The 230686-nt window shown below is 42.3% G+C and carries 186 protein-coding genes and 2 tRNA genes (1 of these 188 cut by a window edge); 76 read left to right on the top strand and 112 right to left on the bottom strand.

Annotated features, from left to right (window positions below):
* A protein-coding gene (rapA, locus tag ACYQ2C_RS00940; protein WP_460099125.1) for an RNA polymerase-associated protein RapA crosses the window boundary here: on the top strand, positions 1-1487 show its 3' portion. The gene continues 1363 nt to the left of window position 1, outside the view; only the last 1487 of its 2850 coding nucleotides appear in the window; the start codon falls outside the window, past its left edge; it ends in the stop codon at positions 1485-1487.
* A 137-nt stretch (positions 1488-1624) separates the two neighbouring features.
* Here rapA and ACYQ2C_RS00935 read toward each other — a convergent pair whose 3' ends face one another.
* The 4 genes from ACYQ2C_RS00935 to ACYQ2C_RS00920 all read right to left on the bottom strand — a co-directional run bounded on the left by ACYQ2C_RS00935 (position 1625) and on the right by ACYQ2C_RS00920 (position 4854).
* Positions 1625-1951, bottom strand: coding sequence for a hypothetical protein (locus tag ACYQ2C_RS00935; protein WP_460099122.1), 327 nt, complete (start codon positions 1949-1951; stop codon positions 1625-1627).
* A 94-nt stretch (positions 1952-2045) separates the two neighbouring features.
* Positions 2046-2672, bottom strand: a complete 627-nt coding sequence (locus tag ACYQ2C_RS00930) for a DUF2589 domain-containing protein (RefSeq protein WP_460048170.1) — start codon at positions 2670-2672, stop codon at positions 2046-2048.
* 215 nt (positions 2673-2887) lie between these two features.
* Positions 2888-3475, bottom strand: a complete 588-nt coding sequence (locus ACYQ2C_RS00925) for a DUF2589 domain-containing protein (protein WP_460099118.1) — start codon at positions 3473-3475, stop codon at positions 2888-2890.
* 470 nt (positions 3476-3945) lie between these two features.
* The gene (locus ACYQ2C_RS00920) at positions 3946-4854 is read right to left on the bottom strand and encodes an MBL fold metallo-hydrolase (protein WP_460099115.1); all 909 of its coding nucleotides are present in this window, start codon (positions 4852-4854) and stop codon (positions 3946-3948) included.
* Positions 4855-5099: 245 nt separating this feature from the next.
* Here ACYQ2C_RS00920 and ACYQ2C_RS00915 point away from each other — a divergent pair, with 245 nt between their 5' ends.
* The 4 genes from ACYQ2C_RS00915 (at position 5100) to ACYQ2C_RS00900 (ending at position 9857) form a co-directional block, all read left to right on the top strand.
* On the top strand, positions 5100-6524 hold the full coding sequence (locus ACYQ2C_RS00915) for a DEAD/DEAH box helicase (RefSeq protein ID WP_460099112.1): 1425 nt from the start codon (positions 5100-5102) through the stop codon (positions 6522-6524).
* A 274-nt stretch (positions 6525-6798) separates the two neighbouring features.
* Positions 6799-7218 carry an RrF2 family transcriptional regulator gene (locus tag ACYQ2C_RS00910; protein ID WP_460048175.1) on the top strand — a complete coding sequence of 140 codons (420 nt, stop codon included), beginning with the start codon at positions 6799-6801 and terminating at the stop codon, positions 7216-7218.
* A 447-nt stretch (positions 7219-7665) separates the two neighbouring features.
* On the top strand, positions 7666-8505 hold the full coding sequence (locus ACYQ2C_RS00905) for a hypothetical protein (RefSeq protein WP_460099108.1): 840 nt from the start codon (positions 7666-7668) through the stop codon (positions 8503-8505).
* Between the two features lie 401 nt (positions 8506-8906).
* Positions 8907-9857 (top strand): GGDEF domain-containing protein, encoded by a 951-nt coding sequence (locus ACYQ2C_RS00900; protein WP_460099105.1) that lies wholly within the window; start codon positions 8907-8909, stop codon positions 9855-9857.
* Positions 9858-10435: 578 nt separating this feature from the next.
* On the opposite strand, the gene ACYQ2C_RS00895 is transcribed toward ACYQ2C_RS00900, so the two are convergent.
* The 16 genes from ACYQ2C_RS00895 to ACYQ2C_RS00820 all read right to left on the bottom strand — a co-directional run bounded on the left by ACYQ2C_RS00895 (position 10436) and on the right by ACYQ2C_RS00820 (position 23309).
* Positions 10436-10511: transfer RNA gene (locus ACYQ2C_RS00895), tRNA-Lys, on the bottom strand.
* 58 nt (positions 10512-10569) lie between these two features.
* Positions 10570-10645, bottom strand: a tRNA-Lys gene (locus ACYQ2C_RS00890).
* A 104-nt stretch (positions 10646-10749) separates the two neighbouring features.
* Entirely contained in the window at positions 10750-11436 is a 687-nt protein-coding gene (gene queC / locus ACYQ2C_RS00885; RefSeq protein ID WP_460048179.1) for a 7-cyano-7-deazaguanine synthase QueC, read from the bottom strand.
* 337 nt (positions 11437-11773) lie between these two features.
* Entirely contained in the window at positions 11774-12421 is a 648-nt protein-coding gene (gene queE, locus ACYQ2C_RS00880) for a 7-carboxy-7-deazaguanine synthase QueE (RefSeq protein ID WP_460099101.1), read from the bottom strand.
* A 155-nt stretch (positions 12422-12576) separates the two neighbouring features.
* Complete coding sequence (gene ybgF, locus ACYQ2C_RS00875; protein ID WP_460099098.1) at positions 12577-13365, bottom strand: tol-pal system protein YbgF; 789 nt, start codon at positions 13363-13365, stop codon at positions 12577-12579.
* Positions 13366-13388: 23 nt separating this feature from the next.
* Entirely contained in the window at positions 13389-13889 is a 501-nt protein-coding gene (gene pal / locus ACYQ2C_RS00870; RefSeq protein ID WP_460099096.1) for a peptidoglycan-associated lipoprotein Pal, read from the bottom strand.
* A 236-nt stretch (positions 13890-14125) separates the two neighbouring features.
* Positions 14126-15367: a Tol-Pal system beta propeller repeat protein TolB gene (gene tolB / locus ACYQ2C_RS00865; protein WP_460048184.1), complete on the bottom strand. Its 1242-nt coding sequence runs from the start codon at positions 15365-15367 to the stop codon at positions 14126-14128.
* Positions 15368-15460: 93 nt separating this feature from the next.
* Positions 15461-16306 carry a cell envelope integrity protein TolA gene (tolA, locus tag ACYQ2C_RS00860; RefSeq protein ID WP_460099093.1) on the bottom strand — a complete coding sequence of 282 codons (846 nt, stop codon included), beginning with the start codon at positions 16304-16306 and terminating at the stop codon, positions 15461-15463.
* Positions 16306-16698, bottom strand: coding sequence for a protein TolR (gene tolR / locus ACYQ2C_RS00855; protein ID WP_460048187.1), 393 nt, complete (start codon positions 16696-16698; stop codon positions 16306-16308). The genes tolA and tolR overlap by 1 nt, the downstream gene beginning before the upstream one ends.
* A 36-nt stretch (positions 16699-16734) precedes the next feature.
* On the bottom strand, positions 16735-17430 hold the full coding sequence (tolQ, locus tag ACYQ2C_RS00850; RefSeq protein ID WP_460048189.1) for a protein TolQ: 696 nt from the start codon (positions 17428-17430) through the stop codon (positions 16735-16737).
* 537 nt (positions 17431-17967) lie between these two features.
* Positions 17968-18396: a tol-pal system-associated acyl-CoA thioesterase gene (gene ybgC / locus ACYQ2C_RS00845; RefSeq protein WP_460048190.1), complete on the bottom strand. Its 429-nt coding sequence runs from the start codon at positions 18394-18396 to the stop codon at positions 17968-17970.
* A 70-nt stretch (positions 18397-18466) separates the two neighbouring features.
* Positions 18467-19492: a Holliday junction branch migration DNA helicase RuvB gene (ruvB, locus tag ACYQ2C_RS00840; RefSeq protein WP_460048191.1), complete on the bottom strand. Its 1026-nt coding sequence runs from the start codon at positions 19490-19492 to the stop codon at positions 18467-18469.
* A 44-nt stretch (positions 19493-19536) separates the two neighbouring features.
* Positions 19537-20160 carry a Holliday junction branch migration protein RuvA gene (gene ruvA / locus ACYQ2C_RS00835; protein WP_460099087.1) on the bottom strand — a complete coding sequence of 208 codons (624 nt, stop codon included), beginning with the start codon at positions 20158-20160 and terminating at the stop codon, positions 19537-19539.
* A gap of 65 nt (positions 20161-20225) precedes the next feature.
* Positions 20226-20747, bottom strand: a complete 522-nt coding sequence (ruvC, locus tag ACYQ2C_RS00830; protein WP_460099084.1) for a crossover junction endodeoxyribonuclease RuvC — start codon at positions 20745-20747, stop codon at positions 20226-20228.
* 148 nt (positions 20748-20895) lie between these two features.
* Entirely contained in the window at positions 20896-21519 is a 624-nt protein-coding gene (locus tag ACYQ2C_RS00825; protein ID WP_460099082.1) for a hypothetical protein, read from the bottom strand.
* Between the two features lie 149 nt (positions 21520-21668).
* A complete protein-coding gene (locus tag ACYQ2C_RS00820; RefSeq protein WP_460099079.1) occupies positions 21669-23309 on the bottom strand; it encodes a hypothetical protein in 1641 nt (546 codons plus the stop codon).
* A gap of 1136 nt (positions 23310-24445) precedes the next feature.
* On the opposite strand from ACYQ2C_RS00820, the gene ACYQ2C_RS00815 reads away from it, so the two are divergent.
* A complete protein-coding gene (locus ACYQ2C_RS00815; protein WP_460115611.1) occupies positions 24446-25993 on the top strand; it encodes a DUF5666 domain-containing protein in 1548 nt (515 codons plus the stop codon).
* Positions 25994-26158: 165 nt separating this feature from the next.
* On the opposite strand, the gene aspS is transcribed toward ACYQ2C_RS00815, so the two are convergent.
* Entirely contained in the window at positions 26159-27949 is a 1791-nt protein-coding gene (gene aspS, locus ACYQ2C_RS00810) for an aspartate--tRNA ligase (RefSeq protein WP_460099073.1), read from the bottom strand.
* 84 nt (positions 27950-28033) lie between these two features.
* Entirely contained in the window at positions 28034-28306 is a 273-nt protein-coding gene (locus ACYQ2C_RS00805) for an FmdB family zinc ribbon protein (protein WP_460048200.1), read from the bottom strand.
* 417 nt (positions 28307-28723) lie between these two features.
* Between ACYQ2C_RS00805 and ACYQ2C_RS00800 the strand changes: the two genes are divergently transcribed.
* Entirely contained in the window at positions 28724-29212 is a 489-nt protein-coding gene (locus tag ACYQ2C_RS00800) for a hypothetical protein (protein ID WP_460048201.1), read from the top strand.
* Positions 29213-30099: 887 nt separating this feature from the next.
* Entirely contained in the window at positions 30100-30504 is a 405-nt protein-coding gene (locus ACYQ2C_RS00795) for an HU family DNA-binding protein (protein ID WP_460048203.1), read from the top strand.
* Positions 30505-30743: 239 nt separating this feature from the next.
* Here ACYQ2C_RS00795 and ACYQ2C_RS00790 read toward each other — a convergent pair whose 3' ends face one another.
* Positions 30744-31154, bottom strand: a complete 411-nt coding sequence (locus tag ACYQ2C_RS00790) for a hypothetical protein (protein ID WP_460099067.1) — start codon at positions 31152-31154, stop codon at positions 30744-30746.
* 611 nt (positions 31155-31765) lie between these two features.
* Between ACYQ2C_RS00790 and ACYQ2C_RS00785 the strand changes: the two genes are divergently transcribed.
* Complete coding sequence (locus ACYQ2C_RS00785; protein ID WP_460099065.1) at positions 31766-33193, top strand: MFS transporter; 1428 nt, start codon at positions 31766-31768, stop codon at positions 33191-33193.
* A 127-nt stretch (positions 33194-33320) separates the two neighbouring features.
* On the opposite strand, the gene ACYQ2C_RS00780 is transcribed toward ACYQ2C_RS00785, so the two are convergent.
* On the bottom strand, positions 33321-33965 hold the full coding sequence (locus ACYQ2C_RS00780) for a histidine phosphatase family protein (protein ID WP_460048206.1): 645 nt from the start codon (positions 33963-33965) through the stop codon (positions 33321-33323).
* Positions 33966-34065: 100 nt separating this feature from the next.
* Between ACYQ2C_RS00780 and ACYQ2C_RS00775 the strand changes: the two genes are divergently transcribed.
* Positions 34066-34383: a hypothetical protein gene (locus tag ACYQ2C_RS00775; protein WP_460099061.1), complete on the top strand. Its 318-nt coding sequence runs from the start codon at positions 34066-34068 to the stop codon at positions 34381-34383.
* Here ACYQ2C_RS00775 and traF read toward each other — a convergent pair.
* The 4 genes from traF to cobA all read right to left on the bottom strand — a co-directional run bounded on the left by traF (position 34380) and on the right by cobA (position 39966).
* Entirely contained in the window at positions 34380-35675 is a 1296-nt protein-coding gene (gene traF, locus ACYQ2C_RS00770; RefSeq protein ID WP_460099059.1) for a conjugal transfer protein TraF, read from the bottom strand. The genes ACYQ2C_RS00775 and traF overlap by 4 nt on opposite strands.
* 506 nt (positions 35676-36181) lie before the next feature.
* Positions 36182-36517, bottom strand: a complete 336-nt coding sequence (nirD, locus tag ACYQ2C_RS00765; protein ID WP_460099056.1) for a nitrite reductase small subunit NirD — start codon at positions 36515-36517, stop codon at positions 36182-36184.
* Positions 36518-36601: 84 nt separating this feature from the next.
* On the bottom strand, positions 36602-39145 hold the full coding sequence (gene nirB / locus ACYQ2C_RS00760) for a nitrite reductase large subunit NirB (RefSeq protein ID WP_460099053.1): 2544 nt from the start codon (positions 39143-39145) through the stop codon (positions 36602-36604).
* 14 nt (positions 39146-39159) lie between these two features.
* Positions 39160-39966 (bottom strand): uroporphyrinogen-III C-methyltransferase, encoded by an 807-nt coding sequence (gene cobA, locus ACYQ2C_RS00755; protein ID WP_460099050.1) that lies wholly within the window; start codon positions 39964-39966, stop codon positions 39160-39162.
* A 493-nt stretch (positions 39967-40459) separates the two neighbouring features.
* Here cobA and ACYQ2C_RS00750 point away from each other — a divergent pair, with 493 nt between their 5' ends.
* From ACYQ2C_RS00750 to ACYQ2C_RS00680, 15 genes are all read left to right on the top strand, one after another.
* Positions 40460-43162, top strand: coding sequence for a molybdopterin-dependent oxidoreductase (locus tag ACYQ2C_RS00750; protein ID WP_460099047.1), 2703 nt, complete (start codon positions 40460-40462; stop codon positions 43160-43162).
* Positions 43163-43588: 426 nt separating this feature from the next.
* Entirely contained in the window at positions 43589-44626 is a 1038-nt protein-coding gene (gene moaA / locus ACYQ2C_RS00745; RefSeq protein ID WP_460099045.1) for a GTP 3',8-cyclase MoaA, read from the top strand.
* Between the two features lie 156 nt (positions 44627-44782).
* The gene (gene moaB / locus ACYQ2C_RS00740; RefSeq protein ID WP_460048218.1) at positions 44783-45289 is read left to right on the top strand and encodes a molybdenum cofactor biosynthesis protein B; all 507 of its coding nucleotides are present in this window, start codon (positions 44783-44785) and stop codon (positions 45287-45289) included.
* A gap of 453 nt (positions 45290-45742) precedes the next feature.
* Complete coding sequence (locus tag ACYQ2C_RS00735; protein WP_460048219.1) at positions 45743-46459, top strand: hypothetical protein; 717 nt, start codon at positions 45743-45745, stop codon at positions 46457-46459.
* 78 nt (positions 46460-46537) lie between these two features.
* Positions 46538-47725: a molybdopterin molybdotransferase MoeA gene (locus tag ACYQ2C_RS00730; protein WP_460099041.1), complete on the top strand. Its 1188-nt coding sequence runs from the start codon at positions 46538-46540 to the stop codon at positions 47723-47725.
* A 25-nt stretch (positions 47726-47750) separates the two neighbouring features.
* Positions 47751-48050 (top strand): DUF1244 domain-containing protein, encoded by a 300-nt coding sequence (locus ACYQ2C_RS00725; protein WP_460048221.1) that lies wholly within the window; start codon positions 47751-47753, stop codon positions 48048-48050.
* 485 nt (positions 48051-48535) lie between these two features.
* On the top strand, positions 48536-49864 hold the full coding sequence (locus ACYQ2C_RS00720) for a glycerophosphodiester phosphodiesterase family protein (RefSeq protein WP_460099037.1): 1329 nt from the start codon (positions 48536-48538) through the stop codon (positions 49862-49864).
* Positions 49865-50272: 408 nt separating this feature from the next.
* Entirely contained in the window at positions 50273-52024 is a 1752-nt protein-coding gene (locus ACYQ2C_RS00715) for an AAA domain-containing protein (protein WP_460099034.1), read from the top strand.
* Entirely contained in the window at positions 52017-53978 is a 1962-nt protein-coding gene (locus tag ACYQ2C_RS00710) for a 3'-5' exonuclease (RefSeq protein ID WP_460099031.1), read from the top strand. The genes ACYQ2C_RS00715 and ACYQ2C_RS00710 overlap by 8 nt, the downstream gene beginning before the upstream one ends.
* Before the next feature lie 386 nt (positions 53979-54364).
* A complete protein-coding gene (locus tag ACYQ2C_RS00705) occupies positions 54365-55855 on the top strand; it encodes a type I restriction-modification system subunit M (protein ID WP_460099029.1) in 1491 nt (496 codons plus the stop codon).
* The gene (locus ACYQ2C_RS00700) at positions 55852-56502 is read left to right on the top strand and encodes a DUF4062 domain-containing protein (RefSeq protein ID WP_460099026.1); all 651 of its coding nucleotides are present in this window, start codon (positions 55852-55854) and stop codon (positions 56500-56502) included. The genes ACYQ2C_RS00705 and ACYQ2C_RS00700 overlap by 4 nt, the downstream gene beginning before the upstream one ends.
* A complete protein-coding gene (locus ACYQ2C_RS00695; RefSeq protein ID WP_460099024.1) occupies positions 56495-57985 on the top strand; it encodes an RNA-binding domain-containing protein in 1491 nt (496 codons plus the stop codon). Before ACYQ2C_RS00700 ends, ACYQ2C_RS00695 begins: the two co-directional genes overlap by 8 nt.
* Positions 57982-59580, top strand: a complete 1599-nt coding sequence (locus ACYQ2C_RS00690) for a type I restriction-modification system subunit M (RefSeq protein ID WP_460099021.1) — start codon at positions 57982-57984, stop codon at positions 59578-59580. Before ACYQ2C_RS00695 ends, ACYQ2C_RS00690 begins: the two co-directional genes overlap by 4 nt.
* Positions 59581-60768: a restriction endonuclease subunit S gene (locus tag ACYQ2C_RS00685; RefSeq protein WP_460099019.1), complete on the top strand. Its 1188-nt coding sequence runs from the start codon at positions 59581-59583 to the stop codon at positions 60766-60768. It abuts the gene before it with no gap.
* Between the two features lie 2 nt (positions 60769-60770).
* A complete protein-coding gene (locus ACYQ2C_RS00680) occupies positions 60771-63833 on the top strand; it encodes a type I restriction endonuclease subunit R (protein ID WP_460099016.1) in 3063 nt (1020 codons plus the stop codon).
* Positions 63834-64087: 254 nt separating this feature from the next.
* On the opposite strand, the gene urtE is transcribed toward ACYQ2C_RS00680, so the two are convergent.
* The 6 genes from urtE to ACYQ2C_RS00650 all read right to left on the bottom strand — a co-directional run bounded on the left by urtE (position 64088) and on the right by ACYQ2C_RS00650 (position 70895).
* Positions 64088-64783 carry an urea ABC transporter ATP-binding subunit UrtE gene (urtE, locus tag ACYQ2C_RS00675; RefSeq protein WP_460099013.1) on the bottom strand — a complete coding sequence of 232 codons (696 nt, stop codon included), beginning with the start codon at positions 64781-64783 and terminating at the stop codon, positions 64088-64090.
* Entirely contained in the window at positions 64780-65616 is an 837-nt protein-coding gene (gene urtD, locus ACYQ2C_RS00670) for an urea ABC transporter ATP-binding protein UrtD (RefSeq protein ID WP_460099010.1), read from the bottom strand. The genes urtE and urtD overlap by 4 nt, the downstream gene beginning before the upstream one ends.
* Entirely contained in the window at positions 65616-66755 is a 1140-nt protein-coding gene (gene urtC, locus ACYQ2C_RS00665; protein WP_460099007.1) for an urea ABC transporter permease subunit UrtC, read from the bottom strand. Before urtC ends, urtD begins: the two co-directional genes overlap by 1 nt.
* Positions 66755-68431 (bottom strand): urea ABC transporter permease subunit UrtB, encoded by a 1677-nt coding sequence (urtB, locus tag ACYQ2C_RS00660; protein ID WP_460099004.1) that lies wholly within the window; start codon positions 68429-68431, stop codon positions 66755-66757. Before urtB ends, urtC begins: the two co-directional genes overlap by 1 nt.
* A 144-nt stretch (positions 68432-68575) precedes the next feature.
* A complete protein-coding gene (gene urtA / locus ACYQ2C_RS00655; protein WP_460099400.1) occupies positions 68576-69817 on the bottom strand; it encodes an urea ABC transporter substrate-binding protein in 1242 nt (413 codons plus the stop codon).
* A gap of 112 nt (positions 69818-69929) precedes the next feature.
* Positions 69930-70895, bottom strand: a complete 966-nt coding sequence (locus tag ACYQ2C_RS00650; RefSeq protein ID WP_460099002.1) for a porin — start codon at positions 70893-70895, stop codon at positions 69930-69932.
* A 623-nt stretch (positions 70896-71518) separates the two neighbouring features.
* Here ACYQ2C_RS00650 and ACYQ2C_RS00645 point away from each other — a divergent pair.
* Complete coding sequence (locus tag ACYQ2C_RS00645) at positions 71519-75001, top strand: hybrid sensor histidine kinase/response regulator (protein ID WP_460098999.1); 3483 nt, start codon at positions 71519-71521, stop codon at positions 74999-75001.
* Positions 74994-75893, top strand: coding sequence for a response regulator (locus ACYQ2C_RS00640; protein ID WP_460098996.1), 900 nt, complete (start codon positions 74994-74996; stop codon positions 75891-75893). The genes ACYQ2C_RS00645 and ACYQ2C_RS00640 overlap by 8 nt, the downstream gene beginning before the upstream one ends.
* A 357-nt stretch (positions 75894-76250) precedes the next feature.
* On the opposite strand, the gene ACYQ2C_RS00635 is transcribed toward ACYQ2C_RS00640, so the two are convergent.
* The 5 genes from ACYQ2C_RS00635 to ACYQ2C_RS00615 form a co-directional block, all read right to left on the bottom strand.
* Positions 76251-78116 carry a DUF885 domain-containing protein gene (locus ACYQ2C_RS00635; RefSeq protein WP_460098993.1) on the bottom strand — a complete coding sequence of 622 codons (1866 nt, stop codon included), beginning with the start codon at positions 78114-78116 and terminating at the stop codon, positions 76251-76253.
* A 421-nt stretch (positions 78117-78537) separates the two neighbouring features.
* A complete protein-coding gene (locus tag ACYQ2C_RS00630; RefSeq protein WP_460098990.1) occupies positions 78538-79875 on the bottom strand; it encodes an aminotransferase in 1338 nt (445 codons plus the stop codon).
* A gap of 295 nt (positions 79876-80170) precedes the next feature.
* Positions 80171-81544: an APC family permease gene (locus ACYQ2C_RS00625; protein ID WP_460098988.1), complete on the bottom strand. Its 1374-nt coding sequence runs from the start codon at positions 81542-81544 to the stop codon at positions 80171-80173.
* Positions 81545-81645: 101 nt separating this feature from the next.
* Positions 81646-83928, bottom strand: a complete 2283-nt coding sequence (locus ACYQ2C_RS00620) for a TonB-dependent receptor (RefSeq protein WP_460098985.1) — start codon at positions 83926-83928, stop codon at positions 81646-81648.
* Positions 83929-84679: 751 nt separating this feature from the next.
* Positions 84680-85570 carry a LysR substrate-binding domain-containing protein gene (locus ACYQ2C_RS00615; protein WP_460048247.1) on the bottom strand — a complete coding sequence of 297 codons (891 nt, stop codon included), beginning with the start codon at positions 85568-85570 and terminating at the stop codon, positions 84680-84682.
* A 662-nt stretch (positions 85571-86232) separates the two neighbouring features.
* Between ACYQ2C_RS00615 and ACYQ2C_RS00610 the strand changes: the two genes are divergently transcribed.
* The 4 genes from ACYQ2C_RS00610 (at position 86233) to ACYQ2C_RS00595 (ending at position 88793) form a co-directional block, all read left to right on the top strand.
* On the top strand, positions 86233-86784 hold the full coding sequence (locus tag ACYQ2C_RS00610) for a flavodoxin (protein WP_460098982.1): 552 nt from the start codon (positions 86233-86235) through the stop codon (positions 86782-86784).
* Positions 86785-86793: 9 nt separating this feature from the next.
* On the top strand, positions 86794-87483 hold the full coding sequence (locus ACYQ2C_RS00605; RefSeq protein ID WP_460098979.1) for a hypothetical protein: 690 nt from the start codon (positions 86794-86796) through the stop codon (positions 87481-87483).
* Between the two features lie 194 nt (positions 87484-87677).
* Positions 87678-88067 carry a type II secretion system protein GspG gene (locus ACYQ2C_RS00600; protein WP_460048250.1) on the top strand — a complete coding sequence of 130 codons (390 nt, stop codon included), beginning with the start codon at positions 87678-87680 and terminating at the stop codon, positions 88065-88067.
* Between the two features lie 282 nt (positions 88068-88349).
* A complete protein-coding gene (locus tag ACYQ2C_RS00595) occupies positions 88350-88793 on the top strand; it encodes a CopD family protein (RefSeq protein WP_460098975.1) in 444 nt (147 codons plus the stop codon).
* A 167-nt stretch (positions 88794-88960) separates the two neighbouring features.
* Here ACYQ2C_RS00595 and ACYQ2C_RS00590 read toward each other — a convergent pair whose 3' ends face one another.
* The 11 genes from ACYQ2C_RS00590 to rimP all read right to left on the bottom strand — a co-directional run bounded on the left by ACYQ2C_RS00590 (position 88961) and on the right by rimP (position 103350).
* A complete protein-coding gene (locus ACYQ2C_RS00590; RefSeq protein WP_460098972.1) occupies positions 88961-90682 on the bottom strand; it encodes a protein kinase domain-containing protein in 1722 nt (573 codons plus the stop codon).
* 103 nt (positions 90683-90785) lie between these two features.
* Complete coding sequence (locus tag ACYQ2C_RS00585) at positions 90786-91598, bottom strand: formate/nitrite transporter family protein (protein ID WP_460098969.1); 813 nt, start codon at positions 91596-91598, stop codon at positions 90786-90788.
* Positions 91599-92239: 641 nt separating this feature from the next.
* On the bottom strand, positions 92240-93238 hold the full coding sequence (locus ACYQ2C_RS00580; protein ID WP_460098966.1) for a hypothetical protein: 999 nt from the start codon (positions 93236-93238) through the stop codon (positions 92240-92242).
* Between the two features lie 122 nt (positions 93239-93360).
* Positions 93361-94194, bottom strand: a complete 834-nt coding sequence (locus ACYQ2C_RS00575; protein ID WP_460098963.1) for a S1/P1 nuclease — start codon at positions 94192-94194, stop codon at positions 93361-93363.
* 113 nt (positions 94195-94307) lie between these two features.
* Positions 94308-96428, bottom strand: coding sequence for a polyribonucleotide nucleotidyltransferase (gene pnp / locus ACYQ2C_RS00570; protein ID WP_460098960.1), 2121 nt, complete (start codon positions 96426-96428; stop codon positions 94308-94310).
* A 123-nt stretch (positions 96429-96551) separates the two neighbouring features.
* On the bottom strand, positions 96552-96821 hold the full coding sequence (rpsO, locus tag ACYQ2C_RS00565) for a 30S ribosomal protein S15 (protein ID WP_460048258.1): 270 nt from the start codon (positions 96819-96821) through the stop codon (positions 96552-96554).
* A 315-nt stretch (positions 96822-97136) separates the two neighbouring features.
* The gene (gene truB, locus ACYQ2C_RS00560; protein WP_460098956.1) at positions 97137-98120 is read right to left on the bottom strand and encodes a tRNA pseudouridine(55) synthase TruB; all 984 of its coding nucleotides are present in this window, start codon (positions 98118-98120) and stop codon (positions 97137-97139) included.
* A gap of 3 nt (positions 98121-98123) precedes the next feature.
* Positions 98124-98513: a 30S ribosome-binding factor RbfA gene (gene rbfA / locus ACYQ2C_RS00555; RefSeq protein ID WP_460098953.1), complete on the bottom strand. Its 390-nt coding sequence runs from the start codon at positions 98511-98513 to the stop codon at positions 98124-98126.
* A 26-nt stretch (positions 98514-98539) separates the two neighbouring features.
* The gene (gene infB, locus ACYQ2C_RS00550) at positions 98540-101353 is read right to left on the bottom strand and encodes a translation initiation factor IF-2 (RefSeq protein ID WP_460098950.1); all 2814 of its coding nucleotides are present in this window, start codon (positions 101351-101353) and stop codon (positions 98540-98542) included.
* Between the two features lie 16 nt (positions 101354-101369).
* Positions 101370-102872 carry a transcription termination factor NusA gene (gene nusA, locus ACYQ2C_RS00545; RefSeq protein ID WP_460048264.1) on the bottom strand — a complete coding sequence of 501 codons (1503 nt, stop codon included), beginning with the start codon at positions 102870-102872 and terminating at the stop codon, positions 101370-101372.
* 22 nt (positions 102873-102894) lie between these two features.
* Positions 102895-103350 (bottom strand): ribosome maturation factor RimP, encoded by a 456-nt coding sequence (rimP, locus tag ACYQ2C_RS00540; protein ID WP_460098946.1) that lies wholly within the window; start codon positions 103348-103350, stop codon positions 102895-102897.
* Between the two features lie 764 nt (positions 103351-104114).
* Between rimP and ACYQ2C_RS00535 the strand changes: the two genes are divergently transcribed.
* Positions 104115-104876, top strand: coding sequence for an SDR family NAD(P)-dependent oxidoreductase (locus ACYQ2C_RS00535; RefSeq protein ID WP_460048267.1), 762 nt, complete (start codon positions 104115-104117; stop codon positions 104874-104876).
* A gap of 482 nt (positions 104877-105358) precedes the next feature.
* Here the strand turns inward: ACYQ2C_RS00535 and ACYQ2C_RS00530 are convergent, their stop codons facing one another.
* The 3 genes from ACYQ2C_RS00530 to ACYQ2C_RS00520 all read right to left on the bottom strand — a co-directional run bounded on the left by ACYQ2C_RS00530 (position 105359) and on the right by ACYQ2C_RS00520 (position 109238).
* On the bottom strand, positions 105359-106468 hold the full coding sequence (locus ACYQ2C_RS00530) for an enoyl-CoA hydratase/isomerase family protein (RefSeq protein WP_460098943.1): 1110 nt from the start codon (positions 106466-106468) through the stop codon (positions 105359-105361).
* 497 nt (positions 106469-106965) lie between these two features.
* On the bottom strand, positions 106966-107802 hold the full coding sequence (gene fghA, locus ACYQ2C_RS00525) for an S-formylglutathione hydrolase (RefSeq protein WP_460099398.1): 837 nt from the start codon (positions 107800-107802) through the stop codon (positions 106966-106968).
* Between the two features lie 329 nt (positions 107803-108131).
* Entirely contained in the window at positions 108132-109238 is a 1107-nt protein-coding gene (locus ACYQ2C_RS00520; protein WP_460048270.1) for an S-(hydroxymethyl)glutathione dehydrogenase/class III alcohol dehydrogenase, read from the bottom strand.
* 150 nt (positions 109239-109388) lie between these two features.
* Here ACYQ2C_RS00520 and ACYQ2C_RS00515 point away from each other — a divergent pair, with 150 nt between their 5' ends.
* Positions 109389-110264 (top strand): LysR family transcriptional regulator, encoded by an 876-nt coding sequence (locus ACYQ2C_RS00515; protein ID WP_460098940.1) that lies wholly within the window; start codon positions 109389-109391, stop codon positions 110262-110264.
* Between the two features lie 100 nt (positions 110265-110364).
* Here ACYQ2C_RS00515 and ACYQ2C_RS00510 read toward each other — a convergent pair whose 3' ends face one another.
* The 10 genes from ACYQ2C_RS00510 to xdhA form a co-directional block, all read right to left on the bottom strand.
* The gene (locus tag ACYQ2C_RS00510) at positions 110365-110946 is read right to left on the bottom strand and encodes a superoxide dismutase (protein ID WP_460048272.1); all 582 of its coding nucleotides are present in this window, start codon (positions 110944-110946) and stop codon (positions 110365-110367) included.
* Between the two features lie 454 nt (positions 110947-111400).
* Positions 111401-112933, bottom strand: coding sequence for an FMN-binding glutamate synthase family protein (locus ACYQ2C_RS00505; RefSeq protein ID WP_460048274.1), 1533 nt, complete (start codon positions 112931-112933; stop codon positions 111401-111403).
* Positions 112934-113487: 554 nt separating this feature from the next.
* Positions 113488-114507, bottom strand: a complete 1020-nt coding sequence (locus ACYQ2C_RS00500; protein ID WP_460048276.1) for an acyltransferase family protein — start codon at positions 114505-114507, stop codon at positions 113488-113490.
* A gap of 335 nt (positions 114508-114842) precedes the next feature.
* On the bottom strand, positions 114843-116057 hold the full coding sequence (locus ACYQ2C_RS00495) for a urate hydroxylase PuuD (RefSeq protein ID WP_460098936.1): 1215 nt from the start codon (positions 116055-116057) through the stop codon (positions 114843-114845).
* Positions 116058-116301: 244 nt separating this feature from the next.
* Complete coding sequence (gene guaD / locus ACYQ2C_RS00490; RefSeq protein ID WP_460098933.1) at positions 116302-117615, bottom strand: guanine deaminase; 1314 nt, start codon at positions 117613-117615, stop codon at positions 116302-116304.
* 43 nt (positions 117616-117658) lie between these two features.
* Positions 117659-118006 carry a hydroxyisourate hydrolase gene (gene uraH / locus ACYQ2C_RS00485; protein WP_460048280.1) on the bottom strand — a complete coding sequence of 116 codons (348 nt, stop codon included), beginning with the start codon at positions 118004-118006 and terminating at the stop codon, positions 117659-117661.
* 59 nt (positions 118007-118065) lie between these two features.
* Complete coding sequence (gene uraD / locus ACYQ2C_RS00480) at positions 118066-118593, bottom strand: 2-oxo-4-hydroxy-4-carboxy-5-ureidoimidazoline decarboxylase (RefSeq protein WP_460098931.1); 528 nt, start codon at positions 118591-118593, stop codon at positions 118066-118068.
* 18 nt (positions 118594-118611) lie between these two features.
* Positions 118612-119508: a xanthine dehydrogenase accessory protein XdhC gene (xdhC, locus tag ACYQ2C_RS00475; protein ID WP_460098928.1), complete on the bottom strand. Its 897-nt coding sequence runs from the start codon at positions 119506-119508 to the stop codon at positions 118612-118614.
* Positions 119509-119844: 336 nt separating this feature from the next.
* Positions 119845-122301, bottom strand: a complete 2457-nt coding sequence (gene xdhB / locus ACYQ2C_RS00470) for a xanthine dehydrogenase molybdopterin binding subunit (protein WP_460098925.1) — start codon at positions 122299-122301, stop codon at positions 119845-119847.
* Complete coding sequence (gene xdhA / locus ACYQ2C_RS00465) at positions 122294-123829, bottom strand: xanthine dehydrogenase small subunit (RefSeq protein ID WP_460098922.1); 1536 nt, start codon at positions 123827-123829, stop codon at positions 122294-122296. The genes xdhB and xdhA overlap by 8 nt, the downstream gene beginning before the upstream one ends.
* Before the next feature lie 658 nt (positions 123830-124487).
* Here xdhA and ACYQ2C_RS00460 point away from each other — a divergent pair.
* The 6 genes from ACYQ2C_RS00460 (at position 124488) to ACYQ2C_RS00435 (ending at position 134297) form a co-directional block, all read left to right on the top strand.
* A complete protein-coding gene (locus ACYQ2C_RS00460) occupies positions 124488-125807 on the top strand; it encodes an NCS2 family permease (protein WP_460048285.1) in 1320 nt (439 codons plus the stop codon).
* 505 nt (positions 125808-126312) lie between these two features.
* A complete protein-coding gene (locus ACYQ2C_RS00455; protein WP_460048286.1) occupies positions 126313-127026 on the top strand; it encodes a TetR family transcriptional regulator C-terminal domain-containing protein in 714 nt (237 codons plus the stop codon).
* Between the two features lie 603 nt (positions 127027-127629).
* Entirely contained in the window at positions 127630-130674 is a 3045-nt protein-coding gene (gene ydiJ, locus ACYQ2C_RS00450) for a D-2-hydroxyglutarate dehydrogenase YdiJ (protein ID WP_460098917.1), read from the top strand.
* 603 nt (positions 130675-131277) lie between these two features.
* Positions 131278-131793, top strand: a complete 516-nt coding sequence (locus ACYQ2C_RS00445) for a YHS domain-containing (seleno)protein (RefSeq protein WP_460048288.1) — start codon at positions 131278-131280, stop codon at positions 131791-131793.
* Between the two features lie 341 nt (positions 131794-132134).
* Entirely contained in the window at positions 132135-133133 is a 999-nt protein-coding gene (locus ACYQ2C_RS00440; RefSeq protein ID WP_460098913.1) for an AraC family transcriptional regulator ligand-binding domain-containing protein, read from the top strand.
* 771 nt (positions 133134-133904) lie between these two features.
* Positions 133905-134297: a hypothetical protein gene (locus ACYQ2C_RS00435; RefSeq protein WP_460098911.1), complete on the top strand. Its 393-nt coding sequence runs from the start codon at positions 133905-133907 to the stop codon at positions 134295-134297.
* A 172-nt stretch (positions 134298-134469) separates the two neighbouring features.
* Here ACYQ2C_RS00435 and dinG read toward each other — a convergent pair whose 3' ends face one another.
* Together dinG and ACYQ2C_RS00425 are read right to left on the bottom strand one after the other, a co-directional pair.
* Positions 134470-136596: an ATP-dependent DNA helicase DinG gene (dinG, locus tag ACYQ2C_RS00430; protein WP_460098909.1), complete on the bottom strand. Its 2127-nt coding sequence runs from the start codon at positions 136594-136596 to the stop codon at positions 134470-134472.
* 126 nt (positions 136597-136722) lie between these two features.
* On the bottom strand, positions 136723-137907 hold the full coding sequence (locus ACYQ2C_RS00425) for a 1-acyl-sn-glycerol-3-phosphate acyltransferase (protein WP_460098906.1): 1185 nt from the start codon (positions 137905-137907) through the stop codon (positions 136723-136725).
* Positions 137908-138019: 112 nt separating this feature from the next.
* Here ACYQ2C_RS00425 and ACYQ2C_RS00420 point away from each other — a divergent pair, with 112 nt between their 5' ends.
* Positions 138020-138526: a YchJ family protein gene (locus ACYQ2C_RS00420; protein WP_460048295.1), complete on the top strand. Its 507-nt coding sequence runs from the start codon at positions 138020-138022 to the stop codon at positions 138524-138526.
* On the opposite strand, the gene ACYQ2C_RS00415 is transcribed toward ACYQ2C_RS00420, so the two are convergent.
* Positions 138520-139710 carry an aminotransferase class V-fold PLP-dependent enzyme gene (locus ACYQ2C_RS00415; protein WP_460048297.1) on the bottom strand — a complete coding sequence of 397 codons (1191 nt, stop codon included), beginning with the start codon at positions 139708-139710 and terminating at the stop codon, positions 138520-138522. The two genes, ACYQ2C_RS00420 and ACYQ2C_RS00415, sit on opposite strands and share 7 nt — an antisense overlap.
* Before the next feature lie 452 nt (positions 139711-140162).
* Here ACYQ2C_RS00415 and ACYQ2C_RS00410 point away from each other — a divergent pair, with 452 nt between their 5' ends.
* A complete protein-coding gene (locus tag ACYQ2C_RS00410; protein ID WP_460098901.1) occupies positions 140163-141224 on the top strand; it encodes a DUF3549 family protein in 1062 nt (353 codons plus the stop codon).
* Between the two features lie 79 nt (positions 141225-141303).
* Here the strand turns inward: ACYQ2C_RS00410 and ACYQ2C_RS00405 are convergent, their stop codons facing one another.
* A complete protein-coding gene (locus tag ACYQ2C_RS00405) occupies positions 141304-141798 on the bottom strand; it encodes an EF-hand domain-containing protein (RefSeq protein WP_460048299.1) in 495 nt (164 codons plus the stop codon).
* Positions 141799-142872: 1074 nt separating this feature from the next.
* Positions 142873-143883 carry an aspartate carbamoyltransferase gene (locus ACYQ2C_RS00400; RefSeq protein WP_460098898.1) on the bottom strand — a complete coding sequence of 337 codons (1011 nt, stop codon included), beginning with the start codon at positions 143881-143883 and terminating at the stop codon, positions 142873-142875.
* Positions 143884-144185: 302 nt separating this feature from the next.
* On the opposite strand from ACYQ2C_RS00400, the gene ACYQ2C_RS00395 reads away from it, so the two are divergent.
* The gene (locus ACYQ2C_RS00395; protein ID WP_460098896.1) at positions 144186-145151 is read left to right on the top strand and encodes a DUF2971 domain-containing protein; all 966 of its coding nucleotides are present in this window, start codon (positions 144186-144188) and stop codon (positions 145149-145151) included.
* A gap of 102 nt (positions 145152-145253) precedes the next feature.
* Here the strand turns inward: ACYQ2C_RS00395 and ACYQ2C_RS00390 are convergent, their stop codons facing one another.
* On the bottom strand, positions 145254-147317 hold the full coding sequence (locus ACYQ2C_RS00390) for a sigma-54-dependent Fis family transcriptional regulator (RefSeq protein ID WP_460098893.1): 2064 nt from the start codon (positions 147315-147317) through the stop codon (positions 145254-145256).
* Between the two features lie 362 nt (positions 147318-147679).
* Between ACYQ2C_RS00390 and ACYQ2C_RS00385 the strand changes: the two genes are divergently transcribed.
* From ACYQ2C_RS00385 to ACYQ2C_RS00350, 8 genes are all read left to right on the top strand, one after another.
* Positions 147680-148666, top strand: coding sequence for a thiamine pyrophosphate-dependent dehydrogenase E1 component subunit alpha (locus tag ACYQ2C_RS00385; RefSeq protein ID WP_460098891.1), 987 nt, complete (start codon positions 147680-147682; stop codon positions 148664-148666).
* A gap of 45 nt (positions 148667-148711) precedes the next feature.
* The gene (locus ACYQ2C_RS00380; protein ID WP_460048307.1) at positions 148712-149791 is read left to right on the top strand and encodes a 2,3-butanediol dehydrogenase; all 1080 of its coding nucleotides are present in this window, start codon (positions 148712-148714) and stop codon (positions 149789-149791) included.
* A 149-nt stretch (positions 149792-149940) separates the two neighbouring features.
* Positions 149941-150960, top strand: coding sequence for an alpha-ketoacid dehydrogenase subunit beta (locus ACYQ2C_RS00375; RefSeq protein ID WP_460098888.1), 1020 nt, complete (start codon positions 149941-149943; stop codon positions 150958-150960).
* 2 nt (positions 150961-150962) lie between these two features.
* Positions 150963-151199, top strand: coding sequence for a biotin/lipoyl-containing protein (locus tag ACYQ2C_RS00370; protein WP_460048310.1), 237 nt, complete (start codon positions 150963-150965; stop codon positions 151197-151199).
* Between the two features lie 152 nt (positions 151200-151351).
* The gene (locus ACYQ2C_RS00365; RefSeq protein ID WP_460048312.1) at positions 151352-152038 is read left to right on the top strand and encodes a 2-oxo acid dehydrogenase subunit E2; all 687 of its coding nucleotides are present in this window, start codon (positions 151352-151354) and stop codon (positions 152036-152038) included.
* 4 nt (positions 152039-152042) lie between these two features.
* Positions 152043-152831, top strand: a complete 789-nt coding sequence (locus ACYQ2C_RS00360; RefSeq protein WP_460098884.1) for a lipoate--protein ligase family protein — start codon at positions 152043-152045, stop codon at positions 152829-152831.
* Between the two features lie 57 nt (positions 152832-152888).
* Positions 152889-153470 (top strand): gluconate 2-dehydrogenase subunit 3 family protein, encoded by a 582-nt coding sequence (locus ACYQ2C_RS00355; RefSeq protein ID WP_460098881.1) that lies wholly within the window; start codon positions 152889-152891, stop codon positions 153468-153470.
* 26 nt (positions 153471-153496) lie between these two features.
* Positions 153497-155077 carry a GMC family oxidoreductase gene (locus ACYQ2C_RS00350; protein ID WP_460098878.1) on the top strand — a complete coding sequence of 527 codons (1581 nt, stop codon included), beginning with the start codon at positions 153497-153499 and terminating at the stop codon, positions 155075-155077.
* Between the two features lie 274 nt (positions 155078-155351).
* Here ACYQ2C_RS00350 and ACYQ2C_RS00345 read toward each other — a convergent pair whose 3' ends face one another.
* Positions 155352-156632 (bottom strand): HupE/UreJ family protein, encoded by a 1281-nt coding sequence (locus ACYQ2C_RS00345; RefSeq protein WP_460098875.1) that lies wholly within the window; start codon positions 156630-156632, stop codon positions 155352-155354.
* A gap of 113 nt (positions 156633-156745) precedes the next feature.
* Entirely contained in the window at positions 156746-157327 is a 582-nt protein-coding gene (locus ACYQ2C_RS00340; protein ID WP_460048320.1) for a VOC family protein, read from the bottom strand.
* A 620-nt stretch (positions 157328-157947) separates the two neighbouring features.
* Between ACYQ2C_RS00340 and ACYQ2C_RS00335 the strand changes: the two genes are divergently transcribed.
* Positions 157948-159141 (top strand): porin, encoded by a 1194-nt coding sequence (locus tag ACYQ2C_RS00335; protein ID WP_460098872.1) that lies wholly within the window; start codon positions 157948-157950, stop codon positions 159139-159141.
* Positions 159142-159551: 410 nt separating this feature from the next.
* Here ACYQ2C_RS00335 and ACYQ2C_RS00330 read toward each other — a convergent pair whose 3' ends face one another.
* The 12 genes from ACYQ2C_RS00330 to ACYQ2C_RS00275 all read right to left on the bottom strand — a co-directional run bounded on the left by ACYQ2C_RS00330 (position 159552) and on the right by ACYQ2C_RS00275 (position 173328).
* Positions 159552-160028, bottom strand: coding sequence for an NYN domain-containing protein (locus ACYQ2C_RS00330; RefSeq protein WP_460048322.1), 477 nt, complete (start codon positions 160026-160028; stop codon positions 159552-159554).
* A gap of 767 nt (positions 160029-160795) precedes the next feature.
* Entirely contained in the window at positions 160796-162211 is a 1416-nt protein-coding gene (gene sbcB, locus ACYQ2C_RS00325; protein ID WP_460098869.1) for an exodeoxyribonuclease I, read from the bottom strand.
* Between the two features lie 169 nt (positions 162212-162380).
* On the bottom strand, positions 162381-162710 hold the full coding sequence (locus tag ACYQ2C_RS00320; RefSeq protein ID WP_460048325.1) for a hypothetical protein: 330 nt from the start codon (positions 162708-162710) through the stop codon (positions 162381-162383).
* A gap of 17 nt (positions 162711-162727) precedes the next feature.
* The gene (locus ACYQ2C_RS00315) at positions 162728-163048 is read right to left on the bottom strand and encodes a heavy metal-binding domain-containing protein (protein WP_460048326.1); all 321 of its coding nucleotides are present in this window, start codon (positions 163046-163048) and stop codon (positions 162728-162730) included.
* Between the two features lie 271 nt (positions 163049-163319).
* Positions 163320-163628 (bottom strand): 4a-hydroxytetrahydrobiopterin dehydratase, encoded by a 309-nt coding sequence (locus ACYQ2C_RS00310; RefSeq protein ID WP_460048328.1) that lies wholly within the window; start codon positions 163626-163628, stop codon positions 163320-163322.
* Between the two features lie 87 nt (positions 163629-163715).
* A complete protein-coding gene (locus ACYQ2C_RS00305; RefSeq protein WP_460098864.1) occupies positions 163716-165233 on the bottom strand; it encodes a fumarate hydratase in 1518 nt (505 codons plus the stop codon).
* Positions 165234-166015: 782 nt separating this feature from the next.
* Complete coding sequence (locus ACYQ2C_RS00300) at positions 166016-166426, bottom strand: DUF805 domain-containing protein (protein WP_460098861.1); 411 nt, start codon at positions 166424-166426, stop codon at positions 166016-166018.
* 391 nt (positions 166427-166817) lie between these two features.
* The gene (locus ACYQ2C_RS00295; protein ID WP_460098859.1) at positions 166818-167246 is read right to left on the bottom strand and encodes a PIN domain-containing protein; all 429 of its coding nucleotides are present in this window, start codon (positions 167244-167246) and stop codon (positions 166818-166820) included.
* Positions 167247-167509: 263 nt separating this feature from the next.
* A complete protein-coding gene (locus ACYQ2C_RS00290) occupies positions 167510-168082 on the bottom strand; it encodes a peroxiredoxin (RefSeq protein ID WP_460098857.1) in 573 nt (190 codons plus the stop codon).
* Between the two features lie 345 nt (positions 168083-168427).
* Complete coding sequence (gene aptA / locus ACYQ2C_RS00285; protein WP_460048858.1) at positions 168428-169756, bottom strand: omega-aminotransferase AptA; 1329 nt, start codon at positions 169754-169756, stop codon at positions 168428-168430.
* 247 nt (positions 169757-170003) lie between these two features.
* The gene (locus ACYQ2C_RS00280; RefSeq protein ID WP_460098853.1) at positions 170004-171332 is read right to left on the bottom strand and encodes a hypothetical protein; all 1329 of its coding nucleotides are present in this window, start codon (positions 171330-171332) and stop codon (positions 170004-170006) included.
* A gap of 73 nt (positions 171333-171405) precedes the next feature.
* On the bottom strand, positions 171406-173328 hold the full coding sequence (locus ACYQ2C_RS00275; protein WP_460098850.1) for a hypothetical protein: 1923 nt from the start codon (positions 173326-173328) through the stop codon (positions 171406-171408).
* A gap of 822 nt (positions 173329-174150) precedes the next feature.
* Between ACYQ2C_RS00275 and ACYQ2C_RS00270 the strand changes: the two genes are divergently transcribed.
* Positions 174151-174507: a hypothetical protein gene (locus ACYQ2C_RS00270; RefSeq protein ID WP_460048862.1), complete on the top strand. Its 357-nt coding sequence runs from the start codon at positions 174151-174153 to the stop codon at positions 174505-174507.
* A 137-nt stretch (positions 174508-174644) separates the two neighbouring features.
* Entirely contained in the window at positions 174645-176720 is a 2076-nt protein-coding gene (locus tag ACYQ2C_RS00265; RefSeq protein ID WP_460098848.1) for a S8 family peptidase, read from the top strand.
* Positions 176721-177068: 348 nt separating this feature from the next.
* Here ACYQ2C_RS00265 and ACYQ2C_RS00260 read toward each other — a convergent pair whose 3' ends face one another.
* Both ACYQ2C_RS00260 and ACYQ2C_RS00255 read right to left on the bottom strand, forming a co-directional pair.
* Positions 177069-177542, bottom strand: coding sequence for a L,D-transpeptidase family protein (locus ACYQ2C_RS00260; protein WP_460098846.1), 474 nt, complete (start codon positions 177540-177542; stop codon positions 177069-177071).
* A 417-nt stretch (positions 177543-177959) separates the two neighbouring features.
* Complete coding sequence (locus ACYQ2C_RS00255; RefSeq protein ID WP_460098843.1) at positions 177960-182312, bottom strand: Ig-like domain-containing protein; 4353 nt, start codon at positions 182310-182312, stop codon at positions 177960-177962.
* A gap of 1258 nt (positions 182313-183570) precedes the next feature.
* Here ACYQ2C_RS00255 and ACYQ2C_RS00250 point away from each other — a divergent pair.
* The 3 genes from ACYQ2C_RS00250 (at position 183571) to ACYQ2C_RS00240 (ending at position 186054) form a co-directional block, all read left to right on the top strand.
* Positions 183571-184017: a CBS domain-containing protein gene (locus ACYQ2C_RS00250; RefSeq protein WP_460048868.1), complete on the top strand. Its 447-nt coding sequence runs from the start codon at positions 183571-183573 to the stop codon at positions 184015-184017.
* 565 nt (positions 184018-184582) lie between these two features.
* Positions 184583-185356 carry a DNA/RNA non-specific endonuclease gene (locus ACYQ2C_RS00245; protein ID WP_460098841.1) on the top strand — a complete coding sequence of 258 codons (774 nt, stop codon included), beginning with the start codon at positions 184583-184585 and terminating at the stop codon, positions 185354-185356.
* Positions 185357-185547: 191 nt separating this feature from the next.
* Positions 185548-186054, top strand: coding sequence for a hypothetical protein (locus tag ACYQ2C_RS00240; RefSeq protein WP_460098838.1), 507 nt, complete (start codon positions 185548-185550; stop codon positions 186052-186054).
* 737 nt (positions 186055-186791) lie between these two features.
* Here the strand turns inward: ACYQ2C_RS00240 and ACYQ2C_RS00235 are convergent.
* From ACYQ2C_RS00235 to ACYQ2C_RS00200, 8 genes are all read right to left on the bottom strand, one after another.
* A complete protein-coding gene (locus ACYQ2C_RS00235; RefSeq protein ID WP_460098835.1) occupies positions 186792-187043 on the bottom strand; it encodes a hypothetical protein in 252 nt (83 codons plus the stop codon).
* Positions 187044-187103: 60 nt separating this feature from the next.
* Positions 187104-187730, bottom strand: a complete 627-nt coding sequence (gene ureG / locus ACYQ2C_RS00230; protein ID WP_460048876.1) for an urease accessory protein UreG — start codon at positions 187728-187730, stop codon at positions 187104-187106.
* A gap of 95 nt (positions 187731-187825) precedes the next feature.
* Positions 187826-188500 carry an urease accessory protein UreF gene (locus ACYQ2C_RS00225; protein WP_460098831.1) on the bottom strand — a complete coding sequence of 225 codons (675 nt, stop codon included), beginning with the start codon at positions 188498-188500 and terminating at the stop codon, positions 187826-187828.
* Positions 188481-188924 (bottom strand): urease accessory protein UreE, encoded by a 444-nt coding sequence (gene ureE / locus ACYQ2C_RS00220; RefSeq protein WP_460048878.1) that lies wholly within the window; start codon positions 188922-188924, stop codon positions 188481-188483. Before ureE ends, ACYQ2C_RS00225 begins: the two co-directional genes overlap by 20 nt.
* 24 nt (positions 188925-188948) lie before the next feature.
* Complete coding sequence (gene ureC / locus ACYQ2C_RS00215) at positions 188949-190652, bottom strand: urease subunit alpha (protein ID WP_460098828.1); 1704 nt, start codon at positions 190650-190652, stop codon at positions 188949-188951.
* A gap of 104 nt (positions 190653-190756) precedes the next feature.
* Positions 190757-191068 carry an urease subunit beta gene (locus tag ACYQ2C_RS00210; RefSeq protein WP_460048881.1) on the bottom strand — a complete coding sequence of 104 codons (312 nt, stop codon included), beginning with the start codon at positions 191066-191068 and terminating at the stop codon, positions 190757-190759.
* 238 nt (positions 191069-191306) lie between these two features.
* Complete coding sequence (locus ACYQ2C_RS00205; RefSeq protein WP_460048882.1) at positions 191307-191609, bottom strand: urease subunit gamma; 303 nt, start codon at positions 191607-191609, stop codon at positions 191307-191309.
* Positions 191610-191932: 323 nt separating this feature from the next.
* Positions 191933-192859: an urease accessory protein UreD gene (locus ACYQ2C_RS00200; RefSeq protein WP_460098824.1), complete on the bottom strand. Its 927-nt coding sequence runs from the start codon at positions 192857-192859 to the stop codon at positions 191933-191935.
* A 374-nt stretch (positions 192860-193233) separates the two neighbouring features.
* On the opposite strand from ACYQ2C_RS00200, the gene ACYQ2C_RS00195 reads away from it, so the two are divergent.
* From ACYQ2C_RS00195 to ACYQ2C_RS00175, 5 genes are all read left to right on the top strand, one after another.
* Complete coding sequence (locus ACYQ2C_RS00195; protein WP_460098821.1) at positions 193234-194052, top strand: HDOD domain-containing protein; 819 nt, start codon at positions 193234-193236, stop codon at positions 194050-194052.
* A 353-nt stretch (positions 194053-194405) separates the two neighbouring features.
* A complete protein-coding gene (locus ACYQ2C_RS00190) occupies positions 194406-195683 on the top strand; it encodes an aminotransferase class I/II-fold pyridoxal phosphate-dependent enzyme (protein ID WP_460098818.1) in 1278 nt (425 codons plus the stop codon).
* Positions 195684-195900: 217 nt separating this feature from the next.
* Complete coding sequence (locus ACYQ2C_RS00185) at positions 195901-196416, top strand: TrmH family RNA methyltransferase (RefSeq protein ID WP_460098815.1); 516 nt, start codon at positions 195901-195903, stop codon at positions 196414-196416.
* 406 nt (positions 196417-196822) lie between these two features.
* Positions 196823-197176: a hypothetical protein gene (locus ACYQ2C_RS00180; RefSeq protein WP_460048891.1), complete on the top strand. Its 354-nt coding sequence runs from the start codon at positions 196823-196825 to the stop codon at positions 197174-197176.
* 407 nt (positions 197177-197583) lie between these two features.
* Complete coding sequence (locus tag ACYQ2C_RS00175) at positions 197584-198090, top strand: DUF2059 domain-containing protein (RefSeq protein WP_460048892.1); 507 nt, start codon at positions 197584-197586, stop codon at positions 198088-198090.
* Between the two features lie 72 nt (positions 198091-198162).
* On the opposite strand, the gene ACYQ2C_RS00170 is transcribed toward ACYQ2C_RS00175, so the two are convergent.
* Genes ACYQ2C_RS00170 through ACYQ2C_RS00160 form a run of 3 tightly spaced genes read right to left on the bottom strand, consistent with a single transcriptional unit; the run spans position 198163 to position 200729 of the window.
* Positions 198163-199350, bottom strand: coding sequence for an MFS transporter (locus ACYQ2C_RS00170; RefSeq protein ID WP_460098811.1), 1188 nt, complete (start codon positions 199348-199350; stop codon positions 198163-198165).
* Positions 199340-199756, bottom strand: coding sequence for a carboxymuconolactone decarboxylase family protein (locus tag ACYQ2C_RS00165; RefSeq protein ID WP_460098808.1), 417 nt, complete (start codon positions 199754-199756; stop codon positions 199340-199342). The genes ACYQ2C_RS00170 and ACYQ2C_RS00165 overlap by 11 nt, the downstream gene beginning before the upstream one ends.
* On the bottom strand, positions 199743-200729 hold the full coding sequence (locus ACYQ2C_RS00160) for an aldo/keto reductase (protein WP_460098805.1): 987 nt from the start codon (positions 200727-200729) through the stop codon (positions 199743-199745). Before ACYQ2C_RS00160 ends, ACYQ2C_RS00165 begins: the two co-directional genes overlap by 14 nt.
* Positions 200730-200790: 61 nt before the next feature.
* Between ACYQ2C_RS00160 and ACYQ2C_RS00155 the strand changes: the two genes are divergently transcribed.
* The gene (locus ACYQ2C_RS00155) at positions 200791-201723 is read left to right on the top strand and encodes a LysR family transcriptional regulator (RefSeq protein WP_460098802.1); all 933 of its coding nucleotides are present in this window, start codon (positions 200791-200793) and stop codon (positions 201721-201723) included.
* A gap of 9 nt (positions 201724-201732) precedes the next feature.
* On the opposite strand, the gene ACYQ2C_RS00150 is transcribed toward ACYQ2C_RS00155, so the two are convergent.
* From ACYQ2C_RS00150 to ACYQ2C_RS00105, 10 genes are all read right to left on the bottom strand, one after another.
* A complete protein-coding gene (locus tag ACYQ2C_RS00150) occupies positions 201733-202404 on the bottom strand; it encodes an HAD family hydrolase (RefSeq protein ID WP_460098799.1) in 672 nt (223 codons plus the stop codon).
* 15 nt (positions 202405-202419) lie between these two features.
* Entirely contained in the window at positions 202420-202638 is a 219-nt protein-coding gene (locus tag ACYQ2C_RS00145) for a tautomerase family protein (RefSeq protein WP_460048901.1), read from the bottom strand.
* 15 nt (positions 202639-202653) lie between these two features.
* Positions 202654-203493 (bottom strand): hypothetical protein, encoded by an 840-nt coding sequence (locus ACYQ2C_RS00140; RefSeq protein WP_460048903.1) that lies wholly within the window; start codon positions 203491-203493, stop codon positions 202654-202656.
* Between the two features lie 36 nt (positions 203494-203529).
* Complete coding sequence (locus ACYQ2C_RS00135) at positions 203530-204312, bottom strand: AfsA-related hotdog domain-containing protein (RefSeq protein ID WP_460098795.1); 783 nt, start codon at positions 204310-204312, stop codon at positions 203530-203532.
* An 18-nt stretch (positions 204313-204330) separates the two neighbouring features.
* Positions 204331-204948, bottom strand: coding sequence for a hypothetical protein (locus ACYQ2C_RS00130; RefSeq protein WP_460048905.1), 618 nt, complete (start codon positions 204946-204948; stop codon positions 204331-204333).
* A 414-nt stretch (positions 204949-205362) separates the two neighbouring features.
* Positions 205363-207267 (bottom strand): haloalkane dehalogenase, encoded by a 1905-nt coding sequence (locus tag ACYQ2C_RS00125; protein WP_460098793.1) that lies wholly within the window; start codon positions 207265-207267, stop codon positions 205363-205365.
* Positions 207268-207279: 12 nt separating this feature from the next.
* Complete coding sequence (locus tag ACYQ2C_RS00120; protein WP_460098790.1) at positions 207280-208317, bottom strand: MBL fold metallo-hydrolase; 1038 nt, start codon at positions 208315-208317, stop codon at positions 207280-207282.
* A 15-nt stretch (positions 208318-208332) separates the two neighbouring features.
* On the bottom strand, positions 208333-209514 hold the full coding sequence (locus tag ACYQ2C_RS00115) for a hypothetical protein (protein ID WP_460098787.1): 1182 nt from the start codon (positions 209512-209514) through the stop codon (positions 208333-208335).
* Between the two features lie 1455 nt (positions 209515-210969).
* Positions 210970-211740: an alpha/beta fold hydrolase gene (locus ACYQ2C_RS00110; RefSeq protein ID WP_460098784.1), complete on the bottom strand. Its 771-nt coding sequence runs from the start codon at positions 211738-211740 to the stop codon at positions 210970-210972.
* A 189-nt stretch (positions 211741-211929) separates the two neighbouring features.
* Positions 211930-212262 (bottom strand): DUF1820 family protein, encoded by a 333-nt coding sequence (locus ACYQ2C_RS00105; protein ID WP_460048912.1) that lies wholly within the window; start codon positions 212260-212262, stop codon positions 211930-211932.
* Between the two features lie 232 nt (positions 212263-212494).
* On the opposite strand from ACYQ2C_RS00105, the gene miaB reads away from it, so the two are divergent.
* The 6 genes from miaB (at position 212495) to ACYQ2C_RS00075 (ending at position 219624) form a co-directional block, all read left to right on the top strand.
* Positions 212495-213910 (top strand): tRNA (N6-isopentenyl adenosine(37)-C2)-methylthiotransferase MiaB, encoded by a 1416-nt coding sequence (miaB, locus tag ACYQ2C_RS00100; RefSeq protein ID WP_460098781.1) that lies wholly within the window; start codon positions 212495-212497, stop codon positions 213908-213910.
* A gap of 300 nt (positions 213911-214210) precedes the next feature.
* A complete protein-coding gene (locus ACYQ2C_RS00095) occupies positions 214211-215233 on the top strand; it encodes a PhoH family protein (protein ID WP_460099396.1) in 1023 nt (340 codons plus the stop codon).
* Positions 215230-215688, top strand: a complete 459-nt coding sequence (gene ybeY, locus ACYQ2C_RS00090; protein WP_460098778.1) for an rRNA maturation RNase YbeY — start codon at positions 215230-215232, stop codon at positions 215686-215688. Before ACYQ2C_RS00095 ends, ybeY begins: the two co-directional genes overlap by 4 nt.
* Positions 215689-215750: 62 nt before the next feature.
* Complete coding sequence (locus tag ACYQ2C_RS00085) at positions 215751-216605, top strand: HlyC/CorC family transporter (protein WP_460048917.1); 855 nt, start codon at positions 215751-215753, stop codon at positions 216603-216605.
* Positions 216606-216657: 52 nt separating this feature from the next.
* Positions 216658-218241 carry an apolipoprotein N-acyltransferase gene (gene lnt / locus ACYQ2C_RS00080; RefSeq protein ID WP_460098774.1) on the top strand — a complete coding sequence of 528 codons (1584 nt, stop codon included), beginning with the start codon at positions 216658-216660 and terminating at the stop codon, positions 218239-218241.
* A 471-nt stretch (positions 218242-218712) separates the two neighbouring features.
* Positions 218713-219624, top strand: coding sequence for a DUF6279 family lipoprotein (locus ACYQ2C_RS00075; protein WP_460098772.1), 912 nt, complete (start codon positions 218713-218715; stop codon positions 219622-219624).
* Here the strand turns inward: ACYQ2C_RS00075 and ACYQ2C_RS00070 are convergent, their stop codons facing one another.
* From ACYQ2C_RS00070 to ACYQ2C_RS00055, 4 genes are all read right to left on the bottom strand, one after another.
* The gene (locus tag ACYQ2C_RS00070) at positions 219625-220392 is read right to left on the bottom strand and encodes a hypothetical protein (RefSeq protein ID WP_460098769.1); all 768 of its coding nucleotides are present in this window, start codon (positions 220390-220392) and stop codon (positions 219625-219627) included.
* A 66-nt stretch (positions 220393-220458) separates the two neighbouring features.
* Positions 220459-220713 (bottom strand): hypothetical protein, encoded by a 255-nt coding sequence (locus ACYQ2C_RS00065; protein ID WP_460115608.1) that lies wholly within the window; start codon positions 220711-220713, stop codon positions 220459-220461.
* Between the two features lie 364 nt (positions 220714-221077).
* Positions 221078-221482, bottom strand: a complete 405-nt coding sequence (locus ACYQ2C_RS00060) for a GFA family protein (protein ID WP_460098763.1) — start codon at positions 221480-221482, stop codon at positions 221078-221080.
* 10 nt (positions 221483-221492) lie between these two features.
* Positions 221493-221915, bottom strand: coding sequence for a MarR family winged helix-turn-helix transcriptional regulator (locus ACYQ2C_RS00055; RefSeq protein ID WP_460098760.1), 423 nt, complete (start codon positions 221913-221915; stop codon positions 221493-221495).
* Between the two features lie 219 nt (positions 221916-222134).
* Between ACYQ2C_RS00055 and ACYQ2C_RS00050 the strand changes: the two genes are divergently transcribed.
* Complete coding sequence (locus tag ACYQ2C_RS00050) at positions 222135-222716, top strand: hypothetical protein (protein WP_460098757.1); 582 nt, start codon at positions 222135-222137, stop codon at positions 222714-222716.
* A 67-nt stretch (positions 222717-222783) separates the two neighbouring features.
* Here ACYQ2C_RS00050 and ACYQ2C_RS00045 read toward each other — a convergent pair whose 3' ends face one another.
* Together ACYQ2C_RS00045 and ACYQ2C_RS00040 are read right to left on the bottom strand one after the other, a co-directional pair.
* Positions 222784-224289, bottom strand: coding sequence for a TIR domain-containing anti-phage reverse transcriptase (locus ACYQ2C_RS00045; RefSeq protein WP_460098754.1), 1506 nt, complete (start codon positions 224287-224289; stop codon positions 222784-222786).
* 887 nt (positions 224290-225176) lie between these two features.
* Complete coding sequence (locus ACYQ2C_RS00040; protein WP_460098752.1) at positions 225177-226070, bottom strand: EamA family transporter; 894 nt, start codon at positions 226068-226070, stop codon at positions 225177-225179.
* A 96-nt stretch (positions 226071-226166) separates the two neighbouring features.
* Between ACYQ2C_RS00040 and ACYQ2C_RS00035 the strand changes: the two genes are divergently transcribed.
* From ACYQ2C_RS00035 to ACYQ2C_RS00005, 7 genes are all read left to right on the top strand, one after another.
* A complete protein-coding gene (locus ACYQ2C_RS00035) occupies positions 226167-227549 on the top strand; it encodes an aminotransferase-like domain-containing protein (RefSeq protein WP_460098749.1) in 1383 nt (460 codons plus the stop codon).
* Positions 227550-227633: 84 nt separating this feature from the next.
* A complete protein-coding gene (locus tag ACYQ2C_RS00030) occupies positions 227634-227813 on the top strand; it encodes a hypothetical protein (protein WP_460098747.1) in 180 nt (59 codons plus the stop codon).
* Positions 227814-228110: 297 nt separating this feature from the next.
* Positions 228111-229175: a RelA/SpoT domain-containing protein gene (locus ACYQ2C_RS00025; RefSeq protein ID WP_460098745.1), complete on the top strand. Its 1065-nt coding sequence runs from the start codon at positions 228111-228113 to the stop codon at positions 229173-229175.
* Positions 229176-229225: 50 nt separating this feature from the next.
* On the top strand, positions 229226-229534 hold the full coding sequence (locus ACYQ2C_RS00020) for a BrnT family toxin (protein WP_460098743.1): 309 nt from the start codon (positions 229226-229228) through the stop codon (positions 229532-229534).
* A complete protein-coding gene (locus ACYQ2C_RS00015; protein WP_460098741.1) occupies positions 229531-229737 on the top strand; it encodes a hypothetical protein in 207 nt (68 codons plus the stop codon). The genes ACYQ2C_RS00020 and ACYQ2C_RS00015 overlap by 4 nt, the downstream gene beginning before the upstream one ends.
* The gene (locus tag ACYQ2C_RS00010) at positions 229712-229840 is read left to right on the top strand and encodes a hypothetical protein (protein ID WP_460098739.1); all 129 of its coding nucleotides are present in this window, start codon (positions 229712-229714) and stop codon (positions 229838-229840) included. Before ACYQ2C_RS00015 ends, ACYQ2C_RS00010 begins: the two co-directional genes overlap by 26 nt.
* Positions 229841-229890: 50 nt before the next feature.
* Positions 229891-230379, top strand: coding sequence for a hypothetical protein (locus ACYQ2C_RS00005; RefSeq protein ID WP_460098736.1), 489 nt, complete (start codon positions 229891-229893; stop codon positions 230377-230379).
* The last annotated feature ends 307 nt before the right edge of the window (positions 230380-230686 follow it).

Raw genomic sequence — 230686 nt, 5'->3', positions numbered from 1 at the left:
CGTCACTGTATCCAGAAACCCAACAATACGACTCGTGGTTAGAAACCGACCCCAGAATTCCTTGGTTAAAACAATTCTTGAAAGAGCGCAAGCAAGACAAAATCTTGTTAATTACCGCCAATGCTTCAACCGCATTGGATTTGGAAGCTCATTTACGATTACGCCAAGGTCTGCGCACCAGCGTCTTCCACGAAGGCATGAGTCTTTTAGAACGCGATCGCAGCGCAGCGTATTTCGCCGATTTTGAAGATGGCGCGCAATTATTAGTTTGCTCGGAAATTGGCAGTGAAGGTCGTAACTTCCAATTTGCGCACGATTTAATTCTGTTCGATTTACCCGGAAATCCTGATTTACTAGAGCAACGCATTGGCCGTTTAGACCGTATTGGTCAAACCCAAGATGTGCAATTACACCTACCCTACTTTGAAGGTAGCTCCGGTCAAGTTTTAATGCATTGGTTACACGAAGGAATTAACGCCTTCGAAAACACCTGCGCCATTGGTACCGCCATTAATGAAAAATTCGCCGAGCAAGTAAGCGCTTGTTTAAAAGCACCCGAAGATAAAGCCGCTGTAGAAACGCTGGTGAGCGCAACCGCAGCCTATGCACAAACACTGTTGAGCAATCTACAACAAGGTCGCGATCGACTCTTAGAATTAAACTCATGCAATCCCGAAAAAGCGCAAGCCGTTATCGAAAAAATTCGCGCTGCGAGTTCTGAAAACGAACTAGAAGACTACATGTCGGCCGTGTTTGATCAATTTGGCGTAGAACATCAAGACCACAGCGAACAAACACAAATTCTGCATCCTAGCGAAAGCATGCACAGCCCATTTCCAGAATTACCCGATGAAGGCATTAGCGTTTGCTTTAATCGCGAAAAAGCCTTGAGCCGTGAAGAATTGAGCTTTATTACTTGGGAACACCCCATGGTCACCGGCGCTATGGAAATGATCACCAGCGGCGAACACGGTAATGCATGTTTGTGTACCATCAAACTGCCAGCGTTACCGGCAGGCACCTGGTTATTAGAGGCGAATTTCTTAATTCACTGCCCGACACCAAAAGCCAAACAACTCAGCCAATTTTTACCGGCGTCGTCTATTCGAATTTTAAGCGATCAATCGGGAAAAGATTTGAGCGGTGTTATTTCTAGCCAACAACTAACACAACTCACCAAAACACTGCCACTAAAACAAGCTCAAAATGTTATTCAACATTTACGTGACGAAATTAAATCTCGCACCAACGCAAGTCAAAAAGCAGTAGAAAAAGCCGCAGCAAGTAAAATTAAAGAAGCAAAAGACCGATTAACTGCACAGCAAAACTACGAAATTGATCGCCTAAAAGCTCTTGCGCAAGTTAACCCGAACATTCGCCAAGAAGAAATCGATTTTCTAGAAGCCGAAAAAGCCGAACTCTTAGGCTATTTAGACCAAGCCCAAGTGCGTTTAGATGCGATTCGAATTTTGGTATTAACGGAATAACTTTAAGAACCTCTGATTAACTCGTCCATGATTTAATCAGAGTTTTCTTTGTAGCAGAGTTTTCTTTGTAACAAAGTTAATTTAGAAATGGCTTTAGGAGTTTTAGAGCAATAGATTTTTTATTGAATTTAAAGCTCCTAAAGTTTCATTTTATCTTTTACAAAATCCGGTATGCCCGCTGCTGTATTGGATTTGGGCCGATAATGATCGAGCCAACTGGGTTTTCGTTTAAAACCAATGTGATACACCGAGTGTTGAATCACCAATTGTTGATCGCTAGTTTGCACCACAATTAAACCTTTCTCCGAACCAACCAATTGACCACGTCCTTCACCAAGGCAGCGGTTGATGAAATCCATTTGTGCGTTAATTTCTTCTTGCGAAGGAATACGATCGGCGGTTGTTGGTCCAACAACGGCGCGTTGAATGTAGGTAATTTCTCCAAGGCTGAGTTTTTCGGGCATGTCGAGACCTGTAGTTCAACAATGTGATAGCAGTATTGGCACTCAACTTTATAAACATTATCGAGTGCCATTAATTGCCTAAAAACCGTAAAATTTATTCGTTTTTTACGGCTTCTGCCTCACCACTCTCTGGATTGTACGTTTTTGCCGAGGTAATTTCTCGTGGCTCACACGCCGTAATTAAATGATCGAGAATTCTCATCAAACCTTCTGGCGCATCCATTTGTTTTGCGTGAACATGAACGTCGTATTTTGCGCTGTTATCGGATTTGCGCGTATTTTCTTTGTGAGAACTCACCGAACCGGTAATACTTACCGAAAATGGCCCCCAACCGGCTTTGGCCTTTAACGAGCCTTTTGTGTCTGTCTGCTGTTTTTCTTCAAAACTGTTTTTAACTTCCATATTAAATTTAATATCTACTTCATCAACCAAAAGCGCAGGAATTGGCACAATTGCCAGTACAGGTGCCTGAATAGAAATGACTTCTTCAATAATTTCCCCGGTAGGCAAGGTTGTGGGACGAGAAGCTTTAAAGTCGACGGTTCGCGTCATTAAATCGCCGGGCTGACCGTCTGTTCCACCCTGCTCGATTAAACCAACTTCATTAATAAAATTCGTTTCTGCTTTGGCTAATTGCACCTGAGCATCACAGGCAGCCTGAAGCGGGCCACCGATTAATGCTTTCATGGGTAAGCCTTTAAACTGGTTTGCAATTGACATACTAAAATCCCTCATGTGTTTACGTTGCTGTAGGAAACCCTGATGAATTTAGAGTTTCTAGCGACACAAGGCTGCGCCGCCAATTTCAAGAGTTGCAAATAATTAAATTTGTAAGAAATTGGAAATCGCACACTCAATTTCTAGACTCTAATTAAATAACGAATGAATTAATTAGAGGTTTTTTGTAGTTATTTTTTAAAAAACAAGCTCAAACTTTATGTTTCCACACCTTTTACGAGACTCTGTTCTATTCTCGCCAAAACCTCTGGAGGATTTGTTCCTTCGAATTTAATTTTTAACTTTGCAGTTTGTTTGTTTTTACGACTGAAAAAAGAACCCTTACCACTGATTCGCAAGGCACGAATTTGATCATCCACCATCGCACGTTTTGAAGGTCGTCTCTGTAATCGATTTTTAATAATATTTTTATCCCACTGTTCATCCGTCATCGAAGGCTCTTTTATCTCGTTATCTTGCCAGTCGATGGCTTCGGTATCTAAATCACCCAACGGTACTTCTAGCTGCATTTCTAATTCTTTAATAACGATAGAATTTTGCGGCACCAAGGTAATTTTAGGAACTTCGACAGTAACGTATTGCGGAATGCTTTCACCGGCTGCATTGGTTTCACCGGCATTAGGATGAGGATTTGGTAATTTAAGAGGAATGGTAACGGGCGTGCCGTCGTCTTTAAAATATTCAGCAATTTGGCGTGCGTGTTGATTTTCGGCAATTTCTTGCGCTTCAACAATTGCAAACTGTAGAGCTTTGAGCAGCTCATTGATGCTAAATCCGTTTGCCATTTTACCACCTTGGATTTTTATTTTTCAAAGCAGCATAAGTAAGACTTTTGAATTTATCAACCTAAACTGAGTGGTTTTTTGACAATAGCTCGAATTCTTAAACATTAAACGCTATTTTTTAGCAATCAAAATAAAGAGCTTTATTTTATATAGCTTTTAATTTTTAGCATCATTACCTATGCGAGTAACAATCTGCTTTTTAAAAACCAATCTATAGGAAACTCTGATTAACCTAGAGTTTCTCGCGACACAAGGATGTGTCACCGATTTCCAGAACTGTAAGTGATTGAAATTGTGAAGAAATTGGAAATCACATTTTCAATTTCTTCCCTATGATTAAATCATGGATGAGTTAATCATAGGTTCCTATAAAAAACCATTACTCATAAAAAAAGCCTCTAGTATTTAGAGGCTTTCTTATCAAGAAAAATCAAATTATAGGAAGCTCTAACTAATCAGAGCTGTTGCAATTAATCTAGCGAACTGTACACAATGGTTACCCAAACTTCAGGCTTCATACCACCTTCACCCCAAGTTTTATCAAGTTCAGCCAACGGTAATTTAGCTTTTACTTCATCCATAGATAAACCTTGGTTTTTTAGCTCTGCAACTATTGCTAGAGATTTCTCAAGCATATCGCGATAGGCAATCATGGCTTTTTTATTGCCCTGAGGTCCATGGCCAGCAATTACTTTTGTGCTGTCATTTATTTTTGCAGTAATTTTATCGATGGCAGCAATGGTGCCCTGAACTGATCCGCCATTGCCTATGTCAATAAATGGATAACGACCGTTAAAGAAAATATCGCCGGTGTGTACAACATTTTGTTCCTCAAAAAATACAACACCGTCGCCATCGGTATGTGCATTTGGATAATGTTCTAAGGTTACCGTTTCACCATTAACATGAAAGGATATTTTATCGTTGAAGGTAATGCTCGGTAGACCAGCCTTTTCTAAAGGTTCAAATTTGCTGTTAAACGCTTTAATTTCACCACCGGAAGCGAGAATTTTACGAACGTTATCGTGAGCGACAATGGTGGTTCCCGCTTTGCCAAAATTCACATTACCACCGGTATGGTCGCCGTGATAATGGGTATTGAGTAAATACTCAATCGGCGTTTTGGTAATGGACGCAACTTCTTGGGTAATAACTTCCGATAAAGGTGCAAATTTATCATCAATTAAAATGGTAGTTTCATCGCCAATAAATAAACCCACATTACCACCGCGACCGGTAATCATGTATATTGAGTCGGTGACTTTTTCGCTCTCTACCTTGGGTGCATCATCTTGTGCACAAACCCAAGTTGCATTGGTCGTTAACAACAATGAAGCCAAGGTAAGCAGTGGCTTTTTTGCGTTTTGGTTAAAGTGCATTCATTTCTCCTAATGTAATTACGTCTTATTTTTAAGCACTTGTTGCAAGAGTGTTTATACCCACTCCGATTGTGGTTGTCCTAACGTCTCTGCAGAAAAACCTCAGTCAAACTGCGCTCGTTGGCTATTCTTGTGAGATAATCACACATTTACGTGAGTTAAGACGTTTATTGAACCACAATTCTACAACGCTACTCGCAAAGGCTTGATTCATCAGCCAATTATTGATTTCCAGCGGACCGACTATGCAAGACGATGTAGAAAATTTGAACACTACTCCTGAAGATTTTTCCGGTTTTAATCTCGATGAGAGGCTAACCCAAGCACTTGAGCAGTTATCTCTCTCACAACCTACCGAGATTCAAGGCGAAGCAATACCTGAAGTTCTATCAGGAAAAGACGTAATTGCCTCGGCACAGACCGGCTCCGGAAAAACTCTGGCGTTTTTGTTACCAGTGATGCACTTAATGCTCAAAAATCCATCACCAACAACAGGTTGCAGAGCGTTAATTTTGGCTCCAACCCGCGAGCTTGCCGATCAGATTGGTCAACAAATTAAAGCATTTAGCAATCACGCACACCTTAAATATGTGTTGTTGACTGGGGGCGCAGATTTTAAATACCAGGCGTCTAAACTGCGAAAAAATCCCGAGTTTATTGTCGCCACGCCGGGACGACTTACTGACCACTTGCGTCGAAACTCAACAGATTTAAAAGACTTAGAATTTTTGGTCTTAGACGAAGCCGACAGAATGTTGGAATTGGGCTTTAAAGACGATTTAACCGCTATCGCAGAACAAGCGAATCCAAAGCGTCAAAGCTTGTTATTTTCGGCAACGATGAGAAACCCGCAGGTTTTAGCAATAGCAAAATCCCTGCTAAATGATCCGATAAGAGTAGGTACCGAGACCGCTGCCGAACACAATACCAATATTTTCCATAAATATGTTTTGTGTGACGACGATAAGTTTAAGCAAAAGTTACTGAAACTCATTTTACAAGATCACGAATCATCTCAAGTTATTATTTTTGCCAACACCAAAGCAAAAACCAATCAGCTACGCGGTATTTTAGAATATTTTGGATTGAAAGCCGGTTGTTTACACGGCGACATGACTCAAGATCAACGCCAACAAATTCTTAAAGCGTTCCGTTTTCGCAAATTTCAGTTCTTGGTTGCAACCGATGTTGCCGCCCGAGGTTTAGACATTCCAGAAATCCAGTTGGTTGTTCACTACGAAATGGCACGCAAGCCAGAAGATTATATTCATCGCTCTGGCCGAACTGCTCGTGCAGGCAGAAGTGGTAGCTCTATTGCGTTTATTTGCGCCGACGATTGGAACAATAAAGCTCGCTGCGAAGGTGCCTTGGGTGCGCGCATGGAACAAATTACCGTTCCGGGATTAACTGCTAAATATAAAGGTCCAGATAAGGTTAAGTCTTCCGGCAAAATTGCCGGTAAAAAGAAATCTAAAGAAGATACCAACAAAAAAGACGATAAACCCAAAGTTAAAGTGCGCACGCGCGATCAATTAAATAAAGGTCGTCCGAAACGCTTTGGTAAGGCACCTAAAAATAACCAAGATAAAAATGAGATTGTGTCAACTGGGAAAAAAACCACTGCTACACCCATTGATGATGGTTTCGCACCCTTTAAAAAACCCAAATAATTAGTATATAGCACTAAATCAGTTCGGTTTCGTACCAATATAGAGCAGGCAAGATATTAAAATACTTGGCTGCTCTATTTTTTTGAGTGGCATTTTAAGAATCATTAAATTTTAATTCTGTGGATTAAATTCACAAAATCTGGCAATTTAACCGCCACAAAATGAAATAATTGCTTACGCAGTCACGCCGATACTAATAATACGCTTAACAAACTACCTAAAAGTCGTTAAAGTCCGAGCGTCGCAAGCAAAATTGTTCTGAGAACCGATTTTTATGCAACTAACAAAACATACAGACTTTGCCTTTAGAACACTTATCTATTTAGCCAGTCATCGAGATTCCCTAGCTACTATTCAAATTATTGCAGAGACTTTTGATCTTTCAAAAAGTCATTTAATGAAGGTTGTTAACAAACTGGTTAACATCGGCTGGGTAGAATCTATTCGCGGAAAAAAAGGCGGTATTCGCCTAGCGGTAGAACCACACGAAATTGGTGTCGCTGATGTTATTGTGAAAATGGAACAAACCCTAGCGCCAATTAATTGCGAAAGCCCTATGTGTATTCTTAATGGCAATTGCGCGCTGAAAGGCCACCTATGGCAGGCACAGCAAGAGTACATGAAATATCTTAAAAAGCTTACTCTTGCCGATGTATTACACGATACCAATTTACAAGTGTTAAAGTTTGCTTAAATCTTTAATGAACAATTTAATTGTGTTTATCTTCTGTAAAAAGAGCTTTTAATAGCTCTTTTTTTATATCTAATTTTTTCGTTTTACAAAAACTCCGATACATTTTGAGCATTACCCCTGCTGCACCTTCACACAAAGCAGAACATTTACTGAGCAAAAATTCATCTCATCAAATCCTTACGACCCATCGATTCTGTACTTACACCTCACCTGTTTGGAATTACCGCAATCGGTGATATAACGTCTCTGTAATTAACTGTAATTTACAGACGGCACATATAACGTTAGTAATATGTACAAGAGTTCGTAACCTAGATGGCGTTTATTTACGAACTGTCTTAGCTGCTGACGCACCTACAGAGAAAATTTGATGCGATGAAAAATGTTTCGCACTCAACCGGATTTTAAGATACCTACAAAAATACCTTTAAAAAGGATCTTTAAACAATGAACAGCACTACCCCACCGTACGACAAAAATTTATTAAAAGAAGCCTTAATTGATAGTGCAAAACTAACACGCTACGCAGTAGATTCTGCTGGCCAACCCGACAAAAATCACCCAGTCATGACAACCGAAGACGAGGTGGTTATTTTTGACAAAGGCACCGGCACTTGGTCGTTTGATGTTAACGGTAAAATTACCGTAAATCCCACAGCAACTTCTACGCCTTACATTGAGGTTGATGCCCAATGGTTAGATACACAGGCTGCATTGGAGACTGGCGTTCGTGTTATACATGGCGGTTCTGCAAATTCATTTGGTGGACTCGGTGCGCTATTGGTACCCGATGCTTTCTGTATACCAACCGTAATTGCCGATCAAGATAACGTAAAACATTATGGTTTAACGTTAATTCCAGCGGAACAAACCTTTACGGTAAAATCCGATAACTACGAAATTGTGATGATGGAGTACGACTACACCAAAGACTACAAAAAAGATTTTTTAATGCAGAAATACGGCGGCGGCGGTATTTTTGTCGAAACTCATGACTTTCCGCATATCCATATTCCCACCACCGCAGACTGCGGCGGATACATTGTCATTGGTAAACAACTTTCAGCGACCAAATTTCACTTTACCGCCTTTCAAATTCCATTTGGCTACGCACTCTATACGCCGTCTTATACCATTCATGGTGACGGCACACTCGTTGGTGTATACGCGCTTACGGTTGGCGATTCTGCATTTGTATCAGCGAATACAGTACTGATGTATAACGAAAACACGTTAACAATGGCGATGGATGTCGTACCCGATTGGCCGCCTCAAGATTGTCGGTAATTGTTTGCAGGAATCTCTGATAAATACATCCTTTATTTAATTAGAGAGCCGTAATTAAAATGTAACTTCTAATTCTCTGATAATTTCAATCGCTTACGGTTCACGAAATTAGCGACACGACTTTGTGTCGCTGAAAACTTTATGAATTTTTAATTCATTCATTCGCGAAATAATCGGAAAATATTTAAATACGTTATTTTTGATATTAGTGACATTATGCTTAAACTTCACAACGTAAATTTCGCAATCAATAACCTGGCATTTCATGTTGAATAAAATAGTCGCTAAAAATAATAATTTTCGGTTTGAACAGCTCGGCTAAATTTCAATAAAACCTTGTCAGAAAATATCTAGCGTGGTTAATATGAGAACTATTGATTTTTGTAATTTTCGGCGGTGGTATGTCAATCAATAAACCTCTTCAAGACGACTTCTACAAAACATTACTGGAATCAACCAAAGCTATTCCTTGGCGAATTGACTGGGAGAGTGGTTTATTTGAATACATAGGCCCGCAAATTCAAGAACTGCTAGGCTGGGCACCAGAAACTTGGAAGAGCGTTCATGAATGGAGAGATCGAATTCATCAAGATGACCGCGAAAAAACCTTCAGTTATTGCCTGCGTCAGTCTGAGGCAGGTGTCGACCACGAAGCCGATTATCGAGCTCTAGCCGCAGATGGCAGCTACGTGTGGATTCGAGACGTCGTACACGTTATTCGCGAAAACGGTAAAACCAAGGCTCTTGTGGGTTTTATGTTCGACATTTCTGAACGCAAGAAAATGGAAACGATGGTTCACCAACTCAACCATCAACTTGAACAACTTTCTTACACCGATCCGTTGACCAATATCGCCAACCGACGACGTTACGACGAAACCATCCGTGCTGAATGGTCACGTGGTATTCGCCATGAATCGCCCATATCGCTAGTAATTCTTGATGTTGATCACTTCAAAAGCTACAACGACCACTACGGCCACGTCATGGGCGACGAATGCCTACAACGCATTGCTCGCGCCCTTACCCGTGTTACCGGAAGATCATCAGACTTATTAGCACGTTTTGGTGGCGAAGAATTTGTGTTAATGCTTCCCGATACCGACCTATCTTCTGCCGCGTTAATCGCTCAACGTTGCATCGATGAAATCAAAAAACTGAAAATTCCCCACATTAAATCCACCGTGAGCAGCAAGCACGTTAGCATCAGCGCCGGAGTTGCCAGCTGTATTCCAAAAACAGACGGCGATCCCAACAAACTGCTCGATTCCGCCGACAAAATGCTCTACCAGGCAAAACAAACTGGTCGAAATAAAATTTCTTATTCAGAAATAAAAGAAATAGCGGTTTAAATACCTGAGAGTTCGTAACGATATTTTTAATAAAAAAGGAGCGTCAAAAAATATCAAAACATTTAATAAGTAAATTTTTTGATATTTCACTAAAACATCCACTCACATCTAACGTTTTATTTTTAATTCCCGATAAACTCACAAATTGAAAATACAATTTCCAATTTATTCATAGTTTCATTCAACTACAATTCTCGAACTTTGATACACATCCATGTATTTATAGAGACTCCCGATCAATTCAGTTACCTTTAATTTTTAGCCTTTTAACTATTCAACGATAAATTCCAAATCGCAGCGAAAATAACTGTCAGTATTTCTCGAATTTGCCATCCATCTGTTACTAGCTATTTTATTTACAGAAAAACTGGGTATGAATTATTGCTTTGTGTAGTTGATGGCTATTTGATATTTGAGTAGAGAGCAGTAGTTTTTTCATTCAAAAAAGCTGAATGAGCAACATGATACAGACTGAGTATTCGAAAATATGTGGATTAAATTTTATATATGGAACAAAAATTCTAAAAATTGAAACAGAAAAATTAGAGAAGAGAATTTAAAAAAACAGAAGGGAAAAATGGTGGGTCGTACTGGATTCGAACCAGTGACCAATTGGTTAAAAGCCAACTGCTCTACCGACTGAGCTAACGACCCATAATTCAAATTAGCACCAACAACTCTCTAATTTGAATAAATTTTAGAACGCTTGATATGGTGGGTCGTACTGGATTCGAACCAGTGACCAATTGGTTAAAAGCCAACTGCTCTACCGACTGAGCTAACGACCCCCAAGCGAGGCGCATATAGTACTCATTAAAATTTAAAAGACAAGTAATTTTTTAAATTAATTGAGGACAAATTTGCCATTGAAACAAAGGCTTAGCCAAATTGATCAATTTTGATACGGAGTTGGATCTTCAATGCCCGCTTGTTCGAATCCTTGCTTACGTAATCGACAACTATCACAACGACCACAGGCTTGTCCGAGGTCATTTGCTTGATAACAAGAAACGGTCTTTGCGTAATCTACGCCTAACGCAATGCCTTTTTGAATAATCTCGCCCTTGGTCATAAAGATGAGGGGTGTTTGTATGCGCATACCCTTGCCTTCAACCCCAGCCTTTGTAGCGACGTTTGCCATGGCCTGAAATGCTTGAATAAACTCGGGACGACAATCGGGGTAACCGGAGTAATCGACGGCATTTACACCAATGAAGATGTCTTTTGCACCTAAGACTTCTGCCCAACCCATGGCGATTGATAAAAATACGGTGTTACGTGCTGGCACATAGGTGATTGGGATCTCTCCTGGAGACGTTTCGGTCTCTGGCACAGCCAAATCTAAGTCGGTAAGCGCCGAGCCGCCTATGGCGCTTAAATCGAGTTTTATGACCTTGTGAGAGGTTGCACCGAGCAGTTTGGCAGTATTCTCTGCCGCGTGTAATTCTGACTTATGTCTTTGTCCGTAATCAAAACTCATTGTGTAGCAGTCAAAGCCTTGGCTTTTAGCAATGGCTAATACGGTAGTCGAGTCTAAACCACCAGAGACAAGTACAACGGCTTTCTTTTTATCAGGCATGGGAATCGAGGTTATTTAATAAGTTAATATCAGTGTAGATAAATTACAGAAAACTCTGGTTAACCTAGAGTTTCTCTCGACACAAGAATGTGTCATCAATTTCAAGAACGGTAAGTAATTGAAATTGTATAGAAATTGGAAGTCGCATTGTCAATTTCTGCCCTTTGATTAAATCACGGATAAGTTAATCAGAGGTTCCTAAAGAGCGACGGCGCTCCGAGTATTAGCTTCAGGCTAAATAAATTAGGCGCGTTATTTTTAAAGATGTTACGCGATATTCTACGCATCAATAATAAAGCTAATTGTACGAAGCTGAATTTAGAGGCACAGCATAAACCTATTTGCCCGGCTTATCGCCCCATAAAATTTTGTGCAATTGCAATTGAAAGCGTACATCTAGGTTATCGTTGACGATCCAATCGGCTAATTCCGTGGGATTAATTTGTCCAAAACTCGGCGACATAAATACATGGGCTTTTTGAGTTAAATCGTACTCTGCGATTTTAAAACAGGCCCAGTCATAGTCTTGACGATCACAAAGCACAAATTTAATTTGGTCATGCTTTGTTAAATAATCGATATTCGCGTACAGGTTTTTGCTGACCTCGCCAGAACCCGGTGTTTTAAGGTCAACAACTCGGCTCACGCGGGTATCTACGTCTGCTATCGATAAGGCGCCACTGGTTTCTAATGACACTCGATAACCACGATCACACAAAGCCGTTAAAAGCACCAAACAATCAGGTTGGGCAAGCGGCTCACCACCGGTAACGCAAACGGTTTTAGCGTTATAGCTGTCTACCTTCGCCAAGATTTCGTCAATGGAAAGACGAGTACCGCCGTGGAAGGCGTACTCAGAATCACAATACTGGCAACGTAAAGGGCAACCCGTTAGGCGCACAAAAACGGTGGGCACGCCCACTGTAAGAGACTCACCTTGCAGTGAATAAAAGATTTCGGTAATTCTTAAGCTGGTATCAACCATGGGTGTTGCTTGGACAGTGTATAGAAAAGCGGCGCAGTGTAGCGAAACTCAACGCGCAATAGCAAGCATAAAGAGCGGGAGATCGAGCCGGTAAAAGCATTTTTAGCTCAAGCTCGAAGATAAGGCGACGAAATCTGCCGCCAGGAACGCATCGATTAAATTTGATTGGCCGATAGGTAGTTACGAGCTAAATCGGCTGCTGATGAGCCGCCATTGGCTACTTCAGTAAGTAGCTGTTTAGCTTTAATGGTATCGCCTTGTTCAAAATAGATTTTGCCGAGCTTAAATTTCGCATCAGGAATTTTTGCATGGCCGGGATATTGTGTAATTAACTTGGTAAACCACGTTTTTGAGGCTTCAGTATCACCATTACTCAAACGGATTTCACCCAACCAATACTGGGCGTTTGGCGCAAATAAACCCTGAGGATAATAATTAAGGTATTGCTCCAGTAACTCGGCAGATCCATTAAAGTCTTTTTGCTTTAATAATAAATCGATGGCTTGACGATACAACTCACGCTCTTCTGGAATTTCTTCGCCGGTTGCCACAGCAGAATTATTATCAATAGCTGAGCTAGCGTCACTGTCGGTCGCATTACCTAAAGATGCTGCTGGCGTATTTGATTTACCCTGCAATAGCACAGAAATTCTCTGATCGAGATCGGTGTAGTCATCTAATCGCTGTTGTTTTAAACGCTTAATTTCAAACGTTTGCTGTTCAACTAAGCCGCGAAGCTCCTGCACTTCTTGTTGAAGAAGTTCAAGGCGGTTGTATAGCTCCGAACCACTGTTGGAAACCGTATTCGTGACCGGTTGCGAGGGGACTGAAGCGGGAGTTACGGGTGTTGAATCAATAACGCGTACTTGCGCTTCACTTGGTAATACGGCAGCGGATAAGGCTGCCGTAATAACCCAGAGTGTCGACCGTTTAAATGATGCCATGTCTGAGAGGTATATTCCTGATATTACTTAAGTTCTACGCGACGGTTTAAAGACCATGCTTGATCGTCGTGACCAAGAGCAACTGGCTTTTCTTCGCCGTAGCTGATGGTTTCGATTAGGCTAGCGTCAACACCTTGAAGAATCAAGAAATCACGAACTGCGTTTGCACGACGCTCACCCAATGCAATGTTGTACTCGCGAGTACCGCGTTCATCAGCGTGACCTTCTAAGCGGATAGAACGTGGGCTTGCTTTTAATTTAGCTGCGTGAGCAGTTAACAGGGCGCGAACTTCCGGCTTGATGGTAGATTGGTCAAAGTCGAAGTAGAAAATTGTTTCTAAAGCAACAACCTTATCTTCATCTTCAACAATACCGCCACCTGTTGTGGTACCTACGTCAACACTGGTGTTGGTATCTTCTACCGGACCGGTATTACCAGTATCCGCAGGTGTAGAAGTAGATGAACAGCCAGCTAATACCGCAGATAAAACAACCAAGCCCAACCCTGTTTTAAACACATTCATGGTCTTACACTCCCAAAAATTATCGTAAATTTAACTCTAAAATTGCGTTGAAAATCTCTATTTGTCGAGGTTTGCCTAACGACTCGCCTAATATGCTTAGAGATTGTGTAGAGCATCTATAACCTAGTCATCGAGGTGTTTTGCCAGACTACTTTAAAAAGCAGGCTCAAACAAAAATGCTCACCAGATTCTTGACCCTAACACAACCTATCGCAGATTGGTCATCAAACTGAGATTTAATTAAAAAACGGTGACCAAGCTGGCTCACGAACATCACCACGTTTCGATGGTAATTTAAACTTCACACCGGCATCCAAAGATACGGCGGCAAGTATACCTTTACCATTGGCTTGTGTCGCGTACAGTAGCATTGCTCCGTTAGGGGCGATGCTTGGAGATTCATCCAATTCCGTTTCAGTGAGAATCCGCAAATCACCGGTTTTTACATCCTGTGCTGCGATGTGAAATATACCTTGCTCGCGGTGAACCATCACCATGGTCTTACCATCAGGTGAGAGACTCGCGCGGGCATTATAATCGCCGTAAAAGGTTAAGCGTTCAATACGGCCACTGGCAAGATCAACTTGATATATTTGTGGCTGACCTCCGCGATTTGACGTGAAAATGATACCTTTTCCATCTCCTGAGAAGTTTGGTTCGGTATCAATGGCAAAATGCTGGGTAATTCTTTGATAATTGCCACTGGCTAAATCAATGGTATAAATTTCTGGATTACCATCTTTCGATAAGACAAACGCCAATTTTTTGCCGTCAGGCGACCATGCAGGAGCGCCATTTAAACCTTTAAAGTTGGTAATTTGGCGACGTGCGCCGGTAGCGATATTTTGAATAAAAATCGCCGGACGTGACGTTTCGAATGACACATAAGCGACTTGTTTGCCATCAGGCGACCAACGTGGCGATAATAATGGCTGGCTGGATTTCAATAATTCACGCTCACGAGCACCATCGGCATCGGCGTGAATTAATCGGTATGTCGCCTCTTGAGGATTACTGGCATTACGAAGTACTTCAATGTAGATAATTTTGGTGGAAAAGGCGCCGCGAATTCCAGTGATTTGTTCGTAAATTTGATCCGCAGCATAGTGCGCTAAACCGCGCAAATCGGTGGCGGTTGCAGTGGCAATCTTTTTAAGAACTTGGCGCTGATTGAGAACGTCGTACAGCTCAAAACGCAGCTGGTAACCGCCGGTAACAGGCTCGATACCACCGATAACCAAATATTCTGCACCAAGAATTTTCCAATCGCGAAAATACACATCTTTTTGTTCTTGAGGCAATGCAAGCATATTAGCGCGATCAACCGGTGCGAATTGACCGCTGCGCTGTAAATCAGCGGAAACAATGCCAGCGACATCTTCCGATAAATTAGTCGATCCAGCAAAAGGCACAATCGCAATGGATGTTGGATTATCGATACCTCGCGTAATTTCTATCGTAAGCTGTGCTTTAGCCATTAAGCTAAAACTCGCAATTATCAAGAAAAATACACTTCGTAGAGCAATTAACTTCACAATATCTCCTGTGAGGCTTAGTTATTATTGACGCGTTTATAGTCGTAAATCTTGCGGATCAAACACTAACCGCAATTCACGAAAATAACGTTCGAAAACTTCTGGTTTAACATTTTGTAGCTCTCGAAACTGTTCGGCTTTCAATACTGCCTGCTCTGCCGAGCGATCAAAGGCAGAATTACCACTGCTGGAAATAATGGATACATTTACAACTCGACCAGTGGGAACCAATTTGATCAGCAATTCGCAACGCATTCCAGTTCGCGCAGATGGCGGCCGACTCCAAAATTGTTCGATGCGACTGGCAATAAGTGCAACATAACTCTGTGCTGTGGCTTCGGCTTGTTGCTCGGCAAGCAAGGCTTTTTCGGCCGCCTCGGCAGCAGCAGCTTCTTCGGCCAGTTGTTTTTCAAGCCGTTCTTTTTCGATACGATCAAGCTCTTCAACAAGCGCTTGCTGTCGTTTTTTCTCTTCGGCCGCTTCTAATTTTTTAGCCTGCTCAGCTTCTTCTTTCTTACGCTTAGCGTCTGCAATTTTTTTGGCTTCGTCTTTTTTGCGTTTATCTTCCAGTTCTTTTTGTCGCTTTTGCTCAGCCGCTTTGGCCTGTTGCTTTTTCTCTTGCGCGGCTTTTTCTTCTTGCTGACGTTTTGTTAAATCAATTTTTCGCGGTGTATTTTCGGTGCTTTGTTTTGGCGCCTGTTCCGGTGCAGTTTGTTTAAGCTCTACCAATTTTGCTTGAACAAATTTAGGAGTTTTTTTAGGTTCAGGCGGCTTAGCCTGTTGCACGCCAAAAAATAAGAATGCGATTAAACCGGCGTGCAGCACAAGACTCACAACAATAGAAACGGCAAGCGTTGGTTTTGCTTTGAGCAAAAAAGCCATTACTGCTGCGGCTCCGTAACTAAACCAACCGAAGGTGCACCGGCAGCTTGCAAAGAAGTCATCGCTTGAACCACTTCACCATATGGCACTCGGTGATCACCCCAAACTAATACTTGGGTAGCGGGCTTTTCACGAAGTACTTTCGATACCGTATCTTGAATTTGCGACATAGGTTTAGCCACGTCTTGGTCGCGGCCCAAATTCAAATAATAAGAACCATCTTGTTTTATCGAAACAATTAACGGTTCGTCTTCTTTACTATCTAAAGGAGTGGATGGAGCTTGTGGTAAATCGACCTTGACACCCTGCATAAGCAGAGGCGCAGTAATCATAAATACCACCAACAACACCAGCATCACATCAATGTAGGGAACCACATTGATTTCAGCCATAGGTTTACGTTTTTTATTCCTTGCGCCCATGAGAGTTTACGCTTGGCCAGAATGAAGTTTGCGGTGGAAAAATGACGACAATTCTTCGGCAAATGTTTCGTAATTTGCCAATAAAGATTCGGCGCGTGCCGAGTACCGGTTGTAGGCCAGAACCGCAGGAATTGCAGCGAAAAGACCCATAGCGGTTGCCACCAATGCCTCTGAAATTCCTGGAGCGACGGTCGCCAGGGTTGCTTGATGCACATTAGCCAAACCGCGAAATGAACTCATGATTCCCCATACGGTACCAAATAGGCCGATGTAAGGACTTACTGATGCAACACTGGCCAAAAAGGAAAGATTGGCTTCGAGCTTTTCTTCTTCGCGCGCTAAAGCGACTCGCATTGCCCTTTCAGTACCTTGCATTACCACTTCAGGTTCAACAGAGCTTTGTTGACGAAGGCGAGAAAACTCTTTAAAACCCGCGCGAAAAATATTTTCAACACCGTCTAAGGTGCCGCTGCTTGCGCGATTATTTCCTTGTTTATATAACTGAGTTAAATCAATACCCGACCAAAATTGCTTTTCAAAATCGTTATACAACTTGGCGGCTCGATTTTGATAAATGCCACGATTGACAATCATTACCCAGGAAACAACTGAGGCGAGCAATAAAACCAACATCACCAATTGAACAAGCAAACTCGCCTGAGAGATTAATGACCATAAAGAAAGGGATTCACCGGGCTGCATGAAAAATCTGGACTCCAAACTAATGAGGATTCTAAACCGAAGAAATTGAACTGAATTTTTTTATTTTAACGTTTGCTTACGCGAATTGATATTTACGGCGCGTCAAAAACAACATTAGCTTCGTTAATACTGCTATAAACAACCATAATAAAACGATACGCGTCTCTCTACACTGCAATAAAATTCAACGGTGAATATTTATTACAAAAAATATTGTCTGCTAAGATGAGTTAAGACTGATCTAATACTTTACTTAGGGTTTTGTTGAGCACGACTTTTAATCAACCCAAGTCTATCAATTAATATACAAATCACTTGCCACCTAGAGAGTAATAATCAAGCATTTAGTTCAGTTATGTGAAATTACTCGGTATTTAACGATCAATATCCGCGAAATATCGAGTCACATCGGAAAAGTAGCGAATAATCTTTGTGTCATATTCTTACGTTGTTAACGTCTTGATTAAGAATTTGATCGATAACTTTGTAAGAATTACTAGAATTTAAACCGACTAGAATCCGAGAAGCGTTGTTGTGTTACGGGTTTCTCAACAACTCTTGCGACACAGAATATTCTTTGATTTTTTCAAGCATATTTTCCGGTAAAGAAATCGGTCTTAATGATTGACTATCTACGCAGACGACTTTGATTTCGCCGTCACTGATCAATTCCTCACCACGAAAAACTTGCTGCTTGAAGACCACATACACTCGACCAATTTCAACAACCTCAGCGGTAACCGTTAAAAGGTCGTCCAATCGCGCCGGCCGTTTGTAGTCAACGCTAACCGAAGCAACGACCAATAAAGCGGTATCATCGATTAAAGCTGGTTTAGAAAATCCCAGAGATCGAAGCATTTCGGTGCGCGCGCGTTCCATAAACTTCAGGTAATTCGCATAAAAAACAATGCCACCTGCATCGGTATCTTCAATGTAGACTCGTATCGAGGTAGAGAAGCAAGACATGATTTATCCGTAATAAGCTGTAGGTGTTTTTAATTGGAATGTGAATCGGCTAGTTTTTGAGACAGATCGTCTAGTTTGATGTGGGCGCTTGTAAACCAAAGTGATCGTAAGCAAGTTGTGTGGCAATACGCCCTCTTGGGGTTCGAGAAAGATAACCCTGTTGAATAAGATAAGGTTCAAGAACGTCTTCTATGGTACCACGTTCTTCGCTGATGGCAGCAGCAAGACTATCAACACCAACGGGTCCACCGCCAAATTTTTCCATTACAGCCAAAAGCATTCTGCGATCCATGTGATCAAACCCCAACGAATCGACATTCAGCATATTTAACGCCGCATCGGCAACTTCAGCGGTAATAAGTCCATCACCTTTTACCTCTGCATAGTCTCGAACGCGTCTTAGCAGTCTTAGAGCAATTCGTGGTGTCCCACGTGAGCGTTTAGCGATTTCGGCAGCACCGGTAGCTTCTAATCGAATGGACATTAAACTGCCAGCGCGAGCAATGATATGGGTCAAATCGGCAATATTGACGAATTCCAAGCGTTGCACAATACCAAACCGATCCCGCAACGGCGAGGTTAATAAGCCAGCACGGGTAGTGGCTCCCACAAGAGTAAAAGGTGGTAAATCAATCTTGATAGAACGCGCAGCCGGGCCCTCGCCAATCATAATATCGAGCTGGAAGTCTTCCATGGCAGGATAGAGAACTTCTTCGACAACTGGGCTCAAACGATGAATTTCATCGATAAACAACACATCCCCAGACTCAAGATTGGTCATCAGCGCGGCAAGATCACCGGCTCTTTCTAAAACTGGACCAGAGGTAGTCTTTAACTCGGTGCCCATTTCGGCGGCAATGATGTTCGCTAGGGTGGTCTTCCCAAGCCCTGGTGGGCCAAAAATTAAAGTGTGATCGAGGGCCTCGTTGCGTTTTTTTGCAGCGTGGATGAAGATCTCCATTTGTTCGCGAACCACAGGTTGCCCCACGTAATCGGATAAGCGTTTGGGACGAACCGTGCGATCAAGCACGTCTTCACGCTGATCGGCAACCGCCGAAACCAGTCTGGGAGCATCAAGGTGATCTTTGTCGATCATAGTGGATTATCTTTTACCGAAAGATGTGCAGTTTATGGAACGATTCAGCCGGGCAACATACTTTTTAATGCTAAACGAATCAACTCTTCTGAACGTTCAGGCGCGTGCTCTTTAAGAACACGATTAATCGCTTTAGAAGCCTCAACCGGTTTATAACCCAAAGCAATCAAAGCGCTTTCAGCTTCCGAAACAATAGCGTTTTGATTAACGCCAAGATCGAAGGACTCCGTAACGGTGTTTGCGGCAGCTTCGCTGGGCACTTGCCAGTCTTTAAGGCGATCTTGCATTTCGATTACCAAACGCTCGGCGGTCTTTTTACCCACGCCGGGAATTTTTACTAACCGCGTGCTATCACCAAGAGTCACGGCATGCACGAATTCCTGAGTTTCCATACCCGACAAAATAGCCAAAGCCAACTTAGGACCTACACCACTGACTTTAATTAAATGACGAAATAACAAACGATCTTTTTGATCAATAAACGCAAACAACTGTTGTGCATTTTCGCTGACCGAAAAATGCGTGTGCAGGGTAACCTTCTCTCCCAGCCCCGGTAATTGATAAATACTGGTCATGGGAGCTTGCACTTCATAACCCACACCGTTGACATCTATTAACAAAAAGGGAGGTTGTTTTTCGGCGAGAATACCGGTTAAGCGACCGATCATAAAAGTCTGAACTCAGTTATAAAAAATATGTGTATAGGGTTGACACTAGGTAACAGCAATTCGGCCTAAACCAGCCGTCCACGTCGAAAAGCCACTGACTTAGTGGTTGCAATCAAATGCTGATGGGTATGAGCGTGACATAACGCCACAGCCAAAGCATCCGCAGCATCTTCTTGAGGTGTAGCCGACAATCGCAGCAGATGCTTGACCATATGCTGAACCTGATATTTATCGGCGGCTCCTGTACCTACCACGGATTGTTTAACCTTTCGGGCTTCGTACTCAAAAACCTCAAGCTCCGAGTGTACACCAGCCACAATAGCAGCACCGCGAGCCTGACCCAGTTTTAGTGCAGAGCCTGCGCTTTTTGACACAAATACTTGTTCTACTGCCATTTGCTGAGGCTGATACTCTTCGATAATTTCGATCAATGAACGGAAGATGATTTTGAGGCGTGCAGGCAAAGGAGATTCTGCAGGAAGACGGATGACACCACTACCGATGTATTCGTTTTTACTGCCAATGGTATTGATAACACCAAAGCCGGTTTTTAGAGAGCCGGGGTCAATACCCAGGATAAGCGCCATAGAAAAAGCCTGAATTTATATACAGGTGAAGTCTGTCAGCGTCGGCCTTCTGGGTCAAGCATATGAAGAATAACAACATCAGAAACTCCACTCTTTGGGAGTTTCTGAGTTTTCAGTGCTAGGTTTTTCAGTGCTAGGTTTTCCAGTACTAGGGTTTAGAGGAATGTAATACTCGGACTCGCTCACCATTGTTATCAACAGTGGTTTTTGCTTGTTGACGCTCAGGCGGATTACCAACCACTACCGGCAATGCGTAGGTTCGGTTTTGTTTGAAACCATCTGTCTCGGTTTCGATAAACACATTCAAATAATACCGCCCCTCTAAGGTTGACGATACAGTTACATCCATTTGCACGGGATCGTTACCGGTAACAGCACCAGAAAAATCGCTGCTACTCATACTCATATCTTGATCGGTAGACGTCACCGTCACTGACATAATATCCATGTCATAAGACGGTGTGAACGATAGCGTGATGGTTTCAGATTCGGTCAATTCGGTTTTGCCATCGTAGTTATGATCGAACACAACTGCGGCGCCGGGTTTTAGATAATGATCACCCAAACGTAATCCCGAATGATTTTTAGAGCTGGTCACAGACACTTCAGCGGCGCGAGTATCTTGGGCTTCTTGCTTTACATCAGCGTTATTTATGTCGGTTTGGACACCTGTTTTCACATCACTTATTTGTTTTACACCGCTTGCTTGGCTAGCCAGAGTAGCCACAGAAACAAGCATCAAACCTGCTAATATTGATAAAAACGGTTTCATTGTTTGTTTTCTCATCAAATATGGCTTTGGCGGTATTGAAAGTACCAAAGCCTAAAATAAGATTCTCGTTAAGGATTAAAATCGCTCAACAAATGTTGTTAGTAAAAACTTGTTAGCTTAGAAATTATGGTTAGTTAAAAATTCGTGCGTCAAAGAGCCGTTGTTACGGTAAGGGTAAAACACGAGTCGGTGTTTAGATCATCGTAGACTTCAAAGACAAGATCTCCCGCGGGAAGCGATAAATTCGCGTCTTCTACGTTCAAAACTCCGGATAAAGAACCGTTAATAGCTTGCCCTTGCTGCAAAACAAAGAAATCAGGGTCTGTAGCGGTTGCACCCATGGTACGAGCAACACGAATGTTGTAAAGGTCTTGCGTTAAACCTTCTAATAAGAAGAAGCGACGATTGCCTAATCGGTTGAAGGAACCAAAGTCATTGATGACACAAAATTCTTGAGACTGCCCTAGGGTAATTAAGTAATAAACCGGTAAGGTGAGCGAATTACCACCGTCATTGTTTTCACCGGTACCTATGGCATCGTTCACTAAAATATCCTGCCCAGCCGCCAAAATATCGATTGCAAGACTCTGGTTTGCGAACAAAAATTTATATTCATCCAAGAACAAATGAATACTAGTAACTAATGGAGAATTGACGTAATTGTCGCTGGTAAATGTCTGGTAGATTCTGGCCAAACCGCCGTCTAAGGTGTCACTATTCTCCGAGATATCAGAATTCGCAAAAGGCAGACCGTCGTAGATGTCGTAAATGATCGATTGCACCGAGCCTTCGTTAAACCAGCCCCGATTCAGATTATTGTTTTCTTCAACATCAATAAAAAAACCGCGCGACTGGGAGACTTGAGAGCTATCAATGTAAATTGGATCATTCAATACGATACCCGAAACGGCATTACCCCAACCTTCACTCATGGCAACGCGCATGTCCAAAAGACTGGTAATGGAATGTGAACCGCCGATTGAGTCGGAGCGCGAAATCACATCTTCAAAATAATGACCCCACTCGTGAGCAATTACGTGGCTATCGTATTCGTCAGTATCGAAATCCTGGGCACCAAGAATATAAATGACGTCTTCAGAGGGACTAAAAAACGACGTTGAAATTCTGCCCGCGGCAAGATCGGCAGCGGTGCCATTTCCAACTGGAGAATTATTTTCACTCCAACGGACTTCTAAATCGGGGAAATTAATATCGGAATCCACTGCAACAAAAGAGGACACCGCCTCGTAAACAGCATCTAAAATTGCAAAAGGAGCGGCTGCACGTTCATCAACATACCTGCTCGTCGCCATATCCCAGCCAGAAGCAGCAAACAAGTCTTCGATTCGATTCGATTCGCCCGAGTTAAAATTCGGGCCATCCAACACATACAAAGCATTACCGCTGGTGTTATCGGTAACCGCTACATTCCAAGTTGCTGCGCTGTTTGACGGCGACTGCAATTGAGCACGGGCACGAATAAACATAGTAACGTTTGAGCCGACCGACAAAGAATAATCGCCGCTATCATCGGTGAGATCTTGATCCAAAACCGCACCGGTAGAAGAGTTTACGGCTTGAACAACAACCCGGCGTGCAGGCGCTGAAAATGAGGCAGCGTAATCCAACCCAAGAGTTACCGGATCATGGGGAACATCTTCAAAAGAAACATTACCTGAAACAACAACCGATGTTGGGCCGGATGAACTACCGCCGCCGCCACCGCCGCCACAAGCGCTTAATACAAGACTGGCACAAATGAGAGTTAAGATTTTTTTAGTTTTTAACATAATTAATTTCCACAGAGCACGCCCTACAAATTAGTAGTTGGGAAAAGTCGCAGCATCAGTGACAACCTAACCACGAGGTTATCCAGTGTTAGTAGATATCGCCCAAATTCGAAAAAGTTTTAGGGCGAATATTCTGTTTTATAAAATTGTCATGTATTGAAAAGTGTTTATAAATAGATAAATCTTTATTAGTTATTCAAAATTAACAACGCCCTACTTTGATTAAAAATACTGCGTCGAATTTAGATTTTTATACAAAGTTAATTTAAATAATGAGTAAAGAAGAAAAATCTTTTCAATAAAGACCTGATTTTCTCCGACAACAACATTTACATTAAGATTTACATTGCTAATCATTAATTTAACCAAAGGAAACTGTGGTTAACCCAAAGTATCCAGCGACACAAAAAAATGTGTCACCAATTTCAAACACGGTAAATAATTGAATTTGTCCAAAATTGGAAATTGCATTGTCAATTTTTGTACTCTGATTAAATCCGGGGTTTGTCAAAGCCCTCCCCCAGATTTTTGTTCTTATTTCGTACAAAAAATTAACAACGCGTATCTAAAACAATCGTATTACTGAGTTTATTAATTTATAAGTCTGACTAAAATTCAATCATTAAAACTTTTAAGTGGCCAACACCTTTAAGAAACCATTCTTTAAGGCCAAAGCAAACCGTCTATAGCTAAATTGAACACGACGATGCACTCTTTATGTTCTTTGGTCAGTTTAGTTCAAAGCCGAATGTTTCACTCTCACAAATTAGAAAATTCTTACATTAAAGACTTTAATTAGCTAAACGAAACCCTATTTGCGCCCCTTTTACTTCAAACAGACAAATACCTTATAAAACCTCTGATTAGCTTTCCCATGATTTAGTCTGAAGCATGATTTAATCCGAAGACCGTAATTGAAAATGTGATTCGCAATTTTAAGCACTAACCGGGCTTGAAATTAGCAATATGCCCTTGCTTCCCAGGAAACTCTGGGTTAATTGATGCTCCCTTAAGACGAAGGGTTAACGCTCGAATGCATCAGCTAAACAGTTACAAAAACGCGGGGTGTTTAAAAACACAAATTCAACCGGCTCTGTTACACTGAGCTAAATTATACGAATGATACTGACCAGAACATGAATCTTAGTAACTTCTTATCAATGAAAACCTTTAGTCTTCAAAAATCTCTTGCTGTACTGATCACTGCGACAGCCTGCGCGCTTCCGTTGACCGGTTGTGACCTCCAACTTGGCAATTCCGACGATAACGACTCAAGCTCCGGCGGCACTGGCGGCGGCGGTGGTGGCACTGGCGGCGGTTCATCCGGTGGCGACGATGATGGACGCGATGGCGATGATGGCGGTGCAATTATTGGCACCTTAACCGACGCCTCTCGTCTTGAAGTAAATTTTGATACTAACTTGTCTCTCGGCAATATCGATATCTTTATCGACGGTATTCCCGCGGATTCTTCCGAACTTGAAGATGGCATGGTAGTTACCTTAGTCACCGAAGAAGACACCCCCAACAATCTAGCAACTGCTACTGTCATTCAGCTCGACGCCAATCATCTGTTTGTTGGTCCTGTAACCAGCACCAATCCATTCTCGGTCTTTACTCAACCAATCGTGACGACCGCAGATACCGAACTGGAAGCAATTTCTGGAGAAAACGTCGCGAATCTTTCTGTCGGTGATGTGGTGCGTGTGAGCGGGTTTGATAATCGCGTGGGCGGAATTTTAGCAACCCGAGTAGACACACCTCCCGGCGGCTTTGCACTGTGGAAGCTTCGAGGCGTAGTCGAAAACTTGGTCGCCAACGATTCGTTTACCATCGCTGATCAAACCATTGTTCTTAATGGCGTTGTTGCTGATTGTGGCGAAGACGAGCTGGCCGAAGGCGATTATGTAGAAGTTACCGCAACGCCAGACGACAGCTTTGACACGGGCGATGATCTGACCAGTACTTTGACCGTCAGCTGTATCACGGTGGCATTACCGGCGCTTCGTAACAACGACGAAGACGTTGATTTTTTGCCGGCACAAATGGAAGGCATTGTCAGCTCGGTTCGATCAATCACCGAAATTATGGTTGACGATCAAACTGTTGAGATCGACTCAGACGTAGTTTATTTTGGCGGTACCGCAAACGATCTAGTGATTGGTTCAAAGATTGAAGTAGAGGGCACCTACAATATTGATACCCAAGAACTCGCTGCCGAAACCATTATTTATCATGAGCGCCGTATCTTTATCGAAGCGCCGTTAAGATCCCAAGACATTACTGTTAATGAGTCAGTGAACTTCTTTGGTGTTGAAATTCCTATCACAGGCTTAACCGTTGATGATGATTTAATTGTGAGCTCGGGTGTCGCCAATAACCAAGTAAGATTGTTCGGCTTTACTGACGAAGACCAAAACCCCTACGCCATTCAATTAAGTGTTGAGGGAGCCATCGACGACGAAGACGTTACCGTTCAGGGCCCGGTTTCGCGTGTGGGCAGTAGCGAGGTAGAAATTCTGGGTATTTCCGCAGACGGCGGCAACATTCAATCGTTCTTAAGTTCAGTAGAAGAAGAAGATTTGATTTTAATTGAAGGCGCTGAAGTGGACGGTAGTACCAGCATTACTGGCGGTATTATCAGCGAAATTCCAACCATGTTTGAGCTTCGCGAAAATAACTAATTTGCGTGGATACCTCTGATTAACGCTCTCATGACTTAATCAGAGGACAGAAATGGGCAATCCGCGCTCCAACCAGTGTTGCAGCGAAATTAGTGTTTCAGAGGAATTAGTGTTTCAGAGGAATTAATGAACGAAAAAAAACCCGGCAACGCCGGGTTTTTTTGCTTATTTAGCTGGGTCTTCTTTCTTGGGTTCTTTTTCTTTCAGTTTAAGTTGTATGTTCAACTCTTTTAACTGAGTCTTATCAACCGCCCCAGGTGCATCAGTCATAACACAGGCCGCGGTTTGCGTTTTAGGGAAGGCAATAACGTCGCGAATCGAATCAGCACCGGTCATAAGCATGATTAAGCGATCTAAACCAAATGCTAAACCACCGTGTGGTGGCGCACCGAATTTAAGCGCATCTAGCAAGAAACCAAATTTTTCTCGTTGCTCTTCTGCACCAATACCCAATACGTCAAATACCGCTTGTTGCATGTCGGGACGATGAATACGAACAGAACCACCGCCAAGTTCGGTACCGTTTAACACCATGTCGTAGGCAACCGACAAAGCACCTAACGGATTAGCCTTCAGCTCTTCAGGAGTACATGAAGGTGATGTGAACGGATGGTGCAACGCAGTCACGCTGCCATCGTCGTTCTCTTCAAACATTGGGAAATCAACAACCCACAATGGTGCCCACTCGCAAGTCAGCATATTAAGGTCATGACCAACTTTAATTCGAAGTGCGCCTAATGCTTCGGTAACAATCTTAGCTTTGTCGGCGCCGAAGAAAATAATATCGCCATCTTTAGCACCTAAATGCTCAACAAGCTTGGCGGTAATATCTTCACCAATAAATTTAATGATTGGTGATTGTAAACCTTCGATACCTTGGCTCAAGTCGTTGACTTTAATCCACGCCAAACCTTTTGCACCATAAATACCAACAAACTTGGTGTAGTCATCGATTTGTTTACGTGAAAGCTGCGCGCCACCATCGACTTTAAGAGCAGTAACACGGCAAGCTGGATCGTTAGCAGGGCCTGCAAATACTTTAAAATCAACGTCTTTTAGGTATTCTTTAATATCAACCAGCTGTAATGGAATACGCAAATCTGGCTTATCAGAACCGTATTTTTCCATGGCTTCAGAGAACGGCATTCTTGGGAATTCACCAAACTCAACGCCTTTAATATCTTTAAAGATTTTTCGGATCATGCCTTCGGTAATAGACATAATCTGCTCATCGCTTAAGAACGAGGTCTCAATATCGATTTGCGTAAATTCTGGCTGACGGTCAGCACGAAGATCTTCGTCGCGGAAACACTTGGCAATTTGGTAGTAACGATCATAGCCCGCAACCATCAGCAATTGTTTAAATAACTGTGGCGATTGAGGTAACGCGAAGAATTTACCTTCGTGGGTACGTGACGGCACCAAATAATCACGTGCACCTTCTGGGGTAGCACGGGTTAAGATTGGTGTTTCAATATCTAAGAAACCGTTGTCATCAAGATAATTACGAATAGCGCTGGTTACTTTTGCACGCAAACGCAGGTTGTTTTGCATTTCTTGGCGACGTAAGTCTAAGAAGCGATACTTTAAACGAACCTCTTCGCCGACGTTTGAATATTCGTTAAGTGGGAACGGCGGTGTTTCTGCGGCACTTAAAATTTCTAAACCTGTGCCATAGATTTCAACCTCGCCGGTTGCCATATTTGCATTAACCGTAGATTCAGAACGTGCACGAACTTTACCCGTCACCTTTAAAACAAATTCGCCACGAACCTTATCGGCGATTTCAAAATTTGCGCTATCCGGATCAAAAACGACTTGAACCACGCCTTCGCGATCGCGTAAATCGATGAAAATTACTCCGCCATGATCACGACGACGGTCAACCCAACCACATAGGGTTACTTCTTGATCAATGTATGAAGCGTTTAGAACGCCACAATACTCGGTGCGCATATTAGTTTCCTGTTAAGTGTTTACTGGCGATTCTACAGAATCTATTCATTCGGGTTGTTGTATCGTCAATGGACTCACAACATGTCAAGCGCTCTCTGATTTAGACGCCTTCGTTTCTGTTTTAGCACTCGCCGCTGAGCTCTCACTGCTAGACGACGCTAGGTTCTTTTTATTTCCAGATTTAAAATCAGTCTCATACCAACCACTACCTGAGAGTCGAAAACCCGCGGCTGAGATTTTTTTGGTCAACGACAACGCTTTACACGCCGGGCATTCCTTCAACGGATCATCCGACATTTTCTGCAAAGCTTCGAACTCATGATCACAAGATTTACAAACGTATTCATAAATCGGCATTCACTTACTCCTCACCGGTGACTTTGGTCAATAATCAATAACAAATGGTTTACAACGACCCCATGTGGTGGCGTAAACGTTGGTTTTAAAGCCCAGAACGCTTTCAAAACAGAACCGACCGCTGAATTTAAGATGAAACCCCGCCGGTTCAGCAACGTTTTAGCATTACACACGAAAAAGCCCGGCATTATAGCCCATGAAAACCTAAACCGGGTAAATATTCGCTCCAACAATGTGTGGGTACAGCTCAGGTAAGAATCGTCATCAAAAAATCTTCAAACCTGTAAATCTCAACGTTCATGTGCCGCAAAAGCTTCATTTTTGTTTGTTAGTCTCAAATAAAAGTACCTACGCTTCGATTCATTCGAAGACGCTAGACGTACCGCACCTTTCAACAATTGTGCAGCAGGTTCAGCGATGTTATTTGCCTCTCCAGACTACTGGGATGATTACTCGGCGAGCGAATTGATTGAGCGAGTAACTCACTCCTATCAACTGTGTTTACAAAGCTTGCATCAGTCACAGCTCAATAATCCTGAATACCCATCGATCCGAAACCTAGTCAGTGCTTTTCGCGATATTAAAAATCACGTTCTATTCTGTGGTTTTCAGCACATATCGCCCTTACTGCAAGGTATCGATGACATTATTGATGAGCTTGAAAATCAAAGCATTCAACTAACGCCGAATCTCGCCGACCTGATTAACCTGAGCATTCAGCTTGTGGTCTTACGGTTAAAAATGAAAATTACTGCACCGCAAAATAATGCCTATGATCTTCAATTAGCAAATATCTGTGAGCATTTAACAAAAGTAATCACCGCTAAGGAGCATCAATTAGACGAACGTATTAAGGATGCCGTTAAACTGCTGTTAAAAACGCAATTTTTACCCGCATCTGTGTAACAATGATTCGCAGCCACTTTACGAACAACCCGCCCGAGTAGGGTAAAACTCTACAAAATAAGATTTATTTAACATTTTAGAGATGATTAGAAGCTGAGCTACGTTCTAAGCGCTCATTAATGATTATCCAACCTTCCCCTATGGGAACCACCTCATATCCCCACAACATATCCCCACAACTCAACAGTTAACGTTGCCCATTTGGAATTATTGAAGAATCTGGAAGTCAATTACCGTGAAGTCGAAATTAATTAGTTGAGACGGAAGTATGCGCAGCCCAACTGTAACGAAATTACTCACACAGCACGAAAATGAGCAAGCCCATCACTGCGCACAACATTTTTTGTTGCCATATCCTTGTTTTTCCGGTTAAAACTTCTCGAAAACCTATGTAGCTAGACATCAAACAACCAGAGGTGAACTTTCGTAAACGCTAGAAATGCAGTGCTTTGCGCAGTAGCAGCCCACGAACAGGATTGCGGCGGTGTAAAAATCCTAGCCATAACACAGCAAAGTATTGCCTGCTTAATGAGAAATGTGCGTTAAGTACTGCTGAGTTGCGATCTTTCGCAAGCCTTTATCGAATTCAACTCCTGAAAAACCGCTAAATTTTAGTCATTTTGGGTAAATATTTTTAATCAGGTCATGTCTGAGTAAATTCATCAACAAGAGTTGATGCAAACCACTATTTTTTTCAATAAAATAATTGCCGCACTCATTTTTATACTATATATAATGAGATATGAGCGCACTCGTGCGTCTCTGTGCATAGCTAAACGCAGCTTAAACCAGTATTCAAAAATACTCTCTATTTTCCGCCTTAACATTAACCGAGTTCGAATCGATCTCGTGTGGTGTTACTTATAATTAACAACAAGGAACCCTCTATGGCCGTTCGCAAGACACCTGCAAAAACAACCGCGCCTGCTGCTCCTGCCGCCGCTTCTGCTACCGCCGCGCAAGCAAAACGTGTAAAACCCATTGCTGAGCGTTACACCAAAACTCAAATCTTGACTCAGATTTCTGAAACCACTGAAATTCCAAAGAAACAAGTGCAAGCAGTTCTTGACGAATTGTCAGACATTATGGCTGGTCACTTGAAAAAGCGTGGCGGTTGTGGTGACTTCGTACTTCCAGGTCTTTTGAAAATCTCTACCGTAAAAAAACCAGCGAAAAAAGCTCGCAAAGGTGTTAACCCTTTCACGGGTGAAGAGACTACTTTCAAAGCAAAACCAGCCAGCATTCAGGTTAAAATCCGTCCATTGAAAAAATTAAAAGAGATGGCCGAATAAGCATCACGCGAACCGAATAGAAACCGTTCAATTTTTTTAACGGGTTCCAAACAAAAAAGCAGTGCTGAAATTCCCGCACTGCTTTTTTGTGCTTGTTTTTATAATCAGAAACCACGCTCTTTTCGATTTTAATAGTGAATCAGGTTTAGAGCTTCACAGACGTTACTAATACAACAGATAACCTTCTACCAAAGTAGCAATACGCCTTCCCAATTGACAAAAAGCCTATAAAAGTAGCATTAGCCTTCTGCAATGAGTTTTTTTAACGCAATCAACAGACTTTCATACTCGTCTTCACTCGTCTCTTTAAGTTCTATCACGGCTTTAATAATATCTTCGGTTCTATTTTTACGAACCTGATCTTTAATTTCATTAACCCCATTATGGAGTTTAAGTAGTTTCTCATAGGCCTCTTTAGCGTCTGAATTTAATGCCGAGGCATCTACTGTAGCCAATAAAAACTTAATAATTTGACTAAGCTGCGTACCATAGCTAAATCGCTGAAACACAGATTCCTCAATTTGTGCATCACCAGATTCAGACTTAATGTAGTCATTAAACCAGTTTGTTTTCGGTTCGATGTGCTGTGCAACCGAACCACTCCACGGAAAATGAGATTGCGGCGACCATATCCAAAGCCAAGGCACCATAGCTAAACCCTCCTAATAGTTCTTAACCAATAGTTCTTAACCAACAGTTCTTAAGATAACCACCGGAAATACACAATAGCGAACACGTATGAATAAATATGGGCTAGTTTTGAACGATTGTAAATTTCGAATTTTGATCATCCGCAACCATCAATGAATTAACGACAAAAGAAACTCACGCATAAATTACGCGGAATAAACATTGGTATTTGATCGACGTCTGCTAATAACTATTAGAGCCTCCGATTATCTCATTCATGATTTAATCAAGAAGCAGAAATTGGCAACGTGGTCTCCAATTTCTTCACAATTTCAATCACTTACTGTTGCAGAAATCAGCGACGCGTAATTGAGTCGCGAAAAACTCTGGATAATTCGAAAATGTTTCAACGGTGAGGTGGTTTCTTCGGCTCGACACCTCTAGCGGCAGCGTTCGTTAAATCCATAGCCTTTACAAATTTACTGTTGCAAAAAACTAGTTTGAATCTGGAAAGAAAAACATTATAGATAGCTATTAGAAGCCATAAGCTATTAGTGACAACAAATCGCTCACAGACGTAAAGAAGCGTCTTTGTTATACTGGCGACTGTATTTTTTGCGTTGGATTTATCGTGGTCAGTATTCAAGCCGAACAAACCCAAGAGTATTATCTTAATAACCGCCGCGCTCAACTCTTTGTGGTTTGCGTCATAAGTTTCGGCGCATTTATGGGTCCTATCACCCTAGCAACCGTAAATGTAGCATTGCCCACCATTGCCCACGCATTAAATGCCAAAGCGTCTCTAATCGGCTGGATTCCAACAATATTCTTGCTCGGCAGTATTTCGCTGATGCTGCCATTCAGCAAACTGGCCGACAACATTGGCCGGAAGAAAATTTACGTATCCGGAATGATCGTAAATACGTTGGGCACTATCGCAGCGACATTCGCTCAAGACATCTATTGGTTAATTGCGTGTCGATTTATACAAGGTATTGCCAGTGCAATGATTTTTGGCTGCTCCATGGCCATTCTCACCTCGGTATTTCCTCCCAAACAACGCGGATTACCCTTAGGCATAAATGCTTTTGCGTTATACGCAGGTTTAGCAACAGCACCCTTGCTCGGCGGCTGGGCAACGGAGTATCTAGGCTGGAGAAGTGTGTTTTGGGTACAGATTCCAGCGCTACTGATATTAATTATTGCGGCGTTACAGATTCGTGGCGAATGGAAAAATCCTAAACCCGGAAAATTCGATTGGAAAGGCACGGTAATATTTGGGTTTTGGACGCTAGGCCTGGTTGTTGGATTGTCGGGTTTACCCGATCCTGCACACATTGTTATTTTCATTGCCGGTATCGCAGCGCTAATTTGGTTTGCAACCCATGAAAGTAAGACAGAAAACCCCTTGGTTAGACTGTCTCTATTCAGTGAACATAAAAGCTTTACCATTGCCTTGATAGCGACCTTATTTATGTACGCTGCCGCCTACCCGGTTTCTATAATTACCAGCATGTATTTGCAATACATAAAAGACATGCCTCCGAGCCAAGCTGGTAACATTATGCTTTTACAGGCAATTGCTATGGCACCTTTAGCACCCATTGCCGGGAAGCTTTCCGATAAATTAAACGCCGGAGTTATTGCGGCAATTGGCTGTGCTATCGCTTGTCTTTCGTTCTTTGTGTATTCCAGCGTGGGAGAGTTGACCCCGGTAGTCATTGTCAGCGTCGCAATGCTTGGCTTAGGTGTCGGCTACGGTTTATTCACCACACCCAACAACAACATTGCCATGCATTCAATTCCGCAAAAAGAACTTGGGGCAGCAGCAGCATTATTAAATCTTGCCAGAACTACCGGCAATACCATCGGCATGGGTGTAGTAACCTTATTTATTACCTATTTTATTGGCTCGCAACCCATCACCGATAAACATCATCCAGAACTGTTGCTGACCGTCAATCTATCGATGAAAATGGCAGCGGTGTATTGCTTGATTACATTTTGCTTAATTTTGATTATTAAAATAAAGCAAAGACATCAACAACAAAAATTCTAAGTTTTTAACTCGAAATATCAACAAAAAAACTATTTTTTATAAAATTAACCGTAAAAAACTTTAAAATTACGTAACGCATTAAAGGCTTTTATTAAAAAATACGTTTACAAAAACAGATATCAAATTTTTAGCGCTCTAAAGCATCAATACGATTAAAGCCAGAAAATAACACCCGATCACCATTAGGCTGATGCGCGACCTTCAAACGAATTAAACCTGCGTAGGGAATTTCGAATACTCGAAATTGTGTAAACGATAAATTCAGTAACCAAAGCAACAAAATTCTCATAACCGCACCATGTTTAACCACTAATATATGCTGCCCTTTGTGCTCTTCAACTAACTGCAACCAAGCAAATTTGAGGCGATTTTGCACATCAACAATATGCTCACTGTTTGGCGGATAAAAATTTTCTGGATCGTGATAAAAACTTTCAACAAACTCAGGGTTTTGCAAATAGATGTCTTTAGTTAACTGACCTTCCCAATCGCCAAAACTCATTTCTCTAAAATCTTTTTGAATGTCCAACGGTAAATTCCATTGGTTGGATTTTAATTCGGCAAACTCTCGGCAACGGCGCAAAGGTGAGCTGACGATTTTATGCCAGGTCGGTTTACCATCGAATAGCAACGGCTCCAATGAGTTCGACATCTGTTGCCAGCCCAATGACGTAAGCGCAACATCCGTCGAACCCCGATAAATCTCACCACCTTCACATTGGCCATGACGCAAGATATCAATAACAGTGACATCATTCGTGTGCAACGGCATAATCCTCTCCAGAAATTTCATAACCTATTGATTATTAAAACTATTTAATCAATTACATAATAACTTAGTTTACATAACTAAAACTTTAAGAGGAAATCAAATGAACATTAAATTCGTAATCGCCATATTATTACTTACGGGCAGCAGCCTTTCTCAAGCATTTTGCGAGCAGAATAGAAACGAACTAAATGGACTTCTTGGCCTGGATTCCAATACAGGAACAATATACGCGACTATCACAAAGTCCAATAATCAATGCTCCTGTACGCAAGCGAGATTTTCTTCCACAGTCACACCCCATACTCAAGAAGCCTTGAGCATATTGCTATCAGCCAAACTAGCCGGTAAAACCGTTCGCATTGATTTTGCAGACCCAACTGACTGTAACACTGCCACCCGAGTTTATTTAGAAGATTAAAGTACCCAGCCAATTTGTAGAGCAGCGGATTGCGAATCGCTGCTTTGCGCGACGGCTATATCCAGCAAACAACTGCGCCAGCGGGTACCTAATCCCAGAGAAATCACAGTCTCACTGTTTTCAGAATTATTGATGTCTTGTCGCAAACCAGAGCGTAAATAGGTTTGACGAAACGCCCGCCATTGCACACCAAACGATAAATCCTGAGTTTTGATGTTATTGCCAACCGTATCAATAGGAATTACATCGACATCCAAGCCAACCAGCCAACGATTATTGCTGTAGCCAAGGCCCAATCTCGGTTTCACGCCAATATCGATGGTATTTCCCAAATCGGTATCTAGACTCTGCTCAAAAACGTCTTTTACCGCCAAGCCCAACTGCCAATTGCCAAATTGAGTAGCAAAGCCTAGATCTAAATTAAGCTGTCGCTGACTTTGCTCGGCTGTTGCTGTAACCACGTTGTTATTTTGTAAATCTAAAAACGCTTCTGAGGTGTAAAAAACAGAAAATTTAGGGGTAGCGCCAAGTGCAATATCTTGCCCCCAAACGGTAAAACGTTGCGCAAAGCTAACGCCAACCTCCACCGAGGCAACACCTAAAGCCGTTGCGGTACTGGTTAAATCATCTCGCGGGTCAATCAAATTACCGGTTGCATCAAACAATTCAGGGTGCGCTTGTCCACGTGAGCCATTACTGGCAATAAAGTCTAAACCTTCTGCATAGTCGTCAAGCAAACCTAAGTCCGTATCGGTGATATTCAATAAACCCGATCCGTAGGCTCGTCCTCCCACATAAAAGGCACCACCCTGCCCATCTCCGGGTTCGGAAATGACCAACCCGACAAAACCATCGGCGTTAACCCTGGCATCTTGAAGATCCGTTAACGAAGAATTTAATCGACCAATGCTGTCAACAACCGTCTGGGCGTTTTGCGCCGACTGAGTGGTATTGAAGTCTGAAACTGCCGACGAGATTTGATCAACCAATTCATCGTCTTCAATATCTTGAGCATCGAAAATAGAATCGCTGATCGATAAACTGCTTGCCGGAAAATACAAACGTCCATTGCCCGGTTTATCTTCATCGTAATCGTAATTAGCTAACAGTGCCGGATTATAAAAAGTTGCGTTACCCGCATCGGCTATAGCGACACCTGCCCCACCCAAAGCGAGTGTTTTAGGCTCGAAAATACCAAAACCTGCCGCGCTAGCAGGAAGTGTAACGGCGGCCAATGAAGCGGCTGCGGCTACAGTTAACAATGATTTGGTCTTTAAATGCGAAGACATCATAAAAAATTGCTCTGTGTAAACCAATGATTGATATCTACACGTTAGCAGAATTAGCCTTAACAAATATGAAACGCGGTTCAGTTTTGCATTTTTCTAACACTAAAAAACACGGACTTATAGATCAAAAAACCGATTAGCCTAGAGTTTTCAGTGACACAAAGATGTGTCGCCAACATCAAAAACGGCAAAGGATTGAGTTATGAATAGATTGGAAATCCCATTATTAAGTTCTGCTCTCTGAATAAGTCATCGATACGTTAATCAGCAGTTCCTAACATGTGAAAAACATCTCACAAAAAACAATTAATATCCGACTTTCAAATCGGTCATTCAAAACACAGAATTTACGGGTTTAATCAAACGGCGATAAATTAAAAAACGAGAAGTAATAACCGAAAACAATTGTGCAATAAAAAAAAGGTGGCTTTCGCCACCTGCATTCAAATTGAACAATTTTTAAAAATAAGTCACTAGAACTTACTTTGGAGAAAGCGGGCTAAAACCCTTTAGGCAACGGATTGAACTTCAATAACATCGCCATTTTTACGCACCGGATAAGTTTTTACAGAAACATCGGGTTTTTCAAGACACTCACCGGTAGCAAGATTGAAATGCTGTTTGTACAAAGGTGATGCAACAACCAAAGCATCGCCAATGGACCCGGTCATACCACGAGCCAAAACGTTGGCTTCGCCGATGGGATCGTAATTACTTACAGCAAAAAGCTCACTGGTTTTTTTAATTTTAAATACTGCCACCTGTTCTTCACCAATCAAAGCACAAAGCCCTGTTCCTGGTGTAAGATCGCTATCATTGCAGACGGTAATCCAATTATCAGACACTTTAAACGGCCTCATTATCATTTAAGATTTTTAATTTCTGCACTGTGATTAAATCAAAGGCGAATTAATCACAGGCTCTTTTAATTAATCGACGAGTTCGATCAAGGTAACTTTATTTTCACGCTCTTCTTTAGTAGCTGGTCGACGTTGACCACGCTCAAGAACAAACGCAAGGTTACTGTCTTTTTGGTCGGAATTAATAAAGTGATTGAAGCGCTTCAAACGCTCTGGTGACTCAAGTGTGGTTTTCCATTCACATTGATAGTTACCAATATTCGCGGCCATTTCTGCTTCTAATTCGGCGCCAATATTTAAAGCGTCATCAATTACGACTTTTTTCAGATAATCTAAGCCGCCTTGTAAATTCTCCAACCAAACCGAGGTACGTTGTAAACGATCGGCGGTGCGAATGTAGAACATCAAAAAGCGATCAATGTATTTAATCAGTGTTTCGGTGTCCAAATCGGTTGCAAATAAATCCGCATGACGAGGACGCATACCGCCATTGCCGCACACATACAAGTTCCAACCATTTTCGGTGGCAATAATACCCACGTCTTTACATTGCGCTTCGGCACATTCGCGTGTACAACCCGATACTGCGAATTTTAATTTGTGCGGTGAACGTAAACCCTTGTAGCGGTTTTCAATATCAATCGCCAAACCAACAGAGTCATCAACACCGTAGCGACACCAAGTACTTCCCACACAGGATTTAACGGTACGTACCGATTTACCATACGCATGACCGGTTTCAAAACCAGCGGCAACTAATTTTTCCCAAATTAACGGTAATTCATGCAATTGCGCGCCGAATAAATCGATACGCTGACCACCGGTAATTTTGGTGTATAGATTAAATTCTTTCGCGACTTCACCAATAACAATTAATTTCTCGGGCGTAATTTCACCACCGGCAATTCGAGGCACAACAGAATAGGTACCGTCTTTTTGCATGTTGCCTAAATAAATATCGTTGGTGTCTTGCAAGCCAATGTTGTCATCAGACAAAACGTAGTCATTCCAGAAAGACGCTAAAATCGAACCCACAGCAGGTTTACATATATCACAACCATGGCCTTTACCATGCTCTTCTAAAAGCTGATCAAAGGTTTTGATTTTCTTAACGCGAACAATATCGGCAAGCTCTTGGCGAGTATGGGCAAAATGCTCACAAATATCGGTATTCACTTCGTAACCCAACGACAGCAAGCTTGCATCTAAAACTTGTTTAGCCAAGGCCGCACAACCACCACAACCGGTTGATGCTTTGGTCATGGCTTTAATGGCCGCCATATCGGTAGCGCCACCGGCAACGGCTTGCTCAATTTGACCTTTGGTTACATCGTAACAAGAACAGATCACCGCGGTTTCAGGCAACGCATCTACGCCTAAACCAGAACTCGCAGAACCATCAATAGAAGGCAGAATTAACGCTTCTGGTGACTCCGGTAAATCCATATCGTTTAACACGAGCTGCAATAAATTACCGTAGGCTTCGACTTCACCAACCAGAACGGCACCGACTAATTTTTTGCGATCGGCAGATACAATTAAACGCTTATAAACTTGCTCAACGTCATCGGTATAGGTGTAGCTTAAAGAGCCGGGAGTTAAACCGTGCGCATCACCAATACTAGCAACGTCAACGCCCAACAATTTCAATTTGGTACTCATGTCGGCACCAACAAACTCATCGCTTTTACCGCAAATACTGCCCGCAGCCACTTTCGCCATGGAATAACCCGGCGCTACCAAACCGAAGATTTTACCGCCCCAAAGCGCACACTCACCAATAGCATAAATGTTGTTGTCGGAGGTTTTACATTGATTATCAACAACAATACCGCCACGCTCACCCACGGTAAGCTCTGCTTGTCGAGCCAAGGTATCTTCTGGACGAATACCGGCAGAGAATAAAATTAAATCGGTTTCTAAATGCGAACCGTCGGCAAAGTTCATGCGGTAGCGACAGTTTTCACCGGCAACGATTTCTGTGGTGGCTTTTTGCGTGTGAACAGAAACGCCTAGATCTTCGATTTTACGGCGCAACAAAGCACCGCCGCCCTCGTCTAACTGCACCGCCATCAGCCGTGGCGCGAATTCAACCACATGCGTCTCTAAGCCCAAACATTTCAAAGCATTGGCGGCTTCTAAGCCCAACAGACCACCACCAACAACCACACCCACTTTTGAACTCTGTGCGGATGCAGTGATTGCCTCTAAGTCTTCGATGGTACGGTAAACCAAACAATGTTCACCGTCGTTACCTGGTATTGGCGGCACAAACGGATAAGAACCCGTTGCCAAAATCAACGTATCGTAGCTTTCTTCACGTCCGCTTGCGGTAACCACTTTTTTAGCCGCGCGGTCGATCTCAACCACCTTTTCATTTAAAACGTATTTCACACCCTTTTCGTCGTAGTAACCTTCGCTGGTTAACATCAACTGTTCGGCAGAGGCGCCAGAGAAATAGCTACTCAATTGTACGCGGTCGTATGCCAAACGAGGTTCAGCAGAAAAAGTCACCACTTCAAAATTATTTGCCTCAGGTGCGCCAATAATTGTATCGATGAACTTGTGTCCAACCATACCGTTACCGACCACGACAACACGCTGTTTTGCCATAGTTTTTCTCCGACTTAATAGACTAATTGGTGAGAATTAATATTTTTTTGAGTAAGTGAAGACAGCTCGTTCATAAACGAAACCACTTCACCTACATAAATCAGTGCTGGCGCCTTAACCTGATGGCTATTGATAAGCGCTTCTAACGTTTCTAGAGTTCCTTGAAAGACACGCTGGCGATGGGTACAACCGTTTTCTACAACTGCAACCGGCATTGCACCCGACATACCCGAATTCATTAATTGCTCGGTAATCAGTGCTGGACGTGCAGAACCCATGTAAAAAACAAGCGTATTGTTACTGGCTGCCAATGCCGACCAATCCACCGCCAACAATTCTTTAGAATCTTCCGAGCGGGCGTGAGCCGTCACAAAGGTACAGCCTTGGCTTAAACCACGGTGTGTTAACGGAATACCCGCCGAAGCACTGCAACCAACGGCTGCGGTAATTCCGGGAATGACATCGGTGCTAACACCGTGAGCCGCAAGCGCAAGAACTTCTTCACCACCGCGACCAAACACAAACGGATCGCCGCCTTTTAAACGCACCACGCGCTGGCCTGTTAAAGCGGCTTTAGCAAGTTGGTTGCAGATTTCTTGCTGAGAAAAGCTATGCTCTCCACAACGCTTACCCACATAGATTTTTTCAGCAGACGACGGAAACAAAGCTCGAATCTCATCACTGATGAGTGCGTCATAAAAAATCACTTGCGCAGACGTGATCAAACGCAAGGCTTTTACCGTCAATAAATCCGGATCACCGGGACCGGCGCCAACAATAGATACTCGCGGATTTTGAGCTGCTGTCGAATCAAATGGCATGGATAATTCCACCTTAAAAACCGTTGACACCTGCTAGCCAAGCAACAACCCGATCAAAAAAAGACCGGAATTATTTTGTACTAGAGACCTAGCAACCTACAAGCCAATAACACAACAACAATCAAAAAAATAAAAACCTATTTATTTTCAATCAGTTATAAACAAAAAAAACTCATAGTCACAAAATAAAACATTCTCCCATCGATTATTAAGCACTGTTTAAATACACAAAAATCAAATATTAATATTATTGCACCACAAAATATCATTTTTAGAACAAATTTAATGCACCAATTTATATCACTAAAGCAATTTATGTTTTTATTTAGGCACAAAAAATAATATAACCGCCTATGTTTAATGGATTTTTCTAGTATCCTCAAAGAAAAAGCTCTCAAACCGTGCAAAAAACTATTGTTTGGTTCATTTATTGCTGTATAGATTGTAACGTTGAAGAAACCTTTAATCTTGTTATCAATCCTGGAGAACTCGAGTGACATTCCTGTCGAGCAGTACAGACAACTGGATCAAAACCACCTGCGCATACTGTGGAGTAGGATGTGGTGTCGAAGCTAAGGTAGAAGAGCAAATTCCTGGGGGCGATCTGATCGTTAAAGTTCGCGGAGACGACACTCATCCAGCAAACTTCGGGCGACTCTGTTCAAAAGGTTTAGCGCTAGGCGAAACAGCCATTGCCAACGGACGCTTGCTTCATCCAAATGTGGATGGGCAAGATACCACTTGGGAAATCGCCCTAAATGAAGTTGCCACTCGATTTAAAGAAACCATAGAAACCCATGGCCCAGATTCGGTTGCGTTTTACGTCAGCGGCCAAATACTTACCGAAGACTATTATCTGGCCAATAAATTAATGAAGGGATTTATTGGCAGTGGGAATATCGATACCAACTCACGCCTTTGTATGTCATCGAGCGTTTCTGGGCACAAACGCGCCTTCGGCTCGGATACCGTCCCGAATGTTTATACCGACTTTGAGCTTTCTGATCTGGTTATTTTGGTTGGGTCAAACTTGGCTTGGTGCCATCCGGTTTTATTCCAGCGTTTAAAAGCCGCCAAAGCGCAACGCCCCGAAATGAAAGTAGTGGTTATAGACCCGCGCGCTACCGACAGCTGTGCCATCGCCGACCTGCACCTTGCGGTCAATCCGGGAACCGACGTTGCCTTGTTTAACGGTTTACTGGCCGAGCTAAGCCGTCGCGAAATTATCGACAGTAATTATGTAGATCAATACACCGAAGGCTTTGAAGACGCACTTGCCGCCGCGCAGCGTGATTGCCAAGATCACAATCAATTCTTAGAGACCCTAGGCGTTGATAACGAAAGCCTACAAACTTTTTACGACTGGTTCGCCACCACCGAGAAAACATTCACCGTGTATTCGCAGGGTGTTAACCAATCCAGTGCTGGTGTTGATAAGGTCAACGCCATCATCAACTGCCACTTTGCCACCGGTCGCATTGGCAAACCCGGCGCAGGCCCATTTTCGGTGACCGGCCAGCCCAACGCCATGGGCGGTCGTGAAGTGGGTGGACTGGCGAATACGCTGGCGGCGCACATGGAATTTGGCGATGACCAAGCCTATGCTTTGGTCTCTGAGTTTTGGCAAACCGATCGCTTGGCTAAAAAACCAGGCTTACGCGCAGTTGAGCTCTTTGATGCTGTTGCCGAAGGCAAAATCAAAGCACTTTGGATTATGGCGACCAACCCCGTGGTCAGCCTGCCGAATGCCGACAAGGTTAAAAAAGCCATCGAAGGTTGTGATTTTGTGGTGGTATCAGACTGCATTGCCGATACCGACACGTTGCGCCTTGCCGATGTAAAACTACCCGCGCAAGGTTGGTCTGAAAAATCCGGCACCGTTACCAACTCCGAGCGTCGAATTTCTCGTCAACGTAAGCTGCTACCGCCCATCGCAGATGCCATGCCCGACTGGTGGATTATCGCAGAAGTGGGTAAACGCATGGGGTTTGGCAAGGCTTTTGAGTTTGCCAGCGAAGCCGACGTATTTCGTGAACACGCCAAGCTTTCAGCCTATAAAAACTCAGGCAATCGCGACTTTAATCTGAAGAGCTTGCAAGACATTTCAAACATTGAATACGACCAGCTTCTGCCACAGCAATGGCCTTGCGTATCGCCAACACCAGAGAACGCCATTCGCAACCATCGCTTTTTTGCAGAAGGAAATTTCTTTACCAAATCCGGCCGCGGTCAATTCATCAGCGTGAGCCAACGTGCTCCGCAAACTAAGCTTTCGCGCGAATACCCAATGGTGCTAAACACCGGGCGTATTCGTGATCAGTGGCACACCATGACCCGCACCGGTTTAGCGGCCAGATTAGGCGGCCACAAACCAGAGCCGTTTCTAACCATCAACCCAAAAGATGCAGAAAATCTACAAATTAACAGCGGCGACATTGTTAAGATCACCAGTATCACCGGGCAGGCACTGGCACGCGCCGACATCAGCGATACCGTTACTCGCAACACGGTTTTTATGCCCATTCACTGGACTCAAGTAACGTCTTCCCATGGCCGAGTCGGTGCGGTGGTAACACCCGAGTTCGATGCCATCTCGGGCCAGCCAGAAGCCAAGTTCACACCCGTTACAATCAGCAACTGGGTATTTAACTCCGAAGCCGTGGTGGTAACTCGCCAAGAATTGGATATTGATAACAGCAACTACTGGGTTCGACAAACCATTAACCAAGGTTACCGATACACCATTGCTTCGCAAAAAACGCCAGAAGAACTCTCGCAATATTTGCGAGAAATAATGCCCAACGAAGACCAAATTAATTCTCTTGAACTCTCCGACATCCAAGGTAAGCACTTCCACTACGCCCGAATTCGTGTGAGCCGGTTGGTTGATTATTATCTGGTTGCCGATCGACTGAGCAATCGCGATCTAGATTGGTTGACAGAAACGTTAACCAACAAGGTTGATGTCACTACCCAGCGGTCATTGATCAGTGGTGAGGCTCAAGGTTCTTTAGCAACCGGCAAGCTGATTTGCGCCTGTAAAAACGTTGGCTTAAAAACCATTCAAAACAGCATTCGCGAAAACCAAATCACCTGCGTGGGCGCCATTAGTGAGTCCACCGGTGCGGGCACAGGTTGTGGCTCTTGCGTTATGGAACTGGAAAAAATTCTCGAAGAAACCTTGGTACAAAACTAAATTTTTCAAACGCTCGCAGTGAGAAACCTCTACAAATATCGCCTGAAGCCGGTACTTAAATGCGCTGGCTTTCACCGCACAACGTCACCAAATTCTCGAAAATACCGTGTCAGGCAACCTGCAACTTGAAATATTTACGAAATCACGGGAGTATCAAAGCAATTTTATTGGTCTTTGAGATTTCGAATCGCGCCCAAAAGCACGGCAAGTAAACTAAAGGAAACTCTTATTAACCCAGAGTTTCCCACGACACAAAGATGTGTCACCAATTTCAAGAACGGTAAGTGATTGTAATTGTGAAGAAATTGGAAATCGCGTTGTCAAACTCTGCCTTCTGCTTAAATCATGGATGAGTTAATCACATGGATGAGTTAATCAGAAATTGCTCAATAAAAAAGACCGAACCATTAATCTATAAGTCTACTCATGCCAAAACCCATTCAAAACGCATCTAGCCCAACAACACAAATTGAATCGACGCCAAAGCTCGTCGACTCTTTTGGGCGAGCAATCACTTACTTACGGTTATCCGTAACCGATCGTTGCGATTTTCGATGTGTGTATTGTATGGCAGAGGAAATGACCTTTGTACCCAGAGCGCAACTGTGCACCCTAGAAGAATTGGCACAAATTGCTCAGGCGTTTACCGAACTGGGTGTAACCAAGATTCGCCTGACCGGCGGCGAACCACTTATCCGCAGAAGCGTAGAAACCTTGCTTGGCGAATTAGGTGCAATCAAAGCTCTGAATGAGTTAGTCATCACTACCAACGGTTCACACTTAAAAGAACACGCCCAAGCACTTAAAGACGCTGGAGTAAAACGCATTAATGTCAGCCTTGATACTCTCGACCCCATTCAATTTAAAGAACTAACCCGAACCGGTAACTTGAACACGGTGCTTGAAGGTATCGACTACTGTAAGAGCCTAGATTTTGCGCGCATCAAATTAAACGCCGTTATTTTAAAACACAGAAATCTCGATCAAGTTATTCCGCTCATCGAGTTCGCCAAAAACCATCGGCTCGACATCAGTTTTATTGAAGAAATGCCTTTGGGTGTTATTACCGAACACCAACGCGACCAAGAATTCGTCAGCAGTGCGCAATTGCGTGAGTTAATCACCGAATGTTTCGATATTGAAACCAGCAGCGAAAATACTGGCGGCCCTTCGCGATATTGGCAAGTGAAAGACAGCTCAACCAAAATTGGTTTTATTTCACCGCACAGCGAAAACTTTTGCGCGAGCTGTAACCGCGTTCGCGTCAGCGCCGAAGGTAAATTACTGCTGTGTTTGGGTAACGAACATGCGGTCGATCTTAAAGCCGTGCTTCGTGCTCATCCCAACAATATTGAAAAACTCAAACAAGCCATTGTGAATGCCATTGGCAAAAAGCCAGAAAAGCATCATTTTGAGCAAGATGACGTGCAAATTGTGCGATTTATGAACGCCACCGGCGGCTAGATTTAACACACATAATCCGCACAGTTTTTGCAAATCTCAAAACAAAGCATTTGCTTTTGCCAGACAATAATTGCCAGACAATGATCACCTGGAATTAGTCATCAGGCTAAGCCATCGAACACGTATTTTTAAACTCGACATCAGAACGATTTCACCATGACCAACGCAAAAGAATTTACGCCATTAAACATTGCGGTTTTAACCATTAGCGATACTCGCGACGAATCCACCGATACCTCCGGCGACCTGCTCAAAAACTGCCTACAAACAGACGGCCACAACTTTATTGAGAAAGTTATCGTTAAAGACGACATTTACCAGATTCGCTACGCACTATCGCGCTGGATTGCCGATGCTAATGTTCAAGTCGTCGTAACTACCGGCGGCACCGGCTTCTCTGGCAGAGACAGCACCCCCGAGGCCGTAACACCGCTATTCGATCAAGAAATTATCGGCTTTGGAGAACTGTTCCGCCAGATATCCTATGAGCAAATTGGCAGCTCGACGGTGCAGTCACGATGCGTTGCTGGCATTGCCAACAAAACCGCCATTTTCTGTCTACCCGGCTCAAACAACGCCTGTGAAACCGGCTGGACAAAAATCCTAAAAGAACAGCTCGACAGCCGCCATCGTCCTTGTAATTTTGTTGGCCAGTTAATTTAAGTACTAAAAACGCGGTTTTTCGTGGTTAAAACAATCAAATAGCAAACTCAAAGAAACTCTGATTAACCTAGAGTTTCCGGTGACACAAGGATGTGTCGCCAAATTCAAGAACGGTAAGTGATTGAAATTGCAAAGAAATTGGAAATCGCATTGTCAATTTCTGTCTTCTGATTAAATCATGGAGGAGTTAATCAGAAGTTCGTTAGTTCGTCGCGGGTCGAATAACACCGAAAAATTTGATGAGACCTGACTACAATAAAACCTAGTGTTTAACACACGGGTTATTGTAGGCTTAGATGTAGAAATACATGCCGATTAATATGAGTTGAGTTGACTAAGCGTTACGAGTAGATTCATAAAATCGGCCTCGCCCTTTAGGAAAAGAGCTCAAATTTTATCAAAATGCTAACCAAATCCATCGCTAGGCTACCTATTGTTTCATTAAGCCCAATTATGGCTTTTATTGCCGCACTCAGCTTTATGGGTGCAAGCCATGCTGAGCAACAATTGCCCAACACGCCAGATTTGCCAGTATTTTCGGTAACAACACCGTCACCCATTACCGATTATTCCACTATATCGAATGCCCACATTGAAAAGCTGTCGAAGGTCTTTGAATCATTGGGTTACCAGCTTTACATGCATTTAGAGATTTCCAACGCCACTAAGCGACTGTTTGACGGCCAACGCTACGATGGCGCGATATTTCTAGAAGACCAAGATCAATCCAAAGAAGGTGTGCGTATTGAGCCACCACTTGAAAAAGCCTATTTAGATTTCTTTTGCTTAATGGAAAATCGATCAAGATTCGATTTAAGCGGAATTCCAGAGGGCACCACCATCGCCACAACCGGCCTTGGTAAATCTCTTTTAAATAAAACTTACCCTAATTTATCGTTAAATATCTTGGTGGCAAATCATCCAGAACACCTACTGAGATTGGTTAAATCCGGCCGCGCCGAGCTTGGCTTAACCGGCCGACCGTTAATTCTTTCTGATCTCGCCAAAGACGAAAACGGCAATCCATTATTTACTATGCTGCCCGATGGCACCATTGAGCGAGGTTTATACTTATATTTGCCCGAAAAACATCGAGAATTAAAACAACCTCTCGAAGAATTACTGCAAAAAATTTATTTTCCCGCGGCAAAGTCTTTAAGCAATAACTGAGTCAATGTTAATCGAGATAAATTCGATACCAGTTACAAGCACCCATCGTTCATTAATACTCAATAATTCTATAAATACATGAATCAACTAATCGATATCATTAATAATATTGTTGACACTGCGCCGCGTATTTCTGAGTACGAAACCGTTACCTTAGATCAAGCGCTGAACCGCGTATTAAAAAATGCGCAAGTTAGCTCAATACCTGTTCCACCCAACGATAACAGTGCGATGGACGGTGTCACCATTAACAGTCAACAGCAAGTACCGGGAGAATGGTTACCGATTTCGCAAACTATATTCGCCGGCCATCCGCCCAATGCATTAACGAGCAATACCGCCGCTCGAATTTATACCGGCAGTGAAATACCCGCAAATGCCGACGCTGTGGCCATGCAAGAAGACTGTGAATTTAATGAAGATAAAACCCAGGTAAAAATTAATATCACCTTAAAACCGGGTGAAAATATTCGTCCCCAAGGCCAAGATATCCAATTGGGCGAAGAAATTATTCCAGCAGGTCAACGGCTAAAACCGCAGGACATAGGCTTATTGGCGTCTATCGGTATTCACGAAATTCAAGTGGTTCGCAAACCTAAAGTTGCGATCTTCTCCACGGGAGATGAGTTGGTAAATCCCGGCGAAGAACTCGCACCCGGTAAAATCTATAATTCCAACCAATATTTATTGATAGCAGCGCTCACCGCACTGGGTTGTGAAGTAAAAAATTTGGGTAAAGCCGAAGACACTTTAGAGGCCACCAAAGAAATACTGCAACAAGCCGCTAAAGCAGATTGTATTATTACCACCGGCGGTGTCTCTGTTGGCGATGCCGACTGGGTAAAACAAGCCGTTAGCGAATTAGGCGAGCTTAAAAATTGGAAATTACCCATTAAACCCGGTAAACCGCTAGCCTACGGCATTATTAACAACACTCCCTTTTTCGGTTTACCCGGCAACCCAGTTGCCGTATTTAATACTCTGTTATTAATTGTTAAACCGTATTTATTTAAAATGCTGGGCAGCAACCAACCCCTAAAAACTCGTAAATTTAAAACTAATTTTAGTCATAAAGCGCCTTCACGCATTAACTTTTTACGCGTTAAATTTAACGAACAAGGCGATTTAGAAAAATTCAGCAACCAAAGCTCCGGCGTGCTTTCATCAGTCACCTGGGCCGATGGATTGGCCATAGTTCCTATTGATAAAACGGTAAAAAGTGGCGATAAACTTGACGTCATTTTATTAAACGACTCTATTTTTTAATATTAACTCTAGAAAGAATTAAACCATGACAGACTACACACAAGAAGAAATTGAACTACAAGCGGCAACCTTCAGACGTTTATTAGAGCATTTAGACGATCGCAAAGACGTACAAAATATCGACCTTATGAACCTAGCCGGTTTTTGCCGAAACTGTTTGAGCAAATGGTACTCCGCTGCCGCCGCTGACCAAAATATCGACATCGATTACGAAAAAGCACGCGAAATTGTTTATGGTATGCCCTACTCCGAATGGAAAAATCAATACCAAAAAGAAGCGACGCCTGAGCAACTGGCGAAATTTAATGCTCAAAGCACTAAATAGAAAGCGCTGATTAACTCAGAGTTTTCATTGACACAAGGATGTGTCACTAATGTCAAGAACGATGATTGATTGAAATTGTGAGAAATTGGAAATCGAATTTTCAACTTCTACCTCCTGATTAAAATAATCATTTTAATCAAAGCTTCTTTTCAAATCCCACAAAAATCCCGCAAAAGATCACCTAAAAAGCTTATCAAATTATCTACAAATAAAATAATTGCATAAGCGCACTCGATAAAACACCTTTATTCACAAAAATACATTGCGTCATACAACCGTAATCATAACACCATAAAAACCACGTAGATTACTCAAAAAGAATCATTGATCACCGAATCCATAATTCGATTTGTGATTCCTAATCATTGATGCAAGAAAACCTAGTACATAAAGAACGTCACCTAAAAAATTGTACATTGAACCAAGCAATGATGGTCTTAAAAAAATACGACCATCTATTTACCTAACATCAAGGAATTAGTTTTATGAGATTATTTCGCTTGAACACACCCTATAAAGCTTTTATTAAAGCATCAAGCTTTGCAATTACGCTTGCACTAACGTTAACAACAACCGTTTATGCAGAGCCCCAAAGGCCCAACTTTTTTAATAAAACTGCCAATATTCAACTCGGGCCTCGCCCATCTTATTTAATTGAAGGGCTTCCACAAGGAAAATTAAAAACGACCTTGCAACAATGTGAAAATCGCCGTTTTGTAAAAACCGATTTTTCTATCGGTCACAGAGGCGCTCCGTTACAATTTCCGGAACACACTCGCGAATCCTACGAAGCGGCGGCAAAAATGGGCGCTGGCATATTAGAGTGCGACGTAACATTTACTGCTGACGGCGAACTGGTTTGCCGCCACGATCAATGTGATTTACACACCACTACTAACATAATTACCACCGATTTAAATCAACAATGCACCGTACCTTGGAACGAAGATAACCCAAATCCAAGCTCGGTAAAATGCTGTGCCAGCGATATTACACTAGCGCAATTTAAAACCTTAAAAGGCAAAATGGATTCGTTTAATCCGCAAGCAACAACTGCCGTAGATTATTTGGGTGGCGTACCCAGTTGGCGTACCGAAAACTACGACAGCCGTGGCACATTAATGACTCATAAAGAAAGTATCGAACTGTTTAAATCACTGGGCAGAAAATTCACACCAGAATTAAAAGGCCCAGACGGAACAGCAAACCTACAAATAGAAGACATTTTTGGCTCACAAGAAAACTATGCCCAAAAAATGCTGGACGAATATCGCGAAGCTGGAGTCTCACCCAAAAATGTTTACCCGCAATCGTTTAATTTAAACGACATTTTATATTGGATTGAAAACGAACCCGAATTCGCTCAACAAGCGGTATTTTTAGATGGCCGCTACGCTACGGGAATTAATCCAAACGACGCCTCAACATTTAACCCAACCATGGATGAACTGGTAAAACAAGGCGTAAAAATAATTGCCCCACCAATCTTTATGCTACTTGCAGTAGAAAATAACGGAGAAATTGTTCCTTCAGTCTATGCTCGTGAAGCCAAAAAAGCAGGCCTTGATATTATCACCTGGTCACTCGAACGATCAGACATCCGCCAAGGGTCACGCAGAGGCACCGACGCCCAAGGTAATATTCTTGCCGACTTCTACTACCAATTTGACATAAACCCAGAAATACAAACCGTAAACAGCGACGGCGACTTATATCGCGTGGTAGACGTACTCGCCCAAGACGTTGGCGTAATTGGCATATTCTCAGACTGGCCCGCAACCGTTACCTACTACGCTAATTGTATGAAACTCTAGAAGCCGCTGATTAAGACTATTTATAGGAACCTCTGATTAACTCCTCCATGATTTAATCAGAGGACAGAAATTGAAAATACGATTTCCAATTTCTTCACAATTTCAATCACTTACCGTTTTTGAAATTGGCGACACATCTTTGTGTCACAAGAAACTCTAGGTTAATCAGAGTTTCTTATCCAACTCCAATATCCAGCCATTTACCTGCATAAATACTAACCATTTAAAAACGATCAAACCGCTCATAGAAAAACTTGAGAGTTACTCTTCATTCGATTATCGTCCTTTCTCATATCAAACTTAGGTTTAAGGCCACTTAACCCTTTAATATGATGCATTTGACGCCATACCCACGACATTAATTACAAATTTGATATTTTATAACCAAAAGAATTAAAGGAAATTAAGTTGAGTATTAAAAAAATACTTGATGACTTAAGAGCTTTTGTTGAAAAAGAACACAAAGCAAACTTTGCTAAACTGCATGAAATTTGGCAGAAGCCAACCTCACAAAAGTTAGAATCAGGTGAAACCCAAGGCATTTTTTCTATAGAAGTTGAAGACAAAAAACATCTAATTCTAACTCTTGGAATAGAGGAATCGCGATTTCGTGAAGGCGATATGATTTGCCTACATCGTGGCAACCCGAATCTAGATGCTTTTGTGCGCCAAGCCGTAATCGAGGCTGAGTCCGACGGTGAATGGTTAATACGAGGCGAGTTTGATGAAGCAGTAATCCGGTCGCTTGAGGGGCCTTATTTTGCTGATACAGACGTAATGGATTTGAAACCGTTCTTCGATACTGCTCTTGATGACATTGCTAGCTCATCAAATGGTCGTAATATAATCATTCCTCTACTGGCGGGTGAATTAGACACTAATCACATATTTACAGATAATTTTGATAATGCAGCAGATTTCGCTGAGAACGAAGGTTTAAACGAAAAACAAACTCAAGCTGTAGCTTTGGGTGTTGCCGCAAAATATCTCGCGTGTATTCAAGGCCCGCCTGGCACTGGTAAAACCAGAGTTATTAGTCTAATTGCAAAGTTACTAGTATCCGAAGGCCAAAGAGTACTAATAACTTCGCACACACACATGGCGATTAATAACGCGCTTAATAAAATCTCTGAAGAACAAGTGCCCGTTATTAAAGTTGGTGCAAATAGTACTACAAAGGGTTTGAATGATTCCGTTCCGCAATTTAACTCAGGTTCAGATTGGGAAGACAGGCCTGACTCAGGTTACGCCATCGGCGCAACACCCTTCTCAACCTGTTCTATGCGTCTAGAAAACTTTGATTTTGACACTGTTATTTTCGATGAGGCCAGTCAAATTACCGTCCCTCTAGCGATAATGGCAATGCGCAAGGCAAAACGATTTGTCTTTGTCGGCGACCACAAACAATTACCCCCGGTTGTTTTGTCTAAATCTGTACTTGATGAAACATCTTATTCTGTTTTTTCCAAGCTAATTTTGCAAAGCCCCGAAACATCAGTAATGCTCAGCGAAACCTATCGCATGAATCAGTGGTTAGCACATTGGCCAAGCAAGCAATATTACCAAAGTAATTTGGTCTCAACTGGAAAAAATAAACAAAGAAGACTTTCACTTAATAATGAATCAAAGCAATTTTCTGAAATTTATTCCAATAACCATCCTTTTACATTTATACCAAGTCCTGGCCTAAACACGCGCACACACAGCGACAACGAAGCAAAACTTGTTACAGACCTCATAAAATACGCAAGTACCGCCAACCTCGCACTGAAAGATATAGGAGTCGTAACACCTTATCGAAATCATGGCAAACTAATCCGCAAAAAACTCGCCGAGAACTTCGGGTTTTCTTTATCAAAAGACATAGTTACCGATACAGTTGAGCGTATGCAAGGTCAAGAGCGTGAACTCATTATTATTTCTATGTGCTCTACGGACAAGCAATTTATACAGTCTGTCGCGCACTTTTTATTTCAACCAGAACGATTAAACGTAGCAATTACTCGCCCAACGGTAAAATTAATATTAATAGGCCCAGAATTACCTGAGAACTTTACTCTTCAAAATCGCCAATCCAATATTCATGAATATATAGCGGCGTATAAAGATCTAGTAAAAACGGCATGGCAAGTTAGACTTGATGGAGATGTTTATGGCTAAATTGATGGATTCACTTACCGGTCTAAGCCACAGCGTTCGAAGGAAATACAAAAAAGTTTTCGAAAAGCTAAGCGATGAATATATCGTTAGAACTCCAGTACTTGATACCAATGCAATTGCTAACGTAATTATTGAAGGGCCGAATCAATCTTGGTTATTAATTGGCGATCATCCAGCTCCTCCTGAACTAACCGAACTAAACAACTACCTTTTGCTCAATGAAAGGCTGCACTCAAACGGTTACAGCCGATTAATTTACTTAGCCGTATGCCAGTATAATGAATCTCTTTTTGTAGACATAAACTATAACGAACACAATGTATTTGTCGTTACACACGAAGAATTTTGGGAAAACGGTATAACCCAAATACATAAACTATTATGCCAGTTTAATCATGACGCTCATCATTGGATAAAAAAAACCATTATTTCTGAATCTGTTGTTAATGCGTCATGCACAACTCGAAGAGAACTTGTAGCTCGTGATAATAACGCAAAATTAGATAATTTTTTTCTCGACTACGATCAAGAGCAAGCCACTAAATATGACATGTGGGATGATCCGGTTTCTGGCGAATTAGACGAGTCCTTCTCTGTTCGTTTAATTAATGGCGTTGCTGGCTGTGGCAAAACCCTAATACTCATAAATAGAGCGATCTTGTACTGCAAGAAATATCCGCAGAAAAAATCATTATTGCTTATTCACAACAATCCCATTATAAAAGATATTACTTATAAGTTTAAAACTCATTTAAAAGGTCAGCCGAGCAATCTTACTATTTGTACGTTTCATAAATACGCTAGAGATCAGCAATTAAAATTAACAAAAAAAGTACGCTCTTTATTCAGAGACAATGACCTAATACTATTCAAAAAGCAATTATTTACAAACGATTCTGAAGCCTACAAATCATTAAACCTTTCAGACAATCAACTATGGTCAGAGCTTGAGTATATTAACGAGTTCTTAATAAAAAATAAAAACGAATACCTAGAATACGACCGACATGGCCGAGGATTCGCGTTACAAAAAACCCAAAGAGAACATATATGGGAGATCTATGAGGCCGCATGTAAACTAATGTCTTCACCACAAAACGGCTTTCTTCCAAGCTTATACATACGCAACCTCTGCTTAAATGAAGAGCAAAACATTAATTTCGATTTATATGACCATATACTAATCGACGAGGCTCAATTTTTTGCTCCATCTTGGTTAGAGCTTGTAAAAAAATCTATCAAACAAGATGGACAATTATTTATATGCGCCGATCCAAACCAAGGTTTTTTAAAAAATCATCTAAGTTGGAAAAGTGTTGGCTTAAATGTACGTGGTAGAACAAAAAAACTTAATTACTCGTACCGAACCACCTACGAAATAATGATCGCTGCAAACGCACTACTTGCTTATTTAAACGACGATTCGGAAGATTTTATTCAACCCGACTTATCTCGTATGACCCGAGGACAAAAACCCCAAGTCATTTATTCAGACACTCAGCAAGACGAACAACAACGTTTTCTCAACGAAATAACCGCTTGCGTAAAAGAACACAAAATTCCGCTCGGACAAATTATCGTGTTATGCAGCGATGTCATTAATCCTTGGAGTGTTACACGAGATATAGAAAAACGACTAGGCCCAAAAACAGCTTTAAATTTAAATGATCCAAAAGAATCAACCGATTATGCTGAAAGAATTCGCATAATGACAATCAATAGCTGCACCGGTATGGAATCAGGAGTGATATTTGTTTTAGGCGTTGGTAACTTAATAGATCAAGCTAATAACATAGACCTTAGCGAAGAGGAAAAAACTACTATCTACCAAGAATCTACTCGTAAACTTTATGTAGCCATGACACGAGCGGGACAAAGACTGGTATTATTTTCAACACATCAACTACCTAAAAATGTAGAAGAATATGTAATTACAGAGGGCCGCACGTTTTAACTGAATTAAAGGGACATACCTTAAAAAAACAGTTTTGGATATATTAAGGCTGAGCTTAAATAAGTCTAAAAGACTCTAATTAGCCCTGTTTTTAGTAACACAGGGCTGCAGCCACCAACTACAATAATTTGTAAATAAAAATAAAGAATTTAGTAACTTGCATTTTTCCATTTCCACCACCTGATTAAATCATGGATTAGTTAATCGGAGATTCTTATGGATTAGAGAACCAACTAATTACTTCGCCCTAACTCTCTATTAAATAATTTTAAATGCACTTCGAGCAAAACCGTAAACCTATGTGAAAGGATAAAATAATGTCAGATTAAATCGACTAATTATCGTAAACTATCTGAAGTACTTATCATATTAAGAAAATTGACTGAATGACACTCGTAAATCTAAAAGATCTAGAAGCTCACTTGTGGCATGCCGCTCACATCATTACCGGCCCAATAGATGCTTCCGACTACAAAACGTACATTTTCCCAATACTGTTTTTTAAGCGAATCTGTGATGTCTATGACGAAGAGCTTCTGCTGGCTCTCGAACAAGTTGGCGATGAAGACCTAGCCAAAGCCGACATGTTCCACCGCATTCAAATACCAGAAAGCTGTCACTGGAAACATGTCTTCGCCGAAGTAAAAGACGTTGGTCAAGCATTAAAAGACGCTTTTCGTGGAATAGAGTTAGCTAATCCAAAACTGCACGGTATCTTTGGGGATGCGAGCTGGACTAACAAAGAACGACTTTCTGACGAGCTTCTTAGCACACTTCTTGGTCATTTTAACAAGGTTAATCTAGGCGTTGCCTGTGTTCGTAACGACGATATGGGACGCGCATACGAATACCTTATCAAGCGTTTTGCGGATAAAGCCAACAAAAAAGCCGGTGAGTTCTACACCCCCAGAAGCATCGTACGTTTAATGGTAAACGTACTTGACCCAAAAGTCGGAGAAAGTATTTACGACCCAGCTTGTGGAACCGGGGGCATGCTTCTAGAGACGGTCCACCATGTAAAAAGTACCGGTAGTGACCCTCGCCTTTTAATCCTAAAAGGACAAGAAAAAAATCTTACAACTGAAGCAATTGCACGAATGAATTTATTCCTTCATGGCATGGAGGACTTCGAGATTATTCGCGGTGACACCTTAAGAAACCCTAAATTTTTGCAGAATGATCAACTCGAGAAATTTGATAACGTCATTGCTAATCCGCCATTCAGCCTAAAAGAATGGGGCTACGACCAGTGGAGCAACGACCCATTTGCACGCAACCAGTTTGGCCTGGCACCTAAAACCAATGGTGACTTTGCTTGGGTACAGCACATGTTTTCCAGTCTCAAGCCGGAGACTGGCCGCATGGCAGTAGTTTTACCTCACGGAGTTTTATTTCGTGGTGGCGCTGAAGGAAAGATTCGTAAATCTCTTTTAGAGAAAGGTCATATAGAAACTATTATCGGATTGGCCTCTAATCTGTTTTATGGAACTGGAATTCCAGCCTGTATATTAATACTACAAGCCAAGTCAGAACCAAAAGAGCCCGTTCTAATCATCAACGCCGAAGAAATATTTTCAAAAGGTCGCGCACAAAATACCTTAAGTAATGACCAAGCCGATGAAATTTACGAGATATACCAATATCAATTAAAAGATTACAGCCACGAAAAAGAAGGCGTTGCTCGCTGGGTGCCATTCAGTGAAATTGAAGAAAACGACTTCAACCTCAATATCGCGCGTTATGTACAAAAACCACTGGAAGAAGAAACCATCACAGTGGAAGAAGCGCTAAAAGACTTCCAACAAAAACTGGCCGCCCTAGAGCAAGCCGAAAATGAACTGGAAGCATTGCTGATCATGGAAGGGTTTGAACTGTGAGTAACAAGAAGCTGAAGATTATGGTTTCTTCAACAGTTTACGGTGTAGAAGAGTTGCTAGACCGCGTCTTTGCATTGCTAACTGGTTTTGGTTACCAAACCGAGTATGGGTATGAAGTACTCATGTCACACAAAGGAACAGTGCCGGTATCGTCCAACGAAACCGCCTTCGAAAGCTGCTTAAAAGCAGTAGAAAAATGTGACCTATTTTTAGGCATCATTACGCCGCAATATGGCAGTGGACTTGACGCAACTGGCCTATCCATTACTCATCAGGAAATGAAAAAAGCCATTGAGTTAAATAAACCTCGCTGGTTTTTAGCGCATGACCATGTCGTATTTGCGCGCCGAATGCTAATGGATTTAGGTTATAAAAACCGTGATGATAGAAGTAAGTTAGAACTAAAAAGAGGTGCAAGCTCCATCTCTAACTTAAAAGTTATCGACTTATATGAAGATGCGACAATGGAACATCTTCCGTTGGATGAAAGGCAGGGTAACTGGGTTCAAAAATTTCAATCTGATTTAGATGCCAGTGTTTTTGTTACTGCGCAGTTTTCAAGATATCAAGATGTTGAAGAGCTATTGAAACAACATTTTGAGAACGCAGAATTAGTCGGTAAGAAGTTTGGAGCAAGCCATGAGTAAAACGGCCGCACAACTCACACAACTACTGTCGTTGGGCGAAAACCAAACCCTTGAATACCTTACCAGCTGCGAGTTAAAACACTGCGGCCCGCAGGTTTGCGCCTTTTTAAATAGCCAAGGTGGATACCTGCTATGTGGGGTTGATGATAAAGGCCAAATCAAGGGCGTAAAAGGTGCCCAACAAGTAGCTGAACAGCTCGAAAGCCAGCTTAAATCGGCGATTCAACCGCCAGTACTGTTTTCGGTAGAAGTTCAGCAAGTCGAAACTAGACAATTATTAGTGGTTGAGGTACCGGCTGGCAAAGACATTCCTTACGCCTTTAACAGTGATATCTACATACGTGCAGGCGAGCAAACCCAAAAAGCCGATGTCGATACCATCCGCGATATGGTCATGCGCAAGCAAGTAGAACCTACCCGCTGGGAGCGTTTGTTCTCGTCTGAACTCGACGAACAAGGTTTATCAACCAGTGCTTGTAATAAGCTGCTATCTGCCAAACGCATTCCCAAAGAAGTCACGCAAGCCGAACAAGGCTTACTGCACCAATTGCAATTGTTATCGTTGGCCAAATACGGCCGCTTAACCAATGCCGCCGATGTATTACTGGCCAGTGCGCCGGGTAAACGCCATCCGCAAGCCCGCGTGCGCGCTGTGTGTTATCGCCATAAGGCCGACGACGAATATCAGGATTTACAGCACCTCGATGGTCCAATGGCCGAGGTGATCGAGCAGCTGATCACCTTTGTGATGCGCAATACGCCATCGCGCGCACGCTTTAGCAGTGCTAATAATCAGCGCGAAGACATCCCCATGTACCCAGAACAAGCGGTACGCGAAGCCATTGTCAACGCCTTTGCCCACCGCGATTACAGCAGCTTTGCCGGCGGCATTAAGGTTGAAGTTAGCCCTGCGCACCTGAAAATATGGAATGCCGGTGCGTTTCCGCAAGGCATCGACGAGCACAAAATTCAGCAAGGCCATATCTCGGTACTGCGTAACCCAGACATCGCCCACGGTTTATACCTGCAAGGCTATATGGAAAAGCTCGGCCGCGGCAGTGTAGTCATTCAACAAGTTTGCAAAGCAGCGGGCCTACCCGCACCAAAATGGCACTCCGACAGTACATCCGGAGTGACTTTGACCTTGTTCGCCACGGAAGACACCACGGAAGACACCACGGAAGACACCACGGAAGTCACCACGGAAGTCACCACGGAAGTCACCACGGAAGTCGCACGGATGATCAGCCTCATGAGCCAAGAGCACAGCCGCGACGAATTAATGGCATTAATGGCACTGAAAAACGCCGAGCATTTCCGTAAACACTACTTAAAACCGGCTCTGGAGGTCACCCCAGCCTTGGTAGAAATGACCATTCCAGACAAGCCAACCAGCCGTAACCAAAAATACCGTTTAACCGCGCTTGGCCAGAAGCTAAAGCAACAAGTGCAGCAGCAACTAAGCGATAAGAAGACATCATGAGCGCATTAAATAAGAAAAAGTTAGAGGATTTACTCTGGGGTGCGGCCGAGTTTTTGCGCGGCCAAATCGACGCCTCAGATTACAAACAGTACATCTTCCCGCTGCTGTTTTATAAGCGCCTTTCGGATGTGTATTTGGAAGAATACACCGAAGCATTGGAGATCCATGAAGGCGATGCCGAATACGCCGCCATGCCCATGTTTCACCGTTTTGATATTCCCAAGGAAGCCCGCTGGGAAAAGGTGCGCCACACCAGCAAAAACATTGGTGAAGCCATTCAAACTGCTTTACGCCTTATTGAAGCCAATAACCCGCGCTTACATGGCGTGTTTGGTGATGCCCAGTGGACCAATAAAGAGCGCCTGCCCGATCACCTGTTGTCTGATCTGATTGAGCACTTCAGTAAAATTCCGCTGGGCATTAAATCGGTCGCTCAGGATGATCTGGGTGAGGCTTACGAATACCTCATCAAAAAATTTGCCGACGACTCCGGCCATACCGCTGCCGAGTTTTATACCAACCGCACCGTCGTGCATTTAATGACACGCATCATGGGCTTAAAGCCCGGTGAAACAGCTTACGACCCCACCTGCGGCACCGGTGGCATGTTGCTTAATGCGGTCATGGACCTGCGTTCGCAAGGACAAGAGTGGCGTGGCGTTCATTTATATGGCCAAGAAGTGAACTTGCTCACCTCAGCGATAGCCCGTATGAACATGTTTTTGCACGACATTGAAGAGTTCGACGTGCTGCGCGGCGATACCCTAGCCGAGCCCAAGTTTATTGAAAACGACCAGCTCAAGCAGTTTGATGTGATTTTCGCCAACCCGCCATATTCGATTAAAAAGTGGAACCGCGATAAGTTTGCCGCCGACCCTTACGGACGAAACCTCTACGGCGTACCACCACAAGGCTGTGCCGATTATGCGTTTTACACCCATATCATCAAAAGCCTGAAACCCGACACTGGCCGCGCCGCCATGCTCTGGCCACACGGCGTATTGTTCCGTGACTCCGAGCAAAGCATTCGCAAACAGGTAATCGAGTCGGACATTATCGAAGCGGTGATTGGCCTTGGGCCCAACCTGTTTTACAACTCGCCGATGGAGTCCTGCGTGGTGGTGCTGAATTGCAATAAACCCGCCGAGCGCAAAAACAAGGTGTTGTTTATCAATGGCGTGGAACACGTTACCCGCGAACGCGCCCACAGCCGATTGTCGGATGATGACTTAGCCGTTCTCTGTGAAGCTTACTTCACGCCCGAAAAGCAAAGCGACATCACCGCATTAGTGGATATCGCCACCATCAAAGAGAACCTCTACAACCTGTCGATTCCGCTTTATGTGCAGGCACAAAACAATGGCGAAGTGCACGATATTGAGCATGCCATCGAGGCATGGAAGGTTAGCCGGGTGCAATTAAAAAAACAGACCAATAAGTTATTCCAAAGCCTCGCGCAATTAGGTTACGACATACAAGGAAGTATGAGTGTCGCGAAAGGCACGACTGCAAGGATGCAGGAGGTAGAGCAACGCAAGGAGCAGTTGCCGAGGACGCCGGGAGCGACCAAGGTTGAAAGCAAGGTGGAGCAGTAAATGAGCGATCAACAATTACCCGAAGGTTGGCAAATGGTGAAGTTTGGCGATATCGCCAAGCATATCTCCAAGCGTGTCGAGCCCAGTGAAACCGAGCTTGAAGTCTATGTTGGACTGGAGCATTTGGACCCGGACAGCTTGCATATTAAGCGGCACGGTGTACCCAGTGATGTGGCAGGCCAAAAACTTTTGGTGAATAAAGGCCAAATCATTTTTGGTAAACGCCGCGCCTATCAGCGTAAAGTGGCAGTGGCAGACTGGGACTGTATTTGCTCGGCACATGCTATGGTGCTTGAAGCGAACCCTAAAAATGTAATGCCAGAATTCTTGCCATTTTTTATGCAGTCCGATGTTTTTATGAATCGTGCGGTTGCAATATCGGAAGGCTCGCTCTCACCGACTATTAAATGGAAGGTTTTATCTCAGCAAAGCTTCCAAATACCCAGTTGTAGAAAATTAATCGAAAGCAAATTAAAACTAGTAGGCAAAGTTGATAAGGCAATTGAAGTAGCTGAAAAGTCGATTCAACAAGGGAATAAAATGATTGATGTGCTTTTGGAGCAGAGAGTCTGGAGAGAAGGAGGCTCTATGGCACTCGGAGAGAAAAGACGACAGCAACCTCTTAGGGAAGTGGCACACATTGAGCCTGGATATGCATTCAAAAGTAAAGATGCAAAGTCAGACGGTACTAAATGGTTAAAGATTGCAAATGTTGGATTGGGTGAGGTTACCTGGGATGAAAAATCTTTTTTGCCTGAAAACTTTTTAGAGCTACATAGCCAATTCTCTCTCAAGAAAGGTGAAATTGTAATGGCCATGACAAGGCCGATTCTTTCTGAAAGACTAAAGCTCGCGGTAGTAACAGAATGCGACGTTCCTTCTTTGCTAAACCAACGAGTATGCAGGATTCGAGCAAAAGGTAATTCTTACGCTAACGAACAGCTATCGATATTGCTTCGTTCTAAGCACGTTGTTCGCAATATCAGTGTTTGCATACTCGGTACGGACCCTCCGAATATAAGTGGAAGAGAGATCGAAAATATTAGAATTCCTGTCATTGGTGATAAGGAGAGAGACGATGTATTTAACGACATTGAAAGCCTTTCGAAATCTATTAGCATCTTAAAAAATAAAGTAGTGGCTTTAGTCGAGATTCGGAAGAGTATTATAAATAGCATGGTAATGTAATTATGTTTAACGAACAAACCGTCACAGAAAATGGAATTATCAACCGCTTAAAAGGTTTAAGCGGCGTAAAGTGGACTTACTGCCACGGTGAGAACCTGCCCAAACAAGCGCAGGACATCTTCGTCGATGAATGGCTGAAAGACGCGTTGTGTTCGTTAAACCCGGATATTGCCAAGCAGCTGGATTACGCCGATGAAGTGATTTATAAGCTGCGTGGTGTGGTGCTAGAAGCGCGCCATACCGGCCTGGTAAAAGCCAATGAGAATTTTCATGAATGGTTAATGGCTGAAAAGACCTTACCCTTTGGTGAGAATGGCGACCATATCACCATCAACCTGATTGATTTCGACAATATCAGCAACAACCACTTTGTGGTGTCACAGCAGGTGCACTATATCGCGGCGACCGAAGTCTATTTTGATATTGTGCTCTATGTGAACGGTATTCCCTTGGTGGTGGGTGAGGTGAAAACCGCTACCCGCCCCAGTGTGACCTGGCAAGACGGCGCTGCCGATTTTATGGGCGGTAAAAAGCACTACTGGAAGAACGTTGAACCCTACTTTGTGCCCAACCTGCTCTGTTTTGCCAGCGAAGGCAAAACCTTTGCTTATGGCGCCATCAATGCCCGGGTAAAAGATTGGGGTCCTTGGCACAATACCGACCTCCGCGATGACATTTTGCCCGGCTTGGCATCGGTGCTTAATAGCTGTGAGGGCTTGTTAAACCCGCAAACCTTATTGCAGTTACTGGAATCGTTCGCGCTGTTTTCAACGGTTAAAACCGGTAAAAACACCCCGCCCAAGCGCATTAAAATTCTGCCGCGTTACCCACAGTTTGAAGCGGCCAAGCAGATCGTTGATCGGGTTCGTAACGGCTACCCAAAAAAAGGCCTGATCTGGCATTTCCAGGGCTCCGGTAAATCGTTGTTGATGCTCTACGCCGCCAAAATGTTGCGTGGTGACAATACCCTAAAGAACCCCACTGTATTGATTGTGGTAGACCGTCGTGATCTGGACAGCCAAATCAACGAAACCTTCGGCGGTGCCGACGTTAAAAACCTCATCAAGGTGCAGAGCTGCAAAAAGCTCGGCCAACATATCGAACAAGACAGCCGTGGGATATTAATTACCACCATCTTTAAATTTAAAGATGTCGAGATAGACGATAGCAACCCCAACGGCCTTAACAGCCGCGACAATATTATTGTGTTGGTGGACGAAGCCCACCGCACGCAGGAAGGTGGCTTGGGCGAGAAAATGCGCTGGGCCCTGCCACAAGCGCACTTCTATGGTTTAACCGGCACACCGATTTCTGGTATCGACCGCAATACCTTCAAGCTATTCGGTGCCGAAGAAGATCCCGGGCGCTACATGAGTCGCTACAGCTATAAACAGTCGATCCGCGATGGCGCCACTAACCCGGTGAAGTTTGAGCCACGCTTGGCCGAGCTGCGGGTAGACCGTGATGCCATCAACCAAGAGTTTGAGCAGCTTGCCCAGGAAAATAACCTGGACGACGAAGAAAAGGCAGCGCTATCAAAACGCGCGGGCAAATTAGCGGTGATGCTCAAAGCGCCTAAACGCATGGCCGCCGTCAGCGCTGATATAGCCGAACACTTTACCAGCCACGTCAAGCCGAAAAAAATGAAAGGCATGGTGGTGGTGTACGACCGCGATGCCTGCGTGCAGATGTATTATTTGCTAGGTGAAAAGCTCGGGTTTGATGCCGTTGAAGTGGTGATGAACGTCGATCAGGCACCTGTGAAGGCACTGGAGGGCGACAAGAAAGACAAAGTCAATAAAGACTGGCGTAAGTGGCATGACGATTTAGAACTGCCGATTAAACAAGCAGATTTTGAGCGTTGGCAGCACATAGATGCCGAAGACCAAACCCAGAAAGACTTAATCGAAAGCTTTAAAGACCCCAAGCATCCGTTGCAGCTGATCATCGTCACCGCCAAGCTGCTCACCGGCTTTGACGCGCCAATCTGCTACTGCATGTACTTGGACAAACCGCTGCGCGACCACACGCTGCTGCAAGCCATGTGCCGTACCAACCGTTTGTATGAAACAGACGAAGTGCGCAAAGACATGGGCCTGATCATCGACTACCTTGGTGTGTTTGAAAACCTGCGCACCGCGCTGGCCTACAACCCGGAAGAAATCGATGGCGTGGTAGAAGGCATTGAAGCCTTTAAAGAATTATTACCCGCCCAGTTAGATAAATGTTTGTCCTTCTTCCCCAATGTGGACCGCACTTTAGAAGGCTTCGAAGGCATTATGGCGGCGCAAGAATGCTTGCCAACCAATGAAAAACGCGATGAATTTGCCGCCAGTTTCGGCGTGTTAGCCAAACTTTGGTCGGCCATAAACCCAGATACCTTCCTAGCTCCGTATCGCACAAACTATAAATGGCTCGCACAGATTTATGAATCGGTGCGCCCAGTCGGCCAAACCGGTGCGTTGGTGTGGGCGGCGCTTGGCCCTGAAACCATCAAAATGATCCACGAGCATACCGACATCAATCGCATCCGCGACGATATCGACGAGCTGATCATGGATGAACACGCCATTTTTACCCTGACAGATAAAGAACAAGAGCAACGCGCCAAACGCCTGGAAATTGACCTTATGGGCCGCCTGCGTGGCAGTAACGACCCTAAGTTTGTCGAGTTAGGTGAACGCTTAGAAAAACTGCGCCAAGACTATGAAGCGGGTGTCATCAAAGCCATCGACTGGTTAAAAGGCCTATTAGATGCAGCTAAAGACACGGTACAAGCCGAACGCGAAACCGGTGACCACGTCGTTACCGAAAAGGACAACAAGCAGGCCTTAACTAAACTCTTCCTGGAAACCCGCCCAGAAACCACGCCAAAGCTCATCGGCGATGTGGTGGAGCAGATCGACAAGATCGTTAAAGCCACCCGATTTGAAGGCTGGCAAAACTCCAACAGCGGCCCACGCGAAATTCAAAAAGCGTTGCTCATAACATTAGTGCAATTTGGTTTGGGAAAAGACAAAGAATTATTTAATAAAGCCTACGCATACATTGAAGAACATTATTAACCAATTAAATTAGCTATGATTTATTAGAAAATTACTATTGGAGCCTCTGATTGACTCATCCATGATTTAATCATAGAACAGAAATTGAAAATACGACTCCCAATTTCTTCACAACTTCAATCGCTTACAGCTCTTGAAATTTGCGACACATCCTTGTACCACATGAAACTCTAGGCAATCAGAATTTCCTATCGTTTTTATAATACTAAAAAAATCTATTAATATTTTTAAGTGGTTTTTAAAGGTAAACTCCGCTACACCGCCAAATACTCTTTAATCACTTCATCCGATAATTTACTCATTTCTCCAGAGGCGACTATTCTGCCTTTTTCCATTATGGCGTAGTCTTGTCCCACTTTTCGGGCAAACGCGATTTTTTGTTCGACGAGTAATACGGTGGTGTTGAATTCTTTGTTAAGCCGAATGATTACGTCGCCAATTTGTTGAACAATGTTGGGTTGTATGCCTTCGTTAGGTTCGTCGAGAATTAACAGCTTGGGTTCTATGGTGAGTGCGCGGCCAATGGCGAGTTGTTGTTGTTGGCCACCAGATAGGTCACCGCCTCTGCGTTTTAGCATTGAATTTAATACCGGGAATAATTCGTAGATTAATTCGGGAATTTTTTTGCTGCCATCGGTTCTTCCTGCAAGGCCGGTGCGTAGGTTTTCTTCTACAGTAAGTTGCGGAAATATATCGCGGCCTTGGGGCACGTAACCCACGCCCAGCTTTGGGCGTAAGTGTGTTGGGCTGCGAGTTATGTCTTTGCCATCCAATAAGATATTTCCCGATTTAGTCGGTAATAATCCCATCATGCATTTTAATAAGGTGGTTTTACCTACGCCATTGCGTCCTAATAAACAGGTTAGGCTACCGGATTTTAATTCTAAATTTAAATCCCACAGTATTTGTGAACCACCGTATAACTGGTTTAGATTTTTTAATTCAATCAATGGGATTCTCCCAAATAGACTTCTATTACATTGGGGTTATTTTGAATATCGTCCATATTGCCTTCGGCCAATACAGAACCCTGGTGTAACACGGTGACTTTTTTGGCGATACTGCGTACAAAGGCCATATCGTGCTCAACAACCACTACCGTGTGTTCTCCGGCCAGCGAGGTTAACAGCTCTGCGGTGTGTTCGGTTTCTTGGGGTGTCATACCGGCTACAGGTTCGTCTACCAATAATAAACGCGGTTCAGAAACCAACAACATGGCAATTTCTAACCACTGTTTTTGCCCGTGCGATAATGCGCCTGCCATTTGCCGGGCGTGTTGTTTGAGGTTTACAAGATCGAGAATTTCAGCAATGCGATCTAAGTGTTCGCTGTTCATGCGATAAAAAATGCTGGTTAAAATCGCTTTATTCATTCGCAAAGCGAGTTCTAGGTTTTCAAATACGGTGTGATTTTCAAAGACCGTTGGTTTTTGAAACTTACGACCAATGCCTAAATTGGCAATCTCGGCTTCGGTTTTTGTTAATAAATTATGAGTTTGACCAAAATAGGCAGTACCAGAATTAGGTCGTGTTTTTCCGGTAATTACATCCATTAAGGTTGTTTTACCCGCACCATTTGCACCGATTAAACAACGCAGTTCGCCGTCATTGATGTAAAGATTTAAATCGTTCAATGCTTTAAAACCATCAAACGAAACCGTTAAGCCTTCAACGTACAAAAGTACATTGTGAGAAGTATCGATATTAATGGATTTTTCGGGCACTAAAAAATCGAAAACTCGATCTTTATTAATAAAATTTCGAAGATGGCTAAACGGTTGCATTAGGGTTTATCCTCCATTGATTTATTTCGTGAAGATAATAAACCCACAATGCCACGCGGCAGAAAAATGGTCACACCCACAAAGAGCGCGCCTAACGCAAATAACCATGCTTCAGGAAGAATTCCGGTAAAATGGGTTTTTGCAAAGTTAACCAGTAACGCACCTAATACTGCACCATACAACAGGCCTCGCCCGCCAACGGCAACCCACACTACCACTTCAATAGAATTCAACGGTGCAAATTCACCGGGGTTAATAATACCTACCTGCGGCACGTACAACGCACCGGCAATGGCGGCGATTAATGCAGAATACACAAATAGCCATACTTTGTAGTTTTCGGTTTTAAAACCCACAAAGCGCACGCGACTTTCCGAATCGCGAATGGCTTCAATTACGCGACCAAATTTAGACGATAAAATAAACTGGCTTAAAAGATAGATAACACCCAAACATGCAGCGGTAATTAATAGCAAACAAATTCTCGTAGTATCACTTTGTAAATCAAAACCGAGAATATCTTTAAAATCGGTTAAACCGTTATTACCACCAAAACCCATTTCGTTGCGAAAAAACGCCAGCATTAACGCATAGGTAAGCGCTTGGGTTATTATCGAAAAATACACTCCGGTTACGCGCGATCTAAACGCCAGCCAACTAAAAATAAACGCCAAAATGCCCGGAATTAACAGCACCATAAGCATAGCAAACGGAAAAGAATCAAATCCTTGCCAATACCATGGCAGTTCAGACCAATTTAAAAACACCATAAAATCTGGCAAATCAGGATTACCGTACACGCCTCTATCGCCGATTTGGCGCATTAAATACATGCCCATAGCGTAACCGCCCAGCGCAAAAAAAGCACCGTGGCCTAAACTTAAAATACCGCAATAGCCCCAAATGATATCTACCGCCATGGCAAGCAGCGCGAAACTCAAATATTTACCCAACAGCGTTATGGTGTAGGTATCTACATGCAATGCAGATCCGGCCGGGAATAATTGATTACCAATTGAGGCCAATAGGGTAACAACAACCAGAAGAGCTAAAAATACGTTACCACCACGGCTGGATAACATGCCTTCGCGAGTTGTGTTATTCATGGATAAAAACGACGAGTTTATTGCGTTAGCCATTATTCTGCCGACCTCCCTTTTTGTGGGAATAAGCCCCGTGGCCGTTTTTGAATAAACAGCACAATAAAAATTAAAACAAAAATTTGCGCGAGCACTGTGCCGGTGAGTGGTTCTAGGAATTTACCAAATACGCCCAAAGAAAACGCCGCAACCAATGTGCCCCAAAGATTACCCACACCGCCAAACACCACCACCATAAACGAATCGATAATGTAGGATTGACCGAGATTAGGGCCAACATTGGTTAATTGGCTAAGTGCAACACCTGCCACACCGGCGATGCCAGAACCCAAACCAAAGGTCATGGCATCAACCCAGTCGCTTTTAATGCCTACGGCTTTGGCCATATCGCGGTTTTGCGAAACCGCTCGCACGTACAAGCCCAGCGAGGTTTTTTTCATCACTAATAACAGCGCTACAAACACCATTAACGAAAAAATAATAATGTACAGGCGATTATAAGTGAGTGATAAACCGGGATTAATCTGTAAGGCTCCGGCCATCCAGTCAGGTGTGCTTACTTGTCGGTTTAATGGCGAAAATATAGTGCGTACGGTTTGTTGTAATATCAAACTTAAACCAAAGGTAGCGAGTAAGGTTTCTAGCGGCCTACCTTTTAAAAATTGAATAATGCCACGTTCAATGGCAATACCCACTAATGCACAAACAATGAATGCCGCAGGAATAGCAATTAATACAGATAACCCGATATAATTTGGCATTAGGGTTTGAATAACGTAGGTTGTATAGGCACCCAACATTAATAGCTCACCGTGGGCCATGTTGATAACACCCATTACCCCAAAAGTAATGGATAAACCGATGGCGGCCAGTAACAACACAGAACCCAAGCTCAAGCCAAAAAATAGTCGCTCTAGAAATCCGTAAAATTCGAGTTTACTGTCGATTTTTTTTAGCGCAGCCTCTGCCAATTGGATAAGTTGTTTATCTTTCGTTATATAATTACCGTCCGAGTCTTTTTCAATAATGGCATTGAGCGCACCTCGGACTTCTGGATGCAATTCACCGTCGAGCGCTTTAATCGCTAATTTTTGCTCATCAATGTTTTTAGATTGTAACGCGGCTATATTTAATGCCAGTTCTATTTTATTTTTAATGGCGGTATTTTTTTCAGACGCTTTAGCTTCTTGCAGCAACTCTATATTGTCTAAGGTGAGGTTCGACATTAAGTTTTCTACTGCTGTTTTTCTTCGCTCGGGATTTTTACTAAACAAGGTGAGCTTAGCAATGGCTTTTCTCAACTGAATGCGCAATTTATTATTAACACGTATTTTTTTGATCTCATCGTCATTGATGCGTGCGATAGTGCTTAGATCTATTACATTGGTAGCCACATAGACTTCACCGTTGTTTAGTTCTTCGTTAAGCGTAATTACCGTATTATTGGTTTCAATAAAATACAATTTTCCCTCAAGCATAAATTCAAATAAAACCAGCGAACGGTCGTCTGATAGCAATTCAAGTGCGTCGATAATTTCGGGCAAATCGTTTAATTTCGCCGAGGGCATTTGCGCGACTAATTGTTCAAATGTAAGCGAGTCACTAGCCTCAGCGGCTTGAATATCTGAAGTCTGCGCGCGCGATGAAATCACAACAAAAAGTGTTAGTAAAAAAAATACAGCGAGCTTTTTAAGTTTAAATAGTACCGTATACATAAACTCACTTTTATAGATATGTTGAGCACACAATAACAATCCCAAAATAATTTCGGAATTATTATCAGCGTGGTGACTATTTAATAGCCTTTGATCAATTCCGTTATGAATTCATCAAAGGCTCCATGAAAAAATATGAATGGATTAGAAATTCTGGCCCGAGCATTTTTCGGTTTTTACATTGTAATTACCGCATTTAATGGGTGCAGTCCAATCGGCAATAATATCTTTCGAACCAGGAAGGTAATCAGACCAGGCATCGCCCGGTACCACGCTCTCGGTTTTCCAAACAACTTCGAATTGACCATCTTCTTGAATTTCGCCAATTAACACCGGTTTTGATAGGTGATGGTTTTTATTCATCACGGCAATGCCACCGGTAAGATTTGGTGAGGTAATGCCAATCATTGCCTGCTCAACGGCATCAACATCGGTGGTACCGGCTTTTTCAACGGCGGCAGTCCACATGTTAAAGCCAATGTAGGTTGCCTCCATGGGGTCATTGGTAACACGCTCTTTACCGGTAAATGCTTGCCAACGTTTTATAAAATCTTCGTTAACATCGGCCTCAACACTTTGAAAATAATTCCAAGCCGCCAAATGACCAACCAACGGTGCAGTATCTAAACCAGACAACTCTTCTTCGCCGACCGAGAAAGCCACCACCGGAATATCTTCGGCAGAAACGCCTTGGTTCGCCAGCTCTTTATAAAACGGCACGTTAGCGTCGCCATTTACGGTTGAAACCACCGCGGTTTGCGTACCTTCGCTGCCAAACTTTTTAATATCAGAGACAATACCTTGCCAATCAGAATGACCAAACGGCGTATAGCTGATCATAATGTCTTTTTTATCGACACCCTTTGCTTCTAGGTACGCTTCTAAAATTTTATTGGTAGTGCGTGGATAAACGTAATCGGTACCGGCAAGTACCCAGCGTTTTACACCGATTTCATCCATTAAATAATCCACCGCCGGAATTGCTTGTTGATTAGGCGCGGCACCGGTGTAAAAAACGTTTTTCGACGATTCTTCACCTTCGTATTGCACGGGATAAAATAATAATCCGTTTAATTCTTCAATAACCGGTAACACCGATTTACGAGAAACCGACGTCCAACAACCAAAAATAACATCAACGTCGTCTTTGGTGATTAATTCGCGGGTTTTTTCGGCAAATAAGGGCCAATTAGAAGCGGGGTCTACTACGACCGGTTCTAATTTTTTACCGAGCAAACCACCCTTTTTGTTTTGCTCGTCTATCATCATTAAAACCGTGTCTTTTAACGTGGTTTCTGAGATCGCCATGGTGCCCGATAGTGAATGCAATACACCCACTTTGATGGTTTCACCCGCTAACAATACATTTGATAAGGTTAACGACATGGTCGCTGCGGTAGCGATAAAAAGGGTTTTTAATTTCATAGCTGTATACCTTACTTGTTATTTTTTAAAATAACTCATTTAAAGCTCAGGTAAATGAGTTAATTGATATTGTTTAGAACGTAAATAAAGCTTCTAAAGCAAACGTATTTGTATCAACATCGTTGATGTCATCGGAATCCATTCTAAATTCGGCAATTAATTGTAGGTTTTCACCTACTTTTAGGCTTGGGGCAATGGTGATTGCACTCAAGTCGGTAATTGTTTGACCGGTAGGATCTTCAGTTTCATAAGCGTGATAGCGCAAGGTTATTCCGTAGTCTCCCGAGGCATAATTTGCCATCAATAAATATCCATCAGATTCGTCATCCAAACCTGTTGTGCCTTCTGCGATGTTGTATTCCGCTGCAAAGGTAAAACCTTTGATTTCGTACGAACTCCACACATTTAGCGAATTACGATCTGTTTCCGACAGATAAAACGCCTTGGCAGTTAACCCTTCTACAGGATTTAAATGAATACCAATTTCTGATCCCAAATTATTAGTATCGCTTTCTATAGGATTAGCAAATAAATCGTTTACTACCGATAAGGTCACGGATATCGCTTTATTAAAGACGTATTTACCCGATACTCCCTGCTGATAAAAACCGTAAAAAACCGGTGCATAACCAGTACCACTTACCTGATACAAGCCAGTAGGCTCTTCGGTTTCCCACCCGGTATAACTCAAAAAACGACCAGCCGTTACGCTAAAGGATTTATCAATTTGTTTAGTGATAAATGCTTGCTCAATAAATGTCTCGTCTTCTCCGTTACCGGTGCCATTTTCACCAAACTCAATATCAATACGGGCAGAAACACCCTCCGCACCTTGATAAGTAATATCAACTTCAACCTGATCGACCGAAAATTCATTATCACTGTCTTCAGCGCCGTCCATATCTGTACTGACGAACGACATGTCGATAAACCCAGTGGCGCTAATACCTTCTGCAATCTCTATTTCGGCGTGACACAAAGGTGCTGTTAATAACAAAGCGGTCAAAAAATAAGTAGGTCTAACAGTTGAATACTTCATAACAGCAATATCTCCCTTTAGATGAATAACTTGGCGACAAAGATTGTTTAAATAACCTTGGTTCTGGGCCAATTATGCAAAGGTGAGTAATTGATAAGAATTCGGTGATTGACGCTAAATACTGCGCAAAATGACGTATTGATAAAATCGCAAAATGCCGTTTTTCAAGCCAAAAACGCCCAAATATCTGGCAAGATAATTGCCATCCAATAGTCATTGAACTACTGACAAGCAAAATAAATAAGATAAATGCACAAATTGAGATCACATAAAAACTAACAGCACCACGCTAACGCATTGTTTTTTTACATTCAAATATTTTTAGGATGTGATCAACTCGTGGTTTTTTGCAATTTTGATTTATGAAAGGTGACGCTGATAACTCAGAGTATCAGCAATCCAACAATGAGTTGCCAACACTGAATTGCCAACACTGAGTATTGTCGATGAATGAAATGGTAACGATATTGAACATCGCATTTTCAATTTCTGGCTGTTGATTAAATCATGAATGGGTTAATCAAAATTTCCCGTAGTAAAAAGGTAACCAATAATATACGCAGAACTCTTAACGGTTTCTCGACGTTAATAGCTTGTAAACGCATACCCAAAAAACGCATTCTGTGAACATACTATTTAACGATCAATCCCAAACCGCAAAGTCAAAAGCTCAACCCCATCGACAATATAATCAATGGGTGGCTAATGAAACCTTAGAAGATTTTGCTCTGCGATACACCGCTCGACGAGCGCGGCAGTGGTCGTTTTCTCGAATTGCTAATACCGCCCTAGGAACCAGTTCGTTTTTAGTTCTAGAACTACTCGGCGCCACTATCGCTATTAATTACGGCGTGTACCACTCGTTGTGGGCTATTTTTGTCGTTTGTACGTTATTGTTTTTATCCGGCATTCCCATTAGCTACTACGCCACTAAATACTCGGTGGATATCGATCTGCTAACCCGCGGCTCAGGATTTGGGTACATTGGCTCGACAATATCGTCGTTAACCTACGCGTCTTTTACCTTTATATTTTTTGCGCTTGAAGCCACCATTATGGCGGGTGCGCTCAATTTACTCTTTCATATTCCGGTCTGGTTGGGATATTTAATCAGTGCCGTTGTGGTAATTCCCCTTGTGACCCACGGCATAACGATGATTAGCCGAATGCAGCTAGTCACTCAACCGTTGTGGTTGCTGCTGCAAATTGCGCCCATTATTTATATTGCGCAGCATCCACAAAATACCCTTGATTTATGGCTTAATTTTCCGGGTATTAACTCGACGGTAAATAGCCAAAATTTTGATTGGATGGCCTTTGGCGCTGCCACTGCGGTGTTATTTGCGCTCATGGCACAAATCGGTGAACAGGTGGATTTTTTGCGATTTATGCCCGAGCCTAATTTTAACTCCGACATTAACAAGAAAGATCAAAAAAAATGGTGGCTTGCTATATTAAGTGCAGGGCCGGGCTGGGTAATTTTTGGTGCTATTAAATTAATTTTAGGTACCCTTTTAGGATTTATACTGCTGCAACAGGGGTTTTCGGTTGATAAAGCATCCGACCCAACCATTATGTACAGTACCGTATTTCAGCATTTTTCTTTATCACCCCAATGGGCATTAATCATAGCGGCATTATTTGTGATTATTTGCCAAATAAAAATTAATGTTGCCAATGCTTACGCAGGCTCTTTGGCTTGGTCAAACTTTTTCTCGCGATTAACCCATCACCATCCAGGCCGTGTTGTTTGGTTGGTGTTTAATGTCACCATCGCATTATTGCTTATGGAGCTTGGTGTTTATCGTGCGATCGAAACCGTATTGCATCATTATTCTGTTTTTGTACTGGCTTGGTTTGGTTCTATTATTGCCGATTTGGTGATTAACAAGCCTTTGGGTTTAAGTCCTAAGCACATTGAATTTAAACGCTCCAAGCTGTACGACATAAATCCGGTTGGTGTAGGCTCAACCGCACTCGCCTCTATTTTTGGTGTTTTTTCTAGCACCGGTTTATTGGGTAACGAACTCGCTGCATTTTCAGGATTTATCGCCTTTTTTATCCCGTTTATTACGGTTCCTTTAATTGCCATTGCAACGAAAAGCAAATACTACTTAGTTGAGGCTGATGATTGTCATAATACAAACTGTAATCAGCCTATAGAAATAAAATCACTAACTAAACCTCACACGCAAGATACTTGTACATTATGCAGCAATCAATTTGATCCCGAAGATCTTAGCCATTGTCCATTTCACAACGCCACTATCTGCTCGTTATGCTGCGTACTAGAAACACGTTGCAATGATAAATGCCGACCCAACGCCCATCTTTCTGCACAATTAACTGCTCTGTTAAAACCTATTTTTGGCGAAAGCGTGTATCGTTATTTTTTGGGGCCGACCGCACAATTTATATTTGCATTCACCATAATTTCGGTCATTTCTGCGGGCATATTTTATATTGCTTATTTTCCAATTTATGGCAACGGCACAATAGAACATTCAGCCGTTCAGCAAGCGTTAACAACAAGTTTTGTACTGATTTTAATATTGCTGGGTGTGCTGGTTTGGTTATTTATACTGGCTCATAAAAGCTCAAAAATGGCACTACAGGAGACTAATCTACAAACCGAAAAACTGGTCAAGGAAGTCTCCGCGCACAAGATAACGTTAAAAGAGCTGGAAAAAGCGCGCCGAGTCGCAGACTCAGCCAACATTGCTAAAAGTAATTATGTCACCGCGCTCAGTCACGAACTGCGTACGCCGTTAAACGTTATTTTAGGTTATGCACAGCTTTTACAAAAAGATCACAAAATTTCCCCGGCTCACCAAGATAAGCTATCAATTTTGCATCGTAACGGAGAGCATCTGGCGACAATGATCGAGGGATTGTTGGAGATCTCTAAAATCGAGGCCGGACGTTTGAATTTAAATTCTGACAAAGTTCGTCTCGATTTAATGCTGGATCAGTTGGTAAAAATGTTCAAACAGCAAGCTGAATCGAAAAATCTCGAATTTCACTATCATTGCCCAGAACATCTACCTAAAACCATTAAAGTCGACGAAAAGCGATTGCGTCAAATACTCATTAATTTGTTATCAAACGCGATAAAATTTACCGAGGTTGGCTCTATTTATTTTTCGGTAAGTTATAAAAACCACGTTGCTCAATTTAAAATTCGAGATACCGGCTATGGAATTCCTTCAGAACAACTAAAAGCTATTTTTCTGCCGTTTGTACGTGCAGAAGAAGCCGAACAGCGGCAAATATCGGGCTCAGGATTAGGTCTTGCTATTTGCCGACAGCTGACCGACATGATGGGTGCTGATATCGAGGTTGAAAGCACAGAAGGTGTTGGCTCGACTTTTACCTTATTACTTCAAGCTGCACCTACACAAGATCAAGTTGAGGAACAAAATCCACACGCAACCATTGTGGGTTATTCTGGGCCGGTAAAAAATATTCTGATAGTTGACGACAACAGTGATCACCGACAGCTCTTGGTTAGTCTGTTAACACCATTAAATTTTAAATTATTGCAAGCGCAGAATATAAAATCTGCTATAACCTTACTCAATAACATTGATCTGGTTTTGCTGGATATAAAACTGGGGGCTGCATCCGGCTGGGATTTGGCGAAATATATCAGAGACAACTTTGAAAAATTGCCGATCATTATGGTCTCTGCAAATGCTCGTGGATTCTACAACGTTAATTCCAGCCAAAAGCTGCATGACGATTATTTAGAAAAGCCGATTCAACTCGACGCACTTTTAGAAAAAATACGGAATCTTTTAAACATTCAATGGATTTATGATAACGATATTAAACCACCCAATAACACTGTAAAAGCATCAGAAAAATCGGAGTCTCAGGCCACAAAAACCGCAACACAGAACGTACGCAATATTCAACAAAACGCTCAAATCGGCAATTTAAACGAAATATTGATTGAATTAGACCAGTTAGGAAGCTCTCAAGGATTACCTCAAAACACCTTAAATAAGATGCGCACTTTCGCCAAACATTTTAACTTCGAAGAGTTGGAAATTATCACAACAGACATTCTCAAGTCTTGGCAGGTTGAAAACAACGATGAATAGCAACGGGCATCAACCCATTACGGTACTTATTGTCGACGATTCACCAGATTCGTTAGGGATGTTAAATCAAGCGTTGAACTCCGAAGGCATGACGGTACTGGTCGCCTTGGGCGGTAAACAAGCACTTAAAATAACCGAGCGTATTACCCCCGATATTGTTTTGCTTGATGCACTAATGCCAGAAATAGACGGTTTTGAAACCTGCCGTCAAATTGTTGCTAAAAAACCTTCGTTACCGATTATCTTTATGACGGGCTTATCGAAAACAGAAGACATTATCCGCGGATTAGAATCGGGGGCCGTAGACTACATTACCAAACCGATTAATAATCAAGAAGCTATTGCTCGACTAAAAGTTCATGTACATAACGCCCGCAGACAACTTAGCGCTAAAGCTGCTCTTGATTCGGCAGATCAATCGATTATCGCAATCGACAAATTGGGTTTTATAATTTGGGCCACCAATCGCGCCGAACAACAGCTCGATCAATACGAGCACGAGCCCCAAATACTTTTTTCACATTTACAAACCGCGTTAAATAAAACCTGGGAAAAAGACCCAACCGCAACCGTTCAGCTAGAAGGTTTTGAAAATTCCACGATTAGTGTTACCTACCTTAATCAGGTTGGCTCTCAGCATTTAATTCGGCTTTCTGGCCACAACCATAATCTAGACTTGGCACGGCTGATTGAAAAACTACCTGTTACGCAACGCGAAGCGGAAGTATTACTGTGGTTATCGAAAGGAAAATCCAACTGGGATATTGCAACCATTCTGGGTATAAAACCGAGAACAATCAACAAACACCTAGAGCAAATCTTTAAAAAATTGGATGTTGATAATAGAACGGCCGCTGCTGGCATTGCTTTAGATGCGGTGTCTTTTGCTTAGCGTGGCAATTACATATTGTTTAAAGACGCTTATGACGGGTTGATTCGGGATAAAAAACTCTGCTTGGTCTACATTTAAGCGAACCGGAGGCTTTCGAGAGGAAACTCTCATTAACCTAGAGTTTCTGCCGACACAAGGATGTGTCGCCAACTTCAAGAACGGTAGGTGATTGAAATTGTGAAAACATTAGAAATCACATTTTCAATGTCTGCCCTCTGATTAAATCATGGAAGAGTTAATCAGAAGTTTCTATATATAATAACTCGAAGAAATTCGAGTTTTTTAACTTGCTTGCACATCCTTGTGCGATTAAAAACTCTTATAAAGTGGAGTTTTTATATATTTGCTATCGAAAATTTATTTTACTGTTTCAATCCAAGCATTCACCTTGTCTTCTAACATTGAAAGCGGCATTGGGCCATCTTTTAAAACTAGATCGTGGTAGGCTTTAATATCAAACTTATCACCAAGTTGTTCTTTGGCGTATTCGCGCAATTCCAGTATTTTAATTTTACCCACAAGATAAGCGGTTGCTTGGCCCGGATAAACTATGTAGCGCTCAATGGCTTTAACGGTGTCGTTTTCTGGGTTAGGTGTGTTGTCTTGCAAGTATAGAATCGCTTGTTCGCGACTCCACTGTTTTGCGTGAATACCGGAATCTACCACCAATCGACAAGCGCGCCATAATTCCATGGCAAGGCGACCAAAGTCAGAATACGGGTCTTGATAAAAGCCCATTTCTTTACCTAAATACTCACTGTACAAACCCCAACCTTCGGTAAAGGCGGTAAAGCGTGCAGTTTTCTGGAATTCAGGAATACCTTCTAATTCGGCGGTAATCGCAAGTTGCATGTGATGACCCGGAATACCTTCGTGATAAGCCAATGCTTCCATTTGGTACGTTGGCATATCGGCCATGCGATAAAGGTTTACGTAATAAATACCTGGACGGCTGCCATCGGGTGGTGGGCCTTGGTAGAAGGCTTTACCGGCGCTTTTTTCACGAAACGGTTCAACGCGTTTTACGTTAATTTCTGCTTTCGGAAAAATACCAAAATAATTGGGTAAGGCGTCGCGCATGGTATCGATAATTTCGACCGATTTTGCCAAATATTGGTCGCGACCTTCGTCGGTTTCTGGATAGAAGAACTGTGAGTCTTCACGCATAAATTTAAAGAAATCTTGCAGAGAGCCTTTAAAGCCGACTTTGTCTTTAATGACTTCCATTTCGGAATGAATGCGTTTAACGTTATCCAAACCCAGTTGGTGAATTTCTTCGGCACTTAAATTGGTGGTGGTGTAATAATTTAGAAGTTGCGCGTAATAAGCATCACCTTTTGGCAAACGCCACACACCGTCGCCTTCTGGCGCTTTGGCTTGTTGAACTTCAAGCTCGGCAATTAATTTTTCGTAGGCCGGTGCGGTGACTTCTTTTAATATTTTTGTCACTTGTGCTAAATACGCATCGGATGCTTCTTCAGTAAGCTCAAGGCTGGCAAGTTTTTTACTAAAGTCTGCAAAAATGGGATTTTCGGTTTCGCTATCATCAAAGGGAACACCGGTGATCACATTTTTCGATGCTTCAATCATTTGTGGGTAAGTCCAACGGGGTGGATATACTCCCAAACCGGCTTGATGACGCATAAGATCAATGGTTTGATCAAACAACGGCGCTACTTTTTCAAGACGCGATAAATAGTCTTTTAAATCTTGCTCGCTGCTCACGCGGTGGATATTAATTAATAAACTGGGAACGGTTGTGTGCCACGAACGAAACTGCTGCATAACATAATCGTTATCGCGGAATTCGTATTGAGCAATGCTGCGCTCTAAACCTGCTTTAGAAATGGCTAGGGTGATTTTGTTTTGATCATCTAATTGTGACGCATCAAACTTTTCTAAAATCGCAAGGCGGGTTTTATCCAGCTCATGTTCTTCGTCTTGTTTCGCTAACGAAATGTCATTCCATAATCCATAGCCTTCTTTAGAACCACGGTAAGATGCAAATAACGGCGAGCGTTTTAGATCTTCTTCGTAAAATTGCTCTAGGGTGGAAATGAGCTTCTCTTGCTCAGTTTTTTCGCTTGTGCTTGCTGGTGCTGATTCGCTGGCAGAAACTTGCTCTGAAGGCTTAGAAGCCTCTTCGCTTGGGGAACAGGCAATCATTGCCAAGGAAGTGGCAGCTACTGCACTGGTCAGTAGCAGCTTTTTAAATGTTTTCATCGTAATGAATTCCGCTGTGTTAGGTTCACTGTTGTTCAATCAAAACGCAAAGAGTTATGGCTCTAGACCAAAACGAAATCGAATCGATCAACCTCAAAGTGTATAAATTACAGGCAATTTTTTTCGCACAGTCATAGGATCATCATTGACAGACAATCAGCGGCGATTTGTGGGAAATCTGTACAACGCTATAAGTTACGCGTCAAACAACTCGGAATGCTCGTTTGAGACCATTTTGAAGAATTTCTGATTAACTCGTGCGTAATTTAATGGGCGTTTTCTTAACGATAAGGACTTGGGGCATTTGAACAAGATAAAAATTGAACACTGGGAATTAAGCAGAAAATACATCAAGAGGCGAGAACTTGGCTCCCCCAAAGAGAAGCCAAGCGCTGGGTTAAAGATTTTTAACGATTGAGTTTTATTGAGCTTTAGCCGAAAACTCTAAAGTTTTATGAAGCGAATGTTCTAGCTTTTCAATCAACTCATCGATTTGCGCTTTGCTAATAATTAACGGCGGACAAATCGCTACAGTGGTTCCTGCAACCGGTCTTACGATCAAACCATTTTCTTCACAGGTTTTTGCACAGAATGCTGCAACACCTGCGGGTGGTTGTGATCCTGGTTGATCGGCGGTAATAAACTCTATTGCCGCTAGTAGGCCTTTTCCTCTAACTTCACCGACGTTGGCAAAGCTTTCGAATTTACGTAATTGTTGCTGTAAATATTCACCGGTTTCGGCGGCTTTCGCAAAAATATTATCGCGCTCGTAAATTTCTAAAACTTTATTAGCCACCGCACAACCCACAGGATGGCCGGTGTAAGTATAGCCGTGACCAAAAACGCCAACTTTATTGGATTGCTCTACAATGGCTTCGTAAAAATCACCGTTAATTACCGAGGCACTGATGGGGAAATACGCTGATGATAATTGTTTAGCAAAGGTCATTAAATCTGGGTTTTTAATGTTCATGGTAGTGCAACCAAAATCATTACCGGTACGACCAAAACCCGTAATCACTTCATCGGCCCAGAATAAAATGCCGTGTCGCTCTAAAATGGGTTGAATTTTAGGGTAATAAGATTCTGGTGGAACGATAACGCCACTAGCGCCAGTAATAGGCTCAGCAATAAAGGCAGCAATGGTTTCTGGTCCTTCGCGATCAATTAATGCTTCTAAATTTTGCGCAATACGATCGACAAATGCGGCTTCGCTCTCTTGCGATAATTTACCGCGAAAATAATGCGGATGGTCGGTACGTAAAATACCGAGCGCATCAATAGGCGCGTCAAACTCAGCGAGGTTCACCGGTAGACTGGTTAAAGAGCCCGACGCAACCGTAACACCGTGATAGGCTCTTTCGCGAGTTATGATTTTTTTCTTATTGGGTTTACCAATCGCATTAAAATAGTAATGTAAAATTTTAATGTGTGAATCGTTGGCGTCTGACCCGGAATTACCAAAAAATACCTTGGCATTTTTAACAGGAACCATGGCTTGTAGGCGATCGGCAAGTTCACGACTAGCCGGATGGGTTTTGCCACCAAATAAATGCGCAAAACTCAGGTTAGACATTTGTTCTTTGGCAGCTTCAATAACCTCTTGGTTACCATAACCTAAAGAGGTGCACCATAAACCCGCCATGCCTTCTAGATATTGTTTACCATTTTGATCATAAACGTAAACACCTTCACCACGGGTAATATCCAGTTGCTCGATAGAGGTAAGATTGGTGATGGGATAAATAATCGAAGTCATGTATTACTCCATGAAAAATGGGACTTCTAAATTACGGATTTTTAGCAGACAGTGAATTATTGCAAATCTACTAAAAGCCTCTGATTTTTGCGCTCTGGTTAAATCTGTAGAAACTATTGACTCACTCATTTGCAATTAGATCAACAGTAAGAAATACATTTACGTTTCATAACCTTACTAACTAAATTGCCAAGAAAATTATGGCAATGGAGTTTTTTTCTAAAAGCATCGCTTCAGTCAATACTTTCTGCAACAGTTAACCAGAGAGTTGTTACTACTCACTTACGTGTAAGTGTTATTTATAACTAACGGCTAGCGATTTATTACTAAGCGATTGATAAAAATAAGCGCTAAAACCAAAACCAAACCACAACAAAATAATTGCCCATTCGTGCGGCCATTTAAGAGCACCGGAACTGCCCGGGAAATAAAGTAGCAGTAATCCAAAGGTACCTATAACGCCTACAATACCCCAAAACTTACCAAAGCTGGCCTTAAATGGCCGGGGCATGTCGGGTTCGCTGTAGCGTAGTTTTAAAAACGACAAAGCGACCACAATATAAGCAATGACAAATCCCATACTGCCGGCGTTGGAAATCCACACCAGTAATTGTTTGCCAAAAAATGGACCGATTACACCAATGGCCGAAATCACATAAATAGCGTTTACAGGCGTGTGGTATTTTGGGCTAACTTTGGCAAAAAATTGTGGTAAAGCACCCATTTTAGCCAGTGCATACACCGCCCGGCTGCCACCAATTAAAAAGCCATTCCAACTGGTTAAAATACCGGCTAAACCACCTAAAATTAAAACCTGTTTGCCCCATTCACCCCAAGCAACTCCGGCGGCATCCACCGCAGGTAAACTTGCCGCGGCTAAACCGGTTTCGTCAAACAATAACGATACCGACAAAATAACGCCGCAATACCAAACCACACCCAAAATAACCGCAACAATAATTAGTTTACCAATGCTCTTAGGAGGTAAGTCGATTTCAGCCGCCGCTTGGGGAATTACATCAAACCCACCCATCAAGAATGGCGCCATGACCATAACCGCAGCAACGCTGGTAAATACGGAACCCACAAACATTGGCGAGAGGTTTTCGGTTTTACCGCTCACAAAAGAACCGGTGAACAATAAAATACCGGCAACAACAATGACGGCGGTAACCAGTGTTTGGAAAATAGCCGAGGTTTTTACACCGCGCACATTGAGATAACAAAATACCAATGCACCAATGGCACCCACCACCGCGGAGCTTAGATAAACGTCGTGTCCGGCAATTTGCCACAAAAAGATATGGTCCAAATTACCAACAACGTATTCGGCCACCTGCGGTAAAGCAACGGCTTCAAACACGGTGATTGATACATACCCTAAAATAAGCCCCCAGCTGCACACAAAACCCATTAGTGGCCCAAAAGCACGTTGACCGTAATTTTGCGCACCACCGGCTTCTGGCATTGCTGAGGCAAGTTCGGCGTATAAAACACCAACCACCGCAAGCACTAAACCCGCCGCAATAAAACCACCAATGGCACCAAAGCTACCGGCGACTACAATCCATTCGCTGACTAATACAACCCAGCCCCACCCGATCATGCAGCCGAATGCCAGTGCTAGGGAATCTCTAACTTTTAAACTGCGTTCTAATTCTTTACTCATTTTTAATCCCTAATGAATAAAACTGAAGTACTTTGCAGTCGTAACCTAAATTAGACGGCTCGCGCTGCAAAGCACCCAGTGTTTAACTATTTTAGTGACTTTTAAAAGTGAGTTTTGAAAGAGACACCGTAAGTTCTAGGCGTACCGACTTGACCAGAAACCACACCGGCACTGCCAGAGGTTAAGATTTCGGTAAAGTAGAGTTCGTCTTCTGCGTTTTTAATCCAAGCACTAATTTCCCAACCTTGTGGTGCTTCTACACCGGCACGGAAACCTAATAAGCCATAACCATCTTGGCTAATGGCTTCTAAATTATCCACCGAGAAGAAAACATCGTCTTGGTAGCTGTAATCACTTTGTACGTAGCCAGAAAAACCTTGGCCAAATTCAAAGCTGTAACGTGCCAACAAGTTGTAGGTGTATTCTGGAGTATTTGCAGGCTGGGCGTCGTCAAATTCCAATAAACCAACACTAGCCGATACATTCGCATCGGTATAACCCACACCACCGCGCAATTCAAAATTAGGCGTAACGAGCCAATTAATTTCTACTTCGGCACCTTGTACGTCGGCACTACCGGCGTTAAAGATGGTAAAGCGGCCATCGGGTAAGTCGGCGAATAATTGTTGATCTTTATAATCGTACAAATACGCCGCGGCGTTTAAGCGTAAACGCTGATCTAACAACGTTGATTTAAAACCAATTTCGTAGGCATCAATAAATTCGGGTTCAGCAGAAGAGTGATCGCCAGGGCTTGCTGCCCAGAAACCATTCCAAACACCTGCTTTATAACCACGGCTATAGTTTGCGTACAACAAAATGTCTTCCGCTAAATTATAGTCGATACCAATTTTACCGGTTAATTCGGTTGATTCGATATCTTCGTCATCGACCAAAATAGGATCATTCACCGAGAAGAAGGTTACGTCACCGGTAAAATCGTCGTCGAAGTTAACCGCAGTGGTACCACCGTCAAACGAAATATTGTCGTAAGAAATACGAACACCGGCGATTAATCGGAATTTTTCAGAAAGCTGAGTCTCGGTATGCAAGTAACCGGCAACACTTACGGTCTCTTGGGTGAAATCAACTAAAACGTCGTGGTTTACACGATCGGTGTAGCCGTACAAATCGGTTACGTCTTGCGTATCTTGATAATAAATAAATCCGGTTATCCAATCGGTCACGCCTTTATAAGGCTCAACGGACGAGAAGCGGAATTCTTGGCTGAACACTTCGATATCATTGCGATAGGTGGTATCACCAATACGGAATGGACTACCGTCGAAATCTTCTTGCGTGGTTTTATCCAATAACTCGTAAGCCGTAATAGAGGCAAAATCGACGGTATCGGTTAACGCAAAATCGGTATTGAGCAATAAACCAAAACTGTCGGCTTCGATTTTAGGATTTAAACTAAACTCACCTACACGCGGATCGGTATTTTCATCGTAATAACCCACACGGTTTACACAGTTAGGATTATTAATAAAGTTTTGAATAGAATTGGTTGCGCGATCTAAACAGTTATTGCGGTACTGTTGACCATCAACACCCGGTAATTCCGGCGCTGCACCAGAAGGATCATCTAAAGCACTGCGGCCGATACCTACCCAAGGTTCGTTTTCACTTTTATCTTGGCCACCGTGAACGTTAAAGTAGACTTCACCGTTTTCTAACTCAAATAAAAATCCGGCGCGAATTGCGTAGGTGTTGGTGGTACCCACATCACGATTACCGCCGTTATTAACATTGGTAAAAGTACCTTCGTCTTGACGAGTCCACTTACCGGAAAGGCGCATAGCAACGGTGTCGCTCAACGAAATATTTTGCGCGGCTTCGGTTTCTAAACCATCAAAGTTACTGCCGCCAACTTTAATATAACCTTCATTATCGTGGGCTGGACGTGCTGTTGCAAAACTCACCGCACCGGCGGTGGTATTTCGACCAAACAAGGTACCTTGTGGGCCTTTTAAAACTTCTACTTGCTCGATATCGAATACCGAGAAACTCATCATGGTATTGGTGGGTAGGAATAATTCATCCACATAAACGCCAACAGGTGCAACACTGTTTGACGTAAACGCTGCGTTACCAATCCCGCGAATGGTGAAAATGGGCGCGGATTTATTTAAAACGTTTTTTACATTTAAATTCGGTGTGTGTAATGCGATATCTGCCGGTTGATTAACACCCAGCTTTTCTAAACTGCTGCTGTCAAAAGCGGTAACCGCAATACTCACATCTTGGGCGCTTTGCTGGCGTTTTTGAGCGGTTACTACTACTTCTTCTAGTTGGTAACTACTCTGAGCAGATGCGTATCCACAGAATAAAATATTCGCGGCAATAAATAACTTCGTACGGTAAAAATGTGGCTTTGCCATTGGTTCGTTTAACTCCCAAGGTTCTAGTCAATAGTTATGTGTTGGCCTCACGACTTGCCAACAAGACTTTAGAATTATTATGAAGCGTTGCTAGATGGGGTTTGCTTAAATTTCAGCATTTTTTATTTGAGCGCGACAATACGTGTTAAATATATTCACGCCAATCGAGAAAATTTACAGATTTATGGCAATTTTTTTCACTCAGAAACTATCTACCAGCGATTTGAATTGTGTTTTTTGTGATCGACTTAATAAACCTGTGCCTTTACACGATTAATATTTCTAAAATATTTAACAATTTCAAAGTTAGTTATAAAAATATTGAACACAACTATTTTGTATAAAATAACATCGTGAAAACCAACCTAGGGGTGAGAAAAATTATAAGACTCTGTGTAATTATTTATTGAGATTAAAACACGTTCAACTTAGCGAATAAAAAATCAAACAGACGAACATTAAAATTTAAATAAGCGTTTTACATTTACGAACCCTAAAAATAAAAAAGGCAGAAGCTTTTTAAACTTCTGCCTTTAAACTTCTGCCTTTAAACTTATGACTCTAAATTTTCGACTTAAAAACAAAACATCAAACAGCTTATAGGAACCACTGATTAACTCATCCATGATTTAATCAGAGGGCAGGAATTGAAAATGCGATTTCCAATTTATTCACAATTTCAATCACTTACCGTTCTTGTAATTGACGTGATAGGCATGATCAATTCCTAAAAACTGTTTTATAAAATCGATTATTCATCTTCAATTAATCGATCGCGAGTAATCCATTCTTCAAAAATAGATACTTTTAAGGGTTTATTCGCCTCGGTTTGTGTTAACAAATAATATTCGTGTGCTTCATCTATTGGCAAATCAAACAACTGCACCAATTGACCATCACGAATAAAATCGTAGGCCTCAAAGGTATTACCTAGTGCAACACCATAACCCAATCTCGCCGCGGCTAATGCCTGACTGGTATTTGAAAAATAAATATTGGATTTTGGTGAATCTGGATCAACACCGTAGCGTTCAAACCAACGCGACCAAAGTACTTCGCCGTCGTGAATGATGGTAAAACTGCTTAAATCATCGGGATTATTTACCGGTGCACGGCCTTGCAAAATTGTCGGACTGCAAACCGGATACAGTGGCGGCGCACCCAGTTTTTTTACAGAGCGATCACCTGAGTTTGGTCGTCCATAACAAATTGCAATGTCGATATCTAGGGGAATATCTTTTTGCAAAGGTTCGATTTCTCGAACGCGCAACTCAATGCTTGGGTATTTTTGGTAAAACTCACAGATGTGTTTTGCCGCCCAACTGGATGCAATGGTTTGCGTACAAGCAACCACTAAAGGCCCGCTCAGCTCCAGCGGATTTAAATTACGGGTTGCATCGGCAATTTTATCAAAACCGTCTTTAACAGATTGATACAAACGCTGGCCGGCCGGAGTTAACGCTAGTTTATTGTGAGCGCGAGAAAATAATTTAACGGATAACTGCTCTTCTAAAGCACGTACCTGGTGACTAATAGCACCATGACTCACCCCTAATTTTTCACCCGCCCTACCCAGGTGCAAACACTCAGCAGCACTTTCAAACGCACGCAACGCCGAAAGTGGCAAGTTTCTTCTATCCAAGAAAACCTCCGAGAGATACTCAAATGTACTGACCAAATGATCAGCTTTTTTTACTGTAAGCTGAGCTTGCTTGTGAATTAAATTCACATTTTTTGTTATTTTTTACCTAAAATCAGTGAAACTAAGTAACAACGTGAGCGTAATGGCAAATTTTATTTCACACAAGCCTATAGATAGTTTTTTCACTAAATTAAATAGATTTTGTTGTTTTGATAAAAATTACAAACACATGTATCACAAAAACACGGATTTCTTTTTAAGACTTAAACGAGAAATTTTTTGCACGCTAAAGCCCAAAGGTAAAATAATTTTTATTATCTAAGTTGGTTTTCTGTATTTTTAACTCAGCAATAAATCGTTATTTAGATAACTCTAGTATTTTTAAAAGCGTATTTTTTTCGTTTATTTAATAAGAGGAAACTCTGATTAACCTAGAGTTTCCCGCCACACAGAGATGTATCGCCACTTTCAAGAACGGTAAGTGACTGAAATTGTACAGAAGTTGGAAATCACTTTTTCAATTTCTAACCTCTGATTCATTCATGGATGAGTCAATTAGCGATTCCAATAATTAACCGTGCCAACAAATTGCAAAATCTATTTTGATGGCATTTTTCTTGCCGATAGCAGATATATTCTTATTTGTTGCGGAGCTTCCGGCCATGAAAAAAATAGGCATTTTTTTTGGAACCGACACAGGTACCACTCGATTAGTGGCCAAGAAAATTTATAAAGCCCTTGGTGAAGACCTAGCCGACAAGCCGAAAAACGTCAATCGCACTCGCCCTGAAGAACTGCTCAATTACGACTGCCTAATCCTTGGAACGCCCAGTTACGGTGTTGGCGATTTACCGGGTAAAGATACTGGCTGCGTGGAGGCGGGCTGGTCGGACTTCGCGCCTCATCTAGATGGTTATGACCTTAAAGGCAAACGCGTTGCGCTGTTTGGCCTGGGTCATCAAGAACGCTACGCTTCGCGTTTTGCCAGCTCGTTAATTAAATTGTATCAATTGGTGTATGGCTACGGCGCCGATGTGGTGGGCAGTTGGAGCACTGACGGTTATGAATTTGAGCATTCGGACGCAATTATTAACGGCCAGTTTGTTGGATTAGTGTTGGATCAACGCACCCAAGCGTTTTTAACGGATGAGCGAATCGAGCAGTGGCTTGCCCACACGCTGCCTGCTCTGCTGGATAAATCGGCCGCCGCTTAAGGAAACACTATGCCTGAGCAAACCGCACAAATACCGGAAATTACCGGACTGACCTACATTAATCGTTTGCAGTTAGCGTCGAGTTCACGTCTACAGGCCATCGAAAGTCATTTTGGCTCTCGCGCCGTGTCACTGTCTTCGTTGATGGGACCCATGGGCGAAGGACCACAGTGGCCAAGCGGCGCATCTTGGTTAGCAATACAACATAATGGTAATCCTTGTATTGTTTCCGACGGACTCTCTGACCCTTACGTAGAAAGAAATAAACCCGAAAACGGCCTTGGCTTAGAGGTGTACATAGAAGCTGCCGACCTAACCATTCCAGACCCAAGTAACCTAGAAAGCCTTGCAAATAGATGGTTGTTTCCCATGATTGCAGAAATAAGCCACACCCTCGCCCAGTATCCAAGACTCTGTGAAAAACTTTTAAACGACGAACCTCTCGCCCTAACATTTAATATCGAACATATAAAAGATGGCCGAGGTTTAGTAGGCGCACTTCTGCACAACCCAATTGAAAAAGCGCAATTAAGTACCAATAACGGTGGTTTTAAATTAATTGCTGCAACCTTATTAACAACGGAAGAATTGACCTTTTTAAAAGGTAAAAAAGAAACCGGAAGAAAAGCTTTGTTTGAGAAATTAAAGGAAAGTAATATTTTAGGACTAACCTTAAGCGCCAGAAATTCTGTTATCTAGCCTCCATATCAAGTATTTCTTTTCAACAATCGATCACTTTAGTTTTCCCTTCAACGGTGCTTTATATTGTTGTAGTTACCAATACTCCCTTCTCGTGGTTTAATTTCATAAATGTTTACAGTTACAGCCTTGATACTGGTATAAACTCGGCTGTACCGATAGGTGTTTCCTATAGATTTACAATTGAGCTGTAAATGAAAAAAACGTTAATAATTAGTGCCTTTATAGTTGGCGTATTGGGTTTAATCGTATTGATGGATACTCAAATTATCTGTAGACCGCACAGCATGAATGCACAAGTACAAGCCGACATGCGACTGTTAACGACAGCATTAAAAGCGTTTAAGTTACAATATGGACGTTATCCCACACAAGAGGAAGGTCTAGAGATACTATGGCAAGAAGAAAAAGGCGCTTTATTGCCAAACTATCCTAAAGGTGGATTCTTGCTTGAATCCCCAAAAGATCCATGGGGCAATTCATACCAATATTCAATTGATAGCTCGTCTGAGAAGAATGACTTTATATTGTGGAGTAATGGAGATCCAAACAGTAAAAACGCAGACATTATTTATGCTAAATAAAAACATCTCGATTAAACCTTAGTATCTTCTTAATTTTAAAATTATTTAATTTAAAAGAAAAACAATTGGCCATCGAAACAATTGTAATATTTGATCATTTAATAAAAGCATTCAAGCGCTTCTAAAGCAATCTCTGATTAACTCATTCATAGTTTAATTAGAGGTTACTATACTGGATTTAAAAATCTCTAAATGCTTAGTACGTACTTGACCGCAATCAACGTTTGGCAAGCAGGTTAATGTAGTATTGAAAACTGGGGAATTGGCTTTGGTGGAATGATTGTGTACGGTATTGTTTTATTACTGCATATTTTAGCGGCAACTATTTGGGTGGGTGGGCATATTATTCTCAGCACTATTATTTTACCTAATGCGCTAAAAGAACGGTCACCACAGATATTACTGAGCTTTGAACAAAAGTTTGAAAAGATTGGCATGCCTGCATTGATCGTTCAAATTCTATCGGGCTTTTATTTGGCGCATCGTTTAGTGCCTAACATAGGTGACTGGTTTAACGTTAGTAATCCCATCACTCATCCCATTATGTTGAAATTGGCTCTGTTACTGTCAACCATACTTTTGGCGTTAAACGCTCGCTTTAGAGTTATTCCTAATTTAACGGCAAAGTCTTTACCCACAATGGCTTGGCATATTCGCACCGTAACACTATTCGCCATTTTATTTGCCGCAACAGGCGTATCCTTTAAAACCGGTTGGTTGTATTGATTAGAGGAAACTCTGATTAACCTAGAGTTTCCTGTGACACAAGGATGTATCACCAATTTCAAGAACGGTAAATGGTTGGAATTGTGAAGAAATTAGAAATCGCATTTTCAATGTCTGCCCTCTGATGAAATCATGGATGAGTTAATCAGAGGCTCCTAGAATCTGTGTTAGATATTTCTAACAATAAAATACACATTTATCGCAAACAAAATAAACGATACTACCTGCCAAAAAAGCACTGGATTTCGTTCTATTAACGGTGGTTTTTCACGTTTTATAAAATCTGCATTTGGGTGGCGAAGTTCGTAAATAAATTCAGATACCTCGTCGTAGCGTTTTAGCGGGTTGATGTTAACCGCTTTTTTAATGGCAAAATCGACCCAACTCGGTATTGCATTTTCGTCGGTGGCAAGGGATTTATAGCGCAGTCGCAGTTGTGTTCTGGCATCGGTTGAGCGTGCAATAGCATTTCCGTAGGGGAGTTCACCGCTCAGCATTTGATAGGTAATAACACCCAGTGAGAATATATCAGACCGACTCGTGCCTAAATAACCCAAATAATATTCCGGTGCGGTGTATTGCGCGGTGCCAACAATACCTTCGTTACGCTGCACAATGTCGGATATGCCCGCCACTTTGGTGGAGCCAAAATCGATGATTTTTACCACGCCATCGCGATCAATCATGATGTTGTTGGGACGCAGATCTTGATGAACCATTTCTTGGCGATGAAACGCCTGCAATCCCTTGGCAACCTGTTCAACAATACTCCGCACGGTTTCTAAATCGGGTTTTGGATTATCCAACATCCATTGCGCTAGCGTTCTACCTTCAATATATTCACTTAACGTGTATAGATAATTTTGTTTTCGGCTAGATTCAACCGCTTTTAAAATGTGTAAGTTGTTAAGGCGTTTGGCGATCCAATCTTCCATTAATAGATTTTCAAGATACGCCGGATCGTCGCGCTTTTCTGCCGAAGGCGTTTTTAAAATAACTTGTTGTTGCGTTTCTATATCCTCCGCTAAAAACACATGGCTGCGACTGCTGATGTACACATCCTTAATAATTTTATAACCCTCGAATTCCATTCGCGGGCCTAATTGTGGTGGCGGTGGTAGTTGATTTACTTGCCGATGTATTTCACCTAAATTTTGTTCGGGTAGTTCATCAATACGAATAATTTGCAGTGTTAAATTATCGTCACTCCCGGCATTCAATGCTTTTTGAATAATATTTTCGGCTAAGCCGCTTAAATGATTACGGTGTTCGATGATAGTTTGAATCAGCAGTTTATCGTCAATAAATTCATAAACACCGTCTGTTGCCAACAGAAAAAAATCACCTTCGGTAACATCTACCATTAAATAATCTAGGTCTAAAAAATTATTAATTCCCAGCGCTTTGGCTAAATAGCTTTCTTCTGACGAAATAACACGACGGTGATCTTGGGTTAATTGTTCTAGGCCGCCATTAGCAAGCCGATAAATTCTGGCATCGCCACAGTGGAAAATATGTGCGGTGTTGGATTTAAAAATAATTGCGCTAAAGGTACAGACGTAACCCTTATCTTTATTGTATTTATGAGGACTGTATTGAGTTTGCGCAAACAACCAAGAATTAATGGCCTCAAGTACTCTCTGGCCGGATTTTTTGGTAGACCAAGAATCGGACGTGCAATAGTAGTCTGACAGAAACCCTTGCACGGTTGCCTCACTGGCAATGTGGCTCACCTGACTGCTGCTAATACCATCGGCAATCACGGCGCAAATGCCCTTTGAGGTTAGCTGTGGTTCCTCCGGAATAATAATGCCGTGACAATCTTGATTGACGGTTTTTCTACCCGCCGTAGAAAACTGATCTTGAGAGATTCGAAGTTGTTTAGTCATAAATAAAAATAACCCCCACTCTTTCGAGTGAGGGTTTTGCAATTAACGATCTGTAACCCGTATTGGTAAAACCAATCTTAGTTTAACAGCGCTGATTGTTATCTTATGCAAGTTTGCGAGCTGCACTGGTTTTAACGTGAGTTAAGTACAACGGTAAACCAACTAAGAAGAAGCCACCGAATAGGTTACCTAAAGCGGTTGGAATTTCGTTCCAAATGAAGTAATCAACGATGGTGAAGTCGCCACCCATAATCATAGAGAATGGGAACAAGAACATGTTTACGATTGAGTGCTCAAAACCCATGTAGAAGAACAGCATGATTGGCATCCACATCGCCATCATTTTGCTACCAGCAGATGTTGAAATCATGGCGCCAACCACACCCATTGACACCATCCAGTTACACAACATACCGCGAATAAAAATGGTAAACCAACCAGCAACACCGTGTTCTTTGTAACCCAAAGTACGCGACTCACCAATGCTACCTACTTTTTCTGCCAAGGCACCGCCATCGGTGTGGTAACCGTAGGTCAAAATAAACGAGGCAAAAAATGCAACGGTAAGAGCACCTGCGAAGTTACCCACAAACACCAAGCCCCAGTTTCTGAATAATTGACCCATGGTACAGCCAGGACGACGATCAATGACTGAAAGCGGAACCAAGGTAAATACACCGGTAAGTAGATCGAATTTCATTAAATACAGCATGATGAAACCGACCGGGAAGAGAAGCGCGCCCACTAGTGGTTGGCCAGTTTTAACAATAACGGTAATCGCAAAAAACGCAGCCAATGCCAAGATAGCACCTGCCATGTAAGCACGGATAACGGTATCGCGACCCGACATGTAAATTTTAGATTCGCCAGAATCTACCATTTTTGTGACGAATTCATTCGGTTCTAAGTAGGACATAAACAGACACTCCCCAGTGGTGTGGTAAAAGGTATACGTCTGTAATAGCAACCTAGGGGCCAAAAGCACAAAATTGATTCATTTCAATAACTTAGATTAATTCTCCTGCTCTTTTACAAATTTTCTCATCATGTTACTGAACCAAAATGTATATATGAGATATTTTATGCCTTAAAATAAATCACTATATAGATATCAGCCTGTTACATTTAATGGCATTAACGCACCAGTTAAATGCATAAAGAGTTATTTAAAACGAATGTTAAATAATAAAAATCATCCAACATGCCTTAAAAATCCAGAAAAAATACGGATTTAGTCGTAAAAAAATAAATCATTCAAACAGGTTTTTAGCTAAAACGCAGTAAATACGGGAGCTTAGGGAGCGACCTAATAAGAGGCATTTTTGAAAGAGACTCTAATACCTATTAGCAAGAGCCTTATATGATTGTTAATTGGAGTGTTGTTTATTGGAGCGATTCTTAATTGAGATGAGCAAATTCCATTGAACCGCACAAGCAGATTCAACAATTATCGCCGCAAGTCGCTGAGGATTTGCAGTGAATTATTTTACGGTAGTGTAGTGTTAAACCGAAAAACAAGGAACGGAAGAGCTGTCAGACTGCCTTGCATTGTTAGATTCACTCATTCGTGACCTTCCTTACAAATTTACGAATAAGGTGTTTGTCGTTAACGCCAGCAAACAAACGTCTTACTGCTTCATTATTCGGTTCGGAATACTTCATGAATCTCTTGCCGTAAACGCCGTGTTGACAAAACTTTTGCTTATTCTCAAGTCCTTGCAATATTAATCGCACTTTCTCGGATACTTCAACATATCTTAGTGCAATATTGGTTAGATCACGGGTTTTTATGTCAGATATTATGTACCTATGTATTACTCGATTTCTTAACTTATACAGAGCATTAAGCTCATTGTGGTCATTATTTGTAATGACTTTATATTTAAGAGCATCGTCGTATATTTTACGCTCCATCAAGCCGCGCTCATCCTCTGCCTGAAAAAGATATTTAAGTGGGACCTCGTCCGTCTGATTCTCAAGCTGGATGGAAATGACTATGCATAACCTCAGGAACGCATCGATCTGATTGGCTGAAACGGCAATTATTTCGATATAGGAATCAGATTCGATCGCATTATCGAGAAGATCATATGATGCAGCCAAAGCTCCTTGAAATCGATCAAACTTATCCATATCAGAAGCCAGCTTTCGGTCATTAGGCGGAACGATCACCAAAGATTTTAAAATAGTATCGACTAAGTGAATTTCATCATTTGTCCGCTCATCGTTTTTAAGATTTGCATCGTAGATATATTTACCAATTAAAGCCTGGTCTGCTAGCGCTCCAAAAAACATGTGAACACAGAATTCTGAATCATCCATCCTCGAGGGACGCCATGTAAGACTTGGTACACCATTTGGATACTGGTCTGCGAGTTTAGGCGCAAGCTCCTCAAGTGGGTAACAGCTAATCTGAAAACATCCCTTAGCGTTTTCATAGGGCTGAAAACTGTATGGGGACTTTTCCTCTTCGCCTTCCACAGCAGGGTTTAGGTATTGCCACCCTATTGGAATTTGAATCAGGAATATTCCATTCGGCTCTGTCCAATGTTTCATTCGGTTGTCCTGCGATAAATCTAACAGTAGAGGTAACATGCGGTAATAAAAGCATTGAGCCTAAATCCCAATGCTTTTGCTGACTCAATGCTTTTGCTAAAGAGGCACTTACTGTTCTGTTCTTATCGAGTAATTGCGTTAAGTATTTCAGCCAATCGAATTCCGGCTTGCTGTAGTCGTTCTTGAATAATGGCTTTGTTTTTCTGAGCGTAATCTTTTCGCAACGGCGGTAGATTTTTAACATCCTTATAAATCACTAGAACCTGATCATAGGATTCACTGGCCCACTGTTCTGGACTTAGGCTCTTCCGCCAATCTCTTTTTTCATCAGCATTTATGGATTGATTGAGGCGCTTTGCCGATTTTTTCCACTTTTTAAATCCGTTTTGTTCAACCAACCAAGTATCCCAAACGGCGTGTAAGTTACTTTCAACTAAGTGATCTGAATGGATATGTTCAGCAACCATGACCTGAATTTTGTTGCCACCCCAGTCTTCTGAATAACTTACATGCAAGGGCTGATGTATGTCGCCAACAAAATGGCCAAGCAATAAGAGCGCTTGAGCTTGATCACCGGATTGGGTGTTTAACGCTTTGATATTGTCGTGAATGGCTCTGGTCACGCAGGATTTTTGCCCACAAATTTGGTTATCTTCGCTGAATTTTTTGGCATCTTTGGGCACGTTTACGTAGTGCATTGGCCCCAAATAATCGTACTGATGATCACTGCGAATTTGATCGGCCCAATTACAAGATTGCGCAAAGTTCTCAAAACCTTTTTCTTTATACAGCGGTTTAATCCATTCTTGCGTGGTTGTGTCGAGATTCTGCCAGGCTATTTCGCAGACAATTGCATGCCCGGAGGCTCCCCAAGCCAGTACCGAATGGCTGTGTAATGCTGCTGAAGCAAAGGCACATAAGCTCAAGATGGATAAAACAGAGCGATGAAGTTTCATGGAAGCAGTCTCTCAATGTATTTAGCGCTAAACATCTAATCTAGTGAAAACGAACAGGCACAAAAAAACCCGCAATAGCGGGTTTTTTTAGCACAGAGAAGATGACGATATTATTATTCGTCAGCAGCAGGAGCTTCTTCTTTTGGCTCTGGTTTTTCCAAGGTTTCTTTAATAGAAAGCTTGATTCGGCCACGGTTATCGATATCCATACACTTAACGATAACTTTTTGACCTTCTTGCAAGTAGTCAGAAACGTTGTTTACACGCTCATGAGCAATTTGCGAGATGTGAACCAAACCATCTTTACCTGGCAAGAAGTTAACGAACGCACCAAAGTCTACGATACGTACCACGGTACCTTCGTAAGTTGCGCCAATTTCTGCTTCAGCGGTAATTTCTTGGATACGCGCAAGAGCACGTTGTAAAGAATCGCCTTCACCGTAAATCTTAACGGTACCATCGTCTTCGATATCCACAGACGCGCCGGTTTCTTCGGTAATTGATCGGATGGTTGCACCGCCTTTACCAATGATGTCGCGAATTTTATCGGGATCAATTTTGATGGTTTCGATACGTGGAGCACTTGACGCTACCTGACCGCGAGATTCAGAAATTACTTTGTTCATTTCGGCAAGAATGTGCAAGCGCGCATCCATTGCTTGTTTCAAAGCAATTTCCATAATTTCTTCGGTGATACCTTCGATCTTGATGTCCATTTGCAGAGCGGTAACACCATCGGCGGTACCAGCTACTTTAAAGTCCATGTCACCAAGGTGGTCTTCGTCACCTAAGATATCGGTAAGAACTGCGAACTGATCGCCTTCTTTAACCAAGCCCATAGCAATACCAGCAACCGGTGCTTTAAGTGGCACACCTGCGTCCATAAGCGCAAGACTTGAACCACACACAGAAGCCATAGAGCTTGAACCGTTAGATTCGGTAATTTCACTCACAACACGCATGGCGTATGGGAATTGCTCTTCGGTTGGAAGAACCGCAGCAACACCGCGACGCGCTAAACGACCGTGGCCGATTTCGCGACGGCCGGTTGCGCCCATACGACCTGCTTCACCGACGGAGTACGGAGGGAAGTTGTAGTGCAACATGAAGTTGTCACGACGCTCGCCTTCGAGTGAGTCAATGATTTGCGAATCGCGAGAAGAACCTAGAGTTGCAACAACCAACGCTTGGGTTTCGCCACGGGTAAATAAAGCAGAACCGTGTACTTTTGGCAGTACGCCTACTTCTACTGCAATTGGGCGAACGGTTTTATTATCACGGCCATCAATACGAGGCTGGCCGGCAACAACCGCTGAACGAACGGTGTTTTTCTCTAGTTTGGCAAATTCGCCTTTAACATCGTCAGCTGAAAATTCGCTGTCTTCAGTAGCGATTTGCGCAATGGCTTGAGTACGAAGTTCGTCTAGTTTTTTGTAACGCTCTTGCTTATCGGTAATACGGTAGGCTTCTGCAACAGCTTCAGCCATTGCACCGGCAACCGCTTCTTTTAGTGCTACATTAATTTCTGGAGCAGACCACTCCCAACGTGCTTTGCCAGCGTCACGCGCTAATTCTTCTACCGCCGCGATGATGACTTGCATTTCTTGGTGAGCGAATAATACCGCACCTAACATGATATCTTCTGGAAGCTCATTAGCTTCAGATTCAACCATCAATACCGCGTCTTTGGTGCCAGCAACAACCATGTCTAACTCAGAGGTAGCAATCGCTGAGTAAGTTGGGTTTAGCAAGTAGCCGTCTTCTTGTGTGTAGCCAACACGCGCCGCACCAATTGGACCATTAAATGGCACACCCGAAATAGCCAATGCCGCAGAAGTACCAATCATAGCAGCGATGTCTGGGTCTACGTTTTTATCAGCAGACAAAACAGTACATACTACTTGTACTTCGTTGAGAAAACCTTCTGGGAAAAGCGGACGAATTGGACGATCAATAAGACGAGAAGTTAGCGTTTCTTTTTCACTTGGGCGGCCTTCACGCTTGAAAAAACCACCAGGAATCTTACCAGCTGCGTATGCTTTTTCTTGATAATGCACAGATAGAGGGAAAAAGTCTTGGCCCTCTGAGGCTTTCTTGGCACCAACCACGGTGCACAATACCGACGTGTCGCCAACGCTGGCGACGACTGCACCTGACGCCTGACGAGCAATTCGTCCGGTTTCTAATGTCACGGTGTCATTGCCGTATTGAAATGTTTTTATTACAGGATTCACGACAATATCCTTATGATTTATACGACTTTTCGATTCGAAAATAGACAGAAAATACGAGGAACCGAAAAGATCGGAGAACTGAGATAACAAAGTGCCCGCTCATGCGGGCACTTTGAAGTAGGTTTAGCGGCGTAGACCCAATTTTTGGATCAATGCAGCATAACGATTGACATCTTTCTTTTTAAGATAATCAAGTAACTTACGGCGCTGGTTAACCATGCGGATCAAACCACGACGAGAATGGTGGTCTTGTTTGTGATCAGCGAAGTGACCTTGAAGTTTGTTGATGTTTGCAGTTAGCAAAGCAACTTGTACTTCAGGGGAGCCAGTATCGGTCTCAGAAGTTGCGTGTTCTTTAACGATAGCCGCTTTTTCTTGAGCACTCAGTGCCATAGGTATTTCCTCTTAATTAATTTAAAATATGCCGTATGATCGGCTATACGATCAACCTTCTAAGGCCTGCCCGCGCATATTTACAGACAGGTCTGAGAACCGAAAACTGCTGTATGCTAGTGCATGAGTTTGCGATTCTAATGAGGCGAACCTCATGTTCTTTAGGATTCTAGACAAACATTCGCCCAAAGGGCGCATATTTATTCAGAAATTTCCCAGAAAGGCAACTTTTCCACGAAAATTAGCCTTTATTTATTGGTTTTTTACTATTGGTTTTTACGGTTAAAGCACATAAACCTGTGCCTTAAAGTTTATTTAGTCGATAACAACCAGTCTTTTGGGTTGCACACGAGAACCTTCGGTAATCGCGCCTAAACCCAAAAATGTTCCTTCTGTAGAAAATACTCGCACATCTGTAGCGACCGCAAGCTCAGAAAAACCTGCGCTAAACACCGAATTACCATGAGAGAAGTATTTTTCACTCTCTGCGGGCATTATCACCGACGGCAAACTGGCAACCGGAGAATCAACAGGTGCGAGTAATTCATCGGATTTTGCTGAAAACATCTGCCAGAGCGCTTCTTTCGAAAGCTCTTCTGGCTGATCGTCAGGCAACCATTCTTGCAGCTGCTCTAAAGTGACACACTGATCCAAAAAATAAGGACCAGCTTGGGTTCGTCTCAACTGCGTGACTGTAGCACCGACACCCAAAGCAAAACCCAAATCGAGCGCAAGGCTGCGAATATAGGTGCCTTTGGAGCAAAAAACGTCAACATCGATTTCTGGCTGCGGACCACTTCGAAAGTTCAACAATCGGTATTCGTAGATTTCTACCGATCGCGGTTTACGCTCGATTTCAACACCACTGCGCGCCAGCTTATAAAGAGGCTGGCCTTGGTGTTTTAATGCTGAGAACATCGGCGGTACCTGTTCAATGCAACCACGAAAATTCTCAATAGCGTGTTCTACTTGCTCAAGGGTAATGTGTGACGCGTCTTGATCGGCAACGACAGGGGCGTCCATATCTCCACTCTCGGTCTCAAGCCCAAGTCGGAAAGTCGCTTGGTAGCGCTTATCAGAATCGAGTAAAAACTGAGAAAACTTGGTTGCTTCACCAAAGCACAACGGCAAAACACCACTCGCTAAAGGATCAAGAGCACCGGTATGTCCGGCTTTTTGTGCCCTTAACAGATATTTTGCTTTTTGCAGAGCCTGATTTGAGGATAACCCCAAAGGCTTGTCGAGCAGTAAGACCCCGTGTATGGGAAATCGTACACGGGATTTTTTCTTTTCAACCATAACTTAGCTTTCAGACTCGTCCGAATGATTAGCTCGATCAGCAGCAATAGCTTGATCGATCAAACGTGATAATGCCTGACCACGAGTGGAAGTTTCGTCGTAGATGAACTGTAAGCGTGGAGTAATGCGAGTGTCGAGCTCTCGCGCCAACAAGGTGCGCAAAAAGCCGGAGGCTTTATTAAGCGCGGCCACCGCTGCTTTACGCTCGTCTTGCGACTCGCGGTCAACAATGGTGACATACACTTTTGCCAATGAAAGGTCGCGAGTTACCACGACCTCATTGATATTAACCATTCCAACACGAGGGTCACGAATCTGGTCGCGTACTGCAACGGCCAGGATTCGCATAATGGCATCGCCTAGGCGATCCGTTCTTTTAAAGTCTTTTGGCATAGTTTCTCAAATTAGGTTAACGACTATTAAAGCTCACGAGCAACTTCTTTTACATCGTAGACCTCAATTTGATCGCCGACCTTAACATCGTAATCTTTTACGCCGATACCACATTCAACACCGTTACGCACTTCATTGACATCGTCTTTAAAGCGACGCAAAGACTCTAGTTCACCTTCGAAGATTACTACGTTCTCACGCAATACACGGATTGGCTTGGAGCGATAAACCGTACCTTCGATAACCATACATCCAGCCACTTGACCGAATTTTGGTGAACGGAAGACTTCACGCACATCAGCAATGCCAACAATCTCTTCGATGCGTTCTGGCGCCAACATACCAGCAAGCGCAGATTTCACTTCATCAAGAAGCTGATAAATAATGCTGTAGTAACGAATTTCAACCGAAGAATCTTCGGCCAAAGTACGTGTCGCCGTGCCCGCACGAACGTTAAAACCAAGTACAACCGCACCGGAGGTTACCGCTAGGTTGATGTCGTTTTCAGTAATTCCACCAATGCCCGAAGACACGATATTCACTTGAACTTCATCGTTACCAATATCCATTAGTGCAGCAGTGATTGCTTCTAAGGAACCACGAACGTCAGCTTTAAGGACAACAGGAAGAACTTTCTTCTCATTGCCGCTCATGTTAGCGAACATGTTTTCAAGTTTCGCTGCTTGTTGGCGTTGAAGTTTCACTTGATGCTCACGGTCTGAACGCTGTGAAGCCACTTCACGGGCTTTACGCTCATCCGATACAACAATAAAGTCTTCGCCCGCATCTGGTGGCGCATCTAAACCTAATATTTCTACGGGAGAAGATGGGCCTGCTTTTTCAACAGATTGACCAAATTCATCGGTCATTGCACGAACACGACCAAAGCTTTGACCCGCCAGTAAAATGTCGCCGCGTTTCAATTCGCCGTTTTGAACCAACACAGTCGCCACAACACCACGACCACGATCCATTCGGGATTCGATCACAACACCACTTGCAGGTACGTTAACTTGAGCAGAAAGCTCTAACAATTCAGCTTGCAGTGAAACGGCTTCCAATAGCTCATCGATACCTTCACCAGTATGTGCCGATACATTGATGAACTGAGTGTCGCCACCCCATTCTTCTGGAATTACCTCAAGCTGAGTCAATTCATGACGAACACGATCAGGATCGGCTTCGTCTTTATCGATTTTGTTAACGGCAACCACAATAGGTACGCCAGCCGCCTTAGAGTGTTCTACGGCTTCGCGAGTTTGCGGCATTACGCCGTCATCGGCTGCAACTACTAGAATTACCACGTCGGTACACTGGGCACCGCGAGCACGCATTGCAGTAAATGCGGCGTGTCCGGGAGTATCTAGGAATGCAATTTCGCCATGACCGGTCTTCACTCGGTAAGCACCAATGTGCTGCGTAATACCACCGGCTTCGCCCGAGGCTACCTTGGCGTTACGAATGTAATCCAATAGCGATGTTTTACCGTGGTCAACGTGCCCCATTACAGTTACCACAGGTGCACGATTTACGGTTTCACCTTCAGCTTGGGTTACCGATTCAATCAAATCGTCTTCCATCTGGGTGTCGCTAACGTATTTAACCTTGTGGCCCATCTCCCCAACGATCAGCTCGGCAGTATCGCGGTCGATAGCTTGGTTTACGGTGGCCATGATGCCCATTTTCATGAGCTGCTTAATGACCTCGCCTGCCTTGATAGACATTTTTTGGGCAAGGTCGGATACAATGATGGTATCCCCAACTTCTACTTCATGCACAATTTTCGTGGTTGGCTTCTTAAATCCGTGTTTATTTTTAATCTTGAGAGTCGCTTTTGAACGTCTACGCGCTTGCGCATCCGCATCATCATCATCATCGTCAAAATCGAGAAGTTTTTTAAGGTTGGTCTTTTTCGGACCTAAGCCTTTAGGTTTGGTAGCACCTTTACCCGCCTTTTTAACGTGTTTTGGTTCATCATCGTCATCTTCATCGTCTTGATGACGCTTCTTAGCCACAGGTTTAACATGAGCAACTTCGGTTTTGGGCTTTTCTTTACCCGCCGTCTTTTTCTCTTTTTCAGTCTTCTCTGCTTCTAGAACACGTTTTTTCTCTTCAAGCACAGCCTCTGCTTTTTCTTCATCAACTTTGCGCTGGCGCATAGCGGCAAGACGACGCTCTTCGAAGTCGTCTAATGTAAATGACTTACGAGGCTCAATTGCTTCAGATTCGGTAGTTTCAACTGTATTTTCTGCTTCAGTTTCACTGTTATCAGAAGCAGATTTGTCATCGGATACACCTTCATCTTCCGCTACGGATTGCGCAGCCGCAGTTTCTGGCACGTCTTCGACAACTGATTTCGGTTCTTCAACTACGGTCTCAACTAAAGTTTCTTCAGCAACAACAGTTACTGGAGCTTCTGGTTGATCTACCGTTTCTGTGGAAGTTTCAGCTGTAGATTCCTCAGCAACATCAATATTTGCATCCATTGCTGATTGCAGTTCTTCTGCGCTAACTTCGCCGTCAGACAATGTGTCTTCTTGCTCAAGTTCTGGATCACGCTTCACGTAGGTACGTTTTTTACGCACTTCAACATTGACGGTTTTACGGTTACCCGCTTTTAACGTCGTCGTTGTTTTACGCTTTAACGTAATTTTTCGTGGTGCTTCACTAGCATCACCATGACTACTTTTTAAGAAAGACAGAAGTTTCTGTTTTTCGTCGTCAGATACCAATGAATCAGGACTTTCATGATCTAGACCAGCGTCTTTCATTTGGCTCAGCAGGCGTTCCACTGAGGCACCTACTGACTTGGCGAGTTCGCTTACTGTTACTTCGGCCATTATCACTCCTCAGTTTTTAATTATTTTCGCCGTCTGAGCCTGAGAACCAAGGCTCTCTCGCTTTCATAATCAATGCGGCGGCACGTTCTTCGTCAATCCCGTCGATATCTAACAACTCATCTACAGCAAGTTCTGCCAAATCATCCATAGTGGTGACTCCGCGGCTCGCCAAGGTGAAGGCAAGATGTCTTTCCATGCCTTCCATATTTAATAGATCGTCGGCAGGTTCGGCATTTTCCAATTGTTCTTCAGACGCAAGTGCTTGGGTAAGCAATGCATCTTTTGCTCGCGCACGTAGCTCTTCAGCAATGTCTTCATCGAAACCTTCGATGGAAAGCATTTCATCAAGTGGTACGTAGGCGATTTCCTCCAAGGAGGTAAATCCTTCTTCAACAAGAACTTCAGCGATATCTTCGTCGATATCCAGCGCTTGCATGAAGGTTTCCATGTAGCTGCCTGTTTCTTCTTGTTGTTTTTCTTTCCACGCTTCTAGGCTAAGTACGTTAATTTCCCAGCCGGTTAATTCGCCGGCAAGGCGTACGTTTTGACCACCCCGGCCAATTGCCATAGCAAGATTGTCTTCTTGTACAGCCACATCCATTGAATGGGTGTCTTCATCAACCACAATGGATTCGATTTCAGCAGGAGCCATGGCGTTGATTACGAACTGAGCTGGGTTTTCGTCCCACAGAACAATATCAACACGCTCATTACCCAATTCGTTAGATACCGCCTGGACACGTGAACCGCGCATACCAACACAAGCACCCACAGGATCGATTCGGCCGTCGTTGGTCGCAACGGCAATCTTAGCGCGAGAGCCTGGGTCGCGAGCAGCGCTTTTAAGTTCGATAACCTCTTCGGCAATTTCTGGCACTTCAATGCGGAACAGTTCGGTCAGCATTTCTGGGCAGGCACGGCTTAAGAAAAGTTGTGGGCCACGAGACTCGGTACGAATCTCTTTCAGAATGGCGCGAACACGATCGCCAACGCGGAAAATCTCACGGCCAACCAACTGATCACGTGGCATCAAGCCTTCAGCATTGTTACCCAGATCAATAATAATGTTGTCACGTGTTACCTTTTTAACGCTGCCGTTAACCAGTTCGCCCACTCGACTTCGGTACTCATCAACCACCTGAGCACGCTCGGCTTCACGAACTTTTTGTACAATAACTTGCTTAGCTGTTTGCGCAGCGATTCGTCCAAAACCAACGTTTTCAACGAGCTCGCGATAAACATCGCCAGCAACAAGATTGGTATCTTTTTCGTGTGCTTCTTCTAAGGTGAATTGGGTACCAAGTTCCGCGAGAGTATCGTCGTCCACAACTTCCCAACTACGATAGGTCACATAGTCGCCAGTTTTTCGGTCAATAGTCACTTGGATGGTGGAGTCTTCGTCGTATCGCTTTTTCGTAGCTGTCGCCAAGGCGACTTCAATAGCTTCGAATATCAAGCCTTTATCGACACCCTTTTCGTTGGATACCGCATCGGCAACCAGTAGGATTTCTTTGTTCATTCTTGCCTCTTTCACTCCACCCCTAGAACTGGGGAACAATTGTGGCTTTGTCTATGGAACTCATCGGTAGTAGATACTCCTCATCACCCATGAAAATGACTACATCTTCATCTTCTACCGCGCGGATTTGCCCTTTTATTTTACGTTTGCCTTCAAACGCCACTCGAAGGCGAATACTCACCTGCTCACCGATATATCGCTGGAACTGTTCTATTGTGAAAAGTGTGCGATCGGCACCAGGAGAGGAAACTTCTAAAGTGTATTGGCCGGTAATAGGGTCTTCTACGTCCAACACACTGCTGAGTTGTCGGCTAACACGCTCACAGTCTTCAAGGTTGACACCAGCTTCTTTTTCGATGAAAACGCGCAGTAGAGTATGGCGACCTTGGGAGATGTATTCGATTCCCCAAAGCTCACACTCCAGAGCCTCGACTGAAGGCCGTAAAAGTTCGGTTAACTGTTCAAGTCTTGCTGACATATTCGTGTTTTGGTCACTCTCCGATAACACAATCAATGATCGTTAGTAAAAATTAACCGGCTCTAGAAAACAAAAAAGGGCCCAAGGCCCATTTACTGTTCCCGGATAACCGGGATGATCATAAATATGAAAAAGCCCCTAGAGTATTGAGGGGCCTTTTCGTATTCCTGACCACTGCTGCGTTGCATAACAACTGACAACCAACGTAATTAGCACATGACAGATGCCACATCCCTAACAAACTGATGAACAAATATCATCAGGAAAAATTCTAAGCACTGGCCCAATTCATTCGGTAAAACCGAAGATGCAGCCACCATTTGTAGCACGTTACTATCACTGCCTGCTGAATCTTGTCGGATAAAATCCAGACATTTACGTTCAATCTAATTCAGCAACCATCAGTGAAGCGCTTACCCAGTTTTTGTATATGCATAATGCCTCAAAGGATAAACATTGAGCAGTTAAGCAAAAAAATCAAGGGTATAAACAAAAGTCAGTTGCGTCCGACTTGGAACACATCACTTTGGAGGGAGCCCATGCTAACGGGCGCGGATTATAACGACCCTGACGCGGTTATTCAAGTGAACCGCTAAAATAGAAGCAGATAATCTGAGCGAGGCCTCAACATAGAGCCCTAATTTAGACGAAAGCGGAACCGATTTTTGTCGGGACTTTCTGGTTGCAATTAAAAGCACACCGATTAATGATCTCATTCAAACCTATGGCCTAGGCCGCACATTCACTTATGCTTAGGAGCATTTATGACCTTCACTGCATGTATTACCGGTGCAACTTCTGGCTTTGGTAAGGCAACTGCTGAAAAATTTGCAAACCAAGGCTGGCACCTTTTGCTCATTGGCCGACGAGAAGACCGCCTAGAGGCCCTGAAAGCCGAGTTAAGCGAAAAAACCTGCGTTGAAACCATCGCGTTAGATGTGCGCGACACCGAACAGGTTATCTCGGCATTATCGACCTACCCAACAACCTTGGCGCCGCTCAAGGTCTTGGTTAACAACGCAGGCCTCGCCTTGGGCACATCACCGGCGGTTGAATGCGACTTAGCGCAGTGGCATCAGATGATTGATACCAACACCAAAGGTTTGGTCACCATAACGCACACGCTCTTGCCGCGCTTAATTGAATTTGGCGCGGGCGCGAGTATTTTTAATATTGGCTCTGTTGCGGGTACCTACCCTTACCCGGGTGGCAACGTGTATTGCGGAACCAAAGCGTTTGTTGAGCAATTCTCAAAAGCCATCCGCTGTGACTTGTTAGGAACCGGCGTACGTGTAACCAACATTGCACCGGGCATGGCAGAAAGTGAATTTACCTTGGTACGCACTGGCGGAAATCAACAAGCCCACGATAATTTGTACGAAGGTGCCAATCCCATTCAGCCAGAGGATATTGCAGATACGTTATGGTGGCTGGCAAATATGCCCGATCACCTAAATGTGAATAACTTTGAAATTATGCCGGTCAGGCAAGCGTGGAGTCCTTTTGCGGTACACCGAGAAAAATAATCTCATACCGCTAACACCTCTCATACCAATCAACATCAAGAATGAGTAATTCGTGGAGGGCTTGCGCAAAAGCCCTCGTTTTATCGTCAGTAAAATCTATCAGCGGATCTTTCTGATAATCCCTAAGAATCTTTCTGACAACCCCCAAAAAGAACACTCTGATTGGGAAGTAAGACGCACGAGATTAGTTACTTTGAAACCCATTCCCCCTACCTTTCTAGAGCAAGTATTGAATCAATATCACCGTGCTCAATACTAGGCTCACGACCACAAAAGCAAATAAAAAATTACCAACAACTTTGTTAGCATCAACACACAAGGGTTACGGCGATAAAAAACCGCCCAAAATACCTGTGCTCATAGCAATCACAAAAATAACGGAGTTATTAATCCATAAAAATACGTCTGCAAGCTAAGCACACTGCAAGGGCAATGATAAAAGCACAACATAACCAAGGAAACTCTAGGTTAATCAGAGTTTCCTATAAATCAGACAACGGATTTACAGCAAAAATACTGTCATCAAAGTGATCAAGAATAATTTGCTTAGATACATCCTGGATTCGTGACGGTTCGAATTTCGGCGTCTTGTCTTTATCCACCAGCAAGGCCCTCACACCTTCAGCAAAGTCTTTAAAACGCATACAGTTTGCGGCAACAACCCACTCCATTTGAAAAACTTCTTTCAGCGATAAATGCTTTGCTCGATGCAATAATTCGGGAACCAGAGCGGCGGTAACGGGGCAACCGTTTTTGAGGGTTAATGCAGCGGATTGCAACCAAGGATCGTCACCGGAATAATCGGTGATAGTTTGATAAATCTCAGCCAAATTAACACCGGATGTTAACGCCTGAATTTGATCAAAATGCTCTTTTAACAACGATTTTGGGCAATTAGAACTGGTATTGCTGAGCTTTATTAAAATTTTTGAAATAACTTCGACAAAATTATTTTGCGAATACCAATCGGCCACAACCAGAGCCTCGACAAACTCTTCCCACTGCTCATGATTCAAAAAATGATCAGCCAAACCAACATATAAAGTATCTGCCGCGTTAATTGGTACACCGGTTAAGGCTAAAAATAATCCAATACGGCCAGGCATACGATTCAAAAACCAACTGGCACCAACATCCGGAAATAAACCAATGGTAATTTCGGGCATCGCCAACCGTGTTTTTTCGGTAACCACTCGATGACTCGCGCCAGCCAATAAACCCAAACCACCACCCATAACCACACCATGACCCCAGACGATAATGGGTTTTGGATAGGTATGAATGGTGTAGTCAAGGCGGTATTCATTGGCGAAAAACTGTGCGGCCTTACCGTCGTCTTCAAGACTTGAACGACGCAGCTCAACCACATCACCCCCAGCGCAAAAACCGCGATCACCCTCGCCTCGCAAAACAATGCAAGCAATGGCGGGATCATTACGCCAAGCCATGAGCTGAGGAAGTAAAAGAGAAACCATATCGGACGAAAGCGCATTAATGGTCTTGGGCGCATTAAGTGTTGCGATGGCTATTTTGTAGCTCGCCGATGATGCAAGCTCTTCAAATAAAACGAAAGGTTGTACACTGGATGACATAGCCGCCTCTTTATTATTAATTTTAGGATCGGTATTTTAAATACACAGAACCAGCGATGTAGTAACGACTCATCTTAGAGAGATTTAATAACGGCGTAATCTGGACGATAGTCGCACATGAGCAACAAATTAATAATAACGGCGAGGGTTATAATTACTGCTTATTGCAGCAATAACCTAAACACCCCAATCAACCGTTAGATATAAATAGTGGAATACTATAAGAAACTTATGGAAGCCTCTGATGAACTCAACCGAGAATTAATCAGAGGACAAGAGAGATAAATATGAACGCTAATTTTTGCGATTCAATAAATTCACGAGTAGGTTAATTAGAGGAAACTCTGATTAATCTAGAGTTTCTCGCGACACAAGGATGTGTCGCCAATTTCAAGAACTGTAAGTGATTGAAATTGTGAAGAAATTGGAAATCACATTTTCAATTTCTGCCCTCTGATTAAATCAAGGATGAGTTAATCAGAGGTTCCTAGAATTTGTTACAGCAAGTTTTTTGCGTGAAACTTAATGTGCTCACCAATAAAACTGGCAATAAAAAAGTAGCTATGATCATAGCCGGGCTGCATACGAATCGACATTGGAAATTGAGCATGCTCAGCCGCTTCAATAAGCAGCGGTGTTTTTAATTGCTCTTCTAAAAAATTATCAGCATCACCTTGATCAATCAACACCGGCAATCGCGCCTCGACTTTAGAAACCAGCGCCACCGTATCGTATTCCTGCCATTTGGATTTGTCTTTGCCTAAATACAAAGACAAGGCTTTTTGTCCCCACGGACATTCGATAGGCGAACAAATTGGCGAAAAAGCCGATACCGAGCGAAATACTTCTGGATTTTTAAGTGCAATCGTAAGCGCACCGTGACCACCCATTGAGTGTCCAGAAATTGAGGTTAAATCGCTATTAATTGGAAAGTTTGCAGCAATCAACTGTGGTAATTCTCGAACGATGTAGTCATACATTCGATAATTTTTCGCCCAGGGTTCTTCAGTAGCATTCACATAGAAACCCGCACCCAGACCAAAATCGTAGGCTTTTTCAGGGTCATCGGGAATGTCGTCACCACGCGGACTGGTATCCGGCGCGACGATCGCAATACCAAAATCCGTAGCGTACTGTTGCGCACCGGCTTTGGTGACAAAGTTTTCATCGGTACAGGTTAATCCAGACAACCAATACAACACTGGCACAGAACCTTCTCGCGACTGCGGCGGCAAGAAAATTGAAAATGTCATCTCGCATTGCAAGGTTTCAGAAAAGTGTCGGTAGCGTAATTGCTCACCGTCAAAACACTTAAATGAACTTATTTTTGAAATATTCAAATCTCTTCCCCTAAAGAAGGCCGCGACAGCAGCTTAATGAACCTGGTCTGCACTTAGTACTTATGACGAAGGGATAATTCCATAACCCATATATTCACGAACCAAGATAAGAGCCTCTGATTAACTCATCTACCATTTGGCCAGAGCACAGAAGCGGACAATGCAATTTTAAATTTCTTAAAAACATCAATCGCATATCGCTTTTATGTAAATGAACAGCGTCAATTATCCGAAACCTTGGCTGGTAATTAATTATGCGCAATTTACCAGCCAAGGTTTATCACCTCGCCATTGAATTCCGTATTTATTCGATTAATTACGACTTAATAAAGAACAACCGAGCGAATACTTTCACCGGAATGCATTAAATCGAAAGCTTTGTTGATGTCATTTAATGGCATTGTGTGAGTAATTAATTCATCGATATTAATTTTACCTTCCATGTACCAATCAACAATTTTAGGCACATCGGTACGACCTCTTGCACCGCCAAATGCAGTACCACGCCATGATCGGCCAGTAACCAATTGGAATGGACGAGTACTAATTTCTTGGCCAGCGCCAGCAACACCAACAATACAGCTCTCGCCCCAGCCCTTGTGGCAGCATTCAAGCGCTTGTCGCATAACTTGAACATTACCAATACATTCAAAGCTGTAATCAACACCGCCGCCGGTCATTTGCACGATATGATCAACAACGTTATCAACCTCTTTAGGGTTAACGAAATCGGTCATACCAAAACGTTTCGCCAATTCAACCTTTGAAGGATTAATATCAACACCAATAATGCGTGTTGCACCAACCATCTTCGCGCCTTGGATGACATTCAAACCAATGCCACCTAAACCGAACACAGCAACCGTTGAACCCGGTTCAACTTTCATAGTGAAAGCTACTGCACCAATGCCCGTAGTTACACCACAACCGATGTAACAGATTTTATCGAAAGGAGCATCTTCACGAACTTTAGCTAAGGCAATTTCGGGTAAAACTGTGTAGTTAGAAAAGGTAGAGCAACCCATGTAATGCAAAATGGGTTTGCCATCAAGGGAAAAACGGCTGGTGCCATCGGGCATTAGACCCTGCCCTTGAGTAGAACGAATCGACTGGCAGAGGTTGGTTTTAGGATGCAAGCAATAGTCGCACTCTCGACACTCGGGTGTGTATAACGGAATTACATGATCGCCCGGCTTTAAACCTTTTACGCCGGGGCCTACGTCTACAACAACTCCGGCACCTTCGTGGCCTAAAATTGCCGGAAATGCACCTTCAGGATCGTCACCAGATAAGGTAAATGCGTCGGTATGACAAACACCAGTGGCTTTGATTTCAACTAAAACTTCACCAGCTTTTGGTCCTTGTAAATCAACCTCAACAATTTCTAAGGGTTTTCCGGACTCAAAAGCTACTGCGGCACGAGTTTTCATGGGCATTTCTCTTCTTGAATGATTTTACTTGTTCGTTTTTAGTAGATAATGAGATCATATCTGTTCCCGTAGAGCCTATAAACCAGATAAAAATCACAACACTGTTGCAACTGGAAAACAATAATAAAATTGATCGTCAAAGGATATGTTATGAGTCGCTGGGAAAGTATTGAAGCGTTTGTTGCCGTGGTAGAGATGAAAAGCTTCTCTAAAGCCGCTGAAAAACTCGGCGTATCTAAATCACACATAAGCCGCCAAATTAACCAACTCGAAAATCGACTGGATACGCAACTCTTAAACCGAACCACTCGCGCAGTCTCATTAACTGAGCTAGGGCAAACGTTTTATCCGACGTGCAAAGACATGCTAAACAGCTTGGATGAAGCCGAACGCGCTATTATTGAACAACAACACTCACCCAAGGGCCTGCTCAGAGTTAGCGTGGCAGGTCTATTTGCCGAGGAACACATCACTCCGGCGGCCATCAAATTTATGCAGCTAAATCCCAGCATCGAGATCGATATGGATTTCACTAATCGCGTGGTCGATGTCATTTCGGAAGGCTTTGATCTCGCTATTCGTTCCGGCACCTTACAAGACTCATCTTACATAGCCCGAAGAATCGCTCCGAGAAAACTGGTGGTGTGTGCCAGCCCAGATTACTTGTCACAACGCGGTCGCCCCAGTGATATTCACGCGCTGATTAATCACAACTGCTTAATGGGCACGCTGCAAACTTGGCGTTTTAAAGAAAAAGGTAGGCACATTGACCTGAGGCTCAACGGTAACTGGCGATCCAATAACGGGCGTGCATTGGTTAAAGCCGCCGAAGCCGGAATGGGTGTAGTACAACTGCCGTCATTTTATGTCGACCAGAGCATTGAAGCTGGTTTGTTGCAAACCATATTAGAAGAGAACAATCCAACCGATACGGGAACCTGGGCGGTTTATCCCAGCAACCGACACCTATCCCAAAAAGTGCGACTGTTTATCAACTTTTTAGCCGATGAATTTAAGAGCATGTAATACGTGTTCTACGCTATATCGAGACATAAAAAAGCCGAGTCTTCACTCGGCTTTTTGGTCGCTAACCTAAGCTAACCTAAATAGATAAACGCAACTGTTATTAACCTAGGTTTGCAGCAGCAAATTCCCAGTTAACAAGATTCCAGAATGCATCTAAGTAAGTAGGACGAGCATTGCGGTAATCGATGTAGTAAGCGTGTTCCCAAACATCAACGGTTAACAACGCGGTAACGCCTTCGTGAGTTAAAGGACAGCCAGCGTCGTCAGTGTTTAAGATCGCTAAAGAGCCATCAGCATTTTTCACTAACCAAGTCCAGCCTGAGCCGAAATTGTTAATTGCGCTGTTGGTAAATTCTTCTTTGAATGCAGCAAAAGAACCCCATTTTGCAGTGATAGCGTCTGCAAGCGCGCCAGTTGGCTCACCGCCGCCATTCGGGCTTAGGCAGTTCCAGTAGAAAGTGTGATTCCATACTTGCGCAGCATTATTGAACAAACCGCCAGTTGAAGTCTTGATGATTTCTTCTAAAGATTTAGAGGCGTTGTCGGTACCTTCGACCAAACCATTTAACTTAACCACATAAGTGTTGTGGTGTTTGCCGTAATGGAACTCCAAAGTTTCTTCTGAAATGTGCGGGGCTAATGCGTCTTTCGCGTACGGTAAAGCTGGTAATTCAAATGCCATTGTTATGATTCCTTCGCTTGTTGGGTTGAATTCAACGCTACAGAGTTTTGGGCGAATACAAAAATTTCAAGGCTCGATGATCGATCAATTTAAAATAATCAACACCAATCAGCCCAGCCATCGATCAAACCAAAACCGGTAACATTGTACCATGCAGATATGTCTATCAAATTTCTTGCCACTCACAATAATGAGCTTAATAACCGTCGTTAATTGACGGTAACTGAAATATTAAAGTGGCTCGAAAATGGGAAACTTTGATTAAGCCAGAGTTTCCAGTGACACAAGGATGTTTCGCTAATTTCAAGAACAGTAAGTAATTGAAATTGTGAAGAAATTGGAAATCGTATTTTCAATTTCTGTGCTCTGATTAAATCAGGAATGAGTTAATCAGAGGCGCCAACGATTAGATACAACACTAAAATAATAATATTGAACTGGTAAAAATAATCTTTTAATCGCGTTTATTATCGACAAACTCTAACCGCGTCTCTGCCACAGGATAAAAATGAACAACCGGTGTTGGCAAGCCATGTTCGTTAATAATGTGTACGTGGTTACGATCAAGATGTCGGGGATCAACCACGCCGCACGAGTGCGCGATAACACCCACTTCTTTTACAAGATTTTCAACGTAGTGGCACACACGGGTAGATTTTTCAAAAGGATCTAAGCCTTTTTGTAAATCTGGGTCGTGGGTGGTGATACCTGTGGGGCAGGTATTTTTATTACATTGCAAGGCTTGAATACATCCCAACGACAACATAAAACCACGCGCACTGACCACAAAATCAGCGCCCATCGCTAGGGCCCACGCGACTCGTCCGGGGTTTATCAATTTACCGCTGGCAACCACTTTAATACGCTTACGAAGACCACACTCAACCAAGGTATTTACCAATAATGGTAGACTGTGCTGAATAGGCAGCCCCATATAATCAATCAAACTTTGTGGCGCAGCGCCGGTACCGCCGTCGGCACTGTCTAGGGTAATAAAATCAGGCGCGAACTCTAAACCGCGCTGGTGAATGCGGCCAAAAAAACTCACCAACCAATCCGTCGTACCAAGCACCAATTTAAAACCTACGGGCTTTCCGGTTAGGCGGCGAATACGCTCAATCATATCCAGCAAATCATCCACATTGCGAATATCAACGTGGCCGTTAGGACTAATGGAATCCTGCCCCTCGGGAATATGACGAATTTTTGCGATTTCCGGGCCGACTTTTTTGCCCGGTAAAATACCACCTTTACCCGGCTTTGCACCTTGGCTCAGCTTAATTTCGAACATTTTGACTTGTTCGTGAGCAGCAATCGCCAATAACTTCTCTTCGTTGAGCTTTCCTTCGGAGTCTTGCACGCCGTATTTTGCAGTGCCAATTTGAAATACAAGATCACAACCGCCTTCAAGGTGATAAGGTGACAAACCACCTTCACCGGTATTCATCCAAATACCGGCCTTGCGCGCACCACTTGATAAAGCCCTTACCGCGGGCTTAGACAAAGCGCCGTAACTCATCCCAGAGATATTAAAAAAGGATTTTGCGGCATAAGGCTGTCGAGCAAAACCTTCACCAATTACTACGGCATCAGTCTCAACGTGATCTTCAGCAATAGTAGGAAATAAACAGTTTAAAAAGATGAAATCGCCGGGATTATTTAACGGCCGAGTAGAACCAAAGGCCGCTGTTGAATCGATATTTTTTGCGGCGCGATACACCCACGAACGCTGGGCACGATTAAAGGGTAACTCTTCTCGATCTTGTGCAAAAAAGTATTGGCGGAAAAACTCACCAAGGTGCTCAAAGAAATAGCGAAATCGGCCAATAACAGGATAATTTCTGCGAATGGTATGTTGGCGCTGATTAATATCAGACCAGTACATAGCCGCCACCCACAATACAACCCCACCCACTAAAACAATAAAAATAACCGCACTGACGCCCAATACCTCTAAGGTAAAGTCAGCAAACGTAAAATTATCCATAAAGCGCCCTAAACTTTTAATCGCGTTTTAGTACATTCACCATCGTTTGGTATCTACTAAAATGCTCTGTGAAAAATCGTTCTTATAATGACCACACGCTGTCGAAATTATCCTCAAAAATAACGACGCGCGATAACAGAATATAGGAAGCTCTAACTACATCAGAGTTTCCAGTATGAATATGTTTACCAATCGTCTTATTCTAAAGGAAGTCTTGATTAACCGATAATAAACTCTGAAGAGCCTAGAGTTTTCTGCGATGCAAGAATGTGTCACCAATTCCAAGAAAAGCAAGTGATTGCAACGTTAAAGACATTGGCATTCACATTTTCAATTTCTGCCGCTTGCTTAAATCACAGATGAGGAAACTCTGATTAACCTAGAGTTTCTCGCGACACAAGGATGTGTCGTCAATTTCAAGAACTGTAAGTGATTGAAATTGTGAAGAAATTGGAAATCACATTTTCAATTTCTGCCCTCTGATTAAATCAAGGATGAGTTAATCAGAGGTTCCATGAGTTAATCAGAGGTTCTTAAACGCTTATGCTGAAACATTATTTATTCGAGGTAAATAGAACGGAAATAGGCGCACTAAACACCAACGGAATTTTATAGCGATCGATCAGATACTGAGCCAGCATAGGTACCAGCATACCAAAAGCAAACCCCAATAGAACGTGCACAATCACATCATCAATACCGAAGATTTTTTGCAAAATCACCCGAATACCGCTGCCTGTTAAGATGTGCATAACATAAATTGCCATGGACGAAGCACCCACAAACAACACCCATTTTTTAGGTTTGCGGGCAAGACACATCGAAAGCGACACCACAAACAACATGGATACGAGAGTGAGAGCCAAAGACCAAGCCGTTCGCTCTGCGAAGGTTTTGTTTAACTCAAAATGATAAAAGCCTTGGAAAACAATAAACGCCATTGCCAAAGCTAAGGTGACTTTAAGATCGCCTAACCAATGGGTATTGGTTAGGCGTTTAAATCCGGCCCCCAACAAAAAGAAGCAAAAATACGACGAGAAGAAAATAGCCAGAATTCCCCAATTCGATGGCAAAGGCCGTAAAAATATCGCCAAAGAGAACAATAAAATAAGAATAAACGAAAACCGAAATTCTTTAAAAAACACAATCGAAGAGGCAACAAAAAAGAAAAATAACGCGTACAAAAACCAGAACTGGCCAAAAGGATGCGTTAATATCGACCAAAATGCACCGGAATCTGCCGGAGAATTCGCAAATCGCGCCAAGACCACAACAAAGGTTATTTGAATAAATGACCAGAGAAAATAAGGATAGGCTACCGTATCGACTTTATTCAGTAAAAAATCTTTTGCCCCACGCTTATTAAAAGAACCGAAGAAAAACAGTCCCGAAAGAAAAAAGAACAACGGCATGTGAAAACTGTAGACGATACTATCGGAGAGAAGAAAAAAACCTTCTGAAATCGACAAACCTGCGTCATAGACGCCTCGTATTACATGCCCATAAACCACCAAAGCAATACCAATTGCCTTGGCGTAATCGACCCAATAGTCCCTAGTCGCAGCGTCCGCCATTACTGACCTCAATTGTTTAATGTCTGTCGATCCTTTGATCGATAGTTTAGCGCAGAAACTTCTTTGCTAAAACGAGACCTTGTTAAACAAATACTAGTAAAAGCTACAATTTACATTATCAAATAATGAACGATCGATATAAAATATAAGACTGTCAACGATAAGCGTGCCTTACCAACTCGATCATTGCTTCATCCAAAAAAAAAGACGCTCACAAGCGTCTTTTACAATTTATCCACAATATCAAGCAGTTATCTTTATATAAATCACGCACTCGGTTTAACCTTTCCGGAAACCTCAACGTATTCAAAGTGATGTGCCAAACTCATAAATCGTTATTCCAAACCTACCAACCACTCACCCAACTGTTCACGTTCGGCTTGAGTCATACCCGTCAAGTTGCCCAAAGGCATGTACTGGCTTTGAACAGATACCGCTAATATTCGATCCTTTGAAGCCACAATATGGTTTTTAGAATCCAAAACCAAGCCTGCTGGGGGCGCCACAAAACCCGGCTGGGTGGGTTCTAAGGAATGGCAACCGGAGCAATGCTGGGAAACAATATCCAAGGCAACTGCTTCTTGCTCTAAACGCATGTCTTCTGTTATTGCCGATGAATGATTAGCCGCAGCAACGGAATGACCAATATTAGGTTTGGCAAAATAAATAAGCGCCACTATAAATGCTGCCGAAATAATCAAAATTTGTGGGCGTAGAACACCACGATTTTTAAGATTAAAAAAGTGGCGAATATAAGCACTTAAGACACCCACTGCGACAATTAAAAACCAACCATACTCATGACTATATAAAATCGGGTAATGGTTAGAAATCATCAACAACACGACAGCAAGCGTAAAATAGTTGTTGTGCATAGAACGCTGTTTGGCAAAAGCGGCCTTTTTAGCGTCGGGCTCTTGACCCGATTCAATGGCTTTAATGAAGGCTTTTTGCGCAGGAACAATGCCAAAAAATACGTTGCCCGACATGAGCGTACCTATGGCAGCACCTACGTGTAAGGCAGCAGCGCGAGGCGAAAACAGTTGAAACGCGAGATAACTTAAGCCTAAAAAGAACAGCGACATAATGGCCGCAAATAACAGCCCTTTTGTCACCAACGGCGTGCGAATAAGAAGCTCATAAACCACCACCGTTGTGGCCAAAAAGCCAATACCGGCCAGCACTGCTTGAGTTGGATCGGTAATTAAACCGTCTGGCGTCACTAAATAGCTGCTTGCTTGACTGTAATAAACAATGGATATTAATAAAAACCCCGACAACCACGTTGTGTAAGATTCCCATTTTACCCAGTGCAATACGTCGGGCATTTTTTCTGGGGCTAGATCGTATTTTTGAAATTCATAAATACCACCGCCATGAATTACCCAAACATCACCTTTTATGCCTTTATCGGCTTTCCACTGCGGTGGTTTGCGTAAATTATTATCGATCCAAACGTATTTTAACGACGAGCCAATCCAAGCAACGGCCGCTAAAATGTGCAGCCACCGAAATGCTAAACTTAGCCAATCTAAAAGATAAGCAGACAAAATTTTTTCCTTTTTACAACAAAAAATACCACCAGCTAATACAGAGCATTAAACCAAACTCTATAGAAAACTCTGATTAACAGAATTTCTTGCGACACAGGGATGTGTCGCCAATTTCAAAAACAATAAGTGCTTGAAATTGTGAAAAATTCGAAATCGCATTTTCAATTTCTGCCCTCTGATTAACTCATGAATGAGTTAATCAGAGGTTTCTATAGGCGTAAGTTAAAAGCTCTAAATTCCCTCAGCTGTAAACACATTTACCAGCAACATAGGTTTCGCTAATATTGCGATCGTCACCAATAGTCATTAATAAAAATAATTTTTCGTGCAACTCATTACACAGCGACATTCTGTGCTTCATTAACGGTGTTGACTCAAAATCTAACACAATAAAATCTGCAATTTTATTCGTCTCAAAGTTACCGATATTCTGCTCAAGCTCAAGACATTCGGCATTACCCAAGGTTAACCAATAAAACGCCTCAAAGGGATGCAACGCGTAATCGTTTAATTGATTAACTTTGTAAGCTTCGGCCAAAGTTTGCAATTGGCAAAAACTGGTACCGGCGCCAACATCGGTGGCGATACTGGTCTTTACCGCAAAATCTTTTGCTTTTTGCAGCTCAAATAAACCGCTGCCTAAAAATAAATTCGAGGTTGGGCAGAAGGCAATTTTGGAATTTGTTTCAGACATGCGCGTTAATTCATCGTCTGATAAATGAATGCAATGCCCAAACACACTGCGACTGCCGAGCAAACCAAAACCGTCGTAAACATCTAAATAATTTTTATACTGCGGATACAGCTCTTTAACCCACGCTATTTCACCGATATTTTCAGACAAATGTGTTTGCATATAAACGCTGGTGTTTTCTTGCAACAGCTTACCGGTGAAGGTTAATTGTTCGGGTGTTGAGGTTGGAGCAAAGCGCGGTGTTACCGTATACAACTGTCGGCCATTGCCGTGCCAGCGATCAATCAGCGCTTGGCTTTGCTCGTATCCTGTAATAGGAGTATCACGCAATGCTTCTGGGCAATGCCTGTCCATCAACACTTTTCCGGCCAACATACAGGTGCCGTATTTTTGCGATGCCTGAAAAAAAGCATCCACCGAATGTTCGTGCACGGTACAGTAAACCATCGCCGTAGTCGTACCCGATGCAAGTAACTCTTGTACAAATACATCGGCAATTTGCTCGGCGTAGGCTTTATTGGAGAATTTCATTTCCGCTGGAAAGGTATAATTATTCAACCAATCCAGTAATTTTTCGCCGTAGCTGCCAATAATATTAATTTGCGGAAAATGAATATGGCTATCAATAAAACCCGGCATAATCCACTGGCCGGTTTTATCAATTAATTCAAATTCAATATTTTGCAGCTTAAGCTCGGTAAGTAGTGTTTCTGCGTGATCGAGCGCGTAAATCTTGCCATCGCGAACAACCAATAAACCGTCGTCAAAAAAAACTACACCCTCACCAGTGACGGTGGGTGCTTTGGTAAAATGCAAAATGCTGGCTCGATACGCCTGCACTGCACTGCTATTGTTACTCATGAAAATTTCTCAGCTGCCACGATTGCTTAATTACCACGATTATTTAACTACCACGATAAGTACTGTAACCGTGCGCGCTTAACAATAAAGGTACATGGTAGTGTTCATCAGTAGCATTTACTTGAAACGTAATACTGACCTGCGGATAAAAACTGGCCGAGTTTTCTCGCTCAAAATAATCTTGGGTTAAAAAAATTAACTGGTATAACCCTTCTTGAAATTCAAACTCAGAATTCCATTGGGTTATTCGTCCGTCGGCATTAGTCGTTGCTTCGCCAAGCAGGGACCATTGGTCCCCATTTTGACGATATAAGCTAACGGCAACATCTGCCGCTGGGCGACCCTTGTGGGTATCCAAAATGTGTGTAGTAATTGGTGCTCGTGAGGACATGACAGTTGTCTAAATTACGTAAGTGAATTAATAAATAGGTGAATTAAATAAAGGGTGATTTAACAAGACAGCAGTTGCGCCAATCGTAATTGGGTAATTTTTTGTTGCTCGCCAGCACCGTTTTTTAATTCTTGCTCGCGAGTATTGATTATTCGTGAACGCAAAATAGCGAGCATTTCGTCGGCAGATTTACCACTGGCAAACACAATAAAAATAAAACCAAATTTATCGAAATATTCATTATTTTCATCAAACAATGCTTTGATAGTTTCGTCGCTAGCGGCTGCAACCTGGCCCTGCTCTTTTGAGGCGGCACTGTATTTTTGTTTAAGCGCGTTCATATCGCCTATGCGAGCATGACCTAAAAACGCTTCTAATATTTCGGCTTCTGTAGCAGTAGACCATAATTGCGCAGCACTAGATTGAACATCTTCGATGGACGGAAACGGACGAGCATCGACCATTTGCTGCGCCCAACGCTGGCAATGACAAACCTTAAATAGGGTTTCAAAAGCAGCAGCATCGTCTAGCTGATTAAAGCGCGTTAATGGGTTTTCTGTGCTCGGCGCACTAGAGGTTAAACTCACTCGTTATTGCTCCGGTTTTTAATCTTCATTAAATAAATTAGGTTCTAAACTCAGGCGAATTTGATGACCTTCTAAGGTACCTGCCTGATTTAAGCTGTTTTTAAGATCTTTCCAGGCAAGGCCACGACGATCGTGCACAGCTTGATTATCAATTTGTCGAAGTGCGATTAACTGCGCACAAATAGACACAGCAATTTCGATGGGTAATTTACCCTTAACCTGCGGAATACCAATTGGACAAACAAAGTGGTTTAAGTTGTCTTCCAAAATCCCATCGCTCTGTAAGCGTTTAATAAAGCGTTGGGATTTTGTTTCTGAACCAATCATACCCACAATGGCGAGATCATCGCGGAATAAACATTCTTTAGCGATCTCGTAATCCAAAACATGATCATGAGTCAAAATTAAAACATCGCAACCACGCGGTAAATTAGCAACCGCTTGCTGAACATTGTCTAATGAAGCAGTTTTTACTTTAGATGTATCGACTTTTTGAATCAGTTCAGCGCGTTTATCGAACCAACTCACTTGACAGGGCATTCGCGATAAAATGGGAATTAACTGTTGGGCAACATGACCGGCGCCAAATACGGCCAATTTCCAAGTATTTTCCGGAAAAACTTCGATCATCACACTCAGCTGGCCACCACAACATTGCTTGGCTTCAGCGGCTAGCGGAAATGCTTTGATGACGATTTCAGAGCAGTTATCTTGAATAAGCTCACGCGCTTGCTGAGTAATTAAATATTCAAGCTGGCCGCCGCCGATGGTGTCGTAGGTTGCATCACCGGTGATAACCATCTTGGCGCCGGGCTCTCTGGGCGTTGAGCCAGATGCACCCAAAACGGTGATCAAAGCAAACCCTTCACCGGATTCTTTGCAGTCTGCAACAGCTAAATACCAAGGGCGATTCACGATCAGCATCCTCAACAATAATCAGTACAAGTCAATATTGGAATCTGTGATTAACTGATTACGGATTTAATCAGAGATTCCAATTCATATTAATTTGGGTTACACCTATGGCGAAAGTTAACAACCACAAACGCTTATACAACCACTAACCCCAAAATATCTTTTAACAAGCTCTGCTTAAAAGCAGTCTTTACTTAAAACAGCCCCGCTTAAAAACAATCTCGCTTAAAAACAGTCCCGCTTAAAAACAGTCCCGCTTAAAAACAGTCCCGCTTAAATCGTCGATGAATTTATCGGTGCTTGTTTTTAATGAGTATAAACCCAGTCATTATGCATTTATGCTTGGCCTTTTGAAGCTGCAAACAATTTCGCATCTTCAATGGCTTTGAGTACTTTTTCTGGCGTCGCCGGTGGATCAAGTCGCGGCGCATACTGATAATTCGCAAAGCTTGCACAAGCATCGGCTAACGCACTCCAAACGCTAATCGCCAGCATGAGCGGTGGCTCACCCACGGCTTTCGAGTTAAACACGGTATCAACCGAGTTTTCGCACTCATATAAGGCTATGTTAAATTCTCGCGGCACATCAAAGGCAGTCGGAATCTTGTAGCTTGCCGGTGAGTTCGACATAACACGGCCTTGATCGTCCCACAAAAGCTCTTCTGTGGTTAACCAGCCCATGCCTTGAATAAAAGCCCCTTCAATCTGGCCGATGTCTAAATCTGGATTCACCGACTTACCAACGTCGTGCAAAATATCGGTGCGCAGCACCTTATATTCGCCGGTAAAACTATCAACCAACACTTCTGAACAGGCCGCGCCATTGGCAAAATAGAAAAACGGATGGCCATGGCCAGAATCACGGTCGTAATAAATTTTCGGTGTTTTATAAAATCCGTAAGCCATTAACGGCACACGACCTTTATAGGCCTGCAAACAAAAATCGGCGAAATTAAACACTTGCTCGCCCACAAAAACCTGATCGTTGCTAAAACTTACCGCGCTCACATCAACGTTATAGTGTTCAGCGGCGAAGGCCTTAAAGTTTTGCAGAATTTCTTGGCAGGCATTTTTTGCGGCATAGCCGTTTAAATCGGTACCTGACGACGCAGCTGTTGGAGATGTATTTGCGACCTTGTCGGTTCGTGTCGCGCTGACCTGAACGCGCTCAACATCAACACCAAATTCGTCGGCAACAATTTGTGCAATTTTAGTGTACAAACCTTGGCCCATTTCGGTACCACCGTGGTTCACTAAAATACTGCCATCGGTATAAACATGAACCAACGCACCGGCCTGATTTAAGTGCTGGGCGGTAAAAGAAATACCAAATTTAACCGGCGTTAATGCCAAGCCTTTTTTCACAAACGGATTAGCGGCATTAAAAGATTTAACCGCTTCACGACGCGCCCAATATTCACTGCTGGTCTCTAAGGTAGAAACCACCTCTTGCAGCACACTGGGATCAAGCTGTTGGCCGTAATGGGTGGTATCGGCGCCGTCGCGATACAAATTGCGTTTGCGAATGGTTAAGGGATCTTCACCCAAAGAGCGAGCAATACCATCAATGACCGCCTCAATGGCGACCATACCTTGCGGACCACCAAAACCACGGAATGCTGTATTAGAAACCGTGTGTGTGCGTGGGCATAAACCTAAAACACGAGATTGATTGATAAAATAAGCGTTATCGGCATGGAACATGGCGCGATCTACAATGCCCTGGGATAAATCCGGTGAACAGCCACACAGCCCCGCGAGTGTCATGTTTAAACCTTCAATGACACCGTCTTGATTGAAGCCGACTTCGTAGTCGTATTTAAAATCGTGACGCTTACCGGTGGCTTCCATATCGTGTTTGCGCGGTAACCGAAATTTTACCGGTTGTTGCAGGTGATATACCGCAACCGAAGCGGCGCAGGCCAAGGCCGCTGCTTGAGTTTCTTTACCACCAAAACCACCGCCCATGCGGCGCACTTCGGCAATAACCTTGTGACTGGGTAAATCCAATACTTCGGCAACAAGCTTTTGCACCTCGGTTGGATGTTGACTGGAAGTGAACACATGCACACCGTTATCTTCGCCAGGCAACACGTAACAAATCTGGCCTTCTAGATAAAAATGCTCTTGACCACCAATATAACCACCATCGCGCAATTGAAATTCAGCGCTATTGATTGCTTGGTTTGCGTCACCGTTGGCGATGACATGCTCAGGTAACACAAATTCTTGGGCATCTAGACCTTCTTGCAAACGCACATTGGGCGTTAAAACTTCGTATTGAATATCGGCAAGTTTTGCCGCAGCACAGGCTTGTTCGTAGGTTTTAGCAACCACAACAAACAATGTTTGACCAACAAATTGTGTTTCTTTACCCATCGTCACAAACAGCGGGTCGCCGGAAAATACCGGGCCTATGTCTAGCTCACCCGGTACATCTTCGGCGGTAAAAACATCCACCACACCGGGCGCAGCAAGGACTTGCTCAAAATTCATGGCAATCACTTTTGCACGAGCATGAGCAGAACCACCGGCCGCCATGTGCAAGGTGCCCGATAATTCGGGTATATCATCAATGTAAGTTGCTAAACCACTTACGTGCTTGATAGCGCTTTCGTGAATGCTCGGCTTACCGGCACTGCCCTGCTTGGGTTGTACTTTTTTGGCAGAACTTTTTCGGGGTCTTTGTCGTTTGGGTAGCAAATTTTCGGATAAAAGCGTCGATGATGAATCTGCTTCTACGATTGCTGAGCTTTTTTCTGCAAAAGCATCGCCCGGTCGAATATTACGCATGTTGACCTCCAAACTTAGAGTTGGTCGACTTACTGGCGTAATGCTGTGAGGTTACACGAGCCAATTCCGGCTCCCATACACTCACAGCAGCTTCTGGTTCACTGTATTCAAGCCATGCTTTAACCAATAAATTTTCGACTAATGTCATTCGATATTCAGAACTCGCACGCACATCCGATAATGGCGCTAATTCTTGTGCAAACGCAGCTTTAGCGGCATTGATCGTCGCCATTGATGCGGGTTTTGCTTCTAAAGCAGCCTCAACCGCAGAAACACGTTTTGGAATGGCCGCCATACCGCCAACACTGATGCGTACGTTTTTAAATTGATCATTTTCTACCGACCAACGAACGACCAATAGCACCGCAGAAATATCGTCTTCAAAACGTTTCGAAATTTTATAGCACTTTAAAAAAACGTCGTTTTCGGGCAGTTTAAAATCGACCGAATGTAAGTATTCACCTTCGCCACGTTGGGTTTGTTTATAACCCACAAAAAAATCGGCAAGCGGTAAAGTTCTTTGCACACCGTGGGCATTGCACAGAGTTAAATTTGCATCTAACGCCAACAAAAAGGGCGGCGTATCACCAATGGGCGATGCATTGGCAATATTGCCTAACAATGTGCCCTGGTTGCGAATTTGGCGAGAGCCAACACGATGCAACAATTTAGCGAATTCTTGAAAATACTCTTCACAAAAATATTCAAGCTCAGACAGCGTTACCGCAGCGCCCACCGAAAGTGTTTGTGCTTCTGCGTTTAGGCTAAGTGTTTTTAATTCTTGAACTTCACTTAAACCAATGACTTTTTCGAGCGGTTTAAATTGTTGGGTTTGCTCCAGCAATAAATCGGTACCACCGGCAACAAATCGAAAATTTTCGCCAGAAGTAGCTAATACGTCTTGCAATAATTGTTGCAGCTGCGATTCGCTCTTAGGGAATACGCAAAAATCTTCGCCGACATTTACAGCGGTTTTCTCAGCACTAGAAAACTCTTCGGGCAGTTCTGGAAATAAGGTCGATGAAGATTCTTGATAATTTTTTAAATGAAGTGCGGCATCAACTATCGGTCTGTAGCCGGTACAGCGGCATAAATTACCCGATATGGCCGATAAGACCTGTTCTTCGGTTAACGCACTGCCCTGATTTTTAAACAGAGCAAATAATGACATCACAAATCCGGGCGTACAAAATCCGCACTGGGAGCCGTGAAAATCGACCATGGCAGCCTGCACGGGATGTAATTCTTGGTCATTACCTTCGCCACGCAAACCTTCAACGGTAAAAATACGTTTACCATTAACTGCCGCAAGTAATGTGATGCAGCTATTAATGGAGCGAAAGGTTGAGGTCGCCGCATCGCCGGTATCGTCATAAACCACCACGGTACAGGCTCCACAATCACCCGATGCACAACCTTCTTTGGTACCTGTTTGCCCTAGGTTTGTGCGCAAAAACCGTAAAAGCGTCATTGATGGATCAATTTCATCGACTCTTAACCAGCGCCCGTTGAGACATAGTTCGATCACAGTGAAAAAACCTAATGTGTAATTCGTACCGAATCCAACCAGCTGATCTTCGCGCAAACCGGATAACACCTGAGCTGCGCGCGGTTAATTTCTCAAAATTGTGAATACCGCGCTCAGATAATTCCAAAGAGCGAACAACACTGACCGAATTACGGCTTTTTAATGGTTTAAGTTGGAGCAGATGATGCAGGAATCTGACCAGATGGACAAGTTTTATGTTGAAAAAAGCTTGAGGATTTTTACGACACACGCAGAGATTGATACTTTCTTAAACGTGTATCGAAAATTCTTTAAACGCGGCGAAACATCTCAAATAAGCCTCGTTCCTGTACGATCTGCACAAATAGCTGCCAGGATTTTCGTTATTAACGTAAAATCCTGAGAATAACACTGAAAGCTTTTGTGATTTCTTCGTCAAGTTTTAGGTTCAAGCGGCTTACCGTCTTTAAAGCGCTCACAACCTAACAATACAAAACTCGTGTATGGACACACCGATCGATAAACTCATCTTTTACCTTTAATTCGGGTTTATAGGTATTAAAGCGTCGATTTATTGATCGTCGGTAACAATTAACAGGTGATATTAATAGCACCGTAATTATAGAGACGTTCACGCTCAAACGTCTGTCTATGCATTTTATTAAGGCTATTTAACGCTATGCTGGAAAACTTCTTCAAACTCACACAACACAACACCACCGTGCGCACAGAAATAATTGCAGGCTTAACAACCTTTGCCGCAATGTCATATGTGTTGATTGTAAACCCCGCGATTCTCTCGCAAAGCGGAATGCCCGTAGAAGGTTTGATCACGGTAACCGCCATAGCCGCCTGCATTGGCACATTAATGATGGCGCTGTTTACTAACTACCCTATTGCGCTTGCTCCGGGCATGGGTCTTAACGCATTTTTTGCGTTCACCGTGTGTCTTACTCGCGAAGTACCTTGGCAAGGCGCCTTGGGCTTGGTGTTTTGGAACGGTATTCTGTTTTTACTGCTGTCGGTAACCGGGGTACGAACCAAAATCGCCGATGCCATTCCACACGCGCTAAAAGTCGGTGTTCAGTGTGGTATTGGTTTATTCATCGCCTTTATCGGTCTACAAAATGCGCAGTTAGTTATCGATAACCCAGCTACCTTGGTCACCTTGGGCGATCTATCCGAGCCTGCGGTAATCTTAGCGCTGGCAGGTATTGTGTTAACCGCGGTTTTAGTGATCCGCAAAATCAACTCAGCAATTGTGTTGTCCGTTCTAGCATTAACCATTATCGGTTTGTTCATTCCGACCGAAAAAGGCACCCTTACACCGGTTCCCGAAGCGATCATCGGTTTGCCCAAAAGCATGGCCGATACTTTATTTGCTATGGATTTAATGTATCCATTCAAACATTTCGAAGACACCTGGGATATTGTGTTTGCCATGGTCTTCGTCAACATGTTCGATACCATTGGTACACTGCTAGGGGTTTCTCGTCGCGCAGGACTTCTCGACGAGAACGGCAAACTGCCCAAAATGGGCGGTGCTATGACCGCCGATGCCGCCGCCAGTGTTGCCGGTGCGGTTTTAGGTACTTCTCCGGTCACCTCTTATGTTGAATCCGCAGCCGGTATTTCTGCCGGTGGTCGTACCGGGTTGACCGGTATTGTGGTTGCCATCTGCTTTATTCTGGCCTTGTTCCTAACGCCGTTAATGGAAGTTATTCCAACCATGGCGACCACACCAGCGCTGGTTATGGTGGGTATTTTAATGATGGACTCGTTCCGTCAGATTGACTTCGACGATCTTGCTTCGATGGCTACCGCGGTTGTGGCCTTAATTGCCATGCCGCTGACGTTCAGTATCTCTGAAGGTATTGCACTAGGTTTTATAGTTTACGTTGGCGTAAAACTTGGAACAGGCAAATATAAAGAAGTCTCAGTTATTACTTATTTACTCGCTGCGGTATTTATTGCCCGCTACGTTTTTGACTTGAAGTAATAGTGTTGTTACTCCCAAGACACTCTCTTGGGAGTTTCTCTAGGAATCTATGATTTACTCATCCGTGATTTAATCAGAGATTTCTATAACAAACAGGTTCACAAATTAATCTTAATCGACACTACCGTTAGAAGTGACCGCCCTAGTCGTCAGCTTCTGCTTCAACCGTTAGAGATTGAGTATCTGTCAAAAATTGGAAATCTTATTTTCAGTTTTTCGAAGAACCCAAATCAATAGCAGATGAAAGAAAGCGGTCGATTTGTTTATTTGTAAAAACCTAGAAAAAGTAACAATAACACCCATATTAAAATTTCGTTAAAACGTGTTTTTAATTCTCGTGTTTTTCGAAATACAAAAACTTTACCGACGTAATTCTCTTATATCGGTATTTGATAACAAGAAAACGCTTTAATAAACACCGTGTTTTAAGGGTAAATCTCAGGGATGGGGCTAAAACGCAAAGGTTCACCTTTAGCACTCTAGCCAAAAGACTAAGAGTCCACAGATGACTGCAACAGCAAAGAAGTACAAACCTGGAAAAATTCGTGAACGAAACGAAGAGGTTATTTTAAAAGCGGCCGAGCAAGAATTTGTTTTGCATGGCTTTAAAGGAACCAGTATTCAAGCCATCGCCGACCGCGCAGGCTTACCAAAAGCGAACATTCATTATTATTTTAAAAATAAAAATAATTTGTATCGCTCGGTATTGGAATACATTACACAATTGTGGAACGAAGTACTGTCTAATATTTCTGCTGACGACGATCCAGCGGCGGTATTGCATGAATTCATTCGTACCAAGGTAGAACTGTCGTATACCCATCCTAGAGCATCAAAACTCTTTGCAATGGAAATCATTCAAGGCGCGCCGCACATTCGCGAGTATATTCGCACCGATATGCGCCAATGGGTTCGTTCCAAAACCAAAGTGTTTGACGAATGGATCGAAGCCGGAAAAATGGACCCCGTTGATCCCGTGCACCTTATTTTTATGATTTGGTCAACAACCCAGCATTACGCCGACTTTGAAACCCAAGTATTAACCTTGATGAATCGGGCGGAATACGAAAGTGAAGATATTGAACGAATCACCAACTTTTTATCGCGTGTGATTTTAAAAGGCTGCGGCTTATCATTTCCAGAATTGGAAAACACGGCACAGGTGAGTGAAACGGAATCCCAAGAAATAAATCCGGCTGCGAGTTACTCAAACTCATAAAACAATCGGCTAAATTCCAGCACAAAAATACAGCTTAGGAACCTCTGATTAACTCATCCATGATTTAATCAGAGGACAGAAATTGACAATGCGATTTCCAATTTCTTCACAATTTCAATCACTTACCGTTCTTGAAATTGGCGACACATTCCTGTGTCGCATGAAACTCCCTCTAGATTAATCAGAGTTTCCTTTATGCTTACCAACACAAGGATGTGTTGATATCTCATCATCAGCCTACAATTGGCACCTCAACGCCCTAGTACATCTCGACGCAGGTCTCGGTACCTACGTATTTCGATGACTCCTTTTACCAACAGCTTTTTCTCCAGATCCCCTGGTTCACTGCAAACACGTTCACTACAAACACGTTCACTACATACACGCAATTTTCCGCTGTAAGTACGTCAATTCCACAGGACTGTAGAGATAAAAAAGCTCATTAAGACGGTTAAAACAAGATTAATATTTGCACAAAATTGCCGTTGAAAGTCGTCAACCCCTTGGGTTAAGCAATCAGCGGCGCTAAACTACCGCTCCGATCGAATCGGCCCAAACAATATTAGATGTTTCAGGTTTGAAAGTAGCGAGTAAAACACAGTTATGATTCCAGCTATTACCCACACCTCTCCTGTCCAAGCGCTTTATTTATCGTTTATTGAAACGCTCAAAAGTTGCGGATTTGAAGGCGATCTTTGTCCAGATTATGCGAATCGAACCGTACTCGCTACCGATAACTCCATTTATCAAGTATTACCGCAAGGTGTTATTTATCCCAAAAACACCAATGATCTGGTGAAAATTGCCGAGCTTTCTAACATGCGCCAATTTAAAGGCGTGGTTTTATCGCCCCGCGGCGGTGGCACCGGCACCAATGGTCAATCTCTGACCGATGGTTTGATCATTGATGTCTCTAAGCACATGAACAAAATCTTAGAGATTAACGCCAAAGAAGGTTGGGCGCGCGTTCAAGCGGGAGTTGTAAAAGATCAGCTCAATGAAGCCGCCAAAGCGGTGGGGTTATTTTTTGCTCCAGAATTATCAACCAGTAACCGAGCAACCATTGGTGGCATGATCAATACCGATGCCTCCGGCCAAGGTTCGTGCGTGTACGGCAAAACCCGCGATCACGTCTTAGAATTAAAAACCGTATTACTGGATGGCTCCGAGTGGACATCCAAAGCGCTAAACGAAGATGAGTTAAAAGCGGTTAAAGCTCGCCAAGATAGAATTGGGCAAATTCATCGCGTGGTGGATTCCATTGAAAAAGAATTCCATCACGAAATCATCGAAAAATTCCCGAAATTAAATCGCTGTTTAACAGGCTACGATCTCGCACACATTCGCGATGAACAAGGTCGATTTAATTTAAACAATATTCTGTGTGGCGCCGAAGGTACCCTTGGTTTTATTGCCGAAGCCAAAATTAATCTTCTGAAAATTCCCAAATACAGTGCGTTAGTTAACGTAAAATACGCAGACTTCAACTCGGCATTACGTCACGCTTCTGCATTAATGAAAGCCGGGCCAACGTCTATCGAAACCGTAGATTCTAAGGTTATGTCGCTCGCCCAAAGCGATATTATTTGGAACACCGTAGGTGAATTCTTCGATACCAATACAAGTGAAAACTCACCAGCACTTGCCGCCGTAAACTTTGTTGAATACACCGGTGATGACGAAGACGAGCTTAACGCCAATGTTAAAAAACTCACCGATAGCCTAGATAAAGCAGGCGAAGACGGCCCGAGCTTTGGTTACTCAATCGCTTACGGAGCAGACGTTGGCAAAATTTGGGCAATGCGTAAAAAATCGGTGGGTTTATTAGGTAAAACCCAAGGTGAGGCACGACCCATTCCTTTCGTCGAAGACACGGCCGTACCGCCGGAAAATCTCGCCGACTATATTTTAGAATTTCGTGCTTTATTAGATGGCCACAACCTGCAATACGGCATGTTTGGTCACGTTGATGCCGGTGTATTGCACGTACGCCCAACCATCGATATGAAAGATCCCAAACAAGAAGCTTTAGTTCGAGAAATCTCCGATCAGGTTGTGGTGTTAACCAATAAATACAAAGGCTTAATTTGGGGCGAACACGGTAAAGGTTTCCGCTCTGAATACTCGCCCACATTTTTTGGCGGACTCTACCCACAATTACAACGCATCAAAGCCGAATTTGATCCTAAAAATCAGTTAAATCCGGGAAAGATCGCTACCCCAAATACTGGACTTGAGTTGACCAAGTTAGACGAGCCGGTAACACGTGGCCAAGAAGACCGAAAAATTCCGGTAAAATCGTGGCAAGCTTATAGTGAAGCGGTTTACTGTAACGGTAACGGAGCTTGCTACAATTACAATCCCAACGACAATATGTGCCCAAGTTGGAAAGCAACTCGTGAGCGAGTGCAGTCTCCTAAAGGACGCTCGGCATTAATTCGCGAATGGTTAAAACAATTAGCCGAACGCAACATTGATCCCGTTGTGGCAAGTCACAACGCGAAAAACGCTTCGTGGTTATTGTCTTTGCCATCAAAACTGATGAACCTAAGAGCCAAACGAAAAGGCGAATACGACTTTAACCACGAAATTTATGACGCAATGTCGGGCTGTTTAGCCTGTAAAGCCTGCGTTAGTCAGTGTCCCATTAATGTTGATGTACCTGAATTTCGCAGTAAATTCTTAGAGCTTTACCATGCACGGTATTTACGCCCGGCAAAAGATTATTTTATTGGCAGTTTAGAATTCACCATTCCATACCTTGCGAGAATATCGTGGCTCTATAATAACGCCATTAATTTCTCGCCCGTTAAAAAATTATTTGCCCGCGTTATTGGTATGGTTGATAGCCCGTCGTTAACCGGCGTAGATCTCGATCGAGCATTGAGTGATATTGGCGTTTTATACGCAGTGCCAGAAAACATCGCCTCGCTAAAAGAGATCGACAAAAATAAAAGTGTGATTGTTGTTCAAGACGCTTTTACCAGCTATTTTGAAACCGAATTACTTCTTGATACCTTAAAGTTACTGAAAAAACTCGGTTTTAAACCCATGCTTGCGCCCTACTCGCCTAACGGAAAACCGCTTCATGTGCATGGATTTTTAAAAGCGTTCGAAAAAGTGGTAAACAAATCTTCGGCGTTTTTAAATCACATTGCGCTGTCGGAAATTCCATTGGTTGGTATTGAGCCGTCAATGACCTTGGCTTACCGCAGTGAATACAAAAAAGTTCTCGGCGATAAAGCCCCCAATGTTTTATTAATTCAAGAATGGCTTGCCAAGCAAGAGTTTGAAACACCTGAGGTTAATTTTGAGCATTCGGAATTTGTGCTCTTTGGTCACTGCACCGAGAAAACCAACGCACCGGCGAGCATGAAAGATTGGCAAACCGTATTTACCAAACTTGGCTTAAAATATCGCGAACAAGCCGTGGGCTGCTGTGGTATGGCTGGCACTTACGGACATGAGACCAAAAACCAAGAAAACTCTCAAAAAATATATGAGTTAAGCTGGTCAGAAAAAATTAAAAGCCGCAGTGAAGAATCGCAACAAATGGCAACCGGTTACTCTTGTCGTTGCCAAGTAAAACGTATGGATCAATACGAAATACCGCATCCATTACAAGCCATTTTAAAAGCCGTTAAATAATGTCTTGAATCAACCTCTTGGAATTAAGTTTTCTCTGATTTAATTCCAAGAGGTTAAAAAATTAAATCTTCGCAGCATTTACGCTTATCTATATTTGTTCACCTTTACTATTTACCGCTTAATACCATCTCTTATTCGCATATTTTTATTTAGAGAATTCAAAATTATATCAACGGAAACTTTGATTAACCGAGAGCTTCCGACGGCACACGAATGACTCAGCAATTTCATGAGCGGTAAGTAATTGAGATCGTGAAGAAACAGGAAATTACATTTTCGATTTCTATTCTCTGATTAAATCACGAAGGCAATAATCAAAGACTCCTAGTTAAGGCCAAACCTATTTTTCTGAAAAAAAACCGTACCGTCGGTACATTAATAAATTACATATCACGAATACCGAATATTCTAATCGTATTTTTGCCATAAAATATTTTAAAAAACTCCGCAATCGTTACCATTTCGTGATAGATTTAGGGATAAATCAAGACCGGGATTTGTCCATGCAGGTAAGATTACTCCAGACGTTAGTAATTTTTCTGCAACAAACCACTCAGCAATAACAAGTGGTAATTACAATATTCATCGAATTCGAGATTTTTTATGGCGACTCAGACTTACATTAAATCCATTATTAATCACTGCTTTGCTGCAATAATGGCAATTGCAGTTGTTTTAAGCTCATCTTCTTACGCCGCCGACAACCCAATTTACAGCAGTAAAAATGGCGCAATTGAAGGTGCCGACCCAGTAGCGTTTTTCTCGTTATTACCGGGTGAAAAAGCCGTGCTAGGTTCAGATGACTTTACCTACGAGTGGCAAGGCGCAACTTGGAAGTTTGCCACCGCAGAAAATCGTCAAAAGTTTATTGATAATCCAGAAAAATACGCCCCACAATACGGTGGTTACTGTGCGTTCGCAGTTTCTCACGGTTTCACCAAAGACGTGAATCCAAACTACTGGGAAATTGTCGATGACAAACTGTATTTAAACTTTAACAAAACCGCCTACAAAAAATGGTCCAGCGATAAAGCAGCAGCAATTACACGCGGCAATGAAAACTGGCCGAATGTTCGTACCAAATGTGAAAAACACAACAATTGCTACGATAAATATTAATAAATTGCGCCTCTAATTTGAGGAAGTGATTTTCGAAAGCCCGGTTAGCGCCGGGCTTTTTTTGTAAAATATTCAAACCAATTTTTCAATTGCCCACCCAGTACACCTGCCAAAATAAACATCTCTCCAATTCTGCCAGTTAAGATCAATCGTAAAAACTGCTACGTTATTGATGAAACGACTTAAAACTCTTCATGATTGTTTGACAGAATACTCATTCACCAAGACTTTAAGTTGAACAAATTGTGTCCTGTGGCTGAGCACCTAAAAACGGGAACAAGATTTGCTGTTATTCAAACTGATAAAATGGATTTGTAAAAGTGAATGCAGACGTTACCCACATGAAGCAAATAGTATCTCAAGACACAGATGTTCTACTGAGTTTAGAAGCGGCTTCTAAAGACCTAGGCTTCGACTTGTTAGATGAAGTCATTAAATTGGGTTTGCCGCCTGATTTACTGAAAAATCCAGACGTATTCGTTCCGTCGCAGCTCTTCAATTGCCTACTTGAGCACATCGCCAACGATATGCACTGCAAGCATTTAGGCTTGCTAATGGCTCATCACCTACAAACTCCACACCTTGGTATTCCTACACGAGTAATGTCGTTGTGCCAAAACTTCCGCGAAGCACTGTTAAAAGCGAACGAATATTCTGCTTTTTATCGCGACACTGGTCCATGGCAATCCAGCACAGAAGGCAATAACGTTAGTATTTTTAAAATACACGACCTAATTGATGGCCACCATTATCACCAACGCAGCCTGTTTGGTACCGCGCAAATGTATCGCTTAATTTTGCAACTGAACGGATCAGAATGGAAACCGAGCAGTGTAAGCTTTAGTTTTGCTAATCCCGGTGGGCGTTTTTACGAAACCTATCAAAACTTCTTTGACTGCGCCGTTAAATTTGACCAACCCTTTGACGGTGTAACCTTTGATGCAAAATACCTAGATTCTTCGATTGTCACAGCAGATCGAGAGCTGCTAAAAGACGTAGAATTACACATAGAAACCCTAAACAGCGAAATTCTTACCAACGGCGATTTTATCTCTCACGCCAAACAAATTATTAGTCAGAGGTTGAATTTTGCGACATGCACACTGGAAGAAGTGGCGGAGTTTTTATCCTTAACGCCTTGCGATTTAAGCAAACGACTCGAACAAAGTGCTTTGTCATTTATAACATTGTTAGAAGAACAAGTTTGCGAAAAAGCGACTTTTTATTTAACGCAATTAAATGCTCCCGTTGAGTTAATTCTAAGTGCTTTAATGCCGGGCAACGAACCGCGCCTTAATGACCTTTTAACACGAAGATTGGCCGCTCTAAATCAATGGTAAAAACTGAATCTTAAACAACAAACCCTTTTTAACGTTGATTCATTAAATACTTTGGGCCGACAGTCGAGTTCGCACCAACAGCGATCAAAATACCGTAAAACGAACCACGTAAAGGCAAATATCCACTCGATATATTAACGGACTAATGCAGAAAACACGAACCTAACCAAAAACTAGGCAACGATCATCGTGCAGCATTATTGGATTTAAGAGTACCTATTGGTATGGTGTTTATTTACACGCCAGACATTTATAACTGTAGATATTTATAACAGCAGACATTTGTAAGATGCTTATTTGTATAACGTTTACTTATAAGGCAGATGTTTATCAAACACATGCTTATCAAACACATGCTTATCAAACGAATAGCCATCAAAAATTATTTAAATAATCCATTTTATAATATTAAAAATTCGACTTTAATTTACAGAAATTAATACGCACTAGCTGACGTCGAATAAACTTTCAAAAAATACAAAAAGCACTAAAATTTATAACTCTAACCAGGCTGCTACTGTTTTTGGCGCTTTTAAACATCCAAGATTCTTATTCGATAAAAGTCGCTTCTAAATTGACAACCCGTTCCGATTCTTAGTTGTCGTATTGCATATATTGTTTTGCGTGAGCGAAAAATCCGTATGCTGCCGTAGATTTTAGGTTAATCAGACTTTTCTCTACTGAAATTTAAATAGAACGTTTTTTAAAAATCAACATCAAAAATAATAACAAACACATGTGCCGTTAACACAACTTTAAGAGCATATTCTTATGATGACTTTCTCAAAAAAAATTTCATTAACAAAAACCGGTTTACTGCTAGCAGGTCTTTTAGTGACGTCTATGGGATACGCTGCAAAAGATAATTCATCCTATCCAACAGGAGTTCTGGCCACCAATGAACACCAAATTCAAATCCTCAATACCAATAAAGGCACTCGATACAATGTTCTCGATTTGCAAGGCAATGAAATTGCCACAGAATTAACGCAAGATGAATTACTCGCTCAGCTGCCAGAATTAGAAAATCTCATTACCACTGGCACCGCTAAACAAACCGATGTTGAAGCACCCACCACCGAAGATATTTTATTGGATGAACCCAATGAAGACCCGTTACAAAAAGAGTTAAAAGAACAAATCGAAGTAGAACCAGAAAGCTAAGTGGTTTTAAATGGGATGATTAAAAAATTGGAAACTCGGGTTAAGCTAGAATATCCAGCGACACAAGACTGTTTCGCCAACGTCAAGAACGTCAGTGATTTAATCCGAATTTCTTTTAGTAACAATGTTTTTAGTAAAAATGTTTTTAGTAAAAATGTTTACCTAAGCGTGCTTAACTAAAATCGTATTTATAAGGCGGTAAACTTTCAAGCAACGCCTTACCGTAGCGGCGAGTTAACAGACGTTTATCCAATAAGGTAATTTTACCCTCGTCGCTTTCTTTTCTAAGTAATCGTCCGCAGGCCTGCACTAATTTAATAGAAGCATCAGGCACGCTCATTTCCATAAACGCATTACCACCACGCGAATCTAACCATTCCGCCAACGCTGCCTCTATGGGATCGTCAGGAACGGAAAATGGAATTTTCACAATAATAACGTGTGTGCAATATTTTCCCGGTAAATCCAAGCCTTCGGCAAAACTGGCTAAACCAAATAAAATACTGCCCTCATTCTCATCAATACGTTGTTTATGAGAGCGAATGGTTTCTTGCTTGGAGCGCTCACCTTGGACCAGAATACTATTTTGTAATCGTGACGGTAATTGATCGAAAACTTCACGCATTTGTTTGCGCGACGAAAACAAAACCAAACTGCCTTGAGAGGGATCTATTAATTGCGGTAATTGCTCGATAATAGATTGCGTATGTTCGGCGACATTTCCCGCATCCGTCGCAGTTTTAGGCACCGAAAATACCGCGTTGGCAAAGTTAAACGGACTGGGCACAATTTGGTAAACCGAATTTTCGGGTGTACCAGAACGCATACGAAATCGCTCGAAATGTCCGAGTGCGGCTAAGGTTGCAGAGGTTACCACCGCCGCATAACACGAGCGCCATAAATGATTTTGCAGATTGTTGGCCGCTAAAATTGGGCTAGAGCAGATTTCAATATCAACATAGGCGCCGGTATCAAATAACGTCAGCCAGCGCGCTTTAGGCATTGAGGTGGATTGATCGGCAATGGCGTAACTGGCCCATAATTGCACGCAGGCTTCGCAGCGACTTTGCCACAGACCAAATACTGGGAACCAGTTTTCTAGGTCTGCTTTAGGAATTGGCCCGTGTCGATCTTCTAATAATTCGTCGGCTTCGCGAGCGATCTTTTCAAACTTAGCCAATAGACGCGAAAAGTCTTGGCGTAATTCTTCGGCCAAGGTTTGCAAATCTTCGGGCACCACACCGCTAGGAAAGCGATAGCGCGGGCTGTGTTCATTGCTGTCGGCTAAATCCCCGGCTAAGTTTTGCAGCAGAGGCCACAGACGCTCCATGTTGGCCTTAGTGGCGTTGAGATCGTTGGGTAGGGATTCTACGCAACGGCTGATCTCGGCAGACTCCCCCAAATCGTTCAGAATCGGCCCCACGCTTTTCATGCACTGATCTAACCAGCGCGTTGTACTTATGACTCTTAAATGGTGGGAAAAGTGACCCAACGCTTTGTCGGGCAAATGGTGGCCTTCGTCAAATACATAGATGCTGTCTTCGGGCGCGGGTAAAACTGCACCGCCACCTAAGGCTAAATCGGCCAAAACCATATCGTGATTGGTGACCACAACATCAACGTTACCGATGTTGTCGCGGGCTTTAAAAAAGCTGCATTGCGTTACGTTTGAGCAGCGTCTTCCCGTACATTGACGATGATCGGTGGTAACGCGAAACCACAATTTATCTTCAAGCTCGTCTTTCCAGTCGTCTTTATCGCCAGACCAATCGCCACTGGCAAGAGCGTTAATCATATCTTGATACAACGCCATGTCTTCGGGTCTTAAATCTGGCTGCTCATCTTCGTAAAGAGCACGGGTGGGATCGCTGGTAATCTGCTGATCGTAGAGCATCTTATCGAGCTTGGTTAAGCATAAATACCGACCTCGCCCTTTGGCCAAACAGTAAGAAAACTCCAAGCCACTGTCTTGCTTTAGTTCGGGTAAATCCTTGTAGATAATCTGCTCTTGCAGCGCGACGGTCGCCGTCGAAATCACCAGCTTTTTATTGAGAAGCTGGGCAATGGGAATAGCGGCAAGTAGATAGGCCACGGTTTTGCCCGTTCCTGTACCCGCTTCAATCACACACACATGGCCGTCATTTCGGCGCTGGTGATTGTCGTCCATCTCAACGGCCATCAAGGTGCGAGCAATTTCAGCGATCATCAATTTTTGGCCGTAACGGGCTTGTAGACCGCGGGTTTTCAAAAATTGACTGTAGGCGCCTTGAATGGTTTTTTTGATATCGTCACTGAGCATGAACAGGATTGGAATCGCAAAGTTAGGAATAAGCGGTAAATTTACCGCTTTTAGATCGCAGTACCTAGGGCATGCTTAATAAAATTCGCCCAAGGTACTCAAAGTTGGCAATGCTTGGCGTAAGAATCAGCCGTGCGACACTGCAAGATTAGGGTCGCGAGCCTGTTCTTGTAAGGCGAACTTAGCCACTACCGGGTTTGCGTATCCGGCCAAGAAGATTTCGCGCTGCTCTTGGGGAAGCGCAGAAACACGCTTTAAAAGCTCTTCTTCATCGGCCTTGTACTGGGCCGGTTCAAAGCTTTCTTTGGCCAACAAGATATCTGGGCTTTCACCGTGCAAGCGAATATAGGCCGCAAGGTTACTCGGATGAATCTGATAATTACTTTGAATTTGGCGCTCAAGCTCAGCCGCAACGTCTTCGGCGGATTCAAAATTACTGCCTAAAACATCGCCAAACGCTAAATGAATGCGACCTTTTTGCCCAGAAATACCAGCGGCAATACTGGCCACGTCTTCGTGCTCGGCTTTTACGTACTTGCCCAGCACTCGTGTGTGATACAGCTCGCGAGCCTTAGCGACGTCACAGGGGTCCCATTCATAAGAAATTGCAATGGGCACAATCTTTAGCGTCTGCACATAATCACCAAACGCCTCGGTCTTGGGGCGATTGAGCGTCAGCATGTTAATGATTGCCGGATTGGTGATATCGCGGCCATCTTTAGCACGCCCTTCGCGCTGGGCAATCCAGATATTGGATTGATCAACGGTCAAGGAATGGAAAATATACGCCGAAAGATGCTTAGCGGCCTTGAGCTTTTCGCGCGGCGACTTTGCTGAGCGATTTACGATGAAGGTTTTGTTCAAACGCATTAAGTCTGAAACGTAAGGCTTCGACAGTAGGTTGTCGCCAATCGCAATACGTAATGTGGTGAAACCATGATGGAACAACACCCAGTTTACACAGGCCGGGTCCATGGTGATGTCACGGTGATTACTGATAAATAAATAGTTTTGCTTAGGATCGAGCTTTTCAATGCCAGAAACCGTAAGACCACGAGAACTGGTATCAAGCATTCGCTTAACATAGCGCTCAATAGTGGTTTGAACTTCAAGCACAGTACTTACACCGCCAAATTGCTTACGCAAATACAGTTGCACGATAGGACGCATCAACCAAGGTGCTTTTTGACTTAAAACCGGAAAACGAAAACGAGCCACCGCTTGAAGCAGCTCCTTATCCCTCAACAGTCTTTTGATGGTTGGCCTAACTTCATGGTCCTCGTAAGGACGAATATCATCAAAATTTACCATGTAAAAGTTTGCTTTTGCCCGATTGAATGTGTCTGCACTTGAAACGACAATAGCGATGCCCTAAAAAGGCCCGACCACTGGCGAAAACGCGCAAACATACAGAAATTTCAAAATGATTACCACTCAAAATAATCAACAATTTACCGCTCAAGATGCCTGCCCTTGCGAGAGTGGAAAACCGTTTAAGCAATGCTGCGAACCGCTCTTAGAAGGACGCAGTAACGCAGATACCGCCAGTGCGTTAATGCGCTCACGCTTTTGTGCATTTGTCTTTCAGCGATGGGATTATCTTTCTAGGACGGCTTTAAACAGCGACCCAAATGAAGAGATACAGCAATACAGCGCCGACAAAATTTGGTGCAGCTTGAAAATTCTTAAAACCAAAAAAGGTTCTGAAAAAGACACTTCAGGTGAAGTCGAGTTCGTTGCGTTTTACCAACGCCAGCAAGAGTCCGCACCAAAAACGCTACGCCAGCATCACGAACACTCGCACTTTCAAAAAATCGACGGCCTATGGTATTTCACCCAAGGTTTGGCCATGGATGACATTAAACCAGACCGAAACGGCAACTGCCCTTGTGGGAGCGGCAAAAAATACAAGAAATGCTGCGCTCAATAACCCAGTGATACCAAAGCTTCTTTCATAGCCGTAATCGAATCGCGCAATTGTTCATCACACAAGTACGGTGCAGGCCCAAGGCGCAGAAAATCTTCGCGATAGTCACAAATAACACCAATATCTCGCATACGTTCATGCAGTGGTTGTGCGATACGGGTAGCGAAAGAGACAAAGCCACCCATGTACTCTACCGACGAGGTCATGCGAATCACCTTAGGGTCGAAATCCTGTCGCAGAAACTCGGTCACTAAATAGCCCAGCTGATGATGGTTAATTTCGTAAAGTAACTCTGGCGTTAAGCCTTCGCGCTTAAAGTGCTCAAAGACTTTTTCGGCGCGAAAATGCGGTAACGCATCGGTGGTGGAACCATCAAACCGACAGGCGCCATCGGCGTACACCAGAGGCTCTGCAGCTGGCGAATCCAACACGGGATCAAAAGAGCCAAACCAACCGGTAATCACCGGGCGAAAGTCCGAGCCTTCGGGTACGTGCATAAAGCACACGCCATCGCCCATCTGACAATACTTGCCACCACCTGCGGCAACAAACGCGGTTTCAAGGTTGTAATCGGCTATCGAGAATTCCAGTACATTCACACTTTGATAGGCATCGACAAACAGCTCGGTGCCGTAGTTGGCACAAATAGGTGGTAGCGTGTCCAGCTCAAAGGTTTGATGACCAGTAACGTAGTTCACCGACGAAATACATACCGCCGCGGTTTTATCATCAATGGCTTGAGAGATTTTTTCCACCAAGGTGGCGTAATCACTGTCGATAAATACCAGCTCACAACCCTGCTCTTTCAAGCGAATGAGTTGCCGCAAAATAGACGGATGCTCGCGATGAGTAGTAAGAATTCGGGGACGCTTTTTTAAATCCAAACAAGACAGAAAACGCACAAACAGCTCGTGAACACTGCTGGCAAGAGCAATTCGCTCGGGTTCGGTGTCGATCAGTTCAGCAAATCCTTGCCGTACCAGCCAACTCTTATCAAACAACATATCAAACCGCTCGGAGCCATACTGACTCAAACATTGCCAATGTTCTTGGTAAGCTTTTTGGGCAACATCGGGAATGGCTTGATGAACGTGTCCGGTGAGCATCAATTTCAAATCGACCTGAGCATTTTGGTAGCAATGCGCAATCGCGTTGGGCGATTGTCGAAATGGCAGAATGTCGGTCATTTAAAACCCTAGCAATTTAGCGGATTAACAAGATATCAACTTAAGTATAGACAAACATCCGCACAGCAATTGTTTATTCTGCAAATTGAAAATTGTCTAGCGCTCTGTTTTTACTAGCATTATTTCGACAACTGACAAGCCTTACCAAACAACTCGCCTACCACTTTACGCCTATAACTGTAATACTGCCCCTTTTGCAGCAATCTCGCTGATCTTTTGTAGGGACATCTGATTAACTCTTCCATGATTTAATCAGAAAACAGAAATTGACAATGCGATTTCCAATTTCTTCACAATTTCAAGTACTTACCGTTCTTGAAATTGGCGACACATCCATGTGTCGCAAGAAACTCTAGGTTGATCAGAGTTTCCTATATACATAAGCAATTAAGTACAACAACAGTTAAGTACAGTAACGGCGATTGATCCAGAGTAGAGTTGAGAGGAGTTAGATGGTTACCAAGGTTGAAGGTATTTGTGGATTTTTCGAATACCTTGGTGCACAAGCACGTTTTTACGATTTGGGTAGAAGAATCCGCTCGCTGTCACGCAGTGAGTTCACCAGCGCAGATAAATTAGAAAAACCCTATCCTTTACCCTACCTAAAAAACGCCTGGATCGGTGTGGTGTTCTGGGGAAAGACCAACGTAGACAGTCCCATGGTGTGGACACTTAAACTACCCTTGGATGAACAAGGTTATCTCATTCCCGCCGACCGCGACAAATTCCTGCAACAGCTACTAATTTCTGTGGGCACCAACTGGCACGCAGCAAAAACCGGTAAGCAGTTGCACGCGGTGTTAGAGAACAATCCCTACGCGTTTGATCTACCCGAAGACCGCAAAGCCAGTTTTCACTCGAAAATTAGCGCGCAACTGAAAAGACCGCCAAGCCGTTTTTATGAAACCACACTCAAGTATCTACAGTCACCCTCCGATGAAGGCTGGCAACATCTTGGTATTCAGGGTCTGGCCGATGTGGCGGCGCGCTGGCAAGACAATCAAGAGTTGTTGCGCAATTCTTTAAAGTCGGTGCCAGCACCAGCCTTTGTTGGACTCGGGCAACTGCTTGAGCACGAGCAGATCGATGCTGCACTCACACAGGTTTTGATTAATCGCTTACACGAAGAGTTAAAACAACCCGAGCAGACAAAAGGCGTCATTGCCGCAGCCATTCGCGGTATATCCTTCAGTCAAGCCAAGGGATTGCGCCATCAAGCACTGACCAAATCCATGGCGGTGATGGAAACCGTTGATGTGGAAGTAGTTGCGGCGATCGCTTCGCGTTGCTGCGATGATTTGGCAGACGCTAGTTTAGGACTGGAGTTTTTGGAGTTGCTGGCAAAACTCGGTGATGAAACCTTTATTCGCGTGATTGCAGATCTGATGGCCTTGCCTGAGCTTCGCCCACATTTACTTCAAGCGATGCGCCAGCAAAACCGCTCGCAAAAATTGGTTGATTGTATTGGTGCGCTCTTTAGACGCATCGAAAACAGTAGCGCTCAAAACCAGTAATCACCGTTATAAAATCAGCAATCACCACAGTTTTTTATCCGATTACGTTTTTGATTGACGGCTTTGTTTAACTGCGAACTCAGTTACTTTGGGTTCGCAAACACAGCACCCAAACACAGCGGGTTTTATATTCAACTGTTTCGGCTTGTGACGCCATCACTTCTGATTTTGTTAAATTACCGTCACCGTCGCCATCAATACTGGCAAATAATCCCAAATACGAGGTGTACTCAGCGTCATCAATGGTGCCGTCGTGGTCTAAGTCTAATTTATCAAAGCGCGCTCTAAGCAATGCTTCGCGACGCATAGTGTCACTTAAAATGTATTCATCAATGCTAACGCTGCCGCTGTTATCGGCATCCATAAATTGAAACACTTTGTGCTTTTTAGACGTAATTTCTTCAGCGGTAATGGTGTCGTCACCGTTTAAATCGTATTTCGCTAAAATCCAGCGATGGTCTTGCTGAGTAAGCGAGTCTTCAGCGCTCACGTGAGAGGTTAAGGAAAACAGTCCAGCGATTGTAGCTAAGGACAAGGTGATTCTATAAACCCACTTATTGTTTTTTTGCGACATCTTTATCTACACCTATGTACTCGCCTGAGCATTGAATCTATGAGCAAAACCAACAGCGCGTTGAGTGACAAAAATTGAACAACTAGAAGCAAAACGATGCTGGCATAGTTACCATCAGTGTTTAATTTAAATTTCCCCAATTTAATTAAATATTGTTCGCGTCTACTTGCGAAAATTAAGAAAACTCAAAAAATATTGGAACAAACAAACCAATTTAATAATTGAATAACTGTTTTGGTTTAACACTTAAAACGGAGTGTATCGATCTAATATTAAGTGAAACTTAACAGTAAATAATCTTTTAGAAAACCTGCTGAAGTACCTGTTTAAATCATAGAAAAATCTGAACATTCAAAGCGTCTATTCGTTCACAAAAAATTTGTTTATGTAAGTTGTATTGGCAGCAAGAATCTCAAAAACATAACCAATTTACATAACCATCGTTTAACAGATGATTTTTCGATTTACTTATTTAAAATAATCAAAATTCAAAAATGATCGTCGATCAAATTGAATAAGACTTGATTAATCACTCAAAAATCATCTGCCTATTTTGATTTTTTTTTCAAAAAACTATAGGAAACTCTGATTAACCTAGAGTTTCTCGCGACACAAGGATGTGTCGCCAATTTCAAGAACGGTAAGTGATTGAAATTGTGAAGAAATTGGAAATCACATTTTCAATTTCTGTCCTCTGATTAAATCATGGATGAGTTAATCAGAGGTTCCTATAGGAAACACCAGGTAATCTTCAGTTTACATTCTCTGCCCTAGGTTTAAATCACAGACACGTTATTCAAGAATTTCTTAGGAATACCCTAAGATTTAACGGTATCACTGAGTTGTGTAAAACAAATGACGCATCAGTAATTAATATTAAAAATTCTGACGCCATTAATTACACAATTAATTTCTACTTACGTTTTCAGAGAGGGTAAAAAAATACTGCATGAGTGGAACAAACCACCGAACAATTCGGTGGCTCATAAATAAGGTGAATTAACGCGCGTTAATTATTGGGTAACGACTTTCGTCAATAAAAACACGAATAACCTTATGGTCAGCTAAAAAATATTAACGATTGCCGGTAAACCAACGTACATCGTGAGAGTATTGATCAACAAGATTGGCAACATCTAAAACCAAGGCAAATAACGCCATTCTCACCAAAATACCATTATCGGTTTGGCGGAAAATAGCAAGATTAGGATTTTGGTTAAGATCGTTATCGAGCTCGTTTGCTTCCATTCGAGAATCGCGTGGCAACGGATGCATAATGACGGTATTAGGCTCGCAAAATTGCGTGTAGATGGCCTGATTTAAACGAAAACGGCCTCGATAAAGATCGGCCTCATCTTTACTGGTAAAGCGCTCTTCTTGAATGCGTGTTGAATAGACGATATCAACACTCTTGATGCTTTCCGATAATTCTTCGGTGATGGTGACCTTGTGGCCGCACTCACGCAGCATCTCAACAATGGGCTCAGGCATGGCTAATTCCTTGGGTGCAACCAACACCAAGGTAACGTTCTTGTAGAGCGTTAATAATTTTGCCAAAGAGTGTACGGTTCTACCAAACTTCAAATCACCAATCATGGCAATGCGCAAACCGTCAATCTGCCGACCCTTGCCATCGAGTTCACGACGAATGGTGTACAAGTCTAAAAGCGCTTGGGTCGGATGCTCGTTGGGGCCATCACCGCCATTGATGACCGGAACCCGGCTGGCTTGGGCAAACTCTTCCACAGAGCCGGCTTGAGGATGGCGCATACAAATAACATCGCTGTAACCAGAAAGCACACGCGCGGTATCGTATAAAGACTCGCCCTTGGCGATAGCCGAAGTCTCAAAGCCGGTGGTTTCTCGTACACTGCCACCTAAAAGGTTAAACGCACAACCAAAGCTCACGCGCGTTCGTGTGCTTGGCTCGAAAAACATATTGCCCAAAATCGCGCCTTCTAGGACACGAGTAGCCTTTTTACGCGCCGCGTAAGGAGCCATGGTGTCGGCAACGTCAAAAATACGATCAATAGATTCACGATCAAACTGAGAAATAGAAAGAATATGGCTTCCCGTGAGATTCACAGCAACTCCTCAAAACTTTTAGAAATTTTACGCTAAGCTTTATTCGATAAAGGAACAAGCCGCAGCGCGAATTTTAACGCGGATTAGGATTGGATTGCTCAACTTCTCGTAATGAAAACGATCTTTTCTAGCGATTGCGATCAAGATTGAGGTAAACAACCCATCCAATATCAACAAAAATATCAACTTAGCCAACTTGGCAGTAAACAAATTCACGGCAATGCCGATACAAGAACTGTTGCCCAGTGCACAGTCAATTCGTGGGGCACCAGTGATTGTTAACGTGTAAAGAAGGATAGTTCGTGGCCATCCAAACGCCTAACTCTTTAATTAAGTTTTGCAGTGCCGAGACAGCGGATAAAATCCTCGCCACGCACTCGCTTCGCTGGAATGCCCCACATTTATTCAACGATACGTGCGAGCTTGATTACCATAGCCAATTGCGTTTCAGCCATAGCGAGCTGTTGGATGCATTGACCAAAAAAGCGTTGCGGCTGATCTTCCAATCCGATACTCCAGTCGGTGAAGGTCAAGTCTTACAAGCCATTCGACGCTGGCGGGCTGAGCAGAGATTCAGTGACGAGGAAGAAGCCGCTGGTGTGATTAAAGGGCTGCTCGCGCAAGTGGTTGAAGCCAGACGGGAATCACTAGCAAAGCAGGTAAAACAATGGCGCAACTACGCCTTACGTGTTCGCATCTGCTCACTTCATGCTCGTATCGATAGCCTAAATTGCTGGCGCTACTACGCCGATAATCATCAAGGTGTTGCCCTGCGATTTTCCTGTGCCGAAAACAGCTCGCTAAGCGACGCCACCAGAGTCAATTACACCGATGTTCGACCGGAAATCAGCACATTAGAAGAGCAAATGCTCGATATTATCGGCTCGAAAAAACGTGTCGAGTTGTCTACGGATTCCTTTCGAGCCAAATTACTGATGAAACCCAAACAATTTGCCGCGGAACAAGAATGGCGATGTTTTCGATTGATGCCCAATACGACTGAGAACCTTGAAAAAGCTAAAGATGAAGGTTGGAGTTCTGTTAAATTTATACCCAGCGAACTTACCGAGATTTATTTCGGCGCGCAAACCAACGAAGCTTTTAAACAGAAACTGATACAAAATGCGATAAAATTAAATCGCAAAATTCGTATTTTCGAATCGAATTTGCACAGAAGCAAATTTCAACTGCAATTTACTCGACTAGAACAGTACAGTGGTGCTGTGGGATTTGATCAAAAAAAGTTGGAACGGGCCATCGCGATCTAGAGCAAATTAAGCCAACAAACCATTAAATACGCTTAATATTTTGCGGCTGGCCATAAATTTAACAAGATGCTCTCACTTTCCGTGTAAAAGCCAGAGCGCCAATTAATTTGACTTATTATAAATCTGATACTTGTTAATTTTTCTGTGTAAGGTTGAACGGCTCATAGACAAAGCCTTTGCTGCCTTACTAACCACCCAGCGATGATTCTCTAACGCATTGATGATGCGAATTTCTTCTTCGGTTTTGCTCGCTTCGGTTGGAGTTTGGGAACTGGCGTCAGTAAAAACAGAATGTCGTTGGGGAATTTTTGATGCACAAGAGGCTTGAGGCAAAGGCGACATAATTGCCGGATTGGAGTGCGAATTAAAAACACTCGATTCGTTGGAAAAATCCGTACTAAAACTGCCTTCGAATACGTCGCCACCGTAACTATCAACGCCGTAATTGGCAAAAGTCGCACCGTGGTTAAGTATCTCGGCGGGTAAGCAGTTTTCGTCGATAACTGCGTTTTCACACATACATAAGGCATAATGAAGCGTATTTTTTAATTGGCGAATATTACCTGGCCATTGATAGTGAATTAACGCGTATTCGGCAGATTCAGTTAGTTGAGCGCCTTGGCCGTGAGTTAATTCCAACAATAATTTATCAATTAATTCCATTTTATCGCTGCGTTCCCTTAACGACGGCAATAAAACTTTAACACCACTGATACGATAATAGAGGTCTTGGCGAAATTGTCCTTGAGCAACTTTTTCGTGTAAATCTCTGTGCGTAGCACAAACCACATTAAGTGAAACTTTTTTAGCTTGTATTTGCCCAAGCGGCGTAATTTCTTGTTCAGCTAGAACTCGTAATAAACGAGCCTGCAACGCCAACGGCATATCGCCAATTTCATCCAAAAATAAGGTACCACCATTACTGGCTTCTATTTTGCCAACTTTTCCGCCTTTTAAACCACCGGTAAAAGTACCGGCGCTATAACCGAACAATTCGCTTTCAATTAAAGACTCGGGAATGGCCGCGCAATTTAAAGTTACAAACGGCTTATCTTTACGCTCACTACTATTGTGAATAGCTTGAGCCCAAACTTCTTTTCCGGTTCCAGTTTCGCCTTGCAGCAGCACATTAATATTGCGATTAATAATTCGATGGCAAATATCGGCATTTTTTAATAATAGCGGATCACTACCAGCGGCATCGTACAGTGGCGAATCTTTTTTGTTGGTTATTAATTTTGAAGACCGGTAATAACCAACGTCGATGGATTTTGGTTTGGGGGCGCGTTGGTACATCAACCAAGCGTAATGATTCGAAAGTAACGGCTGCGGTGATTGCACAACGTCTTCAAGCGAGCCATTAATGATATTTTTAATACCATGACCCACCAAAGAATCGCGTCGGACAAATCCCATTTGCAGTAATGCTTGCGTTGTCGCACCCAAAATCATGCCCGAGTCGCACACCGCCAATATTGCGTTCGACTGCACCGGATCAACTAAGGGTGATGAGACTAACGAAATTAAATGGTAATTCGCGTAGGCCGATTTAAACATGGCCGCTTCAATTTGATCGGCGGTTTCGCAGACAATATTGAGCGCAAGACCCTGACCTAATTTATCGCCGCGAGCGTAGGTGGAGATATCTAAGGCGCCAATAATATCGCCTTTGGGTGAAATTAACGGTGCTGTAGAGCAGCTATAGCGACGAAATTTACGATCAAAATGTTCATCGGCATAAACCGTTAACGAATCGCCTGTGGCTAAGCAGGTGCCAAGACCATTGGTACCCACCAAATTTTCAGACCATACCGTTCCAACCGTTAAACCGCTGTCGGCTAACTCCCGCCCACGTTGAGTATCGATAAATTGGCGCAAAGCCACACCATTGGCATCGGAGATCAGCACACAATAGCCGGAATTTTCCCCCAACTGCCGCAACCGATTTAACACCGGATTCGCCACGTGCAGTAATTCATCCAATGCTTCACGGGCATTGGTGATTTCATGTTGGCTGAGCTTGGGAATGCCAATATTGGCACCGGGTTCTAAATGATATTGTTCGGTGCAACGCTGCCAGGATCGCTTTATTTCACTGAAAGTGGATTTACGAGGCAATTGACCTGCGCGCGAATTTTGAGATGGAAAAGATTCTTGTACAGTCATGGTAGCGGCTTTTTATTCATGTAATTTTTATTATTTGTCTCATTCTATGATCGGGAAATCACCCTTGTCTACCGTTATCACCCAAGAACCAATCTGTTTTATCGATATAAAAAGACTCTGTTAATTGATTCTAACTGATACTGTTTAATTAATTATCAAAGTGTCGCAGTGTTTCAAAAAAGTGTCGCACCGGCTGATACACACTGTTTTCAAGTTCATCGACTCGCGTCTGCAAGTTGAAATTAATCCTTATAAATCAATGAATTAATCATTTGGTACGTCGGTTGCTCTGCTCCAGCTATTCCACTGGAATTCTGTTGCAGTGGTCTCCACACATCGACAATAACAAAGGAGTGATTTCCATGAAGCCCAATCGGGAACAACAGCTGTGGATGTATGAGCACATGCTCATTAGCCGCTACTTCGAGGAAACCATCGAAAAAATATATATGGAAGGCAAATTGCCAGCGTTCAATATGGCCAACGGCCCTATTCCCGGCGAAATGCATCTATCCAATGGTCAAGAGCCCTGCGCTGTAGGAGTGTGCGCGCACTTAACAGCAACCGATATTGTGACTTCAACCCACCGTCCACACCACGTTGCCATCGCCAAAGGTGTAGACCTCAACAAAATGACGGCGGAAATTTTCGGCAAGGCCACAGGATTATCCGGCGGTCGCGGCGGCCACATGCATATTTTCGATGCCAAGGTAAACTTTTCGTGTTCAGGCATTATCGCTCAAGGCATGGGCCCGGCCGTAGGCGCTGCGCTATCGCGTAAATTGCAAAATAAAGAAGGTGTGGCGATTGCCTACATTGGTGAAGGCGCGGCAAACCAAGGCGCATTCCACGAATCGTTGAATTTGGCGTCGGTTTGGAAATTACCGGTCGTATTTATTATTGAAGACAATGCCTGGGGAATTTCCGTTGCCAAAACGGCCTCCACCGCCATTGAGCGGAACGACCAGCGCGCTGCCGCGTATGGAATGCCGGGTTATGCCGTAGAAAATAACGATCCCATTGCTATTTTCGAAGCAGCCGGTGAAGCCATAGAACGAGCACGTTCGGGTGGCGGCCCAAGTTTGATCGAAATCGAAACCTATCGATTGGCAGGTCACTTTATGGGAGATGCCGAAGGCTATCGACCCAAAGGTGAAAAAGATGCGTTATTTGCAAAAGATCCCATTCCAAAATTCCGTGAGCATCTAGCGGCCAATTTTGATTGGAGTAATAGCGACGATGAAGCCATGGTGAAAAAAGCCCATGAAAAAGTCGATGCCGCTATTGAATTCGCCAGAAACAGCGAGTACGCGCCCGTAGAAGAAGCGTTAGAGAAAGTGTTTGTTTAATAACAATAATTCGAAATTAATTCTTTCCTCTCGGAGATAACCATTATGAATCAAGCGTTAACCATGAAAGCCGCCGTATGGCATGGCCGCAAAGATATTCGCTTAGAAGAAGTTTCTGTTCCAGGCAGCCCAGAAGCTGGCTGGGTACAAATTAAAGTTCACTGGTGCGGAATTTGTGGCTCAGATTTACACGAATACGTGGCAGGCCCCGTATTTATTCCCATGAACGAACCTCATCCTCTGACCGGCATTAAAGACCAATGCATTTTAGGTCACGAATTTAGCGGTGAAATCGTAGCCGTTGGTGAAGGCGTTAAAGGTTATGAAGTTGGCGAACGTGTTGCCGCCGATGCCTGCCAACACTGCGGTGAATGTCGCTACTGCAAAGACGGTATGTACAACATCTGTGAAAGTCTTGCCTTTACCGGATTAATGAACAACGGCGCCTTCGCCGAATACGTCAATGTTCCGGCCAATCTTTTGTATAAATTACCCGAAGGTTTTCCAACAGAAGCCGGTGCCTTAATTGAACCCTTAGCGGTCGGTATGCACGCGGTTAAAAAAGCCGGTAATTTATTGGGCGAAACCGTCGTCGTAGTTGGTGCAGGAACCATTGGCTTATGTACGATTATGTGTGCCAAAGCCGCTGGCGCTGCTCGCGTCATTGCGCTTGAAATGTCTTCAGCTCGCAAAGCGAAAGCCCTAGAAGTTGGCGCAACAGTAGTTATCGATCCAAGCCAAGTTGATGCCATTGCCGAAATTAAAAAGCTCACCGGTGGCTATGGCGCAGACGTTTCTTTTGAATGTATTGGTCTTACTAAAACCGCACAAGTGGCAATAGATTCGATTCGTAAAGCGGGTCGTTGCGTTATGGTCGGTATTTTTGAAGAACCGACACAATTTAATTTCTTCGATATTGTTTCTACCGAAAAACAAGTCATCGGATCTTTAGCCTACAACGGTGAATTTGCCGATGTCATTGCGTTTATTGCCGACGGCCGTTTAGACGTAGAGCCGTTAATTACCGGAAAAATTCAACTCGCCAACATTCTTGAAAATGGCTTTGAAGAGCTGGTAAACAACAAAGAAGAAAACGTAAAAATCATTGTTACGCCCGGCATTTAATTCGCAACAAGATCTACAACAGAATCAACACAATAAACTCTGGTGAATTTATTGAGACACACAAATTCAACTGCCTCTAAAAAGTAGCCAGAGTTTCACGTAATTCTATTCATCATTTTTATGATAATAACAAGAAAAGGAGCCACTCGATGAGCGTTGCAACCAAAGAACGTAAATTGACAATTGCGCGCGCTATGGCCGAGGCAATTGCTCAAGAAATGCGTATCGATGAACGCGTATTTGTCATGGGTGAAGATATCGGACCATTGGGCGGTGTTTTTGGCAACACCCGTGGATTATTCGATGAATTTGGCGCTGAGCGCGTTCGCGACACACCAATTTCTGAAACCGCTTTTATGGGTGCGGCCGTGGGCGCGGCATCTGACGGAATGCGCCCAATTGTAGAATTAATGTTCGTCGATTTTTTCGGTGTTTGCTTTGATGCCATCTATAACTCTATGGCAAAAAATACCTATTTTTCCGGCGGCGAAGTAAAGGTTCCGGTAGTACTTATGACCTCAACCGGTGGCGGCTATTCCGATGCCGGTCAACACTCGCAATGCTTGCACGCAACCTTTGCGCACTTACCAGGTATGAAAGTCGTCGCACCATCGAACGCCTACGACGCAAAAGGTTTAATGACCGCAGCCATTCGCGACGATAACCCAGTTATTTTTATGTTCCATAAAGCCTTGCAAGGCATGGGTTGGTTGGGTACAGAACGCGACGCGATTGTACATGTGCCTGAAGAAAGCTACGAAATACCCATTGGTAAAGCTGCCGTCGTCAAAGAAGGCACAGACGTAACCATTGTGGGTTTAACCTCTGGTGTGCACCACGGATTAAAAGCCGCCCGCACGTTAGCGGAACGTGGTGTGAGCGCAGAAGTTATTGATATTCGATCATTGGTACCTTTGGATCGCGAAACCATTATTAATTCCGTGAAAAAAACCGGACGTTTAATTGTGGTTGATGAAGACTATCACAGCTACGGTGTTACCGGCGAAATCATCACCTCAGTTGTTGAACAAGGCGTTGCTCTTAAAGCAGCACCTAAACGGGTTGCTTATCCTGATATTCCCATCCCGTTTGCAAGACCCATGGAGCAATGGGCCTTACCAAACGCAGAAAAAATTATCACCGCCTTTGAATTAATGGAGAAAAACTAGATATGTCTATTGAAGTACGTATTCCTGAAGATATGTGGGAAGAAGACAGCGAAGCCGTCATTACCAGTTGGTTTGTAAGTAACGGCGGCTCGGTAAATGAAGGAGACGTTATTGCGGAATTAATGGTAGAAAAAATTCAGCACGAACTCTCTGCTCCTGCAAGCGGCACTTTATCCATCGGCAAAGACATTGACGAAGTTGTCGCAAAGGGTGACGTGGTTGCCACTATTACTGCGTAAACGTTAAAAACGCATAAATTTTGAAACGCTCTCACTAAACCAGAGTTTTCGGCGACACAAGGACGTATCGCTAATTCCTTAATTCAAGAGTATTTCTGGAAGTCTTCATAAAGAATTTCCAATTGATTATCGAGCATTATAGAGAAACAACTATGACGGCATCTGTAAATATCGAACCCGAAATAATTCCACTACGCGGCGTACGCGCGATGATTGCCAACAACATGCGCAAGAGTTTGGATGAAGCCGCGCAACTAACTCATCACGCCGAGTGTGATGCAACGGCTTTGTTCGATAAAAAAGCCAAACTCGCAGAATCGGGTATTAAAATATCGGTTGAAGATTTAATTGCCGATGTTGTTATCAATACATTAAAACAACATCCCGATTTAAATGGCCGAGTTGAACCGAAAGAAATTCATTTGTATTCAAACATTCACTTAAGTATGGCAATGGCCTTGCCAGGCAATCTACTGGTGGCACCGACCATTTTTAACGCCGATAAAATGGATATAGAAACCCGCGCCAACGCAAGAAAGGATTTAGCTCAGCGAGCGAAAATAAACAAACTTACCGTTCCAGAAATGACGGGAGGAACCTTTACCATCAGTAATTTAGGCTTGTCGCGTGTTAGTCATTTCACACCCATTATCAATATTCCGCAAATCGCTATTTTGGGCGTGGGCCAAACCAAAGACAAACCCTGGGTGATGGCAGACAAGAGTATTGCTATTCGCAAGATCATGGGATTATCGCTTACTTTTGATCATAGAGCTGTTGATGGTGCTCCGGCAGGTGCTTTTTTAACAGACCTATGTAATGCGATTGAACAGAGTTAACGCCATGAAGCAAACACAGTTTTCAACAGCCAAATTGAAAGATGGTGTAAGCGACATTCCTATTTTGAACGCAAAAATAGGTTTAGATTTAGAATTAAATTTATTGCAATCGGTGGTTGACGGCGAAACACATGCCGATTTTTTAATTTGGCGTTGCGAGCAGTCTTTGGTAGTTCCAAAAAGTTTTTCTCATAAAGCCAACTTTAAGTTAACGCAAAAATACTTTAATTATATTGGTTGGCCTATTGTATTACGAGAAACCGGTGGCGATTTAACACCGCAATATCCCGGAATGCTCAACGTGGCGATTGTTTTTCGAAGTGCCAAAAAAGCGGTATCGATTCGCGACAGCTATTTAGAAATTTGCCAACCTATTATTCATGCATTATCACGCCTAGGCATTAATGCGAGCTACGGTTCGATAAACGGAGCCTTTTGTAACGGTGATTACAATGTCACTGTTAATAACAAAAAAATTGCCGGTACTGCACAACGTTGGCGACAAATAAAATCCGTAGATAGCGTTAACCAAGACGTAGCAATTTTAGTACAAGCCGCTATTTTAACCGAAGGCCCTTTAACATACCTTTGGCAAATTTGTAATGAATTTTATCAACGCAATGACATCAACTATTTTATTGAGGAGGACAAACACATAGCACTGAATGAAATCCTTAAAGAGTCGGGTATCGCTCTTGCAAAAAAAATAGAACCTCAAATAATAGATTCTATGGAAGATTGGTTAGACAGCTACAAACAAAAAACTTCTACAACATTAAATAATAATCATTAGACATTCATAATAAAAACCCATATTCCAGTTATCTCGGAAATATGGGAGGAGTTCAACATGAATAACAATAATAATGTTAAATCTTCAGATCCAAACGCTACATCAAATAACACTGCTTCAAACAATCCTACATCGCTATCACGCCGTCAATTTTTAAATAAAGCCGGCATTACCACGGTCGGAATTGGTTTAGCCAGCTCTGGTTTATTTTCCGCAAATACTTGGGCAGCAAAAGCCGTTGGTAAAAAAGCCAGTGCAACACTGCATCGAATGGCTCGCGATATCTACCCACACGATGAGCTAGACGATAAATACTACAGCCAAGTCATGTTGCCATTAGCCGACAAAGCCGATAATGATCCACAATTAAAAGAGAAGCTTCTCGAAGGTGTTAACACCTTAGATCAACTCAGCCAAAAATATTTTGGCAAAGACTTTGTGGATATTAAATCTGAAGCCGATCGCGTGAAAGTGCTGCGTGCGATCGAAAACAGCGGCTTTTTCCAAACCATTAAAGGCAATTTAATGATGGGAATTTATAACAATCCAGAATTGTGGCAACACTTTGGCTATGGCGGCTCTGCGTGGGAACAAGGTGGTTACATTCGCCGCGGCTATAACGACATCGACTGGCTTTAAAGAAGAGACCAACGGAGTACATAATAATGACAACAAAATTTGACCTCAACGACGATAGCCTTGTAGTAATTATTGGTTCGGGTGCCGGCGGCGGTACACTCGCAAATGAGCTCGCGCAAAAAGGCATACGCTCGGTGGTACTTGAAGCGGGGAAACGCTTTACTCTTGCCGATATCGAAAACGACGAATGGCGCATGTTCGATAAAATTTCGTGGCTGGATAAACGCATTGTCGATGGTCCGTCACGTCTTGCTTCCGATTTTCCAAATCTACCCGCGTGGATTGTTAAAGGCGTTGGCGGTGCCACCATGCACTGGGCCGGTGTTGCCATGCGATTTCAAGAACACGAATTTAAAATGAAATCCACATTAGGTACCGTGTCTGGTGCTAATGTTTTGGATTGGCCCATTAGCCTAAAAGAAATGGCGCCGTACTACGAAAAAGCCGAAAAGAAAATGGGTGTTTGCGGCACAGAAGCGACGGGAATGCCATTTCACGGTGAAAGTAATCATTACAAGGTTGTCGCAGCCGGTGCGAAAAAAATAGGCGCCCACTGTGAGCAAGCAACCTTAGCAATTAATACCGAGGCCCGCGACGGCCGTCCGTCATGCCAAGTCAATGGCTTTTGTATGCAAGGCTGCAAAATCGGCGCGAAATGGTCGACCATGTACACCGAAATTCCGCGGGCTGAAGCCACAGGAAACATGGAATTACGCCCAAATTCCATGGTATTAAAAATAGAACACGATAAAAACGGAAAAATCACCGGTGTTCTTTATGCCGATGAAAAAGGCGCTCAACATTTTCAAAAAGCTCGCCTAGTAGCCGTTGCCGGTAACTCTATTGAATCACCACGCATGTTGCTAAATTCTGCATCAAATTTGTTCCCAGACGGCCTAGCAAACTCGTCCGGTCAAGTAGGACAAAACTATATGACCCACGTTACTGGAGGCGTGTATGCAGAATTCGAAAAACCCGTACATATGTACAAAAGTACGGTGGTGCCCGGTATCGTTAAAGAGTGGCAAGACCATGATGCCTCACGTGGTCATCTCGCCGGTTATGAATTAGAAATTCTCCATTTAGGTTTGCCGTTTATGTCGGCGTTTTTAAATCCGGGAAAAAGCGGTTGGGGTCGAGAAGTATCCAGCTCGTTAGCAAATTATGACAATATGGCAGGCTTTTGGATTTGCGGTGAAGATATGGCGGTTGAGTCGAACAATATTACCCTGCATCCAACCGAAAAAGATCAGTATGGCTTACCCGTACCCGTGGTTTATAAAACCGATCATATTAATGATACTCGTATGCGTAACCATGCATACGCACGCTCTAAAGAATTATTTGAATCCATAGGCGCATTAAAAGTCAATAATTTACCACCCTATCCAGCGAGTCATAACATGGGCACTAATCGCATGAGTGAAAAAGCTCGCGACGGTGTAGTAAACCGCTGGGGCCAAAGTCACGACATTAAAAATTTATTCGTATCCGACGGTAGCCAATTTACTTCCGCCGGTACCGAAAACCCTACCCTCACCATTGTTGCTCTTGCCATTCGTCAAGCGGAATACATCGCAAAACAAATGGCGCAAAAAGAGCTTTAAGCTGCCGAAACTGCGTTTCACAGTTGTTGCTTTGCGGGCATTTGCCCGCCTTTTTTTAACGTATTTATAATGATGCTTGATAAAGACTGCTGGAACCTCTGATTAACTCATCCATGATTTAATCAGAAGACAGAAATTGATAATGCGATTTTCAATTTTTTCAAAATTTCAATCACTTACTGCTCTTGAAATTGGCGACACATCCTTGCGCCACCAGAAACTCTAGGTTAATCAGAGTTTCGTGTTATAAAAAGTATTAAACTATGCAACGCTCTCATAATACAAACTCAGAGGTTTCGAAAAGTCGCAAAACCAACCAATATCCCGATATAAAAACGCAGGGTATCACCATTGCTTTTCGGGCAAGCAAAGTATTGACCGTACAATATTTTTGAATTAAATACAGTAACGGGAACGCGACGAGATAAATTAAAACCTGACCTACTTCAATTCCTAAATTAATGCCAAATAAATTAAAATAATCAATGGATTGCTGTTGAAAAATCCCTTCTTTTAAGACAAATGAAAAACCAAAACCGTGCACTAAACCCAGTACAAAACAGACTTTTAAATTAAATCTCGATGATTGGTTCAATAAAATAAAAACACCCGCAAGCAGAATAGAAGCCGCAATTAACGATTCAATCAACGGAATAAACCAATCAAAAGCGGGTACAACACCAAATACCCCCATGGTTAGAGTAATACTGTGACCAATGGTAAATAGGGTTGCACGTTGAATAACTTGCTTTACAGAAACCGAAACCAACACCAATAAAATTACAAACAACAAATGGTCCCAGCCCAGCACAATATGTTCTATACCGTGATACACGGCAGTAGCAATTTTGTCTACAATAGGTCTTTCGAAATGATAACTTTCGCTCAGCAAACCAAGGTTATGCTGTGTGTTGATTATTTGCGTGTCGCCTGCTGAGTCTCGCTCGTAGAAAGAAACATGATTAAACAAGCGATTTTCGATACCAAGATCCTTCCCTTGTTGGCTTTCAATAATAAAATCTTGCCTTGCATTAACACTGTTTATTTCAAAATAAACGTCAACAACGGCATCGAATACTTCTTTGTCGTCGGCAAAGGTAATGTTATTACGACCATCAAACGCCGATGTCGCGGACTCAAATGTAGAAAACCCTCGATTATAGTGTTCAGAATGAACACTAATCTCTTTAACATAAGGCTTCAAATCGGTACCCGAAATTGTATTTATTGAATACGCCTCAAGTACAAACTCCGTAAACTCACCCCAATGGGAATCGATAGTGTCGTTATCCAAATAATATCGCCATTGACTATCAACCAGTTTGGATTCCGTCCAAGGCAATGCTTCACCACTGTCTATACCGCCCCATTGAGGGTGAATAATCAGTAAAGGTAGAGGAATGCGTGCATACACCTGAACCGATTGAGAAGGGTTGAATACCACGTGAAAACTGCGATTAACAATGGGATTAAAGTGTGCGAAAGAGTTTAGCGAAAAAAGGAGTAAAAAAAGAAAAGTAGTAAGGCCAATTAAACCTGTGTTGTTTTTATTCATTGTATCGACCGTTATAATGCAATAATGAATACAAAAGCACGAGCCTTGAGCCCATGCTTTGTCGATAGAAACCGCTGATTAACTCGTTTTTGATTTAATCAGCGTTTTAAAAATTATTGTCTTGGGTCCCACAATCTGCGATTGGTCGATTGTTCGTATGCTTGCCCCTCTGGGTAAGAGACTATTTCTAGCTGCTGTCCCCAAGGCGTTAAGAAATACACCCAAGTTAAACCTTTCATTCCGGTATCGGTAAATAAGTGCGGCTCACCCAAAATTCTCACACCTTTACTTTTTAAGTATTTAACAGCGTCATCCATGTCTTCAACATAGAACGCGATATGGTTACCACCTAAATCGCTGTTTTTAACAAATTCTTTTTTCTGATCGGGTGATTGATATTCAAAGATTTCGAAATTGGTACCGTTGGCGCAACGAACCATCTGCGCTACTTTGATAACCGCTTTTTTATTGACATTTAAATTTTCGGTCATCCAATTATCGGAAAACGGCCCAAAAGGTCCAATGGTATGAAAGGCCTCACAGCCAATTACATCAACAAAAAAGGTTACTGCCTCATCGACACTCGGAACAGTAAAGCCGATATGCTGAACACCTTTCATACCTGGCATGGCAGCTTGGGCTAATAGCGGCGTCGCGCACAATAAAACGAGAACATAGTGTTTAATACGATTCATGAAGATCATTCCTTATTCTTATTTTTAATTAATTACCATCGAAATAAAGATCGATTTGGAAATCTTTTTTATTTCATAAAATTCATGGCAATTTCTCTGCCACAACATTTAAACAAATAACCCGCTAAGAACAATTAAATACGTTCATTTAGGACTGCGAATATCGAAAGAATCAAATCTGTTATTGCTGGTTGCGACACAGTGTCTTACACATCGATCGTACCCGTTATAATTATGCGACAGTCTGTCGCTCATCGTTGCAGACACCTTCGAATCTATAGAAACGCCCGATTCACTCCGCCTGATTTAGTCAGCGTTTTTATAAGAACCGCTCGGTTATCAGCGCTTTTTATCGATGTTTTTACAAAAGATAACGATCATTTTGGCTGGTATAGAAGTTGCGATTTAAATAACTGTGTTGCACACAGGCATCCTGGGCTAGCGTAAATTTCTACCCGATTTTTTCTACGGCTCAAAAAGATCGTTATCCATTTCAATAAACCATTGAAACGGTAAAAATCAAAAAACCACATAATTCAATGTTTATTTTCTGATACATACGTGCACTCACAAATCAGAAATTTCTCTAATTAAAACAATAAAAATAAGGTATGCATAAAATGAGATTAAAAAATACCAGCGCTGCTATTCTTTCATTAATGACTTACCTCACGGTTAGCGCACCTAGCCACGCCATCTCTTTCAGTGAAGGTGGATGGAATGTGGATATCTCGGGATCAGTTGGCGGTTATTACACGCAAACAAACTGTAATTTTAAGCCTGACTCCGCACAGTGGAGTACGTTTTCCGCTTGTAAATTTGCAGTCAATAATGATGATACCGCCTCCGTTCAAAATGGATTCTTACCCGGCTGGTTAAATACCATTGTCACTCACACCACAGACTCCGGAATGAAATTAACTGCGCATTTTGGTTTTGCACCGGGTACATCAAATCCATCAAGCTTTGGTGGCCGCATCGCGGGTGCTCAAAACGTGGGCGATGTTCGTAATGTGTATTTAAAAGTCGAAGACGATTGGGGATCGGTATTGCTTGGTCGGGATGCGGCATTATTTGGATTACACGCGACACTTTCAGATATTACCGTGCCTGGAGTCGGTACGCAGGCAGAGGCCGCCGGTGCACTTAACACTACCTTTGGTGCTGTGGCGGCAGGCTATACCTATTTCAGTTTTCAACCACAAATTACCTACGCAACACCAGTTGTAAACGGCTTTCAAGCCAAATTTGGCGTTATTCAACCGGTAGATATTCAGCCTGATCCAATCAATACCGGCGGCCCTATTTATAACGTTCACGACACGCCCATGTTCCAGGGTTTATTAACCTACGATTTTGCCGGAGGTAGTAAATTGTGGACATCTTTCGTGCAACAAGATGCGCGTCGTTCCGATACCGATGAAGAGATTTCGGCAGAAGGTTTTGAAATTGGTGGCAGATTGGTTTTAGGTAAGTTCACCGCCAACGCGTCTACTTTTATTGGTGACGCTTTGGGTGATGGTATTTTGTTTGTTGGCGCCACAGACAGTGAAGGCAACGAATACGAAACGGAAGGTTATTTATTAAATGCCGGTTATCAATTTGGTAAAACCCGATTATCGGTGCAATATGGAGTGACCGAAAATAAAGACCTTGCCGGTGCAGAAAATGAAGTATCATCGATTGTTCTGGTACGCGACATAACACCGGGCTTGCAATTTATTGCCGAATATACCCAGCATACAACGTCGCAAGATGGATTTTCTGATGCCGAAGCAAGTACCGTTGCTGCGGGTGCCTTATTGTCTTTTTAGGTAGAAGAAACTCTGATTAACCTAGAGGAAACTCTGATTAACCTAGAGTTTCTCGCGACACAAGGATGTGTCGCCAATTTCAAGAACGGTAAGTGATTGAAATTGTGAAGAAATTGAAAATCGCATTTTCAATTTCTGTCCTCTGATTAAATCATGGATGAGTTAATCAGAGGTTCCTAGAGTTTCTCGCGACACAAGAATGTGTTGCCAATTTCAAGAACTGTAGGTGATTGAAATTGTGAAGAAATTGAAAATCGCATTGTCAATTTCTGTCCTCTGATTAAATCATGGATGAGTTAATCAGAGTTTCCTAGAAACAATTAAAAAAACCTCTGATGCATTTCAGAGGTTTTTGAAACACCCATAAATAAGAGAAATTCAAGAAGACTAAAACGGTTAAATTGCGATTTTCAATTCATAAGAAGTTTTTCATTGATGGGTTCGTACACCGAAGCCGCATTCATTAATGATGAGGCTGTTAATTGTGGAACACCATATACTTTGACGATTTTATTTTTCTTATTTTTAACGCGATCCACCAGCAAATCGAAATCGCCGTCACCGGAGACCAATATAACGATATCAACACTGTCTGAGACGTCCATGACATCCAGGGTAATGCCTACGTCCCAATCGCCTTTCGCTGAACCATCTGATCGCTGAATATAAGGTTTTAACTTCACTTCAAAACCGATAGCTCGCAGAATATTTTGAAATTCTTCTTGTTTACGATCACCACGATCAATCGCATAAGCGTAGGCTTTTACAACCTCGCCAAGTTGTGAAATTTCTGACCAAAACTCGTTGTAATTGAAATTCCTTTTATACGCTTGCTTAACCGTGTAATAAACGTTCTGAACATCAACAAATACTGCCACTTTTTTCATGGATTAACCTTAATTATATTTATAATTCCAAGAGCTTCTTCAAAAACCACAGTGTTACACGATATCTGTAGGAATTTTCAATCACTATACATCACAGACTAAAATAGTTTGAATTTTTTTCTTCTATGAGAATACTCTAATCTCACCAATACAATGACGCTAATAGGTAGGAAAATACGATTGAACCGTCATTCATAAATTCATCTGATAGGTAACAATAGTCACTGAGGCTTATATAAAATCACCAACTAGGCCTCTACTGAAGCATGCCATTAGATACTTCATAATTTAATCGGCGCACAGGCTTTGAAAATACAATGTTCAACTTCTTCACAATGTCAATCAGTTACCGTTCTTGAAAGTGAGGTCATATTACTGCAGCACCAGAAACTCTCAGTTAAGCATCGATTTCTATAGTAACTAGTTAAGACACTATAAGACCAAGATTAAGTAACAATTAAGGCGATAGAAATGAAATAAAGATGGCGCTATTGCCAGTGACTAAGCTTAGGCGAGTGGTTAGATAATTGCGGCTAAATGACGACACACACTATTTTAACATCTGATAACCCAGCGATAAAAAATTAATTTTGCGATATTCACAACCATTTTTTAAAAAATGCGTGTGTTTACCGGTCATCTACAGCCTTTAATCCAACATATAGAATACTTTTCGCGACAGAAAACATTTGTTTTATAAAGCGATATAACGCCCTAAACAGGGTTTTAATATTTAAGGCGTTCGCTTTTATAAAACTGGTTTCTTGCTATAAAATCATATCTGCGTAATTTGATAGGTCTTCTAACAGCTGTATTTTTTGAGCAGATAACTGACCAGATTCTTGTAAGGTAAACACTTTTTCGTGAAATTCATCCAGGGTTAAACAACCTGGCTGTGGCTCGGTAAGTTTTTGTACTCGATAGCTGTGCCACAATTCTTGCTCTTCATAACTTAAGGTTTCTGGAAAATTGCGCGCGCGATAACGCAATAACATATCGTTTAAGCGTTTGTCTTCAAAAGCGATAAGCGTGCTGGCTAACTCGCTACCAGACGCCTTTCTGACCTGTTCGCATTTACTTTTGTCGCTATTGCCGATAAAACCATCGTATAAAGACTGTTCCGCTTCTATCGATTTATTAAACGGATTAGCACTAAACACATCATTAAGTTTTTTCGTTAAGGTATGCCCTTTTAGTTTTCGCCAATTTTCGCGGCAAAAATCTAAATCAATATTTAATCGTTGAGCAGCAGATTCATCAAGCAATTTAGGTGTTGCTAAAACCGGGCTTTTATTTAAATGCACTTCTTTTAACGCGATACGCGTTTCGCCTTCTGCCAAATCGGCGGTGGGTGTGTAGAGCTTTTCTAAAATAACGTCTGCGGATAATTTCAGTAACGAATCTGGATTATGAGCAAGATCGTAACAAATAACCGAGTTTTTATTTTTAGGATGCATTGCTAAAGGAACAATAAGACTCGCACAACCATGAACCGCCGGGAAGCGTGACGAAACATGCAATAACGGTTTGGTAGTGACGACATCGATTAATTCGAACGCTTTACGCTTGTCGCGAAGCTCGAACAGATAATCAAACAGTTTAGGTTGTTTGGTTTTAATTAATTTGGCTAAAGCAATAGTTGCGTACACATCCGATAACGCATCATGTGCGGCATCGTGAATTAAATTATTGGCAGCAGATAAATTTTCTAATTTAAAACTGACGACGCCCTCTACCGTTGGCCATTCAATACCTTCTGGACGTATGGCATAACATAAGCGCACCATATCAATGATGTCCCAGCGGCTATTGCCATTTTTCCATTCGCGCTCGTAGGGGTCGTAAAAATTACGCCATAAACTGTAACGCGTAACTTCGTCATCAAACCGAATGCTGTTGTACCCAACGCCACAGGTGTTTGGTGCCGACAATTGTTGATGAACTTGCGAGACAAACTCTCGCTCATCAAGACCTTTTTCCAAAGCCATTAACGGATTAATACCCGTAATTAAACATGCTTCTGGATGCGGTAAAAAATCCGGCGTTGGTTTGCATAAAATATTAATCGGATCATCGATAATATTTAAATCGAGATCGGTACGAATACCTGCAAACTGAACAGGACGGTCCTTCGAAGGGGTTGCACCCCAGGTTTCGTAGTCGTGCCAAAAAAAACTGCTCAAAATAAACCTTTTTGAATTTCATTAAGTACAATTAATGTAGCAATGTTTATATGCTGCCTATCAATTGGAAACTCTGATTAACCGAGAGTTTCCAGAGACACAACCATGTGTCGTCAATTTTAGTGTCGTCAATTTTAATCATTGAGGAGCTAATCACAGGTTACAAGAGCTATACTTCTTCAACCATTTTCACAATGGTTTTTTTAAGATAAACCTTTTTACCGTCTTTCTTTTTTAAAACAAGCATACCTTCATAACCGCCCAGAGTAAAAACGCCATCACTGCCGTTCACTTCGCCAACAAATTCAACTTGTTCAAAATTTTTACCATCGGTTAAATAAACATTATAGCGTTTATGAACGGTAATATAGTCCTCAGTAACAGGTAAAGATTGTTTCCGTACTTTAGCCTCCTTTCGAGAAGATATTTTTGCGGAAACGTATCCGTAAATCACCATTAAAATGATTATAGAAACAATTACTGCCCAAACCTGCGACATAGAGAAATCCATTCTGTTTAGCGATACCGAACAGCCGTGCCACTGACACTCACCATCATCATGCCGCCTTTTTCACCAATCACTTCGTAATCGATATCGATACCAACAATGCCGTTGGCGCCTAATCTCATGGCTTGCTCTTCCATTTCGTGAAAGGCAATTTGCCGAGCCTTACCCATTTCTTTTTCATAGGCACCAGCGCGACCGCCAACAATATCGCGAATGGCGCCGAATAAATCTTTAAAGATATTAGCGCCTAAAATAGCCTCACCAACAACAACCCCGAGATATTCTGTAATTTGATGACCGTCAATATTAGAAGTGGTTGTTTTTAACATTTTGCTCTCCAAAATTTATTGGAATGATTACGAGAAACTCTGATTAAACGAGAGTTTCTAGCGATACAAGGATGTGTCACCAATTTCAAAAATTGTGAGTAATTGAAATTGTGAAGAACCTCGAAATCACATGTTCAATGTCTGCACTCTGATCGAATCATGGATGAGTTAATCAGAGATTCTTACAATTCATAAACGAAGAATATATTCCATGGATTTATGCCATGATTATTGCCAGGCGCAAGTCTTTATTTTAGAAATCTTAAAATGGTTACGCCGTCATCAATTGCTGGTCAGTTTTGGACGCCATATCAATATCACGTTGCGTTAAACCCGCCACCGAATGCGTCCACCAAATAACGGTTAAGCTACCCCACTCTACAATCAGTTTTGGATGATGATCAAAAGCATCAGCCAAATTAGCAAGTATCTGCGCGGCTGCGGTTGCACCTTGAAAATCACTGAACGAATACTGCTTAACTAGCTGAGAAACCTTATCTTTTGTCTCAAGATTCCAGCCAGACAACAACTGTAATTGCTGCTGAATTTGTTGTTCGGTCAATAGCGGATTATCGCCCATGTGAGCCTCCCATAACATTTACGATTAAAAGCAATTTTCACATACAAAAAAGGCCGGAGATCTCCGGCCTTTTCACACGACGGCTGCTTATTTAACTTCAATAATGCCTTCTTCGATTTTTGCTTTCCAGATTTTTGGACCCGTTTGGTGAACAGACTCACCTTTGCTGTCTACGGCAACGGTAACGGGCATATCTTCTACTTCAAACTCGTAGATAGCTTCCATACCTAGGTCTTCAAAGGCAAGCACTTTTGCCGCTTTAATCGCCTTAGAGACCAAGTAGGCAGAACCACCAACAGCCATCAAGTACACCGCTTTGTTGTCTTTGATCGCTTCGATAGCCGCAGGACCACGCTCTGCTTTACCCACCATGCCAGCAAGGCCGGTTTTTTCAAGCATAGTACGAGTGAACTTGTCCATACGAGTGGCCGTCGTTGGGCCAGCAGGGCCAACAACTTCGTTACCAACTGGATCAACAGGGCCTACGTAGTAAATCATGCGGTTGGTGAAATCAACCGGTAACTCTTCGCCTTTGGCAATCATATCAACCATGCGCTTATGAGCAGCATCACGGCCGGTTAACAACTTACCAGACAACAATACGGTTTCACCGGGTTGCCATTCTGCCACGTCTTCTTTGGTTAGCTCATCAAGATTAACACGGCGTGCAGAACCTACTTCCCAAGTGATTTCTGGCCAATCGTCTAGGCTTGGTGGAGTTTGCAGTGATGGGCCTGAGCCATCTAGGGTGAACTTCACCAAACGCGTAGCCGCACAGTTTGGAATAACTGCAACTGGCTTGTTGGCAGCATGAGTCGGGCAATCTTTTACTTTAACATCTAAAACGGTGGTTAAACCGCCAAGACCTTGGGCACCAATACCCAACTTGTTGACCTTATCCATGATCTCTAAACGCAATTCTTCAGCACGGTTAGAGGCGCCGCGCTCTTGCAAGTCTTGAATATCAATTGGATCAAGCAGTGCTTCTTTAGCCATAGCCATGGCTTTATCGGCGGTACCGCCAATACCAATGCCCAAAATACCAGGAGGACACCAGCCAGCGCCCATGGTTGGCAATACGATCAGAATCCAATCCACAACAGAGTCAGACGGGTTCAACATGGCAAACTTGGTTTTGGCTTCACTGCCACCACCTTTGGCTACCACATGAACGTCAACTTTATCGCCCGGAACGAGCTTATAGGTGATCATGGCAGGAGTGTTATCGCCGGTGTTTTTACGCGCGCCATCTGGATCAGCCAGAACAGAAGCACGAAGCTTGTTGTCTGGGTGGTTGTATGCGCGGCGAACACCTTCGTTAACCATATCTTCAATTGAACAATCGGCGTCCCATTGTACGTTCATACCGATCTTCATAATCACACTAACGATACCAGTGTCCTGACAAATAGGACGATGCCCCTCTGCACACATACGCGAATTGATTAGAATTTGCGCCATTGCGTCTTTAGCCGCTGGGTTTGCTTCGCGCTCGTAAGCTTGATGAACCGCTTGGATAAAGTCTTTGGGGTGATAGTAAGAGATAAACTGGAGGGCGTCGGCGATGCTGTCGATAAGGTCTTGTTGACGGATTATAGTGGTCATTGCGCACTTCTCTTTATCGGCTAGTTTTGGTTGATTTGGGCGCAATTCTACAACATTCAAACGGGTATTTCTCCTGTGTGAGTGTGTAGCCACTTAAACTTTGGTCGAGCTAATCTAAAGCTCAGATTTTATTCAATTCGCCTTCAAAGTTTGACTAAACTGCTCTCGCAGCCAGTTTTCATAAACCTCACCGTATTTAACATCAGCTCTTGCAATGTTCATACAAGGCAACCAAAAGCTTCCCTCATAAGCAGCAGACACTGATAACACCTATCAACAGAGATTAATAACTCATCGAACCAATTGCCGTAAATTTGCTAATTAAAACCAGCGAACAGCTTTTCTAGCGATACAAAGATATGTCATTAAATACAAGAACCAAAAAAGATGGGAATCGTTAAAACCTAGGGAAGTGTTAAAGCGTAGGGAAGTGTTGAAACGCGGTAAGCTGCATTATCAACTTATGCTCTGGGTTGAACGTGATAAAACCAAAGAAACAATTACCACTGCATAAATTGAAATGAGAAAAGAAAGAATGATGATTAAATCTGAGTCGGTTACCCAATTAATCGCTGTTATTAAGGAAACTCTGATTAACCTAGAGTTTCTCGCAACACAGGGATGTGTCGCCAATTTCAAGAACAGTAAGTGATTGAAGTTGTGAAGAAATTGGAAATCGCATTGTCAATTTCTGTCCTCTGATTAAATCATGGATGAATTAATCAGAGGTTCCTTAACTTAATAACAGCGATCTAAATGAACTAACTCGAATTGGATGTTAATTATATACTTGGAGGACCGTATTTATTTACACCTTCGGTACCTTGCAAACAACCATTCTCGACAAATGCCCAAATACCACCAATTACCGGAATCAAGTTAATAAGAATCCACCAACCAGATTTGTCTCGATCATGCCATCTCTTAACTTGCACAACAAAAGAAATCCAGATTATTGGTATATATAGAATAATTGTTATCACCCCAATGAAAGACTCATTCAAACCTAGAACAACGGAGATAAAACCAGACAATATTGCAAAAATAATTATACCTAAAAACACTAACCAATATGTTTTTCTAGTTGTTCTGCCTTTTGGAGAAAAAAGAATCTGAGCCAATGTTGGCTTAATTAATTCACCCGAATCAGCCGATAATTCGGAATTTGGAGCGGAGTAAACATTATCGGTCATAAAATATCCTTTTTTTAATTTAACGAGATAATTACATCAAAACTGTTACAAAGACGAAGTATAAATCGAGAAGTACTGCAATAGATACAACTTCAATTTAATGAGTGGTAAATAAAACCAAAAACTATCATTTTCGAGACGTACAAACAACAAAATGAATCAAACCCAACGTAGGTTCTATTTGCGATACAAAGTTACAAAGTATAGGAGCCTCTGATTAACTCATCCATGATTTAATCAGAGGACAGAAATTGACAATGCGATTTCCAATTTCCTCACAATTTCAATCACTTCCCGTTCTTGAAATTGGCGACACATCCTTGTGTCGCGACAAACTCTAGGTTAATCAGAGGTTCCTATAATAAAAGTCTTCATTTGATAAATCTAAAAACTAACGCTTTCCTTCCAGCAATTCATTTAAAGCTCTATCTGTTAACTTCCATTGTTTCTCATGTTTAATTGTTCCTAGTCGCAGTGCAAATTTTCTTTGTTTTTTTAATTCATCAAAAATCTTTTTTCTGTGAATGGTTTTACTATCTTTAGCAAAATCAAGAACTCGCTTATTCGTTTCACCTTGCAGGACCAATGGGTAGTGAGCTTTAATATCAATTGGTGGTGAATCATAATAAAAAACTCTATAAAGATGTTGAAATATATGTTGCCCGCTATGATTCAAATGCTTCTTAACACACTCACTCAGTATCTTGGCTGTCTGTTCAGGTGATAGATCAGGTTGACGCCCGTAATACTTTCTCTTAAAAAATTGCAACCTTTTCAAAAAAAATGAACCATCAACAAGAACGGCTACCCTAAGATCCATCTCTGATTATCTCCCTGAATTTTAAGCAAAAAAAACCGCGGGTTTGGCGAAGCTGTTAACGAGTAAGCTAAGCGTAGCCGCGGGTGCTATGTCGTATTAGTATGCTCAATTATCTTGTCAAGAGTTAGTTTCCGACGATTTTGTGGAGTAGTAACTAAAGTAATTAACATTTAGCAAGGATTAATTAATTTTAGTTACTACTATATAAGAGTGCCCGGTGCATCTCCAGAATATCTTGATCACGACCTAATATACATTGGAAATTATTCGTGCGTTGCTTGCCAGTTTTTTATTGCGTTTAGGCTTTGTGAGATGTGTCCTTTGGGTGCTGAGTCGTGCAGTACGTGGATGATTTCACCACTCGGTGCGATAACGTATGAGACTCGGTCGGCGATGTCGTCGCGACCTTTTATTAGCGAATCGTAGGCGCGAGTTACGGTAGCATCTGTGTCTGCGGCCACGGCGAATTTATTGCGACATTCAGAAACCGAGAATTCGTTTAGGGTTTTGATGTCGTCGGTAGAGACACCAATAATGGTGGTATTTAATTCGGCGAAGTCGTCTGAGGCTTCGGCAAATGTATGTGCTTCTACGGTGCAACCTGCGGTAAATGCTCGCGGATAAAAGTACACAACCACTGGCCCGGTTTTTAGGGCTTCTTGTAAATCGAATGAGAATTCTTGGCCTGCCTTAGAAGCTTGCAATGCAAATTGCGGAGCTATTTCACCTTCTGAAAGCGTTGCCTGCGCACTCGCCGCCATAAAATACAGCAGTGTTGAAAGTAAACTGCCCTTTTTTAAGGTGGTTACACATTTTTTACCGTAGATGTTACTCATACTCAGCTCTTTGGGTTTATGGTTTTTTAATGGAATGTAAGAGTTTTTATTAAAAGAACCGCTAATGTCTTTTCGGCTTCTGCAATAGATTATTAAAGCTAACGACAACAATACGCACATGACGGAGGCTGAGATTAGCAGATTACGAAGACTTTTCTAGAGTAATTTAGAAGATACTGTTATTTGTACCTTCTAAATTAAGAGATTACACCAAGAGCTGTATTAAGAAACTACTCCACGAACTATGACGCTGGGAGGACTTTGAAAGATAAAACAGCTAATGGCAGAGATAAGGTCGGATGAAACTCTGATTAAGTCGTTTTTGAGTTAACCAGAGCTTGTTATTTACTGTGCTTTTAAGCAGTCGCCCAATGCACTGAATAGATCGCTGATTTCTTGTTCTGTGGCAATAAACGGCACGGCAAATTGTAGGGTATCGCCACCGTTTCGAACGTAGAAACCTTTTTCCCACATTTTTAACACAATCTCAATGGGACGACGCGTTGGCTCACCGGGATAGGCTTCTAGAGTAAGCGCACCGGCCATACCGCAGTTACGAATATCCGTTACGGTTGGCAAACCTTTTAATTCGTGAATGCATCGTTCTAAAACCGGCGCCAAGCTGCGTGAACGCTCGATAAGACCTTCGCGTTCAATAAGATCTAAGGTTGCCAAACCCGCCGCACACGCCACGGGATGCGCAGAGTAGGTGTAACCGTGGGGCAGTTCTAGTTGATACTCTGGGCCACCGGTTTCCATAAAGGTGTCGTAGATTTCTTGCTTACAAACGACGCCACCCATGGGTATAACGCCGTTGGTCATTTGTTTGGCGATGTTAATAATGTCGGGCTGTATATCGTAGGCTTCTGAACCTGTTTTGTAGCCTAAACGGCCAAAACCAGTGATAACTTCATCGAAAATTAACAATATGTTGTTATCTCGACAGATCTGTTCGATACGTTTTAGATAGCCTTTTGGCGGCGGAATAACACCGGCAGAACCAGACATGGGTTCAATCATTACGGCGGCGATGTTACTGGCATCATGCAGGTTAATTAAATCGAGCAGGTAGTTCGCGCACTCGGCACCGGTTTCGGGCTCGCCTTTAGAGAATTCGTTACCGGGAATCATGGTGTGTGGCAGATGGTAGGTCTCTAATCCGCTACCAAACCACGCTTTGTTACCGGGAATACCGCCAACGCTTGTGCCACCGTAGTTAACACCGTGGTAGCCTTTTACACGACCAATAATTTTGGTTTTACTTGCCAAGCCTTTTTTGCGCCAATAGGCGCGCACTATTTTTAATGCAGTGTCGGCGGCTTCACTACCCGACCCTGTAAAAAATACGCGATTAAGCCCCGCAGGCATAAACTGGGTAATTCGGTGTGCGTATTCAAACGCTTTAGGATGCCCAAATTGAAACGCTGGCGAATAATCCAGACGAGCAACTTGGTCGGCTACAGCTTGATTGATTTCTTTTCTGGAATGGCCCGCGCCGGTTGTCCATAAGCCAGAAAGTCCATCAAATACTTTGCGGCCATCAGCGCTGGTGTAGTAACACCCTTCTGCTGCAACAACGATACGTGGGTCTTTTTTGAAATGACGGTTGCCTGTAAAAGGCATCCAGTAAGAGTCTATTTGTTCTTGGGAAAGATTAACAACGTTGCCACTCATAAAATCCTCTAAATAGATGACAAATCATCTAAGGAGTCTACTGCAAGAATGGCGGTTTAAAAATACTTGAGCCGTTTTTTTTAAACGCATCAAAAAACTGCCCCAATTCGGTTTGTTTTTTATCGAGAATAAAAAGCTGACGCTCTACTTTGACGCCTTTTAGATTCAAAATTATCCGATCGATTTTGCTCAATATTTCTCACACTTACCTTTAGTTTTAATACACAGTTATTTTGTTCGATTTGAGCTAATCGTGATTGGCTTCTTTCGGTGGTGCATTTTCTTTCGAAGGTACATTTTCTTTCGTTCGAAAAACATAACGCTCCATAAATTCATAGGTTTTACAGGCCGGTTCTAGTGTTCGCTGTAACCGATTTAATTCACTGTCGTGTACTGATAACGCATCTAGGAAAAACGCACCGCCTTGTGTATTAATATCAAGAGTGGCCGATTGTTCTTTTGAACTGTATTTTTCCAGTTGTTCTGAAAGCTCGTAAGCTCTATTAATATGTACTGTCTCGAAGAATTCCGAAGCTCTTGCATTACATATTATTTCGCTGCCTAACACCAACAAATGATAAATGGACCTATGCCAAGATTCTGATAAATTCCCGCAAATATTTTCATCGCAATTGGTATTTAACGGCTCCACCGGTTGACTATTGGAGTATCGATTTACTTCTAAGCGCTGCCCACTTCTGGGTGGCACCCATGATTCCCCGCGACCTAAATGAATGGATGAAGGAACGTATCCCGAACTGTACATATACGTTGTACACGGAAAACACGAAGCCATTTTTGTGGTTTGTAAACCTGTAGCCATTTCATAGGGAGTACACCAAGGCCCTTGCTGTTCACAGTGGGTAATTGCGGTACACATGCCATGCATATAACCAACTTTTACGTCACGAGGAGTATTTTGCGGCATGGGGCCCATTCCTTTGGCGGGATTGGGATCTAAGTTAATTTGCTCGTTGCCAGTTGGAGCAATCAATCCCCAATATTCGTCGTGTTTTCCCGGCCAAGGGCGTTCTGTTTTATTAACTTCAACGCGCATGGTTGGATACAAATTATTATCCGCTTTTTCTGGATTATCGACTAAACCGGTGTAGGCACCACGTCCACTGTATACAGAGTCTTTATTTCGCTCGGCATTATTTAACATTGCCGCTTTACTGTAGGTTAATGGGCTTTCACGTTCAGTGGGATTTTGTCGATGTCCACCACTTCTACCAGTAATTAATTCGCCTTCGGCACCCTTGGGTGATTGTCCATCTTTTAACCAATCGCCACTACCCTCGCAATACCGATCAAGCGCGGCAGACATGGCACTTAATACGGTTTCAAACTTGTGCCAATCTTGGATAATCTTATCTTCTTTTTCAGGTGAACCTACATCGCTTGCGTTGGGATGTTCTATATCGAACTGACAGTGTTGTTGTTGATAAAATCGAGTCATCGAAAAGCCGAGAATTACCGCAGAAACAATAACGTCCGATTCTATTTGTACTTCTTTATCGTATAAGTTAGGGGAATCATCATTATACTGTTTACCGAAAATAGTTACCTTAGTCATAATTTATTCCGTGAAACTCATTAATACTTAAAATTACTTTTTAGAAACCAATTCTCCGGGCTATAGGTGTAAGCTAGGTTACATCTACAAGCTTTTTAATGGCCTCGTATTGCCGGCTGAGTGATGTACGAATGAGATAATCGTCGATAAGGGATGCAGCCACTTTACGTTGCCGACCAATATCTTCGAGGGCGGCAACTTGTTTTTTAAGATTATTGGGCGCCTGTGCAGCTGAAATTTGCACGTCATCGCCTGTTGTTAATGTAATAAAACTATCGGCCTTATCTTTATTAAACACAATAAATATGCATTCGTAAAAATAGCGGCCCAGTTTTTCTACTTGATAATTACGAAAACTAAGAGTCAAAGAGGTATTATCAAATTTTTGTTCGAACAGTGAGCGAAAATTTGCCGTTACCAGTTTTAAATCGATTAAATTTTTTACACGAAAAATCGCAGCTTTATCCACACCCGAAAAACCAACACTGCGAATTTGCAAAACATTATTTTCGGCAACAAAATCTAACAACGTTAAATCATCACTGGCAATGCCAATTGCACCACGAAGTATTTCTGAGTTAAGAAAAGCCAGATTTAAAAGCGCCAATACCGGTCCGTTCACAAATTCACGATAATTGTTTCTTGCCTGCTCAACTCGCTGTGCATTAATGGTATTAGCATCGTCAAAACCAGAGCTACTTTCAAAGGCTTGTTCTGCAACGTAAGCCATCATTTTTTTGACCAGTAAATACGGGCTGTCTGGATCACTATCGTCGTCAAGCTCTGCAATCATATTTTGCCAAGCATTGGTACCGAGAATGTAGTCGTTTATCAGTTTAGCGACAACGCCATCACCAACCTGATAATTTTGATCGATGATGTCATCTTTTGAATCAACACCTACGCGTTTTAACACTAATGAAATGATTTTCGGTCGCGACTGTGGAAAAGCATCCCAAATACCAACAAAGCGTTTAATTCTTTTTGGAAACTTATCTTTATGATTAGAAGAACCATCAGCAATTTCACACATCATTTCGACGACTTCTGAAAGATGATAAAAGAAATTCGGGAGAGGTAATGTTACGGAGGTTAATAGTTGTTGCTTGTCGGTAACTGAAACTTTAACGTGTTCTACTTGAATGTGTTGATTCTCCAACGCCGACCATACCTCAATGGCTTCAATGGTGTTTGACCGCGGAATGGTAACGTCGATAAGCTCCATTAATATAGGCTTTTTTAAAGCGTCGCTTTGATTTGGTACGGAAATACTCGTTTTAACTTCTGCATGCCACGTGTAACCTAGTCGCCACAAGACAAAGGGTTTGATTGCGTCATTAAATGTTATGCCCGATATCCACTGACGTTTAATATTGGCAGAGGCAGGTAAGCTTTGATTGTTATTTATCCATAAACCTGTTTTATCGTGATCGAATATTTTTCTAAAGCTTTGTGGCGAATCTAAACTTAAAGAATAATTATTTTTTAAGCTATTTGCGCTGTTATTCCAATCATCCACTATTTGTTCGACAAAGTCGTGAGGAAACGAGTTGGCTTTATATTCTGGTAGTTGCTCTTGTTGAACAATATATATGGCTGTAGATTGAAAAATCTCCTGCACCAAATCTTCAACAGTTGCGTAGATTTTATTCTGAATATTTTCCGGCAACCAAGGATCAATCACTATCTGTGTGTCCCAGTCGGAGGTTCCTCCGCCATCTTGGGTTGCTTTATCGCCTGTTGGATCTAAAACACAATCAAAAGCGTTTCCGCCTTTTCCATAAAACAGCACATAGTTTCTGCCGGGAACTAAGCCTTCTTTTTCAATCAGTTCAGCATTGAGTTTTTTCATCTCAACGTTAATTTTTTGTAAAGCATTCAGAACACACATTCTAATATGGGCACCTAAACCATCGCGGAAATTCCTATCGTTAATTTCTGCGGTTAGCCATCCGGAAATTACACGTCGGTTATGCCTCTGGGTTTCGGTTTCCATTGCCAAGCCTATGATTAATAAATTCGACGAGATAAAGCTGGTGATCTGAAGAATCACCCTACCTAGGAAGGATTGGTGTTAGTGTTTATGAAATGGTTGAAAAAAACTTGGTAATAACCACGGTGGTTTGGGTGAATTTTACGATTGCGGTCGCGCTATTTTGAAAACTAATAAAAAATCTATTTTATAGAGAACGAAGTTCTGTTCCAAAAAAAATAAGAATAAATAGCATTAATAGTCAAAAATTTGAGCGTTTAAGACGAATTACCAACAACGACGATTAGGTCTCAAATCGGTAATTAATTTCAGTAATTTGAAACTAAATTTAATCCTGAAATATTTAACAGGTAATGAAATTAGCTCGCTATTAATTTGGCTATTTCACGTTAAAAGTCGAAATTTATGAAGATACTTGACCATTACTTGCAAACACTGGTCAAAATTATTCTTTAAAAATCTGGGCTGTATACTAATTCTCTAAAATTTCAACTTCATACACCTCAATTTTTGTATTTAGCTGGCTTACTAACAGGACTGTTAAACTTAAGAATTAAGGCATAGGATGAGGAAGTTATTCGGTTCAACGTTTCACTAGATAACCAATTTAAGCGTTTACCGAAGCTGGATTTATTGTTTCTGAAAGACTCTTGGCCTATTTGAGAAGATGTTTTTTGATCACAGAACATCGCAGGTATTTAAGACTCAAACAAGTTGGGCCAATAAATTGTCGCACCGGTTGGCATACTGACTGTGAGCGAGGTTTATTTTTCAGAATTGTTTTGCTGATACTAATAATTAGCAAAAACTACACAGATTGACATTATGAAGATGACCGCACGAAACATTGCTTCTATTTTTTTGGGTTTATTAATTTTTGGGCTATCCGCGATATCTATGGCACAACCTGCTCAACGCGTGATTATTATGTTTGATACGCCGCTTAGCGATACAGAAAGTGAAACTATGCTTTCTGAAATTTCTGATTTAAAGCCGTGTGATACGAGTTTCGAAAAAGCCGAACACAGCTCAGCAAGTCGCTGGGTTTTAATTATGAAACCCACTTTAAGTGAAGCTGCGCTGAATAAATTTATAGAGTCTGTAAAAACGTTAGACAATATTCGCTGGGTTGAAGAAGACAAATTTATGCATCTTCAAAAACCCGGTAAATCATTAAATTAATTCTTTGATTTCTTCCGCTCATGCTTCTTTGAATGAGGCAGGATTTTCTCGTGCTTTGAATAGGGCGGAGTTAGCTGTTGGCCAACGGCAATCTTAATTTACATTCGACAATGTTAGACCATGTTATGAGGACAGTTATGTTACCCGTCATTAAAAAATCATGGCAAAAGTCATCTAAGCGCCTTGCATTTGCAATCAGCGCCGTGGCTTTGTCTGCTGCATCAAGCCTAAGCTTCGCAGCTATGCCTGAATTCGAACAAGCTTTTGCTACTCCTGCTCAATCACAATCTGTTACTAACCGCATTATTGTTAAGTACAAAGACTCGTCTGAGCTTGCCAGTGCAGAAACCATGAGCACTGTTCAAGTCAACCGTATGGGTCGCGCCACTGGCACTACCTTTGAGCATATGCGTCGTTTATCGACCGGTGGCCAATTGTTAAAAATGGACGGTTTCAAATCGCAAAAAGAAATCGATTCAATCATCAGCGAAATCATGACCGATCCAAATGTTGAATACGCTGAACCAGACTTACTAATGCATCCTTTGGCGACTCCAAATGATCCTCGTTACAACGAACAATGGCACTACTTTGAGTCTACCGGTGGTCTAAACCTACCTGCGGCTTGGGATGTAACTACCGGTACTGGCGCTGTGGTTGGTGTTATCGATACGGGTTACCGCCCTCACGCCGACCTTGCTCCTAACATTCTTCCAGGTTATGACATGATTTCTGACGCGACTACCGCCCAAGACGGTAATGGTCGTGACAGTGATGCTCGCGACCAAGGCGACTGGGAACCAGCGGGTGCTTGTGGTGCCGGTAGCCCAGCCAGCAACAGTTCTTGGCACGGTACTCACGTAGCAGGTACGGTTGCGGCAGTTGGTAACAACGGCGTTGGTGTTTCTGGTGTTGCTTATACCGCCAAGGTTGTGCCTATTCGTGTACTAGGCCGTTGTGGTGGTTTCACCTCCGATATCGCTGACGGCATCATCTGGGGTGCAGGTGGCACCGTTAGTGGTCTACCAGCCAACGCTAACCCGGCAAACGTACTTAACATGAGTCTAGGTGGCAGCGGTGCTTGTAGCGCAACCACTCAAGCTGCGATCAACACAGCTCGCTCTTTGGGTACTACTGTTGTTGTTGCTGCTGGTAACTCTAACGTTAACGTCTCTAACGCTAACCCTGCAAACTGTAACGGCGTTATTGCTGTAGCTGCAACTAACCGCAACGGTAGCAAAGCGTTCTACTCAAACTTCGGTAACCTAGTTGATGTGGCTGCTCCTGGTGGCGAGACCACTACAACCAGTAATGGTGTGCTTTCTACGCTAAACACTGGTACTACTACTCCTGGCTCTGATACCTATGCGTTTTACCAAGGTACCAGTATGGCAACGCCTCACGTTGCTGGTGCAGCAGCGTTACTTTACGCGGTTGATCCAGGTATCACTCCAGACGAAGTAGAATCTATCCTGAAAGCAACTGCACGTCCTTTCCCAGGCACTTGTAGCGGTTGTGGTGTTGGTATCGTAAACGCAGCGGCGGCAGTTGCTATGGCTTCTGGCGGCGGTAGCGGTGGCGGCACCGGCGGTTCTACTCTAACCAACGGCGTTGCAGTTACTGGTCTTTCTGGTGCAACTGGCACTGAAATTCGTTACACACTTGAAGTTCCTGCTGGCGCAACTGGCCTAAGCTTCAATATCGCTGGCGGTACAGGCGACGCTGACCTTTACGTTCGTTTCGGCTCTGCTCCAACGACTAGCACATTTGATTGTCGTCCGTTCCTAAACGGTAACAACGAGACTTGTAACATCACCAATGTTCAAGCCGGTACTTACCATGTTTTGGTTCGCGCATTCAGCACGTTCTCTGGCGTATCTCTGACCGGTAGCTTCACTGCTCCAGCTGGAGGCTCGGCGAGCATCAGTCAATCAAACCTTTCAGGTAGCACCAACACTTGGCGCCACTACACCATTCAGGTTCCTGCTGGTACCTCAAGCCTGAACGCGTCTATGTTTGGCGGCACAGGCGATGCTGACTTGTACGTAAGATTTGGTAGCCAACCAACCACATCTACCTTTAATTGTCGCCCATTCCTAAATGGCAACAACGAAAGCTGTACAATCAATAGCCCAGCTGCTGGTACTTGGTATGTAAGTATCCATGCATTCTCCACGTACTCTGGAGTTAGCTTGGAAGCTGATCTTAACTAAGACAGTGTGATATTGCGTTGACTGAAAAACCGCTCGAAAGAGCGGTTTTTTTATGGATGACCATAAATTCAAAACTCATTATTTTTCTACGAGACAGAAAAAACACATCCAATTTGTGGATTGGTAATAGTTAATAAAAGGAAATTAAAAAAATATTTTGAAGCTCCTGATCGCCAGTCAATATTTTTAGGCGATTTGTACTCTTTAAATTGCACGCCAATGCGAGCAGATATTACGCAGATCTTTCTCAATGCACTACTTATTATGCTAGGGTTTAGCATAATTAACTTATCAATTGGCAAGATAGCTGTGCACGGGTAATAGCCGAATGTGGATTTACAAGAAGCGTCACCAATCAATTTGAATATCTGTACCCTCTTCAACCAATTCCAAAAATTCATCCATCTCTGAATTTGTAAGAGCTATACAGCCGTTGGTCCAATCAAAATTTTGACTTAAGAAACTTAGCCAACCAAAACCGTTTTTCTGCCCATGAATCATAATAAATCCGCCCGGTGAAACACCGTTGGCTTTTGCGTTGCTCATATCGTTTTTATTGGGATAGCTAATGTGCATTGCTCTGTAAAAAGCAGAATCCTCTTTAATGTAATCTAAAACGTAATTACCTTCGGGAGTTCGCTCGTCACCTTCCTGCTGTTTGTGACCTTCTGGGCTTGCACCCAAAGCGATTTTAAATTCCTTAACTATATTGCCATTCGATAACAAATACATTTTACGCTCGGATTTATCGACCTTAACGAGATCAACTTCTCCGTAACAAGGTAACCCGAATAAACAAAGTATAAATAAGCAATATTTCATGGCGAGATAAATTAGGTAAATATTTAAAGTGGTAAATTGTTGATCAACAATTACTAAGGCGCTACAAAAACCAACTTCATAATCTAATTATTAGAACCACTGACTAAGTCGTCCCTGATTTAATCAATTTCTTCACAATTTCAATCTCTTACTGTTCTTGAAACTGGCGACACATTCTTGTGTCACTGGAACCTCTAGGTAAGTCAGAGTTTCCTATTATTTCTCTAACCTAGAAACACCGCGATTAAATTCCAAAGTCTGCTCAATGAGATTGATCGAAATACTTTTTAACGTTCAAATCTGATGAAAAATCAAATCTTTAAACAGTAAAGTGATGATGATTGATTTTAATGATGTTTCTAACCGCCAATAAAAAACCCAGCTCTCGCTGGGTTTTTTATTAATCATTACCGCTGATTAGTGAACTTGTTGTCTTCTACGTCGCAACAACAACAGTGGAAGTAGTAACAAGGCGAATGCTCCGTAGGAACCAGAACCACTATCGCTACTTCCAGCAACTCCGGGTTCTTCGTTGGTAGGTGACACTGGGTTAGAACCACCGGTACTTTCAGTTTCGGTCTCGCCAGTAGAAGCATTGCCACCGTTCCCATTGCCTGGGTTGGGGTTTTCAGTTGATTCAACAATAGTTGTAACAATACCTAGATCAACATCATCTTGGGCAGCATTTTGAGTATCTAACTGCATGACGAACGCTAGAAGCTCATCTTTTTCCGTAGAACTTAATGAGTTAAACGCTAAATGCGGTGCCGCGTTAGTCACAGCATCTCTGGTTGAAACGGTAATGGTATCAATCACCGCAGAAGCGGTACCGTCGGTAGATTCTATCGACAGAGTGGCATTTTGCTGATTACCGATAAATGCCGCTGAGAAGGTGGTTTCACGGAAGTTAACATCTTCACCGCCAACTGTTGGTAGTACTTCTAAGGCTCTAACCAACTCTTGACCATTAATTGTCAACTTCAAGTTAGCGGGCTGAGTTACCGAACCGTAACGAACACGCACAAATCCATTAAATGGTGCGCCTGGAGAAGCCGCTGAGATCGACAAGCTACCATTACCACTAAGGCGAACACCTGCACCACCACGTAGGTATGAAAATGATTCTGGAACAACCTGTACTGCAGAACCGGAAGAGCTCAAGCTTTCAGCTTCGATAACTTGTCCACCTATGCCTGTAAATACAGATTCCAAATCAGGCGCACTGCCATCATGTAAGTAAGGTGCAGATTTAAATACGCCGAGCAAAGAAGGAGTTTTAATGCCTGGTAATTCTTCGCCTAAACGTGAACCAGAGTAACTACGAGTAGTACCAATGTTGTGGATTTGGCCATCGGTAAACGCACCTACATCAAAGAATCCATCTCCGTTAGCGATTGGACTATGACATTGAACACAACCGGCTGACTCAAATACTTCACGACCACGCAGCGCTTGCTCGGTCATTTGACCAGTAACGGGATCACGGTAGGGACTGCGAGCCAATGAGTCTTTACCAAGACTTTCAACATAAGCTGCCAAAGCATCTAGATCTGAGCTGACACCGGCTTTACTGCTGATCATTGGATTATCCGCACCGGTTGCTTCGTATTGTTCGTCGGTCATCAAACCGCGTCCAACAAAACGCTCACGGATATCGATTTCGAAATCGTGCACTTCGTCAAAGTTACCCGACCAGTGCATAAATCCGAAACGAGCACCCATGCGACCATTTAAGGTAATGTTGTTTCTCACACCTTCGTTGCGGCCAGTAAAGTCCCAAGCACGGCCATCTTGGTCGCCATCTAAGTGACAGGTCGCACAACTCAAATAGCCTTCGGCGCTGGTTTTTGCACGGTTTTCGCTACCGGTATTTAGGTCTAAAACGGCACTGTAAAAAATTTGCTTACCAAGCAGAACTTCATCGGAAAGCACTTCGTTAGCTACAGTACTCACCGAATCGCTCGCAGGATTCACAATGCTACCACGCAAGAAATTGCTCAAATCGACAAATGTCACGGTGCGCTCAGTGAAGTTTTTCACCATTAATTGCTCAGTTAGACCATCGAACAATAAACCTTGAGGAGCAAGACCACTGGCAATTCGGCTGGCGGAAACACCCAGCGCACCGGTTGCGCCATCTCGGTTAACCACAAACACTTGATTGCCACCTTGCATTGCTACTAATAAATATTGATCGTCACCAACCAAGGTTAATGCAGAGGGAGAATCGGCGTTATCGAAGTCGATACGACTTTCACGCAATTCAAGCCCAGAAGTAAGATCAATTTGCGCCGCAAAGGTACGAACAGTGTTGTCGTCATCCAAGTCTGGGTTGCCGTTAACTAGGCCACTGCCGGTGTTATCTTTCTTACCAGCAACGTAGGCAAAGCGTGCTTCTGAGTCGATGACAACACTGCCAATGTAGTTGGGAACACCGCGACCGTTATCAATCTGGTCAGGTACAAGGTTCTGATCGAGTTTAACGGTACGTTGAATCGCCATAGTTGCGGTATCAACAATCCAAACCTCACCCCAGTTGTCATCAGAGATAAATCGCGTGGCAACTAAGCGAGTACCGTCTTCGGTTAGCGCTAACGCTTTAACAGTAGGAAGCTTTTGAGTGGTCTCAGCAACAATGGTCATGGTTGTTGTATCGACTTTGACGATTTTTCCTGAGTTGTACAGAGAAACGTAGGCAAAATCTCCCGCACGACTTACCACCACACCAAATGGCGCACTACCATAACCAGTCTCGATGGTTTCCAGCCTATTACCCGCAGAGTCTAAAACGGCTATGGCATCGTCATCGTGAAGAGTAACCCATAGACGGCCCTCAGTATCTGTAGCAAGACTGCGTGGATCTTTACCAACAAAAACCTCACCGACACTGGATTTTTCGTGTGTATCAATCGCCAGCTGAGCAATTGTGTCGTTGTCGGGGTTTGCGACCCATACGTAAGCGCCGTCAAATGAAAGCGCTAAAGGAGAACTGGAAAGCGTTGTTTCTTGCGTCAATAAGGTCTCAACAACAGCTACGTTAGTAACAGACGTAGCGATATTATTCGACGGATCACGAACCTGAACGTTGATTGAAAAATTGCCCAGATCTGCGTAGGTAAAAGTCGCAGAACTCGCAGAAGACCAAGGTCCGTATGCTTCACCCGCAGAGCGACGGAAACGATACTCCAAGCTATCACCATCTGCGTCTACGGCATCAACGGTCACGGTTACAGGATCGTTCGGAAGAAGCGTCGCCGCAGACAAGCGTACATTACGGATCACCGGAACAGCTGATTGAACCTCACTACCGGTAGAGAAGCGGAAGGTAAATTCTTCCATCGGGTTATGAACGGCGTCTTCAATACCAACCAAAGTCATTTCGTAGGTTGTATCGGGTTTCAAAAGCTCAAGTGGATCAACCGTTAGCACACCAGTATGCGATAACAAATAATCAACAGGTACTTGGTCACCACCCACTTCGGTTAAACGAATATTTTCGCCCACAACAATGTTTTCGGTGCGCAAGGTCTCCGGAATCATGAACGAGATTGGAGCCATTAGCGGATAGTTGGTCTGATCACGCTTAGGAATATGGTAGGCAACAAACGGTGGACGAGTGTCAGGTTCTGCTTGATGAGCCCAAATACCCAAACCACCCGAAGCGATGCCACGACCTTCAATCAAATAGTTATGACCACCGCCTGACAACATCATATTACCAAGAGGACGAGAATATTGACTGGTTTCAAGTTCGTTTTCGATCTCTTTAAACAGCAACTGCGCTTCACAGGTCTCTACATTAATTTTGAGCTGCTCAGAGAAGATAAACTCGTCCTGGAAGCCCATGTAGCTTGAGCCAATCGCCGTATCCATGACGAGATTACGTGCTGGATCTCGGTAGAAAACTTCGCAATGCACTCGTAGGTTAGTTGGATCAGAGAAATCAACAACCTGAACACCTGGGTTATCACCGCGACGGGCAAACACCATATAGTGGCCGTAGATTTCACTCCAGTAACCACCCAATCCGTAAGGAGCAGGAACGTTTACATTTTGACCATTAATAAAGCGCGGGATTGTGATTGTAGGATGAGTATCTGGAAGTTTAAGAACGTCCAACAATACTGGATTGGTTGGATCACTAACATCATAAGCAGCCATACCTGAAAAGGTTTGGTCTGAAGAATACAACATTAGGTTACCCATAAAAGATGGGAAACCAATAACACCCGTTAAACCGAGGTGATCCCACTCTGCGGTAACTTCACCGTCAAGCTGCAACCACGATAAACCAGAAACCTCACCGTAACTCCACCAATGTCTGGCCGCCCAAGGATGCATCATGCCGCTCTTGTTGAAATGCGCATCTGGACCAGTCCATTTGGCGTGAACGACCGAACCATCGGGCTCTAAACGAACTGCGTCATTGGGAAAACCACCTAAATAAACTTCGTTGCCTCTTTTATAAGTACCATGGGCAAGGATCGGTGAGCGTGTCATACCGAAAGTATTTACGGTGACAGGGTTTTTGGGATCTGAAATATCAATTGCTCGAACAACAAAGTCGCCTTCTGGTGTTGACGAGGGGATTTCAGGAATGGCGATGATTAAATCGCCTAAGATTTCGATAGTGGTTAACCGACCCAACTCAGGATGCGACTTACTGATCAGCTCTCCAGGGGTTTGAGGTTGGTTAACGAATTGGGCCGACGCTCCATGCACCGCTAACAACAATAGACTTGCACAGCTTGCTAAATACTTCGCGTTCATTTGAGGGGGCTTCCAAAAAAATAAACTCTTCAAGTACTGTTTGGTATGAACAATACTCAGAAAACTGGAACAGTTGATAACATCATTATATCTAAGGGAATAGCGCATTCGTTGTTCATTTCGCGCCAAGTTATCAAACTGTTAACTCTGTCTAATCTACTGAATAAAAAAGACTTAATTTCAATTATTAAACCAAACACCAGCGTATAGATTTTCAAAGTTCGCTAACTAAAACGTATATGCGTCAAAGAAATTGGGCGGACTTCCTAGAAAAAACTTCAGAATATTTCTTCAAAAAATCTGAATCGATTCAAATCGCAAAATTACAAAACACTAATGTCTAAAAAAACTAAGCATGCTGTCGCCGTATTCAACATCACTCCTTGCCTTCAACTTACTATGATCAATCGCGTTCAGACAAGAAGTGGAATACCATTACTTTCTATATTAATTAATGGGTAATTTCAAACTGGCATAACAGCCGCTAGAGCATGACGTTACTACGGTGAATCGGCGTAAATATCACGCAAATTTAACATGTAGGTCTCATTCAAAATATTCTACGCCGCAAATACTGCTACAAAGCCTCGAATATAACTATCAAAAGAACTAATAGTTCCGATTAGAATAAAAAATATCGCAACTCAACGACGTAAAAATCTCCCTTAATTGGGTCGTTTTAAAAATGCACGTCAAATTTGTGATCCAATTTCAAACAGAATCTTTGTAAATATCCGATTGGAATAATGGGTAAATTACATTATGCAATATTCGAATTCATTTAAATTATCGTTCAAGATACGTCATCCAAACATCGGCTTATAGATCTATCACAAAAGATGAACAGAAATTATATTTTTATCCTTTTTACTTATTACCAGAACAGAAGAATATCCTTTAATCTATAAAAACTTTGTCTAGCTAGAGACAAGTTTTTACAAAAGCACTGCTTAAAAAAATCGTATTCACCTCACAGTCTTTAACAATCAATCAAAGCTGTTTGAGACATTTGTATTCAGCAGGCCCTAGATCAAATAACACCGTTCTTAACTCGTTATGATCCTTTCACCTTATTAGATTTAGTTTAAAGAAAGTTGCAGTTGATTTTTGAATCCATTGAATTTGAGATAACTGGCACAAACTAAATTCATGAGCAAAACTGTAAGTACGCCGCACATAAAAAGATAAACAAACGGCGCTGAATCTCTATGGCAACTTCATTAATTTAACGCCACCGACCAGACAGAGGACACTGCAAATGGAATCACTTAAAGTTTCCGATTTTATGACCACAGATTTTGTAAAGTTCCACGAAGATGATTTAGTTGTAGAAGCGGTAAAAGAGTTGGTTAAACATGAAGTCATTGGCGGGCCAGTAGTTAACGATTCCGGAGACGTTATTGGCTGGATATCTGAACAAGACTGCCTGGGAGCAGCTATTCAAGTAATCTATTACAATCAACGTGTCGCTCAAGTAAAAGACATCATGAAGACCGATGTATTGTCGGTGAAAGAAGACAGTGATTTGCTCAGTTTGGCTCAACAAATGTTGGGGGCAAAACCCAAGGTTTACCCAGTAACAAACAGTGATAATCGACTTGTGGGAGTGATTAGTCGACGACTCATATTAAGGGCGGTCGAAAAAAGCCTAACTCAACTTAGTAAAAAACGAGTTAGCCAGCCCCATGAGGCGCATTTGGCTTAACCCTTAACCGCGCATATTCTATAAGTTGTCGATGGCACCGCTTGCCATCGACAATTTTATTCGTTGTTTAAAAAATCTACGAGAACCAAACCGTAAAAAGCCAGAATTCCTGCAAACCGTTGCTGATGGTCTAATTATTTCAAAATACAAAACAATAAAGTAAAAATAGCTTTATATTTTTAAGTTGATTCATATCGACAAAAAAGGTATCAATAATATTATCGACAACCAAAATCGGTTAATTCGGTAACTTTTTCAGCCCTGCTAACACGTTCTTATCGGAATAAACTCCTTACATTTACAGCCTAAAAACGCACGACTTTTCTCACTGCGACAAGCTATTTTAATCGGTTAAATCTCGAATATTAACGAAATTTATTTGCAGCTTTTGCAAAAATAAATATTCGGGGAATCTCTACAAATGTCGCCGGAATGCACCTTCAAAAAATGATAAGCTCGTCACAAATACACTTTTTTTAATATTTATTTCACAATAAATAAAAGCAAGCTTAACCAATTAATGCGAATGTTTACTCTCCTTTAACACCAAAGTAGGGTAATCAAAGTGAAAAAGTTGTTACTTGTCTTGTCTTTTTTCTTAGCTTCAACCGAAGTTTTTGCTGTTAACTCTCAACATTGCCCAGGCTCTTGCCCTTCTGGCACACCAAGTTCGAACTTTGTAGTATTTCGTGATCCTTACACTTTAAGCAACAATGCCACCACCAAATTTGCTGACTGGGTTGCTTACCGTATTACTCCAAGCACCATCCAAGGCGGTCGCTCACGTAATTTCCGTGCAGACCCAATATTGTTCCCAAGCCGTACTCTTGAACCAAACGACTACGATGGCGCAGCTGTACAAATCGGTACCGATCGTGGTCACCAAGCTCCACTTGCGTCTCTGGGTGCTTTTTCAAACTTTGAAGTTCTTAACTACCTATCAAACGTAACACCACAAGCCGCTGGTCTTAACCAAGGTCCATGGAACATCTTGGAAGATCGCGTACGTCGATTGGTACAAACCGGCGGCTTCAGCGAAGTATTCGTATTAACCGGTCCTTTGTATGAATTCTTCTTTGCAAGCCTACCAAATGCCGACGAAAGCCACCGTATCCCAAGCGGCTACTGGAAAGTTCTTTACACCAACGTTAACGGTAACATTCAAACCGCTGCATTCATCATGGAGCAAACTACTCCACGCAGTGCGAACTTCTGTTTCCAACAAGTTACCATCGATGAAGTTGAATTCCGCTCGCGCTTAAATCTATTCCCGAACTTAAGCGGCGCTTCAACCTTCGAAGCAAGAACTGGTTTATTACGCGACAACCTAGGTTGTTAATAACCGCGTACGTCTTTTAAAAAGGGAGCACAGCTCCCTTTTTTTTATAGATTTAACCTCCAGCTTTTGAGTACAGACTTTATCTACAAAGTCGAGCTTCCTAAAATTTTTCATTTCTTATGTCAACCTAACGTATTTTTTTGCGTTTTTAGCCCTGTAAGTTGTAAATACACAAAGCCAGAGGGGCTATCATGAAAAAATTAATTCTATTATCACTCGTTACCGCACTTGCGTTTTCTTCATCTCAAAGCTTTGCACTTGGTAAAGGCAAAAATTTCAATGTAAATCAGTCGCGTACAACGGCGAACGGAACTTTTAACCGCAATGTACAACGTCAAACTACAGAAAATGGTTTCACCAAATCTCGATCGGCAACCCTACCAAATGGCCAGAGCAAATCTCGTGTTAAAGAAGTTAGCGTTGATCAAGACACTCAAACAGCTACCAAAACTGTGAATGGAACCCGTTTAAACGGTGAAAGCTATTCCAGAACCAGTCAAGCAACACGTACAGACGACGGTTACACCACAAGTAGCAGCCGAACCGGTATTCAGGGCAACACAGTAAGTAAAAATACTAATGCCAGTTATGATAAAGACTCTGGTACCGTCACTAAAAATAAAGAATTTATCGATGCCCAAGGTCAGAGTCATACATCTACCACGACTCGAACCGTAACCACAAACCAGTCTGAATAAATTCAATATTTTAACGGCACCTGTATTTGTAACATCGTTAATATTTTTACAAGGTGTCGTTAAATTTAAAAAATACGCGTTTTAAATCTGGGAAACTTTAACAACATTTAATTTTTCCAGAGGTACAAAAATATTCTATTAAGTTAAAACTGCCGATTTAAACGTGAATGATTTAACTAGAATTTTTTTGCATTGTTTTGCAAGTACACAGTTTGAAATATCTAACCTTTAATTAATCTATGGATGGTTTAATTATAGGTTATAGACTTTCGAAAAAATCAGGGATGAATAAAAATTAAATCAAGGATGCGCCTGTCAGTAATGTTAGAGAAAATCAGCACTAACAAATAGGAAGCTCTGATTATGTCAACGTCTCTACTCTTAATAAACAAGTCGCTAATACCCAATACGATCCATTTATTGAAATTAAAAAGAGTTAATCAGAGCTTCTTAAAAACGTTAGTTCAGAAGTAAAAATAGAAATTCTATAGGAGTTTTAAAGGCACGGACGCCAGTATTGACTCTATTAAAAGAGGAATGGATTTTAAGAAAAATTACGGAATGGAATAAGTCTGAATTACAAATCAGGAGGAATGGGCGGTAATTCCATGAAAAACATTAAGCTACAGTAATCAACTTTTCGTAAGCTACATTCTGGAACAAAAATTCCATTAAACTCCTACGAAAAGCTGATCAAAGAGTAAGCGTCTGCGGGAAATAAACCAATAGGAGTACAATTAGTTTTTGTTGGACGCTAAAGATTTTGCAAACAACGCAACCGCGTAAAAAATACCAACCAATGCTAACACGGTAATGGCCCAAACTCCGTGTTCGAAAGAATGCATCAAACTACCTTCGGCACTGTGACCTGGGTGAGCAAAAACCAACGCTGGAAAGCTTGTTACCACTAATGCCAAAATTGGATTAAAAGCTTTCTTAATTTTTTTAAAAACTGCCTTTTTCAAAAATTTTAGTGTCGAAAACGCCATCGTCTTATTACCTTAATTTTATAAATCTAGCCCACCGATTTGATTGTAACACGCCTTTTCTTAAAAAATGGCTTTTTCTTCTAACATGCCCGCGTTAACAATAAACTGAAGTATTGTCGATAATCCTTCACCCGATTTTAAATTAGAAAATACGAACGGCCTGTCACCACGCTGGGCTTTGGCATCATGATCCATCACATCCAGTGAGGCTCCAACCAAGGGAGCCAAGTCGGTTTTATTAATAATTAATAAATCTGACTTTGTGATTCCTGGACCACCTTTGCGCGGAATTTTATCACCAGCAGAAACATCGATAACATAAAGAGTTAAATCTGAAAGCTCTGGGCTAAAGGTTGCGCTGAGATTATCGCCACCACTTTCGACAAACACCACGTCTAAATTTCCATGTCGCGCGATTAACTCATCGATTGCCGCTAAATTCATTGATGCATCTTCACGAATTGCAGTATGCGGGCAACCGCCGGTCTCAACACCAATAATACGATCAGCGGATAATGCTTCATGTTTTGTTAAAAAATTAGCATCTTCTTTGGTATAAATGTCATTGGTTACAACGGCTATATCATAATGATCACGCATAGCAGAACACAATGATCTTAATAACGCAGTTTTACCGGAACCGACCGGGCCGCCCACACCTACCCGCAAAGTTTGTTTCGTTGTCATATGGTTAACTCTGATTCTTTTTCATTAATTTTTTGAAATGTTTCGCAGCTTTAAAAATTCTAAAATCGATTCTTTTTTAAAGTTTTTTGTAAACATTAGCTTCTAAACAATCTTGAATATTGTGTTTCGTGCATAGAGCTGGCTATAGATAAACCAATTAAACTCGAACCTATTTCTTCGTTCGATAAGGTTAGAGCGAACTCCATTGTTTTGGTCAGTTGCGGTTGCAATAAACCAGTTAATTGTTGAGCAGAATTTTGCCCTAGAGGAACCAATTTCATCGCCGCTGAGATTTGATTTTCTAACCATGTCCACGAATATCCCAAACAGGCCGCTTTTTTATCGATCTGCCAATAGTGCGCTAAAAATGCGAATGCGCAGACAAAACTAATATCGCCATCAACGGCACAATCGATGTTTAAATTAGCCATTAGGCGTTTCAGTGCAGCACCCATGGCGATATCTGCCGATAGGAACTCTTGGGTTTCGCGACTCGCTAAAATATAGCGATTCCAGCGCTTAAACTCTGTCAAATCACTGCTTAAATCAGCACCGTCATAGGCTCGTAGAAAAATGGGTAAATCTAAGTGGCCCAAAGATTCTTGAATTTGAACACCAATCCAATCTCGAGCATCATCCAACGATTTAACCCAACCCAATTCACACGCGGTTTCTAAACCCTGCGAAAATGCAAACCCGCCAACCGGCAAATTTACGCTGGTTAGCTGCATTAATTTTAATAAACCGAAATCAGTGGTGATGATGTCCATGACTGTAGGCGCCGCTCTCTGGAATAAACACCGCAGATTCTGATTCGACGGCGAGCCCTAATTGAAGCAACATATCTTCAAGTACATGATCGGGCGTGATACGTAGCCACAACTCCCCCACTTGAATTTTTACGTGGCGATTTCCCAAGTGATAACACGCCTTTGAAAACATTAACCAATCATCGCAAAAAGCAATAGTAGTAGCTTCTTCGGCGCCAACCACTTGAATTATTTTTCCGCATTGTGTTTTTAAATATTCACCCACCAATAAGGGCTTGCCGCGTTCAAGGAAAATTCTAACTTCGGTGCCATCGTCTAAAAAGGTTCGCAAGCGCCCTTTATCGCGCTGATCATGATTTAACGCTAGGGTCGCAAACTTCTCTTCGTGACAATGCAAGCCCAAACGATCGTAAATTTCTAACATAAAATTCCTAAAATATTTGAGCCATTAAAATAGATTGTACAAGCGAGCAAGAGGTAAACTTTCTGCCGGTTCACACGTTAATAATTGACCGTCGGCTCTTACTTCGTAAGTTTGCGGATCAACCTCAATTTTCGGCTGCCAATTATTAAGAATCATGTCGGCTTTAGAAATATTACGGGTGTTTTTACAGGCAACGAGCTGTCTTTGTAACCCGAGTGGCTCGCCAATATTATTATTAACGGCAGCCTGCGAAACAAAGGTTACCGACAACTTTGCCGCAGCCAAGGGCTGGGCACCAAACATAGGTCGGTAATGCACCGGTTGCGGCGTTGGAATGGATGCATTGGGATCACCCATTGGCGCAGCTGCAATAAATCCACCTTTTAAAATCATGGCGGGTTTTACACCAAAAAATGCCGGTTTCCACAGCACTAAATCAGCGAGTTTACCCACTTCGATAGAACCAATTAATTCAGAAACGCCATGAGTAATTGCAGGATTAATGGTGTATTTAGCGATGTAACGGCGCGCACGCGTGTTATCGTTATACTCGCTATCGCCTTCTAAACTGCCGCGTTGCACTTTCATTTTATGAGCAGTTTGCCAGGTTCGACAAATAACCTCCCCCACGCGCCCCATTGCCTGAGAGTCTGACGAGATCATGCTGAAGGCGCCTAAATCGTGAAAAATATCTTCGGCGGCGATGGTTTCTTTACGAATTCGAGAATCGGCAAACGCGACATCTTCAGGAATATTAGAATCGAGATGGTGACAAACCATAAGCATGTCTAAATGCTCGTCAACCGTATTCACCGTGTAAGGACGCGTTGGGTTAGTGGATGACGGTAAAACATTGGCTAACGAAGCTGCCTTAATAATATCTGGTGCGTGACCACCACCGGCGCCTTCGGTATGGTAGGTATGAATTACGCGATTTTTAAACGCGCCTAACGTGTCGTCAACAAAACCGGATTCGTTCAATGTATCGGTATGAATTGCCACTTGCACATCGTATTCATCAGCGACACTTAAACAACAATCGATAGCCGCCGGAGTTGTTCCCCAGTCTTCGTGCAATTTCAAACCGCAAGCGCCCGCCTCTAGTTGCTCGCGCAACGCCTCTGGTTTGCTGGCGTTACCTTTACCGAGAAAACCAAAATTCATGGGCATGGCATCGGTGGCTTGTAACATTTTGCCAATATTCCAAGGCCCCGGCGTACAGGTGGTTGCGTTTGTTCCGGTTGCAGGGCCGGTGCCGCCGCCAATCATGGTGGTAACACCAGACATCAAAGCTTCTTCTACTTGCTGTGGGCAAATAAAATGAATGTGTGCGTCAATCGCACCAGCAGTCAAAATGGAGCCTTCTCCGGCAATAACTTCGGTTCCGGGGCCAATGATGATATCAACCGACTCTTGTACGTCGGGATTTCCGGCTTTACCGATGGCTGCAATTTTTCCGTCTTTAATGCCAACATCGGCTTTTACCACACCCCAGTGATCTAAAATGGTGGCGTTGGTAATAACTAGATCCATTGCCACAGAATTGTCTTGTTGACTTTGTCCCATGCCATCGCGGATAACCTTACCACCACCAAACTTAACTTCATCGCCGTATACGGTAAAATCTTTTTCTACTTGAATCCAAAGTTCGGTATCGCCCAACCTCACCGAATCGCCGGTTGTTGGGCCAAACATTTGTGCGTAACTGGTACGATCCATGGTTGCCATGATTGACCTCGATATGTAAAGGTGCAAAAGCACCTCTGTTTTTCTATTCGAAATGTTAGGTTTTATTGAAGACTAGATTTAGTGATGAATTTTTATTATTTAAATTACGGATCTAACGCACCCATTACTTCACCACGAAATCCATACACTTCTCGTTTACCACGATATTCAACCAATTCAACTTCTCGGGATTGTCCCGGTTCAAATCGCACCGCGGTTCCCGAAGCAATATTTAAGTGATAACCGCGCGTTTTCTCGCGCTCAAATACTAATGCGGGATTCACTTCGTAAAAATGATAATGAGAGCCAATTTGCACAGGACGGTCGCCGGAATTTTCTACCGCAACAAGAATTGTTTTGCGGCCAGAATTTAACGTAATCGATCCTTCAGCAACACGAATTTCACCGGGTTTCATAGCAGACTCTTTTTTTGTTTGGCAGAATTATATTTTTTAGGGACTTCTGATCAACTCATCCATGATTTAATCAGAGGACAGAAATTGAAAATATGATTTCCAACTTCTTCACAATTTCAATCACCTACCATTCAATTACTTACCGTTCTTGAAATTGGCGACACATCCTTGTGCCGCAGGAAACTCAGGGTTAATCAGAGTTTCCTTTAAAATATCGAATTAAATCAAAAACATTTTATCAATTGATCGGATCGTGAACAGTCACAAGCTTGGTACCATCTTCAAAGGTAGCTTCTACCTGCACTTCATGAATAAGCTCCGCAACACCGTCCATAACTTGATCGGCGGTTAATATTTGTTTTCCGTAAGACATTAATTCAGCCACGGTTTTGCCGTCACGGGCGCCTTCGATAATCTCCATGGTGATATAGGCAACGGCTTCGGGATAATTTAATTTTAATCCGCGATTTAAACGTCTTTCTGCTAATAATGCTGCGGTAAAAATTAAAAGCTTATCTTTTTCTTTTGGTAATAATTCCATAATCTATCAAACCATTAATACCGCGTAGTACTCGGAGCAATCTAGATACCAGCAGTTTTTTTGTTTTTAAAATAATTTAGAAAACTCTGATTAACCCAAATCTGATTAACCCAAATCTGATTAACCCAGAGTTTCACGCGACACTCTCTTGTGTCGCAAAAATGTGTCGCCAATTTCAAACACTGTAAGTAATTGAAATTGTGAAGAAATTGGAAATCGTATTTTCAATTTCTAACCTCCAATTAAATCATGGATGAGTTAATCAGAGACTCCTTTAAATTAACGATCATTTTTCAATGAGCGTGTAACTGATTTTATCAAACTTAACACGCCCAAATTCGCGGCTCAACTACTTCGCGACCTAATAAATTTGGGCGAATAATCCGCCAAACCTGCGTAAATAATTTTCGCGCTTGTTCAGCATTGCCGCCTAAATACCGTGTTACCAACCATCGACCGCGCTGCGTGCTGGCAAATAAAACAGAGTCTGGTGATTGAATATCACGAATTTGCTCTAAACAAAGGTTATGCACAGCAAATCCAATTGGAAAAGGACCTGCAACCATTAATCCAGAAACCGTCTTTTGTTGGAAACCTGCACGGCCAAATTTGACCAGCAAATTGTCGCCATTAAATTTTTGTCGCTCAATAAATTCAGGAATATCACCCCGCCAAATTTCAAACCCTTGATCTATGTGGCCTCGTAAGAACGGTGCCGTGGATTGAGATAGGCCAAAGCACGAAATTTCCCAGCCGATAAAACCAGAGATTTCGGCATTTTCTGGTAAAAAAACCTGAGTTTTGAGTTTTCCAAAACTATCAGGATAAAAAATACATTCCTGCGGTAACCATTCAAGACTTGAACCATGACTTAAATGCAATTGCGTCGTTTGTTGTTGCAACGCACGATCAGGCCGAGCTCGATAAATTCTACCCGCACCCGGAGCAGTAAATAATCCGCGTGTATTTTCACCCAACTCTATATTGATACTTAAATCGTCGCCCGAAACCAAACCACCGGGAGGGTGCAGTAGATAAATATGAGGTAAATCGTCACCTTCGACATAAAAGGGCTTTTGAACATAGAGTGGGCCGACGTGATTGTTCTTGACCAATCGAGAACCGCGCGCTGTTTTGGTGAGACCTAACTGTAACTGTGCCGACCATCTAGATGGAGTCATCTTACTTTGGGTTGGGAGCGGCGCCGATACCGATTGCGCCGTTGTATTTATCCGATGACCATCCATCATCCTCGACCACCCGTCCATCGCTCGTTCAAAACTTACTCACCTTAGAGTTACGCGTTAAAAGCCACTCATGTTTATTTGATGAATTTTCCAACAAAAAATAAATACGCATCTGCATTTCAAAAGACAGTTACTTCCAACTCTTAAAACGATACAGGAGATCGCAACCACAACAGCCCCATTGAAATTCCGCCAATATCGAAGTTTTTCAAAGATCACCATATCTTTCGGCGAAATTTTTACAGCAACTCGCAAAATTCCTAATAAAGACATCATTATTATTACTAAAAATTACAGCACTTCAATTTAGCGGCTGATCCAAGCCTGATCTATTCTTACTAACATCCTTCCCAATAGTCAGAAAATTAGGAGCAGCCGTGAACCTACAGGCACTCATAGACAGTGCGGCAAATCTGCCCAGCATACCAAAGGTTGTACAAGAACTGATCGAATCCTTTGGCAGCGATGATTTTGATATTGACGACATCGCCAAAAAAGTCAGCGCCGACCAAGCACTTACCGCAAAAGTTTTGCGCCTAGCCAATTCCGCAAAATTTGGTGGCAACAGAACCATAGGCTCGGTAAACGATGCCATTGTTAGAATGGGTTTTGATGCCTTAAGAACCCTGGTGTTAGCGTCCTGCTTTACCAGTTCGTTTAAGGCACCACCAGGATTCGATCTAACTCGATTTTGGCGCCACAGTTTTATGGTTGCCAATCGCTCAAAATGGGTAGCTCACTACACCAAAGAAAATGCCGAGGTCGCTTATACCTGTGGCATGACCCACGCCATTGGCGAACTATTGATTCATATCATTATGGAGGATCAAGCGGCAGGCATAGATCTTCTGGTTCAGCAAGGTGCCGATCGAGAAGAACTGGAGAAAAGTCAGTTAGGTTTTGACTTCACAGAAGCCGGAGAAGCACTGGCCACGCGCTGGAAATTTCCGAAAGAAATATGCGATGCCATTCGCTGGCACACCCACTGTTTAGAAGCACCGGAAGATTCAGCACTGGCAGACATAGTTGCCATCGCGTCTTATCTAACCAAGCATGCTAAAAGCGACAAAAAAGAGCTGCTTGAGAACTTTCCAAACGATATCGCAAAACGTTTAAAAATTAATCTCGTAGAAATGCTTAGTTGTTTAAACCAGTTAGAGACCGTGGATCAAGGCATAGAGGAGCTTATTGGCTAGTTCAAAATTTGGAATCAAGTACCTGCAAAACAGAGTTTCATTTGTTAATACTCCCAAACTTAGGGGCTCGTATGGGCCCATTTTTTTACTGCTCAAACACGCCCGTCTTATCGTAATTTTCCACCTAAAATGCCGGTTTAAACAAGCTAGTACTAATCGGTGATGAAAAATGCCCCAATATGGGACCAAAGTTGCACAGTGTTTTTCTATTTTTAGCCTTTAAAGCGCTCGAATTCCCTTTGTATAATGAACAGCATTTTTGCATTAAACCCTACTTTTAACAGTGCAATTGTTCAGTGCGGCTCATCAAATGCAGCTTGCGCAAAATTTACTCTTATTTCGAGGCGCTGATTTTGGACATACAAAACCTATCGACCGAAGAACTACAGGTCCTTGAGCAGGAATTGGCTCAAGAGTACCAATCATTCCAAGAGCAAGATTTAAAACTAGACCTAACTCGTGGAAAACCATCTTCAGAACAACTGTCTTTATCTGACGAATTAGACGGCATCTTAAACGGTAATTATAAAAACGAAGAAGGCACTGACACCCGTAACTATGGCGGTATCGACGGAATTGCTGAGATGAAACGCCTAGGCGCCAGTATTTTAGGTGTGGCAGAGTCCGAAATCCTTGTAGGTGGCAACTCAAGCTTAACGCTTATGTATCAAAGCGTTTTGCATGCCTATCTATTTGGCTTCAATGGCCCAAACTCAGCGTGGAATAAAGAAGACAAGGTAAAATTCGCGTGTCCAGTTCCGGGTTATGATCGCCACTTTAGCATTTGTGAAGCTTTCGGCATTGAAATGGTCACCGTTCCCATGACCGAAAACGGCCCAGACATAGAAGCGCTCACCGAATTGGTAACTAATGACCCAAGCGTAAAAGGCATTTGGTGCGTACCTAAATTTTCTAACCCAACCGGTATCATCTACAGCGACGAAACCGTCAATGCCATTGCTGGGCTTGCAAAAATTGCCGGACCTAACTTCAAAGTCTTTTGGGATAACGCCTACGCGGTGCACGAATTGGTGCCAAACACCAAAGCATTGGCAAACATATTAGCCTGCGCTAAAGAGCAAGGTACCGAAGACAGTATTTTGCAGTTCACCTCTACCTCTAAAATCACTCACGCCGGATCAGGTGTAGCGTTTTTAGGTGCATCCGAAAAAACCCTAGCGTCGTTCAGAAGCTCTCTTGGTGTTGCGACCATCGGACCGGACAAAGTTAACCAACTTCGTCACGCCTTATTGCTACCGAATATGGATGCCTTAGCAACGCACATGCGCAAACACGCCGATATTCTTAAACCTCGCTTTGATATTGTACTCAGCACCTTAAAAGAAGCGTTTGAAGGCACCACGTTAGGAAGTTGGGAGTCTCCGTTGGGCGGTTACTTTGTGTCTTTTGACACTCTACCTGGCCTAGCAAAAACAGTTGTAGGTATGGCTGCCCAAGCCGGTGTGAAGCTAACACCCGCGGGAGCGACCTTCCCCTACGGTAAAGACCCTGAAGACAAAAATATTCGCATTGCGCCCAGCGTTCCAAACCTAGAGGAAATTGAGCAAGCAATGAAGATATTTGTGAACTGTGTAAAACTTGCCTCGGTTCGACAAGCATTAGCTGGATAATGGCTTAACAAAATCCAACGCTATTGTTTTATCAACCCTGTAATAATTCGCGCCAACATAAATGTGCGCAGAATTGTTGCAGGGTTTTTTATTGCCATAACATTACGGCAACATCTATTAAAAATGTACAATCAAACCGCTATTTAGAAAGACTGAGCTTTTTTCAAATCTGCCGATTCGGCAATCGCCTTAACCGTTCTATAAAATCTCATCGACCATGCAAAATCAACAACTCGAACACCGCCATCATCAACCTAGCGAAAAACGATTTTCTTTATGCTTATTGGCGCATGACCTGGAATCACCACAAAACGTCGGGAGCTTATTTAGACTTGCAGATGCCCTAGGATTGGAAAAAATATATCTTTCCGGTAGCAGCCCAAAACCACCGAATAAAAAAATCACTCGCACTTCGCGATCCACCGAGAAATACGTCGAATTTGAATATATCGCGTCTGCGCTGGATGTAATTACTCGATTAAGAGCAGACGATTACCTAATCATTGCCTTAGAAATTGCCGAAAACAGTATTAATCTGCACGATTTAGATATTCAGGCCGATGCAAAAATTTGCTTAATGTTAGGCACCGAAAATTTTGGTATCAGTGCCGAATTAATGAAACAAGCGAACATTGTGGTGCATATTCCCATGCAAGGGAACAACTCTTCGATGAATGTCAGCCATGCTTGTGCAATTGCGAGCTACGTTTTGACGCAAAAACTAACACGTTAAAAAATTCCATCTCGTCATTACGGATTCAATTCGACGGCAAAACCATCGATATGTTTTATTAATAACCACAATTTTAAATATAAATAATTATTACCAAAAAATATTTATTTTTGGCTCTTTATTGATTCAAACAAAAGTTATCTTTAATTTCATCGCACCGAAATTGCACAACACCAACAAATTCGCACAAGAAATTATCAAGTTTTTGCAATCGCGCACATTTTAATTTCCACGTTTGCAGACTGATTCTTGGTATTTTTGGATTCATTTTTCCCCAAACATTTATAAATTGATAATTTAAGAACAATTTCCCCAATGGGGTCTAAAACTTGCTGTCGTAAATTGAACTAATAATAACCACTCTAAATTCACCGATCGATCACCACACAGAAAGGGGCAAAACATCATGCAATACACAAAAGCAATTGTAGACCTCATTCAAGAAGCACGCAGAAGAGCACCCAGTGAATTCAAACCCAGCATAAAGCTCGCAAACCCTGAAGTACTTAGTATTTTGCTCGACCTCTATAAAAAATCGACGGACTCCGTGTTTAAAGCATTGGTTAAAGAAGTTTTTTCTCTGGCAGGAGGTGTATGGAGCACCCGCATTGGTGAATTAGAGCAAACCGGAAAAGTTGATGTCGAAGAGTCTTATTCGGTAAAGGTGTATCGCGGTCAAACCCGACTTGAACCTAAAACTGCCAGTGAAGATATCAAGAAGCCTAAAATGGTTTATCGCGGACGCGTAGTAATGGCATAGATCGGTACAGAAACTTGTTATTGCAGCACGGTAAAATTGGGTAATCTACAGATTTGAATCTCTGATTAACTCGTACCGGAATTAATCAGAGAGGATTATCTTCGAATATAAGCCGTCTTTATTATTTTTTAACGACAACAACTCGTCTTAAAATAACTTAGCTAAGCCAATAAAGGCTCAATTCCACCAACCAAGTGCTGAGCTAATCAAACAACCAACCTTTACTCTTCCACAAGAGACCCCTAGTTAGAACTTCCTTCCATATATCGTTAAATCTCTTCATATATCACTAATGTCTTGCCAAAACGAATATAAAGCAGGTAACACTAGATCCGTTAATCAGCAGGGCTGAACTTAGACATTCACTAAGATCTAATCATAGCCAGCACGTTATTACGGGAATTCTCATGAAAAAAATTATTTTCACGATTTGCATTGCGCTATCTGCACCCAGTTTCGCAGAAACACCCAGTGAAAAATCGTTAACAAAATTGCTAGAAGTTACCAAAACCCAGCAATTTCTAGAGCAGTCAATTCAAGATATTGATACCACCTTGCAATCGTCTATGCGAAGAGCGTTATTAGGTAAAGCACCTACCCAAGACCAAGTTGCTATTGCCCAAGACACTCGTGATCAGATATTTGCCGTGTTAAAAGAAGAGCTCAGTTGGGAACGCATGAAAAAAGATCTTATGAGTGTTTATGCCGAGACTTTTACTCAAGAAGAGGTCGATGGTATTTTGGCATTTTATGAGACAAAAGCTGGTAAAGCTCTGCTGAATAAAATCCCAACGGTAATCGATAAAAATAAAGTATTAGTTCAAGAGCGCTTAGTTGCAGTAAGACCGCTAATTGATGACATTCGAGAAGAAATGGTCGTAAGACTTCAAGCGTTAGAAGCACAAAAAAGATAATCTTTTTTGTTAGCAGTGTTAGTCGTATTTAAAGTCGGAAAAATCACCGACTTTAAATACTTACAGAAAGAATTAACTGTACGCATATTTAGGATCGCGCAAGGTTACAACACTGATCAGTGCCACAACAAAGAATACGCTTGCCAATACATAAATTTGCTGAATACCAATAAGCGGAAGAACAACCGAGCCCAGCATTGCACCCAAACCAATGGAAGCATTAAACAAGGCGACATAAACCGAAGAAACCGGTAAGGCATCTTCACCGGCGGATTTTAAGATCCACGTTTGTAAACTTACAAATATCGCCGATACCGAAGCACCCCAAGCAATTAATAACGCCAATACCACTGCGGTACCAAAAGTTTTACCCACATAAGAAATTAAAAATACCGATAAACAACCAACTACCAGCGACGTTACCAACACACCTTTTAGATAACGATCAATAATTGTTGCTGTCACAAAGTTCGCAGCCAAACCTGCAAGACCAAAGCACAATAACAATACAGCAATTAAATTAACCGAAATGCCCAATTCATCTTTTAAATACGGCTCAATGTATGTATATGCCATAAAATGTGCGGTAATTGCTAAGAAAGTTGAAATAAAAATTCGTACGTAGGTTTTATCTTGAGCAAGGCTAATTAATTTGGAAAATTTAATGCCACCGGCGCCTTGAATTTTAGGAACGCTGAAGCGAATCGTAAGTCCGACCAAAATCGCCGCAATGGCTATGCACCAGAAGGTTGTACGCCAACCGGCATTTACACCAATAAAATTCGACAGCGGAACACCAATAACACTGGCGGCAGATACACCACCAAAAATAATGGAAGTCGCCATACCGATTTTTTCAGGACGAACAATTTGCGCACCTAAGGTACCAATCATTGCCCAAAAAGCACCGTGAGCTATAGAGCCGATGATACGGGCGATCATTAATTCGGAATAATTACTCGAAATCGCCGTAACTGCTGCCGAGGCGGCTAAAATAATCATCAATACCATTAATAATCCGCGTCGCGGTAAATGACTTAATGCAGTAACCGAAACTAACGCCGCAATGGCCGCTATCCACGCATAAAGTGTAACTGCCAACCCAATTTGCGAAGGTGGTTTATTTAAATCATCGCCTATTTGCGATAATAAACCAATGGGTGCAAGTTCGGTTGTAACAATAATAAAGCTGGCGATGCTCAAACAAATAATCGCAAGCCAATCGCGAAAACTAACACTGGTGTCGGATTTAGGACTCATGTTCATCTCCTGAGGTTGAGAAGTGCAAAAAAGCTTTTTTTGCTGCTGTGATGGCATTCATGGCAGCAGGCACGCCTGCATACACAGAGACCTGTAAAACAATTTCAATAATCTCCTCGCGACTAACACCACAATTCATGGCGGCGCGCATATGAAACTCTAACTGACCAGCGGCCGTACTCATTGCAGACAACATTGCAACGGTCATCATTTCTCGGGTTTTTAAATCAATACCATCGCGGGCAACAATATCGGCAAAAGAAAAACCCAGAATCAAATCGGCGGCGTCTTCATGAAAATCGTTTAAATTTTTTAAGACTCGCTCTGGAGCACCGGATTCCAATTGTTCCAATATTGCTAAGGCTCTATTTAATCTTGGAGAAATTTCTGAATTAAACGTTGACACCTTTCATCCCCTCTTTCGCATAACGCTCACCAATAGCCGGTAAATCATCAGCCACATGCTCAAGCTCTAATATTTCAACTTCCGTTAATTTTATATCCGCAGCTTTAACGTTATCGGTTAAATATTTGGGGCTACGTGTTCCTGGAATTGGAACAATGTGTTCACCTTTTGCCAACAGCCATGCAAGACACAATTGCGCAGGCGTGCAACCTTTTATTTCAGCAAGATCCTCTAAAGCATCCACTAACCGTAAATTGGCTTGCAGAGCACCTTGCGAAAATCTGGGTAAATTTGCCCGGAAATCACCGGATGAAAATTCGGTCGAAGAACGAAAGCGACCTGTTAAAAATCCCCGGCCCAAAGGAGAATAAGCAACAAAACCGATGCCTAATTCTTTGCACGTTGGAATAACTTCGTCTTCGGCGGAGCGCTCCCATAGAGAATATTCTGATTGCACAGCATCTATTGAATATACCGAATGCGCTCGACGCAGTGTGTTAGCATTTACCTCAGACAAACCGATACGCGCAATTTTACCTTCACGTACGAGCTCTGCTAATATATCGACGGTTTCTTCAATCGGTTGCGTAGTGTCGACGCGATGCACATAATAAAGATCAATTTGCTCGACACCTAAACGACGTAATGACGCATTGCAGGCTTCACGTGTATACTCGCGACTATTGTTGATACTTCGCTTATATTCGTTTTGATTACGTACGATGCCAAATTTGGTGGCTACTTTAATTTGCTTGTCTCTATTGGTTGCTAAAAATTTTCCTATTAATTCTTCGTTATGATGAGGTCCGTACATGTCGGCGGTATCTAAAAAATTAACGCCAAGATCACAGGCTAGAGATAATAATTCTAATGAGGCAGAGTCATCACTTGGTCCATAAAATTCGCTCATACCCATGCAACCAAGACCAACTTCAGCAACCTGTAAGTTTTTTCCAATAATTCGTGTTTTCATGTGACTTACCTAATTGAATGTTTGACTAAAATTATGACATAGTCAAAGTTCGAAATATTCAATGATATTTGGCAATATGATTTCCGATAATCGAAAACCAACCGACGATTTTAGATGGGATGACATACGAGCTTTCTTAGCTGTGGCTCGTTATGGCACCCTGAGCTTAGCCGCAAACGCCCTAAATATAGGCATTGCTACGCTGTCTAGACGTATTGAACGCCTAGAACAAAAGCTCGATATTCCACTTTTTATTCGCCATCAAACCGGGTACAAACTTACCCAAGATGGCTTAATGATGCTGGACAAAGCAGAATCCATGGAGGCTTCGGCATTAGCCCTAATTGCGGGAGCTAACGAAAATACCGAGGTCTCGGGTAAGGTATCTTTAGCAACCGCCGAGAACCTTGCCACCAAAATAATTCTGCCAAATCTACAAGCGTTCAGTGATCAATACCCTAACCTTATTATTGATTTAATTACCAATATCAATACGGTTAATCTACACAGTCGCGAAGCAGATTTAGCCATACGCATGGTTCGCCCGGAGAAAGGCAATTTAACCTTTCGAAAGCTTGGCGAATTGGGCTATGGCTTATACGCTAGCGAAAGATACCTAAAGCAAGACTCTCTTATTAATGACAGTCATAGCGGGCTTGAGAAATACAAATTAATTTCTTGGCACGAATCGCTATCGCACCTAGCACCTTCAAAAGCCATCGAAGAAGTCTTTAGCCGAAAAGCACCGACTTTAAAAACCACTTCGTTACACTGTCAACTTGAAGCCGCTAAAAGTGGCTTAGGTGTTGCTTTCGTACCCCATTTTTTAGCTAAACCCGAAAACCTAATTCACATAGAAACCAATATTACGCTTGTTCAGCCTATTTATTTGGTCATTCAAACGGATATCGCAAAATCCGCACGGGTGAGAATTCTAGCTGATTTTTTAAGTGAATTAATTACAAAACACGCTGAGATTTTAAGAGGCCAGTAACCTGGCCTCTTAACTTGCGGATAAAATACGCCAGCCCATATACTCACCACGTTCTGCTAATAACGTGTTCATACCAACTACAACTGGGTTGCCCACCAATTCCAGCATTGGCAAATCAGACATATCATCACCAAACGCCAAACACTGTTTTAAATCAACATCTTTATCTTTTAGAAATTCCTTAATAGCCAGCGCTTTACCTTCGGCGATGGTTTGAATACCTGTAAATTCTCCCGTGTAATTACCCGCACGATCAATTTCCAGATGAATGCAGAGTGTGTGTTTTACGTTTAGGTAATCCGCCAAAGGTTTTAAAATTTCGTAGAAAGAACCTGAAACAAAAACCGCCTCATACCCTATTTCTTGATACTGACGTAAAACCTCTAGCGTGTCTGCAATGAAAAAGGAATCGGGATCTTTAAGCTGTGCCAACATCCATTGTTGGCCACACTCAGTCAATTCACTAGGATCTTCGCCTTTAAAGAATTGATAATACACTCGATTTAATACAGAACGGGATGTACCAGACTGTCTTAATTCCGCAAAATGCGCTTCAAAATAAGCAAGTCGTTCAGGATCTTTTTTAATGTTCAAAGCCCAATGGCAAAAAAAAGCGAACATACTTTTCATGTGAATTAACGTCTCATCAACGTCGAAAAACATAAATCGAATGGTATTCATGACATTGCTTCCGGGTTAATAGTTTTTTCGACGACTGAGAATCTGAAATTCCGGATCGCTTCCTACCACGCCAGCATCGGCCCAACGACTCGGCTCAATCTCATTTAAATAAACACTGATCTTATCCAAAGGCACACCGGTTACTCGGTGGAGAGTAGCGGTCATTTCCTTTAACAGAGTTTCAGCTTTTTCTTGATCATTAATTTTAAAGGTTGAAATTTCAACGACTGGCATATAAAGCTCCTACAATTAATTAGTTTCTAATTCGTCAAAAACACGTTGTTTAAATTTAAGTTGTGCATGAATATCACCACCAAGCCCAAACCGACCGATAGCGCCACCGTGTGACATTTGATAACTCATCCACAAAACAACTACATTAATAATACGATTAGATTTTTCTTGATCATGACGCGGAAATGGATTTTCCATAGTCACCGAATAATAGGCACCACCTTCGTTATTGGTAACAAAGACATTGGGTATGCCCAGAGGCCATGGGCGTGTCGGATTTTCAGGATCGAGATCGCGCTGACGCAAACTCATAATGGTGTACAACGAATTGGGTAAAAGATTTTCAAATAAGAATTCAAACCGGGCACTACGCCCGTTTGGTAAAATAGAAACCTTTAATTCCCCCTTTGCGCGCATCCATTGAGTTAAGGTTACCGGTTCAAGTAATTGTCGGGACTGACCAATTTCGTAATCTGGAATCGGAGTTTTATGAAACGGGTAACTGGGTCTGTGTTCGGAATTTGCATCTGGGTATTGCTCCGGTGCAAACACCATTGGATAATTTGCACATGGCAGTGGCAGCGGAAGTGTGTGAAGTATTTTATTGCCGATATTTTCCGGTAAAGAATCATCAAACCGCTCGATAATATTATATTGGTCAATATCACCAAATCGCGGCGCAGGCGTATTTGCTGAAACGATTGCTCGGCCCCAGCGGGTAACGAGCTCACCATTCTCAATATAATTAAGCATGCCAATGACGATGAAGTTTCCATTCTCATCCATTACTTCGCTAGGCGGATACAAAGGTCCCTGTGTCGTTAAATCAAGTTCTTTGGAAATAGTTTTAATCATAAGACATTTCTCAGTGAGCCCATTACCCTACGTGCGTTATTTATCGGTACCGGTTTGCAGTCTCATTATTTCTTGCTCGCGCTCTAAAAGCTCAAAATTAGCAGCATCAGACGCAAGCTTAGCTTCTTTCTCTAACAACTGTGACTCAGGATATACTGCGATCGAGTATTCCGCGGTCATACGAACTTGGTCAGACTGAATAATTTCCATGTACAACTGGAATTTTTTACGATATTCATTTAAATCTTTCGATACAATTTTGTAATTAATATGAGCACCAACAGGAAACACAAAACCTTTGAAATCGGTCTTCATGGAATTAATCACAAAATAGGTTCTACCCCATGAGTCATCCAAGAAGTACTTCTCGGTAACGGCTAAAAATGCTTGGCGAGTTGCCTCGATCAAAATCATTCCTTGAATGTGTTGCCCGGTTTGGTGATCACACATTAATTCAGAATTCTCATCGATGCTGATTACCAGTGTGTAAGTATCTTGATCAACTTTCTGAGGTTCGCAAATAAGCGTATTGGCGCTGACGCGTTTGTGGCTCAAATTAGATGTTGCCTGATCGGGAACTGATTTTAATTGTGAATCGTCCCAACGTTTTTTGGCTTTATCCAATTTATTAATTTTTTCTACAAGTTCATAAACGGTTTGATCTGAAATGCCTTGTCCTCGGAATAATTTTAACGGGCCAGGAACAATATGTTCAGGCAATTCAAGCATCGCCATTAATTGATTGACGGTCACAGAGTTTTTATTTCTCGTGAAGTTTTCAAACTTATTAGAAACTACAATTAGGCCATTACTGTACATGTTAAGCTCCTGTAGTTATCACGCAGCTGATAGATTTAAATAGGTTTTGGTATAAAGACCATCGGCGCCGCCACAAATAAATTTCTGGCCAGCTTGCTTTACGATGTCTTGATAACGAGGACTGGTGAATACAGCTTGATATTTTTCAGGATCTTCAGAAAAGCCAGATACAAACATAACACCTGGAGTAGTACTTACCAATGAGTGGTATGCGGTAAACTCTTCAACTTCCGGCGACTCTTTGACTACTTGGAAAATAGTATCTTGACGCCAATTTAAATACTCTTGCATTAAACTAGGTTTTACTTCGATATGACGTAACTGTACGTATTTTGTTTTTGGCGTAAAATTCTCTGAAGCTTTAGCAGCTTCAACATACTCTAGAATTTCACGATTAACATCACCACTTAGATCCCCAGAAACTTTCGCAATAACACGAGAATCTATTTTACTGATTTTTTCAAAATCTAAACCAGCCGCAATCTTTTCAATAACAACAACGCTACCGGCTTCAACAGATTGCAAAACACAATAATCAGAGGACTTACCCAAAGCAGCAATTAATTGTTTAGCAACGCTAGCTTCTTTACCAGATTCAACATTTAACTCAGTCACAAGCAGAAAGTATTTAGACATTTTTTATTCCTATTTATTGAAGATCTATTAGAAAAAACCAAACCACACAAAAATAATACACAGCGTATAAAATTAAATCTCTAAAAAATTTAACTAAAGTATTTTTCAAAAATGAAAACTTATGTATTTTTTCTACCACAAAGATTAAGCTTTTTAATCTACAGCAAAACATCTACGCAGCTATTACTCAATCAAATAAAGAAGAATTAAAAATTACAGAAACATACCCAAACTACTATCACAAAAAATATTAAACCTATTTATAGCTTTAATATTTTTTATCTTCATCAACAGAGAACAACCATTAAGTGAATTGGTAAGTTATTATTAGAAACTCTTATCAATCTAGGGCTTCTGGCGACACAAAGATGTATCGCCCACTGATAAAATGATGGACGAGTTAATCAGAGCTTCCTACTGAAGCTTTTGCTCAATCCATCGATTGAGTTGCTCGCCAATTTCATCAGGATAACTTTCTTGCAAATAATGCAAACCTGGTCCGAGGAACACAGACTCTAAATTAGGGAGAGTATTTATAATCATTGAACTGTCCTGAAAATTCCCTTCGGCATTAACAACGCCGGGTTCTGCGTAAAAATATAATTTAGGCACGGAGCTGTTCCTCAAAAAAGACGCATAACCATCTATGAGATCAATACTCTGATTACTGGTCTCACGGGCAGGAACCTCTCTAACCCACGTGTAACTTTGACGAACGTTTTCTACGTTATGTAAAAACGGCTCTCTGTATATCAATTTATCAGTCTCGGATAAACTGGGCTCTGTAACAAATAGGAATTCTTCAATAAAAAAATTAGTTTCAAGAACAAAACTTTCTTGTTCTGGCCTTCGTAGATCAACCAAGATCTCTGGCAAGTCTGATTCTTTTTCATAAGGCCTTACGGGTGCTTCAAAAAAAGAAATACCTTTTATTTTATCTTGATGCTGCGATGCGTAGGTAAAGCCTAAAAGCCCACCCCAATCTTGAATCAAGAAAATAATATTATCGAGGTCTAAGACCTCAATAAACTCATCCAGCGCGGCGTAGTGTTCTGCATAGGTTTGGCCATAACCAAAATCCGACAAACCGTGGTTAAGTAAATCGGGCACAATGACCCGATTATTATTGGAAAGATGTGGAATAATGTTTCTGTATAAATACGATGACGTAGGATTACCATGCAACATGACGACGGTATTTTCGCCCTTACCTTCGTCTAAATAGTGCATAAAACGTCCCTGTACAGGGACGTAATTAGACTTATAGGGATAGCCCGCAAAGGCAATTTGATCTGCCATTAGATTGTAGACCGACAAATCATTAGCGACTCGCAAGCGACCAGAATAACCTCCTGCACGAACAAGCGCTCGGGTTTGTTTCAGATTTTCTCGACCATCAACAAACAAAGAAATGTTCGACAAAACCAGATCGTTAATCTGTGCGGCTTGTGCAATTTCGGCAATACGCTGTGGCGTAGTATGAAAACCACTGGGCGTGTTATCCACTACCGACGCGTCGTAAATTAATAAGTCAGAATTAATCGCCAAATCAATAATGTTGTTAGTTCGGCCAGTTAAATCACCACTGTAGGTAAATTTATGACCTTTGTATTCGATACTGTAAGCAAGTGAGGGCGCAGTAAAGTGATTTACACCAACGGCTTTTATCAGTAAACCGCCTTCGTTATACACAATCTGCGGCGCTAAATCTAAACTCGCATCAATATCAGTTACATCAAAGACAAAATCGCCAGACGCTACAATGTCTTCGAATAATTCGGCTGCGTAACGCTCCGCACCAACAAAACGATCGAAATTTCCTTCGATATATTCACTGGTTGTTGGAAATAGCGGAATATCAGTACCGGCAACTAGGGCATTGTTGCTACCTGGGCCAAATATCTTTAAAGGAATACTACGAGGAGCAACGCCCGGATTAACGCCCGGCGAGTGTTCAAAATAGATAGTTCTAATCATGGCTGCAAGATTAGCCGTATGATCGATATGCAAATGACTTAATAGCACAATATCCAAGTCACGAATATCGACGCCACTCTCAGCTAATCGCTGATAGCTACCGCCACCGGCGTCCAACATTATTTTAGGCTTACCGTCAATAAACACTAAAATACTCGCTTGAGCACGCCCGCCCGATGTTGCTCTTGCGACGCCGCCACCAGAACCCAACACCATTATCGAAAACTCACCTTCAACCTTATCAACGGCGAGCTTTCCTTTTGCAGAACTTACTACTGAAAACGCCGAAAAAACCGTAAACGCAATTATCGCTATAAAATTATTTTTCATTTTATGTAACATAATGTCTCTCCCTTAAAGCCCTGAATTATTAGGCTTAGAAAGCGCTTGTAAGTTAACGAGTAGTAAATCTCTCGCAATACGAATTGGTCCAACATAACCCGCGTCTCTGATCAGCCGCTTCATCTGTGTTTGCTGCTGTACGCCTTCAGAACCAATGGTGAAATGGGTTAGCAATAAATTGTTAGCGTTTGCCATTGCTGAAATCTCACCAATTCGTCCGGGCGTGGTATGAAAAGGATTGGCTTGATTATTAGGAACAGAGGCGTCGTAAATTAATAAATCGGAATCTTGGGCAAGAGTAGCTAAGTTGTTGGTAATACTCTGTAAATCACCGCTGTAGGTGAGTTTTTTGCCGTTATATTCCACACTGTAAGCCAATGACGGCGCAGAAGTATGAATAACACCAATTGCAGAGATTTTTAATCCGTCTTGATCGTAGATAACACGCTCTGGCAGGGAAATATCTGCATCGACTTCAACTGCGTTATAAGAAAAATCTCCGGAATTTAGCACGGCATTAATTTCATGCACATGTCTATCTAAACCCGTTTCACGATCCCATTGCGAATCTAGGTATTCACCAATAGTTGGAAATAAAGGTACATTCGTATCACCAACTACTTCGTCATTACTTGAAGGCCCATAAACGGTTATAGGAATTTCACGCGGAATTCCCGGTGTCACCGGTTCTGAATTTTCAAAATACAAACTCTGTACGATCGACGTTAAATCACCAGTATGGTCAGCGTGTAAATGCGTCAACAATACCAGTTCCAAATCTTTTAAATTAATTCCAGCTTCGGCAATTCTTTGATACGAACCAGCACCAGCATCCATAAGAATTTTGGGTTCACCGTCTATAAAAATAATATATGAAGCCTGCGCTCTTCCGCTTGCATCAGGTCTGGCCACAGCTGCACCAGAGCCCAATACCAAAACAGAAAAGTCCCCATAATTATTTCTATTGTTAGAAAAGTCGTTTACTTGAGCATTAACAATAGAACTCAGAAACGCGGCAGTGATGCCTAGGACTAACTTTGGCATTTTCATAAATCGTGCTCCTAATTAGTTGGTTTTTGATTTGGTGATAAAATTAGGGGCAAAATCAAATGTGCCATCAGATAGAGTATTAAATAAAACGTGAATATCTACACCCGGTCCGAATCGAGTAAAACACGCACCCCAGTTTTGTAAATCTGAGTGATAAACAACCGACAAGCCGACGATTCGTTTGCCAAATACATCGGTAGCAGGATCTGGAAATGGGTTTTCGACTTTAAAAGTGACGTCAGCATTACCACGCGAATCGGCCATAATAACGTTAGGCGTTGCAACCGGATCGATTGGACGGCGAGTCTCGGCTAACAAGCGAGGACGAACTGCCCAGGTTGTGTAAATGCTATTTGGAAGAAGGTTGCGTAATTTATAATTAAAATTTGCCGCGGTATAAGCGCCCTGCTCTTTATCCCAGTCGGTAAGAGAAACGGTTAAACGGCCACGCGCTTTAATCCATTCACCCAATGTAATTGGCGTTGATCGACGATCACTATCGAGTGCATCTTCGCCGGGGCAAGCAACGCTAATATCGTCGCTACAGCCAGTTGCCGTTTGCGGATCTTCCGGCGCCCAAGTGTCGGCGTTATAACGGACGTTATCACCTTGAAAGCCATGTACCGGAGTTTCATGCAATGGGTATTGAGGACGATAAAAATTACTAGCAAGTTGTGATAGTGTCGGAGCAATTTCTGGACAGACAACACCATCGGTATTTAAGTTATGAGCGCTATCGCCTAAACCGGGAATTCTCGGCGCGCCAGATGGCGTGTCCCAGGGCCCAAAAGATTGCGTGAATAACACCATATCCAAATCACTACTACCTTCCGATAAATCCAACTCTCTTACAACGGTATATTCTGCGCTGAAAGGATCATTAAGAACCAACACGCCATTTTCGTCTTGTGGTGGAATACTGTTTTTAGAAATTAGTTGATTTTGGCTCGGGATTACTTCAACCACACCTTCTGCATTTTTTCTAAGTGATTGACCTAGCAAAATAAAATCACCATTTTCATCGGCAACTTCTGCCGGTGGCCATATGGCGCCTTGGGTTGATAATGGCAAATCGATGCTGATGGTATTTCCGTTATTTGGTCTGTTTAAATCCACACTCTCTTGAGCCAATGCTACAGTGCTTAAGGCCAATGATAATAACGAAACTTTAAACGCAGCAAGTCGAACTGTGTTCATTTTCTTCTCCTTTATTTATTTTTCAGCAAGAAAAAATCAGAATATTTCCTAAACGCAAACAATCCATTCACGACATCGGAACTAAGAAATTAATTTAATGGGCAACCTAAAAAATATCGCAAAGATTTTTAAGGCAAAAAAATCCTACTACGCTAGACCATCAAAATATTCACCAAATTAAATGAATTAATTTTCCGACACTGAAAAACGCAAGAATAAATGAGAAAAGAAAAAACCAACTCCAATCGAATTAGCTTTAATTAAAGACAGTCATAGAATAATTTAAAAAAACGCAGACATTTGAAGAAGTTTTTATAAATCAACTGTCATGATGCCCAACTCCAGTGATAAAAGTCACAAAAACACTTCTTAAATATACAAATTACATGGATATATCGATACTTTTGAATAATCACGTTAAATAAGGTGACTAATTTTGAGCAAAAACAGTCAAAAAAATCAGCGATCGTTAATTAAAATTATCAGCGTGATTTAAAAACAAAAAATACGGTTTGATTTAAAGCATCAATTCAATTCCAAAAATATTGGCAAACTCAAAAGAATCAAACTTGCGGAAATAACTCCCCACAATTATAATTGCGCTCAAGATCACAAAAGATATAAACCACCTAAAAAAATTAATCTTCGTCATAAAAAGTGGAATTTTCTTTGGACCATTTTCACAAACACCCTGTTATCAAATTTATAACACCACTATAAAAAACAAAAAAATTTATAAATAACTTTAAAAAAATAAAAATCTATTTTTCAAAAATAATTCTAACAGCAAACAGTTACAAACCCAGCACCAGCATTATTGAAATAAAAAAAATTCCACTTAGAACTTTAAATCCTCATCTTAAAATACTGCTTTATTTTTTAAATAAACCATTCAAGTAAATTCAATATTGCAAAAACACAAATAAACTTGCTCAGCAAAAAAATCATTCAACAAAACCACCTACGAAAAACCTTCAAAAAAAATTAGAAGAATAGTTCCCACAATATAGAAGCGAAAAATTAATGCTTTTATTTTGTAAAAATCAAAACAAAAGGAATTAGAAATTCTGGTTAGATCAAAGTCGCTTACAACACAAAAATGTACCGACAACGAGAAAGATTGAGAGCAATCAAAATGAGAAAGTAATTAGAAGTCACACCTATCGGTTTCTGCCCTTTGATTAAATCACAGAAGAATCAATCACAGGTTACGGCTATACAGATTCAAGAAAATTCGTAGCATCAAATATTTTTTTGTTTAATGTTGATGAATCATGAATAGGAAACCCCAATTAACCTAGAGTTTCCGGCGGCACAAGGACGTACTGCTAAATTCAAGAGCGGTAAAAGATTGAAATTGTGAAAAATTGGAAATTGCCTTGTTAACTTCTTTCCTCTGATTAAATCAGCAATGAGTTAATCAGAGGTTCCCACAGAATGACGCAATTTACCTATTTAATCGTTTAGAAAGGTTGCGGTTAAACGAGCAACCATATTGGGTTTTTCGGCGTGCAACCAATGCCCAGTTCCTGTAACAACTTTTAAATCTGCATTAGGGAATCGTTTTGCTACTTCAGGTCGATGCTCGGGCAGCAAATAATCTGAGTGCTCACCTTTTAAAAATAAAATGGGATTTAGATATTGCTTGTCTGAGCGATTTGCACCAATGATGTGTGAATAATTAACTTGTAATGCTTTAACATTTGCTCGCCAAGCAAAATGGCCCGATTCTGTTTTGTATAAATTCTTTAATATAAAACTGCGTACCGGAGGCTCTTTAATAAAGTTAGCGAGTACATCGTCAACATCCTTTCGAGCAATCACAGAATCTATATCGACAGCATTTAAACCGGCAAAAATGTGTTCATGGCGCGGCACTACGTAATCTACTGGCGCAATATCACCAACAACCACTTTTTTGGCTCGCTCCGGTGCGCTAAGCGCTAACTCCATCATGGCTTTACCACCAAGTGAGTGCCCAAACAAATAAGCGCTGTCTATATTCTGGCTATCAAGAAATTCAACAATATCACCGGCCATATCGGCAAGTGTCATTTGGTCACTGTGTGGTGAGCGACCATGGTTGCGCAAATCGATGCTGTAAACGCTAAAAGAGTCGCTCAGTAACTTCGCAATGCCCGCAAGGTTTTCCAACGAGCCAAACAAACCATGAACCATCACAAGTGGTTCGCCAACATCACTAAACTGTTTAAAATTTAATTCCATGATTATTTTCGATTCTGTGCCGATGAGTGTACAAACAATGGATTGAGACTAACCATTGTTGTTGATGTTAATCGCTGAGATAACGATAGACATTAACCGTTTGGGCGAATGATACCAAACAGATGTTGCCTTGTGGTTTTAGATGTTCACAAGGCAGTACGGCAAAGGTAAGAAAGGAGCTTAGGGTGACTAGAGGTCGGTTTTAGGATTTTGATTAGGGAACTGCAAAGTAGCGATTTTATCGTTCGATTTAACTTCGCTGATTTTACTGGTACCGGTCTTTTCAACTTCATCAATGCGAATAATCGCCTGCATAGGAATGTATGAGCGTTTTACGTCATTGAATTCTGACTTTAGCTTCTCTTCCGATGGATCTACAACCAATTGCGAGCGTTCGCCAAAAACGAACTCTTCGACTTCGATAAACCCGTACATTTCACTTTGGTAGATAGCTTTAGCAAAAATCTCATAAACCTGAGAGCGGTTGTAAAATATAACTTTGTAAACAGGTGTATTACTCATTGATCAATCCGAAAAAGTACATGCCAAGACTGCGGCGGACGAGAATAGCACATATGGGTTGGGATTCGCTCAAAATCAAGGCACCAGCCTTAAAATCTCTAAAGAAGGTCATCTTAGGTCTCATTCGATACCCACTCCCAAAGAAAAGCTTACCTGCACTGGTGGATGAATGGCGGTACGTTTATAATCCCGCCTCTTTTGTCACATGGTCACAAATTAACCGGAATTAATCATGTCTGAGCAGGAAACTTCATCAACCACGGCAACCGCTGTCGTTATCGAACCCAGCGCAACACCAGCGGCCAAAAAGCTGTTTATTCAAACTCATGGCTGCCAGATGAATGAGTACGACTCAAACCGTATTCGAGACCTGCTTGGCGAGTCTCACCAGTTAATTGCCACCGACAACCCCGAAGATGCCGATGTTTTGCTGGTCAACACCTGCTCCATTCGTGAAAAGGCGCAAGAAAAGCTGTTTCACCAACTTGGCCGTTGGAAACATCTCAAAGCCAACAAGCCGGATTTGGTGATTGGCGTTGGTGGTTGCGTTGCCAGCCAAGAAGGTGAAGCCATCGCCCAGCGCGCACCGTTTGTTGACCTTATTTTTGGTCCACAAACCTTACATCGCTTGCCAGAAATGCTTGAAACTCCGCGCGATAACGGCGCTGTGGTTGTGGATATTAGCTTTCCCGAGATTGAAAAATTCGATCGTCTGCCGCAACCAGAAGCCGATGGCGTTTCTGCGTTTGTCTCTATCATGGAAGGCTGTTCAAAATACTGTACGTTCTGCGTAGTGCCTTACACCCGTGGTGAAGAAGTCAGTCGCCCGGCAGCGGATGTTATGAAAGAGGTGGAACATTTGGCAAACCAAGGTGTTCGCGAAGTGAATCTACTTGGCCAAAACGTTAACGCCTACCGAGGCGCCGATATCGACGGTGATGTCGTTGATTTAGCAGAACTTATCCACAGGGTAGCCGGTGTTCCCGGTATTGATCGCATTCGATATACCACATCGCACCCGGTTGAGTTTTCTGAAGCCTTGATCGATGCTTACAATACAGTTCCAGAACTGGTCAGCCATATTCACTTGCCGGTTCAAAGTGGTTCAGACCGCATTCTTATGGCTATGAAACGCGGCCATACCTGTTTGGAGTACAAATCCAAGCTGCGCAAGCTCAAGAAAATTCGCCCAGAAATCAGCTTTTCGTCGGACTTTATCGTTGGGTTCCCCGGTGAGACCGAAGACGATTTTGAGCAAACTATGAAGCTGATCAAAGACATGCATTTTGATACGTCTTTTAGCTTTATCTACAGCCAGCGTCCGGGAACGCCCGCCGCCGATCTCGCCGACGATACGCCGGAAGAAATCAAAAAAGCACGTTTACAACGTTTACAGCAACAGTTACTTAGCCAAGCGCAAATTATTAGCCGCCAAATGGTCGGCAATACCGAGCGCGTACTAGTGACTGGATACAGTAAAAAAGATCCTGGACAACTTTCTGGACGCACCGAGAATAACCGAGTTGTAAACTTCCGCTGCGATAATCCTGCGCTAATCGGCAAATTTGCAGACATATTAATAGAAGAAGCACTGCCGAACTCATTACGTGGCACACTGCTAACCAGCGAATTAGAAGACGACTTCTAGAGTTAAACCGCTCAGTGACTGATTTTTTTTCTCGGTCATTTAGGCTTGCCAGATGATAAAAGACTATCTAAAGCTCTGATTAACCCATTGTTGGTTTAACCAGAGGACCGAAATCGAAAATGCGATTTTGCTATCAAAAAGACCGGGGTGATTAACAGGCTTCTCTCCTCAGACTTTTTGGTTTAGTCTTTGCCAAGATTTTTCAACCGTAAAGGACGGTTTCAAGAAACATTGAATAACAATACAACAACTACAGAAAGCGCTAACGACAAGACTCCAAATGAAGCAACCGCACCCGAGGTGCAATCTCATTCGGAACCTGTTCAAACTCTACAATTGGTTTTAGAGCCTGCCGACGCGAAACGCTTGGCAAGTCTTTGCGGTCAGCTCAACCAGCACATTCAACAAATCGAGCAACGTCTCGACGTCAGTATTAACAATCGCGGCAACGAGTTTTCAATTACCGGCACGTCCGTTATGGCCGAGAGCGCTTACGCTTTGATTGCCTCTTTGTACGAAAGCACCGCCGACACTGGCGAACTGACCCCTGAAGAAGTGCACCTAGCGCTTCAACAGTCGAGCATAGAAGCCCTTGCCAGAAAGGCAGATCCGCAAACCGAAGGCGCCGCCGACGGTCAGGTGATTATCAAAACCAAAAAAGGTACGGTAAAACCGCGCGGAAAAAACCAACAACGCTATGTTCGCTCGGTACAAACCAACGACATCAATTTTGGTATTGGCCCTGCCGGTACGGGTAAAACCTATTTGGCCGTCGCCTGCGCCGTTGAAGCACTGTTGCAAGACTCCATTGAACGCATTTTACTGGTGCGCCCTGCTGTAGAAGCGGGCGAAAAATTGGGCTTTTTGCCCGGTGACCTGTCGCAAAAAGTCGATCCGTACTTACGTCCTTTGTACGACGCTCTCTACGAAATGCTGGGTTTTGAAACCGTTGGCAAACTCATTGAGCGCAATGTTATTGAGGTTGCACCACTGGCTTACATGCGCGGCAGAACACTGAACAGTGCCTTCGTAATTTTGGACGAAAGCCAAAACACCACGCGCGAACAAATGAAAATGTTCCTAACGCGCATTGGTTTTGGCACTACCGCGGTCATCAACGGCGACCCCAGTCAAATCGACTTACCACGCGGCCAAGCGTCTGGCTTAAAGCACGCCATCGAAGTACTCGACGGTGTTGACGGTATAAGTTTTACCTATTTTGGTTCCAAAGACGTGGTTCGCCATCCGTTGGTACAGCGCATTGTCGAAGCCTACGACAAAGCCGAGCAGAAAAAAGCCGAGTCGAACAACGAGTCAGAATGAGCATCCTCTTAGACTTGCAAAATGCCAGTACATCGAATCAGCTTCCCAGCGAAGCTGATTTTGTTTTATGGTCTGAAAAAGCCTTGCAACACGCCGATGCAGAATGGGAAGTTACCATTCGTCTCGTTGATGAAGACGAAAGCCAAACCTTAAACCGCGATTACCGTGGCAAAGACAAACCAACAAACGTCTTGTCGTTCCCTGCCGATATCCCTGAAGAATTGGGCTTAAATTTGCTGGGGGACTTGGTGATCTGTGTTCCTGTTGTCATCCGAGAAGCGCAAGAACAAGATAAGCTTGTGACCGCACATTGGGCGCACATGGTTATCCACGGCATCTTGCATTTACAAGGTTTCGATCATATAGAGCTTGATGAGGCCGACGCGATGGAAGCCTTGGAAATTAAAATACTAGCGGATTTGGGTTATCCAGATCCTTATGTTGAAAGTGAGTAACCACAAACCATGCAGCTTATGCTGAATGCGAAAAGATTCTTAAACAGGAGAGTTTATCCCCCATGAGCGAAGACTCATCGAGTAGTCGACCGTCCTCACGAGTCCAAGAAAAGTCTTGGTTGGACAAGCTGATTTCTGGCTTTTCAGCTGAACCCAAATCCCGTGAGGACCTACTCAACATCATAAAAGATGCCGCTGCCAACCAATTGTTGGACGATCAAGCCGTAAGCATGATCGAAGGAGCCATCGAGGTTCAAGAACGCCAAGTTCGTGAAGTCATGATTCCAAGATCACAAATGGTTGTTATTAAAGTAGGCGATTCTTTACAGCAATTCTTACCGGTCATTATTGAATCTGCACATTCACGATTCCCCGTAGTTGGCGATTCTATTGATGATGTAAAAGGTATTTTGCTAGCCAAAGATTTGTTGCCTTCGTTACTAAACGGCATCGAGAGTTTTTCTCTTGAAAGCATCATTCGCCCGGCGAGCATTATTCCAGAAAGCAAACGCTTAAACGTGTTACTGCGCGAATTTCGTGAAAATCGCTACCATATGGCGCTTGTGATCGATGAATACGGCGCAATCGCGGGTTTGGTGACCATAGAAGATGTACTTGAAAAAATTGTCGGTGAAATTGAAGACGAAACCGATGAAGACGAAGATGGCTTTGTACGCAAGGTGTCTGACTCGGAGTACGTCATCAAAGCGCTTATGCCAGTCGAAGACTTTAACGAAGAATTTGATGCCGGTTTTGATGAGCACGAATTCGACACCATCGGCGGCATATTGATTCGTACCTTTGGCCACCTACCTCAGCGCAATGAAGCGACCGAAATCGACGGCTACAAATTCCGCGTTCTCCACGCAGACAGTCGTCAAATTCACTTGATACGCGTAACCCTGCCCGAAAACTGAAAGCAACTTTCTCGGTCTCACTAGAGACCGAGAGCCATCGTGGTGAATCCCAGTGCTAGAACCGACCCCAAGCGGCCAAACGCTCGTTGACTCAAACTCCGCAACTACCGTGAATACAAATAATCTCAACATTAAGGCCGCTTTAGCATGGCTGTGCCTTTCGGGCTTGTCTGGGGCATCAATGACGCTCGGGCTGGCACCATGGGATTATTGGCTAGTACCTATCGCCGGCTTTGCGATATTTGCGTGGATTCTCACACTAAGACTCTCGCCCTTTTTAACGGCGTTTTTCTTTGGCAGCGGCTTCTTTGCGACCGGCGCATCTTGGGTTTATGTCAGTATTCATCAATACGGCGGCACATCAGCACCTTTAGCGGTGGTGTTCACATCACTGTTCGTGCTTATGCTGGGATTTGTTTTTGCACTGCCATTTTTCGTGTTCAGAAAAATAGTCGGCTATAACCGCAGTGCTATTTTGCTGTTTGCAGCACCCGCATTTTGGATTTTTTCCGAATGGTTGCGCGGCTGGCTTTTAACCGGTTTTCCTTGGCTGTATTTGGGTTACGGGCATATCCACAGCCCGCTGGCTGGTTGGGCACCCATCGGTGGCGTACTTCTGCTTTCGCTCATTGCCGTCTGTACAGGAAGTTGGTTGCTCGAAGCAGCCCGACAGCTGTATCGGAGTCAAGAACGTCTCAAACCTATCTTGATCTCGATAAAAGTAGCCAGCTGGTGGGTGATCGGTTTATGGCTGTCATCTATTCAATGGGTACAGCCAACCGGTGAAGATATTAAAGTTGGTCTAGTGCAACCGAATATTCCCCAAGAACTAAAATGGGTACCTGAATTTCGTAAACCTACGCTTGATCGCCTAACGTTTATGACCGAGCAACTTGCAGACAACGACTGGGTGATTTGGCCAGAAGCCGCCATACCAACTTTGTACCGTGGTGCAAAACCCTTCCTCGATAAAATGGCACTCAAGGCCGATCAAGAAAACACGGTCATCATCACCGGTGTACTCTATCAAAATCCGGATAACGGTCGCGTACATAACAGCATTGTAGCTTTGGGCGAGCACGGCGAAGGGTTTTATCACAAGACACGCTTGGTGCCTTTTGGCGAATACGTCCCCTTGGAAGACTGGATTCGCGGCCTCATCGAGCTGTTCGATTTACCCCAGTCGATCATCATTCCTGGGCCTAGCGGCCAATCGGGCTTAGTTGCCAATGGCCATAAAATTGCCCCCTCGGTGTGTTACGAAGTGGTCTACCCAACCTTGGTTGCTCATTACGCGAAAGACAGCGAAGTTTTATTAACCATATCCAACGACGCCTGGTTTGGTGACTCAATCGGCCCGTTGCAGCACATGGAAATGGCTCAAATGCGAGCCTTAGAAAATCAACGCTTTATGATACGCGCCACGAACAACGGCGTTAGCGCTCTGGTTAATGCTAAAGGTGAAATCACCGAAAGCACCACCCAATTCACCCAAGAAGTACTCTCAGGCACCATTACCCCGCTGCAAGGTTCAACACCGTTTATGCTACTGGGCCACTATCCCATTTTAATTCTCTGCGCGTTATTGCTAGCAGCGAGCCTGTTTGTGAAACGAAAAGAAGATAGCGTTAACTAAAGCATTAGGTTCCAAACTGTAAATCATGAAGAAACAAAAACAACGTTAAAAATTTATTAAATTAACACGCTATAATTCAGAAACCACTGAGACAACGTTAAAAAACTGACACTACTTTATCAAAGTAATACCTAGTCTTTACAAAGTTAACAATCAGTCACAAAGACCGAGTAGAAATTAGACTCAAGGAACCTCTGATTAACTCATCCACGACGTAATCGGCAGACATATCCTTGTGTCACTGGAAACTTTAGGTTAATCAGAGTTTCCTATATTTTCAGTTAATAGTTAAAAAAAGACGCCACACTACTTCGCAATGTCATCTTTTTTGCAGTAATTACTTAAAACCAAGTAAGAATATCGCTCTCTTAAATCCAAGTTTGCAACGTATCAAACACTAAACGTGTCAAACACTAAAAGAGTAGCGCATAACCTTCAACCACGTCGGTATAGCTCAGAGTTATTGGAATAATGATTTTTAACAATCTAATAAAAAAACTAACCTCATTAACAAAAGCCTGTTTGATTATTGGCTGTTTGCTTACGCTTACTAGCTGCTCGCAAACCAAACTGGCGTATGGTTTTTTAGATAATTGGATTCGTTGGCAAGTAAATGATTACGTCGATTTAAACTCACAGCAAAGCAAAATACTCAAATCAGAAAGTAAAAAATTCCATCAATGGCATCGTAATAACGAACTGGTGCGTTACTCGTTATTTTTAAATGAAACCATCGCCAATTTAGAAAGCCCGCAACTAAAAAAAGAAACCGTTTCGGAAACCTTTACCCGCCTCAATCAATTTATTAAATCCAGCACTCAACAACTGCACGAACCAACTATCGCAATTGTTGCCAGCTTGAGTGACGAACAAGTTGAAGAAATTTTAAAGAACATAAAAAAAGAAGACGAAAAACTTAAAAAAAGCCTTAGTGAAGAAACACTTGAAGAGCGTACAGCTGATCAATTTAAACAAACACGCAAAACCTTTAAAAGCTACCTTGGTTCGCTAACCGAAGAGCAAGATCAATTACTGGAAAACTTCTTTAAAGAAGGCCAAAGCGGCCTGCAATACAACGTAGAACGCAACGAAAACTGGCTTAATGACTTTACTGAATTAATGAAAAAAGACCTATCGCAAACCGAAAACCAACAGCAAATTATCCACCTTTTCTTCAACTACCCAGAATACCTTAACGAAGAGCACAGACTTGTGACGGAACACAATACACAGCTTTTTCATAATCTTATCGTAGACCTACACGCAACCTTATCAAAAGAGCAAAAAGATAAGCTCATCAAAAAAATGGCTAACTATCGCGATGATTTTTTAGAGTTGGCAGGAGTAAGTTCTGACATACTAGTTTTAAAAGCCGAGCTTTAATCAACACGGCAATACCGATGTGACCGATCCAAGCAAGCTGCCAATGGCGTTAATAATCAGCGAAGAAACTCGTGCTTTATTCAATGCAATATCGACTAAAGCACCGAATATAATCGCCACATAACCGAGGTAAGCAAAGCCCATATAATCGTTATACAAAATCGTGTAGAACCAGTTCTGGCCAAAAATATAAATTGCCGACGACAACACCGTTGCTATAGCCAAAAATATGCCGGGTAAAAACAAATGAACCATTGCTTGGGGCTTAACAAACGATAGTAACAGTAAGATAGCGAATAATATAAAGTTCACACCTAAAAATATTCGTAAATCCGTTTTTAAATTACCAATAATTTCGACGTACTTTCCTTTTACAATATCCTCAAGGCTTTCTTGAGCGATATTAATATTTTTAAGACGCTCTAAATAACTTGCTGTTATGGATTGCGCGATAATTTTTTGTTTCTCGCAGTCGTAACCGCACATAGAAGCAACAATACGGGCGATTTTTTCGGGTAGATCTTGATTTAAATCCTCAATGATTTGCTCAGATTCAAAACCGAGATTCCTTGCAAGCGCCTGAGCCTTTGCTGCCACATTAGAATCTTTTAAACGTTGATAGCGCTGATTAACTTCCTTCTCGATTTGATACTTTGCAAAGCCTTTCGCAGACTTCTCAATCACTTCTGGCGAAGAAAACGTGACTAAAAATAAAACGCCAAACAGAACAACACCAAACAAGCCTAAAGATCTTAACGTGATACTCATTATCTAAAAATCCATTCCTTTAAAAACTCGAGCATTTAAAACATCAACAACACACAGAAAAAACCTTTAGTTAACACGCAAAACATAATACGTCTTAGGTGCACCCTCTATAGGTATCCATCTCTCAAAGGTACCTTTTAGGGTAATAATTGTTTTAGCGCTTCTTAATAGCTCTCTTATTTCAGCTTGTTCATCCTCAAAAGGTATCAAATCACAAAAAAAGGCACGATCTTTAAAGGGCGCGTCTTCAAAGACTAGGTTTTGTTTCGGTAAATTAGGCTCTGCTATAGTGGTTTGAATATTAAGGTTGGATACGATCATATCGAACGAATCCAAAGGAATATTCACAGGTAGCAAATCGGCATTAGCAGAATTTAGAGTTTGCGGAGTCTGGGTTGCACAACCTGAAAACAAACCGATAACACACACTAAAAACCAAAGCCTTAACATAAGTATTTATCCAATCTTAAAAATCTATAAATAACTTTTAGCAACCTCTGATTAACTCATCCATGATTTAATCAGAGCACAGAAATTGAAAATGCGACTTCCAATTTCTTCACGATTTCAGTCACTTACGGTTCTTGAAATTGGCGACACATCCTTGTATCGCTGGAAACTCTAGGTTAATCAGAGTTTCCTTTAATTTATCACGATAAAGTCGAAGTAAAGAGAACAATCTACATTATCTAGGCGGGAACTCACTAAACTGTGGCAAATCGTCTAAGATTTGATACCAATCGGCTTTAGAGGCAACATGCATGTGTGCTTGCGGCAATAATGTTGGGCACGAATTTAAAGCGCCGTATCGAATATGAATTAGCCCAACATTGGGTTTTTCACCGTAAAGCGTAGACCCACAATGGCTGCAAAAGCAGGTAACCGTTTCTGCACTGCGGCTAAACTGTTGCAGATAGTTATCGCCTTTTAAAATCGTAAATTTTTGTTTCGCAATGCCGCCAATAGCAACACCAGAGGCACCAGAAGATTTTCTGCATAACGAGCAATGACAATAACCCGCATACAGAAATTCATCCAAAACCTCAAACTCAACCTTTGCGCAGGTACAATTACCGTTGATAACACCCATAATAAAACCATTAAATTTTTTCTAACAACATCAACAGCGTATCTGCGTTATCAGAATCGATATTTTTCAGTATCGATTCCGACTTACTGTTTAAAGTCGCAGAGGCATTTTTAAAAAGCTCCTCACCTGCGGGTGTAATTTTTACCAAACTAACGCGCGCATCTCTGCCACTGGTATCTTTCTTTACCAAACCGATTTTCTCCATAGGCATAAGCATTCTAGTCACACCCGACGCCGTTCTCGCCAATGCATCGGCAATATCAATACGACGCAACGCCTGATTAGGCGCCTGCATCAAATTCAACAACACCATGTATTCCGTTAAACCAATGCCATGAATAGCACCCAAACTGTTGTCTAAATGCCTAGAAATAACCGCCGTGTTTAACCAAAGGCTCTTGGTAATTGCCCCATACTTAGAATCTGATTTCATATTATTCACACTTAACATATACTTGATTAGTCAAGTATATGTTAACAAAACCAATTGTCAACGATCTTGTTATTGAGCGATATACATCAAAGATGGGATTTGAATTTCAAGACAGTAATGGCAATATGAAAAGAAGCGATAAAACCCAAAAGACAAATACCTAACCAAGTACTCGTATCATCCCGAATAATTACCTTAGGAATTTAAGGCATAAAAAACATGAACATTAAACTGCTATTTCTAGTTATCTTCTGCCTATTTATACAAGCGTGCTCTTCCGTTCCTATTGCCAAAAAACTCACCTATGAACAACAAAATGCAATAAGTACACAAGAAAATGTTACGGCTTCGCTCGTATGCAACCAACCAGAAGATTACTATGATAAAGATGCTTGCGAATATGCTTCTATGGAAATGGAAGAGCTTCTCCGTAAAACCGGTTGGTTTTCAAGTTTACATTCTTCGCCCAAAGACGCCGACATAATAATTTCATTCGAACCACCCTATCGAAAACCCTACTACACCACTCCGGGACACAATCCAGCCGTTGCACTGCTCTCGATAGCAATACCATTTTGGTGGTCAGAAAACTTTGGTTATAAACTTGAGGTAAGTTGTAAACACTGCCCCGCAGATACCGCGATAAATACAGAACGCACAGGCACAGTTATAATGTGGGGATTTTCGCCCCTCATTAACATCAGCCCAAACCGAGCATTATTTGACGATGGAAATAGAGAGTTACAACACTTAAAATTGCAACTGCTTCCGGTTGTTCAAATGATAAAAGAAAGAAAATAGGAATATTGAAAAAATTTCACAAAGAAATAAAACTTATATCAAGATCTCTCTAACCTATAGATTACTGTTAGATCTTCTGCAGAAGACCATAAATTTTTTCTGCAATTTCTTTCGCATTATCTTCCCACCCCAAGTAAAGCTTATCTTCTAGCAAACTCAAAGAGGATAAGTCTGGGTCTCCTACAAGCAGCGGTAAAATCTTTTGTTTTCCTGCTAATTCTCTAGCTAAAGCTGCGTTGATTTCTTTAGCTGGCCATTTCTTATCGACAGAATTTTGGGATAACACCGCGAGGACATACTTCGATTGTCCAAGTGCGTGATTAATTTTTTCTGTTAATGAATCACCCCATTCAAGATTAACTTCATCGAGGAATGCTGAAACGCCAAGATTGGCTAATTCATCGTATATTGGCCTCACAATGCTGGCTTTATCTTCACTAGCGTGAGATAAAAAAACATCAAATTTTTCATGCATAACTTTTATTTTCTGTATAAATTTAGGTGGTGCCGTATCTAAAGCGGACGCTTTTAAGCATAACTTCATATATATGTCATCATCCTCACCTCTGACCATTTTTACAAATGCTAATTTTCCATAGAGCACATTCTTAAAATATGTTCCATCTCTATTTTTTTCTGGAATTGCAGGAGGATTTTTGGCATATTTTGATATCAATTTATCTTCAGCAAGTAGAAGTCCATATTTTTTCCATGAGTTTAACATCGCGCGTAAATTACGAACATATTCTCTTTTTACATTCGGAAATTCGTTAATAGTTAACCCGGTTACTTCCTGTCGAACAGATTTAATTTGAAGCCTGACTTTATCGTAATTAATTTCAAAGCCTGATGACGATATCGTTTCAATCAAAAGCTCGCCCAAGATTATGCCATTCGTTATAGGGTTACTGCCTTCGTAATATGCAATAGATCGAGGGAAACTGTTTTGACTAGTTGAAAAAGTAATATCATCAGCATATCGTGTATATGTTAATTTGTATCTCTTCGCCAAAACGGTCAATTTTTTATCTAGATCAGAGGCTATAAAGTTAGAAAGTATTGGGGAAACCGGAGAACCTTGAGGAAGCTTTTTTTCATGAGTACAAATTTGCGCCATTACCGATGCTGCATGCTCCCCCATATGAAAAGGATAAGACATAAATAAGCCTCGAATCCTTCCGAAATGAATAGTCGAAAAAAAATCCTTCAAATCAATATTTAGTATAAATTTCTTTTTTCGGTGAGCTGCCGCATTAGAAACGATCGACCAATTAGATACAAAACCATGAACACATGCTTTTCTTCGATACAATCGACACAAAATAGGTTTAATTTTTTCTTGTAATATCTTAGTGCTGCCCTTTGGAGCGTGTATTGATCTTGTTCCCTTAGTTTTCTTTGGGATTGAAAAAGATTCGTATTTATATCGGTCTTCTTGTTGATAGAGGATGTATAATAACTGACCTAATGGGACTTCTAAAAACTCAGCCACATCATTTGCTGACTGGAGAGTCGAAACTAATTGAACACAGTAATCCAAATCTTTTTCTAATTTTGGCTTAAGCGTGCCCACAGAAACCTTCCTCTCTCGTACATTACGCGAATAACTAATTGACGTAAAACCTAACATCCACTTAATACAGGTAACGCATTGTGAGGAACCTTGTGTTTTTCTGCCGCAGTATCAACAGCAAATATAGAAAGAGGAAGGCTTACCTAATAATTATCCTTACGCATCGACACAAGTCAACTGTTAGAGTAATGGAATATGAAAAAATCTCCCATAAACGTTATTTGAAAGCTTTGACAACTCGTCAAATGTACTCAGTTGAGAATTAGAAATTAAATTAATAATTTGGCGCAATTTTCATTTTCCAGATATAACTTCATAAATAAATATAGAAGCAGTAGAAAATGAATTTAGATTAAATAAATTTCTATTGACCAGAAATCAGACACCAACTTACTTCTAATCGAAAAATCTATGGGTTGGCATAACCAGCATAGTATATTACCAATTAGATATAAGCACGGCATTTTTGAATCTTCTTATTCGCACAACACATAAAAATTACCAGAATAAAAACTACGCTTAATTCAAAAATGCGTTAAACAGGAGAAGGCAGGCATACCTAAACAGTCAGTAGAAAATAATAAAAAGTGACGAAAATAAAAATTTAATTATTTTATTTATAGAGACCTCTATCAATCTACAATATTTACTCAACACAATCACAAGAGTGCAGCAGTAGGTCATGAATAAAATTAATAACCTTTTTTGAAAGGATGTGCCTTTTGATTTAACGGGTTAAACCTTTAAAAGCACACCTTAATCAGAAAAACTGTTTGGCTTAGGTGATCTTGAGTTTAATCAGAGTCTTTTTAATATTGTTATTCTTTAAATAATGAATAATCACTCAATAATTTTGGTAAAAAATACCGTCAATATATAAGTGATTATTAACTGGTTTTTGTTGCCAAAGCTGCGGTTTGCTTTGCAGCACTCGCAGGTTTAATAATTAAACCAATACCAATTAAAAACAACATACACGCCAGTGCTTGGGCAATAGTTAGTTTCTCGCCGTACATGAAATACCCTGAGATTAGTGCGAAGATTGGCACCAATAAAGTTAGCGGCGCGGTTGTACTTAATGGATAACGAATTAATAAACGGTTCCAAACCCAATAGCCAAATAGTGTGGTTGGATACGCCTGAAAAATAACGGCGATGCTTGTATTTAAATCCCAAACACTAATGGCTTCAGAGAGAATATTTGGGCCGTAAATACTCACGGCGAAAGCAACCAGCGGTATTGGCGCAAAGAGCATGCCCCAAACATTAAACGCAAAAGCCTGCGTGGTACCAGAGGCTTTAACAATCATACCCATCACTGTCCAGCAAATTGCGGCAATCATAATAAGCATTAAACCGAGCAACGTAATATTGCCATTGGTTGCTGACACCATCACCAACAGTGCCACAAGTGCTGTTAAGGCTCCTAGGATTTTTCGGTGTGATATCAGTTCTTTATGAATAAACACTCCCACAACCATGCCGATCAAGGCATTTGAAGAAAGCAGCACAGACGACATTCCAGATGAAAGGCCCGCAGTAATCGACCAAGATGCCATTCCCCAAATACCAACACCAAATACCAAGCCGTAAGCCAATAGATAACGCCAAGCTACGTTTGGTCTTTTAATAAAGAATATGGCGGGTAGAACGGCCAAGGTAAACCGAGCGGCGGTCATTAGTAATGGATGCACATCGGTAATGCCCAGCTTAATCATGGAGAAATTAAATCCCCAAATGGCCATCACCAATACTGCTAGGAAAAAATCATTTCGTATCATAACTGTTACCCTTTTAGTTTTAAAATCAATATAAATCGGGTACAGTTTTAGGTACAGATACAATATTCAATAAAAAAACCAGTACAGTTATCGCTGATGAATAAATACAAAATATTGGCCGATCAATTTAAGCGCGAAATTGAAACCGGCAAGCTCAATGAAGGCAGTCGAATGCCGTCACTGAGACAAGTTTCTAGACAACAAGATGTGAGCATGTCAACCGCGGTTAGCTGTTATCAAGAGCTTGAGTCTCAAGGCTGGATCTATGCTCGCCCCCAAGCGGGTTATTTTGTTTCAACACGAAAAAGCAAACACAACACGCCCAAATGGGCGCAGTTTGTCAGCAAGATATCACCTGTAAACCAGACATTTTCTCACCACTCGGCTCGTAATGGCCCACTTGGCGTTTCGAGTACCACTATTGACGAAACCGCGCTTACCGAGCTTGATCGTAGTTTTCGCAGAGCTAATAAGCGCCTCGGTAACAGACTCAATCAATATCCGGCCTATCAAGGCGAAGCATCGCTGCGAAATGCGCTTAGCACCCATTTTACGAAACTTGGTTTACCAATTGACCCGGAAGAAATGGTCATCACATCGGGATGTATGCCAGCAATTAAAACGGCTCTTGAATCTTGTACTCAGGTAGGCGATGCGGTGGCGATTAGCTCACCGTGCTTTAACGGCATTTTAGATTTGCTGGGTAAAATGGGACGTAAAATCGTTGAGATACCATCAATTGACGATGGGATAGATTTAATACAATTAGAATTACACTTTCAACAAGGCAACGTTAAAGCAGGAATATTCTGCACAACACACATGAATCCCCAAGGAATTACCATGTCTGCCGAGCAAAAACAGACATTGGCAGCGCTCGCGAATCGTTATCAAATTCCAGTTATTGAAGACGACGTTTATTTTGAGCTTTCTTACTCAGAACACTCTCCGCTTCCTGCAAAATATTACGATCAAGAAGGCTACGTTCTTTGGTGTGGATCGGTTTCTAAAAGTTTATCGCCCAGTTATCGCCTAGGCTGGTGCTTACCCGGCCGCTATACAGAACGCTATTATCAGCAACATAACGCGGGTAGTTTTGGTATCTCGCTACCCATTCAATTGGCTATGGCTGATTTTATCGAAACCGGCCACTATGCCAAACAACTTAAATATCGCCGCTCTAAACTGCTTAACTTAAAATGCGCGTATTTAAAATTTCTGTCTGAACGCCTCCCTGAACAGGTTAAAATAAGCGACCCACAAGGAGGAATGGTGCTTTGGCTACAAATACCCGGCCTTAAAATAGACCTATTTAATTCACTAATTAAACAGCACAACATTGATATTCGTTTAGGGCAATTATTCAGTGGCTTGCCGCTTTACAACGACTGCATAAGAATAAATTTTGGATTTGAATTAACGGACGAAATAAAAAAAGAACTCCATTTATTAACAGATACAATAAAACAATCCTGTTAATATTAATTTAATGGCAGCAGAAAGAACAACAATGTTGCGAATTTTTATCAAAGATTCAGAAGGTTTAAATTGTAGGAATATAAAATGACTTGGGGTTCAGGTTACGCGTTAGGGATTGGTGCAGCACTTATTTTTTGGTTTTTTCTGATTCGGCCAATGGAGAAAAAATACCACAGCAAAAAGCTACGGTTAATTCAACAACGTATTAAAGAAAAAGAATTAGCTCAGGCTAAACAGTCACAAGAAACCAATAACGCTGATTAAAAATCAGACACATAAGTATTGCGCAATTTTTATTTTTACGTCTAAACATCATCAGAGTTTAGCTTATTAATTTTAGGTTTAACAACAGCAAAAAACCTGAAAAAACACTCTAAAACTCAGAAAAATATAGCGACTCCGATCATAAAAAAAATGAATTTGACGCCAAACAAACTGAAACGTTGACGTAATTATACTTTCAAGATAATTTTGAGAAAAATTCACTCCAAAAATATATACCGTTAGACATTTCTTGAAATTTATATACTTAAAACCGATAAAATAACCTGATGATACTTTATGTCTAAAATAAAATTAAAATATTCGAAGACAGCTGTCAACAAAGCCGGAAGGTGCTTGATTGGAGCAGATCAGGGTTTAAAGAATTCCGCAAAAGATATCTTGGACAACTGGAGAGCCTGCCATGTTTCTCCATTAAAGAGCTTTCAGACCTCCCTTAGACAAAAATTAAAGGTAATTGATCCAAAAGCACTGGTCTCACAACGGCTGAAAAGAACACCATCTATAATCTCGAAGTTACATAGAAATCCTGATATGAACTTGGCTCGAATGCAAGATATTGGTGGCATAAGAGCTGTAGTCTCAAACATGCAAGAAGTAAGACAGCTGGAGCAATACTATAAAAAGGGAACAAGGGTATTTTCTATTGTTAAAGGTGGGAAAGATTATATCAATTATCCGAAAATATCAGGATACCGGAGCGTTCATCAAATATTTAGATGCAAGGAAGGGTTCTCGATTGAGTTGCAAATCAGAACACAAATTCAACATGCTTGGGCTACTGCTGTAGAGACAATGGGAACATTTCTTGACCACTCACTAAAGTCAAGTGAGGGTCCAGAAGAATGGTTAAGGTTTTTTGCGTTGGCAAGCTCCGCCTTTTCCGTCTTAGAGTCGACACCAAGAATACCAGAATTTAGCGGGTTAACCGATCAACAAACTTTCGAGCTAATGCTTGAAAAAGAAAAAGAACTAGATGTTTTAAATAAGCTTTCAGGATTTCGCGTGGTTGCCAAACGTATTACCGATGATAAGAGAAAAGGGAAATACCACCTTGTAACTCTCGACCTAGATAGAATGATGGCTAATATACAAAGCTATGAGTCTAAACACGTCCATATTGCAAATGAAGAGTATTCAAGGAAAGAGGAGGAAGTTACTGCTGGGAAAAGAATGCAAGTTGTTCTGGTAACTTCAGAATCTATAGTAGCTTTAAAAAAAGCTTATCCAAGCTATTTTCTTGATGCACAGAACTTCGCTAGACAAGTCCAAAATGTCAGAAAGCAACTAGCTAAGCTAAAAAAGCCAGTAAGTATATCCAGGCAAGCAAGAAGGGCGCATTAATGTAAACCTCTTTTTGTCTAGTAGAGCTTAATGCAACAACGGAGAAAATTATGCTATTTGATTGGGATGATGACAAGCGAGAAAAAACCCTCAGAGAACGTGGCATCGATTTTATCGATGCGGCTTTAATATGGGATGATCCGAGAAGACAAGAAAGAGCCGATTATCGCTTTAACTATGGAGAAGCGCGAATCCAGACTATTGGTAAAGTAAGGTTTGGGATACTCCTTGTTGTCTTTACCGAGAGAGTTAATGAAAATGGTCAAGAAGTAGTGAGAATCATATCCGCTCGTATGGCAAGTAAAAAAGAAAAGCGGGAGTACGAGTCACACACGTTTCATCTTAGGAGAATTGTATGAGTAAAACATATACGCTCGAAGAACTTAGGAAGATAAAAGGCAAAACGGATATTGACCGTGTAAAAAATACGACTGAAAAAGACATTATGGAACAATCAATATCTGATCCTGACACACCTTACCTAACTGATATTGAACTCGAAGAATTTACCACACCGGAAGAAAGGAAAAAACGTGATGAAAACAAAAAAAACAAGCAATAATTTGAAAACACTGGAGCAGATTAAAAAAGAAAAAGGTATAACTCGCTGGGCAAAACTAATTATGGAAGAAAAAATCCTGACAGCGCATAAAACACGAACCTAATTTCTGGTATTAAAGCAAAAGTAACTAAGCGTTAAAGCATAGAGGACACAGTGATAAAAATAACGACAATACTTCTTTTATCTATATTATGGACGGATGCATATGCTGGATCTTACGTAGAAAATCTAAGCAAACGTCCTGTGAGTCAGCTTGATCTAGGTTTGTTTAAACTGGATATGTTGCTCTCTTCAAAGGTCTTAGAGATGAATAAAAAATGGGGGTTGAAGAGCGGTGTTTCCTATTTAAAAGCTGAAGCAATTGTTGCTCAAAACGTACTAAATATTATTGTTTATTCCAAAGCACCTGCAAAAAACTTAAATCTCGATAGCTGTAATCTTGGTATTACTGAATTTGAGTCGGAATTTGAGGCAGTGGAGTCAATTTTGGCAGTGTGGCCCAAAGATCAATTCGGTCTTTCCGAAGAAGACTTTAAAAACAATACCACACTTAAGCTTGTAATCTATGAACAAAGTAATAGCGCTCTACTTTACCAGTGTGATTGGCCACTAGCAGGGAATAAGGTTTACGAGGTTAGGTAGCTTTAACAAACTCATGAACATTAAGCCAGCTCCCCCGTAAATTAGTCCCAGTGATGTGAACGTTAACTTAGTAGTCGATACTGATAAATTTTACAGATTTATAGAAGTAAACCATGCATAACCTGATTGAAAAATTCATTTAGTTGTATTTCAAATCTTCTATAGTATTCGATGTTAACTGGCAAACCCAATCCCAGTTTAGTCTAACTCTCAAAACTTCTTTAATTAGTCGCGGTTTCAGATAATAAGTGCAATTGGTAGTTGAGAGGCCAGCTGGTAGAGTCAGCACCTCTCCCGACCAAGAGAA

The sequence above is a fragment of the Sessilibacter sp. MAH3 genome, from assembly GCF_054658275.1.
This window is presented reverse-complemented; position numbering and strand designations above follow the sequence as displayed.

Bases quoted from the DNA above. Each gene is read 5' to 3' on its own strand.
- ACYQ2C_RS00935 (WP_460099122.1), bottom strand. From the start codon at position 1,951: ATGCCCGAAAAACTCAGCCTTGGAGAAATTACCTACATTCAACGCGCC.
- ACYQ2C_RS00930 (WP_460048170.1), bottom strand. From the start codon at position 2,672: ATGTCAATTGCAAACCAGTTTAAAGGCTTACCCATGAAAGCATTAATC.
- ACYQ2C_RS00925 (WP_460099118.1), bottom strand. From the start codon at position 3,475: ATGGCAAACGGATTTAGCATCAATGAGCTGCTCAAAGCTCTACAGTTT.
- ACYQ2C_RS00920 (WP_460099115.1), bottom strand. From the start codon at position 4,854: ATGCACTTTAACCAAAACGCAAAAAAGCCACTGCTTACCTTGGCTTCA.
- ACYQ2C_RS00915 (WP_460099112.1), top strand. From the start codon at position 5,100: ATGCAAGACGATGTAGAAAATTTGAACACTACTCCTGAAGATTTTTCC.
- ACYQ2C_RS00910 (WP_460048175.1), top strand. From the start codon at position 6,799: ATGCAACTAACAAAACATACAGACTTTGCCTTTAGAACACTTATCTAT.
- ACYQ2C_RS00905 (WP_460099108.1), top strand. From the start codon at position 7,666: ATGAACAGCACTACCCCACCGTACGACAAAAATTTATTAAAAGAAGCC.
- ACYQ2C_RS00900 (WP_460099105.1), top strand. From the start codon at position 8,907: ATGTCAATCAATAAACCTCTTCAAGACGACTTCTACAAAACATTACTG.
- queC (WP_460048179.1), bottom strand. From the start codon at position 11,436: ATGCCTGATAAAAAGAAAGCCGTTGTACTTGTCTCTGGTGGTTTAGAC.
- queE (WP_460099101.1), bottom strand. From the start codon at position 12,421: ATGGTTGATACCAGCTTAAGAATTACCGAAATCTTTTATTCACTGCAA.
- ybgF (WP_460099098.1), bottom strand. From the start codon at position 13,365: ATGGCATCATTTAAACGGTCGACACTCTGGGTTATTACGGCAGCCTTA.
- pal (WP_460099096.1), bottom strand. From the start codon at position 13,889: ATGAATGTGTTTAAAACAGGGTTGGGCTTGGTTGTTTTATCTGCGGTA.
- tolB (WP_460048184.1), bottom strand. From the start codon at position 15,367: ATGGCTAAAGCACAGCTTACGATAGAAATTACGCGAGGTATCGATAAT.
- tolA (WP_460099093.1), bottom strand. From the start codon at position 16,306: ATGGCTTTTTTGCTCAAAGCAAAACCAACGCTTGCCGTTTCTATTGTT.
- tolR (WP_460048187.1), bottom strand. From the start codon at position 16,698: ATGGCTGAAATCAATGTGGTTCCCTACATTGATGTGATGCTGGTGTTG.
- tolQ (WP_460048189.1), bottom strand. From the start codon at position 17,430: ATGCAGCCCGGTGAATCCCTTTCTTTATGGTCATTAATCTCTCAGGCG.
- ybgC (WP_460048190.1), bottom strand. From the start codon at position 18,396: ATGTCTTGCTTCTCTACCTCGATACGAGTCTACATTGAAGATACCGAT.
- ruvB (WP_460048191.1), bottom strand. From the start codon at position 19,492: ATGATCGACAAAGATCACCTTGATGCTCCCAGACTGGTTTCGGCGGTT.
- ruvA (WP_460099087.1), bottom strand. From the start codon at position 20,160: ATGATCGGTCGCTTAACCGGTATTCTCGCCGAAAAACAACCTCCCTTT.
- ruvC (WP_460099084.1), bottom strand. From the start codon at position 20,747: ATGGCGCTTATCCTGGGTATTGACCCCGGCTCTCTAAAAACCGGCTTT.
- ACYQ2C_RS00825 (WP_460099082.1), bottom strand. From the start codon at position 21,519: ATGAAACCGTTTTTATCAATATTAGCAGGTTTGATGCTTGTTTCTGTG.
- ACYQ2C_RS00820 (WP_460099079.1), bottom strand. From the start codon at position 23,309: ATGTTAAAAACTAAAAAAATCTTAACTCTCATTTGTGCCAGTCTTGTA.
- ACYQ2C_RS00815 (WP_460115611.1), top strand. From the start codon at position 24,446: ATGAATCTTAGTAACTTCTTATCAATGAAAACCTTTAGTCTTCAAAAA.
- aspS (WP_460099073.1), bottom strand. From the start codon at position 27,949: ATGCGCACCGAGTATTGTGGCGTTCTAAACGCTTCATACATTGATCAA.
- ACYQ2C_RS00805 (WP_460048200.1), bottom strand. From the start codon at position 28,306: ATGCCGATTTATGAATACGTTTGTAAATCTTGTGATCATGAGTTCGAA.
- ACYQ2C_RS00800 (WP_460048201.1), top strand. From the start codon at position 28,724: ATGTTATTTGCCTCTCCAGACTACTGGGATGATTACTCGGCGAGCGAA.
- ACYQ2C_RS00795 (WP_460048203.1), top strand. From the start codon at position 30,100: ATGGCCGTTCGCAAGACACCTGCAAAAACAACCGCGCCTGCTGCTCCT.
- ACYQ2C_RS00790 (WP_460099067.1), bottom strand. From the start codon at position 31,154: ATGGTGCCTTGGCTTTGGATATGGTCGCCGCAATCTCATTTTCCGTGG.
- ACYQ2C_RS00780 (WP_460048206.1), bottom strand. From the start codon at position 33,965: ATGCCGTTGCACACGAATGATGTCACTGTTATTGATATCTTGCGTCAT.
- ACYQ2C_RS00775 (WP_460099061.1), top strand. From the start codon at position 34,066: ATGAACATTAAATTCGTAATCGCCATATTATTACTTACGGGCAGCAGC.
- traF (WP_460099059.1), bottom strand. From the start codon at position 35,675: ATGATGTCTTCGCATTTAAAGACCAAATCATTGTTAACTGTAGCCGCA.
- nirB (WP_460099053.1), bottom strand. From the start codon at position 39,145: ATGGCAAAACAGCGTGTTGTCGTGGTCGGTAACGGTATGGTTGGACAC.
- cobA (WP_460099050.1), bottom strand. From the start codon at position 39,966: ATGCCATTTGATTCGACAGCAGCTCAAAATCCGCGAGTATCTATTGTT.
- moaA (WP_460099045.1), top strand. From the start codon at position 43,589: ATGCCAAAACCCATTCAAAACGCATCTAGCCCAACAACACAAATTGAA.
- moaB (WP_460048218.1), top strand. From the start codon at position 44,783: ATGACCAACGCAAAAGAATTTACGCCATTAAACATTGCGGTTTTAACC.
- ACYQ2C_RS00735 (WP_460048219.1), top strand. From the start codon at position 45,743: ATGGCTTTTATTGCCGCACTCAGCTTTATGGGTGCAAGCCATGCTGAG.
- ACYQ2C_RS00730 (WP_460099041.1), top strand. From the start codon at position 46,538: ATGAATCAACTAATCGATATCATTAATAATATTGTTGACACTGCGCCG.
- ACYQ2C_RS00725 (WP_460048221.1), top strand. From the start codon at position 47,751: ATGACAGACTACACACAAGAAGAAATTGAACTACAAGCGGCAACCTTC.
- ACYQ2C_RS00720 (WP_460099037.1), top strand. From the start codon at position 48,536: ATGAGATTATTTCGCTTGAACACACCCTATAAAGCTTTTATTAAAGCA.
- ACYQ2C_RS00710 (WP_460099031.1), top strand. From the start codon at position 52,017: ATGGCTAAATTGATGGATTCACTTACCGGTCTAAGCCACAGCGTTCGA.
- ACYQ2C_RS00705 (WP_460099029.1), top strand. From the start codon at position 54,365: ATGACACTCGTAAATCTAAAAGATCTAGAAGCTCACTTGTGGCATGCC.
- ACYQ2C_RS00695 (WP_460099024.1), top strand. From the start codon at position 56,495: ATGAGTAAAACGGCCGCACAACTCACACAACTACTGTCGTTGGGCGAA.
- ACYQ2C_RS00690 (WP_460099021.1), top strand. From the start codon at position 57,982: ATGAGCGCATTAAATAAGAAAAAGTTAGAGGATTTACTCTGGGGTGCG.
- ACYQ2C_RS00685 (WP_460099019.1), top strand. From the start codon at position 59,581: ATGAGCGATCAACAATTACCCGAAGGTTGGCAAATGGTGAAGTTTGGC.
- ACYQ2C_RS00680 (WP_460099016.1), top strand. From the start codon at position 60,771: ATGTTTAACGAACAAACCGTCACAGAAAATGGAATTATCAACCGCTTA.
- urtD (WP_460099010.1), bottom strand. From the start codon at position 65,616: ATGCAACCGTTTAGCCATCTTCGAAATTTTATTAATAAAGATCGAGTT.
- urtC (WP_460099007.1), bottom strand. From the start codon at position 66,755: ATGGCTAACGCAATAAACTCGTCGTTTTTATCCATGAATAACACAACT.
- urtB (WP_460099004.1), bottom strand. From the start codon at position 68,431: ATGTATACGGTACTATTTAAACTTAAAAAGCTCGCTGTATTTTTTTTA.
- urtA (WP_460099400.1), bottom strand. From the start codon at position 69,817: ATGTCGTTAACCTTATCAAATGTATTGTTAGCGGGTGAAACCATCAAA.
- ACYQ2C_RS00650 (WP_460099002.1), bottom strand. From the start codon at position 70,895: ATGAAGTATTCAACTGTTAGACCTACTTATTTTTTGACCGCTTTGTTA.
- ACYQ2C_RS00640 (WP_460098996.1), top strand. From the start codon at position 74,994: ATGAATAGCAACGGGCATCAACCCATTACGGTACTTATTGTCGACGAT.
- ACYQ2C_RS00635 (WP_460098993.1), bottom strand. From the start codon at position 78,116: ATGAAAACATTTAAAAAGCTGCTACTGACCAGTGCAGTAGCTGCCACT.
- ACYQ2C_RS00630 (WP_460098990.1), bottom strand. From the start codon at position 79,875: ATGACTTCGATTATTTATCCCATCACCAATCTTACCTCTATCGAGCAA.
- ACYQ2C_RS00625 (WP_460098988.1), bottom strand. From the start codon at position 81,544: ATGAGTAAAGAATTAGAACGCAGTTTAAAAGTTAGAGATTCCCTAGCA.
- ACYQ2C_RS00620 (WP_460098985.1), bottom strand. From the start codon at position 83,928: ATGGCAAAGCCACATTTTTACCGTACGAAGTTATTTATTGCCGCGAAT.
- ACYQ2C_RS00610 (WP_460098982.1), top strand. From the start codon at position 86,233: ATGAAAAAAATAGGCATTTTTTTTGGAACCGACACAGGTACCACTCGA.
- ACYQ2C_RS00605 (WP_460098979.1), top strand. From the start codon at position 86,794: ATGCCTGAGCAAACCGCACAAATACCGGAAATTACCGGACTGACCTAC.
- ACYQ2C_RS00600 (WP_460048250.1), top strand. From the start codon at position 87,678: ATGAAAAAAACGTTAATAATTAGTGCCTTTATAGTTGGCGTATTGGGT.
- ACYQ2C_RS00590 (WP_460098972.1), bottom strand. From the start codon at position 90,682: ATGACTAAACAACTTCGAATCTCTCAAGATCAGTTTTCTACGGCGGGT.
- ACYQ2C_RS00585 (WP_460098969.1), bottom strand. From the start codon at position 91,598: ATGTCCTACTTAGAACCGAATGAATTCGTCACAAAAATGGTAGATTCT.
- ACYQ2C_RS00580 (WP_460098966.1), bottom strand. From the start codon at position 93,238: ATGAAACATTGGACAGAGCCGAATGGAATATTCCTGATTCAAATTCCA.
- ACYQ2C_RS00575 (WP_460098963.1), bottom strand. From the start codon at position 94,194: ATGAAACTTCATCGCTCTGTTTTATCCATCTTGAGCTTATGTGCCTTT.
- rpsO (WP_460048258.1), bottom strand. From the start codon at position 96,821: ATGGCACTGAGTGCTCAAGAAAAAGCGGCTATCGTTAAAGAACACGCA.
- truB (WP_460098956.1), bottom strand. From the start codon at position 98,120: ATGGTTGAAAAGAAAAAATCCCGTGTACGATTTCCCATACACGGGGTC.
- rbfA (WP_460098953.1), bottom strand. From the start codon at position 98,513: ATGCCAAAAGACTTTAAAAGAACGGATCGCCTAGGCGATGCCATTATG.
- infB (WP_460098950.1), bottom strand. From the start codon at position 101,353: ATGGCCGAAGTAACAGTAAGCGAACTCGCCAAGTCAGTAGGTGCCTCA.
- nusA (WP_460048264.1), bottom strand. From the start codon at position 102,872: ATGAACAAAGAAATCCTACTGGTTGCCGATGCGGTATCCAACGAAAAG.
- rimP (WP_460098946.1), bottom strand. From the start codon at position 103,350: ATGTCAGCAAGACTTGAACAGTTAACCGAACTTTTACGGCCTTCAGTC.
- ACYQ2C_RS00535 (WP_460048267.1), top strand. From the start codon at position 104,115: ATGACCTTCACTGCATGTATTACCGGTGCAACTTCTGGCTTTGGTAAG.
- ACYQ2C_RS00530 (WP_460098943.1), bottom strand. From the start codon at position 106,468: ATGTCATCCAGTGTACAACCTTTCGTTTTATTTGAAGAGCTTGCATCA.
- ACYQ2C_RS00520 (WP_460048270.1), bottom strand. From the start codon at position 109,238: ATGAAAACTCGTGCCGCAGTAGCTTTTGAGTCCGGAAAACCCTTAGAA.
- ACYQ2C_RS00515 (WP_460098940.1), top strand. From the start codon at position 109,389: ATGAGTCGCTGGGAAAGTATTGAAGCGTTTGTTGCCGTGGTAGAGATG.
- ACYQ2C_RS00510 (WP_460048272.1), bottom strand. From the start codon at position 110,946: ATGGCATTTGAATTACCAGCTTTACCGTACGCGAAAGACGCATTAGCC.
- ACYQ2C_RS00505 (WP_460048274.1), bottom strand. From the start codon at position 112,933: ATGGATAATTTTACGTTTGCTGACTTTACCTTAGAGGTATTGGGCGTC.
- ACYQ2C_RS00500 (WP_460048276.1), bottom strand. From the start codon at position 114,507: ATGGCGGACGCTGCGACTAGGGACTATTGGGTCGATTACGCCAAGGCA.
- guaD (WP_460098933.1), bottom strand. From the start codon at position 117,615: ATGAGTAACAATAGCAGTGCAGTGCAGGCGTATCGAGCCAGCATTTTG.
- uraH (WP_460048280.1), bottom strand. From the start codon at position 118,006: ATGTCCTCACGAGCACCAATTACTACACACATTTTGGATACCCACAAG.
- xdhB (WP_460098925.1), bottom strand. From the start codon at position 122,301: ATGCGTAATATTCGACCGGGCGATGCTTTTGCAGAAAAAAGCTCAGCA.
- ACYQ2C_RS00460 (WP_460048285.1), top strand. From the start codon at position 124,488: ATGCTGGAAAACTTCTTCAAACTCACACAACACAACACCACCGTGCGC.
- ACYQ2C_RS00455 (WP_460048286.1), top strand. From the start codon at position 126,313: ATGACTGCAACAGCAAAGAAGTACAAACCTGGAAAAATTCGTGAACGA.
- ydiJ (WP_460098917.1), top strand. From the start codon at position 127,630: ATGATTCCAGCTATTACCCACACCTCTCCTGTCCAAGCGCTTTATTTA.
- ACYQ2C_RS00445 (WP_460048288.1), top strand. From the start codon at position 131,278: ATGGCGACTCAGACTTACATTAAATCCATTATTAATCACTGCTTTGCT.
- ACYQ2C_RS00440 (WP_460098913.1), top strand. From the start codon at position 132,135: ATGAAGCAAATAGTATCTCAAGACACAGATGTTCTACTGAGTTTAGAA.
- ACYQ2C_RS00435 (WP_460098911.1), top strand. From the start codon at position 133,905: ATGATGACTTTCTCAAAAAAAATTTCATTAACAAAAACCGGTTTACTG.
- dinG (WP_460098909.1), bottom strand. From the start codon at position 136,596: ATGCTCAGTGACGATATCAAAAAAACCATTCAAGGCGCCTACAGTCAA.
- ACYQ2C_RS00425 (WP_460098906.1), bottom strand. From the start codon at position 137,907: ATGGTAAATTTTGATGATATTCGTCCTTACGAGGACCATGAAGTTAGG.
- ACYQ2C_RS00420 (WP_460048295.1), top strand. From the start codon at position 138,020: ATGATTACCACTCAAAATAATCAACAATTTACCGCTCAAGATGCCTGC.
- ACYQ2C_RS00415 (WP_460048297.1), bottom strand. From the start codon at position 139,710: ATGACCGACATTCTGCCATTTCGACAATCGCCCAACGCGATTGCGCAT.
- ACYQ2C_RS00410 (WP_460098901.1), top strand. From the start codon at position 140,163: ATGGTTACCAAGGTTGAAGGTATTTGTGGATTTTTCGAATACCTTGGT.
- ACYQ2C_RS00405 (WP_460048299.1), bottom strand. From the start codon at position 141,798: ATGTCGCAAAAAAACAATAAGTGGGTTTATAGAATCACCTTGTCCTTA.
- ACYQ2C_RS00390 (WP_460098893.1), bottom strand. From the start codon at position 147,317: ATGACTGTACAAGAATCTTTTCCATCTCAAAATTCGCGCGCAGGTCAA.
- ACYQ2C_RS00385 (WP_460098891.1), top strand. From the start codon at position 147,680: ATGAAGCCCAATCGGGAACAACAGCTGTGGATGTATGAGCACATGCTC.
- ACYQ2C_RS00380 (WP_460048307.1), top strand. From the start codon at position 148,712: ATGAATCAAGCGTTAACCATGAAAGCCGCCGTATGGCATGGCCGCAAA.
- ACYQ2C_RS00375 (WP_460098888.1), top strand. From the start codon at position 149,941: ATGAGCGTTGCAACCAAAGAACGTAAATTGACAATTGCGCGCGCTATG.
- ACYQ2C_RS00370 (WP_460048310.1), top strand. From the start codon at position 150,963: ATGTCTATTGAAGTACGTATTCCTGAAGATATGTGGGAAGAAGACAGC.
- ACYQ2C_RS00365 (WP_460048312.1), top strand. From the start codon at position 151,352: ATGACGGCATCTGTAAATATCGAACCCGAAATAATTCCACTACGCGGC.
- ACYQ2C_RS00360 (WP_460098884.1), top strand. From the start codon at position 152,043: ATGAAGCAAACACAGTTTTCAACAGCCAAATTGAAAGATGGTGTAAGC.
- ACYQ2C_RS00355 (WP_460098881.1), top strand. From the start codon at position 152,889: ATGAATAACAATAATAATGTTAAATCTTCAGATCCAAACGCTACATCA.
- ACYQ2C_RS00350 (WP_460098878.1), top strand. From the start codon at position 153,497: ATGACAACAAAATTTGACCTCAACGACGATAGCCTTGTAGTAATTATT.
- ACYQ2C_RS00345 (WP_460098875.1), bottom strand. From the start codon at position 156,632: ATGAATAAAAACAACACAGGTTTAATTGGCCTTACTACTTTTCTTTTT.
- ACYQ2C_RS00340 (WP_460048320.1), bottom strand. From the start codon at position 157,327: ATGAATCGTATTAAACACTATGTTCTCGTTTTATTGTGCGCGACGCCG.
- ACYQ2C_RS00335 (WP_460098872.1), top strand. From the start codon at position 157,948: ATGAGATTAAAAAATACCAGCGCTGCTATTCTTTCATTAATGACTTAC.
- ACYQ2C_RS00330 (WP_460048322.1), bottom strand. From the start codon at position 160,028: ATGAAAAAAGTGGCAGTATTTGTTGATGTTCAGAACGTTTATTACACG.
- ACYQ2C_RS00320 (WP_460048325.1), bottom strand. From the start codon at position 162,710: ATGTCGCAGGTTTGGGCAGTAATTGTTTCTATAATCATTTTAATGGTG.
- ACYQ2C_RS00315 (WP_460048326.1), bottom strand. From the start codon at position 163,048: ATGTTAAAAACAACCACTTCTAATATTGACGGTCATCAAATTACAGAA.
- ACYQ2C_RS00310 (WP_460048328.1), bottom strand. From the start codon at position 163,628: ATGGGCGATAATCCGCTATTGACCGAACAACAAATTCAGCAGCAATTA.
- ACYQ2C_RS00305 (WP_460098864.1), bottom strand. From the start codon at position 165,233: ATGACCACTATAATCCGTCAACAAGACCTTATCGACAGCATCGCCGAC.
- ACYQ2C_RS00300 (WP_460098861.1), bottom strand. From the start codon at position 166,426: ATGACCGATAATGTTTACTCCGCTCCAAATTCCGAATTATCGGCTGAT.
- ACYQ2C_RS00295 (WP_460098859.1), bottom strand. From the start codon at position 167,246: ATGGATCTTAGGGTAGCCGTTCTTGTTGATGGTTCATTTTTTTTGAAA.
- ACYQ2C_RS00290 (WP_460098857.1), bottom strand. From the start codon at position 168,082: ATGAGTAACATCTACGGTAAAAAATGTGTAACCACCTTAAAAAAGGGC.
- aptA (WP_460048858.1), bottom strand. From the start codon at position 169,756: ATGAGTGGCAACGTTGTTAATCTTTCCCAAGAACAAATAGACTCTTAC.
- ACYQ2C_RS00280 (WP_460098853.1), bottom strand. From the start codon at position 171,332: ATGACTAAGGTAACTATTTTCGGTAAACAGTATAATGATGATTCCCCT.
- ACYQ2C_RS00275 (WP_460098850.1), bottom strand. From the start codon at position 173,328: ATGGAAACCGAAACCCAGAGGCATAACCGACGTGTAATTTCCGGATGG.
- ACYQ2C_RS00270 (WP_460048862.1), top strand. From the start codon at position 174,151: ATGAAGATGACCGCACGAAACATTGCTTCTATTTTTTTGGGTTTATTA.
- ACYQ2C_RS00265 (WP_460098848.1), top strand. From the start codon at position 174,645: ATGTTACCCGTCATTAAAAAATCATGGCAAAAGTCATCTAAGCGCCTT.
- ACYQ2C_RS00260 (WP_460098846.1), bottom strand. From the start codon at position 177,542: ATGAAATATTGCTTATTTATACTTTGTTTATTCGGGTTACCTTGTTAC.
- ACYQ2C_RS00255 (WP_460098843.1), bottom strand. From the start codon at position 182,312: ATGAACGCGAAGTATTTAGCAAGCTGTGCAAGTCTATTGTTGTTAGCG.
- ACYQ2C_RS00250 (WP_460048868.1), top strand. From the start codon at position 183,571: ATGGAATCACTTAAAGTTTCCGATTTTATGACCACAGATTTTGTAAAG.
- ACYQ2C_RS00240 (WP_460098838.1), top strand. From the start codon at position 185,548: ATGAAAAAATTAATTCTATTATCACTCGTTACCGCACTTGCGTTTTCT.
- ACYQ2C_RS00235 (WP_460098835.1), bottom strand. From the start codon at position 187,043: ATGGCGTTTTCGACACTAAAATTTTTGAAAAAGGCAGTTTTTAAAAAA.
- ureG (WP_460048876.1), bottom strand. From the start codon at position 187,730: ATGACAACGAAACAAACTTTGCGGGTAGGTGTGGGCGGCCCGGTCGGT.
- ACYQ2C_RS00225 (WP_460098831.1), bottom strand. From the start codon at position 188,500: ATGGACATCATCACCACTGATTTCGGTTTATTAAAATTAATGCAGCTA.
- ureE (WP_460048878.1), bottom strand. From the start codon at position 188,924: ATGTTAGAAATTTACGATCGTTTGGGCTTGCATTGTCACGAAGAGAAG.
- ureC (WP_460098828.1), bottom strand. From the start codon at position 190,652: ATGGCAACCATGGATCGTACCAGTTACGCACAAATGTTTGGCCCAACA.
- ACYQ2C_RS00210 (WP_460048881.1), bottom strand. From the start codon at position 191,068: ATGAAACCCGGTGAAATTCGTGTTGCTGAAGGATCGATTACGTTAAAT.
- ACYQ2C_RS00205 (WP_460048882.1), bottom strand. From the start codon at position 191,609: ATGGAATTATTACCAAAAGAAAAAGATAAGCTTTTAATTTTTACCGCA.
- ACYQ2C_RS00200 (WP_460098824.1), bottom strand. From the start codon at position 192,859: ATGATGGATGGTCATCGGATAAATACAACGGCGCAATCGGTATCGGCG.
- ACYQ2C_RS00185 (WP_460098815.1), top strand. From the start codon at position 195,901: ATGCAAAATCAACAACTCGAACACCGCCATCATCAACCTAGCGAAAAA.
- ACYQ2C_RS00180 (WP_460048891.1), top strand. From the start codon at position 196,823: ATGCAATACACAAAAGCAATTGTAGACCTCATTCAAGAAGCACGCAGA.
- ACYQ2C_RS00175 (WP_460048892.1), top strand. From the start codon at position 197,584: ATGAAAAAAATTATTTTCACGATTTGCATTGCGCTATCTGCACCCAGT.
- ACYQ2C_RS00170 (WP_460098811.1), bottom strand. From the start codon at position 199,350: ATGAGTCCTAAATCCGACACCAGTGTTAGTTTTCGCGATTGGCTTGCG.
- ACYQ2C_RS00160 (WP_460098805.1), bottom strand. From the start codon at position 200,729: ATGAAAACACGAATTATTGGAAAAAACTTACAGGTTGCTGAAGTTGGT.
- ACYQ2C_RS00155 (WP_460098802.1), top strand. From the start codon at position 200,791: ATGATATTTGGCAATATGATTTCCGATAATCGAAAACCAACCGACGAT.
- ACYQ2C_RS00150 (WP_460098799.1), bottom strand. From the start codon at position 202,404: ATGAATACCATTCGATTTATGTTTTTCGACGTTGATGAGACGTTAATT.
- ACYQ2C_RS00145 (WP_460048901.1), bottom strand. From the start codon at position 202,638: ATGCCAGTCGTTGAAATTTCAACCTTTAAAATTAATGATCAAGAAAAA.
- ACYQ2C_RS00140 (WP_460048903.1), bottom strand. From the start codon at position 203,493: ATGATTAAAACTATTTCCAAAGAACTTGATTTAACGACACAGGGACCT.
- ACYQ2C_RS00135 (WP_460098795.1), bottom strand. From the start codon at position 204,312: ATGTACAGTAATGGCCTAATTGTAGTTTCTAATAAGTTTGAAAACTTC.
- ACYQ2C_RS00130 (WP_460048905.1), bottom strand. From the start codon at position 204,948: ATGTCTAAATACTTTCTGCTTGTGACTGAGTTAAATGTTGAATCTGGT.
- ACYQ2C_RS00125 (WP_460098793.1), bottom strand. From the start codon at position 207,267: ATGTTACATAAAATGAAAAATAATTTTATAGCGATAATTGCGTTTACG.
- ACYQ2C_RS00120 (WP_460098790.1), bottom strand. From the start codon at position 208,317: ATGAAAATGCCAAAGTTAGTCCTAGGCATCACTGCCGCGTTTCTGAGT.
- ACYQ2C_RS00115 (WP_460098787.1), bottom strand. From the start codon at position 209,514: ATGAACACAGTTCGACTTGCTGCGTTTAAAGTTTCGTTATTATCATTG.
- ACYQ2C_RS00110 (WP_460098784.1), bottom strand. From the start codon at position 211,740: ATGGAATTAAATTTTAAACAGTTTAGTGATGTTGGCGAACCACTTGTG.
- ACYQ2C_RS00105 (WP_460048912.1), bottom strand. From the start codon at position 212,262: ATGAGTAATACACCTGTTTACAAAGTTATATTTTACAACCGCTCTCAG.
- miaB (WP_460098781.1), top strand. From the start codon at position 212,495: ATGTCTGAGCAGGAAACTTCATCAACCACGGCAACCGCTGTCGTTATC.
- ybeY (WP_460098778.1), top strand. From the start codon at position 215,230: ATGAGCATCCTCTTAGACTTGCAAAATGCCAGTACATCGAATCAGCTT.
- ACYQ2C_RS00085 (WP_460048917.1), top strand. From the start codon at position 215,751: ATGAGCGAAGACTCATCGAGTAGTCGACCGTCCTCACGAGTCCAAGAA.
- ACYQ2C_RS00075 (WP_460098772.1), top strand. From the start codon at position 218,713: ATGATTTTTAACAATCTAATAAAAAAACTAACCTCATTAACAAAAGCC.
- ACYQ2C_RS00070 (WP_460098769.1), bottom strand. From the start codon at position 220,392: ATGAGTATCACGTTAAGATCTTTAGGCTTGTTTGGTGTTGTTCTGTTT.
- ACYQ2C_RS00065 (WP_460115608.1), bottom strand. From the start codon at position 220,713: ATGATCGTATCCAACCTTAATATTCAAACCACTATAGCAGAGCCTAAT.
- ACYQ2C_RS00060 (WP_460098763.1), bottom strand. From the start codon at position 221,482: ATGGGTGTTATCAACGGTAATTGTACCTGCGCAAAGGTTGAGTTTGAG.
- ACYQ2C_RS00055 (WP_460098760.1), bottom strand. From the start codon at position 221,915: ATGAAATCAGATTCTAAGTATGGGGCAATTACCAAGAGCCTTTGGTTA.
- ACYQ2C_RS00050 (WP_460098757.1), top strand. From the start codon at position 222,135: ATGAACATTAAACTGCTATTTCTAGTTATCTTCTGCCTATTTATACAA.
- ACYQ2C_RS00040 (WP_460098752.1), bottom strand. From the start codon at position 226,070: ATGATACGAAATGATTTTTTCCTAGCAGTATTGGTGATGGCCATTTGG.
- ACYQ2C_RS00035 (WP_460098749.1), top strand. From the start codon at position 226,167: ATGAATAAATACAAAATATTGGCCGATCAATTTAAGCGCGAAATTGAA.
- ACYQ2C_RS00030 (WP_460098747.1), top strand. From the start codon at position 227,634: ATGACTTGGGGTTCAGGTTACGCGTTAGGGATTGGTGCAGCACTTATT.
- ACYQ2C_RS00025 (WP_460098745.1), top strand. From the start codon at position 228,111: ATGTCTAAAATAAAATTAAAATATTCGAAGACAGCTGTCAACAAAGCC.
- ACYQ2C_RS00020 (WP_460098743.1), top strand. From the start codon at position 229,226: ATGCTATTTGATTGGGATGATGACAAGCGAGAAAAAACCCTCAGAGAA.
- ACYQ2C_RS00015 (WP_460098741.1), top strand. From the start codon at position 229,531: ATGAGTAAAACATATACGCTCGAAGAACTTAGGAAGATAAAAGGCAAA.
- ACYQ2C_RS00010 (WP_460098739.1), top strand. From the start codon at position 229,712: ATGAAAACAAAAAAAACAAGCAATAATTTGAAAACACTGGAGCAGATT.